The sequence below is a fragment of the Streptomyces sp. NPDC016851 genome, from assembly GCF_055562795.1.
In genome coordinates, this window is sequence record NZ_JBVHEP010000001.1 from 1 (window position 1) to 229150 (window position 229150).

The window sequence follows — 229150 nt, forward strand, 5'->3', positions numbered from 1 at the left end:
CCTCCCCATGCTCGCGGCGGGCAACCCCCCCACCCCCCCCGGAAAACCCCCCCCGGGTTCCCCCCCGGGGGGGGGGGCGCCTTTTTACACCAAAACCCCCCCCCCCACCCGTGTCACCGCCTATCCGATGCCACGCCACCCCTCGGGGTCGACCCCACCCGGCACCGGGGCCGCCTCGTCGTACGGCTGCCGCGTGAACACGAACGAGCCGAGGTCCAGGTGGCTCACGGAGCCGTCCGGCCGCCGTACGGCCTTCAGCAGCTCTCCCGCGTAGTAGCCCTCCAGCCCGGTCCAGGTACCGTCGCCGTTCGGGCGGAACCGCGAGCGGCGCCCGTTGCCGGACAGCGGCTCCAGCGAGGCGAGCCCGTCGGCCGTGAGCCGCAGAGCGAAGGGGTATGTCCCCCAGTACCACTGCCCCGTCAGCTCCAGCATCGACGGCTCGACCTCACGCAGTGGCCTCCACGGAGCGGGGATGCGCGGCTCCGCCTCGGCGACGATACGGACGAGATCGGCGCAGACGCCGGACACCAGAGGGCCCGAGGTGCAGTTGGCCAGCACGACCGCCGCTACGTCGTCCTCCACGCTGATGCTCACACTCGCCAGGAATCCCGGGAGGGACCCGCTGTGTCCCACGAGCAGCCGGCCGTGGCGGCTCTGCACCTGCATGCCGAGGCCGTAGGCGTCACCGGACGTCACGTCCGCAGCTTCCGGCGGCGCCGCCGGAGTCCGCATCTCCCGGAGGGACTCGGCGCTCAGCACCCTCTCGTCGCCCCTCACCAGGAAGGCCGCGAACCGGGCCAGATCTGCCGTGGTCGACCAGAGTTGACCGGCGGATGCCATACGGCCGAGGTCCTCGGCGGGCTCGGGCAGCAGCACGTCGGCCCAGGGGTGCACGGCCCAGCCCCCCGCGTGCGGGGACTCGGGTCGCACACCGGTCCGGTGGAGCCCCAGTGGTTCGAGCACTTCACGCCGTAGTGCCTCCTCCCAAGAGATCCCCCGCAGCTCCTCCACGAGCGCGCCCAGCAGTGTGTAGCCGGGGTTCGAGTAGTGGTGCCGTCGGCCGACGGGGTGCAGAAGAGGTTGCTCGCCGAGCACGTCAGACAGTTCCGGCCGCAGGGATCCGGGCGTGCGCTCCCACCACGGCCCGGGCGACTCGGCCGCCAACCCGCCCGTGTGCGCGAGCAGTTCGGCGATCGTGGCCTCACCCGCGCCGGTACCCGGCACGTACTTCTCCAGCGGATCCCCGAGCCCGAGCAGCCCCTCGTCCCGCAGACGCATCACCAGAACGGCGGTGAAGGTCTTGGTGATCGAGCCGATGCGGTACTGGACGTGCTCGTCGGGCTCTTGACCGGCCACCGATGTCCGGGCGCCGTGCCACACCGCGCGCCCGTCCCGGACGACGGCGGCGACCAGCGACGGCGCCCGTCCCTCGGCCTGTGCCACGGCGATCCGGTGCAGCAGCGCACGGCGCGTGGCGGGAAGCAGCTCTTCCTGAGGTGTCGTCATGGCCCCAGTCCACCTGGCCCGGCCCGGCGAGTCGACCTTATTTCGCCGCCTGGACCTGATCGGGTCCGGGCAGGCACCGGATCAGGTCTGCGCCATGTCCACGAACCGCGAGTAGTGCCCCTGGAAGGCGACCGTGATCGTCGCCGTCGGGCCGTTTCGGTGCTTGGCCACGATCAGGTCGGCCTCGCCCGCGCGCGGCGACTCCTTCTCGTAGGCGTCCTCACGGTGCAGCAGGATGACCATGTCGGCGTCCTGCTCGATGGAACCGGACTCACGCAGGTCGGAGACCATCGGCTTCTTGTCCGTGCGCTGCTCGGGACCACGGTTCAGCTGCGAGAGCGCGATGACCGGGATCTCCAACTCCTTGGCCAGCAGCTTGAGATTACGGGACATGTCCGAGACCTCCTGCTGACGGCTCTCGGCACGCTTGGATCCCCCGGACTGCATCAGCTGGAGGTAGTCGATGACCACCAGCCGGAGGTCGTTGCGCTGCTTGAGGCGGCGGCACTTGGCGCGGATCTCCATCATCGACAGGTTCGGGGAGTCGTCGATGTAGAGAGGGGCCGCCGAGACGTCCGGCATCCGCCGGGCCAGGCGCGTCCAGTCCTCGTCCGTCATCGTGCCGGACCGCATGTGGTGCAGGGCGACCCGCGCCTCGGCGGACAGCAGACGCATCGCGATCTCGTTGCGTCCCATTTCGAGCGAGAAGATCACGCTCGGCAGGTTGTTCTTGATCGAGGCCGCCCGCGCGAAGTCCAGCGCGAGCGTCGACTTACCCATGGCGGGACGCGCGGCGATGACGATCATCTGGCCCGGGTGCAGCCCGTTGGTGAGCGAGTCGAAGTCCGTGAACCCCGTGGGCACGCCGGTCATCTCGCCGCTGCGCGAGCCGATCGCCTCGATCTCGTCGAGCGCGCCCTCCATGATGTCGCCGAGCGGCAGATAGTCCTCGCTGGTGCGCTGCTCGGTGACCGCGTAGACCTCGGCCTGGGCGCGGTTGACGATCTCGTCGACGTCGTCGTCGGCCGCGTATCCCATCTGCGTGATGCGCGTACCCGCCTCGACCAGGCGGCGCAGCACCGCTCGCTCGTGGACGATCTCCGCGTAGTAGGCGGCGTTGGCGGCCGTGGGCACCGTCTGGACGAGGGTGTGCAGATACGACGCCCCGCCGACCTTGTTGATCTCGCCGCGCTTGGTGAGCTCGGCCGCGATCGTGATGGGGTCGGCCGGCTCGCCCTTGGCGTAGACGTCGAGGACGGCCTGGTAGATCGTCTCGTGGGCCGGCTTGTAGAAATCGTGGCCCTTGAGGATCTCGACGACGTCGGCGATGGCGTCCTTGGACAGCAGCATGCCGCCCAGGACGGACTGCTCGGCCTCGATGTCCTGCGGCGGTACCCGCTCGAACGCCGGGGCGGCACCGCCGTCCCAGGCCCCGTTGTCCCTGCCGCGCTCGTGTTGCTCGTCGCGGCCGCGGGATCCTTCGCCACGTCGGCGGGAGGCGGGCAGACGATCACTGGGACCGCTGTCGGCCCACGGGTCGTCCAAGGGCTCGGAAATGCTCACCGAGCCACCTCCTCCCGTCCGCCGCAGCAGACCTCGCCGTGCCCCTCATTTCTACGGCACGGCACTGACAAATGAGACGCCCAACTCCGGTTGGCCAACGCCGGTTTTGTGACGTTTTGAAAACCGGCAGACGGAGTGGGCGCCGGACCACGTTAGGCCTGTCGGCACCGTCAGCCAATCTGGTTATCCACAGGCCATGTGGACGACGGCCCAGATGCTGTGGAGAACTCCTCAAAACCTGTGCACGACCCGGTGGACAGGCCTGTGAACAAGCTTCGACTTCCTTAGAAGAGAGGGCTCTGACCTGCGGCTTTGCCGTCCACCGGCTGTGCAGAAGAAAAACTTCCCCAACCGGTGCAAGATCGCTTCGAACAGTGCACAGCAGTGCGCACCTCCGGACGGAAAGTAAGGGACGCAAGGCCGTTGCATCTCTTACCTGTGGACGATTAGATTGGTGCACATGACACAGGCCCCCGCGCGCCGCAGTACCGGCCGGAGACAGCACGACCGAGAGATCGTCGCTCTGGCCGTGCCGGCCTTCGGCTCCCTCGTCGCCGAGCCCCTCTTCCTCATGGCCGACACCGCCATCGTGGGCCATCTGGGCACCGCCCAACTCGCCGGCCTCGGCGTCGCCTCGGCCCTGTTGATGACCGCCGTCAGTGTCTTCGTCTTCCTCGCCTACGCCACGACAGCGGCGGTCGCCCGTCGCGTCGGCGCGGGCGATCTTCAGGCCGCCATCCGCCAGGGCATGGACGGCATCTGGCTGGCCCTGCTCCTCGGTGCTGCCGTCGTCGCCGTCGCCCTGCCGACAGCGTCCGGCGTCGTCGAACTCTTCGGCGCTTCGGACGCGGCGGCTCCCTACGCGACCACCTATCTGCGCATCTCCGCGCTCGGCATACCGGCCATGCTCGTCGTCCTCGCCGCGACCGGCGTCCTTCGCGGTCTGCAGGACACCAAGACCCCTCTCTATGTGGCCGTCGCCGGCTTCGTCGCCAACGGCGCCCTCAACGCGGGGCTCGTCTACGGCGCCGACCTGGGGATCGCCGGCTCCGCCTGGGGCACCGTCATCGCCCAGTGGGGCATGGCCGTGGTCTACCTCGCCGTGGTCCTGCGCGGGGCACGCAAGCACGGCGCCTCGCTGCGCCCGGACGCCGCCGGGATCAGGGCCTCCGCACAGGCCGGTGTGCCGCTGCTGGTTCGTACGCTCTCCCTGCGGGCGATTCTGATGATCGCCACGGCGGTCGCCGCCCGTCTCGGGGATGCCGACATCGCCGCACACCAGATCATCCTGTCCCTGTGGAGCCTGCTCGCCTTCGCCCTCGACGCCATCGCCATCGCGGGGCAGGCCATCATCGGCCGCTATCTCGGAGCCGGTGACGCACAAGGGGCCCGCGAGGCATGCCGTCGCATGGTCGAGTGGGGGATCGCCGTCGGGGTCGTCCTCGGCATCCTGGTCGTCATCACCCGACCGGCATTCCTGCCCCTGTTCACCAGTGACTCGGCGGTCAAGGACGCGGCGCTGCCCGCCCTGCTCATCGTCGCCCTCTCGCAGCCGATCTCCGGGATCGTCTTCGTCCTGGACGGGGTCCTGATGGGCGCCGGTGACGGCCCCTACCTGGCCTGGGCGATGCTGATCACTCTGGCGGTGTTCACCCCTGTCGCCCTGCTGGTGCCGGTACTCGGCGGAGGGCTCACCGCCCTCTGGGCCACCATGACGCTGATGATGACCGTGCGAATGCTGACGCTGTGGCTCCGCACCCGCTCGGGCCGTTGGATCGTGACGGGCGCGACCCGCTGACCGCCGGGCTGGGTCCGCGCTGACTGTTTCACGTGAAACACCGTGTTTCACGTGAAACGACGATGGGGCCGCACCCCGAAGGGTGCGGCCCCATCGCTCACTGCATCAGCGAGCGCGGCACTCAGGCCGCGATGACCTCGATGTTGACCTTGGCGGCAACCTCGGGGTGCAGACGCACGGACGTCTCGTGAGCGCCCAGCGTCTTGATCGGCGAGCCCAGCTCGATGCGGCGCTTGTCGACCTCGGGGCCACCGGAAGCCTTGATCGCGGAAGCGATGTCGGCCGGGGTGACGGAACCGAAGAGACGACCGGCGTCGCCGGAGCGGACAGCCAGGCGGACCTTGACGCCCTCGAGCTGGGCCTTCACCTGGTTGGCCTGCTCGATGGTCTGGATCTCGTGGATCTTGCGAGCACGACGGATCTGCTCGACGTCCTTCTCGCCACCCTTGGTCCAGCGGATAGCGAACTTCCGCGGGATCAGGTAGTTGCGAGCGTAACCGTCCTTGACGTCGACGACGTCGCCCGCGGCACCGAGGCCGGAGACCTCGTGGGTGAGGATGATCTTCATGTGTCGGTCACCCTTCCCTTATCGCGCGGTGGAGGTGTAGGGCAGCAGCGCCATCTCACGGCTGTTCTTCACGGCCGTGGCGACGTCACGCTGGTGCTGCGTGCAGTTGCCGGTCACGCGGCGGGCACGGATCTTGCCGCGGTCGGAAATGAACTTCCGCAGCATGTTCGTGTCCTTGTAGTCCACGTACGTGACCTTGTCCTTGCAGAATGCGCAGACCTTCTTCTTCGGCTTGCGCACAGGCGGCTTCGCCATGGTGTATCTCCTGTGTGATCAAGAAGTTGGGGTACGAACCCGCCCTAGAAGGGGGGCTCGTCCGAGTAGCCGCCGCCACCGCCACCGGTGCCGCCGGAGCCACCGCCCCAGCCGCCACCGGCGCCCTGGTTGCCACCGGCGGGAGCGCCGGTCGCCCACGGGTCGTCGGCGGGAGCGCCGCCGCCCTGCTGGCCGCCACCGGGGCCGCCGCCCCAGCCGCCGCCACCCTGGCCGCCGCCGCCACCGCCGCCGTAGCCGCCCTGGCCACCGCGGCCGGTGGTCTTGGTGACCTTGGCCGTGGCGTTGCGCAGGCTGGCGCCGACTTCCTCGACGTCCAGCTCGTAGACCGTGCGCTTGACGCCCTCACGGTCCTCGTAGGACCGCTGCTTCAGCCGGCCCTGCACGATGACGCGCATGCCTCGCTGGAGCGACTCGGCGACGTTCTCCGCCGCCTGACGCCAGACCGAGCAGGTCAGGAACAGGCTCTCGCCGTCCTTCCACTCGTTCGTCTGGCGGTCGAAGGTGCGGGGAGTGGACGCGACACGGAACTTCGCGACGGCCGCACCGGAGGGGGTGAAGCGCAGCTCGGGGTCGTCGACAAGATTGCCGACCACCGTGATGACGGTCTCGCCTGCCATGGGGAACCTCTCGGCGGGTTTGCTCTGGCTGCTTGCTACTCGAATCCCGGGATCAGCTGAGCGTGGAAGCTCAGTGCATCTCGGGACGGAGGACCTTGGTCCGGAGGACCGACTCGTTCAGGTTCATCTGGCGGTCGAGCTCCTTGACGACCGCAGGCTCGGCCTGCAGGTCGATGACCGAGTAGATGCCCTCGGGCTTCTTCTTGATCTCGTACGCGAGACGACGACGGCCCCAGGTGTCGATCTTCTCGACCTTTCCGCCGCCGTCACGGACGACAGAGAGGAAGTTCTCGATCAGCGGGGAGACAGCGCGCTCCTCGACGTCGGGGTCGAGGATGACCATCACCTCGTAGTGACGCATGTGGAACCCACCTCCTTTGGACTCAGCGGCCACGGTCGTTCCGTGGCAGGAGGGTTGTGATGCGTAGCAACGGTATCGGCCACCACTGACAGTCGGGGGTTCTGTCGAGAAGCCCCCGTCGTGACATGGGCAGACACCGGTGCGGACAGTACAGACTACCCGCACAGTGGCTTCCGGTTGAAATCCGGCCGCGAGGGCAGCCAATCTGTACACATCGGGTGTGTATGGCGCTACGATGCGCCGACTTTCGCAGGAGGTGCCCTATGGCACAGGCATTGCGACCCAACACCGCCGGCGGCCTCTTCGCCACGGACGGCAAGCCCCACCCCCTCCAGGACGCCCTGCTCGCGGTGACCCTGGTGCTGGGCATCACGTCGTTCATCACGGCCCTCGTCGACGAGGACCTGCATCTGCTGAGCTCCTGGACCGGCCTGGTGGGCATCATCACCGGTGCGTACGGCCAGTGGGTCTCGGAGACGACCAGGGAGCGCTTCGGCCTGATCCTCGGCCTCGGTGCCGCGGGTGTCGGCTTCTTCCTGGGTATGGCGCATGGCGGTCTCTTCGGCGGTCTCATCGACTGACGCCAGGGACATCCCCTCCTGAACACCGGGTGACGCCCCGGCCGCTCACAGGCCGGGGCGAAGGTGCCGTACGCCCAACCGGCGCGCATCCAAGGCGCAGTAGGCTTCGCGCGAGAGCCGGAGCCCCTGACCCCATGGGGACACACCAGCCCGAGGAGCGCCCCGAAATGAGCCTGACCCTGAGGACCATCAGTCGAGAGCAGCATCTGGCCTACATCCAGAGCCTGCCGTCGGCGAGCCACATGCAGGTCCCGGCCTGGGCTGACGTCAAGGCGGAGTGGCGCTCCGAGAACCTCGGGTGGTTCGACGACAGGACGGGCGAGCTGGTCGGTGCCGGCCTGGTCCTCTACCGGCAGCTTCCCAAGATCAAGCGCTACCTCGCCTACCTGCCCGAGGGCCCGGTCATCAACTGGTTCGCGCCGAATCTGCAGGACTGGATCGAGCCGATGCTGGCGCATCTCAAGCAGCAGGGCGCCTTCTCCGTGAAGATGGGCCCGCCGGTGATCATCCGGCGCTGGGAGGCCACCTCCATCAAGGCAGGCATCCAGAACCCGGACGTCAAGCGCCTGCGCGACATCGAGGCCGACCACATCGAGCCGCGCGCCTTCGAGGTCGCCGACAAACTGCGCCGCATGGGGTGGCAGCAGGGCGAGGACGGCGGCGCCGGCTTCGGCGACGTCCAGCCCCGCTACGTCTACCAGGTGCCGCTGGCCAACCGCTCCCTGGAAGAGGTCCACAAGAACTTCAACCAGCTGTGGCGCCGCAACATCAAGAAGGCCGAGAAGGCCGGCGTCGAGGTGGTCCAGGGCGGCTACCAGGACCTCGAGGAATGGCAGCGGCTGTACGAGATCACGGCCGTGCGCGACCACTTCCGGCCGCGCCCGCTGTCGTACTTCCAGCGCATGTGGACGGCCCTCAACACCGAGGACCCCAACCGCATGCGGCTGTACTTCGCCCGGCACAACGGCGTGAACCTGTCGGCGGCGACGATGCTGATCGTCGGCGGACACGTCTGGTACTCCTACGGCGCCTCCGACAACATCGGCCGTGAGGTCCGGCCCTCGAACGCGATGCAGTGGCGGATGCTGCGCGACGCCTACGCGCTCGGCGCCACCGTCTACGACCTGCGTGGCATCTCCGACTCGCTGGACGAGACCGACCACCTCTTCGGTCTGATCCAGTTCAAGGTGGGCACGGGCGGCCAGGCCGCCGAGTACCTCGGCGAGTGGGACTTCCCGCTGAACAAGCTGCTGCACAAGGCGCTCGACATCTACATGTCGCGCCGCTGATGTCACGTTCAGTGCTTCTATACCTCTGACACGCGGCACTCTCTGACACACGGCACCCTCGACACACGGCAACCACTGATTCACGGCAACCGCGAGAAAGGTTCCAGGTCCGGCCATGGCGCTCACGCTCTACGTCGACACCGCGCGCTGGCGGGCGCACCACAAGCACGTGCAGGAGCAGTTCCCCGGCCTCGTGCCGGTCTGCAAGGGCAACGGCTACGGCTTCGGGCACGAGCGGCTGGCGGAGGAGGCCACACGGCTGGGCTCGGACGTCCTCGCCGTCGGCACGACGTACGAGGCCGCCCGGATCAAGGACTGGTTCGGCGGTGACCTGCTGGTGCTGACGCCGTACCGGCGCGGCGAGGAGCCCGTGCCCCTGCCGGACCGGGTCATCCGCTCGGTCTCGTCGATAGACGGCGTGTACGGCCTGGTCGGTGCCCGTGTGGTGATCGAGGTGATGTCCTCGATGAAGCGGCACGGCATCGGCGAGCAGGATCTGGCCCAGTTGCACGCCGCCATCGAGAACGTTCGCCTGGAAGGCTTCGCGATCCACCTGCCGCTGGACCGCACCGACGGCTCGGACGCGGTCGAGGAAGTCATCGGCTGGATGGACCGGCTGCGCGCCGCCCGGCTGCCTCTGCACACCATGTTCGTCAGCCACCTCAAGGCCGAGGAACTCATCCGGCTCCAGCAGCAGTTCCCGCAGACCCGGTTCCGTGCCCGCATCGGCACGCGGCTCTGGCTGGGGGACCACGAGGCCACCGAGTATCGCGGCGCGGTCTTGGACGTCACGCGGGTGGCCAAGGGCGAGCGCTTCGGCTACCGGCAGCAGAAGGCGGCCTCCGACGGCTTCCTGGTGGTCGTGGCGGGTGGTACGTCGCACGGGGTGGGCCTGGAGGCCCCCAAGGCGCTGCACGGCGTCATGCCGCGTGCCAAGGGCGTCGCCCGGGCCGGCCTCGCGACGGTCAACCGGAACCTTTCTCCGTTCGTCTGGGGCGGCAAGCAGCGCTGGTTCGCCGAACCGCCGCACATGCAGGTCTCGATCCTGTTCGTGCCCGCGGACGCGCCGGAGCCGAAGGTCGGCGAGGAGCTCGTGGCCCATCTACGGCACACCACCACGCAGTTCGACCGGATCGTGGATCGCTGACCGGCACCCGCACCGACGGGCCCAGCACAGCGAGAAGGCCGTACACGGGAAACCGTGTACGGCCTTCTCATCGTTTGTACGGCCTTCGCGGGGTTCGATCAGAGCGAACCGCCCGTTGCGCCGTGCCTGCCCCACTCGACCTGCGGCCCGTCGAACTGAGCGGCCGCGTGCCGGGCGGGACGTGCCGCGGGACCGAGGACGAAGACGTCCTTCGCTCCGTCGAGCACTCCGCCCGAGGGATCGTCGTCCCCGGACCGGCGAACGGGATCGCGCTCCGGCAGGAAGATGTCGCGCACGATCATGACGCACAGGTACAGCGTGCCCAGCAGGTGCAGGCCGATGGCCCAGTGGTAGCCGTCGGTGGGCAGCCCCTTGTGGGCGTCTCCGCTGGTCGTGTACGCGAGGTAGAGCCAGATCCCCAGGAAGTACGCCACCTCGCAGGCCTGCCAGATCAGGAAGTCCCGCCACTTGGGCCGGGCCAGGACGGCCAGGGGCACCAGCCACAGGACGTACTGCGGCGAGTAAACCTTGTTGGTGAGGATGAACGCCGCGACGATCAGGAAGGCCAGCTGGGCGAGCCGCGGGCGGCGCGGTGCGGTCAGCGCGAGCACGGCGACTCCCGCGCAGCACACCAGCATCAGCAGCGTGGCGAGCGTGTTGACGGTGTCGGTGCTGAGCGGGTCGTCCGAATTCTGCGCCATGATCAGCCAGAAGGAGCCGAAGTCGACCCCCCGTTCCTGGCTGAACGTGTAGAACTTCGACCAGCCCTCGAACGCGAAGAGCATCACCGGCCCGTTCACGACGACCCAGGCGACGACCGCGCCGCCCAGAGCCGTCCCGAACTCACGCCACTTGCCCGCCCGCCAGCAGAGCACCAGCAGCGGCCCGAGGATCAGGAAGGGATAGAGCTTGGCGGCCGTGGCGAGCCCCAGGAGGACGCCGAAGGCGAGGGAGCGGCCGCGCGACCACATCAGCATCGCCGCGGCCGTCAGGGCGACCGCCAGCAGGTCCCAGTTGATGGTCGCCGTCAGGGCGAAGGCTGGCGCCAGGGCGACCAGCAGGCCGTCCCAGGGACGCCGGGCATGGGTGCGCGTCACACAGACGGCGATGACCGACGCGCAGGCCATCAGCATCCCGGCGTTGACCATCCAGTACCACTGCTCCTGGTCCTGGATCGTGCCGCTGCCGGGCGTGAGCCAGGAGGCGACCTCCATGAAGACACCGGTGAGCACCGGGTACTCCAGGTACTGCATGTCGCCGGGGAGCTTGTCGAAGTACGGCACGAGTCCGTCGGCGAAGCCACGCCCCTGGTAGAGGTGCGGGATGTCCGAGTAGCACGCGTGCGTGTACTGGGAGCTGGCACCGACAAACCAGGCGCCGTTGTAGCAGGGCGCCTTCTGGACCAGACCGAGGGCGAACATGCCGATCGCCACCAGCGCGATCACCCGTACGGGAGTCCACCAGGACGCCCCGAGCACAGCACGCCGCCCGAGCGGTCCGCCGATCAGCTCGCTGCCGGCCGCGGCGACCTTGTCCTCCTGGGTCGGCCGCACCGGGTCCGGCTCGTGGACGCTCGCTTGCGTCGATTCTGCACTGGCCATGCCGCACATCCTGCCGTACGTGTCCGTCAATACGCCGAGGGCCGCCGCACCGGGTAGGTGCGACGGCCCGTGTTTCACGTGAAACGTCTTCGCGTTTCACGTGAAACACCCATGCCGGGCGATCAGCCGGCTATCCGGCGGGGCCTCCGAAGATGCCGCCGTTGCCGTTTCCTCTGGTGTTGCCGCCGTTCTCGTTCGTGAGGCTGGGCGAGGGCGAGGGCGACACGTCTCCGCCTGTACCTCCGCCGTTCTCCGTACCGCCGTCGTTCTCACACCCGAAGAATCCACAGGTGTCGCTCGGCGACGGGGACGGAGACGTCGGGGTCTCGCTGGGCGTGATACTCGGCGACGAGGACGGGGTTTCGCTGGGCGTGATGCTCGGGGTCGGGGTCGGCGTCGGAGCACCCACCGCGTCCTGGATCTCGCCGATCTTCTCGGCCTCCGGGAAACCGAGATCGGGCTCGCCATCCAGCGCGGCCTTCATGTACTCGGTCCACACCTCGGTGGGGGTGTCACCACCGTGGATGGACGGCTCACCCGCCGTGCCGTTCATGGAGAGCAGCTTGGCGCTCTTGGGATCCTCACGGAACATCGCGACCGAGGTCGACAGCTGCTTCGTGTAGCCGACGAACCAGGCCGACTTGTTCTCGTCCGTGGTACCGGTCTTACCGGCCGCCGTACGGCCCAGGGCCAGGGCGTTCTTACCCGTACCGTTCTGGATGACGTTCTCCAGAGTGTCCGTGACGTTGTTGGCAACCTTCTCAGGCATCGCCTGCGTGATGCGCGGCTTGTCGAAGCCTTCGACATCCTGACCGTTGAACTTGACGCTGGTCACCGAGTACGGGGCGGCCTGCTTGCCGGCGGCGGCAAACGTCGCGTAGGCGTCGGCCATGCGAATCGCGCTGGGAGTCGACGTACCGAGCGCGAACGACGGGTTGAGGGTGGCGAAACTGGCGTCCAGGATGCCGGACTTCTCGGCCACGTCCCGCACGTTCCTCATCCCGACGTCCATGCCGAGCTGCACGAACGGGGTGTTGACGGACTGCTCCATCGCCTTGCGCAAGGTGATGTAGCCCCAGGGGCGCTCGCTCTCGTTCTCCTGGAAGAACGGCGTGTTGTCCTTCTTCAGGACGTAGGAACCGTCGTTGTTCCTGACCTTGAGGTGGTCGTTGCCGTTGTACTTGCTCATCGGCGAGAGGGGACCGTCGCTCCGGTAGGTGCCGTGTTCCATGGCGGCGGCGAGCACGAACGGCTTCCACGTCGAACCGACGGGGACACCCGAGGTGTCCGCGTTGTTGTTGAAGTGGCCCTTCTCGTACCCCGCACCACCGTAGAGCGCGACGATCGCGCCGTCCTTGGGCTTCACCGACGCCGCGCCGAACTGGACGTGCTTGTCCAGCTCACGCTTCTCCGGATCCAGCTTTTCCTTCTCGACCTTCTTTACGGCCTTGGCCAGCGCCTCGACCTTGTCCTTGTCGAAGGTCGTCTTGATCTGGTAGCCGCCCTGGTCGAACTGCTTCTCCGTGATGTTGGAGTTGTTCAGGACGTACTTCTTGGCCGTGTCCGCCAGGTAGCCGATCTGCCCGGTCATGCCCTTGGACGCCTTGCGGGCATCCGGCATGGGGTACTTCTTGATCGCCTCCTGGTATTCGGCGTCGGTGATCCTCTTGTCGTTGTGCATCTGCTCGAGGATCCAGCGCCAGCGCAGCTCCGAGCGCTTGCGGTTGGCCGTGGCGCTCGCCGTCTCGTCGATGCCCTCGTTACCCGCGGGGTCGTAGTACGTCGGACCCTTCAGGAGAGCGGCGAGGAAGGCGCACTCACTCGGCTTGAGTTCCCGCGCTTCCTTGCCGTAGTAGGCCTGAGCGGCGGCCTGGATGCCGTAGGCGCCACGGCCGTAGTACGAAGTGTTCAGGTAGCCCTGGAGGATCTCCGGCTTGGAGAGCTTCGTGCCCACCTTGATGGAGATGAACATCTCCTTGAACTTACGGGTGACCGTCTGTTCCTGGCTCAGGTAGGTGTTCTTGACGAACTGCTGGGTGATCGTCGAACCGCCCTGCGTGTCACCGCCTCGGGCCATGTTGGCCACGGCGCGGGCGATACCCATCGGGTCGACGCCGGAGTCCTGGTAGAAGGTCTTGTTCTCGGCCGAGATCACCGCCCACTGCATGGCTTTGGGGATCCGGTCGATCGTGACGTTCTGCCGGTTCTGACCACTGCCCGCCGCGACCATCTGGCTGCCGTCGGCCCAGTAGTAGACGTTGTTCTGCGACAGCGCCGCCGCGTTCTCCTCGTTGGGTACGCCGACCATGGCGTACCCGATACCCGCCACGGCCACCAGGCTGCCGAAGAAGCCGATGCACAAGCCGGAGACGAGCTTCCAGGACGGCATCCAGCGGCGCCAGCCGTACTTTCCGGCCCGCGGATAGTCGATCAGGCGCTTCTTGTCGGAATAGGCGACGGCCGCGCGCCCCCTGCCCCTCCCGGGGCCGGCCGGACTGCCGGGAGCGGCACGCCGGCCGCCACGGGCCGGTTCGGCCGCTCTGCGTCGGCCGCCTCCGGTACTTCTCTGCGCCGCACGCCGGGCCTCAGCACGACCGCCGTACGGACGCTCCTCACCCCCCGAGCCGTAGGAGTCCGACCCATAGGAGTCGGACGGAGACCCGGTGGCGCCTCGCGGGGCCGCGCGGCGGCCGGGGGACGAGCCGGACTGGCCGCGTCGGGCCGCGGCACGTCCGCCTCCCTGCGGCTGCGGCGGTTTGCGACGGTGCTCGCTCATCGAACGACTACTCCTCGGGCAGGCGCACCCTTGCGCGCCTGGAAACGGCGGCTGGTTTCCGGTCCCCCCGAAGTACGGATGCGGTCGGCTCCGCATTCATCGGTCCCGCATGCACCCGTACTACACCGAAGACGAGGACGCCCTCAGGCGTCACTTGGTTCCCGGTGATGTGCATGGCGCACAGACTACGCACCGCCAAAACCGGCCGAGGCCCGAAGTTCACCTCAAATCAGGCAACTCGCGTCCGACGAATCGGTGATGTGATCCCGTTCACCGCATCCCCTCTTGTCGCATCCGGAAGGCCGTTCTATCGTCGGGATGTATCGAGTCGATACATCAGCGCGACACATCGGTCCGACACATCGGTCCGAGACATCAGCCCGGGACATCGGGTACCGCGGCAGAGAGGAGGCGACGATGAGCCGGCGTTCCGGGATCCTCGAGTTCGCCGTACTCGGCCTGCTCCGCGAATCTCCGATGCATGGCTATGAGCTGCGCAAACGACTCAACACATCACTGGGTGTGTTCCGCGCGTTCAGCTACGGGACGCTGTACCCCTGTCTCAAGACGCTGGTCGCCAACGGCTGGCTGATCGAGGAGCCGGGGAACGACACCGAGGCCGCTCCGCTCACCGGCCGCCGCGCCAAGATCGTCTACCGGTTGACGGCTGAGGGCAAGGAGCACTTCGAGCAGCTGCTCTCACAGACCGGGCCCGAGGCGTACGAGGACGAGACCTTCGCCGCCCGTTTCGCCTTCTTCGGGCAAACCTCACGCGATGTTCGCATGCGCGTGCTGGAGGGCCGCCGCAGCCGGCTGGAGGAGCGCCTGGAAAAGATGCGCCTCTCCCTGGCCCGGACCCGGGAGCGCCTCGACGACTACACGCTTGAGCTCCAGCGCCACGGGATGGAGTCCGTGGAGCGCGAAGTGCGCTGGCTGAACGAGCTCATCGAGAGCGAGCGGGCGGGACGGGACCTGAAGGGTTCCGCCTCGGGGGAGCCCGGTTCGCGTGACACCACATCTGGAGCGTCGGGCGGCCTGCCCCGGACCGGGGACGACCCCCGTCCGGATACGCCCGACGACACCGCCACGTGAGAGCCCGTCGAAGGGCCTCACTCGTACACACAGGGAGCAACCGGAATGGGTTCGGTTCGCGTAGCCATCGTCGGTGTGGGCAACTGCGCCGCATCGCTGGTGCAGGGAGTCGAGTACTACAAGGACGCCGACCCGGCGGCCAAGGTGCCGGGCCTGATGCACGTCCAGTTCGGCGACTACCACGTCCGCGACGTCGAGTTCGTCGCCGCGTTCGACGTGGACGCCAAGAAGGTCGGCCTCGACCTGGCGGACGCCATCGGCGCCTCCGAGAACAACACCATCAAGATCTGCGACGTACCCCGCACCGGTGTGACGGTCCAGCGCGGCCACACGCTCGACGGCCTCGGCAAGTACTACCGAGAGACCATCGAGGAGTCCGCCGAGGAGCCGGCCGACGTCGTCCAGGTCCTCAAGGACAAGCAGGTCGACGTCCTCGTCTGCTACCTCCCCGTCGGCTCCGAGGACGCGGCGAAGTTCTACGCCCAGTGCGCCATCGACGCCAAGGTCGCCTTCGTCAACGCCCTTCCGGTCTTCATCGCCGGCACCAAGGAGTGGGCGGACAAGTTCACCGAGGCGGGCGTCCCGATCGTCGGCGACGACATCAAGTCCCAGGTCGGCGCCACCATCACGCACCGCGTCATGGCGAAGCTGTTCGAGGACCGGGGCGTCGTCCTGGACCGCACGATGCAGCTGAACGTCGGCGGCAACATGGACTTCAAGAACATGCTGGAGCGCGACCGCCTGGAGTCGAAGAAGATCTCCAAGACGCAGGCCGTCACCTCCCAGATCCGCGACCGCGACATGGGCGCCGACAATGTCCACATCGGCCCCTCCGACTACGTGGCCTGGCTCGATGACCGCAAGTGGGCGTACGTCCGCCTGGAGGGCCGCGCGTTCGGTGACGTCCCGCTGAACCTGGAGTACAAGCTCGAGGTCTGGGACTCCCCGAACTCCGCCGGCGTCATCATCGACGCCCTGCGCGCCGCGAAGATCGCCAAGGACCGCGGCATCGGCGGCCCCGTGCTCTCCGCGTCGAGCTACTTCATGAAGTCCCCGCCCGTCCAGTACTACGACGACGAGGCCCGCGAGAACGTCGAGAAGTTCATCAAGGGTGAGGTCGAGCGCTGACGCGCCGCAACCAGTCGCTCCTGCCAGGGCTGTGAGGGTCCCCGGGTCGTACGACCCGGGGGCCTTCTCCGTATGTGAGGCTGTGCCCCATGGCCGTCGTCCGTGACCTGCGTGTCCTGTTGCGTTTCCAGGGCTTCAGGCGCCTGCTCGGCGTGCGCCTGCTCTCCCAGGGTGCCGACGGCGTCTACCAGGTCGCGCTCGCCGCGTACGTGGTCTTCTCGCCCGAGAAGCAGACCTCGGCGGCCGCGGTCGCCTCCGCCATGGCGGTGCTGCTGCTCCCCTACTCCCTCGTCGGCCCGTTCGCCGGTGTCCTGCTGGACCGCTGGCGGCGCCGTCAGGTCCTGCTGTACGGCAGCCTGCTGCGGGCACTGCTGGCTTCGGCCACGGCCCTGCTGATACTCAGTCCCGCTCCGGACTGGCTCTTCTACGTCTCCGCCCTGTGCGTCACCGCCGTCAACCGCTTCGTCCTCGCCGGCCTGTCCGCCGCCCTGCCCCGCGTGGTCGACGCCGAGCGCCTGGTCATCGCCAACTCCCTTTCCCCGACCGCGGGAACCCTGGCGGCGACCGCGGGCGGCGGTCTCGCCTTCGCCGTCCGCCTGGTGGTGGCGGACTCCGACGCAGCCGTGGTGCTCGTGGGAGCCGTGCTGTATCTGTGCGCCGCCTTGGCGTCGCTCAGCATGGCGCGGGAACTCCTCGGCCCCGACCGGAACTCGGTACGCGTGCGGATCGGGACGGCGCTCACGGGCACCGCTCGCGATCTGGCGGCGGGCGTACGCCACTTGGCCGCACCACAGCGCCGGGAAGCGGCCTGGGCGCTCATGGCCATGTCGCTGATGCGCTTCTGCTACGGCGCCCTGCTGGTGATGCTGCTGATGCTCTGCCGGTACGCGCTCACCACGACCACGGACGACGGACTCGCCCTGCTGGGACTGGCGTTGGGCATCTCCGGCGCCGGCTTCTTCGCGGCGGCCGTGGTGACGCCCTGGACCGCGGGGCGGCTCGGATCGGGCCGCTGGATCGTCGTGTGCGCGGGGGCCGCGGCGCTGCTGGTGCCCGCTCTCGGGCTGCCGTTCGCCGCCGCTCCTCTGCTGGCCGCGGCCTTCCTCCTGGGCCTGACCACCCAGGGGGCGAAGATCGCCACGGACACGATCGTCCAGTCCTCCGTCGAGGACGGCTTCCGTGGCCGGATCTTCTCGGTCTACGACGTCCTCTTCAACGTCGCTTTCGTCGGCGCCGCCGCCGTCGCCGCCCTGATGCTGCCGCCGGACGGCCGATCCGTGCCGCTGGTGATCACGATCGCCGTTATCTACGCGGCAGTAGCTGTGACTATGGGCCGGTTTGAGCGCCAGTAAGTGTCACATCAATGACACAGAGCCACGTCCGGCTACTGCGGTGTCAGTGGGGACCGCTACCTTACGTGGGTCTTATCTCGCGACATGTTCGCGTCACTCAACCATGTTCTAGGGGGACCCCCAAGTGACTACTCCGCCGCCCCAGGGCAACCCGTTCGCGCAGGGCCAGCCCGCGGGTCAGCCCCAGCAGGCCCCGTACCCGCCGCAGGGCGGCTACCCCCAGCAGCCCGGCCAGCCCGGCTTCCCGCCTCAGGGGGCGGCCCCGTACGCTCCGGTTCCGCCGCAGCCGACCGGCCGCAAGCTCAGCTTCAAGACCATCAAGAACATCGCCATCGTCATCGCGGTGGCGAGCATTGCCATCGGCGGCTACATAGCGAGCCGGGACGACGCCAAGACGGCGGCCGTCGGCAGCTGCATGCACCGCGGCAGCACCAACGACGACAACCCGGACCTCGAAGTCGTCGAGTGCAGCGATGCGAAGGCTCAGTACGTGGTGCTGGCCAAGATCGAGGGTGCCTACCTCACCCAGACCCTGGCGTCGAGCAAGTGCGAGGCCGAGGCCAAGGACTTCCAGTACACGTACACCGAGAGCGGTGACGGCAAGGACTTCCTGCTCTGCCTGAAGGACAAGAAGTAAGGCAGACACAGCGAGGGGCGGTGTTTCACGTGAAACACCGCCCCTTGGTCCGTCTCCGGGGTCGTGTTTCACGTGAAACATGACCCCGTTTCACCGCCTCAGCCCTCCTGCCCGGCCCACCACTCCTTGAGCGCGGCCACTGCGGAATCGTGCTCCATCGGCCCGTTCTCCAGGCGCAGCTCCAGCATGTGCTGGTACGCGCGGCCGATGACCGGGCCGGGTCCGACGCCGAGGATCTCCATGATCTGGTTGCCGTCGAGGTCGGGACGGATCGAGTCCAGCTCCTCCTGCTCCTGAAGCTTGGCGATCCGCTCCTCCAGACCGTCGTACGCGCGTGACAGAGCCGCCGCCTTGCGTTTGTTGCGCGTGGTGCAGTCCGAGCGGGTCAGCTTGTGGAGGCGGTCGAGCAGCGGACCGGCGTCACGGACGTAGCGGCGGACCGCCGAGTCCGTCCACTCGCCGGTGCCATAGCCGTGGAAGCGCAGGTGGAGTTCGACCAGACGTGAGACGTCCTTCACCAGCTCGTTGGAGTACTTCAACGCCGTCATGCGCTTCTTGGTCATCTTCGCCCCGACCACCTCGTGGTGGTGGAACGAGACCCGGCCGTCCTTCTCGAAGCGACGCGTACGGGGCTTGCCGATGTCGTGCAGCAGGGCGGCCAGGCGGAGCGTCAGGTCGGGACCGTCGTCCTCCAGCGCCATCGCCTGCTCCAGGACGATCAGCGAGTGGTCGTAGACATCCTTGTGCCGGTGGTGCTCGTCACGCTCCAGGCGCAGGGCCGGCAGCTCGGGCAGCACGCGGTCGGCGAGGCCCGTCTCGACGAGCAGCGTCAGGCCCTTGCGCGGGTGCGGCGAAAGGACCAGCTTGTTGAGCTCGTCCCGCACCCGCTCGGCCGAGACGATCTCGATACGCCCGGCCATCTCCGTCATCGCCGCGACAACCTCGGGGGCGACCTCGAAGTCGAGCTGAGCCGCGAAGCGCGCGGCCCGCATCATCCGCAGGGGATCGTCGGAAAAGGATTCCTCCGGCGTGCCGGGAGTACGCAGCACACGGGCCGCGAGGTCCTCGAGCCCGCCGTGCGGATCGATGAACTCCTTCTCCGGCAGCGCGACGGCCATCGCGTTCACCGTGAAGTCACGGCGGACGAGGTCCTCCTCGATGGAGTCGCCGTACGACACCTCGGGCTTGCGCGAGGTCCGGTCGTACGCCTCCGACCGGTAGGTGGTCACCTCGATCTGAAAGCGTCGATCAGCGTCTCCGACGCGGGCGTCCTTCTGCACTCCGACGGTGCCGAAAGCGATCCCGACCTCCCAGACGGCGTCCGCCCACGGGCGCACGATCTTGAGCACGTCCTGGGGGCGGGCATCGGTCGTGAAGTCCAGATCATTGCCGAGCCGGCCCAGCAGCGCGTCCCGGACCGAGCCGCCGACCAGGGCAAGTGAGAACCCGGCCTCCTGGAAGCGGTGGGCGAGGTCGTCGGCGACAGGAGCGACCCGCAGCAGTTCACTCACCGCGCGGTGCTGCACCTGGCTCAGGGCACTGGGCATTTCTTCGTTGGCGTTCGGCACAACAGAAGAGGGTACGTGGCCCGGGCGTCCCCAAGCTCCCCCTATTACGCATGCAGACACGTCCGTCCATACGCGCACAAGGGATGCTCTTGAGAAGGAGACATCCGCTCTCCGCCATACAGGACATACCGGACAGCTCGGCGCCGGGCCGCGATCTTGTGGAACGGACCGCGGCACTTCCCCTCAGCGCGCATCGTTACCATGCGTGGACGCACATTCCGACGACCACTGACGACGACGAGGGACGGGCGAGCGCGTGGCCGAGGCGGCAGACTTCCAGGGGACCAGTGCCTCACCTGCCCGCCGGTGGCTGCGGCGCACCGGGGCACTGCTCACCGGTGCGCCCCTGCTGGCCGGACTCCTCCAGTTGCCCGCCGCGACGCCGGCGGACGCGGCCGGGCAGGAGTCCCTCCAGGCTGCCTCCGGCACGAGCGGCTCGGTGTCCGTCGCCGTCGACTCGCTCAGCCCCAGCGCCCCCACCGAGGGGGACACGGTGAACGTGACGGGCACGGTGACCAACAACGGCAAGCAGCCGGTCACCGACGCCCATGTCGACCTGCGGGTGGGGCCCTCACTCGACACCCGCTCCTCCATCGACACCCTCGCCAAGAAGAGCGACGACGTCCAGGGCCCCGCCGGCGAGCCGGTCGGCGGCAAGTACACCGAGAAGTTCCCCAAGCTCACCCCCGGGGTGGCGGAGCCTTTCAACATCTCCGTGCCGGTCGACGAGCTGGACCTCGGCCAGGACGGTGTCTACCAGCTGGCCGTCGCGCTCTCCGGCGAGACCGCCGCGCAGCCCTGGGACCAGGTTCTCGGCGTCCAGCGCACGTTCCTGCCGTGGCAGCCGGAGGAGGCCGGTACGAAGACGAAGACCACGTTCCTGTGGCCGCTCGTCTCCGACGTCCACATGACGGCCGAGACGGGGTCGAACGAGCAGCAGACGCCGGTCTTCAGCAACGACGACCTCGCCGAGGAGATCGCCCCGGGCGGGCGCCTCGACCAGATGGTGTCGCTGGGCAAGGGTCTCGACATCACGTGGGTGATCGACCCGGACCTGCTGGCGTCCGTCGACGCGATGACGAGGAGCTACGAGGTCAGGGGCGAGGACGGCGCCACGACCCCCGGCAGGAACCAGGCGGCCGCCAAGCAGTGGCTCTCCGAGCTCCAGCAGGCGGTGGCGGGCAAGGAGGTCGTCGCCCTGCCGTTCGGCGATCCGGACCTGGCCTCCCTCGCCCACAACGGCACGGCCGTCACGGGCTCGCTGAGCCACCTCAAGGAAGCCACCGACGCCGTCGACAACACAGTGCAGACGATCCTCCACGTGAAGCCGTCCAAGGACTTCGCGTGGCCCGTCGACGGCGCCGTCGACCCGTCGATCATGAAGGTCGCGACCTCCGCGGGCGCCGACAAGGTCATCGCCCGCAGCGACAGCCTCCAGGACAACCTGTCGTACACGCCCTCCGCGGCCCGGCCCATCGGCGGCGGCACCACGGCGGTCGTCGCGGACTCCAGGATGTCCACGGCGTTCCAGGGCAACCTGACGACCGCCTCCGCGTCCACACTCGCCGTACAGCGCTTCCTGGCCCAGAGCCTGACGCTCGGCCTCCAGACCGGCAAGCAGCGCAGCGTCGTCGTCGCCCCGCAGCGCATGCCCTCCGTGAACCAGGCGCAGGCGATGGCCGAGGCGCTGGGAGCCCTCCAGGGCGGGAACTGGTCCGAGTCGCAGGACCTCACGGCCGCCGCGAAGGCCAAGCCGGACCCGTCGGCCAACAGGAAGGTGCCGCCCGCCTCCGCGTACCCCTCCTCGCTGCGCAAGCAGGAGCTGCCGCGGGCCGCCTTCGAGCAGATCGCGAGGACGCAGGACAAGCTCGGCAACTTCAAGGTGATCCTCACCGACGAGTCCCGGGTGGTCACTCCCTTCGGGCGGGCCATGAACCGCGAGATGTCCACGTCGTGGCGGGGCCGGGGTGTCGCCGCGGTGGGGTACCGCGACAACGTCGAGTCCTACCTCGACGGGCTGACCGAGGGGGTGAAGCTGATCCAGAAGTCGGAGACCAAGCTCTCCGGCCGCAGCGCCACGATCCCGGTCACCGTCCAGAACAACCTGGTCCAGGGCGTCGAGCACCTGGAGCTGCGGCTCACGTCGAAGAACCCGACCCGGCTCAAGATCGGCGGCGACGCCTACGAGGAGCAGCGGGTCACCGTCAACGGCGGGCACAGCCAGTCGGTGAAGTTCACCACGTCCGCCAACGCCAACGGCCGGGCGGAGGTGATCGCCCAGCTGTACACGGAGGACGGCCAGAAGTACGGCGAGCCCGTCACCTTCGACGTGAAGGTCACCGAGGTCACGCCCACGGTGATGCTGGTCATCGGCGGCGGCGTCCTGCTCCTGGTCCTCGCCGGCTTCCGTATGTACACCCAGCGCAAGCGCGCCGCCGCCCGCGAGGCCGCCGAGGACGCCGCCGCGGAGGCGGACGACGATGCCGACAGCCCGGTCGGTACTGCGCAGAACCCGGAAGCCCCCGGCGACCGTCTCAACGAGGAGTCCGAGGCCGGCTCCCGGGCAGACGCCCCGCAGCAGCCGAGTGACCCGGCCCCGGACACCGCAGCGGAAAGCGCCGACCCGTCCGGCACGGGTGAGAGAGTGGACCGTTGAGATGTCGTGGCCGGTGGGCCCGGGACGATGAGGTGGGGTAACCATGAACGCGCCGTACGACGGTGACCACGGCCGTGGCGTGGGCAGCTCGGGCTACCCCGAGTCGGGCGGGCCTGAGGGCTCGCCGCCCGAGCACGGCCAGGTGCCGCCGCAGCCGCCCGCGGACATGTACCTCCAGGACGCCTACGGCCAGGACCCCTACCGGGCACAGGACCTCTCCGCCCAGGACCCGGTCGCCGAAGCGCGCTACGACCGCGCCGCACACCCCCCGCCCCCTCCGGGGACGTACCAGCCGCAGCAGCAGTTGTACGCCCAGCCGCCGCAGTCGCCGTACGCGCCCGACCCCCGGGTGTGGGCCCAGACACCCGCGCCGGAGCCGGAGGGCCCGACCAGGCACCTGCCGTACGGCGACGACGCCCGGACCACCCAGTTCGTGGGCGTGGACGACCTCGTCTCCCAGGCGGGCGAGCCGCGCCAGGAGCCGGACGCGTTCGCGCATCTCTTCCGGGACCAGCAGCAGGGCAGCGGCCACCCGTCCTACGAGTCGCCGTCGGTCCCCGGCCCGTCACCGGCCCCGGGCCAGATGGCGCAGGGGCAGTACGCGGCACAGGGGCAGTACGCGGCGGGCCAGTACCCGGCACCCGGCGAGACCGCGGCGACACCGGCGGTGGACGACACCCCCGCCCCGGAGGCCGCCGCCTCCCCCGCTCCGAAGAAGGGCGGCCGCGCCGCGGGCCTGATGAAGTCCAGCGCCGTGATGGCCGCGGGCACGATGGTCTCCCGCCTCACCGGCTTCATCCGCTCCGCGCTGATCGTGTCGGCCCTCGGCGTCGGTCTCCTCGGCGACACCTTCCAGGTCGCGTACCAGCTGCCGACGATGATCTACATCCTCACGGTCGGCGGCGGTCTCAACTCCGTCTTCGTGCCTCAACTCGTGCGCGCCATGAAGGAGGACGAGGACGGCGGCGAGGCGTACGCCAACCGCCTGCTGACCCTCGTCATGGTGTCGCTCGGCACTCTCACCGCGCTCTCGATCTTCGGCGCGCCACTGCTGATCCGCATGCTGTCCGACCCGGTCGCCAGCGACCCGGCGGCGAACCAGGTCGGCATCACCTTCGTCCAGTACTTCCTGCCCTCGATCTTCTTCATGGGCGTCCACGTGGTGATGGGGCAGATCCTCAACGCCCGCGGGAAGTTCGGCGCGATGATGTGGACCCCGGTCCTGAACAACATCGTCATCATCGTGACGCTGGGCATGTTCATCTACGTCTACGGCACCGCCGCCGAGTCCGGGATGAAGGTCACGAACATCCCGCCGGAGGGCCAGCGCCTGCTCGGCATCGGCGTCCTGCTCGGCCTCGTGGTCCAGGCGCTGGCGATGATCCCGTACCTGCGGGAGACCGGCTTCCGGCTGCGGCTGCGCTTCGACTGGAAGGGTCAGGGCCTCGGCAAGGCCATCACGCTCGCCAAGTGGACGGTCCTGTTCGTCCTCGCCAACCAGGCGGGCGCCATGATCGTCATCCAGCTGTCCACTGCGGCGGGCAAGGCCTCACCGGTCGACGGCACCGGTTTCGCCGCCTACGCCAACGCACAGCTGATCTGGGGCCTGCCGCAGGCCATCATCACGGTCTCCCTCATGGCCGCCCTGCTGCCGCGCCTGTCGCGCTCGGCGGCCGAGGGCGACGGCGGGGCCGTCCGCGACGACATCTCCCAGGGTCTGCGCAACACGGCGGTCGCCATCGTGCCGATCGCGTTCGGTTTCCTCTCCCTCGGCATCCCCATGTGCACGCTGATGTTCGGCTCTTCCGGCACCAGCGAGGCCACCAACATGGGCTTCATGCTGATGGCGTTCGGTCTCGGCCTGATTCCGTACTCCGTGCAGTACGTCGTCCTGCGCGCCTTCTACGCCTACGAGGACACGCGAACTCCCTTCTACAACACGGTCATCGTGGCCGCGGTCAACGCGGGCGCCTCGGCGGTCTGCTACTTCGTCATCCCGTCGCGCTGGGCCGTCGTCGGTATGGCCGCCTCGTACGGCCTGGCCTACGCGATCGGCGTCGGCGTCGCCTGGCGCCGGCTGCGCAAGCGGCTCGGCGGGGACCTCGACGGCGCCCGTGTCCTGCGGACTTACGCCCGGCTGTGCATCGCGTCGGTCCCGGCCGCCCTGCTCAGCGGCGCGGCCTGCTACGGCATCGGCCGCACGCTCGGCCAGGGCGTCGTCGGCTCGCTCGCCGCGGTGCTGGCCGGAGGCGCCGTGCTACTCGTGATCTTCTTCGTCGCCGCCCGCCGCATGCGCATCGAGGAACTCAACTCGCTGGTCGGCATGGTCCGCGGACGTCTGGGACGCTGAGTCGGGGGTGGGCGCACAACCATCGTCAGCCACCGCGTGTCGTGCATAGCGGCGGACTGTGGGCACAATTGGTTTCGGCGTCGAACGGCGCGCAACAGATGCCGGGCGGCGCGCAATGGATGGGGAGGCAGGAACGACGGTGGCGGAACGGAGTACGGCTGCCGTCGACGTGGCAGACAACAGCGACGAGTCGTCGCTGACCGCACAGGCGGACCAGTCCACGGCCGACGGGGTGGCCAAGAACCGGGAGCGGGACACGGACAGCGACGAGGTACAGGAGAGCACCCGGACCGACGGTCCAGGGAAGACCTCGCCGCCTGAACTGCACAGTGGTCACAAACTCGCCAGACGCTACCGGCTCGAGGAGTGCGTCACCCGTCTGGACGGTTTCAGCAGTTGGCGTGCCGTGGACGAGAAGCTCCGCCGTGCCGTCGGCGTGCACATCCTGCCCGCGGACCACTCACGGGCCCGGTCCGTCCTGGCCGCCGCCCGCTCCTCCGCCCTGCTGGGCGACCCACGCTTCGTCCAGGTGCTGGACGCGGTGGAGGAGAACGACCTCGTCTACGTCGTCCACGAATGGCTTCCGGACGCGACCGAACTGACCACGCTCCTCGCCGCCGGGCCGCTGGAGCCGTACGACGCCTACCAGATGGTCAGCCAGGTCTCCTCCGCCATGGCCGCCGCCCATCGTGAGGGCCTCGCCCATCTGCGGCTGAACCCCAACGCCGTCCTGCGTGCCTCGACCGGCCAGTGGCGCATCCGAGGGCTCGCGGTGAACGCCGCTCTGCGGGGCGTCGCGTCCGACACTCCGCAGCGCACGGACACCGAGGCCATCGGCGCCCTGCTGTACGCGGCGCTCACCCAGCGCTGGCCGTACGAGAGCGATGCCTACGGGCTGTCCGGCCTGCCGAAGGACATCGGCCTGATCGCGCCCGACCAGGTGCGTGCCGGCGTGCACCGCGGCCTCTCCGAACTCTCCATGCGCGCGCTCGCCAACGACGGCGCCACCGCCTCCCGCCACGAGTCGCCGTGCACCACCCCGGAGGAGCTGGTGAAGGCGATCGGCGAGATGCCCCGCATCCGCCCGCCGGAGCCGGCGTTCACCGCCCCGCCCGAGTACCAGCGCACCGCGTACCAGCAGGGCACGTACGGCCGCCAGGCCCCGCACCCCGGTGCCACGCAGCCCGTCCCGACCCCGCCGCCCCCGCTGCAGAGCCGCACGGGCAAGGCCCTGAAGTGGGCCGTGTCCGCGCTCCTGATCGCCGCGCTGGGCCTCGGCAGCTGGCAGCTGGCGGACGCGCTCATGGATCAGGGGGGCAAGAACGAGGACCCGGGCCAGACGCAGAACAACCAGGACGGCGACAAGAACAGGAATCGACCGGCACCGAAGCCGATCGCCATCAAGGGCGCCGAGGAGTACGTCGCCAAGGGTGACGCCCAGCACCCCGCCGACGTCACCAAGACCTACGACGGCGACCCGTCCACGGCCTGGCGCACCAGCAGCTACCTGGACGGCCCGAAGATGGTGATAAAGCCCGGTGTCGGCATCGTCTACGACCTCGGGTCCGAGAAGGAAGTCTCGGCCGCGACGCTCTCGCTCCGGTACGGCAGCGACCACACAACGGTGGAGCTGTACGCGACCGACACCCTCGGTTCGTCCACGCCGCTGAGTGCCATGAAGAAGCTGGGCACGGCCACGACGAGCAGCACCTCCGCGAAGGTGACCGTCGACAAGCCGGTGAAGAGCCGGTACGTCCTGGTGTGGCTGACGGCCCTGCCGTACTCCGGCGACGACCCCGCCAACTACAGCCGCCCGGGCTACAAGCAGGCCATCACCGAAGTGAAGTTCACGGGCTGAGAGCCGACCGAGGGGAAGGGGGTTCGATGGCGGACCGCGCCGAGCACAGCGGTGCAAGTGATCAGGACCTCCTCGCCCGGCATGTCGAGGGCGACCCCGACGCCTTCGGTGAGATCGTGCGGCGGCACCGCGATCGGCTCTGGGCCGTCGCCCTGCGGACGCTGGGAGACCGCGAGGAGGCCGCTGACGCGGTGCAGGACGCCCTCGTCTCCGCCTACCGGGCCGCCCACACCTTCCGGGGCCAGTCGGCCGTCACGACCTGGCTGCACAGGATCACGGTGAACGCCTGCCTGGACCGCGCCCGCAAGGTCGCCTCCCGGAAGACCTCTCCCGTCGACGACACCGAGCGCCTGGAGCAGCTGCTGGAGCCGCACGAGTCGGCTTCGGCGCCCGCCGAGCGCAACGATCTCCACCGGCAGCTCATCGAAGCCCTGGGAACCCTGCCGGCCGACCAGCGAGCCGCGCTCGTCCTGGTGGACATGCAGGGCTACCCGGTCGCCGAGGCGGCCCGCGTCCTCGACGTGCCGACCGGCACGGTGAAGAGCCGATGTGCGCGCGGCAGAGCCAGACTCCTGCCGCTGCTCACCCACCTACGGCCGGACAACACCGGTGGGAGCGAGAAGCCTGGCGGGGAACGGAACCGGACGCAGGGGCCAGCCGTCCCACCCGCAGCGGGACCGCGCCGAGCGGAACCACCGGACACAGGACCGAGCGACCCAGCGGCAGTGAAGGGCGGAGGTGGACGAGCGTGACGTCGACGACAGACATGGCCGGGCACCCGGACGTCGCGGAGATCTCCGACCTCACCGAGGGCCTCCTCCCACCGTCCCGGAGCACCGACGTACGCCGGCATCTGGACGGGTGCGAGCTCTGCGCGGACGTCTACGCCTCCCTGGAGGAGATCCGCGGGCTGCTCGGCACGCTGCCGGGCCCACCACACATGCCCGCCGATGTCGCGGGCCGCATCGATGCCGCTCTCGCCGCCGAGGCCCTGCTGAACGCCACGGGGCCGGAGACCGCAGAGCACCAGACGCCGGTGAGCACGCCCCATGCCACGTCCGAGAACGGCAGCGGTGCGCATGTTTCACGTGAAACATCGACGCCCGCCGACCGCCCCACCGGACGCCCCCGCTCTGCCACCACCGGCCCGGGCCGCAAGGACCGCACACGGAACGGGCGCCGGAGGATCGCCGTTCTGGGGACCGTCTTCACCGTCGCCGTCCTGGGGCTGGGCTCCGTCCTGCTGTCGTCACTCGACGACGGCAAACCCTCGCGTGACACGGCGGGCGGACCACAGACCGCCCCTGCGGACACCTTCTCCGAGGGGAAGCTCGAGAAGCAGGTCACCGATCTCCTGGCGGACAATCAGAGCGAGGAGGGCGGCGGCTCCCGTACTCCCTTCGGCGCGAAGACCGCCGACCCCAACCATCATCGGGTCTTCCGGGAGCCCATCGTGCCCCCCTGCGTCCGCGACGGCATCGGGCGCAAGGACACGGCTCTCGCTGTCGAGAACGGCAGGTACCAGGGGAAGAAGGCCATGCTGGTGCTGCTCCCCGACGCATCCGACGCCACTCGGGTCACCGCCTATATCGTCGACGCGACCTGTGTGGGTCATGCCTCGGCCAACGCCGAGGGCAAGGTCCTTCTTCAGCGCTCGTACCCGTCCGCCTGAGACACGTCTTCCGTCTTCGCCCTGCGCAGTACCCGCCACAGGGCCGGATCTCCGTGTGCCCGGACACAGCGGGAATGCTCGCCCCTTAGGATCCGTTGGGTGGGGTGAGAGCTCCGAGAGGAGCTCCCACCGGTCGAACGACGCAGTCCAGAGACGAGGAATCAAGCCGTGAGCGACGTCCGTAACGTGATCATCATCGGCTCCGGGCCCGCCGGCTATACGGCGGCGCTCTACACCGCACGCGCGTCGCTGAAGCCACTGGTGTTCGAGGGCGCCGTCACCGCCGGCGGTGCGCTCATGAACACCACCGACGTCGAGAACTTCCCGGGCTTCCAGGACGGCATCATGGGCCCCGAGCTCATGGACAACATGCGCGCCCAGGCGGAGCGCTTCGGCGCCGAGCTCGTCCCGGACGACATCGTCACCGTCGACCTGACCGGTGAGATCAAGACCGTCACGGACACGGCCGGTACCGTCCACCGCGCCAAGGCTGTCATCGTCGCCACCGGCTCGCAGCACCGCAAGCTCGGTCTGCCGAACGAGGACGCCCTCTCCGGCCGTGGAGTGTCCTGGTGCGCCACCTGTGACGGGTTCTTCTTCAAGGACCAGGACATCGCCGTGATCGGTGGTGGCGACACCGCCATGGAGGAGGCCACCTTCCTCTCGCGGTTCGCCAAGTCCGTGACCGTCGTCCACCGCCGCGACACCCTGCGCGCCTCCAAGGCCATGCAGGAGCGTGCCTTCGCCGACCCGAAGATCACGTTCGTGTGGGACAGCGAGGTCGCCGAGATCCAGGGCGACCCGAAGCTCTCGGGTCTGAAGCTGCGCAACCTCAAGACCGGCGAACTTTCGGACCTGCCGGTGACCGGTCTCTTCATCGCCATCGGCCACGACCCTCGCACCGAGCTCTTCAAGGGTCAGCTCGACCTGGACGACGAGGGCTACCTGAAGGTGACCGCGCCGTCGACGCGCACGAACCTGACCGGTGTCTTCGCCGCCGGCGACGTGGTCGACCACACCTACCGTCAGGCGATCACCGCGGCGGGGACCGGCTGCTCCGCTGCTCTCGACGCCGAGCGCTACCTCGCCGCCCTCGCGGACGAGGAGCAGCCGGAGCCCGAGAAGACCTCTGTCTGACCTCTCCCTACCCGCCCCACGCACCAACCAGTTAAGGAGCCCGCCGTGGCCGGCACCCTGAAGAATGTGACCGACGACTCCTTCGAGCAGGACGTCCTCAAGAACGACAAGCCCGTCCTGGTGGACTTCTGGGCCGCCTGGTGCGGTCCGTGCCGTCAGATCGCGCCGTCCCTCGAGGCGATCGCCTCCGAGTACGGCGACAAGATCGAGGTCGTCAAGCTGAACATCGACGAGAACCCGGGTACGGCCGCCAAGTACGGCGTCATGTCCATCCCGACCCTGAACGTCTACCAGGGTGGCGAGGTCGCCAAGACCATCGTGGGCGCCAAGCCGAAGGCCGCGATCGTTCGCGACCTCGAGGAGTTCATCGCCGAGTGAACCGGCGGAGCCGTCGGAGCGACGGTGCGTGTTTCACGTGAAACACGAATGGGCCAACCCGGAAGGGTTGGCCCATTCGTTTGAGTGCATGCGCCACAGCGGCCGCCGAGTGCCGCCTTACAGCGGCCGCAGCGCCGGCTCCTTCTGCACGGCTCCCAGGAGCCGGTCCAGGGCCATCTCGACGTCTTCCTTCCACGAGAGCGTCGACCGCAGTTCCAGCCTCAACCGGGGATGGGTGGGGTGCTGCCGGACCGTCTTGAAGCCCACTGCCAGAAGGTGATCGGCGGGCAGCACACAGGCCGGTTCCTTCCAGCGCGCATCCCCGAACGCCTCGATCGCTTTGAACCCGCGCCGCAGCAGGTCCTTGGCGACCGTCTGGACCATCACCCGACCGAGCCCCTGCCCCTGGTACCCCGGCACGATGAACGCGGTCATCAGCTGAACCGCGTCGGGGGAGACGGGACTCGTGGGGAACGCCGTAGAGCGCGGGACATAGGCGGGGGGTGCGTAGAGCACGAAGCCCACGGGCACGTCGTCGACGTACACGACCCGGCCGCAGGAGCCCCAGTCCAGCAGAACGGCCGAGATCCAGGCTTCCTTCTCCAGAGCGGACTCGCCCGCCTTTACCGCGGCCTCACCGCTGACCGGGTCGAGCTCCCAGAAGACACACGACCGACAGCGTTGGGGAAGGTCCTGAAGGTTGTCCAACGTGAGCGGTACGAGCCGGCGACCCATGAAGGCTGATCCTCGCTTCCTTCGCCTGCCGCGTCGCGGGCGGCTGTGAGAGCGCTCCGTTCCCTGAGGAGACTGCCGATGAACCCACCGACCGCTCCCAGCCCCAAACCGGCGCTCACCAGTCCAGTGCGCCTCATCGTTCGCATGGCCCCTGCCTTCCTCTCAGAGGTGCTGCCGGGTGGTGCGCCGTATCCGAACGCATCGTATCCACGATGCGATTCCATCGATACCGCCAGAAAGGAAAGAGCGAGCCACGTTCCGGCACACACCGGACATGGCCCGCTCTGTCGTCCACAACAGAGGCTCCTGCCGGAGGCTCAGGACTCGTCCTCCTCGGAGTCGCCGTCCAGGAGACTCTTCTGCAGAACCGGTCCCTCGCCCGGAGCAAGCGAACCGAGGATCCGCTCAAGGTCCTCCATGGAGGCGAACTCGACGGTGATCTTCCCCTTCTTCTGGCCCAGGTCGACCTTCACCCGCGTCTCGAAGCGGTCCGAGAGCCGTGTGGCGAGCTCGGACAGCGCGGGAGAGACACGAGCACCGGCACGCGGGCCCTTGGGCCGCTGGGCCTTCTGGGGGCGCGAACCCATCAGGGTCACGATCTCCTCGACGGCCCGCACCGACAGCCCCTCGGCCACAATGCGGTGGGCGAGCCGGTCCTGCTCCTCCGAGTCCTCGACGGACAGCAGGGCCCGAGCGTGACCCGCTGAGAGCACTCCGGCAGCGACCCGACGCTGCACCGCCGGAGAGAGCTTCAGCAGGCGCAGGGTGTTGGAGACCTGTGGGCGGGATCGGCCGATGCGGTCCGCCAGCTGGTCGTGCGTGCAGTTGAAGTCCCGCAGCAACTGGTCGTAGGCGGCTGCCTCTTCCAGCGGGTTCAGCTGGGCACGGTGCAGGTTCTCCAGCAGAGCGTCCAGGAGGAGCTTCTCGTCCTCCGTGGCGCGCACGATCGCCGGGATCGCCTCCAGCCCCGCCTCGCGGCAGGCCCTCCAGCGGCGCTCGCCCATGATGAGCTCGTAGTGGGCGGGACCCACCTGCCGTACGACGACCGGCTGAAGGAGCCCCACTTCCTTGATGGAGGTGATGAGCTCGGCCAGCGCGTCCTCGTCGAAGACCTCACGCGGCTGCCGCGGGTTCGGCTTGATGGAGTCGATGGGAATCTCGGCGAAGTGCGCACCGACGGGCGCTGCAGGCGTGGCGGGAGCACTGGGCTGCGCCGGTTCCTCTGTTTCACGTGAAACGTTCGGCAGGGTCGCTACCTTCGCCGCGGCCACCCCACGGTCGTTCGGCAGCACGGGTACTGCCGCGGGGGATGTGGAAGCGGCACCCCCTGCCGCAGCCTGGGCCACCGACTTCTCCGTCGGCGCAGCAGGGATCAGTGCGCCGAGACCACGGCCCAGCCCCCTCCGTCGCTCGCTCACTGGATGCCCTCCACCATGCTCGGGTCGTTCTGCTGTGCGCCGATATGTGCGTGCGTCGCGTCATAGCTGATGCCGACGCCCTTCAGCGCGATCTCTCGTGCCGCCTCAAGATATGAGAGAGCACCACTCGATCCAGGATCGTAAGTCAGGACCGTCTGTCCATAACTCGGCGCCTCGGAGATACGGACGGACCTGGGAATGCTCGTCCGCAGCACCTCGTCACCGAAGTGGGTGCGCACCTCTTCCGCAACCTGGGACGCGAGTCGCGTCCGGCCGTCGTACATGGTGAGGAGGATGGTCGACACATGCAGTGTGGGGTTGAGGTGCCCCCGCACCAGGTCGACGTTACGCAACAACTGGCCCAGACCCTCCAGCGCGTAGTACTCGCACTGGATCGGGATCAGAACCTCCTGGCCCGCCACCAACGCATTGACCGTGAGAAGGCCGAGCGAGGGCGGACAGTCGATGAGGATGTAGTCCAGCGGCTGTTCGTACGCCTGGATGGCGCGCTGCAGCCGGCTCTCTCGTGCCACCAGGGACACCAGCTCGATCTCCGCACCGGCGAGATCGATCGTGGCAGGGGCACAGAAGAGACCCTCGACATCAGGGACCGGCTGGACGACTTCGGAGAGCGGTTTGCTCTCCACCAACACGTCGTAGATGGACGGGACTTCGGCGTGATGGTCGATGCCCAGCGCGGTGGACGCATTGCCCTGTGGGTCGAGGTCGACCACCAGAACCCGGCCACCGTGCAGGGCCAGCGACGCGGCAAGGTTGACGGTCGTCGTCGTCTTGCCCACACCGCCCTTCTGGTTGGCGACCACCATGATTCGGGTCTGCTCGGGCCGTGGCAGGCCCTCGCCGGCGCGGCCTAGAGCCTCCACCGCCAGTTGGGCAGCACGACCGATGGGAGTGTCGTCCATCGGAGGCGGTGTTTCACGTGAAACATCCGCCCCCATCGACTCGGTACGGGGACCGGGGACCGGATCGGTCATCGGTCCCGCGATGTTGGCGTCGGACCGCAAGGATTCACTCTCCTCGACTTCAGGCTCGCAATGAACAGAGCCTCCCATGCCTTCGGGGTCGTGAACCAGTGAGGCCTTCCGTTCTGTGGAGAAATCCACCTCTGTGGACAACTCAGTTCCCTCATCGAGTGACCCGAGAGGCTTACGGTCGCGGGGTTCGGCCGCAGCGCGGCCACGACTGATGATGCCGTGCAGCAGTGAGCGACGTTTCACGTGAAACACGATGCACAGCCGCCGTGGCCGAACTGCCGCGACACTCCGGCTTGCGTGCGTTTGGCAGCTTGTGTGGAGTACGTCTCGTCCTCAGGACGGATCAGCGTCGTCGTCGGACGGGATCACCGTTCCCGCAGGGATCAGCGTCGCCGACGGGCCCGCCCCGTGCGAGCCGCCTTGGCGCGCTTCGCCGCGAAGCGCACCCCACCGGGGCTCTCCCCGACCTCGACCCGAACGACCGTGGACATCGGATCCACCACGCCCTCACCGACATGCAGGATGGACGTCTCCACCGCACCCAGCTTGCTCAGGGCCGCCGACGCGCTCTTCAGCTCCTCCTCGGCGGCGTCGCCCTTGAGCGCGAGCATCTCCCCGTACGGCCGCAGCAGAGGGATGCCCCATGTGGCGAGGCGGTCGAGGGGCGCGACGGCTCGGGCCGTCACGACGTGGACGGGCTGGATCTTGCCCATGACCTCCTCGGCACGGCCGCGCACGACGGTCACATGATCCAGGCCGAGCAGTTCCACGACCTCGGAGAGGAAGTTGGTACGCCGCAGCAGCGGCTCCAGCAGCGTGATCTTCAGGTCCTCCCGGACCAGTGCCAGCGGGATCCCGGGGAGGCCGGCGCCCGAGCCGACATCGCACACCGTCACGCCCTCGGGCACGACCTCCGAGAGCACCGCGCAGTTCAGCAGGTGCCGCTCCCACAGGCGGGGCACTTCACGCGGGCCGATGAGACCGCGCTGCACGCCCGCTTCAGCGAGCAGCTCGGCGTACCGCACCGCATCCGCGAAGCGATCACCGAACACCTCGCGCGCCTGCTCGGGCGCGGGGGGAAGCTCCGCTGCCTCCGTCACGGGGGACCGTCCTTCCGTACCGCGTCAGCGCGTACCCGCGCCGACACCAGAACCACCAGAACTATCAGGCTGACAAAGTTCGGCCCCGCCTGCGCAACAGACGGGGCCGGGGACCGTAGGGGCCGATCAGGCGGGAAGCACGACGACGAAGCGCTCCGGCTCCTCGCCCTCGGACTCGCTGCGCAGGCCCGCGGCCTTGACCGCGTCGTGCACGACCTTGCGCTCGAACGGCGTCATCGGGTCCAGCTTCACTGCCTCACCGCTGCTCTTGGCCTCGGCCGCGGCCTTGGCGCCCAGCTCCGACAGCTCAGAGCGCTTCTGGGCGCGGTATCCCGCGATGTCGAGCATCAGCCGGCTGCGGTCACCGGTTTCACGGTGCACGGCCAGACGGGTGAGCTCCTGGAGCGCCTCCAGCACCTCGCCGTCCCGGCCGACCAGCTTCTGCAGGTCGCGGCTGCCCGTGTCGCTGATGATCGAGACAGAGGCACGGTCGGCCTCGACGTCCATGTCGATGTCGCCGTCGAGGTCGGCGATGTCGAGCAGACCCTCCAGGTAGTCCGCCGCGATCTCGCCCTCCTGCTCCAGGCGGGTCAGGGTGTCTGCACCCTCGGCAGCGGCGGAGGTGGTGCCTTCCGTCACGGGATGGACTCCTTCTTACTTCTTGGACGGGGACTTGGGCCGCTGCGGGCCCTTGCGCTGTCCGGACTGGGCCTTGCTGCGGGTACCGCTGCCGGACTTCGCGCCGCCCTTCTTGGCAGCGGGGGCGGGCTTGGCGTCCTCGGGCGCGTCGGACTTGGTGAGCGACGTCTTCTGCTCGGATTCCTCGGCCGCCTTGGCGACAGCGGACTGGCGCTGTGCCTTGGTCTGCCGCTTGGGCTGCTGACGCTTCGGCGTGCCGGTGGTCGGCGTACCGTCCTCGGCCTCGACAGCGGCAGCGGTGTCGCTCTTGATCACGGTGCCGTCGGCCTGGGCGGCGAGGCCGGCCTTGCTGAGGCCGTTGATGAACTTGCGCTCGAACTCGTTGCGGTCGCGTCCCTTGGCGACGATCGCCTTGACGATGACCTTGTCACGACGCCGGCTGACCTTGCCGTGAGCGGTGACGTGCTTGTGCAGCCGCTCCAGGTACGAGGCCTGAGCCTTGGAACCCGGGGTCGGGTTGTTGTGGATCACGTACATCTGCTGGCCCATGGTCCACACGTTGGTGGTCAGCCAGTAGACGAGGACACCGACCGGGAAGTTGATGCCGAAGACGGCGAACATGACGGGGAAGACGTACATCAGCATCTTCTGCTGCTGCATGAACGGGGTCTTCACCGTGGTGTCGATGTTCTTCGTCATCAGCTGGCGCTGGGTGAAGAACTGCGAGGCCGACATCAGGACGATCATGATGGCGGTGACCACGCGGACGTCGGTCAGGGAGGCACCGAGTGCTTCCACCTTCGACGCGCTGTCGGTGAACTTCACCGCCAGAGGCGCACCGACGATGTGCGCCTTCTGCGCGCTCTCCAGAAGGCTGGTGTTGATCACGCCGATGGTGTCGTTCGACGCGATGCTGTTGAGCACGTGGTACAGAGCGAAGAAGAACGGGGACTGCGCCAGGATGGGAAGGCACGAGGAGAGCGGGTTGGTGCCCGTCTCCTTGTACAGCTTCATCATCTCTTCGGACTGACGCTGCTTGTCGTTCTTGTAGCGCTCCTGGATCTTCTTCATCTCGGGCTGGAGCGTCTGCATGGCCCGGGTCGCCTTGATCTGCTTCACGAAGAGCGGGATCAGGCAGATACGGATCAGGATCACCAGGGACACGATCGACAGGCCCCAGGCCCATCCGGTGTCGGGGCCGAAGATGGCGCCGTACACCGAGTGGAACTGGACGATGACCCAGGAGACGGGTGTGGTGATGAAGCTGAAGAGGCTGGCAATCGTGTCCACTAATCATGCTCCTTGGGCATGGGACGGTGTCTCTGCGGCCGGGCTCGAAGGACTCGGGGGACTTGTGGGAGAAGTCTGTCCTTCGATGGCCGGGTCGGCGGCGGAGGGCCCGCCCTTGCGTGCACGCCACGCGTTACGCAGCATTTCGTGCCACCGCGGGCGCTTGCGCGGCGGGACATGGTCCACACCACCCAGCGACCACGGGTTGCACCGCAGGATGCGCCAGGCCGTGAGTGCCGTTCCCTTGATGGCACCGTGCCGGTCGATGGCCGTGAAGCCGTAGTGGGAGCACGACGGGTAGTACTTGCAGACCGGCCCGAGCAGCGGGCTGATCGTCCACTGGTAGAGCTTGATCAGAGCAAGCAGCGGGTACTTCATCGCGCGCCCCCTCCCAGCAGCCGCTGGAGGGCGGCGTCCAGGTCTCGGGCCAGCTGTGCATGGTCGGCGTCGCCCGCACCGGGCAGTGCTCGTACCACTACCAGGCTACCGGGGGGCAGCTGGGCGACTCGGTCGCGCATCAGGTGGCGAAGCCTGCGCTTGACTTTGTTGCGTACGACCGCGCCACCCACGGCTTTGCTCACGACGAAACCCGCACGCGTCGGGGGAGCGCTCTCCCCAGGCGCATGCGGGTCCGTGGCACCGCTACGAAGGTGGACGACGAGGTGCGGGCGTCCAGCCCGACGTCCTCGCCGTACCGCGGTCGCGAAGTCCTCGCGCCGCCTCAGCCGGTTCTCGGTGGGCAGCACGACGTCATGACCTGATCGGAATCAGGCGGACAGGTTGGCGCGGCCCTTGCTGCGACGGTTCGCGAGAATCGCGCGACCGGCACGGGTACGCATCCGCAGGCGGAAGCCGTGGGTCTTCGCGCGACGACGGTTGTTCGGCTGGAAGGTGCGCTTGCTCACTCGGGGGCTCCAGAAGAAATCGGTAGTTGCGGGGTGCCGTCCTGGCTGTCACCGTGCGCCCACGAGTAGCTCGCAGTTACGCCCGTGTGCACCGCTGACCGATCACCCAAATGATCTGTGCCCATCGGAGGCAGGCGGCAGCAGCCATCGACAACTCGACCTGGTTACGGTACGCGCGGCTACGCCATCCGGTCAAACCAGCAGCTGCCCGCAGACCTTTGTCCACAGGCTGGGGACAACAACTTGAACCGCAGTGGCCGCCCTGACTACCGTGACGGAACTCCGATTCGTTCCCTTATCCCTGCCCCACCCGATTTACATCCCGAGCCGTCCCAGAACCACACGTTCGTGGGACCTGTGAGAGAGCGTGCCCTGTGGCTGACGTACCTGCCGATCTTGCCGCAGTGTGGCCACGCGTATTGGAGCAGCTCCTCGGGGAGGGCCGCGGCCAGGGCGTCGAGTCCAAGGACGAGCACTGGATCCGGCGCTGCCAGCCGCTCGCACTGGTCGCGGACACCGCCCTGCTCGCCGTACCGAACGAATTCGCGAAGGGCGTACTCGAGGGCCGCCTGGCGCCCGTCGTCAGCGAGACCCTGAGCCGCGAGTGCGGCCGCCCGATCCGGATCGCCATCACCGTCGACGACTCGGCGGGCGAGCCCCCGGCCACGGCGGCGCCCCCGGCCCGTCCCCAGTCTCGTTACGAGGAGCCCGAGCTTCCGCCCGCGCGCCAGGATCGCGACGGTTACGAGGGGTACGGCCGCCACCGCGCCGACCAGCTGCCGGGAACGTCGGGCGACCAGCTCCCGCCTACGCGCGGAGATCAACTCCCCTCCGCCCGTCCCGCGTACCCGTCCGAGTACCAGCGCCCCGAACCCGGCTCCTGGCCGCGGCCGCCGCAGGACGACTACGGCTGGCAGCAGCAACGCCTCGGCTTCCCCGAGCGTGACCCGTACGCGTCACCCAACCAGGACACGTACGGCACCCAGGACTCGTACGGATCCCATGGGTCCCATGGTTCGTCCCAGGATTCATATGGGTCCCACGGATCGTCTCAGGACCCCTATGGATCACATGGATCACAGCGACCACAGGGCTCACAGGGCGGCTCACAGGGCTCACCTGAGTCACAGGGATCCCATGGGTCGCAGGACTCCTATGGATCGCATGGTTCACAGGACTCGTACGGCTCGTCTCGCCAGGACGCCTACGGCTCCCCGTCCCAGGACTACCGCCCGCAGTCCATGGAGCGCCCCTCCTATGACCAGCCGCGTTCCGACTACGACAGGTCCCGCCCCGACTACGACCAGCGCGACCCGGTCCGCCGGGAGCTGCCCGAGCCGCCGGCCGGCTCGGGCCACGTGCACCGGGGCGGCCCCGTCGGCCCGAACCTGCCCACGACCGGTGCGCCCGGTCCGCTGGCCGCACAGCCCGCGCCGGCGACCGGCCCGGGGGAGCCCACCGCCCGCCTGAACCCGAAGTACCTCTTCGACACGTTCGTCATCGGCGCCTCCAACCGCTTCGCGCACGCGGCCGCGGTCGCCGTCGCCGAGGCACCGGCGAAGGCGTACAACCCTCTGTTCATCTACGGGGAGTCCGGGCTCGGCAAGACGCACCTGCTGCACGCGATCGGGCACTACGCGCGCAGCCTCTACCCGGGCACGCGGGTGCGGTACGTGAGCTCGGAGGAGTTCACCAACGAGTTCATCAACTCCATCCGCGACGGCAAGGGCGACAGCTTCCGCAAGCGCTACCGCGAGATGGACATCCTGCTCGTCGACGACATCCAGTTCCTGGCGGACAAGGAGTCGACACAGGAGGAGTTCTTCCACACCTTCAACACGCTCCACAACGCCAACAAGCAGATCGTGCTGTCCTCCGACCGGCCGCCGAAGCAGCTGGTGACGCTGGAGGACCGGCTGCGGAACCGTTTCGAGTGGGGTCTGATCACCGACGTGCAGCCGCCCGAGCTGGAGACGCGGATCGCGATCCTCCGCAAGAAGGCGGTGCAGGAGCAGCTGAACGCGCCGCCGGAGGTGCTGGAGTTCATCGCGTCGCGGATCTCGCGGAACATCCGCGAGCTGGAGGGCGCGCTGATCCGGGTCACGGCGTTCGCCTCGCTCAACCGGCAGCCGGTCGACCTCGGCCTGACGGAGATCGTCCTCAAGGATCTGATCCCCGGGGGCGAGGACTCGGCGCCCGAGATCACGTCCACGGCGATCATGGGCGCGACGGCGGACTACTTCGGGCTGACCGTCGAGGACCTGTGCGGCACCTCGCGCGGCCGCGCCCTCGTCACCGCCCGGCAGATCGCCATGTACCTGTGCCGTGAGCTCACGGACCTGTCGCTGCCGAAGATCGGCGCGCTGTTCGGCGGCCGCGACCACACGACGGTCATGCACGCGGACCGCAAGATCCGCAATCTGATGGCAGAGCGCCGCTCCATCTACAACCAGGTCACCGAGCTGACCAACCGCATCAAGAACGGCTGACACGGCCGGTCGTACGACGCCGCAGGGCGCCCCATGGAGCAGGTTTCCGGGGGCGCCCTTCGGCATGAGGGCGGCCGACTGTCGTCACACCGCGGCCGACCGCCGTCCAGCCGAGGTCGGCCGTCGTCACGCCGAGGCCGACCGTCGTCCGGCTGTCGGCCGCCGACTGTTCGAATACCTGCCGGGTTACGGCCGCCCTCCACAGATTCGGTGACTTTTTCCCGTCCACACCCTGGGGACTGGGAAGTTGTCCAGACTGTGTCCACAGAGGCCTCGAGTGAAGGACCATCAGAGCAGCTCAGTGGCATGTGGATTCGTGGACGAACGATCTCCACAGGCTGTGGACAGTGCGGGGATCCACAGGCTGTGTATCGAGTTGTCCACCGGCAACCCACAGGCTGGGGCCGGTTGTCCCCAGCGATCCCCAGCTTCTCCACATCGCTGTCCACTGTTCGGCAACATGACGCGCCTCCTCACCGGGTCGAGTGAAAGGCGTCACACGAAGGTGCCGGGTTGGGCTGTGGGAAAGCTGGGTAAAACTGGGGACGGCGCTGGGGAGAACTCGCCTCCCCCTGTGCACGGGGTGTGCAGAACTTTCCGTTCTCCACAGAGACCCCTGGTTGTCCACCGCCGTCACCCACAGGGCCAGTGGACAAAATTCCTGCTCTGAGCTGGGCAAACGTGGTTATCCACGGTATCCACAGGCCCTACTACTACTCCCGACTAGAGAGAGCTGGGAATTCGTTTCGAAGCGGGTCCTGTGCACAACTCGCTCTCCGGTGCCCGACCGCCCCTCGTCACGACTTGACCCCGAGAGGCACCTACTGTCAGTGCGGTGCGTCAGACTGGTCCCCGGTGTCCTCCCCATCCCAGGGACCGTCGACACCGACACAGACGACGAGGGCCAGGCAGAGCGAGAAGCGCCGGCAACAGCAGGAGGCGGCAACAGTGAAGATCCGGGTGGAACGCGACGTACTCGCGGAGGCAGTGGCCTGGGCGGCACGCAGCCTCCCGGCCCGTCCGCCGGCGCCTGTCCTCGCCGGCCTGCTGCTGAAGGCCGAGGACGGCCAGCTGAGCCTGTCCAGCTTCGACTACGAGGTCTCCGCGCGGGTGTCCGTGGAGGCCGAGGTCGAGGAGGAGGGCACGGTGCTCGTCTCCGGCCGCCTCCTCGCGGACATCTGCCGCGCCCTCCCCAACCGCCCTGTGGAGATCTCCACAGACGGTGTACGGGCGACGGTGGTCTGCGGCTCCTCCCGGTTCACACTCCACACCCTGCCTGTGGAGGAGTACCCGGCCCTGCCGCAGATGCCGAACGCGACGGGCACCGTCCCCGGCGAGGTCTTCGCCTCCGCGGCCGCCCAGGTCGCCATCGCGGCCGGCCGTGACGACACGCTGCCCGTCCTCACCGGCGTCCGCATCGAGATCGAGGGCGACACGGTCACGCTGGCGTCCACCGACCGCTACCGCTTCGCGGTGCGTGAGTTCCTGTGGAAGCCGGAGAACCCGGAGGCCTCCGCGGTCGCCCTGGTGCCCGCCAAGACGCTGCTGGACACCGCCAAGGCCCTGACGAGCGGCGACCAGGTCATCCTGGCGCTGTCCGGCTCGGGCTCCGGCGAGGGCCTGATCGGCTTCGAGGGCGCCGGCCGCCGTACGACGACCCGCCTCCTGGAGGGCGACCTCCCGAAGTACCGCACGCTGTTCCCGACGGAGTTCAACAGCGTCGCCGTGATCGAGACCGCCCCCTTCGTCGAGGCCGTCAAGCGTGTGGCCCTGGTCGCCGAGCGGAACACCCCGGTGCGCCTCAGCTTCGAGCAGGGCGTGCTCATCCTGGAGGCCGGCTCCAGTGACGACGCACAGGCTGTGGAAAGGGTCGACGCCCAGCTGGAGGGCGACGACATCTCGATCGCCTTCAACCCGACGTTCCTGCTGGACGGCCTGAGCGCCATCGACTCCCCGGTCGCCCAGCTGTCCTTCACGACGTCCACGAAGCCCGCGCTGCTCAGCGGCAAGCCGGCGCTGGACGCCGAGGCGGACGAGGCCTACAAGTACCTGATCATGCCGGTGCGGCTGAGTGGCTGAGCCTGCGATCTGACTCCGGCGCAAGGTCTGCCGGGGGTGTGGGGGGGCGTCCCCCACAAGATCGCAGCATGCCGTGCGGCTCAGCGGCTGAGTTCCGACCGGTTGTCCACAGGCTGGGGGTAAACCCGCAGGTGAGGGCCTACGACTGAGCGCGTATGCCCACAGATGTGCGCGAGCGTCCGGGTTTAGGCTCGGCACGGTACGAAAGTGCCGCAACGCCACATCGGACACCTGCAAACCTAAGGAACACAACTGATGGAGCTCGGTCTCGTCGGCCTCGGCAAGATGGGCGGCAACATGCGCGAGCGGATCCGCCGCGCGGGCCACACCGTCTTCGGATACGACCGCAACCCGGACCTCGCCGATGTCCACAGCCTGCCGGAGCTCGTGGGCAAGCTCAGCGGCCCGCGTGTGGTCTGGGTGATGGTCCCGGCCGGCGAGGCCACGCAGTCCACCATCGACGAGCTCGCCGAACTGCTGGAGCCCGGTGACGTCGTCGTGGACGGCGGCAACTCCCGCTGGACCGACGACGAGAAGCACGCCGAGGAGCTGGCGGCCAAGGGCATCGGCTTCGTCGACTGCGGTGTCTCCGGCGGCGTCTGGGGCCTGGAGAACGGCTACGCGCTGATGTACGGCGGCGACGCGGAGAACGTCGCCAAGGTGCAGCCGGTCTTCGACGCCCTCAAGCCGGAGGGCGACTTCGGCGCGGTGCATGCGGGCAAGGTCGGCGCGGGCCACTTCGCGAAGATGGTCCACAACGGCATCGAGTACGCGATGATGCAGGCTTATGCCGAGGGCTGGGAACTGCTGGAGAAGGTCGACTCCGTGACCGACGTCCGGGAGGTCTTCCGCTCCTGGCAGGAGGGCACGGTCATCCGCTCCTGGCTGCTCGACCTCGCGGTCAACGCGCTCGACGAGGACGAGCACCTGGACAAGCTCCGGGGTTATGCACAGGACTCCGGTGAGGGACGCTGGACTGTGGAAGCCGCCATCGACCACGCGGTGCCACTGCCGGCGATCACTGCGTCGCTGTTCGCGCGGTTCGCCTCCCGCCAGGAGGACTCGCCCCAGATGAAGATGATCGCGGCGCTGCGGAACCAGTTCGGCGGCCACGCGGTCGAGAAGAAGTAACCGAGCACCGAGGGAGGTCGGCGAAACGACCATGCACGTCACGCATCTGTCGCTGGCCGACTTCCGTTCGTATCCCCGGGTCGAGGTCCCGCTCGACCCGGGGGTGACGGCCTTCGTCGGCCCGAACGGGCAGGGCAAGACCAACCTCGTCGAGGCCGTCGGCTATCTCGCCACCCTCGGCAGCCACCGCGTCTCCTCCGACGCCCCCCTGGTCCGCATGGGCGCCGAGCGCGCGATCATCCGGGCCCAGGTGCGGCAGGGCGAACGGCAGCAGCTGGTCGAGCTGGAGCTGAACCCGGGGCGCGCCAACCGGGCCCGTATCAATCGGTCCTCGCAGGTCAAGCCGCGTGACGTGCTGGGGATCGTACGGACCGTGCTGTTCGCCCCCGAGGATCTCGCCTTGGTCAAGGGCGACCCCGGCGAGCGGCGCCGCTTCCTCGACGAGCTGATCACCGCCCGGTCCCCGCGTATGGCCGGGGTCCGCTCCGACTACGACCGGGTCCTCAAGCAGCGCAACACGCTTCTCAAGTCGGCCGCGCTCGCCCGTCGGCACGGCGGCCGCAGCATGGACATGTCGACGCTCGACATCTGGGACCAGCATCTCGCGCGCGCGGGCGCCGAGTTGCTCGCCCAGCGTCTGGATCTGATCGCCGCCGTGCAGCCGCTCGCCGACAAGGCGTACGAGCAGCTCGCCCCCGGCGGCGGCCCGGTCGCCCTGGAGTACAAGCCGTCCGCGCCCGGCGAGGCCCACACCCGCGATGACCTGTTCGAGCAGCTGATGGCCGCGCTCGCCGAGGCCCGCAAGCAGGAGATCGAGCGGGGCGTCACCCTGGTCGGCCCGCACCGGGACGACCTGCTGCTCAAGCTCGGCCAGCTGCCCGCCAAGGGCTACGCCTCCCATGGCGAGTCCTGGTCCTACGCGCTGGCGCTGCGCCTGGCCTCGTACGACCTGCTCAGAGCCGAGGGCAACGAGCCGGTGCTGGTGCTCGACGACGTCTTCGCCGAGCTGGACACCCGCCGCCGAGAGCGCCTCGCCGAGCTCGTGGCGCCCGGCGAGCAGGTCCTGGTGACGGCCGCGGTCGACGACGACGTCCCGCATGTGCTGTCCGGGGTGCGGTTCGCCGTGTCCGAGGGGACGGTGGAGCGCGTATGACGGAGAACACACCGGAGAACACGCCCGACGGCACGCTGGGGAACACGCCGGAGAGCCCGTCCGGGAAGACGCCCGGGCCCCGGGCTCCCGAGCCGTCCGGCGTGGACCTCGCGCGCGTGGCGCTCCGTGCCGCCAAGGACGCCGCACGCGCGCGTGGGGATGCGGCACAGCAGAAGAAGCAGGCGCGCCGCGGCGGTCTGCGCTCCGGCGCGCGCGCCGACGGCCGTGACCCCATGGCGCTCGGCTCGGCGATCAACCGGCTGATCACCGAACGCGGCTGGGAGGCCCCGGCCGCGGTGGGCGGGGTGATGGGCCGCTGGCCGCAGATCGTCGGCGAGGACGTGGCCAAGCACTGCGTGCCGGAGAGATACGACGAGGACGAGCACGTCCTGTCCGTGCGCTGCGACTCCACGGCCTGGGCGACGAACCTCCGGCTGCTCGCTCCGACCCTGGTCGCACGCCTCAACGAGGACCTGGGCCACGGCAGGGTGAAGATGATCAAGGTGCAGGGCCCCGGCGGGCCCAACCGCCGCTACGGTCCGTTGCGCGCCCCCGGAAGCACCGGCCCGGGCGACACGTACGGCTGACGGGGCCCCTGTCCCGAAGCTGACGGGGTCCCCTCCCCGGGGCTGTCCGAGGGCCCGGCAAGGGCCGTGCGGGGGCTCTGCGGGGGCTCTGTGGGGCCCGATCGGCCCCTGTTTCCCGCCAATCGACAGCACGTGACTGACATCACAAAAATGGGCGCCGACGGCCCGTCCGGAGTCCCGGCGCCCCTCTCTCCGCACCACCGCACACGGTTGCGAATCGCGACCTGACTCCGAAGTAGCCAAGGGTTGACGGCCGGAAGCGCTGAGTGCCTCCGTGAGCCTCTTGGAGCCCCCATCCGCATATCGGGAGTCGGGGAAGACCGGTTGAGGGCGGCACATGCGGACTCAGGTACCGGCAAACCCCCATCAGTGTCAGTGCTACCGGTAGACTGGAAGCAATCCCGCCCCAATCGTGGGGACCGTCCGGGAAAAGCTGAGCAACGCTGATCAAGGCTTACCAACGCAACATGCCGCAGCCGCTCCGGCAACCCGCCGACGAGCCTGGCTCGTGCTGTGCCAGAAAGGGCGCTTCGTGGCCGATTCCGGCAACCCCAACGAGAACATCCCGTCCACCGAGGCCCCGGCCGGAGTCGCCGAGGCCTCCGTAACGGCGTCGTACGACGCCAGTGCCATCACCGTCCTCGAGGGTCTGGACGCGGTCCGCAAGCGACCCGGCATGTACATCGGCTCGACCGGTGAGCGAGGACTGCACCACCTCGTGTACGAGGTCGTCGACAACTCGGTCGACGAGGCGCTGGCCGGCCACGCGGACACCATCGACGTGACGGTCCTCGCCGACGGCGGCGTCCGGGTCGTCGACAACGGCCGTGGCATCCCGGTGGGCATCGTCGCCTCCGAGGGCAAGCCGGCCCTCGAGGTCGTGCTGACCGTGCTGCACGCGGGCGGCAAGTTCGGCGGCGGCGGTTACGCGGTCTCCGGCGGTCTGCACGGCGTGGGTGTCTCCGTCGTGAACGCGCTGTCCTCGAAGGTCGCCGTCGAGGTCAAGACCGACGGCCACCGCTGGACGCAGGACTACAAGATGGGCGTCCCCACGGCGCCGCTCGCCAAGCACGAGGCCACCGAGGAGACCGGCACCTCGGTCACCTTCTGGGCCGACCCGGACATCTTCGAGACCACGGACTACTCCTTCGAGACGCTCTCGCGGCGCTTCCAGGAGATGGCGTTCCTCAACAAGGGCCTGCGCATCAACCTCACCGACGAGCGTGAGTCCGCGAAGGCCACCTCCGGGGCGGACGAGGCGGGCGCGGACGAGACCGCCGACGTCAAGTCGGTCAAGTACCACTACGAGGGCGGCATCGTCGACTTCGTGAAGTACCTCAACTCCCGCAAGGGCGAGGCGGTTCACCCCACCGTCATCGACCTGGAGGCCGAGGACAAGGACAGGCAGCTGTCCCTCGAAGTCGCCATGCAGTGGAACAGCGGCTACACGGAGGGCGTGTACTCCTTCGCCAACATCATCCACACCCACGAGGGCGGTACGCACGAAGAGGGCTTCCGGGCCGCGCTGACCTCGCTGATCAACAAGTACGCGCGCGACAAGCGGCTGCTGCGGGAGAAGGACGACAACCTCACCGGTGACGACATCCGCGAGGGTCTGACCGCGATCATCTCGGTCAAGCTGGGCGAGCCCCAGTTCGAGGGCCAGACGAAGACGAAGCTGGGCAACACCGAGGTCAAGACCTTCGTCCAGCGGGTGGTTTACGAGCACCTGAACGACTGGCTGGACCGCAACCCGAACGAGGCCGCGGACATCATCCGCAAGGGCATCGCGGCGGCCACCGCGCGCGTGGCGGCCCGCAAGGCCCGCGACCTGACCCGTCGTAAGGGCCTGCTGGAGACGGCGTCGCTGCCGGGCAAGCTCTCCGACTGCCAGTCGAACGACCCGACCAAGTGCGAGATCTTCATCGTCGAGGGTGACTCCGCCGGCGGTTCGGCCAAGTCCGGCCGCAACCCGCACAACCAGGCGATCCTCCCGATCCGCGGCAAGATCCTCAACGTCGAGAAGGCGCGCATCGACCGGATCCTGCAGAACCAGGAGATCCAGGCGATGATCTCCGCGTTCGGCACGGGTGTGCACGAGGACTTCGACATCGAGAGGCTCCGCTACCACAAGATCATCTTGATGGCGGACGCCGACGTCGACGGCCAGCACATCAACACCCTGCTGCTGACCTTCCTGTTCCGCTTCATGCGGCCCCTGGTCGAGGCCGGGCACGTGTACCTCTCCCGTCCGCCGCTCTACAAGATCAAGTGGGGCAAGGACGACTTCGAGTACGCCTACTCCGACCGCGAGCGCGACGCCCTCATCGAGATGGGCCGCCAGGCCGGCAAGCGCATCCGGGACGACTCGGTGCAGCGCTTCAAGGGTCTCGGCGAGATGAACGCCGAGGAACTGCGCATCACGACCATGGACCAGGAGCACCGCGTCCTCGGCCAGGTCACCCTCGACGACGCCGCCCAGGCCGACGACCTGTTCTCGGTCCTCATGGGTGAGGACGTCGAGGCCCGCCGCGCGTTCATCCAGCGCAACGCCAAGGACGTCCGCTTCCTCGACATCTGAGTCGGTCTCAGCTGACCGCACCAGGAAGGACCTTCACCAGCAATGACCGACGAGAACACTCCCGTGACGACGCCCGAGGGTGACGCCCTGGCCATGCGCGTCGAGCCCGTCGGGCTCGAGACGGAGATGCAGCGCTCGTATCTCGACTACGCGATGTCCGTCATCGTCTCGCGTGCGCTGCCGGACGTCCGCGACGGCCTCAAGCCCGTCCACCGCCGCGTGCTGTACGCCATGTACGACGGCGGCTACCGCCCCGAGCGCGGCTTCTACAAGTGCGCCCGCGTCGTCGGCGACGTCATGGGCAACTACCACCCGCACGGCGACTCCTCCATCTACGACGCGCTCGTGCGTCTCGCCCAGTCGTGGTCGATGCGCATGCCGCTCGTCGACTCCAACGGCAACTTCGGCTCCCCGGGCAACGACCCGGCGGCGGCCATGCGGTACACCGAGTGCAAGATGGCGCCGCTGTCGATGGAGATGGTCCGTGACATCGACGAGGAGACCGTCGACTTCACGGACAACTACGACGGCCGCTCCCAGGAGCCGACCGTCCTGCCGGCCCGCTTCCCGAACCTGCTGATCAACGGCTCGGCCGGGATCGCGGTCGGCATGGCGACCAACATCCCGCCGCACAACCTGCGCGAGGTGGCCGCCGGCGCCCAGTGGTACCTGGACCACCCCGAGGCCTCGCACGAGGAGCTCCTGGACGCGCTGATCGAGCGCATCAAGGGCCCGGACTTCCCGACCGGCGCGCTCGTCGTCGGCCGCAAGGGCATCGAGGAGGCGTACCGCACGGGTCGCGGCTCCATCACGATGCGCGCGGTCATCGAGGTCGAGGAGATCCAGAACCGCCAGTGCCTGGTGGTCACGGAACTGCCGTACCAGGTCAACCCGGACAACCTCGCCCAGAAGATTGCCGACCTGGTGAAGGACGGCAAGGTCGGCGGCATCGCGGACGTCCGCGACGAGACGTCCTCCCGCACCGGCCAGCGCCTGGTCATCGTGCTGAAGCGGGATGCGGTCGCCAAGGTCGTGCTGAACAACCTGTACAAGCACACCGACCTCCAGACGAACTTCGGCGCCAACATGCTGGCGCTGGTGGACGGCGTGCCGCGCACGCTCTCGCTCGACGCGTTCATCCGTCACTGGGTGACGCACCAGATCGAGGTCATCGTCCGCCGCACCAAGTTCCGCCTGCGCAAGGCCGAGGAGCGGGCGCACATCCTGCGCGGTCTGCTGAAGGCCCTGGACGCCATCGACGAGGTCATCGCGCTGATCCGGCGCAGCGACACCGTCGAGATCGCGCGCGGGGGCCTGATGAGCCTCCTGGAGATCGACGAGATCCAGGCCAACGCCATCCTCGAGATGCAGCTGCGCCGACTGGCCGCTCTGGAGCGCCAGAAGATCGTCCAGGAGCACGACGAGCTCCAGGCGAAGATCACCGAGTACAACGAGATCCTGGCCTCCCCGGTCCGTCAGCGGGGCATCGTCAGCGCCGAGCTGGCCGCGATCGTCGAGAAGTACGGCGACGACCGCAAGACCAAGCTGATCCCGTACGAGGGCGACATGTCCATCGAGGACCTGATCGCCGAGGAGGACATCGTCGTCACGGTCACCCGGGGCGGCTACATCAAGCGCACCAAGACCGACGACTACCGTGCCCAGAAGCGCGGCGGCAAGGGCGTCCGCGGCACGAAGCTCAAGGAAGACGACATCGTCGACCACTTCTTCGTGTCCACGACGCACCACTGGCTGCTGTTCTTCACGAACAAGGGCCGCGTCTACCGCGTCAAGGGCTACGAGCTGCCCGACGCCGGCCGGGACGCGCGCGGCCAGCACGTCGCGAACCTGCTCGCCTTCCAGCCCGACGAGGCGATCGCCGAGATCCTGGCGATCCGCAACTACGAGGCGGTTCCTTACCTCGTTCTCGCCACCAAGGCCGGACTTGTGAAGAAGACGCCTCTGAAGGATTACGATTCGCCGCGTTCCGGCGGTGTGATCGCGATCAACCTCCGTGCGCAAGAGGACGGTTCGGACGACGAACTGATCGGAGCCGAGCTCGTCTCGTCGGACGACGATCTGCTTCTGATCAGCAAAAAGGCACAGTCGATCAGGTTCACCGCCTCGGACGAAACTCTGCGCCCCATGGGCCGTGCCACCTCGGGTGTCAAGGGCATGAGCTTCCGCGAGGGCGACGAGCTGCTCTCGATGAATGTTGTTCGACCCGGTACGTTCGTGTTCACTGCCACCGACGGCGGGTACGCGAAGCGGACCAACGTCGACGAGTACCGCGTCCAGGGTCGCGGCGGCCTCGGCATCAAGGCCGCCAAGATCGTGGAGGACCGCGGATCTCTCGTCGGCGCGCTGGTGGTCGAGGAGACCGACGAGATCCTCGCCATCACGCTGGGCGGCGGTGTGATTCGTACGCGAGTCAACGAGATCAGGGAAACCGGCCGTGACACCATGGGCGTCCAACTGATCAATCTGGGCAAGCGCGATGCCGTCGTCGGCATCGCACGCAACGCCGAGGCGGGACGCGAGGCGGAAGAGGTCGACGGCGACGTGGTCGTCGACGAGACCGCCGAAGGAGCCGCGACCACCGGCACGGACGAGGGTGAGGCGCCCTCGGCCGAGTAGCACGAGGAGTGAGTCAGCGTGAGCGGAGCCACGGGCGCCGGACCGACCGGAACCCCGAAGGGTACGGACACGGACGACGGCGGCCGTGGCTCCGCCGCGCGTGCGGCGGACCCGCACACGACCAACCTGAAGGCGATCAAGTCCCCGACCAAGGACTCGTCTGACAGGCATGAATCACAGGGGGGAACTGTGACGGACACCAGAGGTCCGCAGACCCAGCAGAACGCTGGAGCGGGCCCGTCCGCCTCCGGCGCCCAGCGGCAGCCCGAGCCGGCCGCGCAGGAGAAGGGCGCCGCGCAGGCGGCCTCCCCCCTGCCGGGGGAACGGCAGGCACAGCAGCAGGCGGGGCCGTACCACCCGCCGCAGGCCTACCCGGCGCAGCCGGCGGCGGCCGGTGCCGGAGCCGGTGCTGCCGCCGCTGCCGTACGGCGTCCGCGCACCGGTGCGCGCACCACGCCGCGTGTCCGCAAGGCCCGCCTGCGGGTGGCCAAGGCCGACCCGTGGTCGGTGATGAAGGTCAGCTTCCTGCTCTCCATCGCCCTGGGCATCTGCACGATCGTGGCAGCAGCCGTGCTGTGGATGGTGATGGACGCGATGGGCGTCTTCTCCACCGTCGGCGGCACGATCTCCGAGGCGACCGGCTCCAACGAGTCGAACGGCTTCGACCTCCAGGCCTTCCTGTCGCTGCCCAACGTCCTGATGTTCACGTCGGTCATCGCGGTCATCGACGTCGTCCTGGCGACGGCCCTCGCGACGCTCGGCGCGTTCATCTACAACCTGTCCGCGGGCTTCGTGGGCGGTGTGGAGCTGACGCTCGCCGAGGACGAGTAGCTCTCCCGGCGGCGGATGTCGGTGTCCCGACAACCGATTTTGGGACTGCCCATGTCGTGCGCTAATCTTCAGGGGTCAGCGCGCGGGACACACACCGCAGAGCGCGGCGGGGCTATAGCTCAGTTGGTTAGAGCGCATCCCTGATAAGGATGAGGCCACAGGTTCAAATCCTGTTAGCCCCACCAGCGAAAAGACCCCCGGTCCATTTGGGCCGGGGGTCTTTTGCGTCTACGGCGGACACCAGTCGGCCCGTTCCACGGCCGTTTCCTGATCCACGGCCCGCCGACCGAGGTGGTGGAGGGGAGCTGGCCGGGCAGCATGGTGCTGATCGAGTTCCCCGGCCTGGCCGAGGCCCGCGCCTGGTACGCGTCCCCCGCGTATCAGGAGATCCTGCGGCTGCGGACCGACCACATCGACGGGGACGTTGTGCTGGTCGAGGGCGTCGGTCCTGGGTACGACCCGCGTGAGCGTGCGGGGAAACTCTGATCACCGTCGAAGAAGGCCCGGTGGCTCCTGAGAGCCGCCGGGCCTGTACGCGCGTCGCCGGGAAGTTCCGGTGATATCAGCGCTGCAGTGGAGTGAGATGGTCCGCCGGGTCGCCGTCACCGTCGGCGTCGGTGTCGTCGTCGGTGCAGTCGGAGGTGGGTGACGCCGTCGTGTCCGCGAGCGGGCGGTGGCGGCAGCTGGGGGACTTTCCGTGGGCCTCGGCGTGGATGCGCTGCTTCATCGTGGGGGGCAGGGCCTTGGCGTGGGGCAAGGACCAGGGGGCGGTCGCCGCCGGTGCCGTCCGCTGCTGCGGGATGAGCGCGCTGTTGCGCTTCTGCTCGGCCTGCGGTACCGCAGCCGCGGCGGTCGTGGTGACGAATCCGAGCGCCGTGCACAGCGCGAGGAAGGCGGTGACGATGGCGGTCCACAGCTTCATGACCTTGTTCCGGGCCATAACCCCTCACTTTCGGGTTGGGCGATTTGCGTACTTTCCTCATGATGTGTATGAGGGGCGAGAAGTGGTGGACCGACGCCCGTGGCGCGTCGATGTTCAGATGAACACCACCCGGATGGACGCAAGAGGGGCGAAAAGCTGAGGAAGGAGGAGAAGAGCGGTCGAAGTAACCGTCCGTCGGCGTGTGATCACTCTCCGGCCGGATCGCTGGACTCCGCTTCTATCGCGGTTTCCCGGGCGGGAGTTGAGGTCCGACTCAGGTCACCGATCGGTATCGGTCGGTGTGTATAGTCGGGCGCCAGAGGTCCCCTACGTCAAGGAAAGACGAGGTCGCGCGGTGAAGAAGCTTCTCCTGGTCGCACTGGCCGCCATCGGCGGGCTCCTCGTGTACCGCCAGATCCAGGCGGATCGCGCCGAGCAGGATCTGTGGACGGAGGCGACTGACTCCGTGCCCACGGGTTCGTGAGTCACGACATCCCAAAGCGAGTACACCCCGGCCGCTTCGCGGTCGGGGTTTCGTGTGTTTGGGCCGACGGTGGGGCGAGGGGCGCGGCTGCGGGGCAGGATGGCCCACGGTTCCACGATTCGACGATGCACGGCGGTTCTGCGGTCCGGTGACGTGAGGGGTGGCGCGTGAGGGGACGGTGTCGTACGGCTTGGGGGCGTGCGGCGTGGGGGCGAGCGGGTGTGTGGCGCGGTCGTCGCGGCCGGCGTCCGTCGGTGGTCGTGCGTCTGGGCGCCGTGGCGGTGGTGCTGGGGACGACGGCTGCCGTGGTGCCCGGACAGACCGCCCTGGCCGCCGCCGGGGCGTCCGGTACGGCGCAGTCGCCGAGCTTGTACGCCTTCGCCGATGACGCCCGGAGCATCGAGGGGGCGAGGAGCACCGCCGACGCCGTGGCGCTGACGCCCGGCACGACTTACAAGAGCTCCCTCCCGAGCAGCGGCAAGGTCAGCTACCGCCTCCGGCTGGACGCCACGTCGAACGCGTACGTCTCCGTCACCGCCGTCCCCTCCCCCGGCAGCACCGTCTCCGTCATCGACGGGATCAGGGTGTCCGTGGAGGACGACGACGGCACCCCCTGCTCCAGCGACACCGCGAGTTTCGGCGCCGCCCGCAGCCCGCACCCGATCGCGGCGTGGGGCCGGCGCGAGATCTCGCCCACCAAGCCGCTGTGCCGGGAGGCCGGGAACTACTACGTGTCCGTCGAGCGAGCCGACCCGAAGGGCGAGGGCTCCTCGCCCGACTCCTGGGACCTGGAACTAGTCGCCATGACGGAGCCCCGGACGGACAAGACCGGGCCGACCAGCGCACCCGAGGTGTGGAACTCCGCCTCGCCCCAGCCGCTCCAGGAGGAGGCAGAGGACCGCCGGGGCGGTGCCGGGTTCGCCGGGGCGACCCCGCTGGACCAGGGAGTCTGGCGGGACGACATCCGGCCCGGCCAGACCCTCTTCTACGAGGTGCCGGTCGACTGGGGCCAGCAGCTCCACGTCACCGCCGACCTGGGCAGCACGGCCTCCGGCGGCACCGGCTACACGCCCGACGCGCTGGACCTGACCCTGTACAACCCGGCGCGCGGCCCCGTAGCCGACGTGGGCGTCGGCTACAACGGCGGCCAGAAGTCCGGCAGCCTGCCTCCCCTGCCGCCGGTCGACCACGCCAACCGCTACGCCGTCGTCAACCAGGTCGGTGCGATGCGCTTCGCCGGCTCCTACTACCTCGTCGCGCACCTCGCGGAGAGCGTCGCCGACAGCTTCGGGGACGGGCCGTTCCCGATGACGCTGCGGGTCCGGGTGAGCGGTCAGCCGCGCAGCGGGCCCGACTACGTGGGGGAGTCCGAGCCGAAGGGCGTCTTCGAGGTCTCGGACGAGGACCGGGAGGCCGCGGCCGAAGGCGTGGCCGGGGGTGACGACACCGCGATGCGGGTCGTCGCCGTGGGCGGCATCGGCACCGGGAGCGCGCTGCTGGTGGGGCTCGGGCTGTGGACCGTGGTGGCTCGGCGCAGGAGCGCCGGGTGAGCGCCCCGAGGTCCAGGAGGGTTCAGATGCGGGTCAGGGCCCAGAACCCCACGGCGTAGCAGGCCAGGGCGAGGATCAGGAGCGGGACCGCCACCTTGGCCGGCGGGCCGGGGCGGCGGGGACGGTGTGCCCGGTGCCGTGAAGTGCCCTGGCCGGGCGGAGTCCCTTGTCCGGGCGGCGGGGCTTGCGGGGTCGGGGTCTGCGTCGTGTACGGGGCTGTGGAGGTGTGGGTGGGCTGCTGGGTCGCCGGGGGCAGCGGCTGACTGGGATAGCCCGCGTGGTGCGGGTATGCGGGAGGCGCCGGCTGCGACGGGGACAAGGGGTGTGTGGGGTCGTAGGGGGAGTAGAGGGCGTGCTGGGATGAGGCCTGTGCCTGTACCTGTGCTTCTGCTGGCCCCTGTGCCTGTGCCTGTGCCTGTGCGTCGTGGCCCGGCGTGGGGGAGCCGGTGCCCGTGGCCTGCGGCGGCGGCAGGTGGAAGCTGCCGGTGTCCGACATCGAGGGCGGCTGGGCGGGAGTGGCCGGCGGGACGGTGTCCTGGCCGGGGCCGGGCTGTACGGCCGCTGCGCCCGGGCCCTGCCGTGACGCCGACGCGCCCGTTCCCGAGGGGGCCCGGGAGTCCTGCCGGGACCGCTGCTCGTCAGCCGGACGGTACCGCTCCTCGTTCGTCGCCGGGCCGACCGGTTCTCCCTCTCTCGGCGGCAGGCCCCGCGCTCTCTCCAGCGGGCCGTCCGGCGCGAACCCCGGGGGCAGCGGGCCGAGTTGGTCGAAGATCTCGATCAGTTCGTCGTCCGGGCCGGGCTCGGGCAGGAGCTCTGCGGCGGCGGCGAGCGCCTTGCGCGCCCCCGTGGCCGTACGGAAGCGGGCCTGCGGGTCCGGCTGGAGCAGCATGGCCACCACCTGCCACAGCGGCTCCGGGATGCCCTTGGGCGCACCGGGAGTCCCGTGCTCGGCGAAGTACTGGATGAGCGCCTTGCTGTCCGGCTTGGCGCCCTCCAGCAGATACAGCGCGACCAGGCCCACGGCGAACAGGTCGGCGGGGAAGTCCGGCTCCGCGCCCAGCATCTGCTCGGGCGCGAGATAACCGGGCGTCCCCACCACGAGGTTGGTCTCGGTCAGGCGGGGCTCGCCCAGCCGCATCGCGATGCCGAAGTCGGACAGCCGCAGCCGCGGCCGGCCCGTGCCGGTGGCCTCCAGCAGGATGTTGGCGGGTTTGACGTCGCGGTGCACCACGTCCTCCGCATGGACCGCGGCCAGGCCCGCGAGCAGCTGGTCGAGCAGCGTGCAGACGAAGGCCGGCGGCAGGGGCCCGTAGTCCCCGACGAGGTGGACCAGTGAGCCCCCCGCGACCAGGTCCATGGTGAACAGGACCTTGTCGTCGTCGGCGGCCCAGCTGGTCGGGGCGAGCACATGGGGATGGTCGATCCGCAGTGCCTGTTCCCGGACGAAACGCAGCAGCGAGTGCGCGTCGCTCTGGAGCAGGACCTTGGCGGCCACATAGCGGCGGCGGCGGTGGTCCCAGGCACGCCAGACGGCGCCGACCCCTCCACGCCCGATCGGATCGACCAGTTCGTACCGGCCGGCGAACACCTCACCCATGGCTGTACGTCGCTCCTCCCCCTGTGGTCTCCCCCCTTGCTTCCCCCTCGACGGGCGTGACGACTCCCCGACGGGCGAAACGGCTCCCTGCGCCCCCCATGACTCCCCCGATGAGCGATACACGTCACCCTCGCGTCGAACGGTCCCCCGTACGGCCCACGCCCCCTCGTGTCCGCCCGTACCGTGACGCAGCCCCCGTCACCTCACCCGAAGCCCGGTGCCGAACCCCCTTCGGCGGCCGGGCGACGGGGTCAGTTCTGGTGGGACTGGTAGTGCGCGACCGCGTCCGACGTGCGGCCGGCACCGTACACCCGGAGGAACTCGGCCAGTTCCGGGTGGGTGGGGGCGAGCGTCTCCGCGGCGTCGATGATGTCACCCGCCGCCGCGACCGAGCGCAGCAGCGACTGGATCTCCCGGACGACCCGCTTGACCGTGGGCGCCCCCGAACTGCTCGTCGTCTGCGTGGTGTTGCTGAGCACCGAGCCCCCCTGTGACTTCTTGATCTCCTCCATGCGCTCCGTGGCCTCGGCCGCGCTCACGCTGCCGTCCGCGACCTGCCCCGCCAGGTCCTGCAGCAGCTGCACCCGCTGCACCACAGCGGGGTTGCCGATCTTCGCCCGCTGGCCGCTCATGAGCTGCGACAACATCGGTGCGGACAGTCCCAGGACCCCCGCGAGACGAGCCTGGTTGAGACCAAGATCGTCGATGAGCCTACGGAAGAGCGCCCCCAGCGGCTCCCCGTACCAGTTCCGCTGCAGTTCCCGCGCTCTTGCGGTGGCTTCCTGCTGTGCGGCGTCCATTGCGTCTCCCCATCGCTTCCCCAAGTACGGCGGTTCGCGGTAGCGAACCACGCCGAGCATCTTACGGAGAGTGGTCGGCGACGGGGACCCCCAATCCTTTTGCGGAATCATGGGGGTGACCCGGTACTCTGGTCTCCGACGCCCGCCGGGACAGGATTTTCTCCGGGCGGACGTTCCTCTTCAGGGGCCTTAGCTCAGTTGGTAGAGCGCTGTCTTTGCATGGCAGATGTCAGGGGTTCGACTCCCCTAGGCTCCACTCTCAACCCCCTCCGAACTGCGGAAACGCGGCTCGGGGGGCTTTTGTTTCACGTGAAACAGCGCGGCGGGGGGGGGGGGGGGGGGGGGGGGGGGGGCCCCCCCCCCCCCCCCCGCCCCCCCCCCCCCCCCCCCCCCCCCCGCCGCGCTGTTGGATCCGGCGGCCGTCAGGAACGGTCGTCGGGCTTGGCGGCCTCGTCCTCGGCCTGCTTCGCCTCGACCTCCGGGTCCAGAACGGACTGGCCACTGCCGTCCACGGAGGACAGACGGCCCGACTCGGGAACCTCCGTCGCGGCGGGCGGCTCCACCAGCCAGTCCGGGTTGGCCTGCTTGTCCCACCACTTCCACGCCGCGAAGGCACCGCCCGCGAGGGCGCCCAGAACGACCAGCGTCTTCATGGCCCGGCCGGCCCTCGCCCGCCGTTCCTGCCTGCGGATCAGCTTCTGGACCTCCTTCGACGAGACCTGACCGCGCAGCGCGGCCATCGCGGCCACACTCCGGGCGGCGGCCTCGCTCGTGACGGGCACGGCCGCGGCCATCGCCTGCTCGAGCCTCGGCCTGGAGTACTCCGCCGCCTGCCGGGCGGCCTTGCGCGTGCGGACGGCGGCCTCGTGGGCGGCCTGGTCGACCTTCGGCGGCACATGCGTGCGGGCCTGCTCCAGATACGGCTGCACATGGGCGCCGTACTGGACGCGCGCCTGTCCGGCGGCCTGCGTCACCTTGGGCGCTAGCCGTACGCGTGCCTCGTGTGCGTAGTGCGCGGCCCTGTCCTTGGCCGTGTCGGCGTAGGGCGCCACCACTTCCGCGGCGTGCAGCACGCTGTCCTTCGCCGAACCAGTCGCGGCGCGCACGCTGTCGATGCGGGTCACGGGTTCCTCCTCCTCGGTGGCGTACGGTATTTCGACTTTCCACCCTTTTACGGATCATGCCTCCCGGTGCACCGCCAGGCATGCGCGGGCGGGCATCCGGGTCACGGGAGCCGGCTCCGGGCCACCTCCGGTCGAAAACCGATCAAGAGCGGACCGAACACTGATCGGGAGCCGATCACCTGCAATAGCGGATGAATAGGGTTCAACAGGAGCTTGTCGTCGACAATGCCACGGATCGCCGCCGCGCGCCCCCGGCCCGGGACTACTCGACTGGTTTTCCGCAAGTGATCGACCCGGTTTACCTCCCATGAACCGAGGTCGGGCGACGCGGGGCCCCGTCCATGCGAGGATCAGGGAGTCACAGAAAGACAACGGAAGGCAGATCGTGGCTGAGCAGCTCTACGCCACCCTGAAGACCAACCACGGCGACATCGAAGTCCGGCTTCTGCCGAACCACGCCCCCAAGACGGTCAAGAACTTCGTCGAGCTCGCCCAGGGCGAGCGGGAGTGGACGCACCCGGAGACGGGACAGAAGACCACGGACAGGCTCTACGACGGCACGGTCTTCCACCGGGTGATCAGCGGCTTCATGATCCAGGGCGGTGACCCGCTGGGCAACGGCACCGGCGGCCCCGGCTACCAGTTCGAGGACGAGTTCCACCCGGACCTGCGCTTCGACAAGCCCTACCTGCTGGCGATGGCCAACGCCGGCCCGGGCACCAACGGCTCGCAGTTCTTCATCACCGTCTCCCCGACGGCGTGGCTGAACCGCAAGCACACCATCTTCGGCGAGGTCACCGACGCGGCCAGCCAGAAGGTCGTGGACACCATCGCCACGGCCCAGACGAACCCGCGCACCGACCGCCCGCTCAACGACGTGGTCATCGAGTCGGTCGTCATCGAGAACCGCTGAGACCCGCCGAGTGCCGAAGCCCTCGCAGGGAACCAATCGCCCCGCTCATCCGTAAAGATGAGCGGGGCGGGCTTTTCTCTCACGACCAAGGGGATCCCATGGACGACAAGGCTGCGGGCAGCCCGCAGGACGCCCACAGCGTCCCCATGTGCTACCGCCACCCGGAACGCGAGACGGGCATCCGCTGCACCCGCTGCGAGCGCCCGATCTGCCCCGAGTGCATGGTCAACGCCTCCGTCGGCTTCCAGTGCCCCGAGTGCGTCCGCAGCGGCTCCGGCACCGGTCACGCGCCCACGGCTGCCATGCCCCGGACGATCGCCGGCGGCACCCTCCACGCCGATCCCCGCCTGCTGACCAAGATCCTCATCGGGATCAACCTGGCCGTCTTCATCGCCATCCGGGCCCATGAGTCGCTCGCGATCGACCTCGCCCTGGTCGGCGCCTGGCCGCCCGCGCCCTTCACGCCCACCCAGGGAGTGGCGGGCGGTGAGTGGTACCGCATGGTGACGTCGATGTTCACGCACCAGGAGATCTGGCACATCGCGTTGAACATGCTCAGCCTCTGGTGGCTCGGCGGCCCGCTCGAAGCGGCTTTCGGCCGTGTGCGCTATCTCGCGCTCTACATCCTCTCCGGACTCGCGGGCAGCACCCTGGCCTATCTGCTGGCCTCCCCGAACACGGCGACGCTGGGCGCCTCCGGCGCGATCTTCGGCCTGTTCGGCGCCACGGCCGTGCTGTTGCGCCAGCGCAATTACGACATGCGGCCCATCATCGCGCTGCTCGTGATCAACCTGATCTTCACCTTCAGCCCGGGCTTCAACATCTCGTGGCAGGCCCACATCGGCGGCCTCGTCGCCGGTGTCCTCGTCGGATACGCCATGGTCCGCGCCCCGCGCGAGCGACGTGCCCTGATCCAGTACGGCACGTGTGCGCTGGTCCTCGCGGTGGTCATCCTGTTGACCCTGTTGAGGACGGCCCAGCTCAGCTGAGCGCGAACGTTGTCCACAGCGGGTGGCGGATCTTGTGCATAGTGTGCGGGAACACCTGTGCCCCCTGACATCGACCAGCGTTTTCGCAGGTCAGGCAGGGGGCGAACAAGTTTTCGAGTCGCGGTACTTCCGTCATACCGGCGTCAACACTCAGCGAGTTATCCACAGATCGTCGTTTCTTTTCCACCTGTGGAAAACCGCTGTGGATAACTCAGTGAACAACCCTGGGCAGAGCTGCGTTCACCTGCCGGTGACCGCTACTTCCACTGGGTCGAGACACCGAATCCGGCGGCGATGAAGCCGAAGCCGACCACGATGTTCCAGTTGCCCAGCGCATCGATGGGCAGCGAGCCGTCGGTGACGTAGAAGACCACGATCCAGGCCAGGCCGATGAGGAACATGGCCAGCATGACGGGTGCGACCCAGGCACGGCTGTTCAGCTTGATGGCGGTCGTCTGCTTCGCAGGCGGCGGCGTGTAGTCGGCCTTCTTGCGGATACGTGACTTCGGCACGAGGGTCTCTCCTGTCGATGCGCTGCGTGGCCGCGCAGGTAACTGAGTCGGTCTCGGGGCAGCGTAAGGGGACTCTGAGTGCTCCCCCGGGCGTCCGTTAGCGTAGTGCTTCCGTGGCGCCGAAGGAGATAAGGGTACGTTGAGCAATTCTGCCGACTCCCCCGGGACGGGATCCACCCCTGAGCGCGCGCGCCGTTTCCGGCCCGTGCGGATCCTCACGGCGGCCGTCTTCGCTCTCGCGGGACTCATTTTCTTCACCAGCTTCAACACCGCCAAGGGCACCGACATCCGCACGGACGCCTCGCTGCTGAAGCTGTCCGACCTCATCCAGGAGCGCAGCCGGGAGAACGGCGCGCTGGACGAGACCAACGGGACCCTGCGCAAGGAGATAGAGGCGCTCGCCGAGCGCGACGACGGCAGCACCAAGGCGGAGGACGACAAACTCGCCGCCCTGGAGAAGCGCGCGGGCACGCAGAAGCTCAAGGGCGAGTCGCTCTCGGTCACCCTCAACGACGCCCCGCCGGACGCCACCGCCAAGCTGCCCGGCTATCCCGAGCCGCAGCCCGACTACCTGGTCATCCACCAGCAGGACCTCCAGGCCGTCGTGAACGCGCTGTGGCAGGGCGGGGCCAAGGGCATCAAGGTCATGGACCAGCGGCTGATCTCCACCAGCGCCGTGCGCTGCGTGGGCAACACCCTGATCCTCCAGGGCCGCGTCTACTCTCCGCCGTACAAGATCACGGCGGTCGGTGACCCGGACAAGCTCCAGAAGGCGCTCGCGGCGTCCCCGGCGATCCAGAACTACATGGTCTACGTCAACGTCTACGGGCTCGGCTGGAAAGTCGAGGAGAACGGGCCGGTGACTCTTCCCGGCTACTCGGGCACAGTGGATCTGCACTACGCGAAACCTGTGGAGTAGCAGCCTGGCCGGGGGAGCCGCCGGTGCGTGTGATCGTCAGGACCGTCAGCGAACTGTGCATCACCGTCGGCAGCGTGATCGTGCTGTTCGTGGTCTACGTGCTGTTCTGGACCGGCGTGCGGGCCGACGACGTCATGGACGACCAGATCGAACTGCTCCAGGAGCAGTGGGCGAAGTCGAGCGTGCCTTCCACGGCGGCCGGCTCCTCCACCGGGAACCCCGGGAACACCGCGAACACCGCGGGCCCGCCGAAGCCCGCGCCCTACGCCAAGGGCAAGCCTTTCGCGATCATGTACATCCCGCGTCTTGGTTTCACGTGGAACAAGCCGGTGCTCGAAGGCACGGCCACCGGCACGCTGAAGAAGGGCCTGGGCCACTACGCGGAGACCGCTCAGCTCGGTCAGAAGGGGAACTTCGCGGTCGCCGGCCACCGCCGCACCCACGGCGACCCCTTCAAGGACTTTCCCCAGCTGAGGCGGGGTGACGCCGTGGTGCTGACCGACGGCACGACCTGGTTCACGTATCGGATCGACAAAGGCCCGCACAAAACAGTGCCCTCCGATATCGAGGTGATCGATCCTGTCCCACGTACATCCGGGTACACGCGTCCGGGCCGCTATCTGACGCTGACCACGTGCGAACCGGAGTGGGGCCACAGTCATCGGCTGATCGTCTGGGCGCACCTGGACTCCACACAGCCTGTGGAGGCAGGGAAACCTGAGGCGTTGCGCCGTTAGTCTGGTGGCTGTACGGCGTGGGTCTGGTGCCGTGGTACGACGGAAGGGACGGCATGTACGGCTGGATCTGGCGGCATCTGCCGGGGAACACGTGGGTGAAGGCGCTGATCTCACTCGCCCTGGTCGTGGCCGTGGTCTACGTCCTCTTCCAGTACGTCTTCCCGTGGGCGGAACCGCTGCTGCCCTTCAACGATGTGACGGTGGACAACCAGTGAGCGCGCGCATTCTCGTCGTCGACAACTACGACAGCTTTGTCTTCAACCTGGTCCAGTACCTGTACCAGCTGGGCGCCGAGTGCGAGGTCCTGCGCAACGACGAGGTGTCGACGGCGCACGCCCAGGACGGCTTCGACGGTGTCCTGCTCTCCCCGGGTCCGGGCACCCCGGAGCAGGCGGGCGTCTGTGTCGACATGGTCCGGCACTGCGCCGCGACGGGCGTCCCGGTGTTCGGTGTCTGCCTCGGCATGCAGTCGATGCAGGTGGCGTACGGCGGGGTCGTGGACCGTGCGCCCGAGCTGCTGCACGGCAAGACCTCGCTGGTCGAGCACACCAGCCGGGGTGTCTTCGTGGGTCTGCCGTCGCCCTTCACGGCGACGCGCTACCACTCTCTGGCCGCCGAGCCCGCGACGGTCCCGGCCGAGCTGGAGGTCACGGCCCGGACGCACGACGGGATCGTCATGGGGCTGAGGCACCGCGAACTCCCGGTCGAGGGCGTGCAGTTCCACCCCGAGTCGGTGCTGACCGAGCACGGGCACCGGATGCTCGCCAACTGGCTGGTGGAGTGCGGCGACCAGGGCGCGGTGGCGAGGTCGGCCGGGCTCGCCCCGGTGGTGGGCAGGGCCACGGCGTGACGGCGCTGCGCCCCGAGCGCGAGTCCGACACCTCGTACGGGCAGCAGTCGTACGGGGTGGCGGGTGCGTTCGAGGACTGGTCGGGTGGAGGGGCGTACGGGGCCTCTCCGCGGCCGGAACCGCAGCCGCAGCCGTCCTCGCCCGAGCCGTACCCGTCCTCGCCCGAGCCGTACCCGGCGTCGTACGAGCCCGTCCCGGACGAGCCGTATCTGCCTCCGGCCGACGAGGAGACGGTGGCGCTGCGGATACCGGATCCGCCACCGACCGCGGCCGGTGACCCCGTATCCGGCTCTCCGGGCTCTTCCGCGCCGCGGCACGGCGGACCTGCCCACGGCGGCCGTGCGGCCCGCAGAAAGGCCGCCAAGCGCCGTCACGGGCGTCATGGCGGCGCTTCGGAGGGCCGCTCGGCTCAGGAATCGACTCAGGAATCGGTCCAGGGATCGGCGCGGGGCTCGGGACGGGGCTCGGGGCGGGAGGAGCGGCGGGCTCCGCTGTCGCGGGTCGAGGCGCGGCGGCAGGCGCGGGCGCGCAAGCCGGGTCCGGCGGTGGTGGCGAGCCGGGCGATAGGTGAGGTGTTCATCACCACCGGTGTGCTGATGCTGCTGTTCGTCACGTACCAGCTGTGGTGGACGAACGTGCGGGCGCACGCGCAGGCCGGCAAGGAGGCCAGCAGCCTCCAGGACGACTGGGCGAACGGCAAGCGCAACCCGGGGGTCTTCGAGCCCGGGCAGGGCTTCGCCATCCTGCACATCCCGAAGCTGGACGTGGTGGTGCCGATCGCCGAGGGCACGAACAGCAAGGGCGTGCTCGACCGGGGCATGGTCGGCCACTACGCCGAGGGCGCGCTGAAGACGGCGATGCCCGGGGACAAGACCGGGAACTTCGGGCTCGCGGGCCACCGCAACACCCATGGAGAACCGTTCCGGTACATCAACAGGCTCACCAAGGGCGATCCGATCGTCGTGGAGACGCAGGACAAGTACTACGTCTACAAGATGGCGTCGATCCTGCCGGTCACGCCGCCCAGCAACACGAGCGTTCTGAACCCCGTCCCCCCGGGGTCGGGGTTCACCGAGCCCGGCCGTTACATCACGCTGACCACGTGCACGCCGGAGTTCACCAGCAAGTACCGGATGATCGTCTGGGGCAAGATGGACGAGGAACGGCCGCGCAGCAAGGGCAAGCCGGATGCGCTCGTCAGTTAAGGGCAGATGACCAGTGGCAGCGACCACCGACACGGAGCACGAAGAGCACACCGGCGCGGGGGCGTCCCGGCCGTCCGCAGCCCGGCGCCGTCCCGGCCCGATCGCCATGGCGGTGAGCGTCTTCGGCGAGCTCCTCATCACCGCGGGCCTGGTGCTGGGCCTGTTCGTCGCCTACTCGCTCTGGTGGACGAACGTGGTCGCCGACCGCGCGGCCGGGAAGCAGGCGGACAAGGTCCGTGACGACTGGGCTCACGGCCGGGGCGGCCCCGGTGCGCTGGACACCAAGAACGGCATCGGGTTCCTGCACGTGCCGGCGATGAGCAACGGCGAGGTCCTGGTCGAGAAGGGCACGTCGAACAAGGTCATCAACGACGGTGTCGCCGGGTACTACACCGATCCCGTCAAGGCGGTCCTGCCGATGTCGGGCAAGAAGGGCAATTTCTCCCTCGCGGCCCACCGGGACGGGCACGGAGCCGAGTTCCACAACATCGACAAGATCAAGAAGGGCGACCCGATCGTCTTCGAGACGAAGGACAAGTGGTACGTCTACAAGGTCTACGACATCCTTCCCGAGACCTCGAAGTACAACGTGAAGGTCCTCTCGCCGGTCCCGAAGGAGTCCGGAAAGAAGAAGCCGGGCCACTACATCACGCTGACGACCTGCACGCCGGTGTACACCAGCACGTACCGGTACGTCGTGTGGGGCGAGTTGGAACGCGTCGAGAAGGTGAACGCGGACCGGACACCGCCGAAGGAACTGGGCTGAACCCATTCCACAGGCTGAGGCCCGAAGCTGCGTCTTGCTACCGCACCTTCGGGCCATGCCACACCTTCGTCAGGCCCAGTCGACGCAGGAGTTCAGCTTGGTGTTGCCTTCGAAGCGGGCCACCTCGGCGCCGACCTCGAAAATGCCGTAGTCGTCATTGGCGGTGGTGGAAGCGTACTCGTGGTCACCCTTACCACCCGTCGCCTTGTGCCACGGCCAGTAGTGAATCTTCCCGTTGTGCTGCTTGGACAGGAAGCGGATTCGCGCGTGGTGGTCGTCCGCGAGAGTGTCCGTGATGTGCCATTCGAGCTTGAGTGACGACACCGCGCCGGAGAAGTCGGGGATGAAGATGAAGCCGTCCGCACCCGTGGTCTTGCAACTCGGGCTCACCGCAGCCGCCTGAGCCGGACTGGTGGTCAGGGTCCCTATGAGCATGGCGGTCGCTGCCACACCGAGTATCTGCGCCGTCCTCTTCAAATGTCTCCCCGCCTCTGGATTCTGAGGCCTGTCCAGGCCTCACGAGTCCTATGAACTTTACGTGGACATGGTAACTGACTTGTGATCAAGAAGCGGACGAATAACGGTGATGGCCCCCGGCTCCCTTCAAGGGGAGCCGGGGGCCATCACCGTTCTGCAACGGGCTGTCAGTCCTCCTCGCGGCCGCTGATGCCGCCGAAGAGGCCGCCGTTGCCACCGCCGCCGTTGTTGTTGCCGCCGTTGTTGCCGCCGAGGCCGACGGTCTGGAGGGTGATCGTCGTCCCCGCCGGGTCGTCGACCTCCTGGTTACCCTGCGGGTCCTGGGCGGCGACGATGGCGGTGTCGCTCTGGTCGCTGCCACCCGCGAACTGGATGTTGGTGAAGCCGGCCGCCGCGAGGATCTGCTTGGCCTGGCCGACGTTCTGGCCGACGACCTGGGGCACGCGCGTCTTCTGCTGTTCCTTCTTCTTGCCGATCTGGATGTTGACCGACGAGTTCGGGTCGACCGACGTGCCGGCCTGCGGCGTGGTCTGGATGACCTTGCCGACCTGGCTGTCGTCGTCGGTCTCCACCTCGGTGCAGTTGCCGACCAGGTTGCTGGCCTGCATCTGCTGCTTGGCCTGGTCACAGTTCTGGCCGAGGACGTCCGGGACGGTGGACTTCTCCGCCTCCTTGGCGACGGTGAGGGTGATCGTGGAGCCCTTCTCCACCTCCTCGCCGAGGCGCGGGTTCTGCTCGAGGACGGTGCCGGGCTCCTCGGGGGACTCCTTCGACTTCGTCTCGACGACGAACTCGTACTTGTCGTCCCCCAGCTTCGCCTTGGCGTCTTCGAGGCTGTCGCCCACGACGCTCGGCACAGCCACCTTCGGCGCCCCGGTCGACACCACCAGGGAGATGGTGTCGCCCTTCTGGACGTCCGTTTTGGCCTTCGGGTCCTGGTCGCAGATGTTGCCCTTGGCCTGGTTCTCGCAGGGCTTCTTGGAGAAGGTCAGTTTCAGGTCGGAGTTCTCGGCTAGCTTCTCGGCGCTCTGCTGGGTCTCACCGACGAAGTTGGGCGCGGGGATGGTGTCGTTGCCCACCCCTCCGTTGCCGCTGAACGCCCACCGCCCGATCAGGATCGCTCCGACCAGTACGAGGATGCCCGCCACGACCAGCAGGATCGTCGAGGTGTTGGACTTGCGCTGCTGCTGGCGGCGCCGGTCCGGGCGGTCGTCGTAGCCGTCGTCGTCCGGGTTCATCGGGGGCAGCATCGACGTGGCGCCCGCGCCGGAGTCCGCGCGCAGGGCCGTCGTCGGCTGGTCGTCGGGGTAGCCGCCGTAACCCACCGAGCCCATCGCGGCCGTGGCCGCGACCGGCTGCCCGTCGAGGCAGGCCTCGATGTCGGCGCGCATCTCGTCGGCCGACTGGTAGCGGTAGTCGGGGTCCTTGACCAGTGCCTTCAGGACGATCGCGTCCATCTCGGGCGTGATCTCGGGGTCGAAGACGCTCGGCGCCTGCGGCTCTTCCCGGACGTGCTGGTACGCGACGGCGACCGGGGAGTCGCCGACGAAGGGGGGCCTCACCGTCAGCAGCTCGTAGAGCAGACAGCCGGTCGAGTAGAGGTCCGACCTGGCGTCGACCTGCTCGCCCTTCGCCTGCTCAGGCGAGAGGTACTGGGCCGTGCCGATGACCGCCGCGGTCTGCGTCATGGTCATGCCGGAGTCGCCCATGGCGCGGGCGATGCCGAAGTCCATCACCTTGACCTGGCCGTTGCGCGTCAGCATGACGTTCGCGGGCTTGATGTCACGGTGGACGATGCCGTTGCGGTGGGCGTACTCCAGGCCTTGGAGGATGCCGATGGTCATCTCCATGGACCGCTCCGGCAGCAGCTTGCGGCCGGAGTGGAGCAGTTCGCGGAGCGTCGAGCCGTCTACGTACTCCATGACGATGTACGGGATCGACACGTTGTCGATGTAGTCCTCGCCCGTGTCGTAGACCGCGACGATCGCGGGATGGTTGAGCGAGGCGGCCGACTGGGCCTCCCGGCGGAACCGGGCCTGGAAGGAAGGGTCACGCGCGAGATCCGCGCGCAGCGTCTTCACCGCCACGGTGCGGCCGAGGCGGGTGTCATGCGCGAGGTAGACCTCCGCCATGCCACCACGCCCGAGCACCTGGCCCAGTTCGTACCGGCCGCCGAGGCGACGCGGCTCTTCCATAGCTACCTACCAGCCCTCTCCGTCGGTCCCGACCGGAAGCTTGTACGGTCGGAGGCTGCCGTCCGGGCCTACCGTACCCGGCTCGCTTTGTGTGACCTGGCCGAGCCCGTCAGCCGATACAGGACCGGTATCGCAACGTGCATCGATGTGAAGCAGACGTGAGCGGGGTCACTGCTTGCTCTTGATGACCGCCTCCATCACGTTCCTCGCGATCGGCGCCGCGAGGCCGCCGCCGGAGATGTCGTCACGGACGGCGTTGTCGTCCTCGATCACGACCGCCACGGCGACCGGCGCGCTGCCGTCGCTGTCCTTGGCGTACGAGATGAACCACGCGTAGGGGTTCTCGCTGTTGTCGACACCGTGCTGGGCGGTACCGGTCTTGCCGCCCACCGTGACGCCCGGGATCTTGGCGTTGGAGCCCGTGCCCTCGTCGACGACCGTCTCCATCATCGACTGGAGCTTCTGGGCGTTCTCCGAGGACAGCGGCTGGCTGAGCTCCTCGGGGTCGGTCTTCTCGAGGGTGTCGACGCTGCGGGCCTGGAGCTCGTCGACCATGTACGGCTTCATCAGCTTGCCGTCGTTGGCGACGGCCGAGGCGACCATGGCCATCTGGAGCGGGGTCGCGGCGGTGTTGAACTGGCCGATGGAGGACAGCGCGGTCTCTGAGGGGTTCATGTCGTCGGAGAAGACCGAGGCGTTGGCGCGGACCGGTGTGAACTGCTCCTCGGTGAAGCCGAACTTCTTCGCCATGTCCAGCATCTTGTCGTTGCCGAGGTCCGAGCCGATCTTGCCGAAGACGGTGTTGCAGGAGTACTGCAGGGCGACCCGGAGCGTCGCGTTCTTGCAGGGGATGTTGCCCTCGTTCGGCAGCTTGGTGGTGGTGCCCTCCATGACCCACGGGTCCGGCGAGTCCGTCTTCTGGTTCGGGTCCGTGTAGAGCCCGTCCTCCAGGGCGGCGGCCGCGGTGACCACCTTGAAGGTGGAGCCGGGCGGGTAGGTCTCGCGCAGCGCCCGGTTGAGCATCGGGTCGTCGGGGTTGTTCTTCTTCTGCAGCTTCTGCCAGGCCTCGGTGTCCGTGGTCGTGGAGTTGCCGGCGAAGGACGACGGGTCGTACGACGGGTAGGAGGCCAGGGCCAGGATCTTGCCGGTGGACGGCTCCAGGGCGACGACGGCGCCCTTGCCGCCCTGCTTCTTCAGACCGTTGTACGCGGCCTTCTGCGCGGCGGCGTTCAACGTCGTGACGACGTTGCCGCCCTCCTGCTTCTTGCCGGTGAGCATGTCGAGGGTGTTGCGGAAGAAGAGCCGGTCGTCGTTGCCGGTGAGGATGCCGTCCTCGATGGACTCCAGCTGGGTGGCGCCGAAGGCCTGCGAGGCGTACCCGGTGACCGGGGCCCACATCGGGCCGTCCTTGTAGGTCCGCTTGAACTTGAAGTCGCTGCCCGACGTCTCGGTCGAGCCGGTGATCGGCTGTCCGCCGACGATGATGTCGCCGCGCGGCGAGGCGTACCGCTGGATGATGACGCGGCGGTTGTTCTTGTCGGTCCTGAGCTCGTCGGCCTGGACGTACTGGAGCCAGTTGTCGCGGATGAGCAGTGCCAGGACGAGCAGACCGCAGAAGATCGCGATCCGGCGCAGGGGCTTGTTCATGACGGGCGGACCACCTGGGTCATCTCGGCGTCGGGGTTGCCGGCGGGAGCGGGAGCCGGCCTGCGGGCGGTGTCGCTGATCCTGAGCAGGATGCCGATCAGCGCCCAGTTGGCGATGACGGAGGAACCGCCGTACGCCAGGAACGGCATCGTCATACCGGTCAGCGGGATGAGCCCCATCACGCCGCCGGCCACGACGAACACCTGGAGTGCGAAGGCGCCGGACAGGCCGATGGCGAGCAGCTTGCCGAACGGGTCGCGGGCGGCGAGGGCGGTGCGCACGCCGCGCTCCACGATCAATGCGTACAGCAGCAGGATCGCCATGAGGCCGGCCAGGCCCAACTCCTCGCCGAAGGTAGCGAGGATGAAGTCGGAGTTGGCAGCGAACCGGATCAGGTCGGAGTGGCCCTGGCCCCAGCCGGTGCCGAGCGTGCCCCCGGAACCGAAGGCCCACAGCGCCTGCATGGCCTGCTCGGAGTGGCCGACCTGGTTCGCGCGGGAGAGCAGGTACTCGCGCATCGGGTCGAGCCAGGCGTTGACACGCTGCTGGATGTGCGGCTCGAAGCTGGCCACGCCGACCGCGCCGACCGCGGACATCAGCAGACCGAAGACGATCCAGCTGGTCCGCTCGGTGGCGACGTACAACATGATCACGAACATGCCGAAGAACAGCAGCGACGTACCGAGGTCGGTCTCGAAGACCAAGATGAGGATCGAGATCGCCCAGACGACGACGATCGGGCCGAGGTCGCGGCCACGCGGCAGGTACAGGCCCATGAAGCGGCGGCTGGCGAGCGCGAGCGCGTCCCGTTTGACCATCAGATAGCCCGCGAAGAACACCGCGAGCACGATCTTCGCGAACTCACCGGGCTGAATGGAGAAGCTGCCGACCTGGATCCAGATCCTCGCGCCGAAGACGTTCCGGCCGAGGCCCGGAACCAGCGGCAGGAGCAGCAGGATCAGCGCGCCGACCATGGAGATGTAGGTGTAGCGCTGCAGGACGCGGTGATCCTTGAGGAAGATCAACACGGCGACGAACAAGGCGATGCCCAGGGCCGTGTAGATCAGCTGCCGGGGCGCGGCCGTGCCTGCCTGCTTGATCTGTTGCAGCAGCTCGGACTGGTCGAGCCGCCAGATGGCTACGAGCCCCAGTCCGTTCAGCAGCGTCGCCAGTGGCAGCATCAGCGGGTCCGCGTACGGTGCGAACTTCCGTACGACCAGATGGCCGACGCCCGCGAGCAGCCCGAGTCCCAGGCCGTAGCTCAACAGACCCGGCGGTACCGAGTCGTTGATGGCCAGGCCGACGTTGGCGTAGGCGAACACCGGGATGACGACGGCGAACACCAGCAGTGCCAGCTCGGTGTTCCGTCTGCTCGGTGCGCCGATCGCGCCGATCGTGGACGTGTGGTGCTGCGGCGAGTGCGACGTATTCGTACCGCTCATCGTGTAACAGGGCCTCTCACGGCTTGCCTACTGCTTACCGCACAGCGAGACGACCTTCTGCTCTTCCTCCGAGAGGCTGGGGCCGGGGCTGGGAGTAGGTGCGGTCGTGGACGGGTTCGGGGACTTCTCAGGCGTCGACGGCGAGCCCGACGGGTTCGACGGGTTCGGCGTCGGTGTGGCCTTGGACGTGAAGGAGGCGGGAGTGGTTCCCGTGGTGCCCCCGGCCTCGCCCTCGCCGGTCTTGGCGTTGTTCTGGCTCTCGGCTTCGCGCCGCTGCGCCTGCTTCTTGCACGCGGAGGCCTGCACCGACAGTTCCTGGATCTTCGCCTGGGCGTTCTTCAGCCCGCCCTCGGCGATGGTCGCCTTGACCAGCTTCTGCTGGTAGGGCGGCAGGTACTTGAGTTCGATCTCGGGGTGGTCCTTCTCGACCTTCGACAGCGACACCCACGCCAGGTCCTGGCTGATGCCCCGGTACAGCGCGACGTGTTCGTCCTCGACGCCGACGTAGTACTGCGTCTGCGTCCAGCGCCAGCCGCCGTACAGGCCGCCGCCGATGACGGCCAGCGCGAGGGCGCCGTAGAAGGATCTCTTCAGCCAGCGGCCCTTCCTGCGGGGCTTGACGAAGTCGTCGTCGCCGTAGTCCAGGCCGGCCGCCGGGATGTAGCCGGTGGTGTCGCCGGAGCCGGGCGGACCGAACTCGCCGCCGCCGCCCTGGCCGTGCCCCTGGCGGCCGAGGCCGGAGGCGCGGCCGGCGGGGGTCTGCATGAAGGCGTTGTCCTGCAGCTGGTGCTGGTTCTCGGCGACGGCGCCGACCACGACCGGGGTGTCGGACAGCTGCCCGGCGAGGGTGTCGCCGGTGTCGAGGTCGAGAACGTCGGCGACGATGACGGTGATGTTGTCCGGGCCGCCGCCGCGCAGCGCCAGCTCGATCAGGTTCTGGACGGTCTCCTGGGGGCCCTGGTAGCTGGCGAGGGTGTCCTCAAGGGTCTGGTGGGACACCACGCCGGACAGGCCGTCGGAGCAGATCAGGTAGCGGTCGCCGGCACGGACCTCGCGGATGGAGAGGTCGGGCTCGACGTGGTCGCCGGAGCCCAGCGCACGCATGAGGAGCGAGCGCTGCGGATGGGTCGTGGCCTCTTCCTCGGTGATGCGGCCCTCGTCGACCAGGCGCTGCACCCAGGTGTGGTCCTGCGTGATCTGCGTCAGGACGCCGTCGCGCAGGAGGTACGCGCGCGAGTCGCCGACGTGCACCAGGCCGAGGCGCTGGCCGGTCCAGAGCAGGGCGGTGAGGGTCGTCCCCATGCCCTCCAGCTGGGGGTCCTCCTCGACCATCGAGCGCAGCTGGTCGTTGGCGCGCTGTACGGCCGTGCCGAGCGAGGTGAGGAGGTCGGAGCCGGGGACGTCGTCGTCGAGCGCGACGATCGTGGAGATGGCCTCGGAGGAGGCGACCTCGCCCGCGGCGGCGCCGCCCATGCCGTCGGCGATGGCGAGCAGGCGCGGGCCGGCGTATCCGGAGTCCTCGTTGCCCTCCCGGATCATCCCCTTGTGCGATCCGGCGGCGAAGCGCAGTGACAGACTCATGCGCACCTCGCCTGTCGGCTCCGGGTACAGCCGGTCGTGTCGAGCCACACTGCCCACCCTCCGGTCGGGAGCGCGCCGGGGCCCGGGGTGGGGCCCGCCGCTGCGTGCTCGCTCCGCTCGCGCCTATCCATGATGTAGCACTACTTCCGCAGCTCGATGACGGTCTTGCCGATGCGGATCGGCGCGCCCAGCGCAATCGGTGTGGGAGTCGTCAGCCGGTTCCGGTCCAGGTAGGTGCCGTTGGTGGAGCCGAGGTCCTCGACGATCCACTGGCCGTCGCGGTCCGGGTAGATCCTGGCATGGCGGCTGGAGGCGTAGTCGTCGTCCAGCACGATCGTCGAGTCGTGCGCCCGGCCCAGGGTGATGGTCTGGCCCTGGAGCGCGACCGTGGTGCCGGTGAGGGTGCCCTCGGTCACGACGAGCTTGGTGGGAGCGTTACGGCCGCGCCGTCCGCCGCCGGACTGCTGGCGCTGCTGCGGCGGGGCCTGGCGGGCGGCCTGCTGCTGCCGGCCGGCCTCCCGGCGCGATCCGCGCTGGGTGACGCGCGTACCGAACAGGTCGCTCCGGATGACCTGCACGGCCACGATCACGAACAGCCACAGTACGGCCAGGAAACCCAGCCGCATGACCGTGAGGGTCAGCTCTGACATTGCCCCCGCTTCACCCTTCGGCTTGCCGGTAAATGATGGTGGTACTGCCCACGACGATCCGCGAGCCGTCGCGGAGCGTAGCGCGGGTGGTGTGCTGCCCGTCCACCACGATGCCGTTGGTGGATCCGAGATCCTGGATCGTCGAGGGCGTTCCGGTCCGGATCTCACAGTGCCGGCGGGAGACGCCGGGGTCGTCGATCCGCACGTCGGCGTCGGTGCTGCGGCCCAGCACCAGCGTCGGGCGGGAGATCTGATGGCGTGTGCCGTTGATCTCGATCCAGTGGCGCGTGCGTCCGCCGGCGGCCGGGGCGGCCGGGGGCCGCTGGGCGCTCGCGGCCGGCGGGTAGCCGTACCCGCCGGGGCGGCCGCCGGGCGGCGGCGCGGCGGGCATGGGCGGGGCGCCCGCGGGCGCGGCGGCCGGCGGGTAGCCGTAGCCACCGGGGCGTCCGGCGGGCGGGGCGGCGGGCGCGGCGGCGCCTGACGGGGCCTGGCTGCTGGAGGAGGCGAGCGTACGGCTGCGCACCCGGTACAGGCCGGTGTCCAGGTCCTCCGCCTTCTCCAGGTGCACCTTGATCGGGCCCATGAAGGTGTAGCGCTGCTGCTTGGCGTAGTCACGCACCATGCCGGCGAGCTCGTCGCCGAGCTGGCCGGAGTAGGGGCTGAGCCGCTCGAAGTCCGGCGTGCTCAGCTCCACGATGAAGTCGTTGGGCACGACCGTCCGGTCGCGGTTCCAGATGGTGGCGTTGTTGTCGCACTCGCGCTGGAGCGCGCCGGCGATCTCCACGGGCTGGACCTCGGACTTGAACACCTTGGCGAAGGTGCCGTTGACCAGACCTTCGAGACGCTGCTCGAACTTCTTCAGGACTCCCATGGGGCACCTCCTCCGTCGCTGCCGTCCTGTGTACTGCCCTGCGGGCCGCTTGCCTGGTACTGCTTACTGATCGTATCCACGCGCCGCTCGATCGGCTGGTTCCCCCTGTCAGCACGGCCGACGGATGTCGACGGATGACGAAGTTCCCTGTGGAGCTCCCCTTCGAACTCCTCCGGTGGTACGGCTGCCGCGCAACCGCTCTCGCGTACTCCTGACAAGGATCGTAGAGGCGGCTGAAGACCAGTGTCCCGCACCCGGCTGTGGACCCCGACCGCCTCCTGGGGAGACAGGGGGTACCGGTACGAGGTTGATACGTGCGGCTCACGCGTTGATACGTGGCCGGGGCACCGAAGGTTCGGAGGCGGGTCTGCCTGCGGAAGAACGGATGTGAATCCACCCCGCCCCGCGTGCTAATGTTCTGGGTGTCGGAAGGCGCCAGGCCCCCTGGGGCAGGAGCCTACGACACACCCAATGCGCGGGTGGCGGAATAGGCAGACGCGCTGGATTCAGGTTCCAGTGCCCGCAAGGGCGTGGGGGTTCAACTCCCCCCTCGCGCACAGCGGAAGAGGGCGGCATCGCAGTGGCGATGCCGCCCATTCCTGTTTCTGGGGTGTGATGTCTGTCTCTGGGCATGGTGGAGCGGGCCGTCGGTGGCTGAGGGCCGCCGGTGATCCACGTTCGTGTGTGGATCTTGCTTGAGCAGCTCTCGGGGTGCGCTCTCTGTGAGGAAGGTCTCAGTGCTGGGTGATGTGGCCCTTCGGAGTCCACGATCAGTGATTCCCTCAGATCGCCCCGCCCCATGGCCACAGCAACGACCCAGGCGCCGGGCGGTCACATGATCGCCCGGACAGCTCCTGGTCGGCACCCGGGTCAGACCTCGTGGCCGGGCCAGCCGAGCAGCCGGGCGCCGATGACGGCGGTCTGCAGGGTGTAGCGGTGGACGGGGTCGGCCGGGTTGGTGCCGGTGAGCTTGTGGATGCGTTCCAGGCGGTAGGTCAGGGCCCGCACGCTCAGGCGCAGGCGGCGTGCCGCCTCGGCCGCGATGCAGCCGGAGTCGAAGTACGCGGTGAGGGTGTCGAGGAGGGGTTGGGCGCCGCCGCGAGCGGCCCGGAGCGGGCCGAGGGCGTTGTGTACGAGGTCGGCCATGGCCTGCCGGTCGCGGGTGAGGACCGGGTAGACGAGCAGGTCGGCGGCGCGCAGCACGGGCTCCTCCAGCTCCAGGCGGTCCGCCAGGTCGAGGGCGTTGAGGGCTTCCTCGTAGGAGTGGACGACCCCGCCGGCGCCGGGGTGGGCGCGGCCGAGGGCGACCCGGCCACCGTCGGTGGCCGCATGCGCCTGCTTGGCGAAGAAGGCGAGCACGTCGTCCTGGTCGCCGGGCGCGATGCAGACCAGGCGGCCGTCCTTGGTGGTGAGCAGGATGCGGCGCTCTCCGAACCGGGCGACCAGGGCGCTCTCCACCTGCCGGGTCGCCGGGTGCGTGTCGTCGACCGGCGTGGCGCCCTGGGCGACGGCGACCGCGTGGGCGCGGGAGAGGAGCAGGCCGAAGCGCTCCGCCCGTTCGGCCAGGCGACCCAGGTCACTGCGGCCGTAGAGCAGGTCGTCGATGAACTCCCGCCGCGCGGCCTCTTGCTGCCTCACCGCGAGTTTCTGGGACCGTTCGTATCCCTCGGCGAAGGCGTCCACCGCCTGCTCCACGGCGGCGAGCACAAGGTCGGCACCGGCAGGCGACAGAGTGGGCGAGAGCTCGCGGGCCGCGGACAGATGCCGGCGGACCAGAAGACGTAGTCCCAGGCCCGCCTCCGCGGCGCGTTCTCCCCGGGCACGCAGGGACTCCAGCTCGTTCCGGGTGAGGCGTCGGCCCGTGGCACAGACGGTGGCCAGGATCCCGGCATAACCCTCCAGGTACTCGTCGGTTATGGCTGACCGCGTCACGCGAGCTCCTCGATGTTGTTGCTCCGCCGGCGTTCCCCACGCACAGCGGGCCAGAGTGGCAGACGTCCGGCCGAACCCGCTTCACACCTCACCTCATGCCGCCCACACGTCATAGCTGACCCCGGCCCAGCAGGGCAGCGAAGTAGTCGCGCTCCCGCTGCCACGGGATGTAGCCAGTGCCGCGTACGACAGGTTCCGATATACCGCCCCAGGAGGGGCCCGGCGGCTCGATGCCGCGCGGGCCCCTGTGCCGGCTGCCTGCTCTCAGCCGATCTGGATCTTTCCGTTGGCCTCGGCGGTGGCCGACGTGGTCGAGGACTGGACGTCACCGTTGCGCTGGGTGATGCTCTTCAGCAGCTCGGCGAGGTCGACTCCCGTTGTGGAGCTGAGGAGTTCGACGCCCTGGGCCACGTTGTCGGCGACGGTGCGGGACAGCTGGCTCGCGCCGTCGGTGGAGATGACCGTCATCTTGTCCACCGCGCTGAGCGGCTCCGACGCCTTGGCGACCACCTGCGGCAGCACCTCGACGAGCATCTGCAGCACGGCCGCGTCGCCGTACTGGGAGAAGGCGTCGGCCTTCTTCCGCATCGCCTCGGCCTCGGCCTCACCCTTCGCGCCGATCGCCGCCGCCTCGGCCTCGCCCTCCAGCCGCACCGCCTCGGCGATCGCCGCACGCCGGGACCGCTCTGCCTCACCCTGCTTGAGACCCTCGATCGCGTGCGCCTCGGCCAGCGCGCTGCGCTGCTGCTTCTCGCCCTCACCCGTGAGCCGGGACCGCTCGGCCTCCGCCTGCGCGGCGGCGATGGCGGCCAGCCGCTCCGCCTCGGCCTGCTTCACGCGGGCCACGCGCTTGGCCTCAGCCTCCTGCTCGGCGGCGTAGCGCTGGGCGTCGGCGGGCTTGCGGACCTGAGTGTCGAGTTGCCGGTCGGTCAGTTCGGCCTGCCGCTCGGCGACCTTCTCCTGCTGGACGAGGATCTCCTGCTGACGTGCGGCCTCCGCCAGCGGGCCGGCGGCCGCGGCGCGGGCCGCGGCCTCGTCGGTCTCGGCCTTGATCTCGGCCTGCTTGAGGTAGAAGGTCCGCTGGGCGATCGCGATCTCCTCCTCGGCCTTCAGCCGCGCCTGCTCGGCCGCGCGCCGGGCGACCGCCTCGGCGATGTCGGCTTCCTGCCTGGCGCGGGCGGCCTCGGGCCGGCCGAGGTCCTCCAGGTAGGAGCCCTCGGTGGTGATGTCCTGGATCTGGAACGCGTCCAGCACCAGCCCCTGCCCGGACAGGCTTGCCTCCGCCTCCTCGGCGACCTGGCCGGCGAACGCGGCCCGGTCGCGGATGATGTCCTCCACCGACATCCGGCCCACAATGGCGCGCAGCGCGCCGGAGAGCACCTCCTGGGTGAAGCCGACGATGCCGTCCTGCTGCATCAGGAACCGCTGGGCGGCGGCGCGGATGGCGTCCTCGCTACCGCCGACCTTGACGATGGCGACGCCCTCCAGGTTGGCCTTCACACCGCGCAGGGTGACCGCGCCGCGCACCGCGACGGGAATGTGTCGCGAGGAGAGGTCGAGGGTGAACCTCTGCTGCACGAACGGCACGACGAACACGCCGCCGCCGACCACGACTTTCTGGCCGCTGTTGTCGGTGAAGACCCGGCCGGTCTCGGGGTCGGTGGCCTTCTTGCCGCGCCGCCCGGTGACGATGAACGCCTGGCTGGGGCCGGCGACCTTGTACCGGCTGACGACGACCAGCGCGAGCAGTACGAGGAGTACGAAGACCCCTCCCACCGCGATGGCGACAGAGCTCATGGTGATGTCCCCTCAGCCCTCCCTGAGGACGGCATTCGGTAACGGATGTGTGGATGAGAACGGCACCTCGGCCGGGTGCCGGAAAGGAGGACCGTTTCGCCGGGTCAGCGTTCGACGGGACGTACGGACACCGCCGACTGCGACAGCGCCTGCTCGACCCAGACGTCGGCGCCCCGGGCCACGGCAACCGAACTCTTGGCCGCGAACTTCCTCGGCTGCCCGGCCACGTGCACCAGCACCTCGCCGTAGCCCTCGGCGGGGATCGCGGTCACCACCGAGCCGGATATGCCGATCAAGTCGGCGTCACGCGGAGCGGCGCCGGAGGAGTCACGCATCAGAGCCCGGCTCAGGCGGTAGGCGAACCAGCCGGTGAGGACACCGGCCGGCACCCCGATCACCGCGGCTCCCATCGGGCCCAGTCCGGTTGCCCCCATGACGATCGCCCCGGAGAAACCGAACATGGACAAGAACCCGGCGATCACCGGCAGAGACAGCAGCCCATCGAGCAGGCCGTCCACCACGGCGACTCCGTCGAGCAGTCCTTCGAGTACGCCGTCAAGGACGAACGACAGGGCAAGGAGGACGACCCCCGCTATGCCGAGCCCGAGAAACCAGGCCATCGCGCACACCGCCTCTCCTTGCCCTTCCCCCGTTGTCGCAGGCATCGTCACACGCGGACACCGGGCGAGACATTGCCCGATTCCGGCAATCTTTACGCGGCTTTTAATGCCGCACCCCGAACAGTCGGACGGTCGGCGGGCGAAGCCGTGCCGATGCTCTGTGACGCCGCGTCAGGAAGCTGTACCGTTCCCAACGGTGTGCCGGGAAGTCTGGTCGGCGATCTTGACGGAAGAAGGCGGAGAAGCTTCGCCGAACGGGGGTCCCGACGTGGTGCTCACATTCCCTCAGCCCTCGCCTGGCGTGCCGCGTCCGGGCCACATGATCGTGTGCGGGGACGACGCGCTCGCCGAGCGGCTGGCCGCCGAGCTCGCCACGGTGTACCGGGAGCGGGTCACTCTCGTCGTACCGTCCTTGCCGCGGCCCGGCGCGAGCACCGGAAGGGCGCGCGCCGCCGCGCTGCTCGGCCGGATACAGGCCGCCATGAACCGCACGGAGGACTCGGCCGATTCGGGCGCGACCGGCACAGCCCGCATCGTCGAGACCGCCGTCCTCGACGAAGCCGCCCTGGCCGAGCTGGGCGTGCGTGAGGCCGCCGCGCTGGCGCTCGTGCATGACGACGACGAGACCAACATCCACGCCGCGCTGGCCGCCCGCCGTCTCAACCCCCGGCTGCGCCTGGTCATCCGGCTCTACAACCGCAAGCTCGGACAGCACCTGGAAGAACTCCTCGACCAGGCCGCCACCCTCGCCGGCCCCGGCCTGGACCCCGAGGCCCTGGACACCTCCACCACCGTCCTGTCGGACGCCGACACCGCGGCACCCGCACTCGCGGCCACCGCCGTCGCGGGCACCAGCAAGGTCGTCCAGGCCGACGGACTGCTGCTGCGCGCCGTGGAACGCACTCCACCCGGTCACGGCCGGGTCGCCGATCCAGGCCTGTGCACCCTGGCCCTGCTGTCGGCGACCACCAGCGACCCGGCCGGAGCGGAAGGTTCGGACGCCAGCGGCCGGGAGGCGCCGATTCTGCTCCCGGACGACGACACGGTCGCGGGCGCCACCGGGCACGGCACGGTGGTCCTCGAAACGGTCACGCACACGGCTTCCGGTCCCGGACCGCGACGGCTGGCGGGGCGCGGACTGCCGCTCGGCTCTCTGTTCTCGCGTCGGCTGCGCTGGTCACTGGCCGGGCTCCTGGGCTGCGTCCTGGGGGTGGCGATCGCCACCTGGCTGACCACCGGGCACCACCCGCTGCACGCCGCCTACCTCACCTTGCTCGACCTCTTCGCGATCGGCGACCCGGCCCTCGACGAGCCCACCGCGCGTCAGGTGCTCCAGCTCCTCGCCGGACTGGCCGGTCTGCTGCTGATGCCCGTCCTGCTCGCGGCCGTCCTGGAGGCTCTCGGCACGTTCCGCACGGCCTCCGCGCTGCGCCGGCCACCCCGCGGCCTGACCGGCCACGTCGTCCTGGTCGGCCTCGGCAAGGTCGGCACCCGGGTCCTGGCGCGTCTCCGGGAGCTCGACATCCCGGTGGTGTGCGTCGAAGAGGACCCGGAAGCGCGCGGCCTCCCGCTCGCCCGCCGACTGCGCGTCCCCACCGTCCTCGGTGACGCCACCCAGGAGGGCGTGCTGGAGGCCGCAAAGATCCACCGCGCGCACTCCCTGCTGGCTCTCACCAGCCACGACACCACCAACCTCGAATCCGCCCTGTACGCACGCTCCGTCAAACCGGACCTGCGGGTGGCCCTGCGCCTGTACGACGACGCCTTCGCCACCGCTGTCTACCGCACCCTGCGCACCGCCCACCCGCGCGCCCTCACCCGCAGCCGCAGCGTCTCGACCCTCGCGGCCCCCGCCTTCGCCGGGGCCATGATGGGCCGCCAGGTCCTCGGGGCGATACCCGTCGAGCGCCGCGTCCTGCTCTTCGCCGCCCTCGGTGTCGCCGGGCACCCGCAGTTGGAAGGGCGCACCATCGCCGAGTCGTTCCGTCCCGGTAAGTGGCGCGTTCTGGCGCTGGACACGGCCGAACCGGGCGAGCGGCTGCCGGACCTCGCCGCCACACCGGCGCACTACGGTGCCGACCGCCCCGGCGGACTCGTATGGGACCTGCACCCCGGCTATGTCCTTCGGCCCGAAGACCGCGTGGTACTCGCCGCGACACGCCAGGGCCTGGCCGAACTCCTCGGTCGGCGGTCACGGACGGGGGCGCGGACCACTGATGCATGAGGCATGTCTTACGCCGCCGCAATGGCCTGTGTGTATGCACGGTCATCAGCTGTCCGGTGAACGGATCTCCGGCCTCGCATAACGGTCCGATATCGCTCGCTGGCATTTTCGACCGCGACTGTGAGTTATGTGATTTGAGTCACTAAAGACATGGCAAAGGTCGTGGTAGAACTGCGCAACTCCGCAGGTGGCACCGCTCGACGCCGCAGTGCGGAGCGGTCGGCATGCACCTGCAGCACGACCCGGGTGATCACTATCCGCATCCAGGGACAGCCCATCCAGCGTCGCCGATCGGACAACGGCGTTCGTTCAGAGACCGCACATCGACCGGCGGCACTTCCCCCGTGCCCCGGGCTCGCACCATCGAGGTAGCCACTGTGTCACTCGACTCCGTCACCCAAAAAGTCGACGAAGCCGTCAGCGATTTCTTCGAACCGATAGCCAAGTGGCTCGGAGACATCGTCTTCTACGCGGTTCCCGTCGGCGGAACGGATCTTCCCCTCATCGTCGCCTGGCTCGTGGTCGCCGGTCTGGTCTTCACCGGCTGGTTCGGGTTCGTGCAGGTCCGCAAGTTCAGACTCGCGCTCGACGTGGTGCGCGGGAAGTACGACGAGAAGGGCTCGACCGGCGAGGTCAACCACTTCCAGGCCCTGACCGCCGCTGTCTCCGGCACGGTCGGCCTCGGAAACATCGCGGGTGTGGCCGTCGCCGTCTCCATCGGCGGTCCCGGCGCCACGTTCTGGATGATCCTCTGCGGCCTGCTCGGCATGGCCACCAAGTTCGTCGAGGTCACCCTCGGTGTGAAGTACCGCGAGGTGCACGCCGACGGCACGGTCTCCGGCGGCCCGATGCACTACCTCCCGAAGGGCCTCGCGGAGCGCTTCGGCAGCGGCGGCGCCAAGCTCGGCAAGGTGCTCGCCGTCCTCGCCTCGATCATGGTCCTCTTCTTCGGCCTGTTCGGCGGCAACCTGTTCCAGACCAACCAGAGCTACGCGCAGGTCGCCTCGACCTTCGGCGGCGAGGACGGCTTCCTGGCCTCCTCCGCCGGTGCCGTCCTCTTCGGCCTGGTCGTCGCCGCGCTGGTCGGTCTCGTGCTGCTCGGCGGCATCCGCTCCATCGCCTCGGTCACCAGCCGGTTGGTGCCCGCGATGGCCGGCATCTACATCGTGGCCTGCCTGGTCGTCATCCTGAGCAACGTCACCCACGTGCCGGACGCCTTCCAGACCATCCTGCAGGGCGCCTTCGAGGCCGACGGCGTCGCGGGCGGTGTGCTCGGTGCCCTGATCATCGGTTTCCAGCGCGCCGCGTTCTCCAACGAGGCCGGTCTCGGTTCCGCCCCGATCGCCCACTCCGCGGTGAAGACCAATCACCCCGCGAGCGAGGGCCTGGTCGCCCTGCTGGAGCCGTTCATCGACACGGTCGTCATCTGCACCATGACCGCGCTGACCATCGTCATCGCCGACCCGGCCAGCTGGGGCGAGGCCCGCGCCGGCGAGAGCATCGGCGGTGTCACCATCACCTCCGACGCCTTCGAGACCGTGCTGCCCTGGTTCCCGATGGTGCTCACCGTCGCGGTGCTGCTGTTCGCCTTCTCCACGATCCTGACCTGGGGCTACTACGGCCTCAAGGCCTGGTCGTACCTGTTCGGCAAGAGCAAGACCAGCGAGACCGTCTTCAAGGTCATCTGGAGCCTGTTCGTGGTCCTGGGCGCCCTGATGTCCCTCGACTCGCTGATCAGCCTCGCCGACTCCGCGCTCTTCCTGCTGTCGGTCTTCAACATCATCGGCCTGTACCTGCTCGCCCCGGTCGTCAAGCGCGAGCTCGGCTCCTTCCTGGAGTTCGTCCGTGCCCGCAAGGCCGGTGAGATCACCGACGAAGGCCAGGAGTCGGCGAAGACCACCGTCTGACCGCCCCCCCCCCGGCGGCCTGGCTCCTGTACGGGCCCGTACCCACCTCGCGCCTTGGTGGGTACGGGCCCGTACGTCTGCCACCTACGAACGACCGCCGAGCTCCGCCCCGTCGCGCCGCCGGTCCAGGTATCCGATGGCCGGCGTCGCCATGACCCCGTGCAGCACCACCGAGATCACCACGGTGAGGGCCACGATCGCCCACAGATCCCGTTCCAGTCCGCCGAAGGAGTGCTGCCCCAGGGCGTAGGACAGGTAGAACAGCGAGCCGATGCCCCGGATCCCGAACAGGGCGACCACGGCGCGCTCCTTCTTCCCCTCGGCGCTTCCCGCCTGTGCCAGCCAGCCGGTCAGCGGCCGTACGACCAGCAGCACCAGGAGGGCGACCACCGCGCCCATCACTGTCAGGGCGGACAAGGCACCGGCCACCAGGTAGCCGCCGAGCAGGAACAGCAGCACGGCCGTGAGCAACCGCTCGATCTGCTCGGTGAACTCGTGCAGCACCTTGTGGTAGCCGTGGCTGCGCTCGGCGGTCCGGATCACGCAGGCCGTCACGAACACGGACAGGAACCCGTAACCGTGCAGCACCTCGGCGATGCCGTACGACACGAAGGTGGCCCCCAGCGCGACGAAGCCCTCCATGTGCTCGGACAGCCGCAGCACCGACGTGCGCACCCGGAAGAACATCCACCCCAGCAGCCAGCCGACCCCACCTCCGACGGCCAGACCCACAGCGCACTTGCCCAGCAGGTCGGTCAGCGCCCACGAACCGATCCAGTCCGCCGACCACCCCGTCCCGGCCGCCGCGGCGAGGGCGATGGCCGCGTAGACGAACGGAAAGGCGAGTCCGTCGTTCAGCCCCGCCTCACTGGTCAGGGAGAACCGCACCTCGTCCTCGTCGCGCTCGGTACCGAGCGGCTCGCCCACGCGCACCTCGCCGGCCAGCACGGGATCCGTGGGCGCGAGCACGGCCCCCAGCAGCAGAGCGGCAGCGGGCGGCCAGTCGAGCAGCCCCCAGGCCAGCAGGGCGACGACCGCCACGGTCAGCGGCATCGTGATGCCCAGCAACCGCCACGTACCGGACCACCGGCGCCATCCGAAGGGCCGGTCGATGGCGAGTCCCGCACCCATCAGCGACACGATCACACACACCTCGGTGGTGTGCTCGACCCACAGGCGATCACGAACGGGATCCACGGCCGGCACGCCCACCGGCAGCAACTCGATCAGAACCCCCGCGGCGAGGAAGACCATGGGCAGGGACAACGGCCGCTTGGAGACCACCCGGGGCAGCACGGCCGCCCCCAGCGCCCCCAGGCCCAGACAGACGTAGACCACGTCCGAAAGCGTCACTGCGACCTCCTGCCAGACGCGATCACTCCCAGGCCACGTGTGTACCCCGTCCACATCGGCGCCTCGCCCGAGTACGTCAACCGAGCTCGCTGTCCGCCCGTTTGCAGCGGACTGGGCAGGGGGTGGGCCGACGGACCTGTTCCGGTTAGGGTGTGGAGAACGCGTCAAGAAGGGCGCGGGGTGTGCCGGGAAGTCTGGTCGGCGTCCGTAGGGCCGTGTGCCCATTTCGCCGACACCCGGAGGTGCGCCGCCTTGGCCGCCACGCCGCCCCGTACCCCGTTCCTCGGTCTTCCCTCCTGGCCCGAACGACAGGCAGTGGCCCGGGCCCTGCGCACCGAGACGGTGGGCGGCCTCGTCCTGCTGGCCGCCGCGTTGGTCGCGCTGGTGTGGGCGAACACTCCGCTCAGCAGCGCGTACACCACCATCCGCGACTTCCACTTCGGGATACCCGCACTGGGACTGGACCTCTCGGTCGGCCACTGGACCTCCGACGGACTGTTGACCGTCTTCTTCCTGGTCGCCGGGATCGAGCTGAAGCGGGAACTGGTCGTCGGCTCGCTGCGCACCCCGGCGACGGCGGCGCTGCCCGTCATCGCCGCCGTGTGCGGCATGGCCGTACCCGCCGCCTTCTACGCCGTCACGGTCGCGGCCGGCGGCGGCAGCATGGACGGCTGGGCGGTGCCGATGGCCACCGACATCGCCTTCGCCCTGGCGGTCCTGGCGGTCATGTCCACCCACCTGCCGACCGCCCTGCGGGCCTTCCTGCTGACCCTCGCGGTCGTCGACGACCTGGGCGCGATCCTGATCATCGCCGTCTTCTTCACCTCGGACCTCAACTACTGGGCGCTGGCGGGTGCGTTCGCCGGGCTGGTCGTCTTCTACGTCCTGCAGCGGCAGCGGGTGCGGGGCTGGTGGTGGTACGTGCCGCTCGGGGTGGCGATCTGGGCGCTCCTCTACAACGGCGGCATCCACGCCACCGTCGCGGGAGTCGCCATGGGCCTGATCCTGCGCACGGTCCGCGACCGGGACGAAAAGGAATCACCCGCAGAACGCACGGGTCATCTGCTGCACCCGCTCTCCGCCGGCGTGTGCGTGCCGCTGTTCGCGCTGTTCGCCGCCGGGGTCAGTGTCTCCGGCGACGCACTGGGCAAGGTCTTCACCACCCCCGAACCCCTCGGCGTGATCGCCGGGCTGGTCGCGGGCAAGATCCTCGGCATCTTCGCCGGGACCTATCTCGCCGCCCGCTTCACCCGCGCGCGGCTGAACCCGGACCTGGCCTGGGCCGACGTTTTCGCCCTGGCGACCCTGGCCGGAATCGGCTTCACGGTCGCCCTGCTCATCGGCGAACTCGCCTTCCCCGGAACGGCTGTCGGCGAGCACGTCAAGGCCGCCGTCCTGATCGCCTCGCTCACCGCCGCCCTGCTGGCCGCACTGCTCCTGCGCCGCAGGAACGCTGTCTACCGGCGCCTGTACGAGGAGGAAAACCTCGACGAGGACGCCGACGGCATCCCCGACATCTACCAGCGCACCGAAGCGGGCGGCGCGTGACCTGGTCACCACCGCGCCGTCGCCTGCTCACCGCAGCGGCGGAACCACTGTTCCGCGAAGCCGCCTGCACCCCGCGCTGACCTCCGCCCGACCTGGGCTAACGTATGCCGTTCCGAACAAAGGAACGGAACACGGCATGGCGCACCAGGGGTGGGGACCACAGGGGGCGAACGGGCCGCAAGGACCGTTCGGACCGCAGGGGCCATACGGTCCCTACGGCTGGGGCGGCTGGCAGCCGCCACCGCCCAGACCGGGCGTGATACCGCTGGCACCGCTCGGGCTCGGGGCCGTCTACAGCGGTGCGTTCTCGACGATGGGGCGGTACGCGCGGCAGTTGTTCGGCGCGATGGGCGCGGGCCTCGCCCTGCTCCTCGCCGCGGCGGCCGGCGCGTTCGCGCTGGCCTACCTCAGCGTCGAGGACGACTGGCAGGTGCTGATCCACGCCGACGAACCGACCTGGGCCATGGTCAGCCCGATCGTGGTCTCCGTCGTGGTGGCGTACGTGGTGGTCATGCTGCTCACCCTGCTGGTGAACTCGTTCCTCTCCGCTGTCAGCCCGGTGGTCCTGGAACACGCCGTGCTGGGCCGGCGCACCACCTTCGGTGCGGTATGGCGCCGCGCCTGGGCCCGTACACCGTCGGTGCTCGGCGTCACGTTCCTCATGTATCTGCTGATCGCGATCCCGGTCGCCCTCTTCGTCCTGGTCTGGGTCAGCCTGATCGCCCTGCTGGTGGCGGCCGAGAGCCCCCTGATGGCGCCGGGGCTCGTGTTCTTGCTCGGGCTGCTGATCCTGCCCGTGGTGACGTGGCTGGTGGTGTCCTTCTCGTTCGCGCCCGCCGCCGCGGTCCTTGAGTCGGCCGGCCCGATCACCGCCCTGAAGCGCTCGTTCCGGCTGGTCCGCGGTGCCTGGTGGCGCACGTTCGGCATCCTGTTGCTCACCGGGGCCATGGTGGCCGTCGGTGGGTGGATCGTGCAGATCCCGCTGCTGTTCGCTGGTCCGCAGCCCTCGTACGACGCCTACGGCCCGTACGACGAACCGCCCGCCGACGCCGGCGAGTTCTTCACCGACGTGTACGGCGACGCGCTGCCCGGCCTGTGGACCTATCTGGTCCTCACCGTCGTCGTCACGCTGGTGGTGCAGCTGCTCGCCACCGCCTTCATACAACTGGTCAGCACTCTGCTCTACATCGACCAGCGCATCCGCCGCGAAGGCCTCGGCGAGAGCCTGGCCCGGGCGGCCGACCACCAGTAGACCGGCACACGGGGGTCCAGGAGCACAGGAGGCAGGAAGCAATCAGGCCTCTTGTCGAAGACGCCGGTGGAATCACGACTGGCACCGCAAGGAAGCGAAGGAAATTCCTTGAAACGCGGATGATTTGGGATCGTACGCGACTCAACTTTATTCCAGAACGCCACTTGAGGTAGATGGCAAAGAGCCAGTCGCGGTTGTCCGACTCCAGCACGATCCGCCTCAACTCCCCGTACGTCCACGGTGGGAGAAACACTGCCCCGTGGAGTGATCAATCCGCGTTCCGCGCGCGGCAGGGTGGGTGCGTCCCGTACGCATCGACCCAAGGACCCAACGCACGTGCGCAACAGTCGAATACCCCTCTTCCTGGCGGTCAGCGCCGTCACCACGCTGGTCCCCGCGCTGACCCCCGCCACGGCATCCGCCGCGGAGAATCCCCTGCGCCCCTACCTCCAGCAGAAACCGGCCTGGCACCGCTGCGACACGGCGCTGCCCGCCTCCCTTCAGTGCGCCACGATCAAGGTGCCGCTCGACTACGGCAGACCGGGCGGCAAGAAGCTCGACCTCGCGATATCCAGGATGAAGACGAGCACCAAGAAGGAACGGCGCGGTGTGCTTCTGCTCAACCCGGGTGGCCCGGGCGGGCCGGGCGTCGACATGCCGCAGTACCTGGCCGACGAGCTGCCGAAATCCGTGAAGAACAAGTACGACCTCGTCGGCTTCGACCCGCGGGGCATCGGGCTGAGTTCTCCTGTCGGCTGTGGCCTGACGTCCGGCGAGCGGAACTGGGAACGGCCGTACAAGGCCGAGACGTTCACCAAGGACGTGAAGTGGGCCCGGACCGTCGCCGAGAAATGCGACAAAAGGCAGGGCGACAAGCTGCGCCACATCACCACCCGCAACACCGCCCGGGACATGGACGTCATCCGCGCCGTGCTCGGCGAGAAGAAGATCTCCTACCTCGGATACTCCTACGGCACCTACCTCGGCGCCGTCTACATGCAGATGTTCCCCAAGCGCACCGACCGCTTCGTGCTGGACAGCGCCGTCGACCCGGCCCGGGTCTGGCGCGGGATGATCCAGGTCTGGGCGGAGGGTGCCGAGCCCGCCTTCACCCGGTGGGCCGAGTGGACCGCCGCGCGGCATGCCACCTACAAGCTGGGCCGGACTCCCGAGGCGGTCCGCAAGACCTTCTACGGCCTGGTCGCCCAGGCCGACCGCAAGCCGATCGACCTCGACGGCACGCTGCTGACCGGAGACGACATCCGTCTCGGCTTCCGGGGCATGTTCTTCGGCACGCGTGACGCCGCCGAAGCGGTCGCCGAGTTGAAGAAGGCTGCCGCCGGAGCTTCCCCGTCCGCCGACCGGGAGCTCAAAACGCCCGAGCCGGTTCCGCCGTCCTTCGGGCGGACCGTGCCCGAGGACAACGGTGACGCCGGCTTCTGGGCCGTCGTCTGCGCCGACACCCGCGCCTGGCCGCGCGATCCCGAGCAGTACCGCAAGGACGCGATCCGGGACAAGGCCAGGTACCCGCTGTACGGCGACTTCGCCTCGCACATCAAGCCGTGCGCCTTCTGGAAGAAGAACGGCAGCGAGCCCGCCACCAGGATCGGTAACAAGGTGCGCGCGCTGATCCTCCAGAACGAGTGGGACTCCCAGACGCCGCTGACCAGCGGCCAGGGCCTGCGCCGCGCCATGAAGGGCGCCAAGATGGTCACGGTCGCCGGAGGTGTCGGGCACGGCATCTACGGCACCAAGTCGTGCGCCGACAAGACGGCCACGGCCTACCTGACCAGCGGCAAGCTCCCCGGGAAGGACATGACCTGCAAGGCCGCTCCGGCCGCAGGTGAACGCAACGCCCCCAACCGGCTGCCGCTCCCGACACCTCCGGGCATTCCGGGGATGGTCAGCCGCTTCTGATCGCCAGGGGCCCCTGGGAGCCCATCCAGGCCCTTGGGCGGTCCAAGTGCCCAGGGGCTTGGGTGTCGGCTGTTGCTTGGCATGAACACGTAGCAACGTCAGCAGGTGGTACCCGAACCTAAATCCGGAGTTCACTGCGACAGCATGACAACTCGTATAAGTTGGCGAGCCGTTGTGCCCTTTGCGTGCTGACGTTCGACCGGGTGCAGCGGAGCCGTTCAGTCCGTCGAAGAACATGAGTTCAGCAAGAGCGACAGAAGGGGAGGGCGTGACCGCCCACGGGGAACTTGCTCGGGTGATGTTAACGAGCCGGCAGATAGCAGACCGTGTCCAGCAACTGGGCGCCGAGATCACCCGGGACTACCGAAGCCGGGACCTTGTGATCATCGGCGTGCTCAAGGGGGCGGCCGCCTTCACGGTCGACCTGGCTCGGGCCGTTGATCTGCCGGTCGTCATGGACTGGGCCGCGGTGTCCACATACGGACGAGGCAGCACGGCGGGGACGCCCCAGCTGCTCAAGGACATCGGTGAGGAGCTGACCGGACGCGATGTCCTGGTCGTCGAGGACATCCTCGACACCGGTACCACGCTCTCGTGGCTCATGGCGCGTCTGCGGGAGCAGGCCCCCGCTTCGGTGAACTGCTGTGTGCTGCTGCGCAAGCCACACGCCGTCGCGAAGCCGGTGGAGCCGCGGTATGTCGGATTCGACATCACCGAGCACTGGGTCGCCGGCTACGGAATCGACTATGCCGAGCGGCACCGCAACCTTCGGGACATCTACGAGGTGCGTCTGCCCTCAGCCGCGCTGACGGCGTCTTCCTGAAGGACCTCGAAGGACTCCGCAAAAAGACACTGCCCCGCACCCAACCTGCCCGGCAGTGACCACTCATGCCTGCTTGGAGACTCATGAGCACCTTCGACCTTGTCATCATCGGCGCCGGCCCTGCCGGACTGGCCGCCGCTCAGCGGCTTGCCGGATCGCCCTACAGCGTCGCGCTCGTCGACGGCGGAAAACCCGTCGCCGAGCGAGACCGGCACGCCGCGGTCGACATGACGCGTGGGCACGGTGGGGCCGGGCTGTTCTCGGACGGAAAGTTCTCGTTCTTTCCTTCGGCCAGCGAGCTATGGACACTGCCCCGTTCCACCGATCTGCGGGTCGCATACGACTGGACCTGCGACCTGCTTGGCTCCTACGGCCTGGACACCCCGCCCTTCCCGTCCGATCCCACGGCGTACACGGTGGGCAGTGGTGAGTGGATCCTCAAGGAGTATCCGTCGGACTACCTCTCGTTGGAGGCACGTCTGCGTCTCACCGCCGATATGGTCGCCGCGGCAGAGGCCACGGTGCTGAACGAGACCGAGGTGGTGAAGGCCGCGTACGAGCCCGCTGCGGATGTGTTCCGGCTGACGCTGTGCGATGCCAAGGGGCAGGAATCGCAGCTACTCGCCCGTCGTCTCCTCCTGGCCAGCGGCAGGTTCGGTCCTTTCGCCCTGCGCAACCTCACAACGGAGCGGTCGTTCCGCCGCTTGGAGGTCGGGTTCCGTATCGAGCAGCCGGCCCACAAGGCATTCTTCAAGGACATGAAGCAACTCGACCCGAAGCTGCGTTTCCGCGAGCAGGACGGCAGCGTGGAGTGGCGTACGTTCTGCGCCTGCCGTGACGGGGAGGCGGCGCTGACCGAGACACAAGGACTGTGGACCGTCTCCGGCCGCTCGGACTGCCCTCCGACGGGACGCTCCAACGTGGGCTTCAACACCCGCATCCTGGACGAGACGGTGGCGGCACGGACCATGCCGCCCGTGCTCGACGCCATGGCGAAGGAGGAGTCCTACTTCACCGTGTCCCTGAACGCGGTCATGGACAAGCCGGAGACCGTCGCCGCATTCGACGTCTACGGGCCGGAGCTGAGCGAGATCATGGTGCGTGGCCTGTCCCGGCTCGCGGCCGCGTACCCGGTACTCCGGGACGACGACACCCAGCTGGTCGGCCCCACCCTGGAAGGCGTCGGCTGGTATCCGAAGGTGAACGGCGACCTGAGGCTCCTCGACACCCCCGCTTGGGTGGCCGGCGACGCCTGCGGCCTGTTCCGCGGGATCGTCGCTGCCATGATCAGTGGGCATTACGCGGCCGGCTCCGCGCTGCTGGAACTGGAAGCGCTGCGATGACGGGCAGGCCGGACAAGCGCAGTGAACCGGTCGTCGGTGTCGGGGCTGTAGTGGTGAGGCCCGACGGTGCCGTACTGATCGGCCACCGGATCAAGCGGGGAGAGGCTCCATGCTGGTGCCTTCCTGGTGGGCACGTGGAGGCCGGCGAGTCGTTCGAGGCCGCCGCTGAACGGGAGATCGCCGAGGAGAGCGGCATCCAGGAGGTGAGTCGGGCACGGGTGTTCGCCGTCGTGCTGCGCACCGGCACGGACCGCACGCACGTGACCGCTGGTGTGGTGGCGCTGGCGGACGCGGCTGCGGTGGCGACTGCCCTGGAGCCCGAGGTCTTCGACCGCTGGATGTGGGCCCGGCCCGAGGAACTTCCCGTGCCGCTGTTCCCCGCGAGCGCTGCGCTGCTCGCCGCCTGGCAGGGCGAGCCGGTGCCCGACGGCTGGACGGTGTACCCGACGGCCGACGCCGTGACGCTCTCGAGGGAAGGACGGTGAGTCGCCTCCACGTCTTCGACATGGACGGCACCCTGCTGCGGGGCACCACCGCCAGCCTGGAGATCGCGCGCCGACTCGGCTGCCTGCCCGACCTGCTCCGCCTGGAGGCGGACTTCGCGGCGGGGGCGGTCGACACCCGCGGTTTCGCGGCGGAGATCTGCCGGCTGTGGCACGGGCTGACCCCTGAGCTGGCGGCGGACGTCTTCGCACGGGCGCCCTGGATCGACGGGCTGGCGCACGTGCTCGCCGACATACGCCGCCGCGGTGAGCGGTCGATCGTCGTGACCATGTCCCCGGACTTCTTCGCGAACCGGCTGCGCGCGTACGGGATCGACGAGGTGGTCGCCTCCCGCTTCCCCCCGCTGCCGCTGCGCACCGCTCCCGACCCCGCGGGGATTCTCACGCCCGCGGACAAGGTCACGGCCGTCGAGCGGGTCCGAACGGCACTGGGGCTCACCCGGGACGCGTGCATCGCCTACGGAGACTCCGGCTCGGACATCCCCCTGTTCCAGGAGCTGAACCACACGGTGGCCGTGAACGCGGATCACGCTCTTCGCGCGCTCGCCCGCTACCAGTACGACGGCAGCGATCTACGGGTGGCCTACCGGATGGCCATGGCTCAGTCGTCCGGGCGCGGCGGACCGCACTCCCCTCACTCCAAGGAAACTCAGTGACCACCAGTTCACAGACGGCGACAGGCGGCTTCCGGTTCGACGCCCGGGCCTGGGCCAAACTGCTCGTGCTGTGCGCGGCCATCCTCTTCGAAGGCATGAGCCTGTCGAGCATCAATGTGCAGCTGGCCGGTATCCAGCACACCCTCGACCTGCCGCCCGACCAGCTCCAACTGGTCGCGAGCTCGTTCCTCACCCTGTACGCGGCACTGCTTCTCGCCGGTGGCAAGTGCGCTGATCAGTGGGGCCACCGGCGGATGTTTCTGGTCGGCGTGGGAATCTTCGGCGCGGGATCGCTCGGCGCGGCACTGTCCCAAGAGGCGATCCTGCTCATCACGGCCCGGGCCGTCCAGGGTGTCGGCTCCGCGATCACCGCGCCCGCAGCCGTCGCTCTGATCATCCGTGGCTTCCCTGAAGGGGCCCCGCGCAACCGGGCGCTCGGAGTCTTCAGCGCGATGGGCGCCGCGGGCTTCTCCCTCGGTGTCGTCGTGGGAGGGGTGCTGACCGAAGGGGTCGGCTGGCGGGCAGCCTTCCTCGTCTACGTCCCTATGAGCCTGGTGGTCCTGGCCACGGGCGCCCGCGTCCTCGACCGCGGGACCGGCACACAGCCACCGCAGAACCGGATGCCCTGGCTGCCTGCCCTGCTCATCACCAGCGGTTTGATCGCCGTCGTGTACGCCGTCGGCCGGGTCGGTACCGGCTCCCTCACCGTGATCGCGCTGATCGCAGCGGTGGGCACGGCGGCCGTCGTCGCGTTCCTCGTCATCCAGGCCAAGGCCCCGGCGCCGCTGCTGCCGCTCTCCCTCGTCACCAACCGACGTATGGCAGCGGCATGCCTGGCACTCGGAGGAGCCTTCGCGGCGATCACAGGCGCCATGTTCCTCGTGGCAACGGACCTGCAGGAGCACCAGGGGTACTCAGCATTGGCCGCCGGACTGGCCTTCTTGCCGCAGGGACTCGCGGTGGGGCTCCTGTCCACGCCGGCCGCCCGCATGGCCAACCGCAGGCCCGCACCTCGTCTGCTGCTGGCCGGACTCGCCGTTATCACCGTCGGACAACTGCTTTACACCACCGTTGAGCAAGGCGGCTACGTCACGCACCTGCTGCCCGCGGCCCTTCTGGTCGGCACGGGCATCGCCATCGCCTATCCGGCCTCGGTCATGCTGGCCAGTGAGGCTGCGTCCCTCGACGACCAGGGCACCGCGTCGGGCTTCCTGGTCACCTGCCAACAGGCAGGCGGAGCACTCGGAGTCGCGGCGGTGACCGGCATCCAGAGCATGGCCCCCGGCACCTTCTGGACCGGCTCGTACAGCTTGTGGGGGTGCTTCGCCTTCGCCGCCGTTTCGCTGCTCGGCTGCGTCCTGCTCCTGCTCCCGGAGAAAGTCCGTAAGAGCGGTGCGACAGCCGAGATGCAGCACACCGGGCAACCTGCAGAACGAACCCAATAGCTCTCAGGCCTGGTCGGTCCGGGCGTCCCCCAGCGACCGGCCGGGGGCGAAGCGTTCGCGTACGGCGGGGTCGTCGAGGAGGCGGGCCGGGTAGCCGGGGCCGGTGCGGGCCGCCGTGTCCTGGTGGCGCAGCGGCTCGCCGCAGGAGGAGCAGACGACCCGGGCCTCGGTGTCGTGGCCGCAGGGCGTGTGGTGCAGGACGACCGGGGCGCCCTCGTCGCCGGCCAGCCAGCGGTCGCCCCAGGCGTTGATCGCGGCGAGGACGCCGAAGAAGTCACGGCCCTTGTCCGTCAGCAGGTACGCGTGGCGGACCGGGTCGCTCTGGTAGGCCTGCCGCCGCAGCAGACCCTCGGCCTCCAGGCGCCGCAGCCGGTCGGTGAGGGTGTTGCGGGCGATGCCGAGCGAGCCGATGAAGCCGTCGAAGCGGGATTCGCCGTAGAAGACCTCGCGCAGCACCAGCAGGCTCCAGGCGTCGCCCAGGATGTCGGCGGTGCGGGCGATGGAGCAGGGCCAGGTGTCGAACGAGGTCCGTTTCACGGCTGCCAGGTTATAGGTTTCATCATGAGATGGACCCGCCCTCGGGACGTACCTGTACGTGCCTGTACGTCCCTGTAGCTGTCATTCCCGTACGCCCGCCAGTTCCGCCGGGCGGCGGCGCAGGGCGAGGGTGGCCGGGACGAGAGCGGAGGTCACGGCGAGGAGGGCGCAGAGGGCCGTCGTCGTGCCGAGGGCCTGCCAGGGGAGCTCGATCGCGGCGGGCGCCGACAGCAGGGCGAGGGCGCCCGCCATGCCGGCCAGGTTGACGGCGGCGACCAGGAGGCCGAGGAGGGCGCCGGCCGCCACGACCGTCAGGGCCTCGGCGCCGGTCAGCCGCAGGACCTGCCACCGGGTGGCGCCGGCCAGCCGCAGCACGGCCAGGTCGCGGGCCCGGTCCGACGTCGCCATGACCATGGTGTTGGCCACGGAGATGCCCGTGTAGAGGAGGGCGATGCCGAGGACCAGCAGGAGGCCGAGGCGGGTGGTGCGGTTCGTCTCGGGGTGGGTGGCCCGGAGCCATTCCGCCCGGGTGAGGACCTGCCCGTTCCCGGCGCCGAGTGCCTGGCGCAGGGCGGTGGCGACGGATTTCGGGTCGGCGCCGGCGGTCAGGGCCACGTCGATCCGGTCGACCGCGGCGCCCGGGGCGTTGCGCGGGGTGACGTAGACGCCGTGGTCGCCGGTGCCGGTGGGCATCACCGCGGCGATCCGCAGGGTGCGCGGTGTTCCGTCGCCGAGCCAGACCCGGACGCGGTCGCCCACCCGGTGCCGCTGCCACTCCTCGTTGACGATGATCGAGTCGTCGTCGAGGTCGCTCACCGAACCAGCGGTCAGGGGCGGGCGGGCGGTGGCCGCGAGAGGGCCGGGGGTGGCGGCTCGGGCCTCGGAGCGGACGAGGGCCACGCCGTCCTCCAGGACGTGGACGGACGTGGAGGACGTCGGTGACATCTCGGTGCCCGGGACGGCGCGCAGTCTGCGCAGGGCGGCGTCGTCGAAGCCGGTGCCGGCCGTCGGGGTCAGGACGAAGGCGGCGGTGGTGCGCTCGCTCGTCTCGGTGGCCTGCGCCCGGTTCAGGGTCGCGGTGGCGCCGAGGAGTGAACCCGCGAGGGCGACGGTGACCAGGACGGGGGCCGCCAGGGCGGCGGTGCGGCGCATCCCGGCGCCGGTGTTCTCGCGGACCAGCAGGGCGCAGGGGCCCGGCAGCCACGCCAGCAGCCGGGTCAGGGGGCGCAGCAGGAGCGGGGAGAGCAGGGCGGCCGCGGTGATCAGCAGCATGGGACGGCTGATGTAGGTCTTGCGGTGCAGCAGGTCGGACGGGTCGTCGGCCAGGGCCAGACCGAGGGTCACCGCGGCCGTCAGCAGCAGGGCCGTGCCGGACAGCAGGCGGCCCCGGGTGAGGGTCCGGGTCTCCGCGGCGGCCTCGCGCAGCGCCTCGGTGGGGCCGGTGCGGCCGGCCCGCCAGGAGGCAGCGGTCGCCCCGCACAGCGCGACGAGCAGGCCGGTCCAGAAGGCCGCGTGGTACGGCCAGGTGTGGTCGCCGATGGTGAACCAGGCCGGGGCGAGATCGTTGCCGACGACCCAGGCCGCGAGGCGGGGGGCCGCGTGGGAGCCGAGCGCGCAGCCGGCTGCAGAGGCGAGGGTGCCGACGGCGAGGGCCTCGGTGAGGACGGTCCGGCGGATCTGGCCCGGGGTGGCCCCGGCGGTGCGCAGCAGGGCGAACTCCCGGCGTCGCTGGGCGACCGCGAAGGCGAAGGTCGACGCCACGACGAAGACCGACACGAAGGCGGTGACGCCGCCGGCGGTGCCGAACAGGGAGTTCATCGCGGTGAGCGCCTCGCCGTCCCGGCCGGGGTCGGCGTCGGCGAGGCGGCGCGCGGTCCCGGTGAGGACCTGGGCGCGGTCGCCCACCGCCTGCCGCACGGCCGCCGGATCGGCCTGGACAGCCAGCTGGGTGACTGAGGGCGCGAGTTGGGCCGCACGGGCGTCGGTGAAGAACACGGCGTTCTCGAAGCCCCGTGAGGTGAGTGTGCCGACGACGCGGACGGGGCCCCGGTCGGTGTGGAGGCGCAGGCCGGGGCGTGCCCAGTCGCCGGTGACGGCGACCTCGCCGGCGGTGCGGGGGGCCCGTCCGGCGGCGAGGTCGTAGGGGGCGAACGCGGCGGTGGACCAGGGGTGGCCGACCAGGTCAGAGGGAGCGGCCGGGGCGTGGACGGCGAAGGACCTGTCCGCCACGACCCGGCCCAGTTTCCGCAACGCCGCGACGGTCGCGGCGGGGACCGGGCGCGGGTGGGCGAGCCGGGACTCGCGGTCGCCGGTCGGGGTCGGTACGCGCAGCGTCTCCTGGCTCTTGACGACCACCGGCGCCGCAGCGAAGCGTTCGGGGGCGCGCTGCGGGGCGGTGGCCGACGAGGCCAGGGCCAGGCCTGTCACGGTCAGCAGCGCCACGCCCAGCGACAGGGCGACGAAGCTGCCGGTGAAGGTGGCCCAGCGGGTGTGCAGGGTGCGCAGGGCGACGCTCAGCACGGCACGGCCTCCAGACGGGTCATGCGCGCGGCGACGGTGTCGGCGCTCGGAGCGGTCAACTCCCCGTGGACGCGCCCGTCGACGAGGAAGACCACGCGGTCGGCGTACGCGGCGGCCACCGGGTCGTGCGTGACCATGACGACCGTCTGGCCCTCGCGGTCGACCATGCCGCGCAGCAGCCCGAGCACCTCGCGGCCGGTCCGCGTGTCCAGGGCGCCCGTCGGTTCGTCGGCGAACAGCACGTCGGGGCGGGTGATCAACGCCCGGGCCAGGGCGACGCGTTGCTGCTGCCCGCCGGAGAGCCGGGACGGTCTGTGCCGGGCTCGTTCGGCGAGGCCCACCTGCTGGAGCGCCTGGCGCACCCGGGCCTCGGGGACGCGCCGGCCGGCCAGCCGCAGGGGCAGGGCGACGTTCTGCTCGGCGGTCAGTGAGGGCAGCAGGTTGAACGCCTGGAAGACGAACCCGACGCGCTCGCGGCGCAGCAGGGTCAGCCGGCGTTCGCTCAGCCCGGTCAGTTCGGTGCCGGCGAGGGTGACCGAGCCGGAGGTGGGCCGGTCCAGGCCGGCGGCGCACTGGAGCAGGGTCGACTTGCCGGAGCCGGAGGGGCCCATGACGGCGGTGAAGGTCCCGGCGGGTAACGCCAGGGAGATGCCGGCGAGTGCGGTCAGGGGTCCGTATGCCCTGGTGACGGAGTCCAGCCGGATGGCGTCGTGTGTCATGGGTTCCCCTGCTCGGTGTCGGTTGACCGGTGGCCTCAACAGAACCGCGCGGAGGGGCCTCGGCGCAGTGCGGCAGGGCCTAGACCTGGGGTAGGGCCAGGCATACCCCCGGGCCTCCGTCTGGGCCCATGGCCGGGGCCGTGACGGGCTTCTACGGTGATCCCCATGCAGCCTCGGAACGTGTGGCAGGCCATGGGCCGCCCCGACTACCTGATGTCCGCGTGGCCGTGGCGCTCGGCCGCGTACCTGCTCACCGGTGCGGTGACCGGCGTCGTCGTGCTCGTGGGAATCGTGGCCTCCGCGGTGGTCGGGGGTGTCTTCGCGCTCGTTCTCGTGGGGCTGCCGCTGCTTCTGTGCGCGGCCCTGGCGGGCATCCCGGTCGCCTCGGTGGAGCGGCACAGGCTGCGGCTGGTCGATCCGGACCCGGCGCCCGGGCAGCACGGGACGCCCGGCGAGCCGGGCCTGCGGGCGTGGCTGACGACCCGGTTGCGGGAGCGGGCCACCTGGCGCGAGCTCGGTCATGCCGTGCTGTTCGCGGGGCTGTTGTGGCCGGTCGACGTCCTCGCGCTGTGCGTCGCCCTGCTCTGCCCGCTGGCCGTGGCGCTCACGCCGCTGCTGATGGCCACCGTCGGCGACGGGCAGGAGGCGAAGGTCCTCAAGATGTGGACCGTGACGAGTTGGCCGGCCGCCTTCGGGTTCGCCGCTGCCGGACTGGTCCTGCTCGCCCTGGGCGCCTACCTGCTGGGCGTCGCGGCCGGTGCGCGGGCCGGGCTGGCGCGGCTGCTGATCGCCCCGCGCGAGGCCGACCTGGGGGCCCGGGTGGTCGAACTGGCCCGTTCCCGGGTGCGGTTGGTGGACGCCTTCGAGACGGAACGGCGGCGGATCGAGCGGGATCTGCACGACGGGGCGCAGCAGCGGCTCGTCGCCCTGACGATGACGCTCGGCCTGGCCCGGCTGGACGCCCCGCCCGGACCGCTGGCCGACCAGCTCGCCAAGGCCCATGAGCAGGCGGGCACGGCCCTCGCGGAACTGCGCGAACTCATCCACGGCATCCATCCCAAGGTCCTGGCCGACTACGGCCTCGAAGCCGCCGTCACCGACGCCGCCGACCGCTCGGCCGTGCCCGTGGACGTCGACCTGGAGCTGCCCGGGCGGCTCTCCCAGGCCGTCGAGGCCGCCGCGTACTTCGTGGTGTGCGAGGCGCTCGCCAACGTGGGCAGGCACAGCGGGGCGAGCCGGGCGGAGGTCAGCGGGGGACACCGTGACGGCCGGCTGGTTCTGCGGGTCCGTGACGACGGGCGCGGTGGGGCGCGGCCCGGGGAGGGCAGCGGGCTGACCGGACTCGCCGACCGGGTGTCGGTGCTCGATGGCAGACTCTCCCTGTCCAGTCCGCCCGGCGGGCCGACCCTGCTGCGTGTGGAGATCCCCTGTGACCCTGCGAGTTGAGCGACCGCTGCGGGTGGTCCTGGCCGAGGACAGCGTGCTGCTGCGGGACGGACTCGTCGGGCTGCTCGACCGCTGCGGACACGAGATCGTCGCGGCCGTGGGGGACGCCGAGGCACTGATCGCGGCCGTCGGGGAGCACGACCCCGACGTGGTGGTGACGGACGTGCGGATGCCGCCCGGCTTCCAGGACGAGGGACTGCACGCGGCCGTACGGCTGCGCGTGGAGCGGCCCGCGCTGCCCGTCCTGGTCCTCAGCCAGTACGTGCAGCGCCGCTACGCCGCCGAGCTGCTGGACTCCGGTGACGGCACGGGCGTGGGCTATCTGCTCAAGGACCGCGTCGGCCAGGTCGAGGAGTTCGTCGAGGCGCTCGGCGAGGTGGCCGACGGCGGCACGGTCGTCGACCCCGAGGTCGTACGGCAGCTGCTGCGCCGCCGCCGCGACCCGCTGGAGCGGCTCACCCCGCGTGAGCGGGAGGTGCTGGCGCTGATCGCGCAGGGCAGGTCCAACAGCGCGATCGCGCGCGAACTGGTCGTCTCCGAGGCGGCCGTCGGCAAGCACATCTCCGGCATCCTCACCAAGCTGGACCTGCCACCGGCGGACGAGACGCATCGCCGGGTGCTGGCCGTGCTGGCGTATTTGCGGTCGTAGGTACGGCTGCGGGCCGCGAGGTGCTCGGCGTCGATGTCACCGCCGGGTGGGTCCGCGGTCCGGCGGAGCGGCGTGGCCGGCCAAGGCCCCCGGCCCGTCGGCGCGTTGTGGAAAAACCAGCGAGTTGGTTTCATTGCGTCGCCATCAGAGCCCTCCAGGGGAGCCAGGGGTGACCAAACAGGACCGGGCCGTCCGGACCCGTCTCGCGCTGATCCGCTCGGCGGCCGAGCAGTTCGAGGCACGGGGATACGTCCGGGCCAGCCTCGCGGAGATCAGCGCGGGAGCCGGCGTCAGCTCCGGGGCGCTGCACTTCCACTTCGAGAACAAGGCCGCCGTGGCCGAAGCCGTCGAGCACGCGGCCGCCCGCGGGCTGCGCCGGATCGCGGCCCGGGCCCGCGACGGCGACGGGTGCGCCCTCCAGCGCCTCGTGGACGTCACACACCAGGTCGCACGGCTGCTGTGCGCCGACGTCGTCGTGCGGGCGGGGCTGCGGCTCAACGCCGAGGCGGTCGCCGGGCGGGTGCGTGACCTGCGGCGGGAGTGGCGGGAGTGCGTGCACGCGCTGCTGGCCGAGGCCGAGCGCAGGGGCGAACTCGCCGCCGGGATGCCGCCGCACCGCTCCTGCGCCGTCGTCCTCGCCGCCACGACGGGCATCGAGGTGCTGGCCCGGGAGGACTCCGGCTGGCTCGCCCGCCCCTCGCTGACCGACCTGTGGCACCTGCTCCTGCCCTGTGTGGCCGCACCGCACCTGGCCGGTGTGCTGGACCCGGCCGGGACCGAGCCGGACTCCGGCAGGGCAGCGGATGAGACCGGTGGGGCGTGGGAGGAGCCGGGCCGGGCGGGGCTCGCGCTGCGGTAGCGGGGCGTCGCGGCCGGGCGCCTGGTCGGCGCCCGGCCGGGCTTCCCCCGGCCGACAGTGGGTGAAGTGGTGGCCAAAACAAACCGGTTGCCAAGTTTTTTCGTCACGTGGATCGCACGATGGTTCCCCAGCCTCTGGACCGAGGAGCGATGAGTCATGGCACAGCAGGCCTGCCCCTTCCTGGCGATCGACCCGTCCGGCCAGGACCTGTACGGCGAGATATCCCGGATCCGGGCCCGGGGACCGGCCGTGGAGGTGGAACTCCCCGGCGGCGTACGGGCGTGGTGGATCAACGGCCTGGAGCTGAACAAGCGGCTCCTGGCCGGCCCCGAGACGAGCAAGGACGCCTTCCAGCACTGGCCGGCCTGGATCAACGGGGACATCTCCCGCACCTGGCCGCTCGCGATCTGGGTGTCGGTGCGCAACATGGTCACGGCCTACGGCAGCGACCACAGCCGGCTGCGCAAACCCATGGCCGCCGCCTTCACCAAGCGCCGCGTCGACGCGCTGCTGCCGCGCGTCCAGGAGATCGTCGACCGGGCGCTGGACGGCCTGGAGCGGATCCCCGAGGGCGAAGTCGTCGACCTGCGGGCGGCGTTCGCGGCGCCGATACCGCACGAGGTGGTGTGCGAACTCTTCGGCGTACCGCCGGGTGAGGACGGTCCGCGGGCGTCGCTCTACCGCATCATCAACCGCTTCTTCGACACGGCGATCACCCTGGAGGACGCCCAGGCCAACGGAGTCGAGCTGTACGGCACGCTGACCGCGTTCCTCCGGCACAAGCGCGAGCACCCGGCCGACGACCTGACGACGGCCCTCATGGCCGCGCACGACGACGGCAGCCTCAGCGAACAGGAGTTGATGGACAACCTGATCCTGCTGCTCACCGCGGGCTTCGAGACGACCGTCAACCTCATCGACAACACGGTGCACAGCCTGCTCGCCCACCCCGACCAGCTCGCACTCGTCCGCTCGGGGCAGGCGACCTGGGAGGACGCCATCGAGGAGTCGCTGCGTTTCGAGGCGCCCGGCGCCATGTCGGGGCTGCGCTACGCCGTCGAGGACATCGAGATCGAGCCGGGGCTGACGATTCCGAAGGGCGATCCGGTCGTGGTCTCGTTCGCCGGTGCCGGACACGACCCCGAGCGGCACGGCCCGGACGCCGATCGATTCGACGTCACCCGGTCCACCAGCCGCGACCACGTCTCCTTCGGCCACGGCGTGCACCACTGCCTGGGCCGGCCCCTGGCCATGGCCGAGGCGACGGTGGCCCTGACGTCCCTGTTCGACCGGTTCCCGCGGCTGGCCCTGGCCGATCCGTCCCGGCCTCCGCGGCGGCTGCGGTCCATCATCTCCACGGGGCACCAGGAACTGCCCGTGCTGCTGCACGGCCGGTCCGGGAGCGCCGCACCGGACCCGGGCCCGCGCCCCGAGGAGGCGGAGGCGATCAGGAAGCTTTCCGGCCTTGGAGAAACGAGCGGTACCAGGGTGCCGCGCGCGTGAATCCGGCCGCGAACCCCTCGCCGGGCGAGCAGTCGAGGTCCTTCCAGAAGGCGTCGTCCACGAACCAGTGGTCGACCGTGAGCATGCCGAGGTGATGGAGGGCGAGCGGCTTCCCGGCGGCCCGGTCCAGGGCGGTGGCGACGTCCACCGCCGCACCGCCGCCGGGCTCGTCCAGCACGGTCCGCACGGCCCCGACCAGGTCCGGGACGCTCACCGGCTCGGGATGGTTGACGTGGTGCACACCACCGTCGTGCGCCGGGGACAGGGCCGCGGCCACCGCCGCACGCCCCAGGGTGTCGACGTCGACCATCGACAGGAGCGCCTCGCAGCCGGTGAGGGCCGTCGCCGACAACTCGCCCAGCAGCCACGCCACTCCGGGGACGACCCACTGGTCGCCCTCGCCGTACACGAGGTGCGGGCGCAGCACCAGGCCGCCCGCGTCGAGGACGTGCCGTTCGGCGGCGGCCCGGGTGCGGCTGGTGGCCGACGCGGGCGCGATCGGCACCTCCCCGGGGCGGACACCGCGGAAGGGGCCCCGGCCGTACACGGCGGCCGTGCTCACGTACACGATCCGGCGCACCCCGGCGCGCACGGCCTCCTCGACCAGGGCGCGCGTGCCCAGGTCGTTGACGGCCTCGACGGACGCGGCGTCGCCGCCGATCCGCGCGGCGCAGTGCACCAGGACGTCGGCGCCGGCGCAGACGCCGCGCAGGGAGAGCGGGTCGCCGAGGTCGCCCCGGACGAACTCGCCGGGGCCGGCTCCCGGTGGCGTACGGCGTGACAAGTGCCGTACGCGGACGCCGGGTTGCTGGTGCGCGACGGCGGCGACCCTGCTGCCGACGAAGCCGCTCGCGCCCGTGATGAGAAGGTCGACCGTCACGACAGGGACCGTACCCGGACCGGCTGTGCGCAGGTCAGCGTGGCGGTGAAGACGGACTCGCCGTCCTGCCGCCCCGAGACCCGTACGGTCGTCTCCCCCGGACCCCGCGGATCCCCCGGATCTCCCGGATCTCCCGGATCCCCCGGGTCCCGCGGGTTCTCGTCGAGCACTTCCGTCTCGATCCAGCACGGGGTGTGCAGTTCGGCGTACCGGGAGAAGGCCGCCGTCATCGAGCGGGGCAGGAAGGGCCGCCGGCCGGACGCGGCGGTCGCCGCCTGGCGGGCCGCCTCGAACAGGACCATGCCGGGCACGTGGTCGTTGGGCCGCGGGAAGAGCACCGGGTGGCCGGTGTCCACGCGCAGCTGCCAGACGCCGGGGCGGTCGGCGGGGGCGAGGACGACGTCCTCGGCGCGGGAGCGGCCGGCGAGCGCCGGAGATATGCCCGGCAGCAGCGGCACCGGGGTGCCCAGTTCGGCCAACTGCTTCGCCCGCAGACGGCGGTAGGCGAGCGGTGAGGTGCAGCCGGTGCTGCCGGTGCCGCGGGCGACGAAGCGTCCCGCGCGGCGGAACTCCATCGTGGTCCGCATGCTGCTCAGACCGCGACCGCGACGGCGTATCTCGGAGCAGACGACGTCGACGTCGACCGGTTCGGCCGCGTCCGCCAGCAGGAGCGCGGACGGGTCGGTGTCCACCGTCAGGTCCCACATGACGAAGTGGGTGTCGGCGGGGGCGCCGAACTCGGCGTGCGCGAGCACCATCGAGGCCTGCCGCAACGTTTCGCCCACGACCATCGGGTCCTGGTGGCGGTCGTCCACAGGGCCGAAGAAGACATGGTCGGCCGGCCAGTGAGCGGTGAAACGGAAGCGGGTTTCGGAGATTCGGTGCCACCGGGCGGGGAAGACGTCTGCTTCGGTGGTGCGGTGGGCGAGTTCCTTGGTGACCGCGACGGTCTCGGGGACTCCAGGGGCGTCGGGGGGTTCTGTGCGGTCGGTGACTGCGGCATGTGGCGCGTTCTCGACGGCCGCGGTGGTTCTGTTTGCCGGACGGCCCTCCTGTCCGGTCTGATCGTCCACGGGTGCGCTTAAAGGTTCTGACTGCGGCATGAGAACCCCCAGGATCGGCTGCCTGGCTGAGATCGGCGATTGACTAAGATACGGACGAGCCGGTTTTTTTCAAAGGGTGGGCCACACCGCCGGGACTGGCTCTCGCGCCCCCGCTGCACAGCGATTTCACTGGAATCGACGGAGATCTGGAGGCACCCGATGGCGCGACAGGAGCGCGCGATCCGCACCCGGCGGACCATCCTCGAAGCGGCCGCGGCCGTCTTCGACGAACGCGGCTACACCTCGGCCACCATCGGGGAGATCCTGGACCGGGCGGGCGTCACCAAGGGCGCGCTGTACTTCCACTTCGGTTCCAAGGAGGAGCTCGCGCTGGGGGTGTTCGAGGAGCAGCTCGCGATCGCGCTCCCGCCGCAGTCCAGCAAGCTCCAGGAACTCGTCGACTCCGGTCTGGTGCTGGCCCGCCGCCTGCGGTCCGAACCGCTGGTTCGCGCCAGTGTGGGGCTCGCCCTCGACCAAGGGGCGATGGACCTCGACCGCACTCCGGCCTTCCGGATGTGGATCGACCAGAACGTACAGATGCTGGCCGAGGCGAAGGCGCAGGGCGAACTGCTGCCGCATGTCGACGTGGCGGAGACGGCGGAGCTGCTGGTTGGCAGCTTCTCGGGGGTGCAGCTGCTGTCGCAGCTGCGCTGCCAGCGGCAGGATCTGGAGCGCCGCATCGTCGTGATGTTCGAACACTTCCTGCCGAGTATCGCCGTCCCCGCGGTCCTGGCCCGGCTCGACATCTCGACGGAGCGGGCCGAGCGGGTGCTGGCACAGGGGCGGGTGGAGGTGCCCGTGCAGGGGCGCGTACAGGTGCAGATGCAGGAGCAGGCTGTGCCGACGCAGGTCTCGACGGGGGCCTAGCGCGCGTCGCGGGCAGGCGGGACTTTGCGGCTACGCCCTGGGGGCCGGTCTGCTCCGCACGGGTTGTTCACAGCTGTGGAGTTGTCCACAGGGTCTGACGCGTTTCGGCCGTCGGCTGTACGGTCGCACGAGTTGATGTTCGTGCGCGTGCGGGGGAGGCGGTCGGTGTGACCAGGGACGGTTCCGGAGCCGAAGGCGGAGCGGCGCAGGGGGCGGCCCGTCGGCTGCCGCGGGTGCGCGGTTTCGCCGAGTGGCCCGTCGAGGGCTCGCCCAAGGACGAGGGCAAGGCCCTGCGCCGGGGGATCCCGCGCAGCGCGCACGCCACGCTCGATCCGGACCCGTCCCGGCCCGACGCGGTGAGCGCGGTCGAGGAGTCGAACCGAGGCCGGCTCCCCGAGCTGACGCCGATCCGGGTCGGCCGCATGGCCGCCACCCCGTTCGCGTTCCTGCGCGGCGCAGCGGGCCTCATGGCGCACGACCTGGCGCGCACCCCCATGACCCGGATCCGGGCCCAGATCTGCGGCGACGCCCACGCGGCCAACTTCGGCCTGTACGGCGACGCGCGCGGCGGCCTGGTCATCGATCTGAACGACTTCGACGAGACGGTGCCCGGCCCCTGGGAGTGGGACGTGAAGCGCCTCGCGGCGTCCCTGGTGCTCGCGGGCCGGGAGGCCGGAGCGGACGAGGACAGGTGCCGCAAGGCGGCCTGTGACGCGGTGGGCGCCTACCGCCGCACCATGCGCCTGCTGGCCAGGCTCCCGGTGCTGGACGCGTGGAACGCCATCGCGGACGAGGAACTCGTCTCCCACACGGACGCCCATGGCCTGATCGGCACGCTGGAGCGGGTCTCCGAGAAGGCCCGCCACAACACCAGCGGCCGCTTCGCGGCCAAGTCGACGGAGGCCACCCAGGACGGCGGGCGCCGCTTCGTCGACGCCCCGCCGGTGCTGCGGCGCGTCCCGGACCAGGAGGCCGCGGCGGTCGCGGCGTCCCTGGAGGAGTACGTCGGCACCCTGCCGGAGGACCGCCTGCCGCTCCTCGCCCGGCACGCGGTGCACGACGTGGCGTTCCGCGTCGTCGGCACCGGCAGTGTCGGCGCCCGGTCCTACGTGGTGCTGCTCCTGGACCACCGGGGCGAGCCGCTGGTGCTCCAGGTGAAGGAGGCGCGGGCGTCGGCGCTGGTGCCGCATCTGGTGACAGCCGGTTTCGACGCGCCGGCGGCAGGCCACGAGGGCCGGCGGGTCGTGTTGGGGCAGAAGCGGATGCAGGTCGTCAGCGACATCCTGCTGGGCTGGACGACGGTCGACGGGCGCCCCTTCCAGGTCCGCCAGTTCCGCAACCGCAAGGGCAGCGTCGATCCGGCCGCCCTGGCCGCCGACCAGATAGACGACTACGGCCGGATGACCGGCGCCCTCCTGGCCCGCGCCCACGCCCACAGCGCCGACCCCCGCCTCATCGCCGGCTACTGCGGCAAGAGCGAGGAGCTGGACGAGGCGATCGCCGCGTTCGCCGTCGCCTATGCGGACCGTACGGAGGCGGACCACGCCGACCTGGTGGCGGCGGTGCGGGCGGGGAAGGTCGCCGCGGAGATGGGGGTGTGACCCGTGAGGAGCCTCGGGCGGGTGACGGTCCGCAGCGCGGGAGCGGTCGGGCCGTGGCCTACGCTGGTCGGGTGACGACCCCGGAAGCTGAGCAGGGTGGTGGCGGCGCCGGTGAGCAACGGGTGACGCCCGAAGGTGATGCCGCGCGTGCCGAGGGCGGCGAGCCTCGCCCCGAGGACGGCGCGGCGCAAAGCGAAGGCGAGGCGGCGCGGCCCGAAGCGCGGCTGGAGCGTGCCGTGCGGGCCGCCGAGCAGGCGCTGATCGAGTACGAGATCGCGGTGGAGACCTTCCGCGTCGAGATCGAGAACTTCTCCCGGCTGCACGAACAGAAGCTCGGCCCGCTGTACGCCCGGCTGGAGGAACTGGACGCCCGGATCCTCGAGGCCAGAGCCGCCCGCAGCGGCGACGCGGAGGACCGGCGCCGGGCGGAGGAGGCCCGGGCCCGGCTCGCGCCCATCCCCGGCGTCGAGGAGCTGCTGAACGGCTGGATGGACGACAGCGGCCTCTTCCCGGAGGCCGTGGCGATGCTCACGGACCAGGCGGTCCGGCCCCCGCAGCGGGTCCGCCCCAGCGAGGAGGCCCGCAAGCTCTACCGCGAGCTGGCCCGCAAGGCCCACCCGGACCTGGCGCAGGAGGAGAAGGAACGCGAGCGGCGCGAGGAGTTCATCACCCGGGTGAACGCCGCCTACGCCCGGGGCGACGAGGCGGAGCTGCGCGAGCTCGCCGAGGAGTGGGCCAAGGGGCCCGAGCTGAAGCGGGGCCCGAGCCGTGCCGAGGAGCTCTACGCCCGCCTCGAATGGCTCGCCCAGCGCAAGGAGCTGCTCGCCCTGCTCGCCAAGGAGCTGGAGGAGAGCGCCATAGGCCACATGCTCCAGTTGGCCCCGGACGACCCGGACGGCCTCCTGGACGAGATCGGGCAGCAGCTGCGCACCCAGGTCACCGAGCGGGAGCGGGAGCTGGCGACGCTGCTCGCCGAGGGCTGAGCCGCGCTCCGGCCGGGCCGCACCGCCGTCGGGCCGCACCGTGGTCGGGCCGCACCGCGGTCGGGCCGGGCGCCGGTTCGGGTAGCGTCGGAGGCATGAGTTTTGGAGCTGGTGTGCCCACGGTCGAGGTCGCGGACCTCAAGGACGGCGACTTCCTGCTGGACGTCCGGGAGGACGACGAGTGGAAGGCCGGTCACGCCGAAGGGGCGCTGCACATCCCCATCAGCGAGTTCGTCGCCCGCTACGGCGAGCTGACCGAGGCCGCCCCGCAGGACGGCCGGGTCCATGTCATCTGCCGCTCCGGCGGGCGTTCCGCCCAGGTCACGATGTACCTGGCCCAGCAGGGCGTCGACGCCGTGAACGTCGACGGCGGCATGCAGGTGTGGGAGGCGGCGGGCCGTCCCGTCGTGACGGACGACGGGCAGCCCGGGTTCGTCCTCTAGGCCCCGCCCAGCCGTCTGAGGGAACCCTGCGCGGTCAGGACGGTCAGGCCAGGGGGTGCGCCGCCAGCAGGTCCCCCAGGGCCTCCTCGTGCGCCGCCGCCGGGCCGAGCGACAGCTCCAGGTGCTTGGCCCAGGCGTGGTAGCGGTGCAGCGGGTAGTCGACGTCGGCGCCGAACCCGCCGTGCAGGTGCTGAGCGGTCTGCACGACCCGGCGGACACCCTCCGCCGCCCAGATCTTGGCGACGGCCACGTCCCCGGCGGCGGGCAGCGCGCCCGGCGCTCCCGAGCTGATCCGCCACGCGGCCTGCCAGAGCGTGGCCTCCATCGCACGCAGGTCGATGTAGCGGTCGGCGGCCTGCACGGCGACCGCCTGGAAGGTCGCGATCGGGAAGCCGAACTGCTCCCTTTCGCTCGTGTACTGCGCGGTCATCCGCAGCACGCGCTCCCCGAGCCCGAGCGCCAGGGCGCACGTTCCCGTGGCCAGCAGATCCCGCAGCCACTCCCATGCCCCGTCGGCGTCGATCACGTCCCGGGCAGCGAGCCGCGCCGACTCCAGCCGCAGCTCACCGAGCCGCTCACCGCTCGTCGAGAACTGCTCGGCGAGGACGGCCCCCTCCTGGTCACGAGGCACCAGGGCGAGCACGGCCCGGCCCGTGTCCGTGTGCGCGGGGACGACCGTGACGTCCGCGTCGTACGCCCACGGCACCGCCGTCTGCACTCCGTCCAGCACCCACGCCTGGCCGTCCCGCCGTGCGGTGACGGCGAGCTCGGCCGGGTCGTGGCCGGTGCGGCCGTGCGCGGCGACGGTCAGCACGAGCTCGCCCCTGCCCGCCCGGGCCGGCAGGGCGGCCTTGACCTCCTCGCTGCCGTAGGCCTGGACGACGGCGGCTGCCGCGCTGTTCTCCAGCAGCGGCACCCTGGCCAGGACGCGCGCCGACTCCCGCAGCACCAGGCACAGGGCGATCGCTTCCAGGCCGGCCCCGCCGTGGCGCGCGTCCAGCAGCAGGCTCAGCAGATCGGCGTCGGCGAGCCTGGCCCACAGGGCGCGGTCGAAGGTGTCGGCGACGGCGCCCGGGGTGAGGGCGGGGCTGGGCACGGTGTCCGGCGCGACCCCGGCGAACACGCCCTTCGCCGCCTCGGCCGCCGCCTGCTGCTCCTCGGTGAAGGTGAAGTCCACGGTGCCTGTCCTTCCGGCCGGTCCCTCGAGCTGACTGGAGCTGACGGAGCGCAAGGTAGAACAGGTTCTAGAAGAAGGGAATGGGTGTGCGGGAGGGAGCCGTAGGGTGTCACTCCTGCGGGTGACCTGGCCGGGCGTCCTGTGGATAACCTGCGGGGGACCCCTGTGGACCAGAGGGATCACCGCTCGTCGGTCGACGCGGGCGCCGTACGGTCGGCTTCCGGTCGACCCCCGGCCGGCTTCGGGCCGGCTTCGGGTCGCGTTCCGTGGTGTGGTGACGGCCACGGCCGGAACCGGCGCAAGAGGCTGTGCCCGGGTGGGCGGCCTGAGTACGGTGCCCGTGCCGACGTCGCGCAGCGGGGCGCGGGCGGTGCGACGCCCTCGTGACCGGGCGGGCGACAACGACGGACCGGGATCGTGGACGGGGCTGAATGGACGCGTACGACGGAGGCTCGAACGCCCGGCACGGGCCGGACGGGGCGGAGGGGCCGGACGGGCCGACCGCGCCCGGTGTTCCCGCCGAGTCGGGCGCGCCTGCGGCTTCGGGCACGCCGGCCGCTTCCGGTGCGTCCACCCCGTCCGTCGGGTTTGCTGACCCGCACCCGCCCGCCGAGCCGCACCCGCCCGCCGAGCCGCACCTGCCCGCCGAGCCCTACCCGCCCGCCGGACCCCGTGCGGGTATCGCCGCGCTCTCCCTCCGCTACCAGATCGGTGTCGTCCTGGCACTCGCGGTCGTCGCGGTCGGGGCCTGTGCGCACCTCGGGATGACGTTCCTGCACGTCGCGCCGCCGAACACCGTCACCCGGGAGCACGGCAAGGCCGTGGACGACTGGATCTACCCGGAGTTCGAGCAGAACTGGAAGCTCTTCGCGCCGAACCCGCTCCAGCAGAACATCTCGATCCAGGTCCGCGCCGAGGTCCGGGACGGGGAGGGCGGGACCCTCACCACGGGCTGGTACGACCTGTCCGCGGAGGACGGCCGGGCCATCGACGGCAACCTGCTGCCCAGCCACACCCAGCAGAACGAGCTGCGCCGGGCCTGGGACTTCTTCCTCGCGACACACGACGGCGAGAACCGCCCGGTGGGGCTGCGCGGCTCGCTCTCCGAGTCGTATCTGCGCCGGATCGTGGTGCTGCGCCTGGACCGCGACGACGCCGTGCGGGCCGCCACCGGGGGCGGTGGCGTCATCGAACGCGTCCAGGTCCGCTCCCGCACCAGCAACGTGCCCCCGCCGAAGTGGAGCCGGGAGAAGGTGTCCACGACGCCGGCCTACCGGGAGCTGCCGTGGTGGCCGGTGCCGGCGGACGAGGCCGGGGGTGGGGTGCGGTGAACCGCTTCTCCCTGGCCGTCTCGCGCGGTATCGCCCGGGTCACCGAGGCCGCCCTCGGCCCGTACCAGACCGCCGTGATCCGCATCGGCTTCAGCGCGACCTGGCTGCTCTTCCTGCTGCGCGAGTTCCCCCACCGCCACGAGCTCTACGGCCCCGACGGGCCCTGGAGCTGGGGTCTCGCCGAGCAGCTGATCGGGACCAACAAGGCCTTCACCGCTCTCATGTGGTCGGACGGCGGGATCTGGTTCGAGACCGTCTACCTGCTCGCCGTCCTCGCCAGTGCCCTGCTGATGCTGGGCTGGCGCACCCGCACGATGTCGGTGCTGTTCATGGTCGGCGTGCTGTCGCTCCAGAACCGCAGCGTCTTCATGGGCGACGGCGGCGACAACGTGCTGCACCTGATGTCGGTCTATCTGGTGTTCACGCGCTGCGCCCAGGTGTGGTCGCTGGACGCCCGACGGGCCGCGCGCGCCCGGGCGGCACACACGCGGGGCGAGCGGGTCACGGACCGGACCGGGCCTGCCCTGTGGGGTGTGCTCGGGTTCCTGCTGATCGGGGCGACCCTGTCCGGCCGGATGGAGGGCGAGCTGCTGATACCGGCGCTGCTGTGGACCGTGTGGGCGGCGCAGGCGCTGTGGTGGCTGACCGGGCGCCGAGCCAAGGCCGGTGAGCCGCGGATCATGCTCGATGTCGTCGCGAACGTCGTGCACAACGGCGCCCTGTTCGTGATCATGGCCGAGGCGTGCCTGATCTACGCGACGGCCGGCTGGTACAAGATCCAGGGCTCCCGCTGGCAGGACGGCACCGCCGTCTACTACCCGCTCCACCTGGAGTACTTCTCGCCCTGGCCCGGGCTCGCCGGCCTGCTGACCGCCAGCGGCACGATGGTGATGCTCGTGACCTACGGGACGGTCCTCGTGCAGGTCGCCTTCCCGTTCACACTGTTCAACCGGCGGGTGAAGAACGTCCTGCTGGCGCTCATGATCACCGAGCACGCCGTGATCGCCGTCGTGCTCGGACTGCCGTTCTTCTCGCTGGCGATGATCGCGGCGGACGCGGTGTTCCTGCCGACATCCTTCCTGCGCCGCCTGGGCGGCCGGGCGGCACGCGCGCGTGACCGGCTGCTGCGGCGCGGCGGGCCCGCCCAGCCCCCCGAGCAGCACACGCACGATCGCCCCGAGGCCACGCACGTAGGCTTCGGGACATGACCGACCCCGTCACCCTCTGGCGCCGGCTCGCCGGCAGCACTGTCCTGCTCGACGGCTTCCACGCCCTCAAGCACGCCGTGCGGTTCGGCGCCGAGGTGCCGGTCGCGGTCACCGCCGACCGGGCGGCCACGCTCGCCCTCGCCGACGAGCTGGCCCCGGACGTACGGGACGCGCTGGCCGGGCTGCTGACGGAGGTGCCGCATGAGACCTACGCGTCGTTCGTCCCGCGCCCGCACCCCACCGCAGTGGCCGCCCTGGCCGTACGGCCCTCCCGCGAGTCCAACCTCCGGAAGCTGGCGTGCACGCCCCGCACGGCCCCCGTCGTCGTCCTCGACAACCCGCGCAACCTGGGCAACGCGGGCGCGGTGATCCGCCTGGCCGCCGGCTTCGGGGCGACGGGCGTGGTGACGACGGGGACGGTCGACCCCTGGCACCCCACGGTCGTACGCGGCGGGGCCGGGCTGCACTTCGCGACGGCGGTGGAACGGCTGGAGGTGTCCGACCTGCCGCCCGGCCCGCTGTTCGCGCTGGACCCGGAGGGCGACGACATCCGGGCCATGAAGCTCCCGGACGACGCCGTCCTCGCCTTCGGCTCCGAACGCACGGGCCTGTCACCGGAACTGCGCGCCCGGGCCGACCACCTGCTGTCCCTGCCGATGCGTCCTCAGGTCTCCAGCTACAACCTCGCGACCAGTGTGGCGATGACCCTGTACCACTGGAGCTGCGGTGTGGATCTCAGGGGCGCGGGGAACTGCGCGACGAACCACAACGCACCGGCAGCCGCGCCATCACCGCACCTCCCGAGCTCCTAGGGCGTGTCCGCAAAGTCCCGCCTGCCCTGCGACGCCCGGCACGCACTCTCGCCGCACCGGTCGAACACCCGCGTACAACCAGTACGCGGGCGTCCGCCCGGCACGCCGAGAGCACGCACCGGACGCCGCAGGGCCCGCCCTCCGGGCGGACGACGGGACTTTGCGGACACGCCCTAGGCCTCCCGCCGCACCTCGACGACCCTGAACCGGTTGGCGACGAACGCCCCGTCACACAGCGCCGCACTCGCCGCCGGGTTTCCACCCGACCCGTGGAAGTCGGAGAACGCGGCCGTCTGGTTCACGTACACCCCACCCGTGAGATTCAGCGACAACTGCGCCGCCTCCTCCAGGCACACCTCCCGCACGTCCTGCTCGACCTCCGGGTCGGTCGTGTACGCCCCGACGGTCATCGCGCCCTTCTCCCGGACGGTCCGCCGCAGCAACTCCGCCGCGTCCGCCGCCGAGTCGACCGCCACGGCGAAGGAGACCGGCCCGAAGCACTCGCTCATGTACGCGGCCTCCGCGTCCGGCTTGGCCCCGTCCAGCTTCACGATCACCGGCGTACGGACGACCGCGCCCGGGAAGTCCGGGTTGCTGATCTCCCGGGAGGCCAGGGCGACCTCGCCCAGCCCCGCCGCGGCCTCCAGCCGGGCCTTCACGTCCGGGTTGACGATCGCGCCCAGCAGCGCGTTGGCCCGGGCATCGTCGCCCAGCAGCCCGTCCACCGACTTCGCGAGATCCGCGACCACCTCGTCGTACGTCTTCGGGCCCTGGTCCGTGGAGATGCCCTCGCGCGGGACGAGCAGGTTCTGCGGGGTCGTGCACATCTGGCCGCTGTAGAGGGACAGCGAGAACGCCAGGTTGGAGAGCATGCCCTTGTAGTCGGACGTGGAGTGGACGACGACCGTGTTGACGCCGGCCTTCTCCGTGTAGACCTGCGCCTGGCGGGCGTTGGCCTCCAGCCAGTCGCCGAAGGAGGTCGAGCCCGTGTAGTCGATGATCCGGATCTCGGGGCGCAGCGCGAGCGTCTTGGCGATGCCCTCGTCGGGGCGCTCGGCGGCCAGCGCGATCAGGTTCGGGTCGAAGCCGGCCTCGGCGAGCACCTCGCGGGCGACCTGCACGGTGAGCGCGAGGGGCAGCACCGCGCGCGGGTGGGGCTTGACCAGGACCGCGTTGCCGGTGGCGAGGGAGGCGAACAGGCCCGGGTAGCCGTTCCACGTCGGGAAGGTGTTGCAGCCGATCACCAGGCCGATTCCGCGCGGGACCGGCGTGAACTGCTTGGTCATGGCCAGCGGGTCGCGCTTGCCCTGCGGCTTGGTCCACTCGGCGTTGTCGGGCGTGCGCACCTGCTCCACGTACGCGTAGGCCACCGCCTCCAGGCCGCGGTCCTGCGCGTGCGGCCCGCCCGCCTGGAACGCCATCATGAACGCCTGGCCGGAGGTGTGCATGACCGCGTGCGCGAACTCGTGCGTCCGGTCGCTGATGCGCTTGAGGATCTCCAGGCAGACCACCGCGCGCTGCTCGGCGCCCGCGTCCCGCCAGGCCCGCTGCCCGGCCTTCATGGCGGGCAGCAGCACGTCGAGGTCCGCGTGCGGGTACGTCACGCCCAGGTCGATGCCGTACGGGGACGTCTCGCCGCCCACCCAGTCGTCCGTGCCCGGCTGGCCGAGGTCGAGGCGGGTGCCGAGCAGGGCGTCGAAGGCGGCCTTGCCCGCGGCCGCGTCCAGGCTGCCGTTCTCCCCGTAGGCCTTGGGGTGCTCGGGGTGCGGGGACCAGTACGCGCGCGTGCGGATCGCTTCCAGCGCCTGGTCGAGGGTGGACCGGTGCCGGGCGATCAGCTCGTGCGCCGAGAGTGCGGCGGTCATGGGTGACCAACTCCTCGTCTCAAGAACTCCTCGTCGAGTTCATGACCTGGGCAGAAACCTGGGCAGGAACACTCGGACAGAGCTAGAGTAACCGAACGATCGGTCGGTTCAAGGGGGTCCGCCGCATCTGTGGAAAACCCCGTGCGGGAGGATCGCGCACATGACAGCACTCGACCTCAGCAGCCCCGTGGCCGTCGTCGGCACCGGCACCATGGGCCAGGGAATCGCCCAGGTCGCGCTGGTCGCGGGCCATCCCGTACGGCTGTACGACACCATCCCCGGGCGCGCACGGGAGGCCGCCGACGCGATCGGCGCCCGACTGGACCGGCTCGTCGCGAAGGACCGGCTCACCGGCGCCGACCGGGACGCCGCCCGCGCCCGGCTGCTGCCCGCCGAAGACCTCTCCGAGCTGGCGGACTGCGCCCTGGTCGTCGAGGCGGTCCTGGAGCGGCTGGACGTCAAGCAGGACCTGTTCCGCGGGCTTGAGGGCATCGTCGACGACGACTGCCTGCTCGCCACCAACACCTCGTCCCTGTCCGTCACCGCCATCGGCGGCGCCCTGCGCGTCCCCGGCCGCTTCGTCGGCCTGCACTTCTTCAACCCCGCCCCGCTGCTGCCGCTGGTCGAGGTCGTCTCCGGGTTCGCCACGGACGTCACGTACGCCACGCGCGCGTACGAGACCGCCCGCGCCTGGGGCAAGACGCCGGTCGCCTGCGCGGACACCCCCGGCTTCATCGTCAACCGCATCGCCCGGCCCTTCTACGCCGAGGCCTTCGCGGTGTACGAGGCGCAGGGCGCCGACCCGGCCACCATCGACGCCGTGCTGCGCGAGTCGGGCGGCTTCCGGATGGGCGCGTTCGAGCTGACCGACCTGATCGGCCAGGACGTCAACGAGGCCGTCACGCGGTCGGTCTGGGAGTCCTTCTTCCAGGACGTGCGCTTCACGCCGTCCCTCGCCCAGCGCCGCCTGGTCGAGTCCGGCCGACTGGGCCGCAAGACCGGCCACGGCTGGTACGACCACCGGGACGGCGCCGAGCGCCCGGAACCCGACACGGCGGAGAAGCGGCAGCCGCCCGCGTACGTCGTCGCCGAGGGCGACCTGGGCCCGGCCGGTGACCTGCTCGCGCTGATCCGTGAGGCGGGCATCCCGGTCCGCGACGAGGAGGACGACAACGGCACCCGCTTGGTGCTGCCGAGCGGCGGCCAGCTCGCCCTCGCCGACGGACAGACCTCCGTGGAGTTCCGGGACGTCGTCTACTTCGACCTCGCCCTGGACTACCGCAAGGCCACCCGGATCGCCCTGTCCGCCTCCCAGGACACGTCCCCGCAGACCCTCGCCGAGGCCATCGGCCTGTTCCAGGCGCTCGGCAAGAAGGTCACCGTCATCGGTGACGTGCCCGGCATGATCGTCGCCCGGACGGTCGCGCGGATCATCGACCTGGCGCACGACGCCGTCGCCAAGGGCGTGGCCACCGAGGAGGACGTCGACACCGCGATGCGCCTCGGCGTCAACTACCCCCTGGGCCCCTTCGAGTGGAGCCGCAGGCTCGGCCGCTCCTGGGCCTACGCCCTCCTGGACGACCTGCACCTGCGCGACCCCTCGGGGCGCTACGCGCCGTCCCTCGCGCTGTACCGCCACGCCCACGCCTCCGACAAGCGGGAGGGCACCGCCTCATGACCACCGCCAAGCGCGACACCTACACCCCGGACACGCTGCTGTCCGTCGCCGTCCGGGTGTTCAACGAGCGCGGCTACGACGGCACCTCCATGGAGCACCTCTCCAAGGCGGCCGGCATCTCCAAGTCGTCGATCTACCACCACGTCGCCGGCAAGGAGGAGCTGCTGCGCCGTGCCGTGAGCCGGGCCCTGGACGGCCTCTTCGGGATCCTCGACGAGGAGCACGCGCGCGTGGGGCGCGCCGCCGAGCGCCTGGAGTACGTCGTGCGGCGCATGGTCGAGGTCCTCATAGCCGAACTGCCCTATGTGACCCTCCTGCTGCGCGTGCGCGGCAACACGGACACCGAGCGGTGGGCCCTGGACCGCCGCCGCGAATTCGACCACCGGGTCGCCGACCTGCTCAAGGCCGCCGCCGCGGACGGGGACGTGCGCGGCGACATAGAGGTCCGGCTGGTGACCCGGCTGGTCTTCGGCATGATCAACTCGATCGTCGAGTGGTACAAGCCGGGCGGGCGCGGCATGAACGAGCGCGAGGTGGCCGACGCGGTGGTGCGGCTGGCGTTCGGCGGGCTCCGCAAGAGCGCCTGAGCTCAGCCCTGCGGCTCCAGGTCCTCCTCCTCGAACACCAGCAGCGTGCGCGTGCTGAGCACCTGCTCGATCGCCTGGAGCCGGGTCAGCACCAGCTCGCGCAGCGCCCGGTTGTCGGACACGTGCACCAGCAGCAGCACGTCGAAATCACCGCCCACCAGGGCGATGTGCGAGGCGCCGGGCAGTTGTCTGAGCTCCTCGCGCACCGTGCGCCAGGAGTTCTGCACGATCTTCAGGGTGATGTAGGCGGATGTTCCCTGACCTGCCCGTTCGTGGTTGACGCGGGCGCCGAAGCCGCGGATGACACCGTCCTCGACGAGCCGGTTGATGCGGGCGTAGGCGTTGGCGCGCGAGACGTGGACCCGCTCGGCGACCGACCGTATCGAGGCGCGGCCGTCCGCCTGGAGCATGCGCAGGATGTCCTGGTCGATGGCGTCGAGCGGACGCGGCGGTGGCGGCAGGCTGCTGTCGTCCTGGCTCTCGGCCATTTGTTCAGATGCCACCTGCGCCCGCCTCCCTCGCATGGACGTACTGCGTCCATCTCAGGCTGTGGAGAACCGTTTGTCCACAGCCTGAGGCCACCCGTAGCCAAATTGTGCCGACGACCGAACAATCGGTAGGTGAGGCGCATCACAGCCGACGCGCCTGCACGAAGCCGCTCCCCACGAGGAGGTGCCGTCATGACGGTCATGGAGCAGCGGGGCGCGTACCGGCCGACCCCGCCGCCCGCCTGGCAGCCCCGCACGGACCCCGCGCCGCTGCTGCCCGACGCCGAGCCGTACCGCGTCCTCGGCACCGAGGCGGCCGCGAAGGCCGACCCCGAGCTGCTGCGCACGCTGTACGCGCAGCTGGTCCGCGGTCGCCGCTACAACGCCCAGGCCACCGCGCTCACCAAGCAGGGCCGCCTCGCCGTCTACCCCTCCACCACCGGCCAGGAGGCCTGCGAGATCGCCGCCGCGCTCGTGCTGGAGGAGCGGGACTGGCTCTTCCCCAGCTACCGCGACACGCTCGCCGTCGTGGCCCGCGGTGTGGACCCCGTCGAGGCGCTCACGCTGCTGCGCGGCGACTGGCACACCGGCTACGACCCCTACGAACACCGGGTCGCGCCCCTGTCCACCCCGCTCGCCACCCAGCTGCCGCACGCCGTGGGCCTCGCGCACGCCGCCCGCCTCAAGGGCGACGACGTCGTCGCGCTGGCCATGGTCGGCGACGGCGGCACCAGCGAGGGCGACTTCCATGAGGCGCTCAACTTCGCCGCCGTCTGGCAGGCCCCGGTGGTCTTCCTCGTCCAGAACAACGGCTTCGCGATCTCCGTCCCGCTCGCCAAGCAGACCGCGGCCCCGTCGCTGGCCCACAAGGCCGTCGGCTACGGCATGCCCGGCCGCCTGGTCGACGGCAACGACGCCGCCGCCGTGCACGAGGTGCTGAGCGACGCCGTGCGCCACGCGCGCGCGGGCGGCGGCCCCACCCTCGTGGAGGCCATCACCTACCGGGTGGACGCCCACACCAACGCCGACGACGCGACCCGCTACCGCGGCGACGCCGAGGTGGAGACCTGGCGCGAGCACGACCCGATCCAGCTGCTGGAGCGGGAGCTGACCGCGCGCGGCCTGCTCGACGAGGCCGCAAAGCAGGCCGCACGGGACGCCGCCGAGGCGATGGCCGCCGACCTGCGCGCACACATGAACCAGGACCCGGCGCTCGACCCCATGGACCTGTTCGCCCACGTCTACGCCGAGCCCACCCCCCAACTGCGCGAGCAGCAGGACCAGTTGCGGGCCGAGCTGGAGGCCGGGAGCGAGTCGGAGGGGACGCACCGATGACCACCGTCGCCGTCAAGCCGGCCACCATGGCGCAGGCCCTCACGCGCGCGCTGCGCGACGCCATGGCCGCCGACCCCGCCGTGCACGTCATGGGCGAGGACGTCGGCACCCTCGGCGGCGTCTTCCGCGTCACCGACGGACTCGCCAAGGAGTTCGGCGAGGACCGCTGCACGGACACCCCGCTGGCCGAGGCGGGCATCCTCGGCACGGCCGTCGGCATGGCGATGTACGGCCTGCGCCCGGTCGTGGAGATGCAGTTCGACGCGTTCGCCTACCCGGCGTTCGAACAGCTCATCTCGCACGTGTCCCGCATGCGCAACCGCACCCGCGGCAGGATGCCCCTGCCGATCACCATCCGCGTTCCCTACGGCGGCGGCATCGGCGGCGTCGAGCACCACAGCGACTCCTCCGAGGCGTACTACATGGCGACTCCGGGGCTCCATGTCGTCACGCCGGCCACCGTCGCCGACGCCTACGGGCTGCTGCGCGCCGCGATCGCCTCCGACGACCCGGTCGTCTTCCTGGAGCCCAAGCGGCTGTACTGGTCGAAGGACTCCTGGAACCCCGAGGAGCCGGCGCCCGTGGAACCGATTGGCCGCGCGGTGGTGCGGCGCTCGGGGCGGAGCGCCACGCTCATCACGTACGGGCCGTCCGTCCCCGTCTGCATGGAGGCGGCTGAGGCGGCCCGGGCCGAGGGCTGGGATCTCGAAGTCGTCGATCTGCGCTCCCTGGTGCCGTTCGACGACGAGACGGTGTGCGCCTCGGTGCGGCGGACGGGACGCGCGGTCGTCGTCCACGAGTCGGGCTCCTTCGGCGGCCCGGGCGGGGAGATCGCGGCGCGGGTCACGGAGCGCTGCTTCCACCACCTGGAGGCGCCGGTGCTGCGCGTGGCCGGGTTCGACGTCCCGTATCCGCCGCCGATGCTGGAGCGCCACCACCTGCCCGGTGTGGACCGGATCCTGGACGCCGTGGGGCGTCTTCAGTGGGAGGCCGAGAGCTGATGGCACAGGTGCTCGAGTTCAAGCTGCCCGACCTGGGCGAGGGGCTCACCGAGGCGGAGATCGTGCGCTGGCTGGTCGAGGTCGGCGACGTGGTCGCCGTCGACCAGCCGGTCGTCGAGGTCGAGACGGCCAAGGCGATGGTCGAGGTGCCCTGCCCCTACGGCGGTGTGGTCACTGCGCGCTTCGGCGAGGAGGGCACGGAACTGCCCGTCGGGGCGCCGCTGATCACGGTGGCGGTGGGGGAGCGGCCGGCGTCCGGTGCCGGGGACGCGAAGTCCGCCGACGCCGAGGCTTCCGGGAACGTACTGGTCGGATACGGCACGTCCGAGGCGCCCGCGCGGCGCCGCAGGGTGCGGCAGCAGAGGCCGGTGTCCGGTGCGTCCGCGGCGGGCTCCCGGGCGGTGACGACCGAGCAGGGCGGCGGCCCGGCGGCGGTGAACGGGCAGGCGGGTGTCCCCGGGACCGAGGACGGTCCCGTCCCCGTGATCTCGCCCCTGGTCCGCCGCCTGGCCCGGCAGAACGGCCTCGACCTGCGGGAGCTGACCGGGTCCGGCCCCGACGGGCTGATCCTGCGGGCAGATGTCGAGTACGCCTTGCGTGCCGCTGCCCGAGCGGGCGCGCCGGAGCCGCACGCCGCCGTGCCGCAGGCGACGGGCACGGCCCCCGCGCCGCAGCCCACCGCGGCAGCGGCCCACGGCGAGATCCGCACGCCGCTCAAGGGCATCCGGGGCGCCGTCGCCGACAAGCTCACGCGCAGCCGCCGCGAGATCCCGGACGCCACCTGCTGGGTGGACGCCGACGCCACGGAGCTCATGCGGGCGCGCACGGCCATGAACGCGGCCAGTGGTCCCAAGATCTCTCTCCTGGCCCTGCTGGCCCGGATCTGCACGGCGGCCCTCGCCCGCTTCCCCGAGCTCAACTCCACGGTGGACGCGGAGGCCAGGGAGGTCGTCCGGTTCGAGCACGTGCACCTGGGCTTCGCCGCGCAGACCGACCGGGGCCTGGTCGTCCCGGTCGTCCGGGACGCGCACGCGCGCGACGCCGAGTCGCTGACCGCGGAGTTCGCCCGGCTGACCGAGGCGGGCCGGACCGGGACGCTGACGCCCGCGGAACTCACCGGCGGGACCTTCACGTTGAACAACTACGGCGTCTTCGGCGTCGACGGCTCCACACCGATCATCAACCACCCCGAGGCGGCCATGCTCGGCGTCGGCCGCATCGTGCCCAAGCCGTGGGTGCACGAGGGCGAGCTGGCGGTGCGGCAGGTCGTCCAGCTCTCGCTCACCTTCGACCACCGGGTGTGCGACGGCGGCACGGCGGGCGGCTTCCTGCGTTACGTGGCGGACTGCGTGGAACAGCCGGCGGTACTGCTGCGGACGCTGTGATCTCCGGTCCGGTCCGGTCCGGAAGGACGGACGCTGTGGTCTCCGGTCCGGTCCGGAAGGACGGATGCTGTGATTCCTGTTCCGCCCGTGAGCTGGTGCCCTTGATCGTGTCGGTTCCCCCGCGTTCCTTGTGATCGCGGGGGCACGCATACTCAGGGGGTGACCGCCTACCAGCCCCCCGGTGAATCCGGCACCGGCACCGGCCCCGCGCGCGGGCCGGACCCCGCCGCGTACGACGCCGTCGTGCTCGCCGGCGGTGCCGCCCGGCGCCTCGGCGGCGCGGACAAACCCGGTGTGCGCGTGGGCGGCCGGGCCCTGCTCGACCGGGTGCTCGCCGCGTGCGCGGGCGCCCGCGCCACCGTCGTCGTCGCCGCGCCCCGGCCGACAGCCCGGCCCGTGACCTGGGCCCAGGAGGACCCGCCCGGCGGCGGCCCGCTCGCCGCTCTCGACGCCGGGCTCCGGAACACCACGGCGGAGCACGTCGTGGTGCTCTCCGCCGATCTGCCGTTCCTGCGGGAGCACACGGTGGACCGGCTCCTGAGCACGCTCCGGACGAGCGCCGCCGACGGCGTGCTGCTGACCGACCCCGAGGGCCGTGACCAGCCACTCGTGGCCGCCTACGACGCCTCTCGGCTGCGCGAGGGGCTCGCGCTCCTCTCCGGCCGGCACGACGGTCTCACCGGTCTCCCGCTGCGGCGGCTGATCGCCGAGCTGGACCTCACCCGCATCTCCGACCCCGTCGCGTCCTTCGACTGCGACACCTGGGACGACATCGCCACCGCCAGGGCACGTATCAGGGAGCATGGGCACGTGTTGGATGAATGGATTTCCGCAGTCAAGGACGACCTGGGGATCGACCTCGACGTCGACGCCCGCCTGCTGCTCGACCTCGCCCGCGACGCCGCCCACGGTGTGGACCGGCCGGCGGCGCCGCTGACCACCTTCCTCGTCGGCTACGCGGCCGCACGGGCGGGCGGCGGCCCCGAGGCGGTCGCCGAGGCCGCTCGCAAGGCCGCGGCCCTCGCCACTCGCTGGGCGGAGGAAAGTACCGCGGAGGCCCAGACCTCCGGCACCCCGCGCCAGCCCGACGTCGCCCCCGACGCGACGCCCGACACCCGCCCGGACGCCGGATGACCCCGCACGGCACACGCGCCGGTGAGGACGCCGAGGACCTCGACGTCGAGGAGGTGCTCGCCCTCGTGAACAACAGCGACGATCTGCCCGGCCCCACCGGACGAGGCGAGACGGACAGCCGCCGGACCTCAGGCCCGCCGGAGACCTCTCCCCGGCCGGACACCCGCCACCGCGCCACCCCCTGGCCGGAGGCCCGGGCCACCGCCGAACGCGCCGCCCGGAGCCTCGCCCGGCCCACCCGCCGCCGGCCCGTCTCCGTGCCTCTCGAAGCCGCCCTCGGCCTCAGCCTGGCCGCGCCCCTCGACGCCCTCACAGACCTCCCCTCCTTCGACACCTCCGCGATGGACGGCTGGGCGGTCGCCGGGCCCGCCCCCTGGGACGTCCGGGACGAAGGCGTCCTGGCCGGGCACGCCACGCCCGGGCCCCTGACCGACGGCGAGGCCGTCCGGATCGCCACCGGCGCCCGCATCCCCCCGGACACCACCGCCGTTCTGCGCAGCGAGCACGGCCGCACCGACGACAAGGGCCGCCTGTACGCGACCAGGGACGTCGTCCCCGGCCAGGACATCCGCCCTCGCGGCCAGGAGTGCCGCAGCGGCGACCAGTTGCTCCCCGTCGGCGCCCTGGTGACCCCGGCCGTACTCGGGCTCGCCGCGGCGGCCGGGTACGACACCGTCAGCGCCGTCCCCCGCCCTCGCGCCGAAGTCCTCGTCCTCGGCGACGAGTTGCTCACCGAGGGACGGCCGCACGACGGTCTGATCCGGGACGCGCTCGGCCCGATGCTGCCGCCCTGGCTGCGGGCGCTCGGCGCCGAGGTCGCGGCCGTACGACGGATCGGCGACGACGCCGACGCCCTGCACCGGGCGATCACCACGTCCGACGCCGATGTCGTCGTCACCACCGGCGGCACCGCCGCGGGACCCGTCGACCACGTCCACCCCACGCTGCGTCGCATCGGTGCCGAACTCCTCGTGGACGGCGTCAAGGTGCGCCCCGGCCACCCCATGCTGCTGGCCCGCATCAGCGAGTCCCAGCACCTCGTCGGCCTGCCGGGCAACCCGCTCGCCGCCGTCTCCGGGCTGCTGACGCTCGCCGAGCCGTTGCTGCGGACCCTCGCGGCCCGCCCGGCCCCGGAGCCGTACACGCTGCCGCTCAGGGACGCCGTGCACGGGCACCCGTACGACACGCGGCTCGTCCCCGTCGTCCTGCGGGGTGACCAGGCCGTGCCGCTGCACTACAACGGACCGGCCATGCTGCGCGGCATCGCGGCGGCCGACGCCCTGGCGGTCGTGCCCCCGGGCGGTGCCCGCGCGGGGCAGGAGGCGGAACTGCTCGACCTGCCCTGGGCGTCCGGGGGAATCGGGGTGTGTTTCACGTGAAACTTCCGGGCCAGGACGCGATCGCCCGCCAGGCGGACGAGCATCTGGTGACCCATCGGGTGAAACTCCCGAGGAAAGTGGTGGAGCACCCGATCCGCCAGGTCGCCAAGCGGCTCTCCATGGCGCTCGTGGTCCTCGTGGTGACCGCACTGATCGTCTACCTCGATCGCGACGGCTACAACGACAACGCGGGCGGCGGCCTCACTCTCCTCGACGCGTTCTACTACGCGACCGTCACCCTCTCCACCACCGGTTACGGCGACATCACCCCGGCCGGTGACGCCGCCCGGCTCACGAACATCCTCATCATCACGCCCCTGCGCGTGCTGTTCCTGATCATCCTGGTCGGCACCACGCTCGAAGCCCTCACCGAACGCACGCGGGAGGAGTGGCGGCTGAATCGTTGGAGGTCCACGTTGCGCGATCACACCGTCGTCATCGGCTTTGGCACGAAGGGCAGGTCGGCGATCCGGACCGTCTGCGCGACGGGCCTGAAGAAGGAACAGGTCGTCGTGGTCGACCCCAGCTCGAAGGTGATCGACGCCGCGACCGCCGAGGGCTACGCGGGCATCGTCGGGGACGCGACGCGCAGTGAGGTGCTGAAGCGCGCCGAGGTGCACAGGGCGCGCCAGATCATCATCGCCACGCAGCGCGACGACACGGCGGTCCTGGTGGCGCTGACGGCCCGGCAGCTCAACCGCGGGGCGAACATCGTGGCCGCGGTGCGCGAGGAGGAGAACGCGCCGTTGCTGAAGCAGTCGGGCGCCGACGCGGTCATCACCAGTGCCAGCGCCGCCGGCCGTCTGCTCGGCCTGTCGGTGCTCAGCCCCTCCGCGGGCATGGTGATGGAGGACCTCATCCAGCAGGGCAGCGGGCTCGACATCGTCGAACGGCCGGTGGTCAAGGCCGAGGTGGGCAAGACCCCGCGGGAGATCACCGACCTGGTGGTGAGCGTCATACGCGGTCACCGGGTGCTCGGCTACGACGATCCGGCCGTCGGGACGCTGGAGCTGACGGACCGGCTCATCACGATCGTGCGGGCGACGCCCGGCTCACAGGTCGCGCCCGACGTCCGGCCGTTGCCGCCGATGCCCCGCAGCTGACCGGCAGGACGAGAGGCCGGCCGCCACGCACTCACCCCGTGCGCGACGGCCGGCCAAGGCCCCACGGCTACTTCCGGTTGTACAGCCGCATCGTGATCGGCCCGAAGACCAGCACGAACAGTCCGGCCCAGCCCAGCGACCAGGCGACCTCGGCGGTCGGCCAGTCGCCGCCCATCAGTCCGCGCACCGCCGACGCCAGATGCGTGATGGGGCTGTTGTTGACGAAGGCCTGGAGCCAGCCCGGCATGGTCTTCGGGTCGACGAAGACGTTGGACAGGAAGGTGAGCGGGAAGATCACCATCATGCTGACGCCCATCACCGACTTCTCGGAGCGCAGCATCAGCCCGAACATGGTCCAGATCCACGAGAAGGCGAACGAGAAGAGCACCAGCAGGGCGATTCCGGCGAGCACACCGCCGATGCCGCCGTCCGGCCGGTAGCCGAGGATGATGCCGACGGTGAGCATCACGACGGACGCGATCGTGTACCGCAGGGCGTCGCCGAGCAGATAGCCGACCATCGTCGAGGGCCGCCAGATCGGCAGGCTGCGGAACCGGTCGAAGACGCCCTTCTCGATGTCGGTGTTGACCGAGACGCCCGTGTACATCGTGATCATCACGACCGACATCACGAGGATGCCCGGCAGCAGGAACTGGATGTACTCCTTCGGCGAGCCGGCCAGCGCCCCGCCGAACAGGTACGTGTACATCAGCACCATCATGATCGGGAACGCCGTGACGTCGAAGAGCTGCTCCGGCACGTGCTTGATCTTGAGGATCGCCCGCCAGCCGAAGGTCATCGAGGTCGACCAGGCGCTGGGCCGGGGCGGACGCTCCTTGGAGACGAGCAGCGCGGCGAGGGATTCGGCGCTGACCGGGGCGAGTTCCTTGCTCTCGGTGGTCGTCGCGGTACTCATGCCGCCACCTCGTCCTTCGGGTCGTCGGAGTGGTCGGAGGAGTCGTGTGTGTCGTGCCCGGTGAGGGCGAGGAACACCTCGTCCAGGCTGGGCTGGCCCAGTGAGAAGTTGTCGACGGTGATCCCGGCGTGGGCCAGCTCGCTCAGCGCGCGGGACGCCTGCTGGGCGGCGTTGTCGGCGTTCGCGGCCGCACCGAGGCGGGCGGTCAGGGCCACCGGGTCGTGTTCCAGCTGCACCTGTGCGTCGAGGGTCCGGCGCAGCAGGTCCGCCGCCAGGTCCCGCCGGTCCGGATCCCTCAGCCGCAGATGGACGGATCCGGCACCGACGGACGACTTCAGCTCGCCCTTGGTGCCCTCGGCGATCACCCGGCCGCGGTCGATGACGGCGATCCGGGACGCCAGCTGGTCGGCCTCGTCCAGATACTGCGTGGTCAGCAGCACGGTGGTGCCCTGGGAGACGACGGCCCGCACGATGTCCCACACCTGGTTGCGGCTGCGCGGGTCGAGGCCGGTCGTCGGCTCGTCGAGGAACAGCAGGTCGGGGGTGTTGAGGATGGACGCGGCGATGTCGATGCGGCGCCGCATGCCGCCCGAGTACTGCTTGACCTGCTTCCCGGCCGCCTCGGTGAGCCCGAAGGCCTCCAGGAGCTGGGCGGCGCGGTCCCGGGCGGCCTTCTTGTGGTGGCCCAGCAGCCGGCCCAGCAGGACCAGATTCTCGGTGCCGGTGAGGTCCTCGTCCACCGACGCGTACTGCCCGGTGAGGCTCACCCGGCCGCGCACCTCGTCGGCCTCGCGGACGATGTCGTGGCCGAAGACATGGGCCTCGCCGCCGTCCGGCCGGAGCAGCGTGGCGAGCATCTTCACGGTGGTGGTCTTGCCCGCGCCGTTCGGGCCGAGGACGCCGTAGACCGTGCCCGCGGGCACGGACAGGTCCACCCCGTCGACGGCCCTCGTCTCGCCGAAGGTTTTCACCAGGCCCGCGGTCTCGATCGCCAGGCCGGACGTCTGCGTGCTCATGTGTCGGGTCCTTCCGAGTACGTGGGCTACGCATGGGGAGACCTTCACCGTCGCGCAAACTCATCGGTCCCGCACATGGATTTCGGCCGGGACCGGACCAAGGACGGAGGCGGAGCCGGCCCGGGGGCGGAGTGGAGTCGGTCCGGCGACCGAGGAGTACCGTCCCCTTCATGCATGCGATCACGATTCCCGAACCTGGTGGGCCCGAGGCGCTGGTCTGGGACGAGGTCCCGGATCCCGTGCCCGGCGAGGGCGAGGTCCTGGTCGAGGTGGCGGCCGGTGCCGTCAACCGGGCCGACATACTGCAACGGCAGGGTTTCTACGACCCGCCGCCCGGCGCGTCGCCCTACCCCGGCCTGGAGTGCTCCGGGCGGATCGCCGAGATCGGCCCCGGGGTCTCCGGCTGGAACGTGGGCGACGAGGTGTGCGCGCTGCTCTCCGGCGGCGGCTACGCCGAGCAGGTGGTCGTGCCCGCCGGACAGCTGCTGCCCGTGCCCGAGGGCATCGCCCTGACGCAGGCCGCGGCCCTGCCCGAGGTGACCTGCACGGTCTGGTCGAACGTCTTCATGATCGCCCACCTGCGCCCGGGCGAGACGCTGCTCGTGCACGGCGGCTCCAGCGGCATCGGCACGATGGCGATCCAGCTGGCCAAGGCCGTCGGCGCGCGGGTGGCGGTCACGGCCGGTACGAAGGAGAAGCTCGACCGGTGCGCCGAACTGGGCGCCGACATCCTGGTCAACTACCGCGAGCAGGACTTCGTCGAGGAGGTCCGCAAGGCCACGGACGGCGCCGGTGCCGACGTCATCCTCGACAACATGGGCGCCAAGTACCTGGAGCGCAACGTCAAGGCTCTCGCCGTCAACGGCCGTCTCGCGATCATCGGAATGCAGGGCGGCATCAAGGGCGAGCTGAACATCGGCGCCCTGCTCGCCAAGCGCGCCGCCATCACGGCGGCGTCCCTGCGCGCCCGGCCGCTGGAGGAGAAGGCGGCCATCGTCGCGGCCGTGCGGGAACACGTCTGGCCCCTGTTCGCCGGCGGCCACCTGCGCCCGGTCGTCGACCGCGAGCTCCCGATGCCGGAGGCGGCCGCCGCCCACCGGGTCGTGGAGGAGAGCGGCCACATCGGCAAGGTGCTGCTGATCACCCCGCAGGGCGCCTGAGGTACCGGCAGCCCCGCCCCGGCCGACAGGCTCAGGACGTGTCCGCACAGCCCCGCCTGCCCCGCGCGCCCTAGACCCGCCGCAGCCGCAGGGCGAAGAAGGCGAGGCCCAGGCCGAGGCCGATCAGCACCAGGCCGCTGCCCAGCGGCAGGATGCGCAGGACCGGTCCGACGGGGCGGTCGGCGCGCGCGGCGGCGGCCTCCCGTACGGGCTGCTCCGTCGGGGCGGAGGGCTCGGGAACGGCTTCCCGGGACTCCTCGGGCGCGGCGGTGGCCTCACCGGCGCCGCGCTCCTCCTCGGGGTCCCGCGGCCGCCCCGGCCGCTCCCGCCCCTCACCGGCCCGGCTCCCGGCCCGCGAAGGCTCGCCCGCGGGGGACGGGTCGGACGGGGCGGCGAGGGCCCCTCCGCCCGGGTCGTCGTACGACCGGACGGACTGGACAGCTCCGTACGAGACGCCTGCCCCGTACGGTGAGACGACCGCACCCGCCCCCAGGGCGACCACCAGTCCCGTCGCCCGCAGTGCGCGTTGCCATGGAGTCACGTTGGTGACCCCCTCCCGCCGTGCCCGGTAGGGCAAGATCGGCAAGTTCGGTCGGATCGAGGCAATCAGCCTCACACCGCCCCACACGTCCGGCACTCCGGGTTCGGCCGACAGGCGGAATCGCGTCCGGCCGCCGCACCTGACCGGGAGCCGGATTCACCCGTTGGTGAGCAACCCGCGGCGTCACTCACACGTCTCCTCCAACACGGTGGATCAGCCTCCCGCGGGGGCACCACGGAGGTGAGGTGCAGGCGTGCGAGAGAATGGCGGCATGGAGATGCCGAGGAACGAAAGGTCGCCGGAGAACCCGCAGATCCTGGTCGTGGGCCAGGACGGCATGGCGCTCAGTGGCGGCGGCGGTGACGAGGACTCCCGCGAGACCCCGGTCACGGAACAGGTGGAGCAGCCCGCGAAGGTCATGCGGATCGGCAGCATGATCAAGCAGCTTCTGGAGGAAGTGCGCGCGGCTCCCCTGGACGAGGCCAGCCGGGTCCGGCTCAAGGAGATCCACGCCAGCTCGGTGAAGGAGCTGGAGGACGGTCTGGCGCCCGAGCTGGTCGAGGAGCTGGAGCGGCTCTCCCTGCCCTTCACGGACGAGACGACCCCGAGCGACGCGGAGCTGCGCATCGCGCAGGCCCAGCTGGTCGGCTGGCTGGAGGGTCTCTTCCACGGGATCCAGACGACGCTGTTCGCCCAGCAGATGGCGGCCCGCGCCCAGCTGGAGCAGATGCGCCGCGCCCTGCCGCCGGGCGTCGGGCATGACGGCCTCGACGAGCAGCCCCCGGGCGGCCGTTCGGCCGGCCGCACGGGCGGGCCGTACCTGTAGCGCGTCCGCGCACCGGCCATGCGAAGGGCCCGGCAGCCTCGGCTGCCGGGCCCTTCGCGCGGGCGGATCAGGCCGGCGGGTTGCCCGTGGAGACGCCGAGCTCGATCTCGGGCATGTCCTTCGGGTCCACGTCGGTGTCGGCGGACGGGAACTGGTTCATGATCGTGCCGTCGCCGTACGTGTTCTCGTCCACGTTCTTGATCTTCTTCCCCCAGCCGGCCGCCTGGAGGCAGGCCTTGACCGAGGTGATGTTCTTGAACTTGAAGTCGGGCATCCGGATCTTGTCGGGGTCGTTGTACGACTCCTGCGGCTCCGTGCACTCCTCGGTGTCGATCGTCCTCGAGGTGTCCGGCCCGCGGTAGCCCGGCTTCTTGGCGGCCGAGGCCGACGCACTCGCGCTGCTGCCCCCGCCGCCCTGGTCGTCCTCGCCGCCGTTGTTCATCAGCAGGGCCGCGATCAGACCGCCGACCGCGACGACGGACACCACGATCGAGCCGATGATCATGGGCTTGTTGCTCTTGCCGCCGCCCGCGGAGACCTGCGCGGTCTGCGGCGAGAGGTTGTACGGAGGCGGGGTCGACGGACCCGGCTGCGGCGAGTACGCGGCGGGGGACGGCGTCTGGTAGCCGCCCTGCTGCGGGTAGCCGTAGGCCTGGGACGGCGCCCCCGGGGCGGGCGTGCCGTACGGGTTCGGGGGCGGGGTCGGCTGGTACGGCGTCTGCACCTGGCCCGACGGCGCCGGGGTCGCCTGGTCGACCGGCGGGAACACGGCCGAGCCGACGCCCGCGCCGCTCGGGGCCTGCGTGCCCGGCACGATGCTCGGCGGGGCGGCCTGGAAGGACGACGCCACGCGCAGGCACTCGTCGCGCATGGCCTCGGCGCTGGGGAAGCGCTCGTTCGGGTTCTTCTTCAGCGCGCGGGCGATCAGCGCGTCCACGGCCGGGGGCAGCGCGCGGTTGACCGAGGACGGAACCGGCGGCTCCTCCTGGACGTGCGCATACGCTATGGCCAGCGGCGAGTCCGCTTCGAACGGCAGCCGCCCGGTGACCAGTTGGAACAGCATGATGCCGACCGAGTACAGGTCGGAGCGGGCGTCCACACCGCGGCCGAGGGCCTGTTCCGGCGAGAGGTACTGCGGGGTGCCGACGACCATGCCGGTCTGCGTCATCGACGTCACACCGGACTGCATGGCGCGGGCGATGCCGAAGTCCATGACCTTGACCACGCCGCGCTTGGTCATCATCACGTTGCCCGGCTTGATGTCCCGGTGGACCAGCCCCATCTCGTGGCTGATCTCCAGCGCGGCGAGCACGTCCGCGGTGATCTTCAGCGCCTTGTCGGCGGGCATCGCGCCCTGCTGGTGCACGTCCTCGTCGAGCACCGAGCCGAGCGGGCGGCCCTCGACGTACTCCATGACGATGTACGGCGTCGTCATGCCGTCGAGGGTGTCCTCGCCGGTGTCGAAGACCGAGACGATGTTGGTGTGCGTGAGCTTGGCCACGGACTGGGCCTCGCGGCGGAACCGCTCGCGGAAGGCCTGTTCCCGACCGAGATCGGTGTGAAGTGTCTTGATCGCGACCTGCCGGTCGAGCACGCTGTCGTACGCGAGGTGCACCGAGGCCATGCCGCCCTGGCCGAGCAGATCACGCAGCTGATAGCGGCCATTGGCGAGCGCCCGCCCCGTGTACTGGCCCTGTGCGCCGTCCTGGCTCATGTCCCGTTTCCCCCGTAGCCCTTGAGGCGCCGCCGACTGTCGCTGGTCCGACGCTGATCCGCGCGATCCGCGTTGATCCAAACCGCCATTCCCGGCCAAGTCTGCCCCAGGGCACCGACACGTCAAGCTCGGTGCCCGATCCGTGACCGTACGCGAAGGAAGCGTCGCGGAAGCGTTACAGGGGACGTACCGCCGGTCCACAGAATTTGCACGACAGTACGGAGTAAAGGTTTCATGACCCGTCCGTCCCGTGCCGGTCCTGGCACCCCGTCTCGGACCGGCGGCTTGCGCGGAGGCTGTAGCGTGGCCGACGGAGACCGTAACAACACCGCGCGCACCGCGGGCAGAAACGACGGCGAGGACTGATGGCACAGCAGCAGCGCGCTCAGGGCCCGTCCGAACCCGAGGCGACTGGCGGCGGCATGTCGGACGCGCCGGAGTCCTGGGGTAACGGCGGGCTCGTCGGCGACGGCCGGTACCGGCTGACCGGCAGACTCGGCCGGGGCGGCATGGCCGAGGTGTTCGCCGCCGAGGACGTCCGCCTCGGGCGCACCGTCGCTGTCAAGCTGCTCCGTTCCGACCTCGCCGAGGACCCGGTGTCCAAGGCCCGCTTCACGCGCGAGGCCCAGTCGGTCGCCGGCCTCAACCACCACGCGATCGTCGCCGTGTACGACTCCGGCGAGGACGTCGTCGGCGGCCAGTCCGTCCCTTACATCGTCATGGAGCTGGTCGAGGGCCGCACGATCCGCGACCTGCTGCTGAACGCCGAGGCGCCGGGCCCCGAGCAGGCCCTGATCATCGTCTCGGGCGTCCTGGAGGCGCTCGCCTATTCGCACCAGCACGGCATCGTGCACCGCGACATCAAGCCCGCCAACGTCATCATCACGCACAACGGCGCCGTGAAGGTGATGGACTTCGGCATCGCCCGCGCCCTGCACGGCGCGCAGTCGACGATGACGCAGACCGGCATGGTCATGGGCACCCCGCAGTACCTGTCGCCCGAGCAGGCGCTCGGCAAGGCCGTCGACCACCGCTCCGACCTGTACGCGACGGGCTGTCTGCTCTACGAACTGCTCTCACTGCGCCCGCCGTTCACCGGCGAGACCCCGCTGTCGGTGGTCTACCAGCACGTCCAGGACATCCCGACGCCTCCCTCCGAGGCCTCCGACGCCTGCCCGCCCGAGCTCGACGGCCTGGTCATGCGCTCCCTCGCCAAGGAGCCGGACGACCGTTTCCAGACGGCCGAGGAGATGCGCGGGCTGGTCCAGTACGCGCTGCAGATGCTCTACGACCAGGGCGGCCACACCGGCACCTGGAACACCGGCCCGGTCGACATGCACGACGGCCGTCACACCCCGTCGGGCGGCTTCGCCGGCACGGCCGTGATGGGCCACCCCGGGGACCCCTCAGGGACCGCGCAGATCCCGTCGCCGATCCTGCCCGCCGGCTACGGCGGCGGGGACGACGGCGGCTTCGAGGGCCACGGCAACAAGGGCGGCGGCCGCGGCAAGCTGTGGATCCTCGCCGTGCTCGCGGTGATCGCCGTCGCGGCGGGTGTCGCCCTGGCGCTGCAGAACACCGGCGGCGACACGAAGGGGCCCGGCACCAAGCAGTCGCCGACCACCTCGCAGACGACGGACAAGAAGACGCCCAGCGAGACGCCGAGCGACGAGCCGACCGACGAGCCGACCGACACGTCCACGGACGACGGCACCGGCACGAGCTCCGGCGGCGGCGAGTGGACGCCGTCGTACACCCCGTCCTACACGCCGTCGCAGAGCGCGCCCGAGACGCCCACCGGCCAGCCGACGGGCCAGCCGACCTCGCAGCAGCCGACCGACGAGCCGACGGATCCTGAGCCCTCGGACCCGGTGACGCCGCCGGACGACACGGGTGGCACCGACGCGGGCGGCGCGACCGGTGTCGTCGGAGGCGGCGCGGGCGGCGAGGGCGGCGGCTGACAACCGGAAAAAGGCATGATCCACGCGCGCGTGGGGCCCGGAGAGGGGCCCACGCGCGCGTGCCGTTTGGGCGCGCCGACAAAAGAACTCTTCCCGTGACGTGGGTCACCGGGTTAACGTGCGGTTGCTCCGGCCTCCTGCAAGGCTGTGACCAGGGCCCCTTCCACACCTTCCCGATTTACTTGGATATCCAAGCAAAATCCCAGGTCAGAGGGGGTTTCACAGAAATGTGATGCACTGGGTAACGTGCCTTTTGCAGGGCGCTCGCCGGGGCACCTGTCACGCCTGTTCCCGGCCGAGTGGCACCCACCCCGTGCCCCGGTGGTCGAGAACAGGTGAGCCGCACTGGCCTACCGGCAACCCCGGGGGCCGGACCGACGGAGGAGCACACGTGACCGTGGAGAGCACTGCCGCGCGCACACCGCGACGCAGCGCCGGAAGCAAGGCCGGCACCACCGGCACCAAGCGCACCACCCGCACGACCGCCAAGAAGGACGCCGGCGCCGAGCCCCAGCTCGTGCAGCTGCTGACGCCCGAGGGCAAGCGGGTCAAGAACGCCGAGTACGACAAGTACGTCGCCGGTGTCACCCCGGAAGAGCTCCGCGGTCTGTACCGCGACATGGTGCTCACCCGCCGCTTCGACGCCGAGGCGACCTCCCTGCAGCGCCAGGGCGAGCTGGGCCTGTGGGCCTCGCTGCTCGGCCAGGAGGCCGCCCAGATCGGCTCCGGCCGCGCCCTGCGCGACGACGACTACGTCTTCCCCACCTACCGCGAGCACGGTGTCGCCTGGTGCCGCGGCGTGGACCCGACCAACCTGCTCGGGATGTTCCGCGGCGTGAACAACGGCGGCTGGGACCCGAACGGCAACAACTTCCAGCTCTACACGATCGTCATCGGCTCCCAGACGCTGCACGCCACCGGCTACGCCATGGGCATCGCCAAGGACGGGGCGGACAGCGCGGTGATCGCCTACTTCGGCGACGGCGCCTCCAGCCAGGGCGACGTGGCCGAATCGTTCACCTTCTCCGCGGTCTACAACGCCCCCGTCGTGTTCTTCTGCCAGAACAACCAGTGGGCCATCTCCGAGCCGACCGAGAAGCAGTCCCGCGTGCCGATCTACCAGCGCGCGCAGGGCTTCGGCTTCCCGGGCGTCCGGGTGGACGGCAACGACGTGCTCGGCTGCCTCGCTGTCACCCGCTGGGCCCTGGAGCGGGCCCGCGCCGGTGAGGGCCCGACCCTCGTCGAGGCGTTCACCTACCGCATGGGCGCCCACACCACCTCCGACGACCCCACCCGGTACCGGGGCGACGAGGAGCGCCAGGCCTGGGAGGCCAAGGACCCGATCCTGCGCCTTCGCCGCTATCTGGAGGCCTCAAACCACGCGGACGAGGGATTCTTCGCGGAACTGGAGGCCGAGTCCGAGGCGTTGGGCAAACGAGTGCGCGAGGCGGTCCGTGCCATGCCGGACCCGGACCACTTCGCCATCTTCGAGAACGTCTACGCGGACGGACATGCGCTCGTCGACGAGGAGCGCGCCCAGTTCGCCGCGTACCAGGCGTCGTTCGCCGACGAGGGGGGTAACTGAGATGGCCGACAAGATGGCTCTGGCCAAGGCGATCAACGAGTCGCTGCGCCGCGCCCTGGACTCCGACCCCAAGGTCCTGATCATGGGCGAGGACGTCGGCAAGCTCGGCGGCGTCTTCCGCGTGACGGACGGCCTCCAGAAGGACTTTGGCGAGAGCCGCGTCATCGACACCCCGCTCGCCGAGTCGGGCATCGTCGGCACGGCCATCGGCCTGGCCCTGCGCGGCTACCGCCCGGTCGTGGAGATCCAGTTCGACGGCTTCGTCTTCCCGGCCTACGACCAGATCGTCACGCAGCTCGCCAAGATGCACGCCCGCTCGCTGGGCAAGGTCAAGCTCCCGGTCGTCGTCCGCATCCCCTACGGCGGCGGCATCGGCGCGGTGGAGCACCACTCGGAGTCTCCCGAGTCGCTGTTCGCGCACGTGGCGGGCCTGAAGGTGGTCAGCCCCTCGAACGCGTCGGACGCGTACTGGATGATGCAGCAGGCCATCCAGAGCGACGACCCGGTGATCTTCTTCGAGCCCAAGCGCCGCTACTGGGACAAGGGCGAGGTCAACACGGAGGCGATCCCGGGCCCGCTGCACAAGGCCCAGGTGGTCCGCGAGGGCACCGACCTCACCCTCGCCGCCTACGGCCCGATGGTGAAGCTCTGCCAGGAGGTCGCCGACGCGGCCGCCGAGGAGGGCAGGAACCTCGAGGTCCTCGACCTGCGCTCGGTCTCCCCGATCGACTTCGACTCGATCCAGGCGTCGGTGGAGAAGACGCGCCGCCTGGTCGTCGTCCACGAGGCACCGGTGTTCTTCGGCTCGGGCGCGGAGATCGCCGCGCGGATCACGGAGCGCTGCTTCTACCACCTGGAGGCCCCGGTGCTCCGGGTCGGCGGCTACCACGCGCCGTACCCGCCGGCCCGTCTGGAGGAGGAGTACCTGCCGAACCTGGACCGGGTGCTGGATGCCGTCGACCGCTCGCTGGCGTACTGAGGAGAGGGTCGTGACGACGATGACGGAAGCGTCCGTGCGCGAGTTCAAGATGCCCGACGTGGGCGAGGGGCTCACGGAGGCGGAAATCCTCAAGTGGTACGTCCAGCCCGGTGACACGGTCACGGACGGCCAGGTGGTGTGCGAGGTCGAGACGGCGAAGGCGGCCGTCGAGCTGCCCATCCCGTACGACGGGGTGGTCCGGGCGCTGCACTTCCCCGAGGGCACCACGGTCGACGTGGGCACGGCGATCATCGCGGTGGACGTGAGCGGAGGCGCAGCCCCCGCGGCCGAGCAGCCCGCGCCCGCCGCCGAGCAGCCTCCGGCGCCCCGGCCGGCGGAGGAGCCGAAGGCGGAGGGCTCCGGCCGTCAGCCGGTCCTCGTCGGCTACGGGGTGGCGACGTCGTCCACCCGCCGCCGCCCCCGCAAGGGCCCCGAGGTCCCGGTGCAGCAGGCCTCGACGGCGATCCAGACGGAGCTGAACGGCCACGGGGCCGCGACCCCGGCCGCCCCCGCCGGCCTGGGACGTCCCCTCGCCAAGCCGCCGGTCCGCAAGCTGGCCAAGGACCTGGGCGTCGATCTGACGACGGTGGTCCCGACCGGCCCGGACGGCATCATCACCCGCGAGGACGTGCACGCGGCGGTGGCTCGGTCGCAGGCAGCGCAGCAGGAGGCCCCCGTGGCCGCCGCACCGGCGCCCGCACCGGCAGCGGTGTCGTACGACACCACCCGTGAGACCCGGGTCCCGGTCAAGGGCGTCCGCAAGGCGACGGCGGCGGCGATGGTCGGCTCGGCGTTCACCGCGCCGCATGTCACGGAGTTCGTGACCGTCGACGTGACGCGCACGATGAAGCTGGTCGAGGAGCTGAAGCAGGACAAGGAGTTCGCGGGTCTGCGCGTGAACCCCCTCCTGCTGATCGCCAAGGCGCTGCTCGTCGCGATCAAGCGGAACCCGGACGTCAACGCGTCCTGGGACGAGGCCGCCCAGGAGATCGTGGTCAAGCACTACGTGAACCTGGGCATCGCGGCCGCGACCCCGCGCGGCCTGATCGTGCCGAACATCAAGGACGCCCACGCCAAGACGCTGCCGCAGCTGGCCGAGTCGCTGGGCGAGCTGGTGTCGACCGCCAGGGAGGGCAAGACGTCCCCGGCGGCCATGCAGGGCGGCACGGTGACGATCACCAACGTCGGCGTCTTCGGCGTCGACACGGGCACGCCGATCCTCAACCCCGGCGAGTCCGCGATCCTCGCGGTCGGTGCGATCAAGCTCCAGCCGTGGGTCCACAAGGGCAAGGTGAAGCCCCGTCAGGTCACCACCCTGGCCCTGTCGTTCGACCACCGCCTGGTCGACGGGGAGCTGGGCTCGAAGGTCCTGGCGGACGTGGCGGCGATCCTGGAGCAGCCGAAGCGCCTGATCACCTGGGCGTGAGCCGGTCGCGGCGGCCCCCTGCCCTCGGGCGGGGGGCCGCCGCCGTCTGCCCGGTGGGTGAACCAGAGGTACGACGAAGAGCACAAGAAGCTCCGCAGACCCGCCCAAGTACCCCACAGTAAGCGGTTTAGCCGGACATACGATCACTCTTCATGCGCGACCCCATGGTGCTCAGGGCCCAGAGATTCGTGAACTCCGTCTACGGCAGCCGTATCGGTACGACCGTGGAGGAAACCGGCGAGACCGACTGGGCGACCCTCTACGCCCTGACCCGCGCCCTCCAGTACGAGCTGGGCATCACGACCCTGTCCGACAACTTCGGCCCCACCACCCTTTCGACGCTGACCGCCAAGTTCCCCAAACTGAACGCGGACACCGTCCCCTCCCCCGACTTCTGCCGCATCATCCAGTCCGGCCTGTACTGCAAGGGCTACGACGGCGGCGCCCTGGACGGCACGTACGGCGAGCGGGTCCAGGCGGCCGTGACGAAGCTCAAGACCGACATGGGCGTCCAACAGGCCTTCCCTGGCGCCGATCTGACGCCGAAGGTGTTCAAGGCACTGCTGACGATGGACTCGTACGTCCTCGGCCCCTCCGGCACCCGGCAGGTCCGCGACGTGCAGCAGTGGCTCAACGGGCGCTTTCTGCACCGGCAGGACTTCTTCGCCGTCGCCTGCGACGGGCGCGTGTCCCGGGACCTGGCCCGGGCGCTGGTCCTCGGCACGCAGTACGAGCTGGGCATGGCCGACGGCACCGCCAACGGCAACTTCGGTCCCGGCACCCAGTCGGCCCTGAAGGCGCACCCCGTGCGGCAGGGCGACCAGGGCGTCTACGTCCGGCTGTTCTCCGCCGGGATGGTCGTGAACCGGCGGCCCGTCGCCCTCACCGACACCTTCGACTCCTACCTCGCCGCGGCCGTGCGGTCCTTCCAGACCTTCGTCGCCCTCCCGGCCACGGGCGAGGGCGACTTCGCGACCTTCGCCTCGCTCCTGGCGTCCTACGGCGACCAGTCGCGCCAGGGCAAGGCCTGCGACACCATCGCCAAGGTCACCCCGGCCCGCGCGGCGGCCCTCAAGGCCGCCGGGATCACGTACGTCGGCCGCTACCTCACCAACCCGAGCGCCACGTCCCTGCCGGAGAAGGCCATCCAGCCGGGCGAGTTGCAGGTCATCGCCCAGAACGGCCTGCGCTGTTTCCCGATCTACCAGACCGTCAACAACGACGCCTCGGACTTCGACTACGTCGCCGGGCGCACGGCCGGGTACGCGGCGCTCAACGCCGCCCTCGACCACGGCTTCAAGAGGGGCACCCGGATCTTCTTCGCCGTCGACTTCGACGCGATCGACCCCGAGATCACCGCGAACGTCCTGCCCCACTTCAAGGGCATCAAGGAGGCGATGGCGGACTCCGGCCACCCGTACGAGATCGGGGTCTACGGCTCCCGCAACGTCTGCGCGCAGGTCGGCGCGGCCGGCTACACGACGGCGAGCTTCGTGGCCGACATGTCCCCGGGCTTCGACGGCAACGCCGGGCGCCCGCTGCCGAACGACTGGGCCTACGACCAGTTCGTCATCCGCACCCTCGGCTCGGGCGACGGGCAGCTGGAGGTCGACGTCGACATCGCCTCGGGCCGTGACACCGGGCAGGGCTCGTTCGACCGGCCGCGGCCCGCCGTGCCGGACGTCGCCCTCGATGAAAGTCAGGTGCCCGGGCTGCGGGCCGACCTCGCGCGCTACATGCGGTCGATCGGACGCCCGGACCTGGGCGGCGTCGGCGGTGACGCCGGGCTCTACACCAACGCCCAGGCGGTGGAGGCGATCCAGGACCAGGACGGTCTGATCACCGAGCTGTCGCACACGTACAAGATGCGCAAGGCACTGATCCAGACGGCCGTCTACTGGGCCATGCGCGACTACAGCCTCGCCGACCAGGCCACCGACCAGCAGGTCGCCGACCACCACCAAACCGGCTCCGGCCAGGTCAAGGACTCGCACACCGGCATCGGGCAGATCAGCGCCTCCGACGCCATCCAGGCCTGGAACCACTGCATCGGCTGGGGCTTCACCACCGGCGACCGCCGCGACCCGGCCAAGGACGCCGACCTCTGGTCCGTGTGGCAGCAGCTGAGCAAGGACAACGCGTTCAGCGTGCGCACCGCGGCCCTGGTCCACCTGTGGGGCACACGGGGCAGGCCCGGCGGCCAACTGCCCCCCGGCGACCGCGTCACCACCCCGCGGTCCATGCGCCTGGACCTCGCCGAGTTCGAGATCACCGAGCTGCTGCGCCGCTACCGGGCCTGGGACCCCGACGTGGAGGCGCAGACCCACCAGAGCCTGGCCGTCTACCAGATCTTCGAGAAGTACAACAGCATCGTCCGCAACGCGTGAAGCAACGCCCGCAAGGCGTGAAGCAACGCCGGCACCGCGTGAATCGCTGAATCGAGAGTCCGTGAACCTCAACCTCCCCCACATACCCCGTCTCACCCGCAGACGGTCCGGACCGGGCGCCGCGCACCGCCGGGGTCTGTCCCGTCGCGCCCTGCTCGGCCGTGTCGCCGCCGTCGGCGGTGCCGTGGGCGTCGCCGCCCTGCCCGTCTCGCACTTCCTGTCCCAGGCGTACGCCGACGCGCACAACCCCATCCCGGGCCGCGTGCGGGACGCCCTGCGCAGCGCGCAGGACCGGACCCGGCGCGTGCTGGCCGGTTCGCGCTCCCACAACGGCTGGGAGATGGAGAACGTCGCGGACGACGGCGGCACCGTCTACACCCGCCCCGTGCCCGGCACCCCGCTCACGGGCATCGCCGTCCGCATGGGCGACGTGGAGACCGTCCTCGTCCATCTGGTGCGCCGGTTCCACTACGAGGTCGACCGGCTGCGCCGGGGCGACGCCGTGGGCTGGCACGACCCGTCCGGCGTCGGCAAGGGCCGCCCGGAGTCCAACCTGGCGTCCGGCACGGCGGTGCGGATCCGGCCCGGCTTCTACCCGCGCGGTGCCCGGGGCGGCTTCTTCCCGCAGCAGGAGGTCGTGATCCGCGACATCCTCGCCGAGCTCGACGGCGTCGTCCGCTGGGGCGGCGACGACCCCACGCCCGACGAGTCGCTGTTCTCCATCGACGTACGGCCCGGTGACAAGCGGCTTGCCGAGGTCGCGGCACGGATCCGGGGCTGGCAGCTGGAGCCGGGAGCCGGTGCGGGCGCCCCGGTGAACGTGCTGGCCGGCGGCCGGCGCAAGGCGGCCCGGGCGCTGGAACGCCGGCAGCGCACCGCTGTGTGACGAACGAAAGGGGGGCTCAACGAAGGGGGGCTCACCGCCGACGGCGGTGAGCCCCCCTTTCGTGCCTTTTCCCGTGCGGTCTTACTTCGCGAAGCCGTAGTTCAGCAGCTTCGTCGCGTCCGACTTCCGCGCGGTCGCGTCGGTCGAGGCGAGGACCGTGCCGATGACCGTCTTGCCGTTCCGGGTGGCGGCGAAGACCAGGCAGTACTTGGCCTCCGGGCCGGAACCGGTCTTCACGCCGATCGCGCCGGAGTAGCTCGACAGCAGCGGGTTGGTGTTCTCCCACGGCGCCATCGTCCGCGTGCCGCCGGACTTGGTGGTCGTCTTGGCCGTGTACTTCTTCGTCTTGACGACCGTGCGGAACGTGGAGTTCTTCATGGCGCTGCTGGCGATCTTCGTCAGGTCGCGCGGCGTGGAGTAGTTGGCGCCCTTGCCGATGCCGTCGAACGAGTCGAAGTGGGTGTTCTTCAGACCCAGGTCCTTGGCGGTGGTGTTCATCTTGCCGATGAACGACTTCACGCGCGCCGCCCGCGTCGAGCCCGAGCCGAACTTGTCGGCGAGCGCGTACGCCGCGTCGCAGCCGGACGGCAGCATCAGGCCGTACAGCAGCTGGCGGACGGTGACCTTGTCGCCGACGATCAGCTTGGCGTTCGACGCCCAGTTGTTGTCGACGATGTAGTCGCTGTACGCCTTCTGGATCGTGACCTTGCTGTCCAGGTTGAGCTTCGGCTGCTTCAGCACCACCAGGGCGGTCATGATCTTGGTGGTCGAGCCGGTGGAGCGGCGCGTGTCGGCCGCCTTGGTGTAGAGCGACTTGCCGGTCGCGTTGTTCATCACATAGCCGCCCTTGGCGGCGATGGAGGGCGCCGTGGCGGCCTGCGCGGGCGCAGCGGTGAGGGCTCCGGTCGCGAGCATGGCGCCGGTGGTGACGGCGGCGGCCGCGGCTCTGCGGAGACGGGTGCCCTGAATGCCGGTTATCAAGTGAAGTACCCCGATTGCGTCGAATGCCCCAACGGTGCGGCCGAGTTGAGGACGAGGGGAAAGGGGCCGCACGTGTCTGACTCGTAACTAGCACACCTGGTTGTGCCATTGCCGAGCGGGACCCCCTCTTTGCCACAGATGTGTGACATTCGAGTCCGCATACTGGACGAATGCATCCATGCGTACGTGTTGTATCTATCCTGTCGGCATGACCTTGGCCGTGAAGCAACCCCCCGCCGCCGACCGTGTCTACGCCCACGTCAAACAGGGCGTCCTGGAGCGCCGTTACGAGGGCGGGACCCTGCTCACCGAGGGCGAGCTCGCCGAGGCCGTCGGGGTTTCACGCACGCCGGTACGCGAGGCGCTGCTCCGGCTGGAGGCCGAGGGGCTGATCCGGCTCTACCCGAAGAAGGGCGCCCTCGTCCTGCCCGTCTCCGCCCAGGAGATCGCCGACGTCGTCGAGACCCGGCTGCTCGTCGAGGAGCACGCGGCGCGCAAGGCCGTGCCCGCGCCCCCCGGGCTCATCGAGCGCCTTGAGGAGCTGCTGGCCCGGCAGAAGCGGCAGGCCGCCGAAGGAGACCTCGCCGGGGCCGCCGTCACCGACCGCTGCTTCCACGCCGAGATCGTCCGCAGCGGCGGCAACGAGATCCTCTCCCGCCTCTACGACCAGCTGCGCGACCGCCAGCTGCGGATGGGCGTCGCCGTCATGCACTCCCACCCCGACCGGATCGCCAAGACCCTCGCCGAGCACGAGGAGATCCTCGAGGCGCTGCGCGCCGGGGACGCCGAGGCGGCCGTCGGACTGGTCCACCGGCACATCGGCTGGTTCTCGCACCTGGCCCGGGGGGAGGTCCGATGAGCAGCACGACGCTGCCGGGCGATCCGCCGGGCGGCCGCCGCGCGCTGGCCGTCTGGGGCATCGGCGTCTCGGTCTACTTCGTCGCGGTCATCTTCCGCACGTCCCTGGGCGTCGCCGGCCTCGACGCCGCCGACCGCTTCCACGTCAACGCCTCCGCGCTCTCCACCTTCTCCATCCTCCAACTGCTGGTTTACGCGGGCATGCAGATACCCGTCGGCCTGCTCGTCGACCGGCTCGGCACCAAGAAGGTGCTCGCCCTCGGGGCGGTGCTGTTCACGGCCGGGCAGCTGGGTTTCGCGTTCTCCCCCTCGTACGGCATGGCGCTCGCCTCCCGGGCGCTGCTCGGCTGCGGTGACGCGCTGACGTTCATCAGCGTGCTGCGGCTCGGCACGCGGTGGTTCCCGGCCCGGCGCGGGCCGCTCGTCGCCCAGTTCGCGGGGCTCGCGGGCATGGCGGGCAACCTCGTCTCCACCCTCGTCCTGGCCCGGCTGCTGCACGGCGTCGGCTGGACGCCGGCCTTCGCGGGCAGCGCGGTCGCCGGGGCCGTGGTGTTCGTCCTGGTGCTGCTGTTCCTGAAGGACCACCCGGAGGGCCACGAGCCAGCGCCGCTCCCGCACCAGGGCGCGGCCTACGTACGGCGGCAGATCGCCGCCTCCTGGCGGGAGCCGGGGACGCGGCTCGGACTGTGGGTGCACTTCACGACCCAGTTCCCGGCGATGGTGTTCCTGCTGCTGTGGGGCATGCCGTTCCTCGTCGAAGCACAGGGACTGTCCCGGGCCACGGCCGGCGAACTCCTCACCCTGGTCGTGCTGTCGAACATGGTCGTCGGCCTGGTCTACGGGCAGATCGTCGCCCGGCACCACGGGGCGCGGCTCCCGCTCGCCCTCGGCACGGTCGGGACGACGGCGGCCCTCTGGGCGGCGACGCTGGCCTACCCCGGCCCGCACGCCCCGATGTGGCTGCTGATCGTGCTGTGCACGGTGCTCGGGGCCTGCGGGCCCGCCTCGATGCTCGGCTTCGACTTCGCCCGCCCGGCGAACCCGCCCGAGCGGCAGGGCACGGCCTCCGGCATCACCAACATGGGCGGCTTCGTGGCCTCCATGACCACGCTGTTCGCGGTCGGCGTGCTGCTCGACGCCACCGGCGACGACTACACCGTGGCCTTCTCCTTCGTGTTCGTGCTCCAGGCGCTCGGGATCACGCAGATCCTGCGGCTGCGCAAGCAGGCGGCCCGGCGTGAGCGGGAGCGGCTGGTGGCGAGCCGGGTGGAGACGGTGCACGTGCCGGCCTAGGTCAACGGGCCGCTACCGGTACGAGGGTGAGGTACGCCAGGCCGAGAACGCCGCGGTAGGTGAGCCAGGCGGCTCGGTGGCGGTCGGCGCGTTCCCGGGCCTCGGCGGCCTGGGGGTGGCCGGGGTGCCGGGCGAGCCACACCTCGGTGTCCGCGAGGTACGCCGACTCGAACTCCTCCCATTCGTCGAGGCTCGCGGTCTCCGTCCACTCCGGCCGGAACCCCGCGTCGACGGCCAGGCCGACGAGGGTCGCGAGGTCGGGGTGGTCGGTCGCCTTCGCGTCCGGCCACATGCCGGCCAGCTCGGCCTCGGTCGGGGTGCGCTGCCAGAAGCCTTCGCCTAGGAGGACGCGGCCGTGGTCGGTGACGAGCCTGCGGAGTTCTGCGAGGGCTTGGGGCAGTTCGCTGCCGAGGGCTTGGCTCGCGCCTACGCACAGGACGAGGTCGGCGGGGCCGTGGGGGGTTCCGGTGGCGGACTCCTCCAGGAAACGGACCCGGTCCGCGAGGCCCCGTTCCTCGGCGGTCCGGCGGGCGCGGGCCAGGTCCTCGGCGTTGATGTCGATGCCGGTGCCGGTTGCCTTCGGGGTGGCGGTGAGGATGCGGAGCATGAGCTCGCCCCAGCCGCAGCCGATGTCCAGCACCGTGGCGGGCGTGTGGGGGGTCAGGCGGGTGACCAGTCGGTCTGCGCGTGCTTCGGACAGGGGGCCGTGGAAGGTGAGGCGGGTGTGGCGGGGCGGGGTTGTCATGCGCAGGGACGATACGTGGAGTGGGGCGTTGGCGGCATGGGGTTTTGCGACCCTGTCCGTCGGTGCCGGGGCCGGGTGGGTGCGCAGCTCGGCGCGGCGAGGTGCCGCTGCGCCCACCCGTGCCGCCCCTAGCGGCACGACTGCCCGCAGCTCAGCAGATCGGCCCTATTTCGTCACCGTGAAGTTGTGCAGGATCGCCGCCGTCAGGTCCGGGTCGCCCTCCGTCTTCAGGCGGTCGGAGACCGACTCGGGTGTCACGCGGCCGCAGGCCAGGCGGACGTACGTCTCCCAGTCGAGGGTGAGGGTGGCGGCGGGGCCGAGCGCGGGGGCCGTTTCGAGGGTGCCGCGGCCCTGGATGTCGACGCGGATGGTGCGCAGGAACTCGATGGGGCCGTGGACGTCGAAGACGACGGCCGAGCTGCGCGGTGCCTGAGCGTCCTCGGCGACCACCCGCGGGAGTTCGCCGAGCAGCACGTCACGGGCGACATGCGCGCCGGGGGAGTCGAGGTTGCCGGGCCGGCCGAGGGCCGTGCGCAGGTCCTGCTCGTGCACCCACACGTCGAAGGCGTGCCGGCGCATGGACTCCTCGAGGGTCAGCTCCGTGCCGAGCGGGCCGCGGACCTTCGTGCCCGGGTCGCGCGAGTCGTTGCGCAGCTGGCGGTTGCGGCGGATGATCACGTACTCCAGCTCGGAGGTCATCTCCGGTGCCGTGTGGTGACGGCGGACGTCGACCTGCATCTCCATGTAGCGCTGGTGGTCGTTCGTCACGTGGAACAGGTCGCGCGGCAGCGTGTGGATGGGGCGCGGGTCGCCCAGCATCTCGCAGTCCAGGCCGATGACATGGGAGACCACGTCCCGCACCGACCACCCGGGGCACGGCGTCCGCCGGTTCCACTCGGCCTCCGCGAGCGGCTGGAGCAGCTCGGATATCGCTTCGACGGAGTGGGTCCAGGCGTCGGCGTAGGGCTGGAGGGTGGGATGCAGACTCACGGAACGGGACCCCTCGGCGGTCGGTGCACGGGCAGGTGGTGGCGGTTGCCAGTGGGAGGTGGCGGCTGTCGGCGGGTGTCTTGGCAGCTAAGTTACGCTGCTGTGAGGCACCCCGGCAGTGCTTTCGTGTGACGATCGTAGGCCCGTGGGGAACCCCATGTGGACGGGTCGAATGCCAGGACGGTGGTAGTGTGCGCGCCTCTGTGATCCAGATCGCCGTAGACGAGGGCGAATCGGTCGAATCGCGCCGTCGGCGGGTGGCCTCGATGGTCCGGGATCAGGCCGGGGCCGATCTCGTCGTTCTGCCGGAGCTGTGGACCACGGGTGCCTTCGCCTACGAGGAGTTCGGGCGGGAGGCCGAGCCGCTCGAAGGGCCGACGTACGAGGCGATGGCGAAGGCCGCGAGCGACGCGGGTGTGTGGCTGCACGCGGGGTCGATTCCCGAGCGTGACCCGGACGGTCCCCTCTACAACACCTCCCTCGTCTTCTCCCCCTCCGGCGACCTCGCCGCCGTCTACCGCAAGATCCACCGCTTCGGCTTCGACAAGGGCGAGGCCGTGCTGATGGGCGCGGGTGCCGAGCTCGTGACGGTCCGTCTGCCGGCGACCACCCTGGGCCTCGGCACCTGTTACGACCTCCGCTTCCCCGAACTCTTCCGCGGTCTCGTCGACGCCGGTGCCGAGACGCTCGTGGTTCCGGCGGGCTGGCCGGAGCGCCGCCGGTCGCACTGGACGCTGCTGGCTCAGGCGCGGGCGGTCGAGAACCAGTCGTTCGTCGTCGCGTGTGGAACGGCCGGGACGCACGCCGGAGTTCCCCAGGCCGGTCACTCGATCGTGGTCGACCCGTGGGGCGAGGTCCTGGCCCAGGCGGGCGCCGGCGAAGAGGTCCTGACGGTGGAGTTCGACCCCGGGAAGGTCGCCACCACCCGTGAGCAGTTCCCGGCGCTGAAGGACCGGGTGCTGGGGCTCCAGCCTCCTCGCAGGCCCTGAGGGCGCGCCCTCAGCCCTCCCGCTCCTTCTCCGCCAGGTGGATCACACACACGGCCACCGCGATCAGCAAAGCCGGATCCGCGTCCTCGCGGACGACGTCCACACCGTAGGTGTCCCGTACGGTCAGCCACCGCCGGGAGATCACCGCCAGCAGTTCGCCGTCGTAGTCGACGGCGAACTCGCGGTCGAGGATCTTGCCGCTGACGTCCAGCTCGCTGCCGTCGGCCAGGGACACCCGGTAGTGGTTGCGCAGCAGGGACAGCCGTTTGCGGCGGATCGTCGCCAGCGGCTCGCCGCCCCGCTGGAGCACCATCGTGTCGCGCAGGGCGAGTATCTTCTGGTGGATGTCGACGAGGACGCGCCCCTGGGTGTCCTTCAGCTCCCAGGTGTCCCGCAGGCGCAGCGCCTTGCCGTCGACGAGGAACACCTTGGCGCCGCGGTCGTCCTCGATCCAGTAGTCGTCACCGAAGCCGAGGAGCCGGTCGTACACGAGGAATCTCATGACACCAGGGCTTCCCCGGCGCCGCTGCCGAAACGCCGCCGATAGGCCGACGGGCTGAGCCCGGTCGCCCGCCGCAGCCGGTTGCGCAGGTTGGCGGCCGTGCCGAGCCCGCTGCGGGCCGCCACGACGTCCAGCCGTTCCTCGCCCCGCTCGATCAGCCGGCAGGCCAGCGCCACGCGCTCCCCCGTCAGCCACGCGAGCGGTGTCGTGCCGAGCTGGGTGCGGAAGCGCCGGTGGAGCGTGGCGGGGCTGACACGCGCGCGTGCGGCCAGGTCCGCCACCGTCAGCGGCTCGCCCAGCCGCTCCTGCGCCCATTCCAGCAGGGGTGCCAGGGACTCGTCCCGTACGTCCGGGACCGGCCGCTCGACGAACTGCCGCTGCCCGCCGTCCCGGTGCGCGGCGAACACCAGCCGCCGGGAGACGTGGTTGGCGATCTCGGCGCCGTGGTCCCGTCGTACGACGTGCAGGCCCAGGTCCAGCGCCGAGGCGCTGCCGGAGGCGGTCAGGATGTCGCCGTCGTCCACGAACAGCACGTCGGGCTCCAGCCGGACCTCGGGGAACCTCGCCCTGAAGGACTCCGCCCACATCCAGTGGCAGGCCGCCCGCCGGCCGTCCAGCAGCCCGGCCTCCGCCATCGTGAAGGCACCCGAGCAGAAGCCGACCAGCCGGGCACCACGCGCGTGTGCCCGGCGTACGGCATCGAGGACGCGTGGCGCGCGGGGAGTGCCGGTGTCGGGCCGGTTCGGCACGATCAGGGTGTCCGCCTCCTCGGCGGCCTCCAGCCCGGCCACTCCGGTGAGCGTGAAGAAGCCGTCCCGCATGCGCGTGTGCGGTGCGGCGGAGCACAGCCGGAAGTCGTACAGTTCCCGCCCGAGCTCCGGCCTGCGCAGCCCGAAGACCTCGATGGCGCAGCTCATCTCGAAGGGGTTCGAGTTCTCGTCCACCATCAGGACGACCCGGTGCGGGCGATGCGAGGATCCTTGCGGCATGTGCGATTTCTAGCACTCGTGCCAGACCCACGGCACCCCTGAAGATCACTCCATGACCCAGGAACCCGTCTCCCTCGCCCACGCGCTGGCCTCCTTCTCCGAGCAGTGGAGCCCGCGCATCGTCACCGCCGTCAACGACTACGACGTCCGCGTCGCGAAGGTCGAGGGCGAGCACGTCTGGCACGTCCACGACCACACCGACGAGTTCTTCCTCGTCCTCGACGGCGAACTCCACATCGGCCTGCGCGAACCGGCCGGCGAGCGCACGGTCGTCCTGCCCAGGGGCAGCGTCTTCACCGTCCCGCGCGGCACCGAGCACAAGCCGTACGCCCCCGTCCCGACCGCGATCCTCATGTTCGAACCGACCGGCACCCTCACGGTCGGCGACCGTCACGACGACGTGCCCGAGCACGTGGACGCCACGACCGGCCATGCGCTGGACCGGCTGTCAGTGCCGGATGACACCCTGGACGCATGAACCACTCCGCACCCCGACGGGCCCGCGTCCGCGCCCCCGAGCTGACCGGCAAGGGCGGCTGGCTGAACACGGGCGGGCAGCAGTACACCCTCGCCGACCTGCGAGGACGCATCGTCGTCCTGGATTTCTGGACGTTCTGCTGCATCAACTGCCTGCATGTCCTGGACGAGCTGCGCGAGCTGGAGGAGAAGCACCGGGACACGGTCGTGGTGATCGGGGTGCACTCGCCGAAGTTCGTGCACGAGGCCGAGCACCAGGCGGTGGTGGACGCCGTCGAGCGGTACGGGGTGGAGCACCCGGTGCTCGACGACCCGGAGCTGTCCACGTGGAAGCAGTACGCCGTGCGCGCCTGGCCGACGCTCGTCGTGATCGACCCCGAGGGGTACGTCGTCGCCCAGCACGCCGGTGAGGGGCATGTGCACGCCATCGAGCGGCTGGTGGCGGAGCTGGAGGCCGAGCACGAGGCCAAGGGGACGCTGCGACGCGGGGACGGACCGTACGTGCCGCCGGAGCCGGAGCCGACGGTGCTGCGGTTCCCGGGCAAGGCGCTGCTGCTGCCGTCCGGGAACTTCCTGGTGAGCGACACGACCCGGCACCAGCTGGTGGAACTCGCCGAGGACGGGGAGAGCGTCGTGCGGCGGATCGGGTCCGGCACGCGCGGGTTCGCCGATGGACCGACGGACAGGGCCGCCTTCAACGAGCCGCAGGGGCTCGCCCTCCTCGACGACGGGTCGGTGGCCGTCGCCGACACCGTCAACCACGCCCTGCGACGGCTGGACCTCACCACCGGTGACGTCACCACCCTCGCCGGTACGGGCAGGCAGTGGTGGCAGGGCTCACCCACTTCCGGCCCCGCCCGCGAGGTCGACCTCTCCTCCCCCTGGGACGTCGCCTTCTGGCGGGGCAAGGTCTGGATCGCCATGGCCGGTGTCCACCAGCTGTGGGCGTACGACCCGGTCGAGGGCACGGTCGCGGTCGCGGCCGGGACGACGAACGAGGGGCTGGTGGACGGCCCGGGGACCGAGGCCTGGTTCGCGCAGCCATCCGGCCTCGCCGCCACCCCCGAGCGCCTCTGGCTCGCCGACTCCGAGACGTCCGCCCTGCGCTGGGTGGACCCGGACGGCTCCGTCCACACCGCCGTCGGCACCGGCCTGTTCGACTTCGGCCACCGCGACGGCGCCGCCGGACAGGCCCTGCTCCAGCACCCGCTGGGCGTCACGGCCCTGCCGGACGGCTCGGTCGCGGTCAGCGACACCTACAACCACGCCCTGCGGCGCTACGACCCCGCGACCGGCGAGGTCACCACCCTGGCCACGGACCTGCGCGAGCCCAGCGACGCGGTGCTCGCCGGAGACGACATCGTGGTCGTGGAGTCGGCCCGGCACCGGCTGACCCGGCTGCGGCTGCCGGAGGAGGCGGTGAAGGTGCCCGAGGTCGCCCACCGCACGCGGCGGGAGGCGACCGAAGTCACCCCCGGGCGGCTCCGGTTGGACGTGATCTTCCAGGCCCCGGCGGGCCAGAAGCTCGACACCCGGTACGGCCCCTCCACACGCCTGCTGGTCTCCTCCACCCCGCCGGAGCTGCTGCGCAGCGGCGAGGGCGCGGGGAGTGACCTCTCCCGCGCCCTCGAACTCGACCCCTCCGTGCCGGAGGGCGTGCTGCACGTCTCCGCGATGGCAGCCTCCTGCGACGACGACGCCGACAGCGAGTACCCGGCGTGTCACGTCCACCAGCAGGACTGGGGCATCCCCGTCCGCCTCATCGAGGCCGGGACGGACCGGCTTCCCCTGGTGCTGGCCGGGATGGACACCTGATCCGGGCGGGGGTCACACCCCGTACCCGTCGCTGCAGTCGTCCTGCGTGTGCGGAGGTTTGCCGGGACGGTCACTCCTTTCCCCGGGTCACAGGGGGGCGGACCGGCGTTCCCCCTGCTGCGCGAAGACCACCATGCTGGTGAGCCACAGGGCCGCGGCCGTCACCCCGGCGCCCATATCCGCGTTCGCTGCCAGCAGCCAGGACCACAGCCAGGAGACCTGCGGCTCGATGCCCAACGTCAGGGTCACCACTGCGAGCAGCAACGGGACGCACCAGGCGAGGGAGCTCCCGATGAGGCGCACGGCCAGCAGGGCCAGGCCGCACAGGGCGAGGACGTTCCGTGCGACGGCCGCGCCTCCACGGTCGTCCAGGATGTCGGTCGGCAGCAGGGCCCAGGCAGCCAGCGCGGCCCCGAGGGAGACCAGCCCGGTGTGGGCCAGCCTGGCGCGACGGATCACCGGCCCGCCAAGGCCGTCCCAGGGCTGCATCGAACCGTGAGCGGTGGCCGAGAGGATCACCGCGCAGACCGCGGGGAGCAGGATCAGGGTGACAGGTGTGTTCTGGTCCGAGGAGTAACCGACCTTCACCAGCGCGCCGTTGAGGACAAGGGAGGTGACGGCGACGGCCGCCAGGAGCAGGACGGAGACGGCCAGCCGGCGACTGCGGCAGTACAGGACAGGCCCGCGGGCCCCACGGACACCGCCGGCTTCGCGCGGGCTCACCGGAAGTCCTGGCCCGAGAGCGTGCACGTCCGGAACGCGCCCCAGTGGTCGCTCAGCCAGGTGCTGCCCTGTCCGTTGGACCACTTGTTGATCGTCTGCTGTGCTGTGCGTAGTTCCGTGGTCGGCGCGGGGAGTCCGGGCACTGCTGAGGCGTCCGCGCGGCCGTGCGCCAGCCACTGCTGCACGAGTTCGGTCAGGGCTGCGATTCGCGGGTTGTCCTGTGTCAGGTTGCAGGCCTTGAAGTCCGTCAAGGAGCTGATCAGGTCCTCTCGCGCTTCCTCGACCCGGCCGGGACGCAGATCGTCGAGGTACAACGGCGCGGTGCCCGGAGCAGGGGTGCTGCTGCGCTCCTGCTGGACGAGCCGGGTCATACGCTGCGGGGTGTGCGCCAGCCGAGTGGCCGTGTCCGTGAAGGTGTCCCGCACCTCGGGCAGCGCACTCTCGAACGCCGGGTGCACACAGATCGCCAGGCCCCGGGAGGTGGTGCACACCGTCGACAACCGCGCGGACTCGGCTGTGCTGAGGGCGGGCTGGTGGAAGCGCCCGTGCAGAGGGCTGAGCACCGCGACACCGGTGACCGCCAGGGCCAGTGAGGCCACTGCGACCCCGATGATCGCCCGCCGCGACAACAGGCGGGCGAGGCACACACCGGCGCCGGCCACCGCCACCCCGGCGAGCCAGACGGCCTGGCCTGCGTAGAGGCCGTCGTGCGGCAGATCGTACGGCGTGACAAGTTCGTCCAGGAACGGGAAGAGAAGGTAACCGGGCTGCCCGACCAGGTCGTAGTGCACCACGTAGACGGCGAAGGGCACCACGGCAGCGAGGGGTGCGGTGAAGCGACTGGGCCACAGTCGGCCGACAGAATATCCGAGCACCGTCCAGGCCACCACGGCACACCAACCCGCGAGCCACCCGCTGATCCCGATCTCGCCTGCGGGTGCTTCCAACAGCACCCTGACCACGACCGCCACGGCGACGAAGCCGTACGCCAGGGACGCCCAGGCGACCATGGCGAGCAGCTGGGCACCAGGCAGCCACCAGGCGGGAACCGAACTCATCCCGGTCAGGTAGGAGAGTCCGCGCTGTTGCTCCCGGCCCCCCGCGAGTGCCGCGAGTCCGGCCATCCCACAGCTGCTCAGGACACCGGAGAGCACCACGGAGTGGACGGCGTTGGGCCAGAAACCCACGCCCGGAGTGAGGTTGCCGAAGGCGTTCCACACACTGACGAAGATCAGGACGAGGACGGCCCAGAGGTGCCAGCGGGTACGCGTCTCCAGTGCGGCACCCCTCAGGATGCCGGTCCGCAAACCGCTCATCGTGCACCGCCCTGGGCTTCGGAGCCGTGTCCCTGGCGGCCGACGACCGTGTGGTAGCCCCGCTCCAGCTCCGTGTCCCCCTCCTCGGACGACGCCCCGGCCGCAGCCAGTTCGCGCACAGTGCCCTGGAAGACGATGTCCCCGTCTTCGAGGACCAGCACGTCGTCGCACATCGCGGACACGTCGTCAGTGAGGTGGGTGCTCAGCAGCACGGGCGTGGTGTCGGCGAGGCCGCGCACCATCTTGCGGAAGTCCGAACGCTGACGCGGGTCCAGACCGACGGTGGGTTCGTCGAGTACGAGGAAATCGGGACGGTGGACCATCGCCGCTGCGATCCCCGCCCGTTGCCGCATGCCACCGGACAGCTTCGCCATGCGTACCGAGGCACTGTCCGTCAGCCCCACAGCGGCGACGGCCTCGCGCACGGCCTGTGCGGCGGACACACCCTTCATCCCCTTGGTCCACGCCACGTACGAGACGAAGTCCTCAACGCTGAACGACGCGACGTATCCGAAATTCTGCGGCAAATATCCAATTCGCTGCCGCGCTCGCTCCCGGGCCTTCTTGTCGCTGTAATCCTCGCCAAAAACCTGAATGCCGCCACCGGCAGGGGGCAGGAGCGTGACGACCGTTTCCAGCAGAGTCGTCTTTCCCGCGCCATTCGGCCCGAGAAGGGCGGTCACGCCACTGTCCAGCGAAAAAGTAACACCCCGCAGAACCGTACGCTTTCCGCGTCGCTGCACCAATCCATCGGCTACAACCGTTGCCACGCCCCAGCCTTCCTACGTTCTAATGGTTCTCAGGCGTCAGCAGGCTCGGACGTCGCGGGGAGACGTGTCGTGGTAGGTGCCGCCCTTCCAGTACCCCCGCGCGTAGTAGCCACGCTTGTTGCCGTTGTCGCAACTGGACACCCCGACCGTCCAGTCCTTCCGCGTGTCCGTCATCGCGTTCTTCGCCGTGAGCGGGTCAGGAAGGAGGTTCTTGTCCCACTTGATCTCAGTGGTCAGCGTGCTCGACTTGGCAGAATTGCAAGACGCCTTGGACTGCCCCCACAGGGTGCTCCCGGTGACGACATTGAACTTGACGGACGGCTCAGCGCATCCGCTCGGTGCCGCCATCGCCGGAATGGCGGTCACCAACCCTCCAAGGAGTGCGGCGCCGGCACATGCCGCGACTATGCCACTCTTCCGGCCAAATCTCTTCATTTGTACCCCCTGCTGTGATTTCCGATGCGCACAAAGCCGGTCCAGCTTTTGTGCGGAGTAGGAAAATATCATGAGGGTGGCAGGCGGGCAAGCGAAATGATCTTGCCGTAATTTCAGGGCCGGAATGGCTGAGTGCAGTTATCTCGCTCTTCTTGGTGACTTTTACGACAAAGGCAGAAAGGTGAGCAGTGCTGCAATAGCGGCTTGTGCTGCTTTAGTGCAACTCACACCAGTTTCTTCTCTGCTTTGTAGACGCGCTGCTTTCTTCTGCGTCACTGGACGCGAATCCGTTACAGGACACTCGGAGTGTGCCGACTCGTCTATGTTGCGCCTCTGGGGTGTTCTCCGCGCGACCGGATCAAGCCATGACACGGCTGCCCGGACGGTGGTTCCGGGCAGGCTCCAATCCCGCGGCCCGTCCGGTAGGAGAAGGACGGCTATCGGGCGAGCACGCCCCGGACATCCCGTAAGTGCTCGCCCTGGAGTACGCCTTGTCACCGCGCACCCGGTCCGGCCGGCTGCGCGGACGGCCCGTGCCGCGGCGCCGGATGCGTAAGCCGTCCAGCACCGCGGTGAACATCGGGCTGTCACCCCGCTGACCGGGCGAGATCAGCCAGTGCAGCGGGCGGGCCCGGTCGTCTGGCCGCCGCAGGCTCGCCTTTCGGGGCGCGCCGGCGGCGTGCTGATGCGCACGGACCTAGACCCCGTATCCGTCGCTGTAGCCGTCGCGGCGGTGATGGTGGGCCGCCGGGTCCTCCACGACCGACGTCGTGGGCGGCACCACCACGCGCCGCCGCCTGGCGATGCTGCTGAACGTCGTGACGCCGATCAGTCCGACGATCATCAGGATGATGCCGACGAGGTCGAGATTGACCCCCTGCATGTCCCAGTCGGTCGCGAACGTGAGGATGGCTCCCACGGCGATGAGGATGATGCATCCGCCGAGGCCCATGAGTGTCGCCTCCCTGTACGGTCCGGTCGTTCCGGTCCGCACACCGGGTACCCCCGAGGGGAACACCCATGCGGTGACGGCCTGTTCTACCTCTCGAGGAACGCCGTCAACGCGTTCGCGAGCAGGAACGGGTCGTCGGCGCCGCACAGTTCGCGTGCGCTGTGCATCGACAGGATGGCCACGCCGATGTCGACGGTCCGGATGCCGTGCCGGGCGGCGGTGATCGGGCCGATCGTGGTGCCGCAGGGCATGGAGTTGTTGGAGACGAAGGACTGGAAGGGCACGTCGGCCGCCTCGCAGGCCGCCGTGAACTCCGCGCGGCCCGAACCGTCCGTGGCGTAGCGGTTGTTGACGTTGACCTTGAGGATCGGGCCGCCGTTGACGCGCGGGTGGTGTGTCGGGTCGTGCCGCTCCGCGTAGTTGGGGTGGACGGCGTGGCCCGTGTCGGAGGACAGGCAGACCGTGCCGGCGAAGGCGCGGGCCCGGTCCTCGTAGGAGCCGCCGCGCGCGAACACCGAGCGTTCCAGCACGTTGCCGAGCAGCGGCCCGTCTGCGCCCGTGTCCGACTGGGAGCCGTTCTCCTCGTGGTCGAAGGCGGCCAGGACGGGGATGGACGCCGGCTGGGACGCGCCGGAGGCCACGGCCGCGAGGGCCGCCGTGCCGGCGTGGACCGACAGCAGGTTGTCCATGCGCGGACCGGCCAGCAGTTCGCGGTCGCGGCCCAGGTAGGCGGGCGGTTCCACGGAGTGCGTCATCAGGTCCCAGCCGGTGACCTCGCCGGCCGGGATGCCGGCGGTCTCCTCCAGGAAGGCGATCAGGTCGCCGTCGCGCACGTCGTGGCCCAGGCCCCAGACCGGCTGCATGTGCCGCTGCTTGTCGAGCTTGAGGCCGTCCGCCGTCACCGAGCGGTCCAGGTGGATGGCGAGCTGCGGGACGCGCAGCAGCGGCCGGTCGACGTTGACCAGGCGGGTCGAGCCGTCGCGCAGGGTGAGCCGGCCCGCGAGGCCCAGGTCGCGGTCCAGCCAGGAGTTGAGCAGCGGTCCGCCGTAGATCTCCACGGCCACTTGGCGCCAGCCGTGTGCCCCGCTGTCGGGGAGCGGCTTGACGCGCAGGTTGGGGGAGTCGGTGTGGGCGCCGACGATCCGGAACGGCGTGTGCGGCGCGGCGCCCTCCGGCACGTACCAGGCGACGATCGCGCCGCCGCGCAGCACGTACTTGCCGCCGCGCGTCCCGTCCCAGGCGTCCGTCTCGGCGACCTGCCTGAAGCCGGCCTTCTCCAGCCGCTCGGCAGCTGTGGCCACGGCGTGGTACGGCGAGGGGCTCGCCGCCAGGAAGGTCATGAGGTCGTCGGTGTGGCCGCGGTCGAAGCGGGCTGGTTCGGTCATGGGTTCACCTTAACGACGGACGAGGGCCCGTTCCCGGCGTAGGGGAACAGGCCCTCGAACAGAGGACATGAGGATCAGAACGCGGCCTCGTCCAGCTCCATCAGGTCCAGCTCGACGCCCTCGGCGACCTTGCGGGCCAGGGTGACGCCCGGCAGGACGTTGGCGGCGAAGAACTTGGCCGCGGCGATCTTGCCGGTGTAGAAGGCCTTGTCCTTGGCGGAGGCGGTCTCCAGCTTCTCGGCGGCGATCGCGGCGCCCTTGAGCAGCAGGTAGCCGACGACGACGTCACCGGAGGCCATCAGCAGGCGGGTGGTGTTGAGCCCGACCTTGTAGATGTTCTTGACGTCCTGCTCGGTGGCGGCGAGGTCGGTGAGCATCAGGCCGACGATGGCCTCCAGCTCGACAGCGGCCTTGGCGAGGTGCTCGCGGGCCCCGGCCAGCTCCTCGCCGCCCGTGCCGAGGGCCAGGAACTTCTTGATGTCCTCGGCGAGGGAGTTCAGCGCGGCGCCCTGGTTACGGACGATCTTCCGGAAGAAGAAGTCCTGGCCCTGGATCGCCGTGGTGCCCTCGTAGAGGGTGTCGATCTTGGAGTCCCGGATGTACTGCTCGATCGGGTACTCCTGCAGGAAGCCGGAGCCGCCGAACGTCTGGAGCGACTGGGCGAGCAGCTCGTAGCCCTTCTCGGAGCCGTAGCCCTTGACGATCGGCAGGAGCAGGTCGTTCAGCGCGTGCTCGGTGGAGGCGTCCTCGCCGGCGGCCTCCTTGATCTGGATGGCGTCCTGGATCGAGGCGGTGTACATCACCAGGGCGCGCATGCCCTCGGCGTACGCCTTCTGCGTGATCAGCGAGCGGCGCACGTCCGGGTGGTGCGTGATGGTGACCTTGGGCGCGGTCTTGTCCATGAAGTTCGCCAGGTCCGGGCCCTGGACGCGCTCCTTGGCGTACTCCAGCGCGTTCAGGTAGCCCGTGGACAGCGTGGAGATCGCCTTCGTGCCGACCATCATGCGGGCGAACTCGATGATGCGGAACATCTGGCGGATGCCGTCGTGCTTGTCGCCGATCAGCCAGCCCTTGGCGGGGTGCTGGTCGCCGAAGGTCATCTCGCAGGTGTTGGAGGCCTTCAGGCCCATCTTGTGCTCGACGTTCGTGGCGTAGACGCCGTTGCGCTCGCCCAGCTCGCCGGTCTCGAAGTCGAAGAGGTACTTCGGGACGAGGAAGAGGGACAGGCCCTTGGTGCCGGGACCGGCGCCCTCGGGACGCGCGAGCACGTAGTGGAGGATGTTCTCCGACATGTCGTGCTCACCCGAGGTGATGAAGCGCTTCACGCCCTCGATGTGCCAGGAGCCGTCCTCCTGCTGCACGGCCTTGGTGCGGCCGGCGCCCACGTCGGAGCCCGCGTCGGGCTCGGTGAGCACCATCGTGGAGCCCCACTGCTTCTCCGTGGCGATCTTGGCTATGTGCTTCTGGACCTCGTTGCCCTCCTCGAAGAGGATGCCGGCGAAGGCCGGGCCCGAGGAGTACATCCACACGGCCGGGTTGGCGCCCAGGATGAGCTCGGCGTACGCCCAGATCAGGGAGCGGGGCGAGGTGGTGCCGCCGATCTCCTCGGGCAGGCCGAGACGCCAGTACTCGGAGTCCATGAAGGCCTGGTAGCTCTTCTTGAAGGACGCGGGGACCGGCGCCGTGTTGGTCTCCGGGTCGAAGACCGGCGGGTTGCGGTCGGCGTCGATGAAGGACTCGGCCAGCTCGTTCTCCGAGAGGCGCGTCAGCTCCTCCAGGATGCTCTTCGCGGTCTCGACGTCCATCTCCTCGAACGGGCCGGTGCCGTACACCTTGTCGCGCCCGAGTACTTCGAAGAGGTTGAACTCGATGTCGCGGAGATTCGACTTGTAGTGCCCCATGGCGACGGCTCCCGGCTCCCTAGAGAGATCGGCGAGGCACTGGCTCCTCGCGCTAGTTCACGTACCAACAAGTAGCTACGATGATGCTACCCGTCAGTAATAAGGCGCAACCCCATCCGGTCATCTGTGACAGGTCACACCGGAACGGTCAAGGTCGCGGTGTAGCCGTCGCCCGCACTGCCCGCCATCGCCGCCAGCTGCCGCTCGTGGCCGTCGCTGAAGATGCCGTCGTCCTCCAGGGAGAGGCTGCTCAGGTTCCGCACGCTGTCGCCGTAGCCGTCCGTGGCGTACACCGCGTCGCAGACGTCCTTCGGGAAGGCGAGCTGCGAGGTGTTGGTGATCGACGTGGCCGCGGTGGCGTCGGCCAGGCTGCCGTAGACCTCGAAGTGGACGTGCGGCCAGCGGCCCGGGTAGCAGCCGGGGAAGATGCTGGTGAACGTGACCCGGCCCTTGTCGTCCGTCTCCTGGACGCCCCGCAGGTAGTTCTCCTCGGTGACGCCCTCGGAATACAGGGAGTAGGCGCCGTCCCGGTCGCAGTGCCAGACGTAGACGGCGGCGCCCTGCTTCGGTGTGCCGCACCCGGAGGCCGCGTCCACCACCGTCAGCGTGATCGTCAGGGGGACGCCCTCGGCGGTGCCGCCCGCGGAGTCGCCGAAGCTCTTCCTGATGTCGCTGCGGACGACCCCGCTCTCCTTCAGCACGTTCACGCCGTTCGAGCCGTCACCGGGGAAGGGCCCGGCCGTCTCCTCGGGGATCTCCGCGCACTCGGCGGCCGCCGAAGCGGAGGAGGCCGACGGGGAGGCGGAGGACGCCGTGGTCGTGTCCTCCGTCGTGCAGCCCACCAGCGGGACCAGGCTCACGCCCGCCATCAGCCGGATCATCCGGCGGCGGGCGAGGACGGGCAGGTCGTACGACAGGCCCCTGTCGTGCTCGTGCGGGCCTTCGTCATGGGGTCCGTTCATGGTCCGACGCTACGAGCGCCGGGCGCGGCGATCCACAGAGCCGGCGCTGTCAACTCGCTGTCGGTTTTCCGGGACTGCCGTACCGGCCCGATCGCCCGGCCGCGCTCGGTACTCTTGCGCTCATGTACGGCTACGACCAGACAGCGGGCCCGCAAGGGCAGTACGCCCCTCCGCAGCAGCCGATGTCCGGCGGGTACGGACAGCAGCCGCCGCTGTACCCCGAGCCGTCCCCGCCCTCCCTGACGGACGCGGTGCGCGCGTTCACGACCGGGCAGATGTCCGCCGAGGACTTCCAGCAGGTCTTCGCGACGTCGAAGGTCTACTGCCCGCGCGGTGACAACCCCGGCTTCCTCGCCCTGCACAACACCCAGCAGCCGGTGATCCCGATGTTCAGCACGCTCAAGGAGCTGCGCCGGTACGCGGGCAAGGAGTCCAAGTACTTCGTGATCACCGGAGCCGAGGTCCTGGACCTGCTGCCGACCGGCTACGGCTTCGTGCTGGACATGGAGGGCGAGCACCGCATGGTGTTCGACGCGAAGGCCGTCGAGCAGATGGTCGAGTTCGCGATGCGCCGGATGTATGGCTAGCCGCCATTGCTTCGCAGACGGCCAGCCGACGCCCTCACTTCGGCAGGCGTAGCGCCAGGCCGTCCAGGACGACCTCCAGGCCGTAGGCGAATTTCGTATCGCGCAGGGCGACGGGGTCGGTGGTGGCCTCCTCGACCTCCGCGTGCGGAATGGCCAGGTGGGTGTGGTCGGCCGCAGCCCGCTGGGCCGCGGGCATGAGGCGGGCGATGAAGTCGGCCTCGGTCTCCCCGGACCGGGCGACTGTGGTGAGCCAGGCGGCCTCCGCGTTGCTCATGCCCATGACGTACGAGAAGACGGTCTCGATCGCCCGGCTCGGCTCGGGGAACCCCGCCGCGGTGAACAGGGCCGCGAGGCGCTCGGAGAAGCTCATGTAGTTGGGCCCGAGGTAGGCGAGCCCGGCCTGGCCCAGGACCAGGGTCAGCCAGGGGTGCCGTAGGGCCGTCGTACGGAAGGAGCCCGCGGCCTCGGTCACCGCCGCGCGCCAGTCGGGGCTGTCGGCCGGCGGGACGTGGATCTCGGCGGCGACCTCGTCCACTGCGAGCTCCATCAGCTCGTCCTTCGTGGCGACGTGCCGGTACAGCGAGGTCGCGCCGGCGTTCAGACGGGCGCCGAGCTTGCGCATGCTGAGCGCCTCGATGCCGTCCGCGTCGAGCATCGCGATCGCCTCCCGGACGATCGCGTCCCGGCTCAGCGCGGGCTGCTCGGTCCGGCGCTGCTCACGGGCCCAGACGGATGGGATCGGGGCCGCCTTCTTCCTGCTCCTGGTCATCGGTGTCCTCCCTGGTGGCCGTGCAGCCGCCGTCATGCGAACAGCGTGCGCAATCAGCGTACAGAATCCAAGTCTTGCGAACACTGTTCCAGTCTGCGTACAGTGTTCGCATCGGAGGAACGGTGTTCGCAGGAGGGGAACTGGAATGGACGCTCGCAACCCACGGCGCTGGTGGATCCTGATCGTGCTGTGTCTGAGCACGCTCGTGCTGGTCGTCGACAACATGGCGCTCACGGTCGCGGTGCCCGCGCTGACCGAGGACATCGGGGCGAGCGCCCAGGACATGCAGTGGATCCTCGACTCCTACACGCTGGTCTTCGCCGGGCTGCTGCTGACCTCGGGGAGCCTCGGGGACCGGTTCGGGCGCCGGAAGGTGATGCTGATCGGCCTGCTGCTGTTCGGGGCGGCCTCGCTGGGGGCGGTGTTCTGTTCCACCCCGGGTGAGCTGATCGCGGTGCGGATCGCGATGGGCGTCGGCGGGGCGCTGATCATGCCGTCGACGCTGTCGATCCTGATCACCGTCTTCGACGAGGACGAGCGGCCCAAGGCGATGGCGGCATGGGGTTCGGTGTCGATGCTGGGGCTGGTCGGCAGCCCGGTCCTCGGCGGTGTGCTGATCGACCACTTCGCCTGGCAGGCGATCTTCCTGATCAACGTGCCGATCGTCGTTCTCGCGCTGCTGGCCGGTGTGCTGCTGATGCCGGAGTCGAAAGCGCCCTGGCAGAAGCCGGACCCGCTGGGCGCGGTGCTGTCCGCGGTGGGGATGACGGCCCTGGTCTGGTGGATCATCGAGATCCCCCAGCACGGCGCGTTCGGCGGCCGCTCCCTCCTCGTCCTGGCCGTCGCGGTGGTCGCCCTGGCCGGTTTCGTGGTCTGGGAGAACGTCACCCGCTCGCCGATGGTCCCGCTGGCCCTCTTCAAGCACCGCAACTTCAGCGGAGGATCGCTCTCCCTGGCGCTCGTCCAGATCGGAAACGCCGGCCTGCTGCTGGTCCTGACCCAGTACCTCCAGTTCGTCCTCGGCTGGTCCGCGGTCAAGGCGGGCCTGGCCTTCCTGCCGCTGGCGGTGGCCGCGCTGGCCGGCAACGCGGCGGGGGCGCAGCTCGCGGTGAAGGTGGGCAACCGGTTCGTCATCCTCGGCGGCATGCTGCTGATGACCGCCTCCTTCGGGCTGCTGACCACGCTCACCGCCGACAGCGGCTTCACGGTCCCGGCCGTGGCGCTCGGGATCCTGGGCCTCGGAGCCGGCCTGGCGATGCCGGCCGCGGTCGCCGCCCTGATGAGCACCATCCCGGAGGAGAAGGCCGGCGTCGGCTCCGCCCTCAACGACACCATCCAGCAGTCCGGCACCGCCCTCGGCATCGCGATCCTCGGCTCGCTGCTCTCCGGTGGCTACAGGGACGAGATGCCGGCCGGCGCTCCCGAGCAGGCCAGGGAGTCCATCGGCGGCGCCCTGGCGGTCTCGGGCGGCGACCCGGGTCTGGTGCGGGCGGCCCGGGAGGCCTTCACGGCCTCGATGTCGACGACCTTCACGATCAGCGCGATCGGTGTCCTGGCGGCGGCGGTCGTGGCCACGGCGGTGATGCGGGACCGCAAGCCAGAGCCCGCTCCGGCCGGGTGCGAGGAGCCCGAGCTGGTCGCCTGACGCGGGCCGTGACAAGGGCCGGCGCCCCCGTGCGGGGAGCCGGTCTTTCGTCGTGCCCCTGTCCCGTGGTTCGCTGCGCCGTCGCCCGGGAATGCCCACCCGGTTTTCTCCGTTAGGGGTGGCAGAAAGTTCAACGCTCAACTAAACTGGGCGTACACGAGGAGGAACCGACATGCCTGCTGTGACCGTCGAGAACCCGTTGACGCTGCCCCGCGTGACCGCGCCGACCGATGCCGTGGCACGTCCCGTGCTCGCTGTCACGACCGCCCCGAGCGGTTTCGAGGGTGAGGGCTTCCCGGTGCGCCGGGCGTTCGCGGGGATCAACTACCGCCATCTCGACCCGTTCATCATGATGGACCAGATGGGCGAGGTGGAGTACGCGCCGGGCGAGCCCAAGGGCACGCCGTGGCACCCGCACCGCGGCTTCGAGACCGTCACGTACATCATCGACGGGATCTTCGACCACCAGGACTCCAACGGCGGTGGCGGCACCATCACCAACGGGGACACCCAGTGGATGACCGCGGGCTCGGGTCTGCTGCACATCGAGGCGCCACCGGAGCATCTCGTCATGTCCGGCGGGCTCTTCCACGGCCTCCAGCTGTGGGTGAACCTCCCGGCCAGGGACAAGATGATGGCCCCGCGCTACCAGGACATCCGCGGCGGCTCGGTCCAGCTGCTCAGCACCCCCGACGGCGGCGCGCTGCTGCGGGTCATCGCCGGTGAGCTGGACGGGCACGCGGGCCCCGGCATCACGCACACCCCGATCACCATGATCCACGCGACCCTCGCCCCGGGTGCGGAGCTCACCCTGCCGTGGCGCGAGGACTTCAACGGCCTGGCGTACGTCCTGGCCGGGCGCGGCAGCGTGGGCGCGGAGCGGCGCCCGGTCCACATGGGCCAGACCGCCGTCTTCGGCGCCGGTTCCTCGCTGACCGTCCGCGCGGACGAGAAGCAGGACTCCCACACGCCGGACCTGGAGGTCGTCCTGCTCGGCGGGCAGCCGATCCGCGAGCCGATGGCCCACTACGGCCCGTTCGTGATGAACACCAAGGAAGAACTCATGCAGGCCTTCGAGGACTTCCAGAAGGGCCGGCTGGGGACGGTCCCGGCGGTACACGGCATGACCGCGAGCGGACCGCAGGACTGACGGACTGTCACCCGGGCGGGTCGTCCTGACGGGACGGCCCGCCCCCGGCGTGGTCGGGTGGAGGTGTGCAGGACTCCGACCCCGCCCCTTCCGGCCCCGACCCGTCCGCGCTCAGGCCGCTCCTCCCGGATCCCCTCCGGCGGCTCGCCGCCTGGTGCGCGCTCCTCCTGCTCGTGTCCGGGGTCGTCTACGTCGGGATCCGGCTGTGCGACGAGTTCCGGACCGCCGTCGTGCCCGTGCTGCTCGCGCTGCTCGGGACGGCGCTGCTCGGGCCGCTGCACCGGCGGCTGGTGAAGGCCGGGGTGCAGCGGTCGGTCGCGGCCGGGCTCACCTGTGTCGCCGTCGTCGCCGTGGTCGGCGGGGCCGTGTACATCGTGGTCGCCGCGCTCATCGACACGGGCGACGAGATCGTCGCCTCGCTCAAGGACGCCGCGCGGGACATCTCCGACCACTTCGGAGCGGCCGGGACCTCGCTGGACGACCTGGCCTCCAACGCCCGGGAACTGCTCGGCAAGTTCGGCGGATCCGCCGCCTCCGGCGTGATCAGCGGGGTCAGTGTCGTCGGCGAGACCATCGCCATGGCCGTACTCGCGCTGCTGCTCGTCTTCTTCTTCCTGCGTGACTCCGACAAGGCCGCCGGGACGCTGCGGGCCCTGTCCCCGCGTGGCTCGGCCGACACCCTGGAGGCCATGGCACGGCGCGCCTTCCACGCCGTCGAGGGCTTCATGCGCGGCACCACCTTCATCGCGCTCATCGACGCGCTCTGCATCACCGTCGGACTGCTCGTCCTCGACGTGCCCGGGGCGGCCGGGCTGGGGGCGCTGGTCTTCGTCGGGGCCTACATCCCCTACCTCGGCGCCTTCATCTCGGGAGCCGTGGCCGTGCTGGTCGCGCTCGCCGACCGGGGCTTCGTCATCGCACTGTGGGTGCTCGGCGTGGTGCTCGCGGTGCAGGTGCTGGAAGGGCACGTGCTCCAGCCGGCGATCCAGAGCCGGACCGTGCAGATGCACCCGGCGGTGGTGATGGTGGCGATCACGGCCGGGGCGTCGGTCGCCGGAGTGCTCGGCATGCTGCTCGCCGTACCGCTCACCGCGGCCGCCTTCGGCGTCTTCCAGGAGCTCCGCAGCCGCTACGAGAGCCAGGAGCCGTCGGCGTCCGGGACGTCGTGACCCGCTACGGCGACCAGGAGCCGTCGCCCGAGCCGTCCACGGACTCGTAGAGCTCGAACCAGATGCTCTTGCCCTCGCCGCGCGGATCCACCCCCCAGGCGTGCGCGAGGAGTTCCATCAGCACCAGGCCGCGGCCGGAGGACGCCAGCTCCCCGGGTCGGCGCTTGTGCGGCAGATCGTCGCCGGTGTCGGTGACCTCGATCCGCAGCCGCCGCTCACCCACCTCGCCGGTGATCTCGGCGACGAGCAGCGCGTCGGAGTCGGTGTGCACGAGGACGTTCGTCAGCAGCTCGGACAGCAGCAGCACCGCCGAGTCGAGCTGATCGGGTGAGGACCAGTCGTGCAGCAGCTCTCGCAGCTGCTGCCGGGCCACCGCGACCCGCTCGGGCTCGGCCTGCGCGACCGTCAGCATCGTGCGCCGCACGGGGGCCCGCACGAGCACGGTGTCGCCGCAGCCGCAGCCTTCGTCCTCCCGGCTCAGCAGCAGCAGCGCGATGTCGTCCTCACGGCGGTCGATCAGCGGGCCGGTGGTGTGGTGCGACGAGGGCCCGTGCACGGCCTGCACCAGGGTGTCGGCGAGTTCCTCCAGATCACCCTTGTGGTCCTCGAGGATCTCGCGCAGCCGCCGCCAGCCGGAGTCCAGGTCGTGGCCGCCGGTCTCGATCAGACCGTCCGTGCAGATCAGCATGGTCTCGCCGGACTCCAGGGCGAGCCGGGTCGTGGGGTAGTCGGCGTCCGGGTCGATGCCCAGCGGCAGGCCGCCCGACGTCGGCCGGGTCAGCACCGTGCCGTCGGACATCCGGATCGCCGGGTCCGGATGACCGGCCCGGGCGATGTCCAGCACGCCGTTCGCCGGATCGACCTCGACGTACACACAGGTCGCGAAGCGCGGGTCGGTGGGGTCCTCGTCGCTGATGCCGTGCAGGAAACGGGAGGCGCGGGAGAGGACGGCGTCGGGGCGGTGCCCCTCGGAGGCGTAGGCGCGCAGGGCGATGCGGAGCTGGCCCATCAGGCCCGCCGCCCGCACGTCATGCCCCTGCACGTCACCGATGACCAGGGCGAACCGTCCGCTCGGCAGCGGAATCACGTCGTACCAGTCGCCGCCGACCTGGAGACCGCCGCCGGTGGGGACGTAGCGGGCGGCGACGCTCATGCCCGGGATGCGCTGCGGGCCGAGCCTCGGCAGCATCGTGCGCTGGAGCCCGTCGGTCAGCGCCCGCTCGCTCTCGGCCACGCCCGCCCGGGTCAGCGCCTGGGCCAGCATCCGCGCCACGGTCGCCAGCACGGACCGCTCGTCCGGTGTGAAGGCGACCGGATAGGTGAACGCCGCCATCCACGCCCCCATCGTGCGGCCGGCCACGGTCAGCGGCAGGAACGCCCAGGACCGGCGGCCGAAGCGCTGGGCGAGCGGCCAGGTCAGCGGGTAGCGGGCCTTGTACTGCTCGGGGGAGGACAAGTACACCGCGCGGCCGGTGCGCACCACCTCGGCGGCCGGGTAGTCCGTGTCCAGCGCCATGTCGGAGAACGGGCTGTCGTCGCCCTGCTGCTGCCCGTGGTGCCCGATGATCGTCAGCCGGTCGCCCTCCACACCGAACACCGCCAGCCCGTCCGGCGAGAACCCGGGCATCGACAGATTGGCCGTGACCCGCAGGACCTCCTGCGTGGAACGCGCCTCGGCCAGCGCCCGGCCCGCGTCCAGCAAGAACGCCTCCCGCGAGCGCCGCCAGTCGCCGGTGACCGCGCTGCGCCCGGCCGGCGTGCCCGGCGTCGGCTCGGTGACCTCCTGGAGGGTGCCGATCAGCCGGTACGCCTTGCGGGCCCGGTCGAAGGACGGCTTGGAGCGGCTGCGGACGACCCGGACGATACGGCCCTGCTCGTCCATGACCCTGATCCGTACCTCGGCGAGGGTGCCCTCGGCGACGGCCAGCTGGATCACGCCGGTGATCTCGTTCCAGTCGACCGGGTGCAGCCGGGCCCGGGCCTGGGCCTCCGTCAGGCTGACCTGTTCGGCGGGCAGCCCGAGCAACCGTGCTGCCTCGGCGTCAACCGTGACCAGCCCGGTGGCGGTGTCCCAGTGCCAGAGGCCGGTCGCGAGGGCTGCGAGAGCCTCCCCCACGGCGGGCAGGGGCTCGCCAGTGCGCATTGACCTACTTTAAGAAGAGGCGCTCGAACACTGCCACCGAAGGCGGAACTGTGCTCGATCGTTAACTGAGGAGAGCCGATCTTCGCCCGGCCGGTACGCTGGGGACCAGTTTCACGTGAAACACAGACCCCGATCAGCGAAGACTGGATGAACGACGATGCATCGGTACAGGTCCCACACCTGCGGCGAGCTCCGCTCCTCTGACGTCGGCACCGACGTCCGGCTGAGTGGCTGGCTGCACAATCGGCGCGACCTGGGCGGCATCCTCTTCATCGATCTGCGCGACCACTACGGCATCACGCAGCTCGTGGCCCGTCCCGGCACCCCCGCCTACGAGGCCCTCGACAAGCTGTCCAAGGAATCGACCGTCCGGGTCGACGGCAAGGTCGTCTCCCGCGGCGCCGAGAACATCAACCCCGACCTGCCGACCGGTGAGATCGAGGTCGAGGTCGGCGAGGTCGAACTGCTCGGCGCGGCCGCCCCGCTGCCGTTCACGATCAACACCGAGGACGGGGTCAACGAGGAGCGGCGCCTGGAGTACCGCTTCCTGGACCTGCGCCGCGAGCGCATGCACCGCAACATCATGCTGCGCACGGCGGTCATCTCGGCGATCCGCCACAAGATGACGGCCCTCGGCTTCAACGAGATGGCGACGCCGATCCTGTCCGCGACCTCTCCCGAGGGCGCCCGCGACTTCGTCGTCCCGTCCCGCCTGCACCCGGGCAAGTTCTACGCCCTCCCCCAGGCGCCCCAGCAGTTCAAGCAGCTGCTGATGATCTCCGGGTTCGACCGCTACTTCCAGATCGCGCCCTGCTTCCGTGACGAGGACGCGCGCGCCGACCGCTCGCCGGGCGAGTTCTACCAGCTCGACGTCGAGATGAGCTTCGTCGAGCAGGAGGACGTCTTCCAGCCCGTCGAGAAGCTGATGACGGAGCTGTTCGAGGAGTTCGGCGGCGGTCGCCACGTCACCTCGCCGTTCCCGCGGATCCCGTTCCGCGAGGCGATGCTGAAGTACGGCTCCGACAAGCCCGACCTGCGCGCCCAGCTCGAACTCGTCGACATCACCGACATCTTCGAGGGCTCGGAGTTCAAGGCGTTCGCCGGCAAGCACGTCCGCGCCCTGCCGGTGCCGGACGTCTCCGCGCAGCCCCGCAAGTTCTTCGACCAGCTCGGCGACTACGCCGTCTCGCAGGGCGCCAAGGGCCTGGCCTGGGTCCGCGTCGCCGAGGACGGTTCGCTGTCGGGCCCGATCGCGAAGTTCCTGACGGAGGACAACGTCGCGGAGCTCACCAAGCGGCTCTCCCTGGCCGCCGGTCACGCGGTGTTCTTCGGCGCGGGCGACTTCGACGAGGTCTCCAAGATCATGGGCGCGGTGCGGGTGGAAGCCGCCAAGCGTGCCGGGCACTTCGAGGAGAACGTCTTCCGCTTCTGCTGGATCGTCGACTTCCCGATGTACGAGAAGGACGAGGAGACCGGCGCGATCGACTTCTCGCACAACCCCTTCTCCATGCCGCAGGGCGGTCTGGAGGCCCTGGAGACCCAGGACCCGCTGGACATCCTCGGCTGGCAGTACGACATCGTCTGCAACGGCGTCGAGCTGTCCTCCGGCGCGATCCGGAACCACGAGCCGGAGATCATGCTCAAGGCCTTCGAGATCGCCGGGTACGACCGCGAGACGGTCGAGGAGAAGTTCGCCGGCATGCTGCGCGCCTTCCGCTTCGGCGCCCCGCCGCACGGCGGCATCGCCCCGGGCGTCGACCGCATCGTGATGCTGCTCGCCGACGAGCCCAACATCCGCGAGACGATCGCCTTCCCGCTCAACGGCAACGCCCAGGACCTGATGATGGGCGCGCCGACGGAGCTGGAGGAGACGCGGCTGAAGGAGCTGCACCTGTCGGTGCGCAAGCCGCAGCCGAAGTAGGCGTATCGCAGGGAGTGGCCCGGAACCGGCGTCGGTTCCGGGCCATTTTCGTACCCGGGGCTCTTGCCCAGCTCTTGCTCAGTTCCTACCCAGGCTCCTGACAGACGGGCTCCCTAGCTTCCCTTGTCATGACGGGACAGGAAGCGGCCCAAGGGCCGAAACACAAAAGGGATCTGACACGCCGCAAGGTCGTCGCCGCGGGCGCCGGCGCGGTGGTGGCGGCGGGCGTCGGCGGTACGTTCGCGGCGGGCGCGTTCGCAGGGGAGGGGACGGAGGCCGCTCCGGCCAAGGCCACCGGAAGTGCGGGCGAGGTCTGTTACAAGCTGACGTCCGAAACCACCGAAGGCCCCTACTACATCGACGCGGACAAGCTCCGCCGGGACGTCACCGAGGACCAGGAGGGCATCCCGCTCACCCTGCGCCTCAAGGTGATCGACTCCGATACCTGCAAGCCCCTCGCGAACGCCGCCGTCGACATCTGGCACTGCAACGCGCTGGGGGTCTACTCGGGGTACGAGTCGATGGGCAGCGGTGAGGGCGGGGGCGGAGGCGGCACGCCGCCCACGGGTACGCCGACCGGCACGCCCACGGGTGCGCCCCCGGACGGTGGCGGTGGCGGCGTGCACCAGGAGCCCACCGACGACGAGCGCTATCTGCGCGGCACCTGGCGGACGGACAAGCGGGGGTTCGTCGAGTTCCGTACGGTCTTCCCCGGCTGGTACCAGGGCCGCTGCGTGCACATCCACACCAAGGTGCATGTGAACGGCACCTGGACCGACGCCGGTTACGAGGGCGGCACGACCTGCCACACCGGTCAGCTCTTCTTCGACGAGGAGTCCGTGCTGGCCTCCGCCGAGGTCGAGCCGTACTCCACCAACACCACGACCCGCACGACCCTCGACGAGGACACCATCTACCCGGGCAACGGCACCCAGGGCGGGCTGCTGAAGCTCCAGTACAGGAAGAACGCCATCGCCAAGGGCGTGGTCGCCGGCCTCACCATGGGGGTCGACCCCACGGGCTGACGGCCGTCTGACGGACGTGTGTGGGGCGGACGTGTACGGTCGTCCGCCCCATATTCACATACATGGACTTCTGCTCAACCCGTTGACCCGGAAGTTAAGCCTCCATAAAGTCCCTTCGAGAACGCGTACGTGACTGCTGTTCACGTATGTGCACATCGAGGGAGACAACGATGTCAGACGCCGCAACAGCCATACCCGAGGCCGAGCAGCGTGCGGTCGGCAAATTCCTGCGCCGCATGCTTCCGATCCTGGTCCTGATGCTGCTGGTCAACCAGATGGACCGGACGAACGTGGGCTTCGTCCAGAACGAACTGCGGGCCGATGTCGGGGTGAGCGCCACCGCCTACGGGCTCGGGGCGGGCCTGTTCTTCATCGGGTACGCCCTGTTCGAGGTGCCGAGCAACATGCTCCTGGAGCGGTTCGGGGCCCGGGTCTGGCTGACCCGGATCATGATCACCTGGGGTGTGGTGATCGTCGCGATGTGCTTCATCCACAACGTGTGGATGTTCTACGGTCTGCGCTTCCTGCTCGGTGTCGCGGAGGCCGGCTTCTTCCCCGGCGTGCTCCTCTACTTCACCCAGTGGCTGCCGGACTCCAGCCGGGGCCGGGCCAGTGCGATCTTCCTGGGCGGATCGGCCACGGCGTACATCGTCACCGGCCCGATCACCGGCGCGCTGCTGGAGCTGCACGGGGCGGGCGGTGTCGCGGGCTGGCGGTGGATGTTCGCCCTGGAGGGTGCCTTCTCGATCCTGGTCGGCTTAATCGCCGGGTTCTTCCTCGTCTCCCGGATCCAGGACGCGAAGTGGCTGACGCAGGAGGAGAAGGACGCGCTGAGCGAGGCGGTGGCACGGGACAAGGAGGCGCGTGACCGGGCGCCGTCGGTCTCGCGGATGAAGCTGATCTTCCATCCCCAGGTCGCCGTCCTGACCGCGGTCTTCTTCGCGATGGCGCTCACCGGCTACGCGATCACGTTCTGGCTGCCGAGCCTGGTGGAGGAGATCGGCGGGCTGTCCTCCTTCCAGGTCGGCCTGCTGTCGGCGATCCCCTGGATCTGCGCGGTGATCGCGATGTACACGATGGCCCACTTCACGGACCGGGCCCCCGACCGCCGCCCCTACCTGGCGATCGCCCTGGTCCTGTCGGCCACCGGCACGTTCCTCGCCACGCTCGGTTCGCCCTGGTTCGGCCTGGCCGCCCTCACCCTCGCCGCGGTGGGCGGCAAGTGCGCGGCCACACTGTTCTGGCCGATGGCCCAGTCGGGCCTCGACCTGAAGATCGCCGCGCCGGGCCTGGCACTGGTCAACTCCATCGGAAACCTGGGCGGTTTCGTGTCCCCCACCCTGTTCGGCTACCTCAAGGACACGACGGGCAGCACGAACGGGGGTCTGTACACACTGTCGGCGGCCTCGATCCTGGCGGTGCTGGGCGTGGCGTTCGTACGGCACACCCACAGGGGGCCGCAGGCGGGCGCCGGGGATCGTGCGGGGGTGACGGGGAAGACGGCCGTGAGCTGACCCGAGCCGACTCCGACCGGGGCCCGCTCCTTGTCGTAGGAGCGGGCCCCGGCCTCTTCAGCAGGAGATCACTCCTCGGCGAACAGGTCCTCCACCGTGGTGGCCGTCAGGGAGCGGTCGAACCAGAGGGTGAGGGTGTCGAGGTCGGTGCAGGAGGTGATGCGGTCGCGGGTGGCCTCGGGGACGGGGATGCCGCGCTTCTCCAGCACGCTCAGGATGGACTCGGCCTTGCCCTCGGCCTTGCCTTCCAGGTACGTCTCCTCGAAGAGGGTTCCCCTGCCCGGGAAGTAAGTGCCGACCATCTTCTCCAGCTCTCTCCATGTGTCCCGGACCGGAGTGTCCTCCAGCCCGACTTCAAGCCATTCGCACCAGTACTTCGCTGGAGTGCTGCTACCTCGCCACGAACTGGGTCAGGATCGCCTGGACCTCGTAGATGTCGACTCCCTTGGTGAAGGTTTTTTCGATGGGGGTCGGGGTGCCGGAAATCCAGATCTTGAGTTCGGCGTCCAGGTCGAAGGTGCCGGCCGTTTCCACCGCGAAGTGGGTGATGCTGCGGTAGGGGACCGAGTGGTACTCCACCTTCTTGCCGGTGATGCCCTGCTTGTCGATCAGGATCAGGCGGCGGTCGGTGAAGAGGATGGTGTCGCGGATGAGGAGGAACGCGGCGTGGACCTGTTCGCCGTGGCCGAGGAGGCGGGCGTAGTCGTGCTGGGCCGATGCCGGGTCGATGGTGTGTGCGTTGCCGAACAGTGCCATGGGAGTCCCCCGGGAGTGTGATGGCGGCCGGGTGGCCGGTCTCCCGCGATCTTCGCAAAGCACGGGGCCCGGGAGAAGGTTCTCGTTCTCCCGGGCCCGTGCTGTAGCGAGCGTGTTACGCCGGCCTCGCCGACCTTCTGGGAGGTATCGAAGGAGCGTCGTTGACGTATTGACGTGCTCCCTGGCCTAAAAGCCGGGAATTCCGGCCTGGGTCGGCTGACCCTTCCGGGGGCTTCCTGTTTCACCGCGCTGTGCGGGCACGTGTGCCCGTCTTACCGGCGCTCCACAGGCGTTTAGCGTCTCCGCCCGTCCGGCGGCGACGATACGGCGTCCTTCGCAGAGGACGTTGCGGGCTGCGTTGTGATCGCGGTCGTGCACGGTGCCGCATCCGCCGCACGCCCACTTCCGCACGTGCAGCGGTTTGGGTCCGTCCCGGAATCCGCAGGCCGAACAGACCTGAGAGGACGGGAAAACGCGGTCCACCTTGGCGAAGGTGCGGCCGTTCTTGACCGCCTTGTACTCCAGCATGCCGACGAACGCTGACCATCCCGCATCGTGCACGGACTTGGCGAGACGGGTGCGGCCGAGACTGGACACCGCGAGGTCTTCCACGTACACCGCTTGGTTGTCGCGAATGATCTGCGTAGAAGCCTTGTGATGCCAGTCCCGACGCCGGTCTGCCACCTTGGCGTGCTGGCGTGCGAGCTTGAGGCGGGCCTTGGCCTGGTTCTTCGACCCTTTCCGCTTGCGGGACAGTTCCCGCTGAAGGCGCTTGAGTTTCTTCTCAGCCCGGCGCAGGAAACACGGACTGGTGATCTTTCTCCCGTCGGACAGGACCGCGAAGGCGGACAGGCCCAGGTCGATCCCGGCATCGGTTTCCAGGCTGGGGAGGATGTGCGGCTCGGTGTCCACGACGAAGCTGAGGAAGTACCGGCCCGAGCTGTCCTTGGTGACCGTCACAGACGTCGGCGCGGCCGGAAGCCGACGCGACCACTTGACCTTGAGATTGCCGATCTTGGCCACGTGCACCGTGCCATTGCCCTGGAGGGAGAAAGCGCTGGCGGTGAGGCGGATCGACTGCCGGGTGTCCTTCTTCGACTTGTAGCGGGGCGGCCCGACCTTCCGGCCCTGTCGCTTGCCCTTGAGGCTGTCGAAGAAGTTCTTGTAGGCGGTGTCCAGGTCCCGCAGGGACTGCTGCAGGACGACGGCCGACACTTCGGCGAGCCAGGCACGTTCCTCGGTGCGCTTGGCCTGGGTGATGCGCAGCCGGGATAACTCCGCCGACTTCACATAAGGCAGTCCGGCCGCGTGCGCTTCCTTGCGGTCACGCAGGCAGTCGTTCCACACCACACGGGCGCACCCGAACGCCCTGGCCAGGGCACGGCGCTGCGGGGCGTCGGGGTAGGTCCGGTAGTTGTAGCGAAGCTGCACGTCGATCACCATATGGATGTTTCGTGGCTGTTCGCGGCCAAAGATCAGATCTAACCGGAAATGCGCACGATGTGAGCAAATGCGTTCGAGTCGACGCTCGCACTAGCGCGAAGCAGCCGCGGACTGCGCGCGGATGCCGTGGCGAGAGACGGGCCGCGACCCGGACGATCAAGCGACGTGGACGCAGCCCGTGCACTGGGTGGCCGGCATGGCGCAGGGCTGTTTACCGCCGCAGCCAACTCCCCGTCCCCTGCACCGCGCGTATGACCTGCTCGTCGGTGCGGGACGTTGGGTGCCGCGCTACTCGCTGGCACGTTCCCGCTGTGCTTCCCGCGGGAGGAGGAGCCGGACGGCGCGGGCTGGCATATCGAGGGGCGCTATCGGGGCGGCGCGGTCGCATCATGGGGTGCGACCGCGCACCAGCCTTCGCTGAGAATCGTTCAGTCTTTCACTGCGCCAGATCAACGTAGTACGCCCGGGCCTACTCCGGTTCGCCGCCGAAGCGCTCCTTGTACGACTCCAGGTCCTCATCCGTGATCTTGGCGAACAGGACCCGGGGGACCGTGAAAGATGTGCCCGCCGGGACCGATGACAGGGCGCGTGCCTGCTCGGCCGAAACCCATGTCGCCGTGTCGTCGGATAGGTCGAAGGCTGAGCGCATGGCCGCCGACGAGGTCGGGATGAAGGGCTCCGACACCACCGCATAGAGGTGGATCAGGTTCATCGCCGTACGGAGTGTGAGAGCGGCACCGTCCTTGTTGGTCTTGATCTCCAGCCAGGGGGCCTTCTCCTCGAGATACGAGTTGCCCGCAGACCACAGGGCGCGCAGCGCGGCCGCCGCCTTGCGGAACTGGATGGCCTCCATCTGCGCCTCGTACTCCGCGAGCAGACGGGCGATTTCCTCCCCCAACTTCGCCTCGGCCTCGCCCGGCTCTGCGCCCGCAGGGACCTCATCGCCGAAGCGCTTACGGGAGAAGGACAGGACGCGGTTGACGAAATTGCCGAGAGTGTCGGCCAGGTCCTTGTTCACCGTGGCCGTGAAGTGCTCCCAGGTGAAGGACGAGTCGTCCGACTCCGGGGCGTTCGCCATCATGAAGTAGCGCCAGTAGTCGGCGGGCAGGATGTCGAGGGCGTCGTGTGTGAAGACGCCTCGGCGCTGGGACGTGGAGAACTTGCCGCCGTAATAGTTCAGCCAGTTGAAGGCCTTGATGACGTCGACCTTCTTCCACGGGGAGCGGGTGCCCAGCAGGGTCGCCGGGAACATCACGCTGTGGAAGGGAACGTTGTCCTTGCCCATGAACTGCGTGTAGTGGACGTCCGCGTCCGACTCCCACCACCAGGAGCGCCAGTCGCGGCTCTCCGGGTCCCGGTCCGCCCACTCCTTCGTCGCTCCGATGTACTCGATCGGGGCGTCGAACCAGACGTAGAAGACCTTGCCCTCCGCGGCGAGGTCCGGCCAGGTGTCGGCTGGGACGGGGACACCCCAGTCCAGGTCGCGCGTGATCGCGCGGTCGTGCAGGCCCTCCGTGAGCCACTTGCGGGCGATGGAGGAGGCCAGCACCGGCCAGTTGTCGGCGCGCTCGTCGACCCATGCCTCGACCTCGCCGGCCAGTACCGACTGAAGGAGGAAGAGATGCTTGGTCTCGCGGACCTCCAGGTCGCTGCTGCCACTGATCGCCGAGCGGGCGTCGATCAGGTCGGTCGGATCCAGGACACGGGTGCAGTTCTCACACTGGTCGCCGCGGGCCTTGTCGTAGCCGCAGTGCGGGCATGTGCCGATGATGTAGCGGTCCGGGAGGAAACGGCCGTCGGCGTTCGAGTAGACCTGGCGGATCGAGCGTTCCTCGATGAAGCCGTTGGCCTTGAGCTCACGCGCGATCTCCTGCGTGATCTCGTGGTTCTGCGGGGAGGAGCTGCGGCCGAAGTAGTCGAAGGCCAGGTTGAAGCCGTCGTAGATCGCCTTCTGCTGGTCGTGGGCCTGGGCGCAGAACTCATCCACGGGGATGCCCTGCTCCTTGGCTGCGAGCTCGGCGGGGGTGCCGTGCTCGTCCGTCGCGCAGATGTACAGGACCTCGTGGCCGCGCTGGCGCAGGTAGCGGGAGTACACGTCTGCCGGGAGCATGGACCCCACCATGTTGCCCAGGTGCTTGATCCCGTTGATGTACGGAAGGGCGCTGGTGATGAGGTGTCGAGCCATCGCGGGCTGCTCCCAAGTCGCTACACGGAGTGACGATCTCGTGGTCTCGGTCGTCTACGGAACCTTGAAATCGTAGCTGACATGGGTACGCCGCCCGCCTCCCCTTTTGCTGGGTGAGAAGCGGGCGGCGTCGGGCGGAACGTCTGAGGGCTAGGGGCGCCAGTTCTTCAGTACGCCTTCGTAGAGCTCCTTGTCCGTGAGCTCGCGGGGGGTTTCGCCGGCGAGGAAGTGGGACGTGTTGGGGGTCTTGAGCTTGCGGAGGTAGTCGAAGGCCTTGTTCTCCGGGTCGCCGAAGGCGACGAAGGAGAAGAAGACGGTGGGGTGCGTCTTTGCGGCCTCGGTGAGGGACTGGGTGGCCGGGGTCTTGGCGTCGGGGGCGCCGTCCGTCTGGAAGATCACCAGGGCGGGAGTGCCGGGGGTGGCTTCCTTGTCGTGGTGGGCGAGTACGGCTTCGACGGCTGCGTGGTAGCTGGTGCGGCCCATGCGGCCGAGGCCGGCGTGCAGGTCGTCGATCTTGTTCTCGTGGTCGGTGAGGGTGATTTCGCCGGTGCCGTCGAGTTCGGTGGAGAAGAAGACGACCGGGACGGTGGCCTCGGGGTCGAGGTGGGCGGCGAGGGCGAGGGTCTGCTCGGCGAGGGCCTGGGCCGATCCGTCCTTGTAGTACGGGCGCATGGAGGCGGAGCGGTCGAGGACGAGGTAGACCTTGGCTCGGGTGCCGGTGAGGTTGTGCTGCTTGAGGGTGGTGGTGGCGGCCTTGTAGGCGGTGGTGAGGCCTGGGGCGCGGGTCTTGAGGCGGGTGAGGGGGACGGCGGGGGTGAGGTCCCGTTCGGCCTCGCCTTCGGCTTCGGCCGTGTCGTTCCCACCCGCACCACCCGTGCCGCTTTCGTTGTCGGGTGCGGGTGGCCCCTGTGGGGCGGACTCGCCGTCGGCGGCTGCGGGAGCGTCCACGGCCTCGGCCGCAGGCTCCGCCTTGGCCGCCGCAGGCTCTGCCTTGGCTTGCGGCTTGGTCTTGGCCGTGCGCTTTGCGTTGGCCGACGCCGCCGTCTCGGCCGGCGCGTCGGCATCGGCCGTCGGCTCCGCCTCCGGCTTTGCCTTGGCCGGTGCGTCGGCATCGGCCTTCGGCTCCGGCTCCGGCTTTGCCTTGGCCTTCGGCTTTGCCTTGGCCGGTGTGTCCGTCTCGACCGGTGCGTCCGCTTCGGCCTTCGGCTCCGCCTTCGCCGGTGCGTCCGGCTTGGCTGTCGGGGCCACTTCGGTCGGCGCGTCTGCCTTCGTCGTCGGCGTGGCGTCGGAGGTCGCCTCGGGCTCGGCGTCGGGCGCCGACTTGGGGGCGGTCTCCGGAGCGGGCGCCGACTTGGGTACTGCCGTCGGCTCGGACTCGGCCGTGGGGTCGGCTTCAGCCGTGGGCTTGCTCTCGGCAGCCGGCTCGGAATCGGGCTTCGGAACCGCGGGCGTCTCGGGCCGTGCCTCGGGCACGGCGTCCGGCTTCGGGGCGGTGGCCGACGGCTGTGCAGGTGCGTCGGCCTCGGCGGCTGCCGACGGCTCGGTCTGTGCCGGGGTCTCCGAGGCGCCCTCGGGCGCTTCCGCTGCTGTCGGCTCGGGCTTCTCGGGTGCCGGGGACTCGGCGACGGGCGGCTGCTCCGTCTCGGTCGCCTTCTCCGCCGTGGCCTCGTCCGATGCCGTCGGCTCCTCGGTGACCGGCTTCTCCGCCGTGCCCTCTTCCGTCGCTGTCGGCTCCTCGACCGCCGATTCGGCCTCGGCCTCTGCCTCCGGCTCCTTGGCCCCGGTGGCAGGCTTCTCCGCGACCGCCGGTTCCCCTGCAACCTGCGGCTTCTCCGCCGTCGGCTCCTCAACAGCCCCCGGCTCCCCCTCCCCGGACCGCGCAGGCCTGGGGACCGTCACGCGGTCGAAGGCCAAGGAGACGAGGTCGTGTTCGTCTCGGGGTTCGGGGACGCCTGCTGTGGGGGCGGGGGTGGGTTCCGGGGAGGGGGACGGGACCTTCGGGTCCGTCGCGGGGGGCGTCGGGGTTTCGGGCGTCGTCGTGGTCTGCGCCGCACCCTCCGCCTCGGCGGTCCGTGACTTGCGTGACCGTCCGAACGCGTTCCGCAAGAGAGTGAGAATGCCCATGTGCGCGCAACCCTTCGCGTGAGTTGAAGCCCGTCAATCCCTGGCCAGGACGGACACGTAAGGTTAGCGGCCCTCCTGGGTGATCTTGGGCAGGGTCGGGAGTGGGCGGTATGCGCTGTCAAGAGGGACATCCGGCCTGCGAAGGTGTCGCCGTGCTGAATCGACGTAACTGCCGTAAGGCTGCCGCAGGTTCACCCGCTGTTCACCCCGGCGCCCGGCTGCCGCACATATGTGCCCCTACGGTCACGCTGACACCATGGGCATCCAAGGAGAGAGCAAAGTGCGCAAGCTGCTGCCGTTGATCGGAACGCCGTCCGGATCACACCCTGGCGGCCGGTCCGCCCTGACCTGTCGTTTCCGGTGTGGTGACGCCTGCTTCCACGAGGTGCCCAACACCAGCTCCAACGAGTACGTCGGTGACGTGATCGCCGGTGCGCTCAGCCGGCGGTCGATGATGCGTGCCGCGGCCGTGGTGACCGTGGCCGCGGCGGGCGCGGGAGCCGTGGGTGTCGCGCAGGCTCCGCAGGCCGGCGCCGCTCCGGCCGGAGCCGCATCGGCGGGCGCCGCCGCCGAGGGCGCCCGGCGGAAGAGCAAGGGCGCGCGCGGGCTGCGGTTCGCCCCCGTCGCGCCCAACACCGCCGACGCCGTGACCGTGCCGGAGGGGTACCGGCAGAACGTCGTCATCCGCTGGGGCGAGCCCATCCTGCGCGGTGCGCCCGCCTTCGATCCGGAGAAGCAGACCGCCAAGGCCCAGGCCGGGCAGTTCGGGTACAACTGCGACTTTCTCGCGCTGCTTCCGTTGCCCGGGGAGCGGAACAGGCAGCTGCTCGTCGCCAATCATGAGTACACCGACGAGGTGCTCATGTTCCGGGGGTATGACGCCGCCAGTCCGACCCGGGAGCAGGTGGAGATCGCCTGGGCCGCGCACGGGCTGTCCGCCGTTGTCGTGGAGGGGGACCGCAAGACCGGGAAGCTGACCGCCGTCGCGCGGCATCAGCTCAACCGGCGCGTCACCGCCACCACCGAGTTCCGGCTCACCGGGCCGGTCGCCGGGTCCGAGCTCGTGAAGACCTCCGCCGACCCGACCGGCACCAAGGTGCTCGGCACCCTCAACAACTGCTCGGGCGGTGTGACGCCGTGGGGCACGACCCTGCACGGCGAGGAGAACTTCAACCAGTACTTCGCCAACAGCAGCCGGGCGACCGACAAGCGGTACGGCATCGGGACCGGGGCCAGCGAGCGCAAGTGGGAACGGTTCGACAAGCGGTTCGACGTCGCCCAGGAGCCGAACGAGGTGCATCGGTTCGGGTATGTGGTGGAGTTCGATCCGTACGACCCGACCTCCACGCCCCGCAAGCACACCGCTCTCGGCCGCTTCAAGCACGAGGGCGCGACCATCCGGCTCACGGCGGACGGCCGTCCCGTCGCCTACACCGGTGACGACGAGCGGTTCGACTACTTCTACAAGTTCGTCGGCAGCAAGCGGATGCGGCACGGCAGCAGCAGGGCCGTGCGTGAGCACAACCTGTCGCTTCTCGACGAGGGGACGCTGTACGTCGCCAAGCTCACCGGTGACTCCCCCGCCCTCGAGATCGACGGCACGGGCAAGCTGCCGGGCGACGGCGAGTTCGACGGGAGCGGCGAGTGGATTCCGCTGGCCACCGCCACCGCCGACGGTGCGGTCTCGCACGTGGAGGGGATGAGCGCCGAGGAGGTGTTCGTCTTCACCCGTCTCGCCGGTGACAAGGTGGGCGCCACGAAGATGGACCGGCCCGAGGACATCGAGCCCAACCCCGTCACCGGCAAGGTGTACGTCGCCCTGACGAACAACTCCAACCGTGGTGTCGGCTCCAACGCCAAGGCGGACGAGGCCAATCCGCGCAACGCCAACAAGCACGGGCACGTCCTGGAGCTCACCGAGCGCTGGAACCGGCCCGAGAGCACGAGGTTCGCGTGGTCGTTGTTCCTCGTCGCCGGTGACCCGGACGACCCGGCGACCTACTTCGCCGGGTTCCCGAAGGACGGCGTCAGCCCGATCTCCTGCCCGGACAACGTCGCCTTCGACCCCTACGGCAACCTGTGGATCTCCACCGACGGCGCCCAGCTCGGCTCGCACGACGGCCTGTTCGGCGTGGCCACCCGGGGTGAGCGGCGCGGTGAGCTGAAGCAGTTCCTGACCGTGCCGACGGGGGCGGAGACCTGCGGTCCGATCATCCAGGACCGGCGTGTCCTGGTCGCCGTGCAGCACCCGGGCGAGATCGACGGCGCGTCCGTGGAGAAGCCGGCCAGCACCTGGCCCGACGGGCCCGGGAAGCACGTCCGGCCGGCGGTCGTGGCCGTGTGGCGTGCGGACGGCTGCGACATCGGCGTCTGACCACGCCACGACAGAGGCAGGTAGAGGCAGGTAGAGGGTGCCCGACGGGCGCCCCTACCTGCCTTCGTGCAGTGTCAGGTCCGTGACCACCGCCCGGTGGTCCGTGTCGGCCAGGTCCAGGACGCGCGTGCGGTCGGCCGCGAAGTCCTTCGACACCAGGACGTGGTCGATCTGCACGCCGAACGTCGGCGCGGTCCGGGCCGGCCAGGTGGTCATGCGGTCGGCGTCGTCCAGGCGGGCGGCGTCGCTCAGGCCGGTGTCGAGGATGCGGCGGAAGGCGGCGTGGTCCTGGGAGGCGTTGAAGTCGCCGGCCAGGACGAGGGGCGTGCCGGGGTCGGCGGCTGCCGCGTCGCGCAGGGCGTCCAGTTCCGCGCGCCACAGGTCCAGCTGGCCGGGCAGCGGGGGCATCGGGTGGGCGAGCTGGAGCCGTACGGGATGCCCGTCGACGTCGGCGACCGCCCCGGGCATGCCCATGGTGCCGGGGACGCCGTCGGTGGGCCGCAGCGGGAAGCGGCTGAGGATGACGGAGCCCTCGGAGCCGCCGCCCTCGACGGCCCGGCGGTGCGGATAGTCCTGCGCCAGGTCCTCCTTCAGGCGCGCGTCGCACGCGTACTCGCATTCCTGGACGAAGACGATGTCCGGTTTCTCGCGGCGGACGGCGGCGACCAGGGGTTCGGTGCCCTGTCCGAACTCGACGTTCGAGGTCAGCACGCGCAGGTCGGCGACCGGGCGGCCGACGGGGGCGCCGACCTTGCCGTACGGCTCGATGAACCAGGCCAGCAGGCCGAGCAGGAGGACGCCCCAGGCCGTCCCGAGCCACCACCGGGACAGCAGGGCGAGCAGCAGTGCCAGGCCGGTGGGGGCGAGCAGCCAGGGGAGGAAGGCGAGGATCTGCGGGACGGGCGTGATGCCGTCGCTGTCGGCGGTCCGGAAGCCGACGGCCACGCTGACCCCGGCGAGCAGCACGGCGGCGCACCAGGCGCGGGCCCGCCGTCGGGGCGGACGCCGGTCCGGCCCGTCGGTGGCGGTCCACTCGGCAGCGGCGGTGTCCAAGGCCTCTTCTTCCGTTCGCGGGTGGGATGCCCGCATCCTCCCTCGAGGATGCCCGCATCCTCCCTCAGAGACGGGGTGGGGCGGGGGATGGTTGCGGGGCGTCGACGCAGGCCAGGAAGTCCCCGAGTGCCTGGTCGAACTCCGCGGGGCGTTCGAGGTTCGGCATGTGGGCCGCGCCCTCGATCACGTGCAGGGTCGCGTCCGGGAGGGCCGCGTGCAGGGCGCGGGCGTCGGAGACGGGGGTGTAGGTGTCGTCGGCTCCGACGACGACCAGGGCCGGGACGGAGACCTGGGTCAGCAGGGCGGTGTAGTCGGGGCGCCGGGCGCGGGCGCGCAGGGCCGCGGCGGCACCCTCGGGGGCGGTGGCCGTCATCATGCGGTGGACGTGGGCCTTGACCTCGGCGGGGGCACAGGGGGCGACCATCCGCTCCAGGACCTCGTCGGCGTAGCCGCGCATGCCCTCCCGCAGCAGGCGGTCCGCCATGGCGTCGCGGGTGCGGACGCCCTCGGGGGTCTCCGCCGCCGGGAAGGTGTCCGCGAGGACGAGGCCGCGGACGCGGCCGGGGAACTGCCGGTAGCAGTCCATCGCGATCTGGCCGCCCATGGACAGCCCGGCGAGGACGAAGGACTCCACGCCCAGTTCGTCCAGCAGGGCCTCGATGTCCCGGGCGAACTGCGCGAAGTCCGTCAGGGCCGGGGCGGTCGGGGACGCGCCGTAGCCGCGCAGGTCGGGGGCGATGACGCGGCGGGCCGCGGAGAAGGTGCGCAGCTGCGGGGCCCACATCGTGCGGTCGAAGGGGTGGCCGTGGACGAGAACCAGGGGGACAAGGGGCTGCCGAGGAGATGCGGGGCCTTTGTCCTCGTATGCGAGGAAGGGTGCCATGGGACGACCCTAGGCAGCCCCAACTACTCGGTGCAATAAGATCTTTGCTCTCGGTGCAATCCAAGGGGGAGGCCGACCGATGGGTGACTACCGCCGTATCGCGGACAGGATCGCCGACGACATCGCCAGCGGGCGGCTGAAGCCCGGCCAGCGCCTGCCGCCGCAGCGGGCCTTCGCCCGGCGCCGGGGAATCGCCTCGTCGACGGCCGGGCGGGTGTACGGCGAACTCGTACGGCGCGGGCTGGTCGTCGGCGAGGTCGGGCGCGGCACCTTCGTACGGGCCGCGCCGGACGGGCCCGCGGGGCGGGCGCTCGCCGAGCCCGGCCCGGGTGACGCCCCGGTCAACCTGGAGCTCAACTACCCGAGCGCGCCCGGCCAGCCGGAGCTCCTCGCCCCCGTCCTCGCGCCGCTGCTGCGTCCCGACGTGCTGGCCGAGGCGCTGCTGCCGGCCGCCGCCACCGGTACCGAGTCCGCCAGGGAGGCCGTGGCCACGCTCCTCGCCACCCCCGGCTGGCGCCCCGCCCCGGACCGGCTGCTGTTCACCGGCAACGCACGGCAGGCCATCGCCGCCGCGCTGGCCTCCCTGGTCCGGCCGGGCGGCCGGGTCGGCGTGGAGCAGCTGACGTATCCGCTGGTCAAGGAGATCGCGGCGCGGCTGGGCATCACCCTGGTGCCGCTGGCCGGTGACGCGGCCGGGCTGCTCCCCGAGGCCGTCGCCGCCGCGCACCGCACGGCGCCGCTGTCCGCCCTGTACGTGCAGCCGACGGTGCACAACCCGACGTCCCTGACGACGAGCCGCTCCCGCCTGCTGCAGCTGGCCCAGTTGGTGCACGACCTGGACCTGCCGGTGGTGGAGGACCGCATCTGGTCCTTCCTGCGAGAGCCGGGTGATCCGCTGGCCGCTCACGCGCCCGCCCTCATCCATGTCGTCGACGGTCTCTCCAAGCGGGTCGCGCCGGGGCTCACCGCCGGTTTCCTCGTCGTGCCCCCGCACCGGGTCGGGGCCGTGGCCCATGCCGTGCGGTCGGGCGGGTGGAGTGCGGGGCGGTTCGCGCTGGAGGCGGCCGTGCGGTGGGCCGGGGAGGGGATCGTGGCGCGGCTGGTGGCGGCCAAGCGGGCGGACGCGGTGCGCAGGCAGCGGATCCTCGCCGAGGAACTCGGGGGCTTCTCCGTACGGTCCGAGCCGGGCGCCTACTTCGCCTGGTGGGAGCTGCCCGCCCCGTGGCGCGCGGACACCTTCACGGGGGCCGCCGCCGCGCACGGCATCGCCGTCACGCCCGGCCCGGCCTTCGCCGTCGCCCCCGGCCACACGCCCGACGCCGTCAGGCTCGGGCTCGGTTCGGTTCCGGAGCCGGTTCTGCGGCGGGCGCTGCGGACGCTCGCGCACGTCGCCGCGAGGCGAGCCGGGGACCGTACCGGCCCGTGAGCCAGGAGCCGAGCGCCACGCTCAGGCCGAAGGCGAGCAGCAGCCAGGACACCGTCGACAGGGTGGCCGTCAGGGCGTCGTAGACCGCGCCGGCGGCCGGGCGGTGGAGCGTGTCGGGCAGGTCGGCGAGGGTGAGGCGGCGGCCGATCGCGACGGCCAGGACGAGCAGTCCGCCGCCCAGGGCCGTGCCGAGGCCGAGCGCGGTGACCGCGCGGCGGCGGCACGCGGCGAGGGCGGTCCCGGCCACGGCGCACACGGCGGCGGCGAGCGGCAGCCAGAAGGCGGCGGTGTCCAGCACGTGGTATCCCCTGCGGAGTCGGTCCGCGTCGTCGGCCGGGAGCACCGGGACCCGGGTGTGCCGGACCGGGATGCGGTGGGCGAACGGCACGTGGTCGGCGGCGAGCCGGTGTTTGACCCGGGCGACGACCGGCGCGACGTCGACGGTGACGGCGGAGGTCCGGGGGGCGTCGTCGCGCAGGGCGCGTAGCACGGCGTCGTGGACGGCTCGGTTCGCCGCGTCCCACCCGGTGTGGAACGCCTCGGTGCGGGTGAAGGAGCGGGCCGCGTCGTGCACGAAGGAGCCGATCGTGCCGCGCGGCAGACCGGTGTCGAACTCGCGCCCGGCCTCCCGCATGATGCCCTCCCCGAGGGCGTCCGCGACCGCGCGCCGCACGTCCGGGTCGGCGGCGAGCGGCGCCATCGTACGGACGTAGCGGCCGGTGTCGGTCAGCCCGTGCGCCGCCCAGGCAGCGAGCGTCGCGAACGGCACGAGCAGGCACGCGAGGGCCAGCAGAACGGCCGACAGGGCGTTCCGTGGTCTCAGGGGCGCCTGCTCCGGCACGCGCGCCCGGTCTCGCTCGGACACCCTTCCAGGCAAGGGCCCACGGCCCCGGCCCGCGACCGGCGTGACTGCATTCGGCCCCGCAGGCCCAGCCGAACGTGTCGTGCAGTGTGCTGGTGCCGGGTCAGTCGAGCCGGGTCAGTCGATACGCCGCCCGGCGGCGTCCTCGTGCGTGTAGTAGCGGTAGAACATCGTCACGAGGACGCCCGCCCCGACCACCACCCCCATTCCGGTGGACTTCAGCACGGACCCGCCGGTCTGGCTGTAGAGGAAGCCGATCGCGCAGCCGGTGAAGGCGAACCAAAGCAGCGCGTGCCCTTCGCGCCGCAGCCGCGGGGCGATCTCCCACACGGCGGCGAACAGCACGGCGAACACGAGCGCGGTGACGAAGCCGAACAGCAGGTTCCAGCCGGTGATGGGCCCGGCGTCACGCCGGTTGGCCGCGGCCCAGTAGCCGTAGACGAGCCCGAGGACGACGGGCACCGCGACCTTCGCCATCGCGTGGGTGCGCGGGCTGAAGACATCGGGTGTACGGCGTCGCCTGGTCACCTTGCGTGAGGCGGGTGCCGCATGAGCCATGAGAGCACTCCTCTCTCCCTGCCCCTGCCTCCCAGGGCACACCGCCGGGACCCCGGTGGCAAGTCGGCGGACGCGACGCGCTGCTCGCCGGCGCCCCCTGCACTGTCGCCGAGGAGGGGGGCGAAGCCCCCGAAGGCGGACGTTTGCGGTGCTGGGGCCCCCCGTTGCAGCCGCAGCGGTTACGGTGCTGACGTACGTGATCGACAGGGGGAGGGACGAGATGCCCGGAACCGTGCTGCTGCTGGCGGCCTCGCCGGTGGGCAAGGGGCGCCTGGTCGACGCCGCGTCCGTGCTTCCCGTCCTGGCCGCCGTACCGCCCGGCGTGCTGGCCGGTACGGACACCGCGAACGTCGTCGAACTCGCCGACCCGCTGGAGCCGCAGGCCGTCCTGACCCGCCTGCGCGCCGCCGCGGCGGCCCCCGGTCCGCTGACCGTGTACGTCACCGGCCAGCTGCAGCTCGACCGCCGCCAGCGCCTGCCCCACCTGGCGCTGGCCCGCACCACCGCGTCCACCGCCCGCTACACCGCCTTCCCCTGGCACTGGTTCCGGGACGAACTGCGCCTCAGGCCGGCCGGCGCGACGACCCTCCTGCTCGACCTGCACGCGGACGCCGAGACCTGGGAGCTGCTGCGCGGCACCCCGCTGGACTCGGGCCGCGGCAACGCCGTGCACGGGCGCATCGCGCCACCGCCGTCCAGACGCACGGTCGCGGCACCGGCGTACATGAAGGCCGTCGCGACGATCCTGCGCAGCGGGTTCCGGCCGCCGCTGGAGCAGCTGCACCAGCAGGCACTGGCCCGGATCGCACCGGAGAGCGCTGGCACGGACCTCGTGCTGAGCACGCCGGGCCCCTCGGCCGGTGACCCGCACGCCGCCATCACCGCCGCCGTCCAGTCCGGCCGCCACGTGGACGCCGACGCGCTCGCCGCCCGGCACGAGCAGGCGGCCGTCACCGCGCACGGGCCGGCTTCCGAGGAGGCCCTGCACTGGGCCGAGGTCCGGGCCGACCTGGCGATGTTCGCCGGGGACCCGGGCCGCAGCTGCCACACCTGGCTGACGGTGGCCACCGTCCGCCTGAACGCCGGTCAGGCGCCGGACGCGCCCGCCGTCGAGGCCGCCGTCGACCGGGCCCACCACCAGTGGGGCCAGATCCGCGACCCCGCCCGCGCCCGCGAACTGGGCGCGGCACTCGCCGAGTTGCGCGGCCGGGTCCCCGGGCGCCGCGAGGGGGCGCTCGACCATGTGCAGCGCCAGCTACGGCAGTTGCAGACCCAGGTCTAGCAGGACACCCGGACACCCCTACACGCGTGCGCCGTGTGCGCCCGGCGGGCGGTGACCCACGCCATCACCACCGAACTCGACGCCCTGTACGGCCCGCCGAAAGGGCCGGGCGATTTTGCCCGGTTGAATATCCTCCCGGTGATGTTCACATTTCCTCCATTGCTTACGTGTTCCCCCGTGGGTAGCGTCGTTTTCGCACTGACCATGCAATTCGAAAAACGGGGAAACGGGGATGGACTTCGTGAGCATACGAAGCAAGGGAATTTCTGCTGTCATCACCTTCGCCATGACCGGCGCGCTGTGTGGTGCCGGGGCGCAGGCGGCACAGGCGGCACAGGCGCAGCCGGAAGTCCGTGCCGGCGCGGACGAGATCTGCGCGGTCCTGGGGATCGGCAGTGGCGCGGCGGGCCTCACCAAGGCGCTGGCCAAGGGCGCTTCGGTGGTGGGGATCGGCGCCAGCGTCGGCTGTTACGCGTACACGAAGGCGAAGGAGGCCACGCCTGCGGAGAGGCGGGCCGCCATGATCGCCTCCTACAAGAAGTACCAGGCCATGAGCGACATCAAGAAGCTCGATGCGCTCGGCTACTACTGCCGCAAGAAGGACAGCGGCGGTGGCGGCGGCACGGATGTCGCCCCCGCCAACCCGACCGTGAAGGCGGGGTACCGCGACATCAGGATGAAGGGCGTGACGTACAAGTGCACGGCTACCGGGGACTGACCGGCCGTCGTGGCCCGGGCTATGGAGAACGCCTGCTGTTCTCCATGGCGCTGGTCGGGGTGAGCCTGTTGTGGATCACGCAGGACATGGCCGCGTGGGCGACGGCGGTCTGTGCGGTCGGCGCCGCCGGTGGAGCGGTCGGGGTGTGTTATTTCGGCTGGCGTTATGTGCGCTCCCGCGAGAATTCCGGTAGCTGAATTCGGTGGGTGAATCGGCTCGCTGTATTGACTCGCCGAATTCACCCACCGAATTGCGTCAGCGCGTGAAGACGAAGTACTTCCACGCTCCGTACGTCGTCGTGTTGACGTTGTCGCCCGACTTCGTGTCGATGTAGGACGAGCGGATGCGGAAACGCGGGCCGACGGGCGGCGTGCCGTCGAGCGTCACCGCGTCCTTGCCGTAGCGGTCCAGGGCGAAGTAGTCCGTGGTCATGGTGCGCCACGCGCCGTCCGAGTACTGCTGGACCCGGAGCTGGTGCTTGCGGCCCGGGTACATCGACATCGTCGTGTTGTGGACCGGGTCCTTGGACTTCCGGAAGTAGAAGTACTTCTGCTTCCAGGCGGTCGCCGACTTGTAGTAGCCGCTCAGGGACGTCGAGATCTTGACCTTGGTGTAGACCGAGTTGGTGACGGTCTTCGGGGCATACCGCGTGTCCCCCGTGAACTTCGCGCTGACCTTCGTGTCACGGGTCAGGTCGACCGTCGCCGACAGGTCGCCGGCCGAGTCGACCTTGCCCTTCTTCACCAGCGTGCTCGGCTTGTCGGAGCCGTACGGGTCGGCCCAGATCTCGACCGTGCGGTTCTTGTACGTCGTGCCGAGGTGCGCCGTGAAGGTGACGTCGCGGCCGTAGCCGTACACCTTGCCGTTGTTGTCCAGCGTCAGCGTGGTCGCCGTCTTCGTCACGGTCGTCGACGCCGAGGCCGTGGCGCCCGCGCGGTCGGCATCGCCCGTGTACGTGACCGTGTACGTCACCTTGCCACCGGCCGGCGGCTTGTCCGTGAAGGAGTACGAGCCGTCGGCGGCGACCGGCGCCGTGCCGAGCGGCTTGCCGGACGGGGACTCGTCGTCGGTGCGGGTGACGGAGACCTTCGTGCCCGCGGGGAACGCCGCCGGCGAGGACAGCGTGCCGGTGAGCGTGAGGGACTTGGCGCGGGTGGCCGTGGCGGGGGCGGTCGCCGTGAGGGTGGTGGACGCCTTGGCGGGGGCGTCGAGGACCCGCAGCGAGTAGACGTTGTTGTTGTTCTGCGAGATCGCGAACAGCTTGCTCTCGTCGGGTGCCCAGGCCAGGCCCGCCGACGCCAGGGTGTCGGCGCCGCTGCTGGTGCCGGTGTTGGGGAAGTCGTACTGCTTCAGCGGCAGCGAGGTGCCCGGCTTGAAGACGTGGACGTCCGGGTCGTACCAGGAGGACGTGCCCGCCGCGACGTCTCCGCTCGGTGCGATGTCCACCGCGTTCGGGTAGGTGTTCGTGACGTACTTGCCGTCCGCGGACAGGTCGGTGAGCTTGTAGACAGGCTGGTAGTACGGGGCGCCGCTGGCCGTGACGACGTCCTTGCCGTCCGGCGTGACCGCCAGGTCCTGGAGGTTGCCGCCGCCCGTGTCGCCCGGGTCGCGTGCGTACGCGGTACGGGTCGCCGTGCCGGAGGAGACGTCGTACACGGCGAGTTCGACCGGGCTCTGGCCCGGCGAGCCCGCGACGAGCGTGCCCGGGGCGCCCGCGGAGGCGTCCAGGATCGGGGCCTCGTAGAAGGTGCGGTCGGTGTCCTGGCCCAGGGTGACGCCCGAGCCGGCGGCGTTCGGGTCGAGCGAGCCGATGTTGCCCTCGCCGCCGTCGCCGTAGCTGAACCACAGCCTGCCGCCCGCCAGGGCCACGTACGCCGGGCCGCCGCCCTGGCCCGTGGACCAGCGGCGGGTCTCGGTGGCCTTCGCCGTGTCGATCGCGACGACCGCGTCCCCGTCGTGCAGGGCCGCGTACAGCGTGCCCGAGTCGGGTGACAGCTCCAGGCCCTGGACGCCGGGCAGCCGGCCGACGGCGGCGACGACCTTGCCCGCGTAGTCGGTGACGACGACCTGGCCGGCCGTCGGATCGCTGATGAAGACGCGCTGGTGGACCCCGTCGACGACGATGTCGCCGGTCGACTTCACGGGCAGGAGCGCGCTGGAGTCGGCCGCCGCCGACCCGGCGCCTGCCGCGACGAGCGTGACCGAGCCTAAGAGGACCGCGAGCGCCGTCGCGGTCGAGAGAGTGCGTCTGTGCACGGTTTTCGAACCCCCCGGTACGAAAGTGATCAGCAGGAAGAAGCGATCAGCCCGTGCAGGCTAGAACACCCCACTGACACACGGGAACCGGATATCAAGGCGTTGGCTTGAAGGGGCAGTTGGGGCGTGATGGCACCGTCGCGTCAGCGGCTGTCCGCGACCGTCCGCGGGCCCTGCTGGGGCTCCTCGGCTCTCGCCGGTCCCGCGTTCGCCGCCAGCAGTAGGGGCGCGACAGCGACGACGGCCGCGGCGAAACCTCTGGCGTACCGCTCGGCGGTGCGTGTGCGTTCGAGCACGGCGACCTCGCAACTGGGGCGGTGGCTATGACAGCAGCGTGTTAAGCACGCTTAACTCTCGGTTTAACCTAGGGGCTGTCCGAGCCGAACGGCAAGAGGGGCAGGGGGAGTTGGCGTGGGGGAGCGTGACGATCCGGGGACCATCGGGCGCCGGGTGCAGCGACTGCGTGTCGAGCAGGGGCTGACCCAGCGGCAGTTGGCGGAACCCGTGTACACCCCCGCCTACATCTCCACCCTGGAGTCGGGCCGGGTGCGGCCCTCCGACGACGCCCTGCGGCACCTCGCCGGAAGGCTCGGCGTCGCCTTCGACGAACTCGCCACCGGCCGTTCGGCCCGGCGCGTGACCGAACTGCGGCTGCGGCTGACCGAGGCCCAGCGCGTCCTCGCCGTCGGTGAGGCCGAGGCGGCGGCGGAGCAGTACGCCGAGCTGCTCGTCGAGGCCGAGACGCAGGGGCTGGCCGGGGAACAGGCCGCCGCACTGCTCGGGCTCGGCGAGTGCGCCCTGGAGACGGGCGAGCTCGTGGCGGGGCGGCAGTACTTCGAGCGGGCCGAGGCCTGTCTCGCCGGCGCGCCGCTGCCCGCCCGGGCCCCGGCCCTGCGCGGGCGGGCCGTCGCGCACTATCTCGCCGGGGAACTCCGGTACGCCGTCTACCTGCTGGAGAGCACCCTCGACGAGCTGAACCGCGGCGGGCTGCACGATCCCGACGCGCTCCTGCTGCTGTACGCCAGCGCCATCGGGCCCTACATGGACATGGGCGCGCACGCCCGCGCCGCCCAGGCCGCCGAGTTCGCCCTGGCGCTCGCCCCGCAGTCCGGCGACCCGGCCCTGGTCGCCCGCATGCACCGGTCGGTCGCCCGCACCCTGGTCGCCGAGGGCCGCCTCGCCGAGGCCGACGCCTCGCTGGCCAAGGCCGCCGAGCTGTACCGGGGCCTGCAGATCCGCACCGAACTCGCCAACTGCCACTGGATGCGCGGCTACGTCTACGCACAGGACGGCCGGCTCGAGCGGGCGGAGAGCGAGTTGCGGGAGGCCCTCGGCATGCTGTCGGCCAAGCGTGCCGCCCTCTACAGCAGCCAGGTCGCCGTCGAGCTGGCCGACGTACTGCACCGGCGCGGCAAGTCCGACGAGGCCGCGTCCCTGCTGCACGGCGTCCTCGACGACCTGTCCTCCGAGCGCGGGGCCGTCCACTCCGCCGCCGCCCACCGCCTCCTCGGCATCATCGCCGAGGACGCCCGCCGCACCGAGGACGCCGAGGAGCACTACGTCCGCGCCCTGAGCCTGCTGGAGCGGGCCGGTGCCGCGGGTGACCTGGCCGACCTGTGCCGGCTGCTGGGCGACCTGCTGCGCCGCACCGGGCGGGTGGAGGCCGCGCTGGACGCCTACCGGACGGGCCTCGGGCACCGTACGGCTCCCGGCACGACGACCCTCGGGCCCGCTCCCGCGCAGCCTCCTGTGTGAGGGCGCAGGGGCTTCGCACGCTCGTGCGGGTTAGCCTCCTCCCGGGACGCGAACGACCGGGGCGGGGCACGTGGAGAACCAACGGACAGTGGCCGACGGCATATGGCTGGGCCTGCGGGCCCTCGTGTCCACCGTCCTCGGCGGCGCCGCGCTGATCGCCATCGTGACGGTCGTGTCGGTGCTCGGGCCGATGCTGGCGCTCGATCTCTACACCCCGCCGGTCGCGGCCTGGTGGACGGTGTTCACCGCGATCACCGTCCAGGGCGTGCCCTTCCTGCTGCTGGGCACGGTCGTGTCGGCGGCGATCGGCGCCTTCGTGCCCCAGCGGGTCTTCCAGCGGCTGTTGCCCCGCCGTACGGCGCTCGCCGTGCCGGTCGCGGGCGCGGCCGGGGTCGTCCTGCCCGGGTGCGAGTGCGCGTCCGTGCCGGTGGCGGGCAGTCTGATGCGGCGGGGTGTCGCCCCGGCGGCGGCCCTCGCCTTCCTGCTGTCCGCGCCCGCGATCAACCCCGTCGTCCTGGTGGCGACCTCCATCGCCTTCCCGGGGCAGCCCGAGATGGTCCTCGGCCGGCTGGTCGCCTCGCTCGGCACGGCCGTGGTGATGGGCTGGCTGTGGGCGCGGTTCGGGCGGGAGGAGTGGCTGCGGCTGCCGAAGCGGGACACCGCGCACGGGCCGGAGGGCGGGCCGCGGGCCTTCGTCTCCGGTCTCCAGCACGACTTCCTGCACGCGGGCGGCTTCCTCGTGCTCGGCGCGGCGGCCGCGGCGACCTTCGCCATCGTCGTACCGAGCTCGCTGCTGGAGGTGTTCACCGGGTCGGCCTGGCTGTCGGTGCTGTTGCTGGCGGTCCTGGCGGTCGTGCTGTGCGTGTGCAGTGAGGCCGACGCGTTCGTGGCGGCGTCGCTGAGCGGCTTCTCGCCCACCGCGCGGCTGGCGTTCATGGTGGTCGGGCCGATGGTCGACCTGAAGCTGATCGCGCTCCAGACCGGCACGTTCGGCCGGTCCTTCGCGCTGCGGTTCTCCTCCGCGACCTGGCTGGTGGCCGTCGCCAGCAGCGTTCTGGTGGGGTGGTGGCTGCTGTGAGGCGTTACGGACCGGCCGTCCTGCTCGCGCTCGTCGGCGCGGCGATCCTGCGGGTGTCGCTCCTCAGCGACCTGTACCTGCGGTACGTGCAGCCCGCGTTGCGGCCGTATCTGGTGGTGTCGGGCGTGGTGCTCGTGCTGCTGGGCGTGGTGGTGGGGGTGCTGGCGCGGACGGCCGATGACGGGGAGGCGCAGGAGGACGACCTCGAGGCCCCCGCCGCGGACACCCACGCCCCCGCCGGGCACACCCACGGCCCCGCCGGCCCCCGCGTCGCCTGGTTCCTCACCCTCCCCGCCCTGGCCTTGCTGCTGTTCCCGCCGCCCGCCCTCGGCTCCTACAGCGCGGAGCGCGAGGCCGGCCGGCGTGCGGAGCGGGGCGTCGGCACCTTCCCGGCGCTGCCGACCGGGAACCCGGTCGACCTCACCCTCGGGGAGTTCGGCTCCCGGGCGGTCTACGACAGCGACCGTTCCCTGGCGGGACGCACGGTCCGGCTCACCGGCTTCGTCACCCGCGACGCCGACGGCACCTGGTACGTCACCCGCCTCCTCGTCTCCTGCTGCGCCGCCGACGCCAGCTCGGCCAGGGCCGAGGTGCGCGGTGCCGACGCCCCGCCCGTCGACACCTGGGTCACCGTCACCGGCACCTGGCACCCGGAGGGCGAGCCGGGCTCGGACGCCGCCTGGCCGCCGGCCCTCGACGCCACCTCCGTACAGCGGGTGCGGCAGCCGGACAACCCGTACGAGAAGCGCTGAGAAGCGCTGAGGCGCAGGCCGGGGCGGCGGTCCGGCGCTCGGGTTTCGCCCCACCCCCTACGGGTAGTCGGGCGACGATTCCGGGAAGGCTCGGTGCATGATCCGGGCGGGCGCCGGGCTCGGGTCCCGTGAGGCACCGGGCACGGCACCGGGTCGGCCGCTGAAGTCGGCTGACCGGGCGGTCGCCGTACGCGACCGGCCGCGCGGCCGTCGTGCCGCGGGTCGTCCCGGGCGGGTGGTTGTGCTCCGGCCCACTTCGCGTCCGCGGCAGGGCGCCTCGGAAGAGCGTCGATGGTGAAGGCCGGTGATGAAGGAGGCGGTGGTCGTGCGGCCCAGGGACGATCCCCGAGGAGTTCCCGGCGGCGACCCCGGTCCGCGTCGCACCGGGGGCGGTGACCTGGACCTGGACGGGATCCGGGCCGCCGACGTGATCGCCAGGGGTGTGCGCGGCGTCGAGCCCTCACAGGTCCCGGGCCGGCTGTGCGAGGTGGCGGTGGAGCTGCTGCCGGTGACCGGCGCGAGCGTGTCGCTGCGCAGCGGGGGCATGCCGGTCCAGCTCAGTGCCAGCAGCGAGCAGGCCGCGCGCTTGGCACAGATGCAGGCGACGCTGGGTGACGGCCCGTGCCAGAGCGTGCTGGAGGAGGGCGGGCCCGTGCTCGCCTGCGATCTGACGACCGGCCGGGACGCGGGCCGCTGGCCGGTCTTCGCCCAGCAGGCGGCGGAGGCCGGGGTACGGGCGGTGTACGCGGTGCCGCTGGGCAGCGACGCGGTGTGCGTGGGCACCCTCGACCTGTACCGCGACAGCCCCGGCGGGCTCACCGACCGCCAGCTGCACGTGGCCCGGCTGGTGGCCGGTGTCATGACGGTGGCCCTGATGGCACTGCCCCGCGAGTCCGAGGCCGAGCCGCGGGACGAGGAGCCCTGGCTGAGCGGGCTGGCCGCGGACCACGACGAGGTCTACCAGGCCGTCGGCATGATCATGGCGCAGCTCGGCGTCGGCGCCGACGACGCGCTGGCGCGGCTGCGCGGGGACGCCTTCGCGCGCGGCTGCACGGCCGTCGACGTGGCCCGCGACGTGATCGCCCACCGCAGGCGTTTCGAGCGGTAGCCCCACTGCTGACCTACCCGCTGACCGGTTCAGATCTGTGCCCGCCCTTGCTTGGTGATCTCGGTCAGGCGCTGCGCCCCGAGTTCCACCGTCTGCTGCGTGACCTCCTCGTACACCTCGTCGAGGCCCGCGTTGGTGAGCGTGATCGCCTCCTCCCCGACGCGTACGGCCGCGAGGTCCATCGTCAGGTACGTCAGCTCCCCGTCCTCCGTCTCCCCGGCCAGGGTGACCCGCAGGGCCTGCCGGGCGTCCCCCACCGGCGGCAGCGGCATGTCGCTGACCTGGACGGTCTGGACGCCGCCGCGCGTGGTCGCCGCCGTGAACTCGCCGCACTTCCCCGGCAGCGACTTCAGCCAGGCCAGGGTGCGGTCGACGTCCGCCGGGCGATGCGCGGTGACCTGGTAGCGCACCTGGGCGTCGGTTTCGGCGTCGTCGAACGCGGCCGTCGCCCGCGGCCCGGCCGGGGTGCCGAAGAGCTCCTCCGTGTAGAGGGCGTCGAGCAGCCGCTGGCAGTCGCCGTCCTCCGTGGTCGCCTTGAGCAGCCCGTCCCGCCACGTCCTGGCACCGCGCGTCGGCCCCCACGGCTCGCCCAGGTCGGCGTCGGTGATCAGCGCCGCCCGGGCCTGGGCCTCGGTGAGTCCGGCCCCGGAGCTCGCGGGCCGCTCGACGGCGGGTGACGCGCCGGTGTCGGTCGGGGAGGCGGAGAACCACCGTGGCCGCGGCTCGTCCTGGACGGAACAGGCGGCCGTGGCCAGCAGGGCGGTCACGGACAGCGCGGAGGCGAGGAGGGCGCGGGCACCTGGGCCACGTCGGCCGGCCGGAGGGTGGGGCATCGGAGGGCCTCCTGCGGGAGTTCATGGAGGTGCCTCCCGGCGGGGCGGGCTCTCCAAGATCGGGTACGTGCTCTTACGGCACCACCGCGACGGGCGGCACACCAGTGCGACGGGCTGTTCGGGTGAGGGAGGAGTACGCGCTGCGGGCCCTGTGAAAAAGCCGTGGCCCCGCGCGCCACGCCCCTGTTACGGTCCCACCCATGAAGCGCGCCCAGCCGTTCCCGTCTCTCACGACGACGCCGGAGAGTGTCCCGGCGCGCTGACAGCTGACGCAGATGTCTTCAAGCCCCGGGGCGAGTGCCCCGGGGCTTTGTCGCGTGGTGCTCGCCTCCGACCCGAGGAGCCCACCATGCACGATCACCGACGGCTCGGCCGTGAACTGAACCTCTTCGACACCGACCCGCTGATGGGCGCGGGGCTGCCGTACTGGCTGCCCGACGGCGCGATCGTGCGGCACACCCTGGAGGAGTACGTCCGCGAGGCGGAACAGCGGGCCGGCTACCGGCACGTGTACTCGCCCGCGCTCGGCAAACGCGAGCTGTACGAGATCTCCGGGCACTGGGACCACTACAGCGAGGACATGTTCCCGCCGATGGACCTCGGCTCCGAACAGGTCCTGCTGCGCCCCAGCCTGTGCCCCCATCACGCGCTGATCTACCGCTCCCGCTCCCACAGCTACCGGGAACTGCCCCTCCGTATGGCCGAGTTGGGCGGCATGTACCGCTCGGAGCTGTCCGGCGTCCTCGGCGGGCTGACCCGGGTGCGGGCCATCACCCTCAACGACGCGCACATCTTCTGCACCCTGGAGCAGGCCGTCGACGAGGCCCGTGCCGCGCTGGAGCTGATCGGCCGGGCCTACGCGGACCTCGGCATCCGCGCGGTCCGTCACCGTCTCTCCCTGCCCGGCGAGGGCGGCAAGTACGTGGCGGACCCGGGCCTGTGGCGGCGGGCCACCGCACTGCTGCGCGAGGTCCTGGACGGCTCCGGCATCCCCTACGAGGCCGCCGAGGGCGAGGCGGCCTTCTACGGCCCGAAGATCGACGTGCAGATCGCCGACCCGGCCAGGCGGGAGTCCACCCTGTCCACCGTCCAGATCGACTTCCACCAGCCCGAACGCTTCGACCTGCACTACATCGGCGCCGACGGGGCCAAGCACCGCCCGGTCATGGTGCACCGCAGCATCATCGGCAGTGTGGAGCGCGCGGTCGCCCACCTCGTCGAGGCCCACGGCGGGGCCTTCCCGCCCTGGCTGGCCCCGGTGCAGCTGGTGGTGCTCCCGGTGGGCGACGAACAGGCGGACCGTGCCTACGAACTCCTGGGCCGCGCCCGGGAACTCGGCCTGCGCGCCGAGGTCTCCGGACCCGGCCAGGGCACCCTGGCCGCCCGCATCCGCGCGGCCCGGCTGGTCCCGTACCAGGCGGTGATCGGCGGGCGGGAGGCCGAAGCGGACCAGGTGGCGCCGCGCCTGCGGGACGGGCGACGGCTGGGGGCCCTGCCCGCCGCCGCGTTCCTGCGGGGTGTCGCGGAGCGGGTGGCGGCGCGCGGCACCGAGCTGTGGGAGGCGGCGTAGGAGCGGGCTTCCCGTAGGCGCAGTCACCGCGGGCCCGTAGGGTCGCTCGTGCGGAACCCCGTGCCAGGACAGTGGAAGGAGCCATCGCCGTGACCGACGGTCAGCGTATTCCGGTGATCATCGACTGCGACACCGGCGTCGACGACGCCCTCGCCCTGCTGTTCGCCGTGCGGCATCCGGGCCTCGACGTGCGGGCGATCACCTGCGTGGCCGGGAACACGGACGTGGACGGCGTGGTCCGCAACACCCTGACCGTGCTGGAGGTGGCCGGTGCCGGTGACATTCCCGTGGCCCGGGGCGCCGAGCGCCCGCTGATCGAACCCGTGCGGACGGCACGGCATGTGCACGGGCAGGACGGGATGGGGGACCTGGGGCTGCCCGCGCCGACCCGTGTGCCGGTGGACGTGGACGCGGTGACGCTGCTGCGGCGCGAGATCCTCGCCTCGCCGAGGCCGGTCACGCTGATCCCCATGGCGCCCCTGACGAACATCGCGCTGCTGCTGCGGACGCACCCCGAGGTGACCCGCAACATCGAGCGGATCGTGTTCATGGGCGGTGCGGTGGCGACCGGGAACGCCACGCCGGTCGCGGAGTTCAACGTGTGGCACGACCCGGAGGCGGCGGCGGTGCTGCTCACGGCCGGGGTGCCGATCACGATGTACGGGCTGGACGTGTTCAAGAAGGTCCTGGTCCCGGCGGGCGATGTGCAGCGCCTGCGCGCGGGCACGGATCCCAGCCTCCGCCTGGCCGGTGAACTCCTCGCCCACCGGGACCCGGCCACCTCCGGGGACCCCACCCCGACGGGCGGTCTCGGCGACGCGGGCGCGGTGTGCGCGGTGGTCGACCCGGGCGGCCTGACCACCGAGCGGCTGCCCGTCGAGGTCGCCCTCGCCCCGGGGCCCACCCGCGGCCAGACGATCGTCGACCGCCGTCCGGTCCCCGGCGAGTCCGAGATCCACGAGGGAAGCCGCGCCCAGCCCCTGGTGGACGTGGCGCTGGGCGTCGACGTGGAGCGGTACGTGAAGCTGTGGCTGACGACGGTGGAAGGGTCCTAGCACCGGTCCTGGCACCGGTCCTGGCACCGGTCCTGGCACCGGGCCTGGCACCGGCACAGCAAAAGGGCCCGGGACTGTCGAAGTCCCGGGCCCTTCACGGTGTCAGGAACGCGCGCGCTTCCTGCGGGTCACGATCACCATGGCCGCGCCGCCCGCGAGGAGGACGCCCGCGCCGATGGCGATGGGGCCCGTGCTGCTGTTGGCGCCGGTCTCCGCGAGGTCGCCGCCGCCACCGTTCGGCTTGGGGGCCGGGGGCGTCGTCGACTCGGACGGGGTGGGGGTGTCCGAGGCCGGGGGCGACGAGGGCTCGGACGGCTCCGACGGCTCCGACGGCGCCGGGGGCGTCGTCTCCTCGGCCGGCTCCGAGGGGCTCGCGGGCGGGGTGGACGGGGGCTGCGACTCCGCCGGCGGAGGCGTGAGCGTGCACTCCTTCGTGCCGCCGTTCCAGGCCGCGATCAGGTTCTCCTTGATGACCGGGCGGTCGGGACCCTTGGGCAGCTCGCCGTGCTCGAAGCCGTCCTTCGCGTCGAGCTCGCCGTCGAACTTCTTCGCGCCCCGGTAGAGGTCGATCTGCCCGAAGCAGTCCTTGTCGGGGATGGCGATGTCGAGCGAGTCGGTGCCGCCCGGCTTGACCGTCACCGTGTCGAAGTCGACGAACACCTGCTCGCCGGAGGTCTTGAAGGTCGCGCCGTGCGCGAGGTAGGAGGCCAGGGAGGCCGTGCACGTCGTCGCGTCGCCGGCCGTGCGGACCTTGATGTGGACCTTTCCGTCCTCGGTCGGCTTCAGGTTCTGGTCGTCGACCTTCACCGAGTCGAAGAAGTTCGAGCCGTCGAGCGAGAACTGGCAGCGGTCGGTGCCGGTCTCCGTGCCCGCGCCGGTCCCGGGCTTGTAGGTGCCGCCGGACGACCAGCCGTCACCACCGGGGGTACCGGTGGCGAACGCGGTGGTGGCGGAGGCCGCGCAGAGGGCGAGGGCCGCGGCGCCCGTCCCCAGCAGGCGGCGTGCGGTGACACGTCTCGCTATGGACATGGGTATCCCGTTTCTTGGCGTGTGCCGGAACCCGGGTGGCGGCGTGCGGGCAGCGCGAGGCGCACGGCTGCCGGGGCCGCACCGGGGGGTGAGTGGTCGAAGAAACACTGGGCTCATTGGTCACATGCGCCTCAGTGCGACCCCATCGTGGCCGTGCCGCAGCAAGCTGTCAACCTGCGGGTATGCCAAGGAAGTTGCTCCACCATCACACTTTCATCACAGCAGGAATGGATCACTCCGATCAACGCGATGGTTCCTTTTTCCGGCATTCTGGACAGATTCAATGCTGTCGATGCTGTCGTCCGTATGCCGTGCGAAGGAGACCGCGTGACCGATCGCTCCACCCTCGACCTGTCGTCCCGGGACCCCGACTGGTGGCGCCAGGCCGTCGTCTACCAGGTCTATCCCCGCAGCTTCGCCGACGCCGACGGTGACGGCCTCGGCGACCTGCGCGGCATCACCCGCCGCCTCATCCACCTCGCCGCCTTGGGCGTGGACGCCCTGTGGCTGAGCCCGTTCTACCCGTCCGAGCTGGCCGACGGCGGCTACGACGTCGCCGACCCCCGGGACGTCGACCCGCGCCTGGGCACCCTCGACGACTTCGACGCCCTGGTCGCCGAGGCCCACCGGCTCGGTCTGAAGGTCATCGTCGACCTCGTGCCCAACCACTCCTCGCACCAGCACGTCTGGTTCCAGGAGGCGCTGCGCTCCGGGCCCGGCTCGGCGGCCCGCGACCGGTACGTCTTCCGCGACGGCCGCGGCGAGCACGGCGAACTCCCGCCCACCGACTGGCAGTCCGTCTTCGGCGGCAGCGCCTGGAAGCGGGTGCCCGACGGCCAGTGGTACCTGCACCTGTTCGCCCCCGAGCAGCCCGACCTGAACTGGGAGAACCAGGAGGTCCGCGCCGACCACCGCACCACCCTGCGCTTCTGGTCCGACCGCGGGGTCGACGGCTTCCGCGTCGACGTCGCCCACGCCCTCGTCAAGGACCTGAGCGAGCCGCTGCGCGACCTCGGCGCGCCCGAGCTGAGCCGCGAGGACGCCCTTACGACGATGCCGCCCGGCACACACCCGTTCTACGACCGCGACGACGTGCACGAGATCTACCGCGACTGGCGCAAGATCCTGGACGCCTACCGCCCGCCCCGTATGGCCATCGCCGAGGCGTGGGTGCCCGGCGCCCGGCGCGCGCTGTACGCCCGCCCGGACGAGCTCGGCCAGGCCTTCAACTTCGAGTACCTGGAGGCCGGCTGGGACGCGGACGAGCTGCGGCAGATCATCACCGACTCGCTCGCCACCGCCCACGCGGCCGGTGCCTCGGCCACCTGGGTCCTGTCCAACCACGACGTGATCCGCCACGCCTCCCGCCTGATGCTGCCGCCCGGCACCGACCTCAACGCCTGGCTGCTCTCCGGCGGCCACGCCCCGGCCGTCGACGAGGCGGCCGGGCTGCGCCGGGCCCGGGCGGCCACCCTGCTGATGCTGGCGCTGCCCGGCTCGGCGTACGTCTACCAGGGCGAGGAACTCGGCCTGCCCGAGGTCGCCGACCTGCCCACCGAGGTGCTCCAGGACCCGATCTGGGAGCAGACGGGCCACGTCCGCAAGGGCCGCGACGGCTGCCGGGTGCCGCTGCCGTGGACGACGACCGGACCGTCGTACGGCTTCGGGCCGGGCGGCGCCTGGCTGCCGCAGCCGCCCGGCTTCGCCGCCTACGCCGTCGAGGCGCAGGACGGCGTAGAGGGCTCGACCCTGGAGCTGTACCGCACGGCCCTGAAGCTGCGCCGCAAACTGCTCGACGGGGAGGAGCTGACCTGGGCGGAGGACACCCCGGACGGCGTCCTGCAGTTCGACCGCAGCGAGGGGTGGCGCTGCGTGACGAACCTGTCCGGCACGGCGGTCCCGCTGCCGGCGGGCGAGGTGCTGCTGACCAGCTCCCCACTGGAGGACGGCCGGCTCGGACCGGACACGACCGTGTGGCTCGGGCGTTGAGGGGCGTCCTCGGGCGTTGAGGGTCGTTCCTCGGGCGTTGAGGGTCTGTCCGCGCCCCGGCCCCGGGGCGAGCCCCCGGGGCCGTACCACCCGCACGGCCCAGCACCATGCGCCACCTGCGGGAACGCCCCGCGAGAATCGCTGGCAGAGTGCCGTCGACGTCCGCACAGGGAGCCCCGCCCGCCATGTACAGGTCCAGGAAGACAGCAGCCGTGGCGGGGGCCGTCGTCGCCGGGGTGCTCGCGTGCCCCGGCCCGTCGGCGGCGGCCCGGGACGGTGAGCTGTGGGGCGCCGCGACCATCGCGCCCGGCCGCGAGGGCATCCTCGACGTCGCGAGTGCCCAGGGAGCGGCGCCGGGCGCCACGCTGACGCTGACGGCGCCCCGGGGCACCCGTGTGACGGCCACGCCGCTCGACGCGCCCGGCACCCTGGGACGGGTCGCCGCCGACGGCCGCAGCGCGGTCTACACGGTCAGTGGCGAGGCGGCCGCGCCGTCGTGGCAGGGCCGGACGTTCCCCTTCGTGCTCGCGGTCCCCGCGGACGCCGTGCCCGGCACGCGGCTGCGCGACTGCGTCCTGCGGATCACCGACGCGGCCGGAGTGCGGCGGGCGGCAGGCCGGTGTGCCGTGACGGTGGGCCTGGCCGGGCCGACGCTGACCCGCCCGCTGTCCGGCGTGGCGCTGGACGTCCGGCCGCAGATCGCCGGTACGGCCCATCCGGGCGCCCGCGTCACCGTCCGCGACAAGGACGACCGGGAGGCCTGCGCGACCACCGCCGCCCCCGACGGCACGTGGGCCTGCACGCCCGGGGCGCTCCCGGCGGGCGCCAACCGGCTCCAGGCGGTCGCCACGCTGAACGGCGTGAGTGCGATGAGCGAGCAGATCGACATCTCGGTGGCGGACGCCGGCGCCGGTCAGTAGCGCACGGCCCGGGCCACCTCGGCCCGGACCTCGCCGGACAGGTCGTGGGTGCCGCGGGCGGTGGCCGTGGCGGAGTCGCCCGCCTGCACGTGCTCCACCGTGACGATGACGGTGTCCACCAGACGCCCCCCGGCGTCGGTGAAATCGACCTGGACGGCGAAGGACCGTTCCGAGTCGTCGGTGTTGGTGACGGTGACCTCGGCCCGGGCCCGGCCGTCGGAGCCGACGGCGGCCCGGCCGGCCTTCACATCGCCCTTGACGTCGATGCCGCCCCGGATGTCGTCCAGCCGGCGTCCGGCCTCAGCCGTGGCCGACTCCACCGCCTCGGAGGCCTGTGAGGCGAACGACTCGACCGCCGACTCCGCCCTGCGGGCGGCGTCCCCGGGGCTGTCGCCGCCGCAGCCGGTGAGCACGGCGGCCAGGGCGAGCGGCAGCACCGCCCCGCCCGTCGCCGTCGCCAGGCGTCTCATGGCCTCAGGTGTGGCCGAGGCCGCCGCCGCCGAAGGAGCCGCTGGATCCGGGCAGCCAGCGGCGGGGCTTCTGGTCCTTGCCCGTCCTGGTGCTCGCGTGGTGCAGCTCATGGGGCAGGAGCCGCTCGCCGTCGCGCGTCACGACCGGCATCTCGTCGGGCTCCCGCATCTCCCGCGTCTCGCGGACCGGCCCGCCGTCCGGCAGGTGCGGCTGCTCCTCGGGGCCGGGGTGGTGGGTGTCCTTGTCCATGACGCGCATCCCGACCAGCACCGCCCAGATCAGCGCCAGGGCGATGATCGCCCCGCCGACGAAGGCGATGGTCACGGCGACCGCGTGATCTGACGAAGCCGCCAGCACTTCATACGTTGCCGTAGTCATGCTCCGATTATCGCCGACGTAATGCGATAAAGCGCCCGCAATGTCCACAGCTGGGCATCTGCCCCGGTGGCGCGGGCAACCTTCCCGGGGCCTGCGACGACCTGCCGGTGATACCCCGTCCCCCCACACGAGGGAGATCACCATGCGCAGACACCTCGCACGGCTGCTCACCGTGCTCGCCGTGCTGGCGGCGGCGCTCGCCACCCCCGGCATGGCGAGCGGCAAGGCGCAGGCCGCCGACGAGTGGAACCCGCCCGCCCACCTCGCCCAGCCCCTGAACGAGGTGTGGAACCACGTCGAGTCGACCTACGGGAACCTGTACGGCTTCCGCAACTACGGCTGGGACCAGGTCATGGCCAACCGCGGCAGCGTCAACTACTGCGTCCGCTGGGAGTCCGACGCCCCCGTCAGCGCCGCCCTGCGCGACCGGATCCACGCGGCGCTGAAGAAGCAGTTCGGCAAGTGGATGACGGCCATGACCGAGAACGGCAAGGGCCACAACGCCTGGCCGTACACCAACGTCTCCGTCAACATCGTCGGCTGGGCGGTGAAGAACCGCTCCACCCTCCAGTGGACCGACAACTCCGTCGACATCTACACGGGCGTCCTCGACAGCGGCGGCGCCCCGCAGTGCGCCCCGGACTGCGGCCGCTTCTTCCACCAGGACGGCGACTACTCGAAGTGCCCGGGCGGCGCCGCCCGCCACTACGACCAGTCACTGTGGCTGACCAAGGGCTTCGGCGGCGGCGCGGGCGGTGACTGGGGCCAGCGCATGGGCCAGGAGTACTTCACCGGCGCCTTGAACCAGGAGAACATCCACATCTACCTGCACGAGGTCGGCCACACCTTCGGCCTCGACGACTTCTACGACTGGTCGCCGACCGGCCAGTGCTGCTTCCTGATGAAGGCGGGCAGCGCCACGCAGATCACCGAGTTCGACCAGTGGATGCTGCGTGACTTCTGGCGCCATCTGAAGAGCCGCTACGGCCTCTGAGCCGTGCCGGGCGGTGCGGGCGGCCCCCGCTCCCGTGCCGCCCTCGGGGGTACGGTGGAGAGAACCGCGGGTATGCCGGAACCGGTGGCCGACGGTCTCCTGGCCACGCCCCCGTCCGCAGCAGGAGCCCTGATGACGTCCGCCTCCTCGCCCCCGCCGCCCCTCCCGGCACCCTCCGAGGTCCGGCTGAGACTCGCGGCGCAGCCCCGCCTCGGCCGCACGGCCCGCCGTATCGACGGAGCGTGGTGGCCCCGCTCGTACGACCTGGCCGCCGAGCTGCCCGGGCTGCTGGCCGTGCTGCCGCGCGCCTGGGGCCGGGTCAGCAGCGTCCTGGTCCACGGGGACACCTGGCTGCCCTGCCCGGAGCGGCTGGACGTCGCCGGCCGGGAGGTCCACGTGGGCCGCAGGGACGCGCCGGCCACCCCGGACACGGTCTGCCTGCTCACGCCCGGCCGGGGCCGCTGGGACCTGCTGGTGGTGCCGCCCTCGACCACGGAGGCGGAGGCGGTCGCGCTCATGGAACAGGCCGTCACCCAGGACGCCTGACGCGTCGCGCTAGCGCGCGAGCAGCACCAGGGTCAGGGCGATCAGCGCCGGGACGGTCTGGACGAAGAGGATCTTCCGGCTGGCGGTGGCCGCGCCGTACACCCCCGCGACCGCCACGCACACCAGGAAGAACACCGAGACCTGGAAGCCCACCGGGTCGGACGCCACCGCGCCCCAGAGCAGACCGGCGGCGAGGAAGCCGTTGTAGAGGCCCTGGTTGGCGGCCAGGGCCTTCGTGCTCTCCGCGAACTCGGCGGTGGTGCCGAAGGCGCCGCGGGCCCGCGGCGTGGCCCACAGGAACATCTCCAGCACCAGGATGTAGGCGTGGAGGGCGGCGAGGGCCAGCACCGCGAGGGTGGCGAGGATCGACATGCGCCGCATCATCGCAGGCTCGCGTGACCGTCCTGGCGGGGCCGTCCTGGTGGGGCCGTCTTGGCGGGGCCGTCCTGGTGGGGCCGTCTTGGCGGGGCCGTCCTGGTGGGGCCGTCTTGGCGTGACCGTCTTGGCATGGCGTCTCGCGTGGCCGTCCTCGCGTGGCCGTCCTCGCGTGGCCGTCTCGCAGGGCCGCCCTCGCATGGCCGCCCTCGTGCGGCCGTCCTCGCCGGGCCGCCCTTGTACGGCCGTCCTCGCACGACCGTCTCCTCCGGCCGCCCTCGTTCGGGCCCGCCCGGGAGGCGGAGCGGGGCGCCGGGTGGGAGATTGCGGGCAGTGGAAGGCCGGGCCGGGCCGTCGCGTCCCCGCGTGTGCCGCTCGGGAGCCCGGCCCGGCCTTCCCGCCCGCCGGTGTCGTCGTCCCGTGCGGTCAGTGGCCGATCCGGAAGGTCGCGTCCGCCCGGTCCGTGGCGGTGGCGGCGGGATCGATGCGCAGGGCGTAAAAGGCGTGGCGGATGTGGCGCGTCGGGGGTTGTGCGAGCGGAACGACGTCCAGGCGGCATCCACCCGAACGCGGTTCGGCGTCGGACGCGGTGAAGAACTCCCCGGCGCGGAGGGCGCTTTGAGGGCTCTGAGGCTAGGGCGCGATGGCCTTGCGCAGGGTGTGCAGGCACAGGGTCATGGCGGAGTGCTTGGAAGCGCCGGCGGTGCGGGTGTGTTCCCAGGCCGAGTACAGCAGCGCCCAGACCAGGTTGCGGACCCATTCCTCGTCCAGCTCGGGGTCGATGCCGCCCTCGGTGTGACCGCGCCGGATCGTGCGCAGGAAGTGCTGGTCGGCGGTGGTGTCCTCGTCCCAGCCGGACCAGTTGGCCAGCTGTGGCGTCTCGAACATCAGCGTGAGGCCGTCACCGAGCTCGAAGTACTCCTGGCAGAGCCGCTCCAGGGCCTTGGCGGCCGGGCCGTCGTCGAGCCGGGCGCGCTCGGTCGCCGCCGCGACCTTCTCCAGGACGTCCGTGCCGATGGCCGCCAGCAGATCGGATCGTTCGGGGAAGTAGCGGTGGACGGTCGTGCGTCCCACGCCCGCCGCTGTCGCGACGTCGCCGAGTGACGCGGTCGGGTCGCCGGCCAGCAGGACGACGGCGGCGTCGACGATGGCGCGCCGGGTGCGGGTCCGTGCGCCGCTCTCCGTCGTTGTGGTCCGGTCCTCACCCATACGCATACGGTAGCGCGCCTTCCACCGTGAAAATCCCTTGACCGTTATGGAACAACACTGTTCCACTCAGCGTCATGAATGTTCCGAAAGCTACGTCCAGCGCAGTGTCCGTTCCGCGGCTGCGGATCCTGTGGTCGTTCGCCCGCCCGCACCGGCGCGCCCTGGCCCTGGCCCTCGTCCTCGCCCTCGTGGGGTCGGGGATGGGGCTGGCCGCGCCGATGGCGACGAAGGGCGTGCTCGACGCGCTCGGCGGCTCGGGCTCGATGCGCGGGCCGATATCGGCCCTGCTGGTCCTGCTGATGGTGGGCAGTGCCGTCATGTACTGGCAGTGGACGCTGCTCGGCGCTCTGGGGGAGCGCGTGGTGCTCCTGGCCCGGGAGTCGATGGTGCGACGTTTCCTGCGGGCCACGGTGCCCGCCGTCACCCGGCGCCCGCCCGGCGAGCTCGTCACCCGCGTCACCTCCGACACGGTTCTGCTGCACCAGGCCGCCACCGGCGCCCCGGTCGGACTGATCAACGCCGTGGTCATGCTCCTCGGGACGCTGGTCCTCATGGCCGTCCTCGACCTGGTGCTGCTGGGCACGGTCGTGGCGGCCGTGGTGGTGGTAGGCGTCCTGTTCGCCGTCCTGATGCCCGGGATCGCCACGGCACAGCAGCGCGCCCAGGACCACCTGGGGCGGCTCGGCGGCAACCTGGAGGGCGCCCTGCGCGCGATCCGGACGGTGAAGGCAGGCCGGGCCGAGGACCGCACGGCCGAGCGCATCGTCGCCGACGCGCGCACCTCCGCCGAGTACGGCATCCGCGCGGTCCGCCGCGAGGCCCTGGCCTGGACGATCGCGGCGGCCGGCATTCAGCTGGCGATCATCCTGGTCCTGGGCGTGGGCGCCTGGCGGGTCGCCGAGGGGGCGTTGGAGGTGTCCAGCCTGATCGCGTTCCTGCTCTACGCGTTCGGGCTGATGGACCCGATCAGCGAACTCAGCCAGAACGTCACGGCGCTCCAGTCGGGGATCGCCGCGGCGGAACGGATCCGGGAGACCGGGGAGCTCCAGACGGAGGAGGCGGAGCGGTTCGTGCGGGACGTCCCGGTGAGCGGGGCCGCCCTGCCGGACACGCCCGTACTGGAACTACGGGACGTCACCGCGGTCTACGGCCCCGACGCCGAACCGGCGGTGCGCGGCGTCGGCCTGGTGATCCCCCGGCGCGGGCACACCGCGATCGTCGGACCCTCGGGTGCGGGCAAGACGACCCTGTTCTCCCTGGTGCTGCGCTTCCTGGAGCCGACCGGAGGCGAACTGCTCCTGGACGGGCGCCCGTACCGCGACCTCACGCACGACGAGATCCGCTCGCGCCTGGCGTACGTCGAGCAGGACACCCCGATCGTGCCCGGGACGATCCGTGACAACCTGCTGCTCTCCCGCCCCGACGCGACGGACGCGGAACTGCGCCGGGTCCTGCGCGAAGTGCGGCTGGACGAGAAGGTCGACGGCCTGGACCAGGGACTCGACACGCCCCTGTCCGGCACGGCCGTCTCGGGTGGCGAGCGGCAGCGCATCGCGCTGGCCCGGGCCCTGTTGCGCACGCCGGACGTGCTGCTGCTGGACGAGGCCACGGCCCAGCTCGACGGGTTGACCGAGGCCGCCGTCCAGCACTGCGTCCGGGCCCGGGCGGCTTCCGGGGCCGTCGTGACGATCGCACACCGGCTGTCCACCGTGATCGACGCGGACACCATCGTGGTGATGGAGGCGGGGCGGGTCCGCGCCCGGGGCAGCCATGGGCAACTGCTCGCCACGGACGCGCTGTACCGGGAGCTGGTGGAGGCGCTGCGGATCGCGGCGGACGCGCAGGCTGTGTGACGAGGGGGACCTGCGGCGAACTCGGGGTGCGGGGGGCGGCCGTCCGGGCCCGCCGTTCGGCCGGGCAAGGGGCTTGGGCGGCCGCGAGACGGTGGCCGTTCGGCCGAGGTGACGGGACCGGTCCTGGCAGACGATCGAGGCCCGGTCCTCGAACCGTGACAGAGGTGAGGGCCCGCGCCTCGTGCGACACGCACGCCCTGCCGGCCGACCACCATTGAAGTCCGTTGAAATCAATGGTGGTTGTGGTCATTTCTGCCACCGCCCGGCCGATAAACGATCATCCCGTGGGTGGATGTAAGGACCATCCGCTTCCCGTGACGATAACCCCGACCTTGTCAACACCGAGGAAGGGGAAGGCCGTTGCGTATCGCCCGGCTTCTCGGAACTGTCCTGGGCACCACGTTGCTGACGACCACCGCCGTACTGACCGCACCCGCCCACGCCGGCCCGGCCGCGCCGCCCGCAGGGCCCGCGGACCGCACGTCACTCGACAGAACCGCCCTGCGCGACTCGCTGGACGCCATCCACGAGGCGGGCATGTACGGCGTCTTCTCGTCCGTCAGGGACGGCCGCGAGCGGTGGACCGGAGCCTCCGGCGTCGCCGACGTGAAGACCGAACGCCCCGTCACCCCGGGCATGCGGCACCGCGTGGGCAGCATCAGCAAGACCTTCACCTCCGTCGCCCTGCTCCAGCAGGTGGAGCGCGGCCGCCTCCGTCTCGACGCGCCCATCGGCGACTACCTGCCCGACCTGATAACCGGGGAGCGCGGCCGGCAGATCACCGTCCGTATGCTCCTGAACCACACCAGCCATATCGGCGACTACGTCGTGGGTGCCTTCCCCTCCCTCGCGGAGGGCTCGACGGCCAGCCTCGACGAGGAGCGCTTCCGCTCCATCCGCCCCGGGGAACTCGTGCGGCTCGGCCTGGCGGCCCCCGCCACCGGACGCCCGGGCGAGCTGCCCGGCTCGTACTCCAACACCAACTACGTCATCGCCGGGCTGCTCCTGGAGAAGATCACCGGCCAGAATGCCGAGAGGCACATCACCCGCAACGTCATCGACCGGGCCGGACTGCGCCACACGTCCTTCCCGCGCACCCCGTTCATCAAGGGCCCGCACCCGCGGATGTACGAGTCGTTCTACGGCCTGATCGACCCGCCGCGCGACTACAGCGTCTACGACATGTCCTGGGCGTACACGGCGGGCGCGGTCGTCTCCACCACCGACGACCTGAACCGCTTCTACCGCGCCCTGCTCGGCGGGAAGCTGATCGGCAAGGCCGCCCTGGGCGAGATGACCCGCACGGTCTCGGTGAGCGGCCTCGACTACGGCCTCGGCATCTACGCACTGGAGATGCCGTGCGGCCGCTTCTGGGGCCACGACGGGGCGGTGTTCGGCGCCGGCATGACCGCGCTGTCCAGCCGGGACGGCAAGCGCCAGGTGGCTCTCGCGCAGAACCTGATGAAGTACCAGAGCGTCGACGAGAACGGCGACATCGAGCCGCACGCGATCGACGAGGCTCTCTACGCGTACGTCGTCCGCGCCCTGTGCCCGGCCGGGTCGGAGGGCACTCCCGGGTCCGCTCCCGGGGCCGGTCTCGTGAGCCCGGAAGACGCCCGTGACGGGCTCAGCAAGCGGTTGCCCGGAATTGACCATTCTCAGTTGACCAGTGGCCTCAAGTTTGGTCAGCTGTCCCACTGATCGTGTTCGATTCTGATCGAGCGTTTCACGGCTCCTTGGGGAGGAGCTGGTGACAAGTGGGGGAGTTTCCTTGATGCATCACGGTTCCGTCGTGCTGCGCCGCGCCGGATTAAGGCGTGGCGCGGCGGCCCTGAGCTTCGTGGCGTTGACCGCCGGCACCGCCCTGACGGGCGTGCCGGCCGCCACGGCCGCAGGCAGCGCGGTCCTCGCCGGGCAGACGTGCACGCCGACGGAGGGCTTCTCCGGCTGCCGGCTGTTCGATCCGACCGGCGCCCGCGAGGAGTTCCAGGTCCCGGCCGGCGTCACGGCGCTGGACGTGCGGGCCTGGGGCCAGGGCGGCGAGGGAACCCCCGTCGCCGGCGGCGGCGCGGGCGGCTACACCGCGGGCACGCTCAGCGTCACGCCCGGGGAGCGGCTGTCCCTCGCCGTCGGCGGTACCCGCTTCGGTGACGCGCTCGGCGGCGCGGGCGGCGACAAGTACGGCGCGGCCGGCGGCAACAGCAGCGGCGTCCGCACCGGCGACGGCACGCCGCTGCTCATCGCCGCCGGTGGCGGCGGCGGTGGCTACGGCGGCACGGCCGCCGGCCAGGGCGGCCCCGGTGGCGGCGAGCGCGGCCAGGACGGCACCGGGTCCGAGCGCGGCGGCAAGGGCGCGGCCGGGACCACCGGCGGAACGGGCGGCGGCAACGGCTCCTCCGGCGCCGACGCCTCCGGGAGCGGCAAGGGCGGTGCGGGCGGCTCCGGTTCGGGCGGCGCGGGCGGAGGCGGCGGTGCCGGTTACGCGGGCGGCGGCGGTGGCGGCGGCACGGACGACGACCGGGGCGCGGTCGGCAGCGGAGCGGGCGGCAGCAGCTACGTCGACACGGACCGGGTGACCGGCGCGCGGCTGCTCAGCGGCGACCGCACGGTGGCCCCCGCCAAGACGGACCCCTTCTGGCAGCCCGCCGACGAGCGGGTGCGCGGCGGCATCGCCGAGGGCGGCGTGAACACCGAACGCTCCGGCGGCGGGCGCATCGTGTTCCAGTGGAAGACCCCCGCGATCGCGGAGGTGACCCAGGCCTCCGGAGCCGGCCAGACCATCCAGCCGGGCGGCGGCGCGGAACCGGTGGCCGTGGTGGTCGAGGACAAGGCCGGCAACCCGGTCGAGAACGCCTCCGTCACCTTCACGGTCGAGGACCCGGACAAGCTCGGCGCCTCCTTCATCAGCAAGGACGGCGCCGACACCACCGAGCTGGCCGTGCCGACCGACGCGCGGGGCCGCGCCCGTTCCGCGCCGCTCAGGACGGGCCTCGGCAAGGAGGGCGAGTTCGCGGTCCGCGCCGAGGCCGGCGGCGCCTCCACGGTCTTCACCGTGAAGGTGAAGAAGTCGGCCTACGGCGTGAGCGTCGCGGGCGGTGACGACCAGCGCGCCGAACAGGGCGAGGCCTTCGAGGAGGCCCTCCAGGTCCGCGTGGTCAGGTCGGGCGCCACGGCACCGGCCGGCACGGAGGTCGAGTTCCGGGTCGAGGACGACAGCGACGACGCCCCTCGCTTCGAGGACGGCGAGCAGGTCGTCCGCGTCAAGACCGACGACTCGGGCAAGGCCACGGCACCGACCCTGACCGCCGGTGAGGGCACGGGCACGTACACGGTCGCCGCGTCGGTCGGTGACGCCATGGCCCAGTTCGCGGTCGAGGTCGTCGCCGGCGAGGCGTCCGGTTCGCCGTCCCCGAGCCCCTCGACCGACCCGAGCGCCTCGGCCGACCCGAGCCCGTCACCCAGCACGAGCGCGTCCGGCACGACCGGCGGCACCGGATCCTCGACCACGGGCGGCACGTCGACGGACTTCGACAGCGGCAGCCTCGCCTCGACCGGCGCCGGCGGCATCGGCATGCTCCTCGCGGCGGCCGCGGCCCTGGCCACGGCGGGCTTCGTGGCCTTCCGCTTCGGCCCGCGCCTGAAGCTCCGCTCGCGCGACAGCGCGTGACGCGGCGGGGATAGCACCTCGACGCGGCGTCACAGCGCCTGAGAGCACGTCACCGCGACTGCCCGCACCCGATCACCGGGTGCGGGCAGCCGCCGTTCCGGCGGCGAAAGAAGCAGACGGTGAGAGAGGGGCGCGTTTTGCGGAACCTTTGCCCGGGGGTCGGGCGTTGATCGGGTGAGCGCGCGGGAGCGGGTTCGCGAGATGACTTCCGACGAATACCGAGGTGACTCAATGGCAGTCTGGGACAAGCTCAAGGACCAGGCCAAGGCTCTCCAGCAGAATCAGGGCGGGCGGGGCGCCACCGCCGGCCACAGCGGCGGGCCCAGCGGGGGGACGCGGTCCGGCGGTGGCAGCAAGGCCCAGCTGATCGGCGTGCTGAAGACGCAGCTCGGCTCGCTGAAGACCGAGCTGAAGAGCGGTGCGTACCGGGACGCGAGCATGGCGGTCTGCGCGCTGGTCGCGGCGGCCGACGGGCAGGTGGACCCGGCCGAGCGGCAGCAGGTCGAGTCGATGATCCTGAGCAACGACGTACTGCAGAACTTCCCGCCGGAGCAGCTGCGGCAGCGTTTCAACAAGCACGTGGACCAGCTGACGATGAACTTCCAGCACGGCAAGGCCGAGGCCATGCAGGAGATCGCCAAGACCGCCAAGAAGCCCACGGAGGCCAGGGCCGTGATCCAGACTGGCATGGTCATCGCCGGTGCCGACGGCCACTTCTCCCAGGCCGAGGCACAGGTCCTGCGCGAGGCCTGCGCGGCGCTGGGTCTGTCCCCCGCGGAGTTCCAGCTCTGAGTCCCGGCTCTGAGTGCCGGCCCTAAGTTCCAGCCCTGAGTTCCAGCCCTGAGTTCCAGCTCTGCTCAGCGACCCGGCTCACCCACCAGGCGGCGGCTCGGCCGGGCCGGTCGTCCGCCGCCTGTTCGGTGAGAGGAGCACCACGCATGTCTGTCGACGGGCCCGTCTCGTCCCGCCGCGCCGTGCTGGCCGCCGCGGCGTTACTTCCCCTGGCCGGCTGTGGCACGGCCGACGGCGACCGCGTCGACCGAGCCGCCACGACCACCCGGCCCGCCCCGGAGCGGAGCCGCCGCACCCCCGCCCCGCCCGTCCGCCGCCCGCGCCTCGCGGACCTGGAGCGCGAGTACGGCGCCCGCGTCGGCGTCTACGCCCTCGCGACCGGCACCGGCGCCACGGCGGTCCACCGCGCCGACGAGCGCTTCGCGTTCTGCTCGGTCTTCAAGGCCCTGGCCGCCGCGGCGGTCCTGCACCACCGCTCCCTCGACGGCCTGGACCGGCGCGTCACCTACACGCGGGCCGACCTCAAGTCCACATCGCCGATCACCGGACGGCACGTCGCGACCGGCATGACCCTGCGCGAACTGTGCGACGCCGCCGTCCGCTACAGCGACGGCACGGCCGGCAACCTGCTCATGCGCGACCTCGGCGGCCCCCCGAAGCTCACCGCCTATCTGCGCGGACTGGGCGACAGCGTCAGCCGCATGGACCACTACGAGCCAGAGCTGCACGAGGTTCGGCCGGAGGACCCCAGCGACACCACCAGCCCCCGCGCCGTCGCCACCGACTTCCGCGAGCTGCTCCTGGGCAAGGCCCTGCCCGCCGGGGAACGCGCCCTGCTGACGGACTGGCTCTCGCACAACGCCACCGCGGTCGGCGCCCGGCGCATCCGGGCCGGGCTGCCCAAGGGCTGGCAGGTGGCCGACAAGACCGGCACGGGCAACTGGGGCAGGGCCAACGACATCGCGATCGTCCGCCCGCCCCGCACCGCCCCGCTCGTCCTGGCCGTCATGACCGACCGGGCCGGCTACGACGCCGAACCCTCCGACGCCCTGATCGCCGAAGCCACCGCACGCACCGTCACGGCCCTGGGGTTCTAGGGCCCCCCGGGCCCCCAGTGGCCTATAACGGGGCCATGATCTACCACTCCGTACCGCGCACCGACTGGCAGGCCGCCCCCGACGGGCCCTACGCACCCGCCTCCCTCGCCGAGGAGGGCTTCGTGCACTGCTCACCGGACGAGCCGACCACGCTCGCCGTCGTCAACGCCTTCTACCGGGACGCGCCCCGGCCCCTGCTGGTGCTCGCCCTCGACGAGACCCGCCTCACCGCACGGGTGGAGTGGGAGGCGGCGGACCCCGCCCCGCCACCCGGGGTCGACGAGGGCACCCTCTTCCCGCACGTGTACGGCCCCCTCGACCGGGACGCCGTCGACCACGTCCTGGAGGTGCGGTGGGACGAGCAGGGCCGGGCCGTGGGGCTCGGTAACACGAACGGGTGAGCGGTACGACAGGATGACCCGGTGAGCGATCAAGAACCACCCGTCACCGACAAGACCCCCGGCCCCACCCCGGGCCCCGCCCCCGCCCTGCGCCCGGTCCGTGGCGCGGCCCGCTGTGCCGTCGCCGCGCTAGGCCTCGCCGCGCTGGCCTGGGTGGCCCGGGCGGTCTGGCACATCCGGCTCGCCCTGACCGGGCAGCCGGCCTCCGGCCCGCCGGACCAGGGCGGCGGCACCCACCGCCCGCTGACCGCCCTGGAGGACTCCTACCACTTGGTCAGCTCCGTGGGCGCCGCCGTCACGGTGGTCTGCGCACTCGTGTTCCTGTCCTGGCTGGACCGCGTGCGGGACAACGCCCGCGTCCTGTCGGGCGCGGAACCGCGGTACGCGTCCCTCTGGCTCCTCCTGGGCTGGATCGTCCCCGTGGTGAACCTGTGGATACCCCGGGGCATCGTCGCGGACGCCCACCGGTCCGTCTTCCCCGACCGGCCGCTGCCGGCCGTCGTGAACTGGTGGTGGGGCCTGTGGCTGGCCGGTCTGGCCGGTGGCATGGGCCTCCTCTACTCCGACTCCACGGACGAGGTCATCGCCCGCGCCTACACCGACGTCCTGCCCCTGCTCGCCGCCGACGCGGTGATCGTGGCGGCGGCCGGGACCGCGGCCCTGATGATCCGCACGCTCACCACGGCACAGCAGCAGCGCCTGGACGAAGCCGCACGCCCCGCCGCCTGAGCGGCCCCTAGGGGGCTTCCCGGGGCCGGTACACCGACACCACGAACGAGGCGGTGACCCGCACCGGCACCGCCAACTCCCCTATCTGGTGCCGCAGTTCCGCCTCCCGGACGTGATGCGCGGACGGACTCATCGTCACCAGACCGGCGACGTCCTCGGCGCCGAGGCTCATGGCGTACTCCAACGGCTCGGCGCGCTCGTGCCGGAAGCGGTCCTCCAGAGTCCGGCGCAGGCGCTCCTCTTTCCTGGGGTCGACGGCCAGCAGCCCAACGGAGCGGCGCAGTTCGCGCAGATGCCGGTCGCTGGGCGTGACGACGAGCAGGGCGCCGTCCGGCCGCAGGACACGGTGGAACTCCGGCCCGTTGCGGGGGGCGAACACGTTGAGTACGAGGTGGGCGCTGCCGGAGCGGACCGGCCACGGCTGCCAGACGTCCCAGCCGACGGCCTCGGCGCGGGCGTGGGCGCGGGCCGCGGCGCGCAGGGCGTGCGCCGAGCTGTCCAGCCCGAGCCCCATGGCCCCGGGGAGCGCGTCCAGCACCGACGCGAGGTAGTGCCCGGTGCCCGCCCCGGCGTCCAGCACGACGGCGTCGGGCGGGGCGAGTTCGGTGGCGAGCCGCGCGAGGGTACGGGCGAGCGGGTCGTAGTGCCCGGCCCCGAGGAACGCGCCGCGGCACCTGACCATGTCGGCGGAGTCGGCGCTCGCGGCCCGCCGGTGGCCGGTCAGCAGACTGACGTAGCCGTGGCGGGCGATGTCGAAGGTGTGCCGGCCCGGGCACCGCAGCGCGCCGTCGGCGCGTTCCAGGCCCGAGTCGCACAGGGGGCAGGTCAGGACGGTCAGCAGCCGGTCGGACGGGCGGTGTCGGCCGGTTCCCGCAGGGGTGGTCGGCATGGATGCTCCTCGACGGCTCGGCGGGACAAGAGGCCTCGGCCGAGCTGGATACAGGCGGTGGACGGAGAGTCGTCGGCGCCCGCTTACGGCGGGCACGCCGAGGACGGCGACGTGATCGCCTCACGTCGCCGTCCTCACCGCGGTGTCAGAGGAAGCAGTGCGGAATGCCGGTGCATGCCATACGGCCAGGCTACCGGCTGCCGCCGAACGTCACGACGAGCCGTCCGTCCGAGCCGAACGACCAGCGCAGGGCCCCGGCGTAGGAGGAGCAGCGGGAGCCGTTCGAGCCGGACCAGAACTGGTTCGAGCTGTCGGAGCTTCCGATGATCCGGTCGTTCGACCCGCTGTCGCACGAGGTGTTGTTCCGGAACACCGACGTGCTGCCCGAGTCGAAGTTGAAGTTGCGCTGCTCGTTGCCGACGCTCACGTTGTCCGAGATCTGCATGGCGCCGGTGTTGCTGTTGTAGGTGAAGCCGTGCTTGCCGTTCTGGTAGGCGATGCTGCGCCGGACGATGTGGCTGACGCCGATGTCGTCGCCGCCGAGCTTGTAGCCGTTGCGGTCGCCGTTGCCGGCCTGGGAGCCGTCGCTGAGGGTGCCGTTGTCGTAGGCGAGGGAGTCCTCGATGGTCACGGCGCCGATGGGGCCGGTGTCCGTCTTGGTGTAGAGGTCGTAGCCGTCGTCGATGTTGTTGTGGGCGACGGTGTAGCGGAAGACGTTCCCGGGGCCGACGGTGAGCTTCGGGGCGAAGCCGTCGGCGTCCTCGCCGTCGGAGTCGACGTTGTCGTGCGACTCCGCGCTCAGGATCAGGTTGTTGGACGGCCACTGGTCCTTGGGCGTGCTGGACAGCGCCCGCGAGAGCTGGAGCCCCGAGTCTCGGTTGAAGCGGGTCACCGTGCGCTCGATGACGTTGTTGCTGCCGCTGAGGAAGATGCCGTTGTCACCGGCCCGTTCGACGACGACGCCCTTGACGTGCCAGTACGACGCGTTGACGGCGAGACCGCGGTTGGCCGGGTCCTCGCTCTGGGCGGAGAAGTTCAGCACGGGCGTCTCGCCCGGGTAGGCGAACAGTTCCGTGCGGTCGCCGGACGTGCCGTTCCTGCCCGCCGGGATGGTGACGGTCTGGGAGTAGCGGTACGTGCCGCCGCGCAGGTAGATCGTCCCGCCCGCGGAGATGCGGCTGATCGCCGAGGTGAGGGTCGTCGGGTTCGACTCCGTACCGGCCGCGCCGTCCGTGCCGCCCGGGGACACGTACAGGACCGGGCCGGTGGGCTGCGGGTCGCCGCCGCTCGTCTCGACGTCGGCGTAGTCGATGTTGGGCAGGCCGGCGGAGGTGGTCGGGGCGAGCCGGACGGTGTTGCTGCCCGACCGCAGCGGCACGGTGAGCGTCTTGGTGGCCCAGGTGTTCCAGGCGCCGGTGCCCTCGAAGGACGCGGTGGTGGCCGTCGTGCCGTTGACCACGACGTTCGCGGCGCGTGCGGAGGCCGTGCCGTTGGCGAAGCGGACCTTCAGGGTCGCCGTGCCGGCGGTGGACGCGGTCACCGTGAACTGGGCGTAGCCGCCCGTTGCGTTGTCGCCGTTGCAGAAGCCGCTGCCGGAGTATCCGGCCCAGTTCGCTTCGATGGCGCCGGCGCAGACGGCCGGCGACGTCTCGGCCTCGTACCGGACGGTCGCCGCCTGTGCCGTGTTCCCGGACAGTGCGACGAGGCTGCCGGCCAGGAGGCCGACGGACGCGATCACTGGTCTCAGGTGCATCTTCGTCTCCAGAGGGTGAGAGCGGACGCAGGGGACTGGCTGGAGTAAGCGCTTTCTGGGAACGTAGAAGCCTGCCGTGAACGCGTCAATAGACGTGTACATGATTCTAATTCATATTCATGAACTCCCGACCGCCCGTCCCCTTACTTTCGACGGCTACCGTCCGCCCGTGAGCGAACTGTCGGCCGTGTACCTGCCGGAGCTGACCGCCGGGCGGCTGCTGGGCTCCTGGCGGCTGGACGTGCCCGCGCTGCTGCTGGTCGTCCTCCTGGGCGCGCTCTACGGCCTCGGTGTCGCGCGCGTCCGCGGCCGGGGCGGCTCCTGGTCGCTCGCGCGCCTCGCCGCGTTCGTCCTGTTCGGGCTGGGCACGATCGTCGTGGCCACGATGTCCGGGCTGGCCGTCTACGACCGTGAACTGTTCTGGCCCGCCGCCGTGCAGAACGTCGCCCTCGATCTGCTCGCGCCGCTGGGCCTCGCCCTCGGCGACCCGCTGCGGCTCGCGGTCGAGGCGCTGCCGGAGGGCGGTGCGGACCGGGTGCGGCGGGCCATGACCGGCCGGCTGGTCAGGACACTGACGTTCCCCCTGGTCAGCACGGTCCTGGTACTGGCCACGGAACTGACCGTCTACTTCACGCCGTACTTCGCGACCGCGCTGCGCGTCGGCTGGCTGCACGAGCTGATGTATCTCCATCTGCTGGCGGCCGGCTGCCTGTTCGTCCTGCCGGTGCTCACCCGCGAACAGGCCCTGCCCGCCTGGTGCGCCCACCCCGTCCGGGCGGCCCTGGTCTTCCTGGACGGCATCGTCGACGCCCTGCCCGGGCTGGTCGTCATGACGCACGGCACCCTGATCGCGGGCGCCTGGTACCTGCACCACGCGCCGCCCTGGTCCCCCGACGTCCACCACGACCAGCAGGTCGGCGGCGGCGCCATGCTGGGCATCGCCGAACTGGCCGCCCTGCCCTTCCTGCTGACGATCCTCGCCCAGTGGTCCCGCGCCGAGCGTGCCCAGTCGGCGGCACTGGACCGCAGGCTGGACGGCGAACTCACCCCGGCCGCCCCGGAGTCCGGGGGCGGACCGGCTCCCGAACTCGTGCGCCCCTGGTGGGAGACCGAGAAGGGCGAAGTGGCGGAAAGGGTGCGACGCCAAGGGCACGGCGCCGGGCAGGCTGACGCGTATGGCGACCTATGACACGCTCGGCACGGCCTACTCCCGGACACGGCGGCCCGACCCGCGGATCGCCGCGCGCATCCGTGCCGCGCTCGGCGACGGCGTCACGAACGTCCTGAACGTCGGAGCGGGCACCGGCTCGTACGAACCACCACAGACGGTCCTCGCGGTCGAACCCAGCCGGGTCATGCTCGACCAGCGGCCACCGGGAGCCGCACCCGGCGTGCGGGCCGTCGCGGAACACCTGCCGCTGCGGGACGGCGCCGTCGACGCCGTGATGGCGGTGCTGACCGTCCACCACTGGTCCGACCTCGAGGCCGGGATCAGGGAGCTGTGCCGGGTGGCCCGCCGCCGTGTCGTCGTCCTGACCTGGGATCAGGAGGTCTTCCGGGAACGGTTCTGGCTGGTGCGGGAGTACCTCCCCGAGGCGGCCGCGTTCGACGACACCCGTGCCGTCCCCGCCGCCCGGCTGGCCGACCTGCTCGGCGGCGCACGTCAGGAGACGGTCCCCGTGCCCCACGACTGCACCGACGGGTTCGCCGCCGCGTACTGGCGCCACCCCCACGCCTACCTCGACCCGCGGGTGCGGGCGGGGATCTCCCTGTTCGCCCAGACCGGCGAGGACGTCATCGCGCCCGGCCTGGCCCGGCTCTCGGACGACCTGACGAGCGGCCGCTGGCACACCCGGCACGCCGGGCTGCTCGCGCTCGACAGCGTGGACGTGGGCTACCGGCTGCTGGTGGCCGACCTCTGATCCGTGTCCGGGGGAGTCGCCGAGGGGACCGGCCGGGCCGGGGTCGGTGTCGATGACGTGGTGCGGGGCTCGGCCGTCGGGCGGGCGGCGTCGCCGGGGGCGCCGGGGTGGGACGTGGCCGGGGCCGGGGCCTCGGACGGAGGCGCCGACGAAGGGTGAGGCGACGGCGTCGACGCCGGGGGAGAGGGAGCCGGTGCCGTGCTCGCGGGGGGCGCCATCGGGACCGTCGGGGAGCGGGCGGGCTCCGAGGCCGTGAAGCGCAGGGGAAAGGCGATGAGGGCCGCCGCCGCGCAGCACAGGCCCGCCCCGGCCGCGACGCGCAGCACCCGCCGACGGGTCGCCCTGCGGCGGACCACCTCGTACTGGCCGGGGGGCGCGCCCAGGTAGTCGGGGGAGGAGGGCCGCAGGATCACGGCGAGCGGGTCGTCGAAGCCGGACTCCCGGTCGTCCGGATCGTCGTCAAGGCGTGTGGTCAAGGCTTCTCCTCAGGTGGACGCGGAGCAGTTCCCGGGCCGCGTGCAGGTCGGCCTTGACGGTTCCTTCCTTGCGCCCGGTCAGTACGGACACCTCCCGGATCGGCATGTCAGCGTAGTAGTGGAGGAGGATCGGCACGCGGAGTCGTTCCGGGAGCGACTGCACGAGCAGGCGCACCGACGGGTCGTCCTGCTCGGGGTGGGGCCGTACGGCGGCTTCCGAGGTGACGCGGTGCATGGCCCTGCGCTCGCGCTCCAGTTTGCGCCAGTGGTCCCGCACGAGGTTGGCCGCGGTGACGTAGAGGAAACCGCGGGGCTCCTCCACCTTCGTCCAGCGGGCCCAGAGCCGGGTGAACGCCTCCGAGGCGATCTCGTGCGCCGTCTCGTCGTCGTCGACGAGCCGGCGGCACCAGCCGGCCAGGCGCGGGTAGAGGGCGGCGAACAGCTCGGACGCGGCCTTCTCACGGGACCGTTTCAACGCTCTCCAGGGGTGTGGGTCTCGGTGCCGCTCAGCGCGGCGAACACGATCACGTTGTCCGCGTATCCGTCGCCGGTGCGCGCTCCGCCGCACGTGATCAGCCGCAGCTCCGGGCGGTCCACGTTCCCGTAGACGTCGTCCACCGGGAAGCGGGTTCTGGGGACGGTCCGTACCTCCGTGACGGCGAACTCCGCCGCCGTGCCGTTCTCCAGGCGCGCCACGATCCGGTCGCCGCGGCGCAGTTCGGTGAGGCGGTGGAAGACGCCGTCGCCGTACCTGCCGACCGAGACGTGCCCGAGGATCACCGACGGGCCGGTCCGGCCCGGTGTCGGCGAGTGCCGGTACCAGCCCGCCCGGTCGTCCGCCGTCACCGGCGGCACCCGCACCGTGCCGTCCGGGGCCAGGCCCAGCCGGATGACAGGGGTGTCGACACCGATGGCCGGGACCAGCAGCCGGACCGGGACCGAACGGGCCAGGGGGCGCGCCTGGTCGGCCGGGACGGTCCGGTGCGGGGACCGCGGCTGTGGTGCGGTGGTCCCGGAGTCCGGCGCCGTCCCCTCGGGCCCTTGGCCCGCGCAGGCCGTGAGCAGGGACGCCAGCGCCGCCGTGGTGAACGCGCGCCTGGAGAACGCGGTCATGCCCCGGTCGCCCGGCGACGCCGCACGACGACGAACGTCCCGCCGCCCAGGGCGAGCATCGCGGCGGCGCCCGCACCGACCGCCGTGCCGCCGACGCCGGAGTCCGAGGACGCCTCAGTCACACCGGTGTCGGGCGCGCCGCTCGGCACGACGGAGACCTGGTCGTCGCCATCGGCCGGTGCGGGAGCCGGCGTGGCGCTCTCCGCCGGGCGGGCGCCGGTCTCGCCGCGGGTCGGCTCGGCGGGGGCGGCCGTCGGTTCGGCGCTCTCCGCCGGCACGGGGGTGGGCGCGGCGGCCGTCGGGACCGGGCTCGGGGTCGTCGCTTCGCTCGCGAACGCGGGGCCGGTGCCCAGGAGTACGGCGGTGCCCGCGAGGGCCAGGGCGGTGAGGACGGTTCGGCGCATGGGAACGCTCTCCTTCGTCGGTCCCGCCCGGTGGGGGCGGGGTGCGTGACGGGTCGAGCGGAGAGACGAGGCGGGCGGGGGGCGGGTTGTAAAGAGATGGCAAAGCCCGGATCGTGTGTGGCCTCACCCGCGCGTGGTCCGAGCCGCGAAATAATCGGCTGCGCGAGGGAGTCGGCGGCGATAGCATCCCGGCGATGACGACTCACTCTGTTGACAGATTGGGGGTCCCGTCCGCGCCAGGTGAGTGCTGATGCTCACCGACATCGCGAACGGGGACTTCCCGCTTTCCCACGGGCCGCCTGCCCACGGGCCGTCTTCCCACGGGCCGCTTTCCTTCTGGCCGCGCGTGCGCGAGTTCGCCGTGCCGCCCTCCATGATCGAGACCGCGACGGCCCGGCGCCGTGCCGGGGACTGGGCGGGTGCGTGCGCCGCCGCGGGCGTCGACGTCGACCTCCAGCCGCGTGCCGTGGCCCGGGTCCACGGCCGGGAACTCGCCGCCCGGCTCCGGGAGGACCTTCGTCACCTGGCCCCCGACCTGCTGCGCTGGCACCTGCCGAGGATCGCGCCCGACGGGCTGCTGCGGCCCGGGCTGACCGTCACCCTGGCCCGGTACGACACGGCCGGACGGGACGGCGCCCGTCCGCTGCACCTGGTGGTGCGGACGCCGCCGGCCTGGGCGGACGCCGGTCAGCGGATCAGCCTCGCGCTGTGGGACGCCTCCCGCGCGGAGGCGGCCGACCGCCGTCATCCGCATCCCCGTCCGAACCGGCGGTTCCGCCTCGACCTGCACCGCCATCTGTGGGACGCACGCCGGGCCGGTGAACTGGGGGTGCGGTGCGGGGCCGAACGGCCGCCCGGTGACGACCCTTCGGCCATGGCCGGGGGTACGGCTGTGGATACGGCCATCACTACGGAACCGGCCGGGCTGCTGCCGCCGGGGCACCACTGTGCCGTCGACCGCTGGGCCGCCGAGGCGGCGATCCTGCTGCGTGCCGAAGGGCGTTCGAGCAGCAGGGTCTGTGTGCGGCTCGCGGCGCGCACGCGGCTCGTGCTGGACGTGTCCGACGGTGCCGTGGTGGCGTACGGGCGCCGGGGCGACTCCTCGCTGCCCGTCCTGCCCGATGCCGCGACCTGGGTGCTGCCCGACCTGGCACTGCTGCGGGCCGGGGTGATCGACGCCGGACGGCTGCATCCGCTGGTCGCCTCCGCGCTGAGGGTGGAGCGGGTACCGGCCGGCACGTCCCGGCAGCAGCAACGGGCCGGTGATCCACGGCTGGTGGAGTGCCGGGGCGCCCGGCACCGGATCGGCCTGGTCGACGGTGTGCTCGCCGCGCTGGACCACGACCCGGCCGAGATCCGGCGCGAGGAGCTGCTGGTCGCCCTCGGCGGCCCCCCGCTGCCCTGCCTGCGGGCCATCGACGACGCACACCGCCGCCCCGACTGCCTCACCGGCGTCCGCGAACGCCTCGACCACGGCGACGTCACCGGTGCGCTGGCCGTCGTGGAGGGCCTGCTGGGTCCCGAGGCGGTGCTGCGCAACGGCCCGCTGCGGGACGCGCTGGAGACGGCGGCGCGGCGGCGTATCGCCTACGGACTGTTCCGGACGGGCCTGGACGGGCCCTCGCCCGGCAGCCTGCGCCCCTGGGACCGCCGCCGTTCCCGTGACCACGGTCCGCGCCCACGCCACATGTGACCTCGCCCTGCCTCTCTCCCTCCCCCTTCCCCCTTCCTCCCTCCCCCGAAAGCTTTCAGCCCCTCCTAGACCCACAGGTGATCACACATGCCCTCACGCATCGCGCCCACGCCCGGCACCGCCACCCAACTCGACACCGCCGGTGACCTGTTGTCCCTGCTGCGCGACACCACCACCGAACCCCGCCCCGACACCCAACTGGAGGCCCTGACCCTGGCCGTGGCCGCGGACCTGCCCGTGCTGCTGTGGGGTGAGCCGGGCATCGGCAAGACGGCGGCCCTCACCCAGCTCGCCACGGCCCTGGACCTGCCGCTGACCACGGTGATCGCCAGCGTGCACGAGCCGTCCGACTTCTCGGGGCTGCCCATCGTCGGCGACGACCCCGCCGAACAGGGCGTTCCGATGGCCCCGCCGGACTGGGCCGTACGACTGGTGCGGGCCGGCCGCGGACTGCTCTTCCTCGACGAACTCTCCACCGCGCCGCCCGCCGTCCAGGCCGCCCTGCTCCGGCTCGTGCTGGAGCGGCGGATCGGCGCGCTGCGGCTGCCGCCCGGCGTGCGGATCGTGGCCGCGGCCAACCCGCGTTCCTCGGCCGCCGACGGCTGGGAACTGAGCCCGCCGCTCGCCAACCGCTTCGTCCACCTCCAGTGGGCCCACGACACCGAGGTCGTCGTACGCGGCCTCGGCGGCACCTGGCCCCGGGCGACCCTGCCCCGGCTCGACCCCGGGAAGCTGCCGGAGGCCGTGGCCTTCGCCCGGCGTGCCGTGTGCGGGCTGCTCTCCGCACGCCCCGGGCTCGTGCACCGGCTGCCCAGCGGAGAGACCCGCCGGGGCGGGCCCTGGCCGTCGCCCCGCAGCTGGGAGATGACGCTGCATCTCATCGCCTTCGCGACCGCCGCTGGTTCCTCCCGGGACGTCCTCTCCCTGCTGGTGCGCGGCACCGTCGGGGACGGGCCGGGCCTGGAACTGCTGGCGAGCATCGACCGGATGGACCTCCCGGACCCCGAGACGCTGCTGGCCGACCCGGCCGGTGCGGTGCTGCCCGAGCGGGGGGATCTGCGCCAGGCCGCGCTGGACGGTGTGGTCGCCGCGGTCCGCGCCCGCCCGGAGAAGTCCCGCTGGGACGCGGCGTGGGCGCTGCTGGTCAGGGCGGTGGAGAGCGGACCGCCGGACGTGGTGGTCGTCCCCGCGACGACGCTCGCCGCGCTGCGCCGGGAGGACTGGGACGTACCGGCGACGATCGAGAGCCTCGCCGGGGTGGTGTCCCTGTCCCGCCGGGCGGACGACGCGGCGGCCCGGACGAAGCCGTCGGCCGCGGCACGGGCGGGCCGATGACCGGGCAGGAGCCGGACACGCCCGCAGGGGCCGAAGCCTCCGGCACCCCGGGCACCCTCGACCGCGCCAAACTCTTCGCCGCCCGTCTGCACGCCGCCCGGGTCCGCCCCTACCTCGCGACGGCCCTGTTCGCCCTGCACGTCGTCGAGTCACGGCGGGTCCCGACCATGGGCGTCGACCGGTACTGGCGGTGCTACGTCTCGCCGGCGTTCGTGGACCGTACGCCCGTCGAGGAGCTGGCCGGTGTGTGGGTGCACGAGGTGTCGCACCTGCTGCGCGACCATCACGGGCGCGGCGACCGGGTCGCGCGGGAACGCGGGCTGAGCGGCGCGGCGGAGCGGCTGCGGATGAACATCGCCGCGGACCTGGAGATCAACGACGACGTGTACGGCGAGGGCCTGGCCCGCCCGGAGGACGCCGTCCGTCCGGAGACGCTGGGGCTGGCCGAGGGGCAGTTGATGGAGGACTACCTGAGGCAGTTCCGCCTCGGCCCGCGGATGAGCGATCTGGCCTGGCTGGACTGCGGCAGTGGTGCCGACGGCCTGGACCGGGAGTGGGAGCTCGGCCCGGACGGAGCGCACGGCCTGAGCGAGCAGGAGCGGGACGGCGTCCGTTTCCGGGTGGCGCAGGGCATCACGGGCCGTCCCGGCAGCGCCCCGAAGGGCTGGCGGCGCTGGGCCGACGAGGCCTTCCACCCGCCCCAGCCGTGGCGGGAGCTGCTGGGCGCGGCGGTCCGCTCGGCGGCGTCCGGGCCCGGCGCGGGCGAGGACTACACCTACGGCCGTCCGGCGCGCCGCTCGGCGAGCGTGCCCGGGGCCGTGCTGCCGAGCATCAGACGCAGGCCGCCCCGGGTGTCCGTCATCATCGACACGTCCGGGTCGGTCAGCGACGCCGAACTGGGCAGCGCGCTCCTGGAGGTGGCGGCGATCTCCCGGGCCGTGGGCGGCCGGCGCGACCTGGTCACGGTGGTGCCGTGCGACGCGTCGGCCCGGTTCGTGCACACGCTGTGCCGGGCCGAGGGCATCCCGCTGACGGGCGGCGGCGGCACGGACCTGCGCGCGGGCTTCACCCGGGCCCTGCGCTCCCGCCCCGCCCCGGACGTCATCGTGGCCCTGACCGACGGCCAGACCCGCTGGCCGGGCACCCGCCCCCCGTGCCGGACGGTGATCGGCCTGTTCCCGCGCCGCTACCAGAGTCATGCCTACGACGAGACGAACCCCGAGTACGTCCCCGACTCACCTCCGGCCTGGGCCCGCGTGGTGGACATCGGGTCATGACGGCTCAACGGCTCAACGGCTCAAGGCCGGTGCAGCAGGCCCCGTTCCATCGCCACCACCACCGCCCTCGTGCGGTCGTTGACGTCGAGCTTGGCGAACAGGCGGAGCAGATGGGTCTTCACCGTGGCCTCGGCGATGACGAGGCGGCGGCCGATCTCGGCGTTGGTGAGGCCGTCGGCGACCGCGTTCAGGACGTCCGCCTCCCGGGCGGTGAGCGGGATCTGGGCGGGCTGGCGCATGCGGGCGACCAGGCGTTCGGCGACCCGGGGCGCGAGCACCGTCTCTCCGCGTGCCGCCGCGTGGATCGCGTCGGCCAGTTGCTCACGGGTGGTGTCCTTGAGGAGGTAGCCGATCGCCCCGGCCTCCACCGCGCGCTCGATCTCCGCGTCCGTGTCGTACGTCGTCAGGATCAGGACCCGGGTGCGGGGGAAGCGCGTCACGATCTCGGTCGTGGTGTCCACGCCGTCCAGGACCGGCATCCGCAGGTCGACCAGGGCGACATCGGGCTCGTGGCGCTCGACGAGGGCGAGGGCCGCGCGGCCGTCGCCGGCCTCGCCGACGATCTCGATGCCGGTCTCGGAGGCCAGGAGGGCCACCACTCCGGCCCGCATGACGGTGTGGTCGTCCACGACGATGATGCGCAGAGGGCTGTCCGTCATGCCGTCGCCCCGTTCTCGGAGGCGGTCGGCGGTATCAGCGCCAGCACCCGCGTCCCGTCGCCCAGCGAACTCGTCACCGTCAGTCTCCCGCCCAGCTCCGCCAGCCGTTTGCGCATGCCGTCCAGGCCGAAGCCCGACGACGACTCCACCACGAACCCGGTCCCGTCGTCGGTGATCTCGAGCTCCACGCCGTACGGCTGCCGGGCCAGCACCACCCCGACCGTGGAGGCGCGGGCGTGCTTGCGCACGTTGGCCAGGGACTCCTGGGTGCAGCGCAGCAGCGCGATCCGGGTCTGCTGGTCGCACTCCAGGTCCTCCAGGTCGGCGTCGACGGCGAGGCCGGTGTCCTCCGCGAAACGGTCCAGGGTCCGGCGCAGGGTCTGCGCCACCGAACCGGCGGCCGCCTGCCCGGGGCGCCGGGGCGAGCCGACCAGCTCCCGGGCCTCGGCGAGGTTCTCCCGGGCCGTCGACTCGATCGACCGCAACTGCTGGGCGCTGCGCGCCGGTTCGGAGTCGAGTCCGGCCCGGGCCGCCTCGGCCAGCACGATGATCGAGGCGAAGCCCTGCGCGAGGGTGTCGTGGATCTCGCGTGCCATCCGCTCCCGCTCGTCCGCCGCGCCCTGCCGCTGGTGCGCTTCGGACAACTCGGCCTGCGCCTGCTCCAGTTCGGTGATCAGTCGCGCCCGCTCGGCGCTCTGCCCGACCACCGAATGGGCCCACAGTCCGATCAGCGCCCCCACGGCGACGACGAGCACCGTGGACACGAGCGTCTCGGTGAAGAACTCCACGGTCCAGCCGTCCTGCCGCAGCAGGGCCGCGGCCAGCGTGGCGGCCGCGGCGAGCCCCAGGAACGTCATCGAGGCCTTCGGTGTCCGCCCGAACATCCAGTAGTGCGGCAGCGTCACCATGAACAGCGCCCCGTAGTTGCTCCGCAGATACGCCAGCCCGCCGAGCGCGACCACCAGCACCGACAGATAGACGTGCGGCCGTACGACCGGATTGGCCGGGAAGCGGTCCAGGACCGCGTACGACAGCACCACCCCGCCCAGCAGGGCCAGTGCCACGTACTTGCTCTCGCCGGGCCGGTCGATGGCGACGAGCCCGGCGGCCATCACGGCGAACAGCAGCCAGCACACCGTGTTCCAGCGGCGCAGTGACGTGGCCCAGAGGGCGTCGGGGGCGGCCCCGGCGAGAGCGGTCATGCCGATCAACGTACGTCGACCGCCGGACGGGAGGGAGACCTTTTCTCCGGGGCGGCCGCCGCCCGCCGTCCCGGGCGCGAGGGCCACCAACTCGCCTCGCCCAGCAGCAGCATCGCCGCCGGCAGCACCATGACCCGGACCACGAACGCGTCGATCAGCACGGCCGCCGCCAGGACGAAGCCCATCTGCTTCATCTCGATGATGTGCAGGAAGACGAAGCTCGTGAACACGGTCGTCATCACCGCCGCCGCGCTGGTCACCACGCTCGCCGAGGAGCGGATCCCGTCCAGCACGGCCTGCCGCGTGGGCACGCCCGCGAGCGCCGCCTCGCGGATGCGGCTCACGACGAACACCTGGTAGTCCATCGACAGACCGAACAGGATCACGAAGAGGAACAGCGGCACGCGCGACCCGATCGACCCGGTGGACTCGAAGTCCAGCAGCCCCTCGGCCCACGTCCCCTGGAAGACCAGCACGAGCAGCCCGAGCGCCGCCGCCGCGGACAGCAGGTTCAGGGCGACGCCGAGCAGCCCGAGCACCACCGAACGGAAGGCGTACACGGTCATCGCGAACGTCACCAGCAGCAACGCGCCCAGCACCAGGGGCAGTTTGCCGTTCTGGTGGGCGGGATAGTCGGCGTAGCGGGCGACGTCCCCGGACACGCCGTACTCGGCACCGGTGATCCGGCCGACGGTCGCGGGCAGGAAGCCGTCCCGCAGCCGGTCCAGGGAGTCGTACGCCTCGTCCGAGTTGCCGAGGTGCGGCACCTTCAGTTCGAGGGTGTGGGTGCGGTCGTCGGCGGAGGCGCGGACGCGCGAGGCGCCGCTGAACAGCGGGTCGGCCTCGGCCCGCCCGGCCACCTCGCGCAGCGCGTCGGAGACCTCCCCCGACCGTGAGGCGTCGGCACGCACGACGACCTGGTGGGTCACCCGACGCTCCGGGAACGCCTCGTTGAGCCGGTCGTAGACCTGCATCGCGGGGATGTCGCGGGAGTGCGTGTCCCGGCTCATCTCGGTGAGCTTCAGTCCGGCCAGCGGGACGACGAGGGCGAGGAGCGCGAGGACCGAGACGCACAGGGTGGCGAGGGGGTGCCGGGCCGCGGGCCGCAGGAGAGCACTCCACACCCGGCCGCCGCTGGTCCCGCCGCGCACCCGGCGTACGGGCTTGCCGCGCTCGGCCCGCCGCTGTGCCCGGCGTTCCGCCCGCCGCCCGAGCTTGACGAGCAGCGCGGGCAGGGCCGTCAGCGAACTGGCCACCGCGACCAGGACGACCACGATGGTGCCGGTGGCGAGGGAGGAGAAGATCACGTCGGAGGCCAGGTACAGCGTCGCCGTGGAGGCGACCACGGCCAACCCGGAGACGACGACCGCCCGGCCCGAGGTCGCGGCGGCCAGCTCCACCAGCGCCTCGGAGGAGAGCCGCCCGCCGGAGCGGGCCCGTTCCTCCCGCTCCCGCTTGAGGTAGAAGAGCGTGTAGTCGACGCCGACCGCGAGGCCGATCATCAGGATGACGTTCGTGCCGACCCCGGCGTCGGGCGACACGTGCGAGACGACCATGGAGAGCCCGACCGCCGCCGCGATCGACGACAGCGCCAGCAGCAGCGGCACCCCGGCCATGGTCACCGACCCGAACACCACCAGCAGCGTGAGCAGGGTGACCGGCAGGGTGATCGCCTCGGACAGGGCCAGGTCGTCACTGCGCTGCTGGTCGACTCCCTTGCTGACGGAGGGACTTCCGGTCTCCTCCAGCAGCAGCCCGGGGTGGCTCTTCTGCACCGCCGAGGTCTGCGCCACGAGCGCGTCGACCTTGTCCTTGGCGTCCCGCTCCTCGCCCTTCAGCGCCACCTCGACCATCAGGGTCCGTCTGTCCTCGGACAGCAGCGGGCCGGCCACGCCCGCCACGTCGGGCAGCCGCCGCATCCGGTCGGTCAGATCGTGCGCGGCGGCCCGGGCGGCGCCCTCGTCGAGAGCACCGCCCGAGCGGGAGGAGATCAGCACCTGCTCGGTGGCCCTGCGCTCCAGATGCGCCTCGGCCGCCAGGGCCTCGGCACGGCCGGCCTCGCCGACCCGGTAGTCCGCCGTCGTCGCACTGTTCGTGCCGACGGCACTGCCGGCCCCCAGACACAGGGCCACGAACACCAGCCAGCCGGCGATCGCCCGCCAGGGGTGCCGCGCACTCCAGCGCGCCACCCGCACAGTTAATGAGTTCATGCCCAAAAGCCTGGCTGAGCTGGGCAGTTGCCGGACAGAGGTACTCGGTTGAACCTGCCGTCCACCGGCCGGTGGACGGCGGCACTGGGGAAAACCCCACCTTCTCCCGGATCAGCTCGGGGCCAGGACGACCGCCTGGCCGCCCGCCGGGGCCATGGCCACGTCGAGCGTGTCGGCGGCGGTGACGGTCCGGGTGCCGACCACGACCGGGGTCCGGAACGGGCTGGAGCCCGGGGTGCCGTCGGCGTAGACCGTCGCCGTGTAGGTGCCGCTGCCGAGGAAGGACAGGGGCAGGGACAGCGTCCTGGACGACTCGTTCGTCATCGCGCCCAGGTACCAGGTGGCGCCGCTGCGGCGGGCGACCGCGATGTACTCGCCGATCGCGCCGGCCAGGGTGCGGCTCTCGTCCCAGGTCACCGGGACGGCGTTGAACCACGGCAGGCCGGGCCAGTTCGCCGGGTTGCCGTACTTGGACGGCTTGTCGTACCAGAAGAGGAAGTTGAGGGGCTGGTAGTAGACGGCCGCCATCGCCATCTGGTGGGCGTTGGTCGTCTTGTCGCGGGACTGGCCGTAGCAGATCGTGTAGTCCATCGGGCCGCCGATGTTGCGGGCGAACGGCAGCGTCACGTTGTGGGTGGCGGTCGGGAACTGCTCGTTGCCGCGCACGCCTTCCAGGCTGATCCAGTTCGGGTACGTCCGCTCGTAGCCGAACGGCCGGACGTCGTCGTGCATGTCGATCAGCAGCCGGTACTTGGCGGCCGTCTTCGCCCAGTCGGTGATCTGGTTGGTCATCGTCTGCGTGCCGTCGTTGATGAAGCCGAGCTTGATGCCCCGCACGCCCCAGCCCTTGTAGAGGCCGAAGAGGGAGTCGGCGTCGGTCAGCGCGAGCCGGTTGACGTAGAGGAAGACGCCGATGCCCTTGCTCGTGGCGTACGCGATGACCGAGGGCAGGTCGATCGCGGCGATCGGCTTCGTGGCGTCCGGGGTGGTGAACTCCGGGCCGTACCAGCCGGCGTCGTACTCGATGTACTCAAGGCCCCGGGCCACGGCGAAGTCGACGCCCGCCAGGCCGGCGGCGGTCGAGAGCTCGCAGCGGAAGACCTTGCCGGGCTTGATCCAGGAGGTGTCGGTCAGGGCGTTCGGCGGCACCAGGTTGAGCACCAGCTCGGCGTTGTCGACGAGTTCGGCGTGGGTGGCCCCGATCACCACCGCGCGCCAGGGCGTGGCGAAGGGCGTGGTGACGGTGGAGGCCGTCTCCACGGGGCCGGTGCCGCGGGCGGTGTGCTCCATCAGGAAGGCGGAGAGGGTGTTCGGCTCACCGGCGACCGAACCCAGCATCAGCCGGGGGTAGTCGAGGCGCGCGGACTCGCAGACGCAGGCGATGAGCCCGCCGGTGAGGGTGGCGGTGAGCGGGAGGTCGGTGAGCGGGCCGTTGTCCGTGGTGGATGTGCCGGTGACGGGGATGGAGCCCGGCGCGACCGGCTCGTAGGCGTTCTCGTCGCGGGCGCTGTAGACGGTGGTGCCGTCGGGGAAGACGAACGTGGTCAGCTCGTCGGCGACGGTGGCGGTGCCCTCGCCGAGGAGGAGGTAGCGCAGGGCGACGCCGGTCCGGTACGCGCGGACCTGGACGCCGAAGCGGGTGCCCGAGGTGCGGTCCTCCAGGTCCCAGCGCTGTTCCTGGTAGTGGTCGGTGACGGTCGCGTTGCGGCCGTAGACCGGGGTCCAGGTGGTGCGGTGGGTGCCGTACCGCTCCCGGACCACCCGGACGTCGGAGCCGAGGACGGTGCCGTCGCCGAGCCTGAGGCCCAGGGCCGAGGAGTCGATCACCGTGCGGCCGTTGCGGCGGGCGGACCAGCGCAGGGCGCCGTCCACCAGGGACAGGGTGACTGCGGTGCCGCCCATCCGGGCGGTGACGCTCTCCGGGCGGCCCGGCTGGACGTCCTCGGCCCAGGCGGGCCGGGCCGTGGCGATCCCGGCCGCGGCCAGCCCGGCGGTGACGGCCGCGCCCTTGAGCACGACCCGGCGGGAGGCGGGCACCCGGCGGCCGGCCGTTCTGTCCGCGGCGGGCTCTTCCCGGTCTCCAGAGGCTCTCATCGTGGGGACCTTCCCTTGCGGTAAGTGGTAGTAACCGGTTTCTGCGAGTGCAGTTCTACGTGCCCGCGCAAGAGGGGGTCAAGGGTCGGGCGGCACAGGAAACGCGCACACCCCGGGTCCGGGCCCGGTGAGGCCCGGCACCGGGGTGCCGTGGTGGGGTTCTGCGGTCGGTCAGCGCAGGGAGCCGAGGCGGTCCAGACGGTCGTTCACACCGTTGCGGAGCTCGCCGAGGGTCGTGCCCGGAGGGGCCACCTTCGGTGTCGCGGACGGCGGCTGGGTCTCGTCCGCGCAGGTCGTACCGCGCGCCGGGACCTTCAGGTCCGCCAGGTATCCGGTGACGGCGTCCGTCGCGCAGGCGCTGCGCCCGAAGGCGGTGTGGCCCTCGGCCTCGAAGGTCAGCAGCCGGCCGTTGTCGAGCGTGCGGGACAGGGCCACCGCGTCCCGGTACGGGGTGTCCGGGTCACCGGTCGTGCCGAGCACGAGGATCGGCGCGGAGCCCTTCGCCCGGAAGGAACCGTCGTAGCGGCTGGGCTTCTCGCCGGTCCACTGGGCGCACGTGGTGGCGTGCTGGTGGTCGTAGAGCGGCGGGCCGAACGCCATGGCCGGGCCGAGCAGCGGGGCCAGCTTGGCGTTGGTGGTGACCTGCCGCTTCAGCAGGGCCGGGCTGCGCGGGTAGTCCTTGTCGACGCACTCGACCACGACGTTCGGGTTGAGGAAGTCGAAGCTGGCCGGGGACGGCGGCCGGAGCAGGAACGAGGTGGTGTCGCGCTGCTGGGCCTTGCGCAGGGCCTGGCCGAGTGAGGGCCAGATGACCTTGCCCTCGTTGATGTTGAACATGAGGCGGTAGACGACGGTGTAGCCGTTCGCCTGACCGCCGTTCGCGGTCGGTACGGGGTTGGCGTCGAGGTCGGCCTTGAGCTTCTCGAACGCGGCCCGGGGGTCGCCGTCCCCGAACCCGCACGTCTCCTGGTCCGCCTTGCACCAGTCCAGGAAGCGGCTCATCGCGCCGTCCAGAGCCAGGTACTGGGGCCGGTCGTAGGCGTACGGCTGGTTCGCGTAGTGCTCGGGGTCGTACCCGCCGTCGAGGACGAGGGCGCGCACCCGCTCGGGGAACATCGCGGCGTAGACGGTCCCGATGTAACTCCCGAACGACCTCCCGTAGTACGTCAGTTGCTCCTCCCCCAGAGCCTGACGCAGCAGATCGATGTCACGGGCGACGTACCCGGTGCCCACGTACGGCGCCAGCTCGCCCGCGTTGTCCTTGCAGGCCTGGTCGAACGCGGCGCCCTGGCGGACGGCGGACTCGTAGGCGTCCGGGCCGGGGGCGCCCTTGGCGGCGGTGACGGCCTGCGTGTACGTCGGGTCGTCCCAGCAGGTGACCGCCGAACTGCGCGCGACGCCGCGTACGTCGTATCCGAAGACGTCGAAGGAGTCGCGCAGGGCGGCGGGCAGGCCGGCGTAGTTGCCGCGTACGAAGTCCACGCCGGAGTTGCCGGGCCCGCCGGGCTGGAGGAAGAGCGTGCCCTTCTTCTTGGCCTGGTCCGGGGCCTTCTTGCGGATGACCGCGAGGGTGA

Annotated in this window: 197 protein-coding genes, 3 tRNA genes and 1 pseudogene (1 of these 201 cut by a window edge); 112 read left to right on the forward strand and 89 right to left on the reverse strand. The window is 70.8% G+C overall.

Annotated elements, in window-relative coordinates:
• Nucleotides 1-120: 120 nt before the first annotated feature.
• Together ACZ3I3_RS00005 and dnaB are read right to left on the reverse strand one after the other, a co-directional pair.
• Nucleotides 121-1506, reverse strand: a complete 1386-nt coding sequence (locus ACZ3I3_RS00005; RefSeq protein ID WP_467361257.1) for a serine hydrolase domain-containing protein — start codon at nucleotides 1504-1506, stop codon at nucleotides 121-123.
• Nucleotides 1507-1587: 81 nt separating this feature from the next.
• Nucleotides 1588-3069, reverse strand: a complete 1482-nt coding sequence (dnaB, locus tag ACZ3I3_RS00010) for a replicative DNA helicase (RefSeq protein ID WP_467361259.1) — start codon at nucleotides 3067-3069, stop codon at nucleotides 1588-1590.
• A 460-nt stretch (nucleotides 3070-3529) separates the two neighbouring features.
• Between dnaB and ACZ3I3_RS00015 the strand changes: the two genes are divergently transcribed.
• Nucleotides 3530-4867 carry an MATE family efflux transporter gene (locus ACZ3I3_RS00015; RefSeq protein ID WP_467361260.1) on the forward strand — a complete coding sequence of 446 codons (1338 nt, stop codon included), beginning with the start codon at nucleotides 3530-3532 and terminating at the stop codon, nucleotides 4865-4867.
• A 121-nt stretch (nucleotides 4868-4988) separates the two neighbouring features.
• On the opposite strand, the gene rplI is transcribed toward ACZ3I3_RS00015, so the two are convergent.
• From rplI to rpsF, 4 genes are all read right to left on the reverse strand, one after another.
• A complete protein-coding gene (rplI, locus tag ACZ3I3_RS00020) occupies nucleotides 4989-5435 on the reverse strand; it encodes a 50S ribosomal protein L9 (RefSeq protein WP_467361261.1) in 447 nt (148 codons plus the stop codon).
• Between the two features lie 18 nt (nucleotides 5436-5453).
• Nucleotides 5454-5690 carry a 30S ribosomal protein S18 gene (gene rpsR, locus ACZ3I3_RS00025; protein ID WP_003949403.1) on the reverse strand — a complete coding sequence of 79 codons (237 nt, stop codon included), beginning with the start codon at nucleotides 5688-5690 and terminating at the stop codon, nucleotides 5454-5456.
• Nucleotides 5691-5734: 44 nt separating this feature from the next.
• On the reverse strand, nucleotides 5735-6328 hold the full coding sequence (locus ACZ3I3_RS00030; RefSeq protein WP_356928078.1) for a single-stranded DNA-binding protein: 594 nt from the start codon (nucleotides 6326-6328) through the stop codon (nucleotides 5735-5737).
• 70 nt (nucleotides 6329-6398) lie between these two features.
• Complete coding sequence (gene rpsF, locus ACZ3I3_RS00035; RefSeq protein WP_190199270.1) at nucleotides 6399-6689, reverse strand: 30S ribosomal protein S6; 291 nt, start codon at nucleotides 6687-6689, stop codon at nucleotides 6399-6401.
• Between the two features lie 263 nt (nucleotides 6690-6952).
• On the opposite strand from rpsF, the gene ACZ3I3_RS00040 reads away from it, so the two are divergent.
• The 3 genes from ACZ3I3_RS00040 (at nucleotide 6953) to ACZ3I3_RS00050 (ending at nucleotide 9706) form a co-directional block, all read left to right on the forward strand.
• The gene (locus tag ACZ3I3_RS00040; RefSeq protein WP_399413538.1) at nucleotides 6953-7270 is read left to right on the forward strand and encodes a hypothetical protein; all 318 of its coding nucleotides are present in this window, start codon (nucleotides 6953-6955) and stop codon (nucleotides 7268-7270) included.
• A gap of 167 nt (nucleotides 7271-7437) precedes the next feature.
• Nucleotides 7438-8559: a peptidoglycan bridge formation glycyltransferase FemX gene (femX, locus tag ACZ3I3_RS00045; protein ID WP_467361262.1), complete on the forward strand. Its 1122-nt coding sequence runs from the start codon at nucleotides 7438-7440 to the stop codon at nucleotides 8557-8559.
• Nucleotides 8560-8674: 115 nt separating this feature from the next.
• A complete protein-coding gene (locus tag ACZ3I3_RS00050) occupies nucleotides 8675-9706 on the forward strand; it encodes an alanine racemase (protein ID WP_355862010.1) in 1032 nt (343 codons plus the stop codon).
• Nucleotides 9707-9804: 98 nt separating this feature from the next.
• On the opposite strand, the gene ACZ3I3_RS00055 is transcribed toward ACZ3I3_RS00050, so the two are convergent.
• A complete protein-coding gene (locus ACZ3I3_RS00055) occupies nucleotides 9805-11316 on the reverse strand; it encodes a glycosyltransferase family 87 protein (RefSeq protein WP_467361955.1) in 1512 nt (503 codons plus the stop codon).
• 121 nt (nucleotides 11317-11437) lie between these two features.
• Nucleotides 11438-14083, reverse strand: a complete 2646-nt coding sequence (locus tag ACZ3I3_RS00060; RefSeq protein WP_467361263.1) for a transglycosylase domain-containing protein — start codon at nucleotides 14081-14083, stop codon at nucleotides 11438-11440.
• 417 nt (nucleotides 14084-14500) lie between these two features.
• On the opposite strand from ACZ3I3_RS00060, the gene ACZ3I3_RS00065 reads away from it, so the two are divergent.
• The 4 genes from ACZ3I3_RS00065 (at nucleotide 14501) to ACZ3I3_RS00080 (ending at nucleotide 18292) form a co-directional block, all read left to right on the forward strand.
• Nucleotides 14501-15175 (forward strand): PadR family transcriptional regulator, encoded by a 675-nt coding sequence (locus ACZ3I3_RS00065; protein ID WP_356928074.1) that lies wholly within the window; start codon nucleotides 14501-14503, stop codon nucleotides 15173-15175.
• Between the two features lie 45 nt (nucleotides 15176-15220).
• Nucleotides 15221-16303 carry an inositol-3-phosphate synthase gene (locus ACZ3I3_RS00070; protein WP_467361264.1) on the forward strand — a complete coding sequence of 361 codons (1083 nt, stop codon included), beginning with the start codon at nucleotides 15221-15223 and terminating at the stop codon, nucleotides 16301-16303.
• 89 nt (nucleotides 16304-16392) lie between these two features.
• Entirely contained in the window at nucleotides 16393-17655 is a 1263-nt protein-coding gene (locus ACZ3I3_RS00075; protein ID WP_467361266.1) for an MFS transporter, read from the forward strand.
• A 124-nt stretch (nucleotides 17656-17779) separates the two neighbouring features.
• On the forward strand, nucleotides 17780-18292 hold the full coding sequence (locus ACZ3I3_RS00080) for a DUF1720 domain-containing protein (protein ID WP_467361267.1): 513 nt from the start codon (nucleotides 17780-17782) through the stop codon (nucleotides 18290-18292).
• Nucleotides 18293-18390: 98 nt separating this feature from the next.
• On the opposite strand, the gene ACZ3I3_RS00085 is transcribed toward ACZ3I3_RS00080, so the two are convergent.
• The gene (locus tag ACZ3I3_RS00085) at nucleotides 18391-19860 is read right to left on the reverse strand and encodes a CCA tRNA nucleotidyltransferase (RefSeq protein ID WP_467361268.1); all 1470 of its coding nucleotides are present in this window, start codon (nucleotides 19858-19860) and stop codon (nucleotides 18391-18393) included.
• 256 nt (nucleotides 19861-20116) lie between these two features.
• On the opposite strand from ACZ3I3_RS00085, the gene ACZ3I3_RS00090 reads away from it, so the two are divergent.
• The 7 genes from ACZ3I3_RS00090 to trxA all read left to right on the forward strand — a co-directional run bounded on the left by ACZ3I3_RS00090 (nucleotide 20117) and on the right by trxA (nucleotide 29911).
• The gene (locus tag ACZ3I3_RS00090; RefSeq protein WP_467361270.1) at nucleotides 20117-22516 is read left to right on the forward strand and encodes a DUF6049 family protein; all 2400 of its coding nucleotides are present in this window, start codon (nucleotides 20117-20119) and stop codon (nucleotides 22514-22516) included.
• Nucleotides 22517-22559: 43 nt separating this feature from the next.
• Nucleotides 22560-24866, forward strand: a complete 2307-nt coding sequence (gene murJ, locus ACZ3I3_RS00095) for a murein biosynthesis integral membrane protein MurJ (RefSeq protein ID WP_467361271.1) — start codon at nucleotides 22560-22562, stop codon at nucleotides 24864-24866.
• 139 nt (nucleotides 24867-25005) lie between these two features.
• Nucleotides 25006-26724, forward strand: a complete 1719-nt coding sequence (locus ACZ3I3_RS00100; RefSeq protein ID WP_467361273.1) for a protein kinase family protein — start codon at nucleotides 25006-25008, stop codon at nucleotides 26722-26724.
• Between the two features lie 26 nt (nucleotides 26725-26750).
• The gene (gene sigM, locus ACZ3I3_RS00105; protein WP_467361275.1) at nucleotides 26751-27476 is read left to right on the forward strand and encodes an RNA polymerase sigma factor SigM; all 726 of its coding nucleotides are present in this window, start codon (nucleotides 26751-26753) and stop codon (nucleotides 27474-27476) included.
• Nucleotides 27473-28396: an anti-sigma factor family protein gene (locus ACZ3I3_RS00110; RefSeq protein WP_467361276.1), complete on the forward strand. Its 924-nt coding sequence runs from the start codon at nucleotides 27473-27475 to the stop codon at nucleotides 28394-28396. Before sigM ends, ACZ3I3_RS00110 begins: the two co-directional genes overlap by 4 nt.
• 168 nt (nucleotides 28397-28564) lie before the next feature.
• Nucleotides 28565-29533 carry a thioredoxin-disulfide reductase gene (trxB, locus tag ACZ3I3_RS00115; protein WP_467361277.1) on the forward strand — a complete coding sequence of 323 codons (969 nt, stop codon included), beginning with the start codon at nucleotides 28565-28567 and terminating at the stop codon, nucleotides 29531-29533.
• Between the two features lie 45 nt (nucleotides 29534-29578).
• Nucleotides 29579-29911, forward strand: a complete 333-nt coding sequence (trxA, locus tag ACZ3I3_RS00120) for a thioredoxin (RefSeq protein WP_359189731.1) — start codon at nucleotides 29579-29581, stop codon at nucleotides 29909-29911.
• Nucleotides 29912-30028: 117 nt separating this feature from the next.
• On the opposite strand, the gene ACZ3I3_RS00125 is transcribed toward trxA, so the two are convergent.
• From ACZ3I3_RS00125 to rpmH, 9 genes are all read right to left on the reverse strand, one after another.
• Entirely contained in the window at nucleotides 30029-30646 is a 618-nt protein-coding gene (locus ACZ3I3_RS00125) for a GNAT family N-acetyltransferase (protein ID WP_467361278.1), read from the reverse strand.
• Between the two features lie 317 nt (nucleotides 30647-30963).
• Nucleotides 30964-32064, reverse strand: a complete 1101-nt coding sequence (locus ACZ3I3_RS00130; RefSeq protein WP_467361279.1) for a ParB/RepB/Spo0J family partition protein — start codon at nucleotides 32062-32064, stop codon at nucleotides 30964-30966.
• Nucleotides 32061-33137 (reverse strand): ParA family protein, encoded by a 1077-nt coding sequence (locus ACZ3I3_RS00135; RefSeq protein WP_392035600.1) that lies wholly within the window; start codon nucleotides 33135-33137, stop codon nucleotides 32061-32063. The genes ACZ3I3_RS00130 and ACZ3I3_RS00135 overlap by 4 nt, the downstream gene beginning before the upstream one ends.
• 305 nt (nucleotides 33138-33442) lie before the next feature.
• Entirely contained in the window at nucleotides 33443-34159 is a 717-nt protein-coding gene (gene rsmG / locus ACZ3I3_RS00140; RefSeq protein ID WP_059414784.1) for a 16S rRNA (guanine(527)-N(7))-methyltransferase RsmG, read from the reverse strand.
• 126 nt (nucleotides 34160-34285) lie between these two features.
• A complete protein-coding gene (locus tag ACZ3I3_RS00145) occupies nucleotides 34286-34798 on the reverse strand; it encodes a Jag family protein (protein WP_436728668.1) in 513 nt (170 codons plus the stop codon).
• Between the two features lie 15 nt (nucleotides 34799-34813).
• A complete protein-coding gene (gene yidC / locus ACZ3I3_RS00150) occupies nucleotides 34814-36088 on the reverse strand; it encodes a membrane protein insertase YidC (RefSeq protein ID WP_467361281.1) in 1275 nt (424 codons plus the stop codon).
• Between the two features lie 3 nt (nucleotides 36089-36091).
• A complete protein-coding gene (gene yidD / locus ACZ3I3_RS00155; RefSeq protein ID WP_356928059.1) occupies nucleotides 36092-36466 on the reverse strand; it encodes a membrane protein insertion efficiency factor YidD in 375 nt (124 codons plus the stop codon).
• Nucleotides 36463-36834 (reverse strand): ribonuclease P protein component, encoded by a 372-nt coding sequence (gene rnpA / locus ACZ3I3_RS00160; protein WP_082319883.1) that lies wholly within the window; start codon nucleotides 36832-36834, stop codon nucleotides 36463-36465. Before rnpA ends, yidD begins: the two co-directional genes overlap by 4 nt.
• A 21-nt stretch (nucleotides 36835-36855) precedes the next feature.
• Complete coding sequence (rpmH, locus tag ACZ3I3_RS00165) at nucleotides 36856-36993, reverse strand: 50S ribosomal protein L34 (RefSeq protein WP_018846094.1); 138 nt, start codon at nucleotides 36991-36993, stop codon at nucleotides 36856-36858.
• A gap of 404 nt (nucleotides 36994-37397) precedes the next feature.
• Here rpmH and dnaA point away from each other — a divergent pair, with 404 nt between their 5' ends.
• The 10 genes and pseudogenes from dnaA to ACZ3I3_RS00215 all read left to right on the forward strand — a co-directional run.
• The gene (gene dnaA / locus ACZ3I3_RS00170) at nucleotides 37398-39482 is read left to right on the forward strand and encodes a chromosomal replication initiator protein DnaA (RefSeq protein WP_467361283.1); all 2085 of its coding nucleotides are present in this window, start codon (nucleotides 37398-37400) and stop codon (nucleotides 39480-39482) included.
• Nucleotides 39483-40430: 948 nt separating this feature from the next.
• Nucleotides 40431-41561 carry a DNA polymerase III subunit beta gene (gene dnaN / locus ACZ3I3_RS00175; RefSeq protein ID WP_086560490.1) on the forward strand — a complete coding sequence of 377 codons (1131 nt, stop codon included), beginning with the start codon at nucleotides 40431-40433 and terminating at the stop codon, nucleotides 41559-41561.
• A 255-nt stretch (nucleotides 41562-41816) separates the two neighbouring features.
• Complete coding sequence (gene gnd / locus ACZ3I3_RS00180; RefSeq protein ID WP_467361284.1) at nucleotides 41817-42692, forward strand: phosphogluconate dehydrogenase (NAD(+)-dependent, decarboxylating); 876 nt, start codon at nucleotides 41817-41819, stop codon at nucleotides 42690-42692.
• A gap of 31 nt (nucleotides 42693-42723) precedes the next feature.
• Nucleotides 42724-43845, forward strand: a complete 1122-nt coding sequence (gene recF / locus ACZ3I3_RS00185; protein WP_467361286.1) for a DNA replication/repair protein RecF — start codon at nucleotides 42724-42726, stop codon at nucleotides 43843-43845.
• Complete coding sequence (locus ACZ3I3_RS00190; RefSeq protein ID WP_467361288.1) at nucleotides 43842-44432, forward strand: DciA family protein; 591 nt, start codon at nucleotides 43842-43844, stop codon at nucleotides 44430-44432. The genes recF and ACZ3I3_RS00190 overlap by 4 nt, the downstream gene beginning before the upstream one ends.
• Nucleotides 44433-44940: 508 nt before the next feature.
• The gene (gene gyrB, locus ACZ3I3_RS00195; RefSeq protein ID WP_467361289.1) at nucleotides 44941-47013 is read left to right on the forward strand and encodes a DNA topoisomerase (ATP-hydrolyzing) subunit B; all 2073 of its coding nucleotides are present in this window, start codon (nucleotides 44941-44943) and stop codon (nucleotides 47011-47013) included.
• Between the two features lie 42 nt (nucleotides 47014-47055).
• Nucleotides 47056-49650 carry a DNA gyrase subunit A gene (gene gyrA, locus ACZ3I3_RS00200; RefSeq protein ID WP_467361290.1) on the forward strand — a complete coding sequence of 865 codons (2595 nt, stop codon included), beginning with the start codon at nucleotides 47056-47058 and terminating at the stop codon, nucleotides 49648-49650.
• A gap of 18 nt (nucleotides 49651-49668) precedes the next feature.
• The gene (locus ACZ3I3_RS00205; RefSeq protein WP_467361291.1) at nucleotides 49669-50481 is read left to right on the forward strand and encodes a DUF3566 domain-containing protein; all 813 of its coding nucleotides are present in this window, start codon (nucleotides 49669-49671) and stop codon (nucleotides 50479-50481) included.
• A 108-nt stretch (nucleotides 50482-50589) separates the two neighbouring features.
• Nucleotides 50590-50666, forward strand: a tRNA-Ile gene (locus ACZ3I3_RS00210).
• A gap of 64 nt (nucleotides 50667-50730) precedes the next feature.
• Nucleotides 50731-50967: pseudogene (locus ACZ3I3_RS00215) on the forward strand (DUF1330 domain-containing protein); the annotation flags it as partial.
• 76 nt (nucleotides 50968-51043) lie between these two features.
• On the opposite strand, the gene ACZ3I3_RS00220 reads toward ACZ3I3_RS00215, so the two are convergent.
• Nucleotides 51044-51421, reverse strand: coding sequence for a DUF6344 domain-containing protein (locus tag ACZ3I3_RS00220; RefSeq protein WP_467361292.1), 378 nt, complete (start codon nucleotides 51419-51421; stop codon nucleotides 51044-51046).
• A gap of 337 nt (nucleotides 51422-51758) precedes the next feature.
• Between ACZ3I3_RS00220 and ACZ3I3_RS00225 the strand changes: the two genes are divergently transcribed.
• Both ACZ3I3_RS00225 and ACZ3I3_RS00230 read left to right on the forward strand, forming a co-directional pair.
• Nucleotides 51759-51887 (forward strand): DLW-39 family protein, encoded by a 129-nt coding sequence (locus ACZ3I3_RS00225; protein ID WP_003999697.1) that lies wholly within the window; start codon nucleotides 51759-51761, stop codon nucleotides 51885-51887.
• 254 nt (nucleotides 51888-52141) lie between these two features.
• Nucleotides 52142-53437: a hypothetical protein gene (locus ACZ3I3_RS00230; protein WP_467361294.1), complete on the forward strand. Its 1296-nt coding sequence runs from the start codon at nucleotides 52142-52144 to the stop codon at nucleotides 53435-53437.
• A 22-nt stretch (nucleotides 53438-53459) separates the two neighbouring features.
• On the opposite strand, the gene ACZ3I3_RS00235 is transcribed toward ACZ3I3_RS00230, so the two are convergent.
• Nucleotides 53460-55034, reverse strand: coding sequence for a serine/threonine-protein kinase (locus ACZ3I3_RS00235; RefSeq protein ID WP_467361295.1), 1575 nt, complete (start codon nucleotides 55032-55034; stop codon nucleotides 53460-53462).
• 251 nt (nucleotides 55035-55285) lie between these two features.
• Nucleotides 55286-55834, reverse strand: coding sequence for a helix-turn-helix domain-containing protein (locus ACZ3I3_RS00240; RefSeq protein ID WP_243380052.1), 549 nt, complete (start codon nucleotides 55832-55834; stop codon nucleotides 55286-55288).
• Nucleotides 55835-56017: 183 nt separating this feature from the next.
• Between ACZ3I3_RS00240 and ACZ3I3_RS00245 the strand changes: the two genes are divergently transcribed.
• Nucleotides 56018-56090 (forward strand) — tRNA-Ala (locus ACZ3I3_RS00245).
• 166 nt (nucleotides 56091-56256) lie between these two features.
• On the opposite strand, the gene ACZ3I3_RS00250 is transcribed toward ACZ3I3_RS00245, so the two are convergent.
• Nucleotides 56257-56958, reverse strand: a complete 702-nt coding sequence (locus ACZ3I3_RS00250; protein ID WP_467361297.1) for a DUF5324 family protein — start codon at nucleotides 56956-56958, stop codon at nucleotides 56257-56259.
• Between the two features lie 385 nt (nucleotides 56959-57343).
• On the opposite strand from ACZ3I3_RS00250, the gene ACZ3I3_RS00255 reads away from it, so the two are divergent.
• Both ACZ3I3_RS00255 and ACZ3I3_RS00260 read left to right on the forward strand, forming a co-directional pair.
• Nucleotides 57344-57871, forward strand: coding sequence for a peptidylprolyl isomerase (locus ACZ3I3_RS00255; RefSeq protein ID WP_467361298.1), 528 nt, complete (start codon nucleotides 57344-57346; stop codon nucleotides 57869-57871).
• Between the two features lie 98 nt (nucleotides 57872-57969).
• A complete protein-coding gene (locus ACZ3I3_RS00260) occupies nucleotides 57970-58860 on the forward strand; it encodes a rhomboid family intramembrane serine protease (protein WP_467361299.1) in 891 nt (296 codons plus the stop codon).
• A gap of 257 nt (nucleotides 58861-59117) precedes the next feature.
• Here the strand turns inward: ACZ3I3_RS00260 and crgA are convergent, their stop codons facing one another.
• On the reverse strand, nucleotides 59118-59372 hold the full coding sequence (gene crgA / locus ACZ3I3_RS00265; RefSeq protein ID WP_086846254.1) for a cell division protein CrgA: 255 nt from the start codon (nucleotides 59370-59372) through the stop codon (nucleotides 59118-59120).
• Between the two features lie 139 nt (nucleotides 59373-59511).
• Between crgA and ACZ3I3_RS00270 the strand changes: the two genes are divergently transcribed.
• From ACZ3I3_RS00270 to ACZ3I3_RS00295, 6 genes are read left to right on the forward strand one after another with little or no spacing between them, the layout of a single operon-like run.
• Nucleotides 59512-60291 (forward strand): DUF881 domain-containing protein, encoded by a 780-nt coding sequence (locus tag ACZ3I3_RS00270; RefSeq protein ID WP_467361300.1) that lies wholly within the window; start codon nucleotides 59512-59514, stop codon nucleotides 60289-60291.
• A 23-nt stretch (nucleotides 60292-60314) separates the two neighbouring features.
• The gene (locus tag ACZ3I3_RS00275) at nucleotides 60315-61028 is read left to right on the forward strand and encodes a class E sortase (protein WP_467361302.1); all 714 of its coding nucleotides are present in this window, start codon (nucleotides 60315-60317) and stop codon (nucleotides 61026-61028) included.
• 17 nt (nucleotides 61029-61045) lie between these two features.
• Entirely contained in the window at nucleotides 61046-61243 is a 198-nt protein-coding gene (locus ACZ3I3_RS00280; RefSeq protein WP_020273112.1) for a hypothetical protein, read from the forward strand.
• Nucleotides 61240-61878 carry an aminodeoxychorismate/anthranilate synthase component II gene (locus ACZ3I3_RS00285; RefSeq protein WP_467361303.1) on the forward strand — a complete coding sequence of 213 codons (639 nt, stop codon included), beginning with the start codon at nucleotides 61240-61242 and terminating at the stop codon, nucleotides 61876-61878. Before ACZ3I3_RS00280 ends, ACZ3I3_RS00285 begins: the two co-directional genes overlap by 4 nt.
• On the forward strand, nucleotides 61875-63083 hold the full coding sequence (locus tag ACZ3I3_RS00290) for a class E sortase (protein ID WP_467361305.1): 1209 nt from the start codon (nucleotides 61875-61877) through the stop codon (nucleotides 63081-63083). The genes ACZ3I3_RS00285 and ACZ3I3_RS00290 overlap by 4 nt, the downstream gene beginning before the upstream one ends.
• Nucleotides 63084-63096: 13 nt before the next feature.
• Complete coding sequence (locus tag ACZ3I3_RS00295) at nucleotides 63097-63849, forward strand: class E sortase (RefSeq protein WP_467361307.1); 753 nt, start codon at nucleotides 63097-63099, stop codon at nucleotides 63847-63849.
• A gap of 69 nt (nucleotides 63850-63918) precedes the next feature.
• Here ACZ3I3_RS00295 and ACZ3I3_RS00300 read toward each other — a convergent pair whose 3' ends face one another.
• From ACZ3I3_RS00300 to ACZ3I3_RS00330, 7 genes are all read right to left on the reverse strand, one after another.
• Complete coding sequence (locus tag ACZ3I3_RS00300; protein ID WP_467361308.1) at nucleotides 63919-64299, reverse strand: hypothetical protein; 381 nt, start codon at nucleotides 64297-64299, stop codon at nucleotides 63919-63921.
• Between the two features lie 194 nt (nucleotides 64300-64493).
• On the reverse strand, nucleotides 64494-66521 hold the full coding sequence (gene pknB / locus ACZ3I3_RS00305; RefSeq protein ID WP_467361310.1) for a Stk1 family PASTA domain-containing Ser/Thr kinase: 2028 nt from the start codon (nucleotides 66519-66521) through the stop codon (nucleotides 64494-64496).
• Nucleotides 66522-66689: 168 nt separating this feature from the next.
• Nucleotides 66690-68168 (reverse strand): peptidoglycan D,D-transpeptidase FtsI family protein, encoded by a 1479-nt coding sequence (locus ACZ3I3_RS00310; RefSeq protein ID WP_467361311.1) that lies wholly within the window; start codon nucleotides 68166-68168, stop codon nucleotides 66690-66692.
• Nucleotides 68165-69610, reverse strand: a complete 1446-nt coding sequence (locus ACZ3I3_RS00315) for an FtsW/RodA/SpoVE family cell cycle protein (protein WP_467361312.1) — start codon at nucleotides 69608-69610, stop codon at nucleotides 68165-68167. Before ACZ3I3_RS00315 ends, ACZ3I3_RS00310 begins: the two co-directional genes overlap by 4 nt.
• A gap of 27 nt (nucleotides 69611-69637) precedes the next feature.
• A complete protein-coding gene (locus ACZ3I3_RS00320; protein ID WP_467361313.1) occupies nucleotides 69638-71191 on the reverse strand; it encodes a Stp1/IreP family PP2C-type Ser/Thr phosphatase in 1554 nt (517 codons plus the stop codon).
• 140 nt (nucleotides 71192-71331) lie between these two features.
• Nucleotides 71332-71841, reverse strand: coding sequence for an FHA domain-containing protein FhaB/FipA (locus ACZ3I3_RS00325; protein WP_020273104.1), 510 nt, complete (start codon nucleotides 71839-71841; stop codon nucleotides 71332-71334).
• A gap of 10 nt (nucleotides 71842-71851) precedes the next feature.
• Nucleotides 71852-72712, reverse strand: coding sequence for an FhaA domain-containing protein (locus ACZ3I3_RS00330; protein ID WP_399413631.1), 861 nt, complete (start codon nucleotides 72710-72712; stop codon nucleotides 71852-71854).
• Between the two features lie 473 nt (nucleotides 72713-73185).
• Here ACZ3I3_RS00330 and ACZ3I3_RS00335 point away from each other — a divergent pair.
• Nucleotides 73186-73269 (forward strand) — tRNA-Leu (locus ACZ3I3_RS00335).
• Nucleotides 73270-73582: 313 nt separating this feature from the next.
• Here the strand turns inward: ACZ3I3_RS00335 and ACZ3I3_RS00340 are convergent.
• The 3 genes from ACZ3I3_RS00340 to ACZ3I3_RS00350 all read right to left on the reverse strand — a co-directional run bounded on the left by ACZ3I3_RS00340 (nucleotide 73583) and on the right by ACZ3I3_RS00350 (nucleotide 77061).
• Nucleotides 73583-74644 carry a PucR family transcriptional regulator gene (locus ACZ3I3_RS00340; protein ID WP_467361315.1) on the reverse strand — a complete coding sequence of 354 codons (1062 nt, stop codon included), beginning with the start codon at nucleotides 74642-74644 and terminating at the stop codon, nucleotides 73583-73585.
• Nucleotides 74645-74908: 264 nt separating this feature from the next.
• Nucleotides 74909-76441 carry an SPFH domain-containing protein gene (locus ACZ3I3_RS00345; protein WP_467361316.1) on the reverse strand — a complete coding sequence of 511 codons (1533 nt, stop codon included), beginning with the start codon at nucleotides 76439-76441 and terminating at the stop codon, nucleotides 74909-74911.
• Nucleotides 76442-76545: 104 nt separating this feature from the next.
• On the reverse strand, nucleotides 76546-77061 hold the full coding sequence (locus ACZ3I3_RS00350) for a hypothetical protein (RefSeq protein WP_467361317.1): 516 nt from the start codon (nucleotides 77059-77061) through the stop codon (nucleotides 76546-76548).
• Between the two features lie 319 nt (nucleotides 77062-77380).
• On the opposite strand from ACZ3I3_RS00350, the gene ACZ3I3_RS00355 reads away from it, so the two are divergent.
• Nucleotides 77381-79285: an NAD-binding protein gene (locus tag ACZ3I3_RS00355; protein ID WP_467361957.1), complete on the forward strand. Its 1905-nt coding sequence runs from the start codon at nucleotides 77381-77383 to the stop codon at nucleotides 79283-79285.
• A 377-nt stretch (nucleotides 79286-79662) separates the two neighbouring features.
• The gene (locus tag ACZ3I3_RS00360; protein WP_467361319.1) at nucleotides 79663-81192 is read left to right on the forward strand and encodes an alanine/glycine:cation symporter family protein; all 1530 of its coding nucleotides are present in this window, start codon (nucleotides 79663-79665) and stop codon (nucleotides 81190-81192) included.
• A gap of 84 nt (nucleotides 81193-81276) precedes the next feature.
• Here the strand turns inward: ACZ3I3_RS00360 and ACZ3I3_RS00365 are convergent, their stop codons facing one another.
• Nucleotides 81277-82545: a cation:proton antiporter gene (locus ACZ3I3_RS00365; RefSeq protein ID WP_467361320.1), complete on the reverse strand. Its 1269-nt coding sequence runs from the start codon at nucleotides 82543-82545 to the stop codon at nucleotides 81277-81279.
• Between the two features lie 252 nt (nucleotides 82546-82797).
• Here ACZ3I3_RS00365 and nhaA point away from each other — a divergent pair, with 252 nt between their 5' ends.
• The 8 genes from nhaA (at nucleotide 82798) to ACZ3I3_RS00405 (ending at nucleotide 92032) form a co-directional block, all read left to right on the forward strand.
• Complete coding sequence (gene nhaA / locus ACZ3I3_RS00370; protein WP_467361321.1) at nucleotides 82798-84093, forward strand: Na+/H+ antiporter NhaA; 1296 nt, start codon at nucleotides 82798-82800, stop codon at nucleotides 84091-84093.
• Between the two features lie 256 nt (nucleotides 84094-84349).
• Nucleotides 84350-85345 carry a DUF7847 domain-containing protein gene (locus ACZ3I3_RS00375; protein WP_467361322.1) on the forward strand — a complete coding sequence of 332 codons (996 nt, stop codon included), beginning with the start codon at nucleotides 84350-84352 and terminating at the stop codon, nucleotides 85343-85345.
• A gap of 336 nt (nucleotides 85346-85681) precedes the next feature.
• Nucleotides 85682-87262 carry an alpha/beta hydrolase gene (locus ACZ3I3_RS00380; RefSeq protein ID WP_467361323.1) on the forward strand — a complete coding sequence of 527 codons (1581 nt, stop codon included), beginning with the start codon at nucleotides 85682-85684 and terminating at the stop codon, nucleotides 87260-87262.
• Between the two features lie 298 nt (nucleotides 87263-87560).
• The gene (hpt, locus tag ACZ3I3_RS00385) at nucleotides 87561-88085 is read left to right on the forward strand and encodes a hypoxanthine phosphoribosyltransferase (RefSeq protein ID WP_467361324.1); all 525 of its coding nucleotides are present in this window, start codon (nucleotides 87561-87563) and stop codon (nucleotides 88083-88085) included.
• Nucleotides 88086-88168: 83 nt separating this feature from the next.
• Nucleotides 88169-89428, forward strand: coding sequence for an FAD-dependent oxidoreductase (locus ACZ3I3_RS00390; RefSeq protein ID WP_467361325.1), 1260 nt, complete (start codon nucleotides 88169-88171; stop codon nucleotides 89426-89428).
• The gene (locus tag ACZ3I3_RS00395) at nucleotides 89425-89913 is read left to right on the forward strand and encodes an NUDIX domain-containing protein (protein WP_467361327.1); all 489 of its coding nucleotides are present in this window, start codon (nucleotides 89425-89427) and stop codon (nucleotides 89911-89913) included. Before ACZ3I3_RS00390 ends, ACZ3I3_RS00395 begins: the two co-directional genes overlap by 4 nt.
• Nucleotides 89910-90587 carry an HAD family hydrolase gene (locus ACZ3I3_RS00400; RefSeq protein ID WP_467361328.1) on the forward strand — a complete coding sequence of 226 codons (678 nt, stop codon included), beginning with the start codon at nucleotides 89910-89912 and terminating at the stop codon, nucleotides 90585-90587. The genes ACZ3I3_RS00395 and ACZ3I3_RS00400 overlap by 4 nt, the downstream gene beginning before the upstream one ends.
• Nucleotides 90584-92032: an MFS transporter gene (locus ACZ3I3_RS00405; protein WP_467361330.1), complete on the forward strand. Its 1449-nt coding sequence runs from the start codon at nucleotides 90584-90586 to the stop codon at nucleotides 92030-92032. Before ACZ3I3_RS00400 ends, ACZ3I3_RS00405 begins: the two co-directional genes overlap by 4 nt.
• Nucleotides 92033-92035: 3 nt before the next feature.
• On the opposite strand, the gene ACZ3I3_RS00410 is transcribed toward ACZ3I3_RS00405, so the two are convergent.
• From ACZ3I3_RS00410 to ACZ3I3_RS00420, 3 genes are all read right to left on the reverse strand, one after another.
• Entirely contained in the window at nucleotides 92036-92569 is a 534-nt protein-coding gene (locus ACZ3I3_RS00410; protein ID WP_467361332.1) for a winged helix-turn-helix transcriptional regulator, read from the reverse strand.
• An 81-nt stretch (nucleotides 92570-92650) separates the two neighbouring features.
• Complete coding sequence (locus ACZ3I3_RS00415; protein WP_467361334.1) at nucleotides 92651-95089, reverse strand: ABC transporter permease; 2439 nt, start codon at nucleotides 95087-95089, stop codon at nucleotides 92651-92653.
• The gene (locus ACZ3I3_RS00420) at nucleotides 95083-95808 is read right to left on the reverse strand and encodes an ABC transporter ATP-binding protein (RefSeq protein ID WP_467361336.1); all 726 of its coding nucleotides are present in this window, start codon (nucleotides 95806-95808) and stop codon (nucleotides 95083-95085) included. Before ACZ3I3_RS00420 ends, ACZ3I3_RS00415 begins: the two co-directional genes overlap by 7 nt.
• A 165-nt stretch (nucleotides 95809-95973) precedes the next feature.
• On the opposite strand from ACZ3I3_RS00420, the gene ACZ3I3_RS00425 reads away from it, so the two are divergent.
• From ACZ3I3_RS00425 to ACZ3I3_RS00440, 4 genes are all read left to right on the forward strand, one after another.
• Entirely contained in the window at nucleotides 95974-97254 is a 1281-nt protein-coding gene (locus ACZ3I3_RS00425) for a sensor histidine kinase (RefSeq protein WP_467361338.1), read from the forward strand.
• Nucleotides 97244-97903 (forward strand): response regulator, encoded by a 660-nt coding sequence (locus tag ACZ3I3_RS00430; RefSeq protein ID WP_467361958.1) that lies wholly within the window; start codon nucleotides 97244-97246, stop codon nucleotides 97901-97903. The genes ACZ3I3_RS00425 and ACZ3I3_RS00430 overlap by 11 nt, the downstream gene beginning before the upstream one ends.
• Before the next feature lie 169 nt (nucleotides 97904-98072).
• The gene (locus ACZ3I3_RS00435) at nucleotides 98073-98762 is read left to right on the forward strand and encodes a ScbR family autoregulator-binding transcription factor (protein ID WP_467361339.1); all 690 of its coding nucleotides are present in this window, start codon (nucleotides 98073-98075) and stop codon (nucleotides 98760-98762) included.
• A gap of 156 nt (nucleotides 98763-98918) precedes the next feature.
• Entirely contained in the window at nucleotides 98919-100265 is a 1347-nt protein-coding gene (locus ACZ3I3_RS00440) for a cytochrome P450 family protein (protein ID WP_467361341.1), read from the forward strand.
• Here ACZ3I3_RS00440 and ACZ3I3_RS00445 read toward each other — a convergent pair.
• Together ACZ3I3_RS00445 and ACZ3I3_RS00450 are read right to left on the reverse strand one after the other, a co-directional pair.
• Nucleotides 100210-101145: an NAD-dependent epimerase/dehydratase family protein gene (locus tag ACZ3I3_RS00445; RefSeq protein WP_467361343.1), complete on the reverse strand. Its 936-nt coding sequence runs from the start codon at nucleotides 101143-101145 to the stop codon at nucleotides 100210-100212. The genes ACZ3I3_RS00440 and ACZ3I3_RS00445 overlap by 56 nt on opposite strands.
• Nucleotides 101142-102218 (reverse strand): ScbA/BarX family gamma-butyrolactone biosynthesis protein, encoded by a 1077-nt coding sequence (locus ACZ3I3_RS00450; protein WP_467361345.1) that lies wholly within the window; start codon nucleotides 102216-102218, stop codon nucleotides 101142-101144. The genes ACZ3I3_RS00445 and ACZ3I3_RS00450 overlap by 4 nt, the downstream gene beginning before the upstream one ends.
• 189 nt (nucleotides 102219-102407) lie before the next feature.
• Between ACZ3I3_RS00450 and ACZ3I3_RS00455 the strand changes: the two genes are divergently transcribed.
• The 4 genes from ACZ3I3_RS00455 (at nucleotide 102408) to ACZ3I3_RS00470 (ending at nucleotide 106142) form a co-directional block, all read left to right on the forward strand.
• Nucleotides 102408-103115, forward strand: a complete 708-nt coding sequence (locus ACZ3I3_RS00455; protein ID WP_467361346.1) for a ScbR family autoregulator-binding transcription factor — start codon at nucleotides 102408-102410, stop codon at nucleotides 103113-103115.
• A 167-nt stretch (nucleotides 103116-103282) separates the two neighbouring features.
• The gene (locus tag ACZ3I3_RS00460; RefSeq protein WP_467361347.1) at nucleotides 103283-104716 is read left to right on the forward strand and encodes a DUF2252 domain-containing protein; all 1434 of its coding nucleotides are present in this window, start codon (nucleotides 103283-103285) and stop codon (nucleotides 104714-104716) included.
• Nucleotides 104717-104787: 71 nt separating this feature from the next.
• A complete protein-coding gene (locus ACZ3I3_RS00465; protein WP_467361348.1) occupies nucleotides 104788-105699 on the forward strand; it encodes a hypothetical protein in 912 nt (303 codons plus the stop codon).
• Between the two features lie 113 nt (nucleotides 105700-105812).
• Nucleotides 105813-106142, forward strand: coding sequence for a rhodanese-like domain-containing protein (locus ACZ3I3_RS00470; protein ID WP_356927289.1), 330 nt, complete (start codon nucleotides 105813-105815; stop codon nucleotides 106140-106142).
• A gap of 43 nt (nucleotides 106143-106185) precedes the next feature.
• Here ACZ3I3_RS00470 and ACZ3I3_RS00475 read toward each other — a convergent pair whose 3' ends face one another.
• Nucleotides 106186-107319, reverse strand: a complete 1134-nt coding sequence (locus tag ACZ3I3_RS00475) for an acyl-CoA dehydrogenase family protein (RefSeq protein WP_467361349.1) — start codon at nucleotides 107317-107319, stop codon at nucleotides 106186-106188.
• Between the two features lie 431 nt (nucleotides 107320-107750).
• Here ACZ3I3_RS00475 and ACZ3I3_RS00480 point away from each other — a divergent pair, with 431 nt between their 5' ends.
• Genes ACZ3I3_RS00480 through ACZ3I3_RS00490 form a run of 3 tightly spaced genes read left to right on the forward strand, consistent with a single transcriptional unit; the run spans nucleotide 107751 to nucleotide 110670 of the window.
• Nucleotides 107751-108650, forward strand: a complete 900-nt coding sequence (locus ACZ3I3_RS00480; RefSeq protein ID WP_467361351.1) for a DUF5819 family protein — start codon at nucleotides 107751-107753, stop codon at nucleotides 108648-108650.
• Nucleotides 108647-109858, forward strand: a complete 1212-nt coding sequence (locus ACZ3I3_RS00485) for an HTTM domain-containing protein (RefSeq protein ID WP_467361353.1) — start codon at nucleotides 108647-108649, stop codon at nucleotides 109856-109858. The genes ACZ3I3_RS00480 and ACZ3I3_RS00485 overlap by 4 nt, the downstream gene beginning before the upstream one ends.
• The gene (locus ACZ3I3_RS00490) at nucleotides 109855-110670 is read left to right on the forward strand and encodes a TrmH family RNA methyltransferase (protein ID WP_467361355.1); all 816 of its coding nucleotides are present in this window, start codon (nucleotides 109855-109857) and stop codon (nucleotides 110668-110670) included. The genes ACZ3I3_RS00485 and ACZ3I3_RS00490 overlap by 4 nt, the downstream gene beginning before the upstream one ends.
• Nucleotides 110671-110843: 173 nt before the next feature.
• On the opposite strand, the gene paaN is transcribed toward ACZ3I3_RS00490, so the two are convergent.
• Complete coding sequence (paaN, locus tag ACZ3I3_RS00495) at nucleotides 110844-112535, reverse strand: phenylacetic acid degradation protein PaaN (RefSeq protein WP_467361357.1); 1692 nt, start codon at nucleotides 112533-112535, stop codon at nucleotides 110844-110846.
• Nucleotides 112536-112695: 160 nt separating this feature from the next.
• Between paaN and ACZ3I3_RS00500 the strand changes: the two genes are divergently transcribed.
• Together ACZ3I3_RS00500 and ACZ3I3_RS00505 are read left to right on the forward strand one after the other, a co-directional pair.
• Nucleotides 112696-114213: a 3-hydroxyacyl-CoA dehydrogenase gene (locus ACZ3I3_RS00500; protein ID WP_467361359.1), complete on the forward strand. Its 1518-nt coding sequence runs from the start codon at nucleotides 112696-112698 to the stop codon at nucleotides 114211-114213.
• The gene (locus tag ACZ3I3_RS00505; protein ID WP_467361361.1) at nucleotides 114210-114800 is read left to right on the forward strand and encodes a TetR/AcrR family transcriptional regulator; all 591 of its coding nucleotides are present in this window, start codon (nucleotides 114210-114212) and stop codon (nucleotides 114798-114800) included. The genes ACZ3I3_RS00500 and ACZ3I3_RS00505 overlap by 4 nt, the downstream gene beginning before the upstream one ends.
• A 2-nt stretch (nucleotides 114801-114802) precedes the next feature.
• On the opposite strand, the gene ACZ3I3_RS00510 is transcribed toward ACZ3I3_RS00505, so the two are convergent.
• Nucleotides 114803-115288 (reverse strand): Lrp/AsnC family transcriptional regulator, encoded by a 486-nt coding sequence (locus ACZ3I3_RS00510; RefSeq protein WP_467361960.1) that lies wholly within the window; start codon nucleotides 115286-115288, stop codon nucleotides 114803-114805.
• 192 nt (nucleotides 115289-115480) lie between these two features.
• Between ACZ3I3_RS00510 and pdhA (ACZ3I3_RS00515) the strand changes: the two genes are divergently transcribed.
• The 6 genes from pdhA (ACZ3I3_RS00515) (at nucleotide 115481) to ACZ3I3_RS00540 (ending at nucleotide 122625) form a co-directional block, all read left to right on the forward strand.
• A complete protein-coding gene (gene pdhA, locus ACZ3I3_RS00515; RefSeq protein ID WP_467361363.1) occupies nucleotides 115481-116623 on the forward strand; it encodes a pyruvate dehydrogenase (acetyl-transferring) E1 component subunit alpha in 1143 nt (380 codons plus the stop codon).
• Nucleotides 116620-117624 carry an alpha-ketoacid dehydrogenase subunit beta gene (locus ACZ3I3_RS00520; RefSeq protein ID WP_399413724.1) on the forward strand — a complete coding sequence of 335 codons (1005 nt, stop codon included), beginning with the start codon at nucleotides 116620-116622 and terminating at the stop codon, nucleotides 117622-117624. The genes pdhA (ACZ3I3_RS00515) and ACZ3I3_RS00520 overlap by 4 nt, the downstream gene beginning before the upstream one ends.
• Nucleotides 117624-119009, forward strand: coding sequence for a dihydrolipoamide acetyltransferase family protein (locus ACZ3I3_RS00525; RefSeq protein WP_467361364.1), 1386 nt, complete (start codon nucleotides 117624-117626; stop codon nucleotides 119007-119009). Before ACZ3I3_RS00520 ends, ACZ3I3_RS00525 begins: the two co-directional genes overlap by 1 nt.
• 159 nt (nucleotides 119010-119168) lie before the next feature.
• Complete coding sequence (locus ACZ3I3_RS00530; protein WP_467361366.1) at nucleotides 119169-120143, forward strand: NTP transferase domain-containing protein; 975 nt, start codon at nucleotides 119169-119171, stop codon at nucleotides 120141-120143.
• Nucleotides 120140-121522 (forward strand): molybdopterin molybdotransferase MoeA, encoded by a 1383-nt coding sequence (locus ACZ3I3_RS00535; RefSeq protein WP_467361367.1) that lies wholly within the window; start codon nucleotides 120140-120142, stop codon nucleotides 121520-121522. The genes ACZ3I3_RS00530 and ACZ3I3_RS00535 overlap by 4 nt, the downstream gene beginning before the upstream one ends.
• Nucleotides 121519-122625 carry a potassium channel family protein gene (locus tag ACZ3I3_RS00540; RefSeq protein WP_467361369.1) on the forward strand — a complete coding sequence of 369 codons (1107 nt, stop codon included), beginning with the start codon at nucleotides 121519-121521 and terminating at the stop codon, nucleotides 122623-122625. Before ACZ3I3_RS00535 ends, ACZ3I3_RS00540 begins: the two co-directional genes overlap by 4 nt.
• Before the next feature lie 67 nt (nucleotides 122626-122692).
• Here ACZ3I3_RS00540 and ACZ3I3_RS00545 read toward each other — a convergent pair whose 3' ends face one another.
• Complete coding sequence (locus tag ACZ3I3_RS00545) at nucleotides 122693-123541, reverse strand: ABC transporter permease (RefSeq protein ID WP_356927250.1); 849 nt, start codon at nucleotides 123539-123541, stop codon at nucleotides 122693-122695.
• On the reverse strand, nucleotides 123538-124557 hold the full coding sequence (locus ACZ3I3_RS00550) for an ATP-binding cassette domain-containing protein (RefSeq protein WP_467361371.1): 1020 nt from the start codon (nucleotides 124555-124557) through the stop codon (nucleotides 123538-123540). The genes ACZ3I3_RS00545 and ACZ3I3_RS00550 overlap by 4 nt, the downstream gene beginning before the upstream one ends.
• A 170-nt stretch (nucleotides 124558-124727) precedes the next feature.
• Here ACZ3I3_RS00550 and ACZ3I3_RS00555 point away from each other — a divergent pair, with 170 nt between their 5' ends.
• Nucleotides 124728-125717: an NAD(P)H-quinone oxidoreductase gene (locus ACZ3I3_RS00555; protein WP_467361373.1), complete on the forward strand. Its 990-nt coding sequence runs from the start codon at nucleotides 124728-124730 to the stop codon at nucleotides 125715-125717.
• Between the two features lie 70 nt (nucleotides 125718-125787).
• On the opposite strand, the gene ACZ3I3_RS00560 is transcribed toward ACZ3I3_RS00555, so the two are convergent.
• Complete coding sequence (locus ACZ3I3_RS00560) at nucleotides 125788-126258, reverse strand: hypothetical protein (protein WP_467361375.1); 471 nt, start codon at nucleotides 126256-126258, stop codon at nucleotides 125788-125790.
• Between the two features lie 271 nt (nucleotides 126259-126529).
• On the opposite strand from ACZ3I3_RS00560, the gene ACZ3I3_RS00565 reads away from it, so the two are divergent.
• Nucleotides 126530-127084, forward strand: a complete 555-nt coding sequence (locus tag ACZ3I3_RS00565) for a bacterial proteasome activator family protein (protein WP_356927287.1) — start codon at nucleotides 126530-126532, stop codon at nucleotides 127082-127084.
• 67 nt (nucleotides 127085-127151) lie between these two features.
• Here ACZ3I3_RS00565 and ACZ3I3_RS00570 read toward each other — a convergent pair whose 3' ends face one another.
• Nucleotides 127152-128798, reverse strand: coding sequence for a protein kinase domain-containing protein (locus tag ACZ3I3_RS00570; RefSeq protein WP_467361377.1), 1647 nt, complete (start codon nucleotides 128796-128798; stop codon nucleotides 127152-127154).
• A 365-nt stretch (nucleotides 128799-129163) separates the two neighbouring features.
• On the opposite strand from ACZ3I3_RS00570, the gene ACZ3I3_RS00575 reads away from it, so the two are divergent.
• The 6 genes from ACZ3I3_RS00575 (at nucleotide 129164) to ACZ3I3_RS00600 (ending at nucleotide 138022) form a co-directional block, all read left to right on the forward strand.
• Nucleotides 129164-130759, forward strand: a complete 1596-nt coding sequence (locus ACZ3I3_RS00575) for a protein kinase domain-containing protein (protein WP_467361379.1) — start codon at nucleotides 129164-129166, stop codon at nucleotides 130757-130759.
• 391 nt (nucleotides 130760-131150) lie between these two features.
• Nucleotides 131151-132344, forward strand: a complete 1194-nt coding sequence (pdhA, locus tag ACZ3I3_RS00580; protein WP_356927244.1) for a pyruvate dehydrogenase (acetyl-transferring) E1 component subunit alpha — start codon at nucleotides 131151-131153, stop codon at nucleotides 132342-132344.
• A 1-nt stretch (nucleotide 132345) separates the two neighbouring features.
• The gene (locus tag ACZ3I3_RS00585) at nucleotides 132346-133323 is read left to right on the forward strand and encodes an alpha-ketoacid dehydrogenase subunit beta (protein ID WP_279542609.1); all 978 of its coding nucleotides are present in this window, start codon (nucleotides 132346-132348) and stop codon (nucleotides 133321-133323) included.
• 10 nt (nucleotides 133324-133333) lie between these two features.
• Nucleotides 133334-134749 carry a dihydrolipoamide acetyltransferase family protein gene (locus ACZ3I3_RS00590; protein ID WP_467361381.1) on the forward strand — a complete coding sequence of 472 codons (1416 nt, stop codon included), beginning with the start codon at nucleotides 133334-133336 and terminating at the stop codon, nucleotides 134747-134749.
• A gap of 152 nt (nucleotides 134750-134901) precedes the next feature.
• The gene (locus tag ACZ3I3_RS00595; protein WP_467361383.1) at nucleotides 134902-137136 is read left to right on the forward strand and encodes a glycoside hydrolase domain-containing protein; all 2235 of its coding nucleotides are present in this window, start codon (nucleotides 134902-134904) and stop codon (nucleotides 137134-137136) included.
• 61 nt (nucleotides 137137-137197) lie between these two features.
• Nucleotides 137198-138022 carry a twin-arginine translocation signal domain-containing protein gene (locus ACZ3I3_RS00600; protein ID WP_467361385.1) on the forward strand — a complete coding sequence of 275 codons (825 nt, stop codon included), beginning with the start codon at nucleotides 137198-137200 and terminating at the stop codon, nucleotides 138020-138022.
• An 81-nt stretch (nucleotides 138023-138103) separates the two neighbouring features.
• Here ACZ3I3_RS00600 and ACZ3I3_RS00605 read toward each other — a convergent pair whose 3' ends face one another.
• A complete protein-coding gene (locus tag ACZ3I3_RS00605) occupies nucleotides 138104-139003 on the reverse strand; it encodes a D-alanyl-D-alanine carboxypeptidase family protein (RefSeq protein WP_467361386.1) in 900 nt (299 codons plus the stop codon).
• Nucleotides 139004-139211: 208 nt separating this feature from the next.
• Here ACZ3I3_RS00605 and ACZ3I3_RS00610 point away from each other — a divergent pair, with 208 nt between their 5' ends.
• Both ACZ3I3_RS00610 and ACZ3I3_RS00615 read left to right on the forward strand, forming a co-directional pair.
• Complete coding sequence (locus ACZ3I3_RS00610; protein WP_467361387.1) at nucleotides 139212-139862, forward strand: GntR family transcriptional regulator; 651 nt, start codon at nucleotides 139212-139214, stop codon at nucleotides 139860-139862.
• Nucleotides 139859-141154: an MFS transporter gene (locus ACZ3I3_RS00615; RefSeq protein ID WP_467361389.1), complete on the forward strand. Its 1296-nt coding sequence runs from the start codon at nucleotides 139859-139861 to the stop codon at nucleotides 141152-141154. The genes ACZ3I3_RS00610 and ACZ3I3_RS00615 overlap by 4 nt, the downstream gene beginning before the upstream one ends.
• Before the next feature lies 1 nt (nucleotide 141155).
• Here ACZ3I3_RS00615 and ACZ3I3_RS00620 read toward each other — a convergent pair whose 3' ends face one another.
• Complete coding sequence (locus tag ACZ3I3_RS00620; protein ID WP_467361390.1) at nucleotides 141156-141899, reverse strand: SAM-dependent methyltransferase; 744 nt, start codon at nucleotides 141897-141899, stop codon at nucleotides 141156-141158.
• Between the two features lie 165 nt (nucleotides 141900-142064).
• Entirely contained in the window at nucleotides 142065-142889 is an 825-nt protein-coding gene (locus ACZ3I3_RS00625; RefSeq protein WP_467361391.1) for a maleylpyruvate isomerase family mycothiol-dependent enzyme, read from the reverse strand.
• A gap of 191 nt (nucleotides 142890-143080) precedes the next feature.
• Between ACZ3I3_RS00625 and ACZ3I3_RS00630 the strand changes: the two genes are divergently transcribed.
• Nucleotides 143081-143878, forward strand: a complete 798-nt coding sequence (locus ACZ3I3_RS00630; protein ID WP_467361392.1) for a carbon-nitrogen family hydrolase — start codon at nucleotides 143081-143083, stop codon at nucleotides 143876-143878.
• Between the two features lie 10 nt (nucleotides 143879-143888).
• Here the strand turns inward: ACZ3I3_RS00630 and ACZ3I3_RS00635 are convergent, their stop codons facing one another.
• Entirely contained in the window at nucleotides 143889-144380 is a 492-nt protein-coding gene (locus ACZ3I3_RS00635) for an LURP-one-related/scramblase family protein (protein ID WP_467361394.1), read from the reverse strand.
• On the reverse strand, nucleotides 144377-145369 hold the full coding sequence (locus ACZ3I3_RS00640; RefSeq protein WP_467361396.1) for a GlxA family transcriptional regulator: 993 nt from the start codon (nucleotides 145367-145369) through the stop codon (nucleotides 144377-144379). The genes ACZ3I3_RS00635 and ACZ3I3_RS00640 overlap by 4 nt, the downstream gene beginning before the upstream one ends.
• A gap of 52 nt (nucleotides 145370-145421) precedes the next feature.
• On the opposite strand from ACZ3I3_RS00640, the gene ACZ3I3_RS00645 reads away from it, so the two are divergent.
• Together ACZ3I3_RS00645 and ACZ3I3_RS00650 are read left to right on the forward strand one after the other, a co-directional pair.
• Nucleotides 145422-145847, forward strand: a complete 426-nt coding sequence (locus ACZ3I3_RS00645; protein WP_086564871.1) for a cupin domain-containing protein — start codon at nucleotides 145422-145424, stop codon at nucleotides 145845-145847.
• Nucleotides 145844-147661 (forward strand): thioredoxin-like domain-containing protein, encoded by a 1818-nt coding sequence (locus ACZ3I3_RS00650; RefSeq protein WP_467361397.1) that lies wholly within the window; start codon nucleotides 145844-145846, stop codon nucleotides 147659-147661. The genes ACZ3I3_RS00645 and ACZ3I3_RS00650 overlap by 4 nt, the downstream gene beginning before the upstream one ends.
• A gap of 87 nt (nucleotides 147662-147748) precedes the next feature.
• Here the strand turns inward: ACZ3I3_RS00650 and ACZ3I3_RS00655 are convergent, their stop codons facing one another.
• The 8 genes from ACZ3I3_RS00655 to ACZ3I3_RS00690 all read right to left on the reverse strand — a co-directional run bounded on the left by ACZ3I3_RS00655 (nucleotide 147749) and on the right by ACZ3I3_RS00690 (nucleotide 156105).
• Nucleotides 147749-148384, reverse strand: a complete 636-nt coding sequence (locus tag ACZ3I3_RS00655) for a hypothetical protein (protein ID WP_467361399.1) — start codon at nucleotides 148382-148384, stop codon at nucleotides 147749-147751.
• Nucleotides 148381-149700 carry a hypothetical protein gene (locus ACZ3I3_RS00660; RefSeq protein WP_467361401.1) on the reverse strand — a complete coding sequence of 440 codons (1320 nt, stop codon included), beginning with the start codon at nucleotides 149698-149700 and terminating at the stop codon, nucleotides 148381-148383. Before ACZ3I3_RS00660 ends, ACZ3I3_RS00655 begins: the two co-directional genes overlap by 4 nt.
• Entirely contained in the window at nucleotides 149697-150470 is a 774-nt protein-coding gene (locus ACZ3I3_RS00665; protein ID WP_467361403.1) for an ABC transporter ATP-binding protein, read from the reverse strand. Before ACZ3I3_RS00665 ends, ACZ3I3_RS00660 begins: the two co-directional genes overlap by 4 nt.
• Nucleotides 150471-150506: 36 nt before the next feature.
• On the reverse strand, nucleotides 150507-150836 hold the full coding sequence (locus ACZ3I3_RS00670) for a hypothetical protein (RefSeq protein ID WP_399165527.1): 330 nt from the start codon (nucleotides 150834-150836) through the stop codon (nucleotides 150507-150509).
• A 766-nt stretch (nucleotides 150837-151602) separates the two neighbouring features.
• Nucleotides 151603-151857 (reverse strand): DUF6458 family protein, encoded by a 255-nt coding sequence (locus tag ACZ3I3_RS00675; protein WP_356927226.1) that lies wholly within the window; start codon nucleotides 151855-151857, stop codon nucleotides 151603-151605.
• A gap of 86 nt (nucleotides 151858-151943) precedes the next feature.
• A complete protein-coding gene (locus tag ACZ3I3_RS00680) occupies nucleotides 151944-153242 on the reverse strand; it encodes a M18 family aminopeptidase (RefSeq protein ID WP_467361404.1) in 1299 nt (432 codons plus the stop codon).
• A gap of 74 nt (nucleotides 153243-153316) precedes the next feature.
• Nucleotides 153317-155143 (reverse strand): acyl-CoA dehydrogenase, encoded by a 1827-nt coding sequence (locus ACZ3I3_RS00685; RefSeq protein WP_467361405.1) that lies wholly within the window; start codon nucleotides 155141-155143, stop codon nucleotides 153317-153319.
• Nucleotides 155144-155277: 134 nt separating this feature from the next.
• The gene (locus tag ACZ3I3_RS00690) at nucleotides 155278-156105 is read right to left on the reverse strand and encodes an intradiol ring-cleavage dioxygenase (RefSeq protein WP_467361407.1); all 828 of its coding nucleotides are present in this window, start codon (nucleotides 156103-156105) and stop codon (nucleotides 155278-155280) included.
• 122 nt (nucleotides 156106-156227) lie between these two features.
• Here ACZ3I3_RS00690 and ACZ3I3_RS00695 point away from each other — a divergent pair, with 122 nt between their 5' ends.
• Nucleotides 156228-156692 (forward strand): SseB family protein, encoded by a 465-nt coding sequence (locus ACZ3I3_RS00695; protein ID WP_086560757.1) that lies wholly within the window; start codon nucleotides 156228-156230, stop codon nucleotides 156690-156692.
• Nucleotides 156693-156726: 34 nt separating this feature from the next.
• Here the strand turns inward: ACZ3I3_RS00695 and ACZ3I3_RS00700 are convergent, their stop codons facing one another.
• A complete protein-coding gene (locus tag ACZ3I3_RS00700; protein WP_467361408.1) occupies nucleotides 156727-157461 on the reverse strand; it encodes a TetR/AcrR family transcriptional regulator C-terminal domain-containing protein in 735 nt (244 codons plus the stop codon).
• Between the two features lie 145 nt (nucleotides 157462-157606).
• Here ACZ3I3_RS00700 and ACZ3I3_RS00705 point away from each other — a divergent pair, with 145 nt between their 5' ends.
• From ACZ3I3_RS00705 to ACZ3I3_RS00715, 3 genes are all read left to right on the forward strand, one after another.
• Complete coding sequence (locus tag ACZ3I3_RS00705) at nucleotides 157607-159106, forward strand: MFS transporter (protein ID WP_467361410.1); 1500 nt, start codon at nucleotides 157607-157609, stop codon at nucleotides 159104-159106.
• A 172-nt stretch (nucleotides 159107-159278) separates the two neighbouring features.
• The gene (locus ACZ3I3_RS00710) at nucleotides 159279-160256 is read left to right on the forward strand and encodes a pirin family protein (protein ID WP_467361412.1); all 978 of its coding nucleotides are present in this window, start codon (nucleotides 159279-159281) and stop codon (nucleotides 160254-160256) included.
• A 65-nt stretch (nucleotides 160257-160321) separates the two neighbouring features.
• Nucleotides 160322-161425: an AI-2E family transporter gene (locus tag ACZ3I3_RS00715; RefSeq protein WP_467361414.1), complete on the forward strand. Its 1104-nt coding sequence runs from the start codon at nucleotides 160322-160324 to the stop codon at nucleotides 161423-161425.
• A 4-nt stretch (nucleotides 161426-161429) separates the two neighbouring features.
• On the opposite strand, the gene ACZ3I3_RS00720 is transcribed toward ACZ3I3_RS00715, so the two are convergent.
• Entirely contained in the window at nucleotides 161430-163568 is a 2139-nt protein-coding gene (locus ACZ3I3_RS00720; RefSeq protein ID WP_467361416.1) for a SpoIIE family protein phosphatase, read from the reverse strand.
• 157 nt (nucleotides 163569-163725) lie between these two features.
• Here ACZ3I3_RS00720 and aspS point away from each other — a divergent pair, with 157 nt between their 5' ends.
• The 3 genes from aspS to ACZ3I3_RS00735 all read left to right on the forward strand — a co-directional run bounded on the left by aspS (nucleotide 163726) and on the right by ACZ3I3_RS00735 (nucleotide 168028).
• Complete coding sequence (gene aspS / locus ACZ3I3_RS00725; protein ID WP_467361418.1) at nucleotides 163726-165489, forward strand: aspartate--tRNA ligase; 1764 nt, start codon at nucleotides 163726-163728, stop codon at nucleotides 165487-165489.
• Between the two features lie 128 nt (nucleotides 165490-165617).
• Nucleotides 165618-166514 carry an intradiol ring-cleavage dioxygenase gene (locus tag ACZ3I3_RS00730; RefSeq protein WP_467361420.1) on the forward strand — a complete coding sequence of 299 codons (897 nt, stop codon included), beginning with the start codon at nucleotides 165618-165620 and terminating at the stop codon, nucleotides 166512-166514.
• A gap of 170 nt (nucleotides 166515-166684) precedes the next feature.
• Nucleotides 166685-168028, forward strand: coding sequence for an MFS transporter (locus ACZ3I3_RS00735; protein WP_467361422.1), 1344 nt, complete (start codon nucleotides 166685-166687; stop codon nucleotides 168026-168028).
• A 68-nt stretch (nucleotides 168029-168096) separates the two neighbouring features.
• Here the strand turns inward: ACZ3I3_RS00735 and ACZ3I3_RS00740 are convergent, their stop codons facing one another.
• The 5 genes from ACZ3I3_RS00740 to ACZ3I3_RS00760 all read right to left on the reverse strand — a co-directional run bounded on the left by ACZ3I3_RS00740 (nucleotide 168097) and on the right by ACZ3I3_RS00760 (nucleotide 174536).
• Entirely contained in the window at nucleotides 168097-168330 is a 234-nt protein-coding gene (locus ACZ3I3_RS00740; protein WP_467361423.1) for a hypothetical protein, read from the reverse strand.
• Between the two features lie 88 nt (nucleotides 168331-168418).
• Nucleotides 168419-168784 carry a PH domain-containing protein gene (locus tag ACZ3I3_RS00745; protein ID WP_020270419.1) on the reverse strand — a complete coding sequence of 122 codons (366 nt, stop codon included), beginning with the start codon at nucleotides 168782-168784 and terminating at the stop codon, nucleotides 168419-168421.
• Between the two features lie 186 nt (nucleotides 168785-168970).
• A complete protein-coding gene (locus tag ACZ3I3_RS00750) occupies nucleotides 168971-170215 on the reverse strand; it encodes an RNA-guided endonuclease InsQ/TnpB family protein (protein WP_467361962.1) in 1245 nt (414 codons plus the stop codon).
• A gap of 481 nt (nucleotides 170216-170696) precedes the next feature.
• On the reverse strand, nucleotides 170697-172412 hold the full coding sequence (gene metG / locus ACZ3I3_RS00755) for a methionine--tRNA ligase (RefSeq protein ID WP_467361425.1): 1716 nt from the start codon (nucleotides 172410-172412) through the stop codon (nucleotides 170697-170699).
• Nucleotides 172413-172562: 150 nt separating this feature from the next.
• Nucleotides 172563-174536, reverse strand: a complete 1974-nt coding sequence (locus ACZ3I3_RS00760; RefSeq protein ID WP_467361427.1) for a VWA domain-containing protein — start codon at nucleotides 174534-174536, stop codon at nucleotides 172563-172565.
• A gap of 280 nt (nucleotides 174537-174816) precedes the next feature.
• On the opposite strand from ACZ3I3_RS00760, the gene ACZ3I3_RS00765 reads away from it, so the two are divergent.
• Nucleotides 174817-176910 (forward strand): PhoX family protein, encoded by a 2094-nt coding sequence (locus tag ACZ3I3_RS00765; RefSeq protein WP_467361964.1) that lies wholly within the window; start codon nucleotides 174817-174819, stop codon nucleotides 176908-176910.
• Between the two features lie 54 nt (nucleotides 176911-176964).
• On the opposite strand, the gene ACZ3I3_RS00770 is transcribed toward ACZ3I3_RS00765, so the two are convergent.
• Nucleotides 176965-177963, reverse strand: a complete 999-nt coding sequence (locus tag ACZ3I3_RS00770) for an endonuclease/exonuclease/phosphatase family protein (RefSeq protein ID WP_467361429.1) — start codon at nucleotides 177961-177963, stop codon at nucleotides 176965-176967.
• Between the two features lie 64 nt (nucleotides 177964-178027).
• Nucleotides 178028-178846 (reverse strand): alpha/beta fold hydrolase, encoded by an 819-nt coding sequence (locus tag ACZ3I3_RS00775; protein ID WP_467361430.1) that lies wholly within the window; start codon nucleotides 178844-178846, stop codon nucleotides 178028-178030.
• 79 nt (nucleotides 178847-178925) lie between these two features.
• Between ACZ3I3_RS00775 and ACZ3I3_RS00780 the strand changes: the two genes are divergently transcribed.
• Complete coding sequence (locus ACZ3I3_RS00780; RefSeq protein WP_467361432.1) at nucleotides 178926-180272, forward strand: aminotransferase-like domain-containing protein; 1347 nt, start codon at nucleotides 178926-178928, stop codon at nucleotides 180270-180272.
• Here ACZ3I3_RS00780 and ACZ3I3_RS00785 read toward each other — a convergent pair.
• On the reverse strand, nucleotides 180169-181137 hold the full coding sequence (locus ACZ3I3_RS00785; RefSeq protein ID WP_467361433.1) for a hypothetical protein: 969 nt from the start codon (nucleotides 181135-181137) through the stop codon (nucleotides 180169-180171). The genes ACZ3I3_RS00780 and ACZ3I3_RS00785 overlap by 104 nt on opposite strands.
• Before the next feature lie 114 nt (nucleotides 181138-181251).
• Nucleotides 181252-181692, reverse strand: coding sequence for a hypothetical protein (locus tag ACZ3I3_RS00790; protein WP_467361435.1), 441 nt, complete (start codon nucleotides 181690-181692; stop codon nucleotides 181252-181254).
• A 220-nt stretch (nucleotides 181693-181912) separates the two neighbouring features.
• Here ACZ3I3_RS00790 and ACZ3I3_RS00795 point away from each other — a divergent pair, with 220 nt between their 5' ends.
• Both ACZ3I3_RS00795 and ACZ3I3_RS00800 read left to right on the forward strand, forming a co-directional pair.
• Nucleotides 181913-182974: a serine/threonine-protein kinase gene (locus ACZ3I3_RS00795; protein WP_467361436.1), complete on the forward strand. Its 1062-nt coding sequence runs from the start codon at nucleotides 181913-181915 to the stop codon at nucleotides 182972-182974.
• Nucleotides 182975-183206: 232 nt separating this feature from the next.
• Nucleotides 183207-183692, forward strand: a complete 486-nt coding sequence (locus tag ACZ3I3_RS00800) for a hypothetical protein (RefSeq protein ID WP_467361438.1) — start codon at nucleotides 183207-183209, stop codon at nucleotides 183690-183692.
• 255 nt (nucleotides 183693-183947) lie between these two features.
• Here the strand turns inward: ACZ3I3_RS00800 and ACZ3I3_RS00805 are convergent, their stop codons facing one another.
• Nucleotides 183948-185948 carry an Ig-like domain repeat protein gene (locus tag ACZ3I3_RS00805; RefSeq protein WP_467361439.1) on the reverse strand — a complete coding sequence of 667 codons (2001 nt, stop codon included), beginning with the start codon at nucleotides 185946-185948 and terminating at the stop codon, nucleotides 183948-183950.
• A 143-nt stretch (nucleotides 185949-186091) separates the two neighbouring features.
• Nucleotides 186092-186244, reverse strand: a complete 153-nt coding sequence (locus ACZ3I3_RS00810; protein WP_467361441.1) for a hypothetical protein — start codon at nucleotides 186242-186244, stop codon at nucleotides 186092-186094.
• Between the two features lie 115 nt (nucleotides 186245-186359).
• Between ACZ3I3_RS00810 and ACZ3I3_RS00815 the strand changes: the two genes are divergently transcribed.
• From ACZ3I3_RS00815 to ACZ3I3_RS00830, 4 genes are all read left to right on the forward strand, one after another.
• The gene (locus tag ACZ3I3_RS00815) at nucleotides 186360-187703 is read left to right on the forward strand and encodes a helix-turn-helix domain-containing protein (protein ID WP_467361443.1); all 1344 of its coding nucleotides are present in this window, start codon (nucleotides 186360-186362) and stop codon (nucleotides 187701-187703) included.
• 88 nt (nucleotides 187704-187791) lie between these two features.
• Nucleotides 187792-188781, forward strand: a complete 990-nt coding sequence (locus ACZ3I3_RS00820) for a permease (RefSeq protein ID WP_467361445.1) — start codon at nucleotides 187792-187794, stop codon at nucleotides 188779-188781.
• Nucleotides 188778-189533 (forward strand): TIGR03943 family putative permease subunit, encoded by a 756-nt coding sequence (locus tag ACZ3I3_RS00825; protein ID WP_467361965.1) that lies wholly within the window; start codon nucleotides 188778-188780, stop codon nucleotides 189531-189533. The genes ACZ3I3_RS00820 and ACZ3I3_RS00825 overlap by 4 nt, the downstream gene beginning before the upstream one ends.
• Before the next feature lie 307 nt (nucleotides 189534-189840).
• Nucleotides 189841-190641, forward strand: a complete 801-nt coding sequence (locus ACZ3I3_RS00830) for a GAF and ANTAR domain-containing protein (RefSeq protein ID WP_467361447.1) — start codon at nucleotides 189841-189843, stop codon at nucleotides 190639-190641.
• Between the two features lie 29 nt (nucleotides 190642-190670).
• Here ACZ3I3_RS00830 and ACZ3I3_RS00835 read toward each other — a convergent pair whose 3' ends face one another.
• Nucleotides 190671-191474: a hypothetical protein gene (locus tag ACZ3I3_RS00835; protein WP_467361449.1), complete on the reverse strand. Its 804-nt coding sequence runs from the start codon at nucleotides 191472-191474 to the stop codon at nucleotides 190671-190673.
• Between the two features lie 310 nt (nucleotides 191475-191784).
• Here ACZ3I3_RS00835 and thrS point away from each other — a divergent pair, with 310 nt between their 5' ends.
• Nucleotides 191785-193044: a threonine--tRNA ligase gene (gene thrS, locus ACZ3I3_RS00840; protein WP_467361450.1), complete on the forward strand. Its 1260-nt coding sequence runs from the start codon at nucleotides 191785-191787 to the stop codon at nucleotides 193042-193044.
• 89 nt (nucleotides 193045-193133) lie between these two features.
• Nucleotides 193134-194099 (forward strand): nucleoside hydrolase, encoded by a 966-nt coding sequence (locus ACZ3I3_RS00845; protein WP_467361452.1) that lies wholly within the window; start codon nucleotides 193134-193136, stop codon nucleotides 194097-194099.
• A 102-nt stretch (nucleotides 194100-194201) separates the two neighbouring features.
• On the opposite strand, the gene ACZ3I3_RS00850 is transcribed toward ACZ3I3_RS00845, so the two are convergent.
• On the reverse strand, nucleotides 194202-195128 hold the full coding sequence (locus tag ACZ3I3_RS00850) for an LAETG motif-containing sortase-dependent surface protein (protein WP_467361453.1): 927 nt from the start codon (nucleotides 195126-195128) through the stop codon (nucleotides 194202-194204).
• Nucleotides 195129-195434: 306 nt separating this feature from the next.
• On the opposite strand from ACZ3I3_RS00850, the gene ACZ3I3_RS00855 reads away from it, so the two are divergent.
• Nucleotides 195435-197117 (forward strand): glycoside hydrolase family 13 protein, encoded by a 1683-nt coding sequence (locus ACZ3I3_RS00855; RefSeq protein ID WP_467361455.1) that lies wholly within the window; start codon nucleotides 195435-195437, stop codon nucleotides 197115-197117.
• A 185-nt stretch (nucleotides 197118-197302) separates the two neighbouring features.
• Entirely contained in the window at nucleotides 197303-198037 is a 735-nt protein-coding gene (locus ACZ3I3_RS00860) for an Ig-like domain-containing protein (protein ID WP_467361457.1), read from the forward strand.
• On the opposite strand, the gene ACZ3I3_RS00865 is transcribed toward ACZ3I3_RS00860, so the two are convergent.
• Nucleotides 198031-198507 carry a hypothetical protein gene (locus ACZ3I3_RS00865; RefSeq protein WP_467361458.1) on the reverse strand — a complete coding sequence of 159 codons (477 nt, stop codon included), beginning with the start codon at nucleotides 198505-198507 and terminating at the stop codon, nucleotides 198031-198033. The two genes, ACZ3I3_RS00860 and ACZ3I3_RS00865, sit on opposite strands and share 7 nt — an antisense overlap.
• 4 nt (nucleotides 198508-198511) lie before the next feature.
• Nucleotides 198512-198886: a DUF6479 family protein gene (locus tag ACZ3I3_RS00870; RefSeq protein ID WP_467361459.1), complete on the reverse strand. Its 375-nt coding sequence runs from the start codon at nucleotides 198884-198886 to the stop codon at nucleotides 198512-198514.
• A 142-nt stretch (nucleotides 198887-199028) separates the two neighbouring features.
• On the opposite strand from ACZ3I3_RS00870, the gene ACZ3I3_RS00875 reads away from it, so the two are divergent.
• Both ACZ3I3_RS00875 and ACZ3I3_RS00880 read left to right on the forward strand, forming a co-directional pair.
• A complete protein-coding gene (locus ACZ3I3_RS00875) occupies nucleotides 199029-199880 on the forward strand; it encodes a hypothetical protein (protein ID WP_467361460.1) in 852 nt (283 codons plus the stop codon).
• A 132-nt stretch (nucleotides 199881-200012) separates the two neighbouring features.
• Nucleotides 200013-200426, forward strand: a complete 414-nt coding sequence (locus ACZ3I3_RS00880; RefSeq protein WP_467361967.1) for a DUF5994 family protein — start codon at nucleotides 200013-200015, stop codon at nucleotides 200424-200426.
• Nucleotides 200427-200435: 9 nt separating this feature from the next.
• On the opposite strand, the gene ACZ3I3_RS00885 is transcribed toward ACZ3I3_RS00880, so the two are convergent.
• Nucleotides 200436-200798: a DUF1304 domain-containing protein gene (locus ACZ3I3_RS00885; RefSeq protein WP_467361461.1), complete on the reverse strand. Its 363-nt coding sequence runs from the start codon at nucleotides 200796-200798 to the stop codon at nucleotides 200436-200438.
• A 636-nt stretch (nucleotides 200799-201434) separates the two neighbouring features.
• The gene (locus ACZ3I3_RS00890; protein WP_467361462.1) at nucleotides 201435-202010 is read right to left on the reverse strand and encodes a TetR/AcrR family transcriptional regulator; all 576 of its coding nucleotides are present in this window, start codon (nucleotides 202008-202010) and stop codon (nucleotides 201435-201437) included.
• A gap of 104 nt (nucleotides 202011-202114) precedes the next feature.
• Here ACZ3I3_RS00890 and ACZ3I3_RS00895 point away from each other — a divergent pair, with 104 nt between their 5' ends.
• From ACZ3I3_RS00895 to ACZ3I3_RS00925, 7 genes are all read left to right on the forward strand, one after another.
• Nucleotides 202115-203863 (forward strand): ABC transporter ATP-binding protein, encoded by a 1749-nt coding sequence (locus ACZ3I3_RS00895; protein ID WP_467361463.1) that lies wholly within the window; start codon nucleotides 202115-202117, stop codon nucleotides 203861-203863.
• Between the two features lie 360 nt (nucleotides 203864-204223).
• Nucleotides 204224-205564 (forward strand): serine hydrolase domain-containing protein, encoded by a 1341-nt coding sequence (locus ACZ3I3_RS00900; protein WP_467361464.1) that lies wholly within the window; start codon nucleotides 204224-204226, stop codon nucleotides 205562-205564.
• Nucleotides 205565-205637: 73 nt separating this feature from the next.
• On the forward strand, nucleotides 205638-207530 hold the full coding sequence (locus ACZ3I3_RS00905) for a hypothetical protein (protein ID WP_467361465.1): 1893 nt from the start codon (nucleotides 205638-205640) through the stop codon (nucleotides 207528-207530).
• A 231-nt stretch (nucleotides 207531-207761) separates the two neighbouring features.
• Nucleotides 207762-208322 (forward strand): tellurite resistance TerB family protein, encoded by a 561-nt coding sequence (locus ACZ3I3_RS00910; protein WP_356922240.1) that lies wholly within the window; start codon nucleotides 207762-207764, stop codon nucleotides 208320-208322.
• Between the two features lie 146 nt (nucleotides 208323-208468).
• Nucleotides 208469-209419 (forward strand): class A beta-lactamase, encoded by a 951-nt coding sequence (bla, locus tag ACZ3I3_RS00915; RefSeq protein ID WP_467361466.1) that lies wholly within the window; start codon nucleotides 208469-208471, stop codon nucleotides 209417-209419.
• 35 nt (nucleotides 209420-209454) lie between these two features.
• Nucleotides 209455-209820 (forward strand): DUF952 domain-containing protein, encoded by a 366-nt coding sequence (locus ACZ3I3_RS00920; protein WP_467361468.1) that lies wholly within the window; start codon nucleotides 209455-209457, stop codon nucleotides 209818-209820.
• Between the two features lie 21 nt (nucleotides 209821-209841).
• Nucleotides 209842-210549 (forward strand): DUF4328 domain-containing protein, encoded by a 708-nt coding sequence (locus ACZ3I3_RS00925; protein ID WP_467361469.1) that lies wholly within the window; start codon nucleotides 209842-209844, stop codon nucleotides 210547-210549.
• Between the two features lie 7 nt (nucleotides 210550-210556).
• Here ACZ3I3_RS00925 and ACZ3I3_RS00930 read toward each other — a convergent pair whose 3' ends face one another.
• Together ACZ3I3_RS00930 and ACZ3I3_RS00935 are read right to left on the reverse strand one after the other, a co-directional pair.
• Nucleotides 210557-211438, reverse strand: coding sequence for a putative RNA methyltransferase (locus ACZ3I3_RS00930; RefSeq protein WP_467361470.1), 882 nt, complete (start codon nucleotides 211436-211438; stop codon nucleotides 210557-210559).
• A gap of 190 nt (nucleotides 211439-211628) precedes the next feature.
• Nucleotides 211629-213191 carry a carbohydrate-binding protein gene (locus ACZ3I3_RS00935; RefSeq protein WP_467361472.1) on the reverse strand — a complete coding sequence of 521 codons (1563 nt, stop codon included), beginning with the start codon at nucleotides 213189-213191 and terminating at the stop codon, nucleotides 211629-211631.
• 169 nt (nucleotides 213192-213360) lie between these two features.
• Here ACZ3I3_RS00935 and ACZ3I3_RS00940 point away from each other — a divergent pair, with 169 nt between their 5' ends.
• Complete coding sequence (locus tag ACZ3I3_RS00940; protein WP_467361473.1) at nucleotides 213361-214380, forward strand: cytochrome c oxidase assembly protein; 1020 nt, start codon at nucleotides 213361-213363, stop codon at nucleotides 214378-214380.
• A complete protein-coding gene (locus ACZ3I3_RS00945; protein ID WP_467361475.1) occupies nucleotides 214367-215113 on the forward strand; it encodes a class I SAM-dependent methyltransferase in 747 nt (248 codons plus the stop codon). Before ACZ3I3_RS00940 ends, ACZ3I3_RS00945 begins: the two co-directional genes overlap by 14 nt.
• Here the strand turns inward: ACZ3I3_RS00945 and ACZ3I3_RS00950 are convergent.
• From ACZ3I3_RS00950 to ACZ3I3_RS00965, 4 genes are read right to left on the reverse strand one after another with little or no spacing between them, the layout of a single operon-like run.
• Nucleotides 215086-215589 carry a hypothetical protein gene (locus ACZ3I3_RS00950; RefSeq protein ID WP_467361477.1) on the reverse strand — a complete coding sequence of 168 codons (504 nt, stop codon included), beginning with the start codon at nucleotides 215587-215589 and terminating at the stop codon, nucleotides 215086-215088. The two genes, ACZ3I3_RS00945 and ACZ3I3_RS00950, sit on opposite strands and share 28 nt — an antisense overlap.
• A complete protein-coding gene (locus tag ACZ3I3_RS00955; protein ID WP_467361479.1) occupies nucleotides 215573-216064 on the reverse strand; it encodes an RNA polymerase sigma factor in 492 nt (163 codons plus the stop codon). The genes ACZ3I3_RS00950 and ACZ3I3_RS00955 overlap by 17 nt, the downstream gene beginning before the upstream one ends.
• On the reverse strand, nucleotides 216061-216702 hold the full coding sequence (locus ACZ3I3_RS00960; RefSeq protein ID WP_467361480.1) for a class F sortase: 642 nt from the start codon (nucleotides 216700-216702) through the stop codon (nucleotides 216061-216063). Before ACZ3I3_RS00960 ends, ACZ3I3_RS00955 begins: the two co-directional genes overlap by 4 nt.
• Nucleotides 216699-217106 carry a sortase-dependent protein gene (locus ACZ3I3_RS00965; protein ID WP_467361481.1) on the reverse strand — a complete coding sequence of 136 codons (408 nt, stop codon included), beginning with the start codon at nucleotides 217104-217106 and terminating at the stop codon, nucleotides 216699-216701. The genes ACZ3I3_RS00960 and ACZ3I3_RS00965 overlap by 4 nt, the downstream gene beginning before the upstream one ends.
• A 250-nt stretch (nucleotides 217107-217356) precedes the next feature.
• On the opposite strand from ACZ3I3_RS00965, the gene ACZ3I3_RS00970 reads away from it, so the two are divergent.
• The 3 genes from ACZ3I3_RS00970 to ACZ3I3_RS00980 all read left to right on the forward strand — a co-directional run bounded on the left by ACZ3I3_RS00970 (nucleotide 217357) and on the right by ACZ3I3_RS00980 (nucleotide 221411).
• Nucleotides 217357-218799 carry a hypothetical protein gene (locus tag ACZ3I3_RS00970; protein WP_467361483.1) on the forward strand — a complete coding sequence of 481 codons (1443 nt, stop codon included), beginning with the start codon at nucleotides 217357-217359 and terminating at the stop codon, nucleotides 218797-218799.
• 87 nt (nucleotides 218800-218886) lie between these two features.
• Nucleotides 218887-220134: an AAA family ATPase gene (locus ACZ3I3_RS00975; protein ID WP_467361484.1), complete on the forward strand. Its 1248-nt coding sequence runs from the start codon at nucleotides 218887-218889 to the stop codon at nucleotides 220132-220134.
• The gene (locus ACZ3I3_RS00980) at nucleotides 220131-221411 is read left to right on the forward strand and encodes a vWA domain-containing protein (protein WP_467361486.1); all 1281 of its coding nucleotides are present in this window, start codon (nucleotides 220131-220133) and stop codon (nucleotides 221409-221411) included. Before ACZ3I3_RS00975 ends, ACZ3I3_RS00980 begins: the two co-directional genes overlap by 4 nt.
• A gap of 20 nt (nucleotides 221412-221431) precedes the next feature.
• On the opposite strand, the gene ACZ3I3_RS00985 is transcribed toward ACZ3I3_RS00980, so the two are convergent.
• The 5 genes from ACZ3I3_RS00985 to ACZ3I3_RS01005 form a co-directional block, all read right to left on the reverse strand.
• Nucleotides 221432-222070 carry a response regulator transcription factor gene (locus ACZ3I3_RS00985; protein ID WP_356922252.1) on the reverse strand — a complete coding sequence of 213 codons (639 nt, stop codon included), beginning with the start codon at nucleotides 222068-222070 and terminating at the stop codon, nucleotides 221432-221434.
• The gene (locus tag ACZ3I3_RS00990) at nucleotides 222067-223272 is read right to left on the reverse strand and encodes a sensor histidine kinase (protein ID WP_467361487.1); all 1206 of its coding nucleotides are present in this window, start codon (nucleotides 223270-223272) and stop codon (nucleotides 222067-222069) included. Before ACZ3I3_RS00990 ends, ACZ3I3_RS00985 begins: the two co-directional genes overlap by 4 nt.
• Before the next feature lie 5 nt (nucleotides 223273-223277).
• Nucleotides 223278-225482, reverse strand: a complete 2205-nt coding sequence (locus tag ACZ3I3_RS00995) for an MMPL family transporter (protein ID WP_467361489.1) — start codon at nucleotides 225480-225482, stop codon at nucleotides 223278-223280.
• 111 nt (nucleotides 225483-225593) lie between these two features.
• On the reverse strand, nucleotides 225594-227576 hold the full coding sequence (locus ACZ3I3_RS01000) for a glycoside hydrolase family 97 protein (RefSeq protein WP_467361491.1): 1983 nt from the start codon (nucleotides 227574-227576) through the stop codon (nucleotides 225594-225596).
• Between the two features lie 171 nt (nucleotides 227577-227747).
• Nucleotides 227748-229150: the 3' portion of an alpha/beta hydrolase gene (locus tag ACZ3I3_RS01005; RefSeq protein WP_467361493.1), read on the reverse strand. The gene runs 256 nt beyond the window's last position; the window shows 1403 of its 1659 coding nt (coding positions 257-1659); the start codon falls outside the window, past its right edge; its stop codon occupies nucleotides 227748-227750.

Coding starts and splice junctions, on each gene's coding strand:
- ACZ3I3_RS00005 (WP_467361257.1), bottom strand. CDS start 1,506: ATGACGACACCTCAGGAAGAGCTGCTTCCCGCCACGCGCCGTGCGCTG.
- ACZ3I3_RS00015 (WP_467361260.1), top strand. CDS start 3,530: ATGACACAGGCCCCCGCGCGCCGCAGTACCGGCCGGAGACAGCACGAC.
- rplI (WP_467361261.1), bottom strand. CDS start 5,435: ATGAAGATCATCCTCACCCACGAGGTCTCCGGCCTCGGTGCCGCGGGC.
- rpsR (WP_003949403.1), bottom strand. CDS start 5,690: ATGGCGAAGCCGCCTGTGCGCAAGCCGAAGAAGAAGGTCTGCGCATTC.
- ACZ3I3_RS00030 (WP_356928078.1), bottom strand. CDS start 6,328: ATGGCAGGCGAGACCGTCATCACGGTGGTCGGCAATCTTGTCGACGAC.
- rpsF (WP_190199270.1), bottom strand. CDS start 6,689: ATGCGTCACTACGAGGTGATGGTCATCCTCGACCCCGACGTCGAGGAG.
- ACZ3I3_RS00040 (WP_399413538.1), top strand. CDS start 6,953: ATGGCACAGGCATTGCGACCCAACACCGCCGGCGGCCTCTTCGCCACG.
- femX (WP_467361262.1), top strand. CDS start 7,438: ATGAGCCTGACCCTGAGGACCATCAGTCGAGAGCAGCATCTGGCCTAC.
- ACZ3I3_RS00050 (WP_355862010.1), top strand. CDS start 8,675: ATGGCGCTCACGCTCTACGTCGACACCGCGCGCTGGCGGGCGCACCAC.
- ACZ3I3_RS00055 (WP_467361955.1), bottom strand. CDS start 11,316: ATGTGCGGCATGGCCAGTGCAGAATCGACGCAAGCGAGCGTCCACGAG.
- ACZ3I3_RS00060 (WP_467361263.1), bottom strand. CDS start 14,083: ATGAGCGAGCACCGTCGCAAACCGCCGCAGCCGCAGGGAGGCGGACGT.
- ACZ3I3_RS00065 (WP_356928074.1), top strand. CDS start 14,501: ATGAGCCGGCGTTCCGGGATCCTCGAGTTCGCCGTACTCGGCCTGCTC.
- ACZ3I3_RS00070 (WP_467361264.1), top strand. CDS start 15,221: ATGGGTTCGGTTCGCGTAGCCATCGTCGGTGTGGGCAACTGCGCCGCA.
- ACZ3I3_RS00075 (WP_467361266.1), top strand. CDS start 16,393: ATGGCCGTCGTCCGTGACCTGCGTGTCCTGTTGCGTTTCCAGGGCTTC.
- murJ (WP_467361271.1), top strand. CDS start 22,560: ATGAACGCGCCGTACGACGGTGACCACGGCCGTGGCGTGGGCAGCTCG.
- sigM (WP_467361275.1), top strand. CDS start 26,751: ATGGCGGACCGCGCCGAGCACAGCGGTGCAAGTGATCAGGACCTCCTC.
- ACZ3I3_RS00125 (WP_467361278.1), bottom strand. CDS start 30,646: ATGGGTCGCCGGCTCGTACCGCTCACGTTGGACAACCTTCAGGACCTT.
- ACZ3I3_RS00135 (WP_392035600.1), bottom strand. CDS start 33,137: ATGGGAGGCTCTGTTCATTGCGAGCCTGAAGTCGAGGAGAGTGAATCC.
- yidD (WP_356928059.1), bottom strand. CDS start 36,466: ATGAAGTACCCGCTGCTTGCTCTGATCAAGCTCTACCAGTGGACGATC.
- gnd (WP_467361284.1), top strand. CDS start 41,817: ATGGAGCTCGGTCTCGTCGGCCTCGGCAAGATGGGCGGCAACATGCGC.
- recF (WP_467361286.1), top strand. CDS start 42,724: ATGCACGTCACGCATCTGTCGCTGGCCGACTTCCGTTCGTATCCCCGG.
- ACZ3I3_RS00190 (WP_467361288.1), top strand. CDS start 43,842: ATGACGGAGAACACACCGGAGAACACGCCCGACGGCACGCTGGGGAAC.
- gyrA (WP_467361290.1), top strand. CDS start 47,056: ATGACCGACGAGAACACTCCCGTGACGACGCCCGAGGGTGACGCCCTG.
- ACZ3I3_RS00220 (WP_467361292.1), bottom strand. CDS start 51,421: ATGGCCCGGAACAAGGTCATGAAGCTGTGGACCGCCATCGTCACCGCC.
- ACZ3I3_RS00235 (WP_467361295.1), bottom strand. CDS start 55,034: ATGGGTGAGGTGTTCGCCGGCCGGTACGAACTGGTCGATCCGATCGGG.
- ACZ3I3_RS00240 (WP_243380052.1), bottom strand. CDS start 55,834: ATGGACGCCGCACAGCAGGAAGCCACCGCAAGAGCGCGGGAACTGCAG.
- ACZ3I3_RS00260 (WP_467361299.1), top strand. CDS start 57,970: ATGGACGACAAGGCTGCGGGCAGCCCGCAGGACGCCCACAGCGTCCCC.
- pknB (WP_467361310.1), bottom strand. CDS start 66,521: ATGGAAGAGCCGCGTCGCCTCGGCGGCCGGTACGAACTGGGCCAGGTG.
- ACZ3I3_RS00310 (WP_467361311.1), bottom strand. CDS start 68,168: ATGAACAAGCCCCTGCGCCGGATCGCGATCTTCTGCGGTCTGCTCGTC.
- ACZ3I3_RS00315 (WP_467361312.1), bottom strand. CDS start 69,610: ATGAGCGGTACGAATACGTCGCACTCGCCGCAGCACCACACGTCCACG.
- ACZ3I3_RS00320 (WP_467361313.1), bottom strand. CDS start 71,191: ATGAGTCTGTCACTGCGCTTCGCCGCCGGATCGCACAAGGGGATGATC.
- ACZ3I3_RS00325 (WP_020273104.1), bottom strand. CDS start 71,841: ATGTCAGAGCTGACCCTCACGGTCATGCGGCTGGGTTTCCTGGCCGTA.
- ACZ3I3_RS00330 (WP_399413631.1), bottom strand. CDS start 72,712: ATGGGAGTCCTGAAGAAGTTCGAGCAGCGTCTCGAAGGTCTGGTCAAC.
- ACZ3I3_RS00345 (WP_467361316.1), bottom strand. CDS start 76,441: ATGAGCTCTGTCGCCATCGCGGTGGGAGGGGTCTTCGTACTCCTCGTA.
- ACZ3I3_RS00350 (WP_467361317.1), bottom strand. CDS start 77,061: ATGGCCTGGTTTCTCGGGCTCGGCATAGCGGGGGTCGTCCTCCTTGCC.
- ACZ3I3_RS00355 (WP_467361957.1), top strand. CDS start 77,381: ATGATCGTGTGCGGGGACGACGCGCTCGCCGAGCGGCTGGCCGCCGAG.
- hpt (WP_467361324.1), top strand. CDS start 87,561: ATGTTAACGAGCCGGCAGATAGCAGACCGTGTCCAGCAACTGGGCGCC.
- ACZ3I3_RS00390 (WP_467361325.1), top strand. CDS start 88,169: ATGAGCACCTTCGACCTTGTCATCATCGGCGCCGGCCCTGCCGGACTG.
- ACZ3I3_RS00395 (WP_467361327.1), top strand. CDS start 89,425: ATGACGGGCAGGCCGGACAAGCGCAGTGAACCGGTCGTCGGTGTCGGG.
- ACZ3I3_RS00420 (WP_467361336.1), bottom strand. CDS start 95,808: ATGACACACGACGCCATCCGGCTGGACTCCGTCACCAGGGCATACGGA.
- ACZ3I3_RS00425 (WP_467361338.1), top strand. CDS start 95,974: ATGCAGCCTCGGAACGTGTGGCAGGCCATGGGCCGCCCCGACTACCTG.
- ACZ3I3_RS00440 (WP_467361341.1), top strand. CDS start 98,919: ATGGCACAGCAGGCCTGCCCCTTCCTGGCGATCGACCCGTCCGGCCAG.
- ACZ3I3_RS00455 (WP_467361346.1), top strand. CDS start 102,408: ATGGCGCGACAGGAGCGCGCGATCCGCACCCGGCGGACCATCCTCGAA.
- ACZ3I3_RS00480 (WP_467361351.1), top strand. CDS start 107,751: ATGGACGCGTACGACGGAGGCTCGAACGCCCGGCACGGGCCGGACGGG.
- ACZ3I3_RS00490 (WP_467361355.1), top strand. CDS start 109,855: ATGACCGACCCCGTCACCCTCTGGCGCCGGCTCGCCGGCAGCACTGTC.
- paaN (WP_467361357.1), bottom strand. CDS start 112,535: ATGACCGCCGCACTCTCGGCGCACGAGCTGATCGCCCGGCACCGGTCC.
- ACZ3I3_RS00500 (WP_467361359.1), top strand. CDS start 112,696: ATGACAGCACTCGACCTCAGCAGCCCCGTGGCCGTCGTCGGCACCGGC.
- ACZ3I3_RS00505 (WP_467361361.1), top strand. CDS start 114,210: ATGACCACCGCCAAGCGCGACACCTACACCCCGGACACGCTGCTGTCC.
- ACZ3I3_RS00510 (WP_467361960.1), bottom strand. CDS start 115,288: ATGGCCGAGAGCCAGGACGACAGCAGCCTGCCGCCACCGCCGCGTCCG.
- pdhA (WP_467361363.1), top strand. CDS start 115,481: ATGACGGTCATGGAGCAGCGGGGCGCGTACCGGCCGACCCCGCCGCCC.
- ACZ3I3_RS00520 (WP_399413724.1), top strand. CDS start 116,620: ATGACCACCGTCGCCGTCAAGCCGGCCACCATGGCGCAGGCCCTCACG.
- ACZ3I3_RS00525 (WP_467361364.1), top strand. CDS start 117,624: ATGGCACAGGTGCTCGAGTTCAAGCTGCCCGACCTGGGCGAGGGGCTC.
- ACZ3I3_RS00535 (WP_467361367.1), top strand. CDS start 120,140: ATGACCCCGCACGGCACACGCGCCGGTGAGGACGCCGAGGACCTCGAC.
- ACZ3I3_RS00545 (WP_356927250.1), bottom strand. CDS start 123,541: ATGAGTACCGCGACGACCACCGAGAGCAAGGAACTCGCCCCGGTCAGC.
- ACZ3I3_RS00550 (WP_467361371.1), bottom strand. CDS start 124,557: ATGAGCACGCAGACGTCCGGCCTGGCGATCGAGACCGCGGGCCTGGTG.
- ACZ3I3_RS00555 (WP_467361373.1), top strand. CDS start 124,728: ATGCATGCGATCACGATTCCCGAACCTGGTGGGCCCGAGGCGCTGGTC.
- ACZ3I3_RS00565 (WP_356927287.1), top strand. CDS start 126,530: ATGGAGATGCCGAGGAACGAAAGGTCGCCGGAGAACCCGCAGATCCTG.
- ACZ3I3_RS00570 (WP_467361377.1), bottom strand. CDS start 128,798: ATGAGCCAGGACGGCGCACAGGGCCAGTACACGGGGCGGGCGCTCGCC.
- ACZ3I3_RS00575 (WP_467361379.1), top strand. CDS start 129,164: ATGGCACAGCAGCAGCGCGCTCAGGGCCCGTCCGAACCCGAGGCGACT.
- ACZ3I3_RS00585 (WP_279542609.1), top strand. CDS start 132,346: ATGGCCGACAAGATGGCTCTGGCCAAGGCGATCAACGAGTCGCTGCGC.
- ACZ3I3_RS00595 (WP_467361383.1), top strand. CDS start 134,902: ATGCGCGACCCCATGGTGCTCAGGGCCCAGAGATTCGTGAACTCCGTC.
- ACZ3I3_RS00610 (WP_467361387.1), top strand. CDS start 139,212: ATGACCTTGGCCGTGAAGCAACCCCCCGCCGCCGACCGTGTCTACGCC.
- ACZ3I3_RS00615 (WP_467361389.1), top strand. CDS start 139,859: ATGAGCAGCACGACGCTGCCGGGCGATCCGCCGGGCGGCCGCCGCGCG.
- ACZ3I3_RS00620 (WP_467361390.1), bottom strand. CDS start 141,899: ATGACAACCCCGCCCCGCCACACCCGCCTCACCTTCCACGGCCCCCTG.
- ACZ3I3_RS00635 (WP_467361394.1), bottom strand. CDS start 144,380: ATGAGATTCCTCGTGTACGACCGGCTCCTCGGCTTCGGTGACGACTAC.
- ACZ3I3_RS00640 (WP_467361396.1), bottom strand. CDS start 145,369: ATGCCGCAAGGATCCTCGCATCGCCCGCACCGGGTCGTCCTGATGGTG.
- ACZ3I3_RS00645 (WP_086564871.1), top strand. CDS start 145,422: ATGACCCAGGAACCCGTCTCCCTCGCCCACGCGCTGGCCTCCTTCTCC.
- ACZ3I3_RS00650 (WP_467361397.1), top strand. CDS start 145,844: ATGAACCACTCCGCACCCCGACGGGCCCGCGTCCGCGCCCCCGAGCTG.
- ACZ3I3_RS00660 (WP_467361401.1), bottom strand. CDS start 149,700: ATGAGCGGTTTGCGGACCGGCATCCTGAGGGGTGCCGCACTGGAGACG.
- ACZ3I3_RS00675 (WP_356927226.1), bottom strand. CDS start 151,857: ATGGGCCTCGGCGGATGCATCATCCTCATCGCCGTGGGAGCCATCCTC.
- ACZ3I3_RS00680 (WP_467361404.1), bottom strand. CDS start 153,242: ATGACCGAACCAGCCCGCTTCGACCGCGGCCACACCGACGACCTCATG.
- ACZ3I3_RS00685 (WP_467361405.1), bottom strand. CDS start 155,143: ATGGGGCACTACAAGTCGAATCTCCGCGACATCGAGTTCAACCTCTTC.
- ACZ3I3_RS00690 (WP_467361407.1), bottom strand. CDS start 156,105: ATGAACGGACCCCATGACGAAGGCCCGCACGAGCACGACAGGGGCCTG.
- ACZ3I3_RS00695 (WP_086560757.1), top strand. CDS start 156,228: ATGTACGGCTACGACCAGACAGCGGGCCCGCAAGGGCAGTACGCCCCT.
- ACZ3I3_RS00700 (WP_467361408.1), bottom strand. CDS start 157,461: ATGACCAGGAGCAGGAAGAAGGCGGCCCCGATCCCATCCGTCTGGGCC.
- ACZ3I3_RS00705 (WP_467361410.1), top strand. CDS start 157,607: ATGGACGCTCGCAACCCACGGCGCTGGTGGATCCTGATCGTGCTGTGT.
- ACZ3I3_RS00710 (WP_467361412.1), top strand. CDS start 159,279: ATGCCTGCTGTGACCGTCGAGAACCCGTTGACGCTGCCCCGCGTGACC.
- ACZ3I3_RS00720 (WP_467361416.1), bottom strand. CDS start 163,568: ATGCGCACTGGCGAGCCCCTGCCCGCCGTGGGGGAGGCTCTCGCAGCC.
- aspS (WP_467361418.1), top strand. CDS start 163,726: ATGCATCGGTACAGGTCCCACACCTGCGGCGAGCTCCGCTCCTCTGAC.
- ACZ3I3_RS00730 (WP_467361420.1), top strand. CDS start 165,618: ATGACGGGACAGGAAGCGGCCCAAGGGCCGAAACACAAAAGGGATCTG.
- ACZ3I3_RS00735 (WP_467361422.1), top strand. CDS start 166,685: ATGTCAGACGCCGCAACAGCCATACCCGAGGCCGAGCAGCGTGCGGTC.
- ACZ3I3_RS00740 (WP_467361423.1), bottom strand. CDS start 168,330: ATGGTCGGCACTTACTTCCCGGGCAGGGGAACCCTCTTCGAGGAGACG.
- ACZ3I3_RS00745 (WP_020270419.1), bottom strand. CDS start 168,784: ATGGCACTGTTCGGCAACGCACACACCATCGACCCGGCATCGGCCCAG.
- metG (WP_467361425.1), bottom strand. CDS start 172,412: ATGGCTCGACACCTCATCACCAGCGCCCTTCCGTACATCAACGGGATC.
- ACZ3I3_RS00760 (WP_467361427.1), bottom strand. CDS start 174,536: ATGGGCATTCTCACTCTCTTGCGGAACGCGTTCGGACGGTCACGCAAG.
- ACZ3I3_RS00775 (WP_467361430.1), bottom strand. CDS start 178,846: ATGGCACCCTTCCTCGCATACGAGGACAAAGGCCCCGCATCTCCTCGG.
- ACZ3I3_RS00780 (WP_467361432.1), top strand. CDS start 178,926: ATGGGTGACTACCGCCGTATCGCGGACAGGATCGCCGACGACATCGCC.
- ACZ3I3_RS00790 (WP_467361435.1), bottom strand. CDS start 181,692: ATGGCTCATGCGGCACCCGCCTCACGCAAGGTGACCAGGCGACGCCGT.
- ACZ3I3_RS00795 (WP_467361436.1), top strand. CDS start 181,913: ATGCCCGGAACCGTGCTGCTGCTGGCGGCCTCGCCGGTGGGCAAGGGG.
- ACZ3I3_RS00800 (WP_467361438.1), top strand. CDS start 183,207: ATGGACTTCGTGAGCATACGAAGCAAGGGAATTTCTGCTGTCATCACC.
- ACZ3I3_RS00830 (WP_467361447.1), top strand. CDS start 189,841: ATGAAGGAGGCGGTGGTCGTGCGGCCCAGGGACGATCCCCGAGGAGTT.
- ACZ3I3_RS00835 (WP_467361449.1), bottom strand. CDS start 191,474: ATGCCCCACCCTCCGGCCGGCCGACGTGGCCCAGGTGCCCGCGCCCTC.
- ACZ3I3_RS00850 (WP_467361453.1), bottom strand. CDS start 195,128: ATGTCCATAGCGAGACGTGTCACCGCACGCCGCCTGCTGGGGACGGGC.
- ACZ3I3_RS00855 (WP_467361455.1), top strand. CDS start 195,435: ATGCCGTGCGAAGGAGACCGCGTGACCGATCGCTCCACCCTCGACCTG.
- ACZ3I3_RS00860 (WP_467361457.1), top strand. CDS start 197,303: ATGTACAGGTCCAGGAAGACAGCAGCCGTGGCGGGGGCCGTCGTCGCC.
- ACZ3I3_RS00865 (WP_467361458.1), bottom strand. CDS start 198,507: ATGAGACGCCTGGCGACGGCGACGGGCGGGGCGGTGCTGCCGCTCGCC.
- ACZ3I3_RS00870 (WP_467361459.1), bottom strand. CDS start 198,886: ATGACTACGGCAACGTATGAAGTGCTGGCGGCTTCGTCAGATCACGCG.
- ACZ3I3_RS00875 (WP_467361460.1), top strand. CDS start 199,029: ATGCGCAGACACCTCGCACGGCTGCTCACCGTGCTCGCCGTGCTGGCG.
- ACZ3I3_RS00880 (WP_467361967.1), top strand. CDS start 200,013: ATGACGTCCGCCTCCTCGCCCCCGCCGCCCCTCCCGGCACCCTCCGAG.
- ACZ3I3_RS00885 (WP_467361461.1), bottom strand. CDS start 200,798: ATGTCGATCCTCGCCACCCTCGCGGTGCTGGCCCTCGCCGCCCTCCAC.
- ACZ3I3_RS00890 (WP_467361462.1), bottom strand. CDS start 202,010: ATGGGTGAGGACCGGACCACAACGACGGAGAGCGGCGCACGGACCCGC.
- ACZ3I3_RS00905 (WP_467361465.1), top strand. CDS start 205,638: ATGCATCACGGTTCCGTCGTGCTGCGCCGCGCCGGATTAAGGCGTGGC.
- ACZ3I3_RS00910 (WP_356922240.1), top strand. CDS start 207,762: ATGGCAGTCTGGGACAAGCTCAAGGACCAGGCCAAGGCTCTCCAGCAG.
- bla (WP_467361466.1), top strand. CDS start 208,469: ATGTCTGTCGACGGGCCCGTCTCGTCCCGCCGCGCCGTGCTGGCCGCC.
- ACZ3I3_RS00920 (WP_467361468.1), top strand. CDS start 209,455: ATGATCTACCACTCCGTACCGCGCACCGACTGGCAGGCCGCCCCCGAC.
- ACZ3I3_RS00930 (WP_467361470.1), bottom strand. CDS start 211,438: ATGCCGACCACCCCTGCGGGAACCGGCCGACACCGCCCGTCCGACCGG.
- ACZ3I3_RS00935 (WP_467361472.1), bottom strand. CDS start 213,191: ATGCACCTGAGACCAGTGATCGCGTCCGTCGGCCTCCTGGCCGGCAGC.
- ACZ3I3_RS00945 (WP_467361475.1), top strand. CDS start 214,367: ATGGCGACCTATGACACGCTCGGCACGGCCTACTCCCGGACACGGCGG.
- ACZ3I3_RS00960 (WP_467361480.1), bottom strand. CDS start 216,702: ATGACCGCGTTCTCCAGGCGCGCGTTCACCACGGCGGCGCTGGCGTCC.
- ACZ3I3_RS00965 (WP_467361481.1), bottom strand. CDS start 217,106: ATGCGCCGAACCGTCCTCACCGCCCTGGCCCTCGCGGGCACCGCCGTA.
- ACZ3I3_RS00970 (WP_467361483.1), top strand. CDS start 217,357: ATGCTCACCGACATCGCGAACGGGGACTTCCCGCTTTCCCACGGGCCG.
- ACZ3I3_RS00975 (WP_467361484.1), top strand. CDS start 218,887: ATGCCCTCACGCATCGCGCCCACGCCCGGCACCGCCACCCAACTCGAC.
- ACZ3I3_RS00980 (WP_467361486.1), top strand. CDS start 220,131: ATGACCGGGCAGGAGCCGGACACGCCCGCAGGGGCCGAAGCCTCCGGC.
- ACZ3I3_RS00985 (WP_356922252.1), bottom strand. CDS start 222,070: ATGACGGACAGCCCTCTGCGCATCATCGTCGTGGACGACCACACCGTC.
- ACZ3I3_RS00990 (WP_467361487.1), bottom strand. CDS start 223,272: ATGACCGCTCTCGCCGGGGCCGCCCCCGACGCCCTCTGGGCCACGTCA.
- ACZ3I3_RS00995 (WP_467361489.1), bottom strand. CDS start 225,482: ATGAACTCATTAACTGTGCGGGTGGCGCGCTGGAGTGCGCGGCACCCC.
- ACZ3I3_RS01000 (WP_467361491.1), bottom strand. CDS start 227,576: ATGAGAGCCTCTGGAGACCGGGAAGAGCCCGCCGCGGACAGAACGGCC.